The 230,133-nt window shown below is 57.6% G+C and carries 216 protein-coding genes and 4 pseudogenes (2 of these 220 running past the window's edge); 120 read left to right on the forward strand and 100 right to left on the reverse strand.

What is annotated here, in order from left to right:
• Positions 1-264, reverse strand: partial view of an NAD(P)H-dependent oxidoreductase gene (locus PMI27_RS18685; RefSeq protein WP_008155912.1) — the 5' portion only. It extends 387 nt beyond the left edge of the window; only the first 264 of its 651 coding nucleotides appear in the window; it begins with the start codon at positions 262-264; its stop codon lies beyond the left edge, outside the window.
• A gap of 86 nt (positions 265-350) precedes the next feature.
• Between PMI27_RS18685 and PMI27_RS18680 the strand changes: the two genes are divergently transcribed.
• Positions 351-1,031 (forward strand): TetR/AcrR family transcriptional regulator, encoded by a 681-nt coding sequence (locus PMI27_RS18680; protein WP_050595023.1) that lies wholly within the window; start codon positions 351-353, stop codon positions 1,029-1,031.
• Positions 1,032-1,372: 341 nt separating this feature from the next.
• Here PMI27_RS18680 and PMI27_RS18675 read toward each other — a convergent pair whose 3' ends face one another.
• Both PMI27_RS18675 and PMI27_RS18670 read right to left on the reverse strand, forming a co-directional pair.
• Positions 1,373-2,062: a GNAT family N-acetyltransferase gene (locus tag PMI27_RS18675; protein WP_008155908.1), complete on the reverse strand. Its 690-nt coding sequence runs from the start codon at positions 2,060-2,062 to the stop codon at positions 1,373-1,375.
• Positions 2,063-2,146: 84 nt separating this feature from the next.
• Complete coding sequence (locus PMI27_RS18670) at positions 2,147-2,716, reverse strand: YceI family protein (RefSeq protein ID WP_008155906.1); 570 nt, start codon at positions 2,714-2,716, stop codon at positions 2,147-2,149.
• A gap of 205 nt (positions 2,717-2,921) precedes the next feature.
• On the opposite strand from PMI27_RS18670, the gene PMI27_RS18665 reads away from it, so the two are divergent.
• Positions 2,922-3,677 (forward strand): SDR family oxidoreductase, encoded by a 756-nt coding sequence (locus tag PMI27_RS18665; protein WP_008155904.1) that lies wholly within the window; start codon positions 2,922-2,924, stop codon positions 3,675-3,677.
• A 63-nt stretch (positions 3,678-3,740) separates the two neighbouring features.
• On the opposite strand, the gene PMI27_RS18660 is transcribed toward PMI27_RS18665, so the two are convergent.
• The 4 genes from PMI27_RS18660 to PMI27_RS18645 all read right to left on the reverse strand — a co-directional run bounded on the left by PMI27_RS18660 (position 3,741) and on the right by PMI27_RS18645 (position 10,364).
• Positions 3,741-6,149 carry an efflux RND transporter permease subunit gene (locus PMI27_RS18660; RefSeq protein WP_008155902.1) on the reverse strand — a complete coding sequence of 803 codons (2,409 nt, stop codon included), beginning with the start codon at positions 6,147-6,149 and terminating at the stop codon, positions 3,741-3,743.
• The gene (locus PMI27_RS18655) at positions 6,146-7,246 is read right to left on the reverse strand and encodes a WD40/YVTN/BNR-like repeat-containing protein (protein WP_008155900.1); all 1,101 of its coding nucleotides are present in this window, start codon (positions 7,244-7,246) and stop codon (positions 6,146-6,148) included. Before PMI27_RS18655 ends, PMI27_RS18660 begins: the two co-directional genes overlap by 4 nt.
• An 88-nt stretch (positions 7,247-7,334) precedes the next feature.
• Positions 7,335-8,687, reverse strand: coding sequence for a DUF1329 domain-containing protein (locus tag PMI27_RS18650; protein ID WP_008155899.1), 1,353 nt, complete (start codon positions 8,685-8,687; stop codon positions 7,335-7,337).
• Positions 8,688-8,711: 24 nt separating this feature from the next.
• Positions 8,712-10,364, reverse strand: coding sequence for a DUF1302 domain-containing protein (locus PMI27_RS18645; protein ID WP_008155897.1), 1,653 nt, complete (start codon positions 10,362-10,364; stop codon positions 8,712-8,714).
• Between the two features lie 465 nt (positions 10,365-10,829).
• Here PMI27_RS18645 and PMI27_RS18640 point away from each other — a divergent pair, with 465 nt between their 5' ends.
• Positions 10,830-11,519: a GntR family transcriptional regulator gene (locus PMI27_RS18640; protein ID WP_008155894.1), complete on the forward strand. Its 690-nt coding sequence runs from the start codon at positions 10,830-10,832 to the stop codon at positions 11,517-11,519.
• 78 nt (positions 11,520-11,597) lie between these two features.
• Here the strand turns inward: PMI27_RS18640 and PMI27_RS18635 are convergent, their stop codons facing one another.
• The 3 genes from PMI27_RS18635 to PMI27_RS18625 all read right to left on the reverse strand — a co-directional run bounded on the left by PMI27_RS18635 (position 11,598) and on the right by PMI27_RS18625 (position 14,800).
• The gene (locus tag PMI27_RS18635) at positions 11,598-13,244 is read right to left on the reverse strand and encodes a bifunctional 3-(3-hydroxy-phenyl)propionate/3-hydroxycinnamic acid hydroxylase (RefSeq protein ID WP_008155892.1); all 1,647 of its coding nucleotides are present in this window, start codon (positions 13,242-13,244) and stop codon (positions 11,598-11,600) included.
• A 103-nt stretch (positions 13,245-13,347) separates the two neighbouring features.
• Positions 13,348-13,908 carry a VOC family protein gene (locus PMI27_RS18630; protein ID WP_008155890.1) on the reverse strand — a complete coding sequence of 187 codons (561 nt, stop codon included), beginning with the start codon at positions 13,906-13,908 and terminating at the stop codon, positions 13,348-13,350.
• Between the two features lie 40 nt (positions 13,909-13,948).
• Entirely contained in the window at positions 13,949-14,800 is an 852-nt protein-coding gene (locus PMI27_RS18625; RefSeq protein WP_008155889.1) for a fumarylacetoacetate hydrolase family protein, read from the reverse strand.
• 128 nt (positions 14,801-14,928) lie between these two features.
• Here PMI27_RS18625 and PMI27_RS18620 point away from each other — a divergent pair, with 128 nt between their 5' ends.
• From PMI27_RS18620 to PMI27_RS30365, 5 genes are all read left to right on the forward strand, one after another.
• Positions 14,929-15,510 carry an amino acid synthesis family protein gene (locus PMI27_RS18620; RefSeq protein WP_008155887.1) on the forward strand — a complete coding sequence of 194 codons (582 nt, stop codon included), beginning with the start codon at positions 14,929-14,931 and terminating at the stop codon, positions 15,508-15,510.
• 70 nt (positions 15,511-15,580) lie between these two features.
• Entirely contained in the window at positions 15,581-16,696 is a 1,116-nt protein-coding gene (locus PMI27_RS18615) for an alcohol dehydrogenase catalytic domain-containing protein (RefSeq protein WP_008155884.1), read from the forward strand.
• A 69-nt stretch (positions 16,697-16,765) separates the two neighbouring features.
• Entirely contained in the window at positions 16,766-17,317 is a 552-nt protein-coding gene (locus PMI27_RS18610) for a cupin domain-containing protein (RefSeq protein WP_008155882.1), read from the forward strand.
• A gap of 37 nt (positions 17,318-17,354) precedes the next feature.
• Positions 17,355-17,906 (forward strand): NADPH-dependent FMN reductase, encoded by a 552-nt coding sequence (locus PMI27_RS18605; protein ID WP_008155880.1) that lies wholly within the window; start codon positions 17,355-17,357, stop codon positions 17,904-17,906.
• Positions 17,907-17,968: 62 nt separating this feature from the next.
• On the forward strand, positions 17,969-18,376 hold the full coding sequence (locus PMI27_RS30365; protein WP_008155879.1) for a MerR family transcriptional regulator: 408 nt from the start codon (positions 17,969-17,971) through the stop codon (positions 18,374-18,376).
• On the opposite strand, the gene PMI27_RS18600 is transcribed toward PMI27_RS30365, so the two are convergent.
• Positions 18,303-19,334 (reverse strand): NAD-dependent epimerase/dehydratase family protein, encoded by a 1,032-nt coding sequence (locus PMI27_RS18600; RefSeq protein ID WP_008155876.1) that lies wholly within the window; start codon positions 19,332-19,334, stop codon positions 18,303-18,305. The genes PMI27_RS30365 and PMI27_RS18600 overlap by 74 nt on opposite strands.
• Positions 19,335-19,574: 240 nt before the next feature.
• Here PMI27_RS18600 and PMI27_RS18595 point away from each other — a divergent pair, with 240 nt between their 5' ends.
• Positions 19,575-20,942 carry an erythromycin esterase family protein gene (locus tag PMI27_RS18595; RefSeq protein WP_008155875.1) on the forward strand — a complete coding sequence of 456 codons (1,368 nt, stop codon included), beginning with the start codon at positions 19,575-19,577 and terminating at the stop codon, positions 20,940-20,942.
• Between the two features lie 293 nt (positions 20,943-21,235).
• Here PMI27_RS18595 and PMI27_RS18590 read toward each other — a convergent pair whose 3' ends face one another.
• Positions 21,236-21,922, reverse strand: coding sequence for a phosphoribosyltransferase (locus PMI27_RS18590; protein WP_008155873.1), 687 nt, complete (start codon positions 21,920-21,922; stop codon positions 21,236-21,238).
• A gap of 95 nt (positions 21,923-22,017) precedes the next feature.
• Complete coding sequence (locus PMI27_RS18585; protein ID WP_008155871.1) at positions 22,018-23,376, reverse strand: MATE family efflux transporter; 1,359 nt, start codon at positions 23,374-23,376, stop codon at positions 22,018-22,020.
• A gap of 194 nt (positions 23,377-23,570) precedes the next feature.
• Here PMI27_RS18585 and PMI27_RS18580 point away from each other — a divergent pair, with 194 nt between their 5' ends.
• The 3 genes from PMI27_RS18580 (at position 23,571) to PMI27_RS18570 (ending at position 28,356) form a co-directional block, all read left to right on the forward strand.
• Positions 23,571-24,821 carry an IS256 family transposase gene (locus tag PMI27_RS18580; RefSeq protein ID WP_008156893.1) on the forward strand — a complete coding sequence of 417 codons (1,251 nt, stop codon included), beginning with the start codon at positions 23,571-23,573 and terminating at the stop codon, positions 24,819-24,821.
• Positions 24,822-25,349: 528 nt separating this feature from the next.
• Complete coding sequence (locus PMI27_RS18575; protein WP_008154635.1) at positions 25,350-26,057, forward strand: hypothetical protein; 708 nt, start codon at positions 25,350-25,352, stop codon at positions 26,055-26,057.
• The gene (locus tag PMI27_RS18570; protein WP_008154636.1) at positions 26,047-28,356 is read left to right on the forward strand and encodes a DEAD/DEAH box helicase; all 2,310 of its coding nucleotides are present in this window, start codon (positions 26,047-26,049) and stop codon (positions 28,354-28,356) included. Before PMI27_RS18575 ends, PMI27_RS18570 begins: the two co-directional genes overlap by 11 nt.
• A gap of 752 nt (positions 28,357-29,108) precedes the next feature.
• Here the strand turns inward: PMI27_RS18570 and PMI27_RS0229325 are convergent.
• On the reverse strand, positions 29,109-30,176 hold the full coding sequence (locus PMI27_RS0229325; RefSeq protein WP_008154638.1) for a hypothetical protein: 1,068 nt from the start codon (positions 30,174-30,176) through the stop codon (positions 29,109-29,111).
• Positions 30,177-30,469: 293 nt separating this feature from the next.
• Positions 30,470-31,855 carry an ATP-binding protein gene (locus tag PMI27_RS18565; RefSeq protein WP_008154641.1) on the reverse strand — a complete coding sequence of 462 codons (1,386 nt, stop codon included), beginning with the start codon at positions 31,853-31,855 and terminating at the stop codon, positions 30,470-30,472.
• Positions 31,856-32,376: 521 nt separating this feature from the next.
• Here PMI27_RS18565 and PMI27_RS18560 point away from each other — a divergent pair.
• Positions 32,377-32,649, forward strand: coding sequence for a hypothetical protein (locus PMI27_RS18560; RefSeq protein WP_008154643.1), 273 nt, complete (start codon positions 32,377-32,379; stop codon positions 32,647-32,649).
• A gap of 623 nt (positions 32,650-33,272) precedes the next feature.
• Here the strand turns inward: PMI27_RS18560 and PMI27_RS32085 are convergent.
• A pseudogene (locus PMI27_RS32085) lies at positions 33,273-33,413 on the reverse strand (LysR family transcriptional regulator); the annotation flags it as partial.
• Between the two features lie 121 nt (positions 33,414-33,534).
• Between PMI27_RS32085 and PMI27_RS18555 the strand changes: the two are divergent.
• Positions 33,535-33,966 carry a hypothetical protein gene (locus PMI27_RS18555; protein ID WP_008154645.1) on the forward strand — a complete coding sequence of 144 codons (432 nt, stop codon included), beginning with the start codon at positions 33,535-33,537 and terminating at the stop codon, positions 33,964-33,966.
• Positions 33,967-34,011: 45 nt separating this feature from the next.
• Here PMI27_RS18555 and PMI27_RS18550 read toward each other — a convergent pair whose 3' ends face one another.
• Together PMI27_RS18550 and PMI27_RS18545 are read right to left on the reverse strand one after the other, a co-directional pair.
• Positions 34,012-34,710 carry an ion channel gene (locus tag PMI27_RS18550; RefSeq protein ID WP_008154647.1) on the reverse strand — a complete coding sequence of 233 codons (699 nt, stop codon included), beginning with the start codon at positions 34,708-34,710 and terminating at the stop codon, positions 34,012-34,014.
• Between the two features lie 144 nt (positions 34,711-34,854).
• Positions 34,855-35,709 carry a LysR substrate-binding domain-containing protein gene (locus tag PMI27_RS18545; RefSeq protein ID WP_008154648.1) on the reverse strand — a complete coding sequence of 285 codons (855 nt, stop codon included), beginning with the start codon at positions 35,707-35,709 and terminating at the stop codon, positions 34,855-34,857.
• 107 nt (positions 35,710-35,816) lie between these two features.
• Here PMI27_RS18545 and PMI27_RS18540 point away from each other — a divergent pair, with 107 nt between their 5' ends.
• Positions 35,817-36,497: an FMN-dependent NADH-azoreductase gene (locus tag PMI27_RS18540; RefSeq protein WP_008154649.1), complete on the forward strand. Its 681-nt coding sequence runs from the start codon at positions 35,817-35,819 to the stop codon at positions 36,495-36,497.
• Between the two features lie 266 nt (positions 36,498-36,763).
• Here PMI27_RS18540 and PMI27_RS18535 read toward each other — a convergent pair whose 3' ends face one another.
• From PMI27_RS18535 to PMI27_RS32435, 5 genes and pseudogenes are all read right to left on the reverse strand, one after another.
• Positions 36,764-37,108, reverse strand: coding sequence for a cupin domain-containing protein (locus tag PMI27_RS18535; RefSeq protein ID WP_008154651.1), 345 nt, complete (start codon positions 37,106-37,108; stop codon positions 36,764-36,766).
• Positions 37,109-37,242: 134 nt separating this feature from the next.
• On the reverse strand, positions 37,243-38,211 hold the full coding sequence (locus PMI27_RS18530) for a diguanylate cyclase (protein ID WP_008154653.1): 969 nt from the start codon (positions 38,209-38,211) through the stop codon (positions 37,243-37,245).
• Entirely contained in the window at positions 38,211-42,761 is a 4,551-nt protein-coding gene (locus tag PMI27_RS18525; RefSeq protein WP_008154655.1) for a PAS domain-containing hybrid sensor histidine kinase/response regulator, read from the reverse strand. The genes PMI27_RS18530 and PMI27_RS18525 overlap by 1 nt, the downstream gene beginning before the upstream one ends.
• A 69-nt stretch (positions 42,762-42,830) precedes the next feature.
• Complete coding sequence (locus PMI27_RS18520) at positions 42,831-44,540, reverse strand: two-component system response regulator (protein WP_008154657.1); 1,710 nt, start codon at positions 44,538-44,540, stop codon at positions 42,831-42,833.
• A gap of 707 nt (positions 44,541-45,247) precedes the next feature.
• A pseudogene (locus PMI27_RS32435) lies at positions 45,248-45,319 on the reverse strand (KUP/HAK/KT family potassium transporter); the annotation flags it as partial.
• Positions 45,320-45,607: 288 nt separating this feature from the next.
• Here PMI27_RS32435 and PMI27_RS18510 point away from each other — a divergent pair.
• Together PMI27_RS18510 and PMI27_RS32090 are read left to right on the forward strand one after the other, a co-directional pair.
• Positions 45,608-45,928, forward strand: a complete 321-nt coding sequence (locus PMI27_RS18510) for an isochorismate lyase (RefSeq protein WP_008154661.1) — start codon at positions 45,608-45,610, stop codon at positions 45,926-45,928.
• A 310-nt stretch (positions 45,929-46,238) separates the two neighbouring features.
• A complete protein-coding gene (locus PMI27_RS32090; protein ID WP_238545892.1) occupies positions 46,239-47,195 on the forward strand; it encodes a hypothetical protein in 957 nt (318 codons plus the stop codon).
• Between the two features lie 548 nt (positions 47,196-47,743).
• On the opposite strand, the gene PMI27_RS18500 is transcribed toward PMI27_RS32090, so the two are convergent.
• Positions 47,744-48,643, reverse strand: coding sequence for a LysR family transcriptional regulator (locus tag PMI27_RS18500; RefSeq protein WP_008154663.1), 900 nt, complete (start codon positions 48,641-48,643; stop codon positions 47,744-47,746).
• Between the two features lie 117 nt (positions 48,644-48,760).
• Here PMI27_RS18500 and PMI27_RS18495 point away from each other — a divergent pair, with 117 nt between their 5' ends.
• From PMI27_RS18495 to PMI27_RS18480, 4 genes are all read left to right on the forward strand, one after another.
• Positions 48,761-49,180, forward strand: a complete 420-nt coding sequence (locus PMI27_RS18495; RefSeq protein WP_008154664.1) for an ester cyclase — start codon at positions 48,761-48,763, stop codon at positions 49,178-49,180.
• A 3-nt stretch (positions 49,181-49,183) separates the two neighbouring features.
• Complete coding sequence (locus PMI27_RS18490; RefSeq protein ID WP_008154665.1) at positions 49,184-50,272, forward strand: SDR family oxidoreductase; 1,089 nt, start codon at positions 49,184-49,186, stop codon at positions 50,270-50,272.
• A gap of 17 nt (positions 50,273-50,289) precedes the next feature.
• On the forward strand, positions 50,290-50,832 hold the full coding sequence (locus PMI27_RS18485) for a hypothetical protein (RefSeq protein ID WP_008154666.1): 543 nt from the start codon (positions 50,290-50,292) through the stop codon (positions 50,830-50,832).
• Positions 50,833-51,131: 299 nt separating this feature from the next.
• Positions 51,132-51,872: an NAD-dependent epimerase/dehydratase family protein gene (locus PMI27_RS18480; protein ID WP_008154667.1), complete on the forward strand. Its 741-nt coding sequence runs from the start codon at positions 51,132-51,134 to the stop codon at positions 51,870-51,872.
• Positions 51,873-52,019: 147 nt separating this feature from the next.
• On the opposite strand, the pseudogene PMI27_RS18475 reads toward PMI27_RS18480, so the two are convergent.
• Positions 52,020-52,598, reverse strand: a pseudogene (locus PMI27_RS18475) (nuclease-related domain-containing protein); the annotation flags it as partial.
• Positions 52,599-53,115: 517 nt separating this feature from the next.
• Here PMI27_RS18475 and PMI27_RS18470 point away from each other — a divergent pair.
• The 5 genes from PMI27_RS18470 to PMI27_RS18450 all read left to right on the forward strand — a co-directional run bounded on the left by PMI27_RS18470 (position 53,116) and on the right by PMI27_RS18450 (position 60,325).
• The gene (locus PMI27_RS18470; RefSeq protein WP_008154669.1) at positions 53,116-54,594 is read left to right on the forward strand and encodes a DUF1254 domain-containing protein; all 1,479 of its coding nucleotides are present in this window, start codon (positions 53,116-53,118) and stop codon (positions 54,592-54,594) included.
• Between the two features lie 64 nt (positions 54,595-54,658).
• Positions 54,659-56,053 carry a DUF1254 domain-containing protein gene (locus tag PMI27_RS18465; RefSeq protein WP_008154670.1) on the forward strand — a complete coding sequence of 465 codons (1,395 nt, stop codon included), beginning with the start codon at positions 54,659-54,661 and terminating at the stop codon, positions 56,051-56,053.
• 284 nt (positions 56,054-56,337) lie between these two features.
• Positions 56,338-57,843: a MocR-like pyridoxine biosynthesis transcription factor PdxR gene (pdxR, locus tag PMI27_RS18460; RefSeq protein ID WP_008154671.1), complete on the forward strand. Its 1,506-nt coding sequence runs from the start codon at positions 56,338-56,340 to the stop codon at positions 57,841-57,843.
• Between the two features lie 112 nt (positions 57,844-57,955).
• Positions 57,956-59,026 (forward strand): sugar phosphate isomerase/epimerase family protein, encoded by a 1,071-nt coding sequence (locus tag PMI27_RS18455; protein ID WP_008154672.1) that lies wholly within the window; start codon positions 57,956-57,958, stop codon positions 59,024-59,026.
• 33 nt (positions 59,027-59,059) lie between these two features.
• The gene (locus tag PMI27_RS18450) at positions 59,060-60,325 is read left to right on the forward strand and encodes an MFS transporter (protein WP_008154673.1); all 1,266 of its coding nucleotides are present in this window, start codon (positions 59,060-59,062) and stop codon (positions 60,323-60,325) included.
• A gap of 431 nt (positions 60,326-60,756) precedes the next feature.
• Here the strand turns inward: PMI27_RS18450 and PMI27_RS18445 are convergent, their stop codons facing one another.
• The gene (locus PMI27_RS18445) at positions 60,757-61,848 is read right to left on the reverse strand and encodes a DUF3616 domain-containing protein (RefSeq protein ID WP_008154674.1); all 1,092 of its coding nucleotides are present in this window, start codon (positions 61,846-61,848) and stop codon (positions 60,757-60,759) included.
• Positions 61,849-62,199: 351 nt separating this feature from the next.
• Between PMI27_RS18445 and PMI27_RS18440 the strand changes: the two genes are divergently transcribed.
• The 6 genes from PMI27_RS18440 (at position 62,200) to PMI27_RS18420 (ending at position 67,612) form a co-directional block, all read left to right on the forward strand.
• Positions 62,200-62,880, forward strand: coding sequence for a polysaccharide lyase family 7 protein (locus tag PMI27_RS18440; RefSeq protein ID WP_008154675.1), 681 nt, complete (start codon positions 62,200-62,202; stop codon positions 62,878-62,880).
• Between the two features lie 550 nt (positions 62,881-63,430).
• The gene (locus PMI27_RS18435) at positions 63,431-63,976 is read left to right on the forward strand and encodes a DinB family protein (protein ID WP_008154676.1); all 546 of its coding nucleotides are present in this window, start codon (positions 63,431-63,433) and stop codon (positions 63,974-63,976) included.
• 187 nt (positions 63,977-64,163) lie between these two features.
• Positions 64,164-64,439 carry a metal/formaldehyde-sensitive transcriptional repressor gene (locus PMI27_RS18430; protein WP_008154677.1) on the forward strand — a complete coding sequence of 92 codons (276 nt, stop codon included), beginning with the start codon at positions 64,164-64,166 and terminating at the stop codon, positions 64,437-64,439.
• Positions 64,440-64,462: 23 nt separating this feature from the next.
• On the forward strand, positions 64,463-65,380 hold the full coding sequence (gene dmeF, locus PMI27_RS18425; RefSeq protein WP_008154678.1) for a CDF family Co(II)/Ni(II) efflux transporter DmeF: 918 nt from the start codon (positions 64,463-64,465) through the stop codon (positions 65,378-65,380).
• A gap of 52 nt (positions 65,381-65,432) precedes the next feature.
• Positions 65,433-65,615 carry a DUF1289 domain-containing protein gene (locus PMI27_RS30380; protein ID WP_081757405.1) on the forward strand — a complete coding sequence of 61 codons (183 nt, stop codon included), beginning with the start codon at positions 65,433-65,435 and terminating at the stop codon, positions 65,613-65,615.
• Between the two features lie 137 nt (positions 65,616-65,752).
• A complete protein-coding gene (locus tag PMI27_RS18420; RefSeq protein ID WP_008154679.1) occupies positions 65,753-67,612 on the forward strand; it encodes an ABC transporter ATP-binding protein in 1,860 nt (619 codons plus the stop codon).
• A 73-nt stretch (positions 67,613-67,685) separates the two neighbouring features.
• Here the strand turns inward: PMI27_RS18420 and PMI27_RS18415 are convergent, their stop codons facing one another.
• The 6 genes from PMI27_RS18415 to PMI27_RS18390 all read right to left on the reverse strand — a co-directional run bounded on the left by PMI27_RS18415 (position 67,686) and on the right by PMI27_RS18390 (position 73,620).
• Positions 67,686-69,017 (reverse strand): LLM class flavin-dependent oxidoreductase, encoded by a 1,332-nt coding sequence (locus PMI27_RS18415; RefSeq protein ID WP_008154680.1) that lies wholly within the window; start codon positions 69,015-69,017, stop codon positions 67,686-67,688.
• A 64-nt stretch (positions 69,018-69,081) separates the two neighbouring features.
• Complete coding sequence (locus PMI27_RS18410; protein WP_008154681.1) at positions 69,082-69,846, reverse strand: ABC transporter ATP-binding protein; 765 nt, start codon at positions 69,844-69,846, stop codon at positions 69,082-69,084.
• 25 nt (positions 69,847-69,871) lie between these two features.
• The gene (locus PMI27_RS18405) at positions 69,872-70,645 is read right to left on the reverse strand and encodes an ABC transporter permease (RefSeq protein ID WP_008154682.1); all 774 of its coding nucleotides are present in this window, start codon (positions 70,643-70,645) and stop codon (positions 69,872-69,874) included.
• Positions 70,646-70,653: 8 nt separating this feature from the next.
• Positions 70,654-71,559 (reverse strand): ABC transporter permease, encoded by a 906-nt coding sequence (locus PMI27_RS18400; protein ID WP_008154683.1) that lies wholly within the window; start codon positions 71,557-71,559, stop codon positions 70,654-70,656.
• A 4-nt stretch (positions 71,560-71,563) separates the two neighbouring features.
• Positions 71,564-72,673 (reverse strand): ABC transporter substrate-binding protein, encoded by a 1,110-nt coding sequence (locus tag PMI27_RS18395; RefSeq protein ID WP_008154684.1) that lies wholly within the window; start codon positions 72,671-72,673, stop codon positions 71,564-71,566.
• Positions 72,674-72,708: 35 nt separating this feature from the next.
• Entirely contained in the window at positions 72,709-73,620 is a 912-nt protein-coding gene (locus PMI27_RS18390) for a TauD/TfdA dioxygenase family protein (protein WP_008154685.1), read from the reverse strand.
• Positions 73,621-73,858: 238 nt separating this feature from the next.
• On the opposite strand from PMI27_RS18390, the gene PMI27_RS18385 reads away from it, so the two are divergent.
• Positions 73,859-74,752: a LysR family transcriptional regulator gene (locus PMI27_RS18385; RefSeq protein ID WP_008154686.1), complete on the forward strand. Its 894-nt coding sequence runs from the start codon at positions 73,859-73,861 to the stop codon at positions 74,750-74,752.
• Here PMI27_RS18385 and PMI27_RS18380 read toward each other — a convergent pair.
• From PMI27_RS18380 to PMI27_RS18370, 3 genes are all read right to left on the reverse strand, one after another.
• Positions 74,740-75,915, reverse strand: coding sequence for a (R)-mandelonitrile lyase (locus PMI27_RS18380; protein WP_008154687.1), 1,176 nt, complete (start codon positions 75,913-75,915; stop codon positions 74,740-74,742). The genes PMI27_RS18385 and PMI27_RS18380 overlap by 13 nt on opposite strands.
• Positions 75,916-75,934: 19 nt before the next feature.
• Positions 75,935-76,990 (reverse strand): alpha/beta hydrolase, encoded by a 1,056-nt coding sequence (locus PMI27_RS18375; RefSeq protein ID WP_008154688.1) that lies wholly within the window; start codon positions 76,988-76,990, stop codon positions 75,935-75,937.
• Positions 76,991-77,051: 61 nt separating this feature from the next.
• Positions 77,052-78,146, reverse strand: a complete 1,095-nt coding sequence (locus tag PMI27_RS18370) for an alpha/beta hydrolase (RefSeq protein ID WP_008154689.1) — start codon at positions 78,144-78,146, stop codon at positions 77,052-77,054.
• Between the two features lie 434 nt (positions 78,147-78,580).
• On the opposite strand from PMI27_RS18370, the gene PMI27_RS18365 reads away from it, so the two are divergent.
• Entirely contained in the window at positions 78,581-79,594 is a 1,014-nt protein-coding gene (locus tag PMI27_RS18365; RefSeq protein WP_033053164.1) for an acyltransferase family protein, read from the forward strand.
• 38 nt (positions 79,595-79,632) lie between these two features.
• Here the strand turns inward: PMI27_RS18365 and PMI27_RS18360 are convergent, their stop codons facing one another.
• The 4 genes from PMI27_RS18360 to PMI27_RS18345 all read right to left on the reverse strand — a co-directional run bounded on the left by PMI27_RS18360 (position 79,633) and on the right by PMI27_RS18345 (position 82,964).
• Complete coding sequence (locus PMI27_RS18360) at positions 79,633-80,922, reverse strand: NAD(P)/FAD-dependent oxidoreductase (RefSeq protein WP_008154691.1); 1,290 nt, start codon at positions 80,920-80,922, stop codon at positions 79,633-79,635.
• 322 nt (positions 80,923-81,244) lie between these two features.
• The gene (locus PMI27_RS18355; RefSeq protein WP_008154692.1) at positions 81,245-81,883 is read right to left on the reverse strand and encodes a LysE family translocator; all 639 of its coding nucleotides are present in this window, start codon (positions 81,881-81,883) and stop codon (positions 81,245-81,247) included.
• A gap of 74 nt (positions 81,884-81,957) precedes the next feature.
• The gene (locus tag PMI27_RS18350) at positions 81,958-82,254 is read right to left on the reverse strand and encodes an AzlD family protein (protein ID WP_008154693.1); all 297 of its coding nucleotides are present in this window, start codon (positions 82,252-82,254) and stop codon (positions 81,958-81,960) included.
• The gene (locus tag PMI27_RS18345; RefSeq protein ID WP_008154694.1) at positions 82,251-82,964 is read right to left on the reverse strand and encodes an AzlC family ABC transporter permease; all 714 of its coding nucleotides are present in this window, start codon (positions 82,962-82,964) and stop codon (positions 82,251-82,253) included. The genes PMI27_RS18350 and PMI27_RS18345 overlap by 4 nt, the downstream gene beginning before the upstream one ends.
• A 122-nt stretch (positions 82,965-83,086) precedes the next feature.
• Here PMI27_RS18345 and PMI27_RS18340 point away from each other — a divergent pair, with 122 nt between their 5' ends.
• The 4 genes from PMI27_RS18340 to chrA all read left to right on the forward strand — a co-directional run bounded on the left by PMI27_RS18340 (position 83,087) and on the right by chrA (position 87,103).
• Positions 83,087-83,998 carry a LysR family transcriptional regulator gene (locus PMI27_RS18340; RefSeq protein ID WP_008154695.1) on the forward strand — a complete coding sequence of 304 codons (912 nt, stop codon included), beginning with the start codon at positions 83,087-83,089 and terminating at the stop codon, positions 83,996-83,998.
• Positions 83,988-84,725 carry an alpha/beta fold hydrolase gene (locus PMI27_RS18335; protein WP_008154696.1) on the forward strand — a complete coding sequence of 246 codons (738 nt, stop codon included), beginning with the start codon at positions 83,988-83,990 and terminating at the stop codon, positions 84,723-84,725. Before PMI27_RS18340 ends, PMI27_RS18335 begins: the two co-directional genes overlap by 11 nt.
• 82 nt (positions 84,726-84,807) lie before the next feature.
• On the forward strand, positions 84,808-85,752 hold the full coding sequence (locus PMI27_RS18330) for a chromate resistance protein ChrB domain-containing protein (protein ID WP_008154697.1): 945 nt from the start codon (positions 84,808-84,810) through the stop codon (positions 85,750-85,752).
• Entirely contained in the window at positions 85,745-87,103 is a 1,359-nt protein-coding gene (gene chrA / locus PMI27_RS18325; protein WP_008154698.1) for a chromate efflux transporter, read from the forward strand. Before PMI27_RS18330 ends, chrA begins: the two co-directional genes overlap by 8 nt.
• 418 nt (positions 87,104-87,521) lie before the next feature.
• On the opposite strand, the gene PMI27_RS32095 is transcribed toward chrA, so the two are convergent.
• Both PMI27_RS32095 and PMI27_RS18315 read right to left on the reverse strand, forming a co-directional pair.
• Complete coding sequence (locus PMI27_RS32095; protein WP_008154699.1) at positions 87,522-88,040, reverse strand: hypothetical protein; 519 nt, start codon at positions 88,038-88,040, stop codon at positions 87,522-87,524.
• A 113-nt stretch (positions 88,041-88,153) separates the two neighbouring features.
• The gene (locus PMI27_RS18315; protein ID WP_008154700.1) at positions 88,154-88,837 is read right to left on the reverse strand and encodes a winged helix-turn-helix transcriptional regulator; all 684 of its coding nucleotides are present in this window, start codon (positions 88,835-88,837) and stop codon (positions 88,154-88,156) included.
• A gap of 103 nt (positions 88,838-88,940) precedes the next feature.
• Here PMI27_RS18315 and PMI27_RS18310 point away from each other — a divergent pair, with 103 nt between their 5' ends.
• Positions 88,941-89,882 carry a carbon-nitrogen hydrolase family protein gene (locus PMI27_RS18310; protein WP_008154701.1) on the forward strand — a complete coding sequence of 314 codons (942 nt, stop codon included), beginning with the start codon at positions 88,941-88,943 and terminating at the stop codon, positions 89,880-89,882.
• A gap of 42 nt (positions 89,883-89,924) precedes the next feature.
• A complete protein-coding gene (locus tag PMI27_RS18305) occupies positions 89,925-90,359 on the forward strand; it encodes a GFA family protein (protein ID WP_008154702.1) in 435 nt (144 codons plus the stop codon).
• Positions 90,360-90,405: 46 nt separating this feature from the next.
• Here the strand turns inward: PMI27_RS18305 and PMI27_RS18300 are convergent, their stop codons facing one another.
• A complete protein-coding gene (locus PMI27_RS18300; RefSeq protein WP_008154703.1) occupies positions 90,406-90,867 on the reverse strand; it encodes an anti-virulence regulator CigR family protein in 462 nt (153 codons plus the stop codon).
• Between the two features lie 266 nt (positions 90,868-91,133).
• On the opposite strand from PMI27_RS18300, the gene PMI27_RS18295 reads away from it, so the two are divergent.
• The 4 genes from PMI27_RS18295 (at position 91,134) to PMI27_RS18285 (ending at position 95,158) form a co-directional block, all read left to right on the forward strand.
• Positions 91,134-92,630 carry a methyl-accepting chemotaxis protein gene (locus PMI27_RS18295; protein WP_008154704.1) on the forward strand — a complete coding sequence of 499 codons (1,497 nt, stop codon included), beginning with the start codon at positions 91,134-91,136 and terminating at the stop codon, positions 92,628-92,630.
• A 304-nt stretch (positions 92,631-92,934) separates the two neighbouring features.
• On the forward strand, positions 92,935-93,744 hold the full coding sequence (locus PMI27_RS0229330) for a glycosyltransferase (RefSeq protein ID WP_008154705.1): 810 nt from the start codon (positions 92,935-92,937) through the stop codon (positions 93,742-93,744).
• An 83-nt stretch (positions 93,745-93,827) separates the two neighbouring features.
• A complete protein-coding gene (locus PMI27_RS18290; RefSeq protein ID WP_008154706.1) occupies positions 93,828-94,631 on the forward strand; it encodes a 2OG-Fe(II) oxygenase in 804 nt (267 codons plus the stop codon).
• A 41-nt stretch (positions 94,632-94,672) separates the two neighbouring features.
• Complete coding sequence (locus PMI27_RS18285) at positions 94,673-95,158, forward strand: GNAT family N-acetyltransferase (protein ID WP_008154707.1); 486 nt, start codon at positions 94,673-94,675, stop codon at positions 95,156-95,158.
• Positions 95,159-95,180: 22 nt separating this feature from the next.
• Here PMI27_RS18285 and PMI27_RS18280 read toward each other — a convergent pair whose 3' ends face one another.
• Entirely contained in the window at positions 95,181-95,489 is a 309-nt protein-coding gene (locus PMI27_RS18280; RefSeq protein ID WP_033053350.1) for a hypothetical protein, read from the reverse strand.
• Between the two features lie 292 nt (positions 95,490-95,781).
• On the opposite strand from PMI27_RS18280, the gene PMI27_RS18275 reads away from it, so the two are divergent.
• From PMI27_RS18275 to phnE, 4 genes are read left to right on the forward strand one after another with little or no spacing between them, the layout of a single operon-like run.
• Positions 95,782-96,633 carry a putative selenate ABC transporter substrate-binding protein gene (locus PMI27_RS18275; RefSeq protein ID WP_008154709.1) on the forward strand — a complete coding sequence of 284 codons (852 nt, stop codon included), beginning with the start codon at positions 95,782-95,784 and terminating at the stop codon, positions 96,631-96,633.
• Positions 96,630-97,427, forward strand: a complete 798-nt coding sequence (locus PMI27_RS18270; protein WP_008154710.1) for a phosphonate ABC transporter ATP-binding protein — start codon at positions 96,630-96,632, stop codon at positions 97,425-97,427. The genes PMI27_RS18275 and PMI27_RS18270 overlap by 4 nt, the downstream gene beginning before the upstream one ends.
• Positions 97,421-98,248, forward strand: coding sequence for a PhnE/PtxC family ABC transporter permease (locus PMI27_RS18265; protein ID WP_008154711.1), 828 nt, complete (start codon positions 97,421-97,423; stop codon positions 98,246-98,248). The genes PMI27_RS18270 and PMI27_RS18265 overlap by 7 nt, the downstream gene beginning before the upstream one ends.
• On the forward strand, positions 98,245-99,012 hold the full coding sequence (phnE, locus tag PMI27_RS18260; protein ID WP_008154712.1) for a phosphonate ABC transporter, permease protein PhnE: 768 nt from the start codon (positions 98,245-98,247) through the stop codon (positions 99,010-99,012). The genes PMI27_RS18265 and phnE overlap by 4 nt, the downstream gene beginning before the upstream one ends.
• A gap of 3 nt (positions 99,013-99,015) precedes the next feature.
• Here the strand turns inward: phnE and PMI27_RS18255 are convergent, their stop codons facing one another.
• The 4 genes from PMI27_RS18255 to PMI27_RS18240 are packed head-to-tail and all read right to left on the reverse strand — an operon-like array spanning position 99,016 to position 103,240.
• Positions 99,016-100,140 (reverse strand): agmatine deiminase family protein, encoded by a 1,125-nt coding sequence (locus PMI27_RS18255; protein ID WP_008154713.1) that lies wholly within the window; start codon positions 100,138-100,140, stop codon positions 99,016-99,018.
• A gap of 29 nt (positions 100,141-100,169) precedes the next feature.
• Positions 100,170-101,273, reverse strand: coding sequence for an extracellular solute-binding protein (locus PMI27_RS18250; RefSeq protein ID WP_008154714.1), 1,104 nt, complete (start codon positions 101,271-101,273; stop codon positions 100,170-100,172).
• Position 101,274: 1 nt separating this feature from the next.
• A complete protein-coding gene (gene aguB, locus PMI27_RS18245; protein ID WP_008154715.1) occupies positions 101,275-102,183 on the reverse strand; it encodes an N-carbamoylputrescine amidase in 909 nt (302 codons plus the stop codon).
• Between the two features lie 4 nt (positions 102,184-102,187).
• Positions 102,188-103,240, reverse strand: a complete 1,053-nt coding sequence (locus tag PMI27_RS18240; protein ID WP_033053351.1) for an agmatine deiminase family protein — start codon at positions 103,238-103,240, stop codon at positions 102,188-102,190.
• A 148-nt stretch (positions 103,241-103,388) separates the two neighbouring features.
• Here PMI27_RS18240 and PMI27_RS18235 point away from each other — a divergent pair, with 148 nt between their 5' ends.
• Positions 103,389-104,243: a LysR substrate-binding domain-containing protein gene (locus tag PMI27_RS18235; protein WP_008154717.1), complete on the forward strand. Its 855-nt coding sequence runs from the start codon at positions 103,389-103,391 to the stop codon at positions 104,241-104,243.
• A gap of 8 nt (positions 104,244-104,251) precedes the next feature.
• Here the strand turns inward: PMI27_RS18235 and PMI27_RS18230 are convergent, their stop codons facing one another.
• From PMI27_RS18230 to PMI27_RS18215, 4 genes are all read right to left on the reverse strand, one after another.
• A complete protein-coding gene (locus PMI27_RS18230; protein WP_008154718.1) occupies positions 104,252-105,847 on the reverse strand; it encodes an MFS transporter in 1,596 nt (531 codons plus the stop codon).
• Positions 105,844-106,941 carry an HlyD family secretion protein gene (locus tag PMI27_RS18225; protein ID WP_008154719.1) on the reverse strand — a complete coding sequence of 366 codons (1,098 nt, stop codon included), beginning with the start codon at positions 106,939-106,941 and terminating at the stop codon, positions 105,844-105,846. The genes PMI27_RS18230 and PMI27_RS18225 overlap by 4 nt, the downstream gene beginning before the upstream one ends.
• Positions 106,942-107,034: 93 nt before the next feature.
• Complete coding sequence (locus tag PMI27_RS18220; protein WP_008154720.1) at positions 107,035-107,448, reverse strand: cupin domain-containing protein; 414 nt, start codon at positions 107,446-107,448, stop codon at positions 107,035-107,037.
• A gap of 43 nt (positions 107,449-107,491) precedes the next feature.
• Positions 107,492-108,244 (reverse strand): SDR family oxidoreductase, encoded by a 753-nt coding sequence (locus tag PMI27_RS18215; RefSeq protein ID WP_008154721.1) that lies wholly within the window; start codon positions 108,242-108,244, stop codon positions 107,492-107,494.
• Positions 108,245-108,491: 247 nt separating this feature from the next.
• On the opposite strand from PMI27_RS18215, the gene PMI27_RS18210 reads away from it, so the two are divergent.
• Positions 108,492-110,090 carry a winged helix-turn-helix domain-containing protein gene (locus tag PMI27_RS18210; protein WP_033053168.1) on the forward strand — a complete coding sequence of 533 codons (1,599 nt, stop codon included), beginning with the start codon at positions 108,492-108,494 and terminating at the stop codon, positions 110,088-110,090.
• Positions 110,091-110,153: 63 nt separating this feature from the next.
• Positions 110,154-110,648 carry a PaaI family thioesterase gene (locus PMI27_RS18205; protein WP_008154723.1) on the forward strand — a complete coding sequence of 165 codons (495 nt, stop codon included), beginning with the start codon at positions 110,154-110,156 and terminating at the stop codon, positions 110,646-110,648.
• 133 nt (positions 110,649-110,781) lie between these two features.
• Here the strand turns inward: PMI27_RS18205 and PMI27_RS18200 are convergent, their stop codons facing one another.
• On the reverse strand, positions 110,782-111,669 hold the full coding sequence (locus PMI27_RS18200) for a LysR family transcriptional regulator (protein WP_008154724.1): 888 nt from the start codon (positions 111,667-111,669) through the stop codon (positions 110,782-110,784).
• 134 nt (positions 111,670-111,803) lie between these two features.
• Between PMI27_RS18200 and PMI27_RS18195 the strand changes: the two genes are divergently transcribed.
• The 3 genes from PMI27_RS18195 (at position 111,804) to PMI27_RS18185 (ending at position 114,103) form a co-directional block, all read left to right on the forward strand.
• Complete coding sequence (locus PMI27_RS18195) at positions 111,804-112,550, forward strand: SDR family oxidoreductase (RefSeq protein ID WP_007902304.1); 747 nt, start codon at positions 111,804-111,806, stop codon at positions 112,548-112,550.
• A gap of 81 nt (positions 112,551-112,631) precedes the next feature.
• On the forward strand, positions 112,632-113,306 hold the full coding sequence (locus tag PMI27_RS18190; RefSeq protein WP_008154725.1) for a glutathione S-transferase family protein: 675 nt from the start codon (positions 112,632-112,634) through the stop codon (positions 113,304-113,306).
• Between the two features lie 524 nt (positions 113,307-113,830).
• Positions 113,831-114,103: a hypothetical protein gene (locus PMI27_RS18185; protein ID WP_008154726.1), complete on the forward strand. Its 273-nt coding sequence runs from the start codon at positions 113,831-113,833 to the stop codon at positions 114,101-114,103.
• Between the two features lie 183 nt (positions 114,104-114,286).
• On the opposite strand, the gene PMI27_RS18180 is transcribed toward PMI27_RS18185, so the two are convergent.
• The gene (locus tag PMI27_RS18180; RefSeq protein ID WP_008154727.1) at positions 114,287-115,960 is read right to left on the reverse strand and encodes a tetratricopeptide repeat protein; all 1,674 of its coding nucleotides are present in this window, start codon (positions 115,958-115,960) and stop codon (positions 114,287-114,289) included.
• Positions 115,961-116,197: 237 nt separating this feature from the next.
• Between PMI27_RS18180 and PMI27_RS18175 the strand changes: the two genes are divergently transcribed.
• The 4 genes from PMI27_RS18175 to PMI27_RS18160 all read left to right on the forward strand — a co-directional run bounded on the left by PMI27_RS18175 (position 116,198) and on the right by PMI27_RS18160 (position 120,011).
• Entirely contained in the window at positions 116,198-116,599 is a 402-nt protein-coding gene (locus PMI27_RS18175) for a hypothetical protein (protein ID WP_008154728.1), read from the forward strand.
• Positions 116,600-116,752: 153 nt separating this feature from the next.
• The gene (locus PMI27_RS18170; protein ID WP_008154729.1) at positions 116,753-117,325 is read left to right on the forward strand and encodes a chorismate mutase; all 573 of its coding nucleotides are present in this window, start codon (positions 116,753-116,755) and stop codon (positions 117,323-117,325) included.
• Between the two features lie 360 nt (positions 117,326-117,685).
• The gene (locus PMI27_RS18165; RefSeq protein WP_008154730.1) at positions 117,686-118,114 is read left to right on the forward strand and encodes a nuclear transport factor 2 family protein; all 429 of its coding nucleotides are present in this window, start codon (positions 117,686-117,688) and stop codon (positions 118,112-118,114) included.
• A 181-nt stretch (positions 118,115-118,295) separates the two neighbouring features.
• Positions 118,296-120,011 carry an amidase gene (locus PMI27_RS18160; protein ID WP_008154731.1) on the forward strand — a complete coding sequence of 572 codons (1,716 nt, stop codon included), beginning with the start codon at positions 118,296-118,298 and terminating at the stop codon, positions 120,009-120,011.
• 19 nt (positions 120,012-120,030) lie between these two features.
• Here the strand turns inward: PMI27_RS18160 and PMI27_RS18155 are convergent, their stop codons facing one another.
• From PMI27_RS18155 to PMI27_RS18145, 3 genes are all read right to left on the reverse strand, one after another.
• A complete protein-coding gene (locus PMI27_RS18155; RefSeq protein WP_008154732.1) occupies positions 120,031-121,053 on the reverse strand; it encodes a sterol desaturase family protein in 1,023 nt (340 codons plus the stop codon).
• Between the two features lie 97 nt (positions 121,054-121,150).
• On the reverse strand, positions 121,151-121,540 hold the full coding sequence (locus PMI27_RS18150) for a c-type cytochrome (protein WP_008154733.1): 390 nt from the start codon (positions 121,538-121,540) through the stop codon (positions 121,151-121,153).
• Positions 121,541-121,578: 38 nt separating this feature from the next.
• Positions 121,579-122,544: a GlxA family transcriptional regulator gene (locus tag PMI27_RS18145; protein ID WP_008154734.1), complete on the reverse strand. Its 966-nt coding sequence runs from the start codon at positions 122,542-122,544 to the stop codon at positions 121,579-121,581.
• Between the two features lie 105 nt (positions 122,545-122,649).
• On the opposite strand from PMI27_RS18145, the gene PMI27_RS18140 reads away from it, so the two are divergent.
• Positions 122,650-123,219, forward strand: coding sequence for an acyl-CoA thioesterase (locus PMI27_RS18140; protein WP_008154735.1), 570 nt, complete (start codon positions 122,650-122,652; stop codon positions 123,217-123,219).
• A 232-nt stretch (positions 123,220-123,451) separates the two neighbouring features.
• Here the strand turns inward: PMI27_RS18140 and PMI27_RS18135 are convergent, their stop codons facing one another.
• Together PMI27_RS18135 and PMI27_RS18130 are read right to left on the reverse strand one after the other, a co-directional pair.
• Complete coding sequence (locus PMI27_RS18135) at positions 123,452-124,726, reverse strand: glucarate dehydratase family protein (RefSeq protein WP_008154736.1); 1,275 nt, start codon at positions 124,724-124,726, stop codon at positions 123,452-123,454.
• Entirely contained in the window at positions 124,723-126,087 is a 1,365-nt protein-coding gene (locus tag PMI27_RS18130; RefSeq protein WP_008154737.1) for an MFS transporter, read from the reverse strand. The genes PMI27_RS18135 and PMI27_RS18130 overlap by 4 nt, the downstream gene beginning before the upstream one ends.
• Before the next feature lie 106 nt (positions 126,088-126,193).
• Here PMI27_RS18130 and PMI27_RS18125 point away from each other — a divergent pair, with 106 nt between their 5' ends.
• Both PMI27_RS18125 and PMI27_RS18120 read left to right on the forward strand, forming a co-directional pair.
• Positions 126,194-127,096 (forward strand): LysR substrate-binding domain-containing protein, encoded by a 903-nt coding sequence (locus PMI27_RS18125; protein WP_008154738.1) that lies wholly within the window; start codon positions 126,194-126,196, stop codon positions 127,094-127,096.
• 256 nt (positions 127,097-127,352) lie between these two features.
• Positions 127,353-127,913 (forward strand): YSC84-related protein, encoded by a 561-nt coding sequence (locus tag PMI27_RS18120; protein WP_008154739.1) that lies wholly within the window; start codon positions 127,353-127,355, stop codon positions 127,911-127,913.
• A 307-nt stretch (positions 127,914-128,220) separates the two neighbouring features.
• Here the strand turns inward: PMI27_RS18120 and PMI27_RS18115 are convergent, their stop codons facing one another.
• From PMI27_RS18115 to PMI27_RS18075, 9 genes are all read right to left on the reverse strand, one after another.
• Positions 128,221-128,607, reverse strand: a complete 387-nt coding sequence (locus PMI27_RS18115) for a hypothetical protein (RefSeq protein WP_008154740.1) — start codon at positions 128,605-128,607, stop codon at positions 128,221-128,223.
• Positions 128,604-129,986: a hypothetical protein gene (locus PMI27_RS18110; protein WP_008154741.1), complete on the reverse strand. Its 1,383-nt coding sequence runs from the start codon at positions 129,984-129,986 to the stop codon at positions 128,604-128,606. Before PMI27_RS18110 ends, PMI27_RS18115 begins: the two co-directional genes overlap by 4 nt.
• 242 nt (positions 129,987-130,228) lie before the next feature.
• On the reverse strand, positions 130,229-130,588 hold the full coding sequence (locus tag PMI27_RS18105) for a DUF6124 family protein (RefSeq protein ID WP_008154742.1): 360 nt from the start codon (positions 130,586-130,588) through the stop codon (positions 130,229-130,231).
• 451 nt (positions 130,589-131,039) lie between these two features.
• The gene (locus PMI27_RS18100) at positions 131,040-131,498 is read right to left on the reverse strand and encodes a GNAT family N-acetyltransferase (protein WP_008154743.1); all 459 of its coding nucleotides are present in this window, start codon (positions 131,496-131,498) and stop codon (positions 131,040-131,042) included.
• 150 nt (positions 131,499-131,648) lie between these two features.
• Positions 131,649-133,052, reverse strand: coding sequence for a purine-cytosine permease family protein (locus PMI27_RS18095; RefSeq protein ID WP_008154744.1), 1,404 nt, complete (start codon positions 133,050-133,052; stop codon positions 131,649-131,651).
• A 50-nt stretch (positions 133,053-133,102) separates the two neighbouring features.
• Positions 133,103-133,843, reverse strand: a complete 741-nt coding sequence (locus PMI27_RS18090) for a TorF family putative porin (protein ID WP_008154745.1) — start codon at positions 133,841-133,843, stop codon at positions 133,103-133,105.
• Positions 133,844-133,953: 110 nt separating this feature from the next.
• Positions 133,954-135,696, reverse strand: a complete 1,743-nt coding sequence (locus PMI27_RS18085; RefSeq protein ID WP_008154746.1) for an amidohydrolase — start codon at positions 135,694-135,696, stop codon at positions 133,954-133,956.
• Between the two features lie 18 nt (positions 135,697-135,714).
• Positions 135,715-137,583, reverse strand: coding sequence for an amidohydrolase (locus PMI27_RS18080; protein WP_033053170.1), 1,869 nt, complete (start codon positions 137,581-137,583; stop codon positions 135,715-135,717).
• A gap of 149 nt (positions 137,584-137,732) precedes the next feature.
• Positions 137,733-138,752, reverse strand: a complete 1,020-nt coding sequence (locus PMI27_RS18075) for a helix-turn-helix transcriptional regulator (RefSeq protein ID WP_008154748.1) — start codon at positions 138,750-138,752, stop codon at positions 137,733-137,735.
• A gap of 251 nt (positions 138,753-139,003) precedes the next feature.
• On the opposite strand from PMI27_RS18075, the gene PMI27_RS18070 reads away from it, so the two are divergent.
• Positions 139,004-139,303, forward strand: a complete 300-nt coding sequence (locus PMI27_RS18070; protein ID WP_008154749.1) for a DUF4189 domain-containing protein — start codon at positions 139,004-139,006, stop codon at positions 139,301-139,303.
• Positions 139,304-139,376: 73 nt separating this feature from the next.
• Here PMI27_RS18070 and PMI27_RS18065 read toward each other — a convergent pair whose 3' ends face one another.
• Positions 139,377-139,949 (reverse strand): DUF2214 family protein, encoded by a 573-nt coding sequence (locus PMI27_RS18065; protein WP_008154750.1) that lies wholly within the window; start codon positions 139,947-139,949, stop codon positions 139,377-139,379.
• A 195-nt stretch (positions 139,950-140,144) separates the two neighbouring features.
• Between PMI27_RS18065 and PMI27_RS18060 the strand changes: the two genes are divergently transcribed.
• From PMI27_RS18060 to PMI27_RS18020, 9 genes are all read left to right on the forward strand, one after another.
• A complete protein-coding gene (locus PMI27_RS18060) occupies positions 140,145-140,492 on the forward strand; it encodes a metalloregulator ArsR/SmtB family transcription factor (RefSeq protein WP_008154751.1) in 348 nt (115 codons plus the stop codon).
• A gap of 56 nt (positions 140,493-140,548) precedes the next feature.
• The gene (locus tag PMI27_RS18055) at positions 140,549-141,019 is read left to right on the forward strand and encodes an arsenate reductase ArsC (RefSeq protein ID WP_008154752.1); all 471 of its coding nucleotides are present in this window, start codon (positions 140,549-140,551) and stop codon (positions 141,017-141,019) included.
• An 11-nt stretch (positions 141,020-141,030) separates the two neighbouring features.
• Positions 141,031-141,723 (forward strand): arsenical resistance protein ArsH, encoded by a 693-nt coding sequence (gene arsH / locus PMI27_RS18050; protein ID WP_008154753.1) that lies wholly within the window; start codon positions 141,031-141,033, stop codon positions 141,721-141,723.
• Between the two features lie 156 nt (positions 141,724-141,879).
• The gene (napE, locus tag PMI27_RS18045; protein WP_008154754.1) at positions 141,880-142,047 is read left to right on the forward strand and encodes a periplasmic nitrate reductase, NapE protein; all 168 of its coding nucleotides are present in this window, start codon (positions 141,880-141,882) and stop codon (positions 142,045-142,047) included.
• 37 nt (positions 142,048-142,084) lie between these two features.
• Positions 142,085-142,345, forward strand: a complete 261-nt coding sequence (locus PMI27_RS18040; protein WP_008154755.1) for a chaperone NapD — start codon at positions 142,085-142,087, stop codon at positions 142,343-142,345.
• On the forward strand, positions 142,342-144,846 hold the full coding sequence (napA, locus tag PMI27_RS18035; RefSeq protein ID WP_008154756.1) for a nitrate reductase catalytic subunit NapA: 2,505 nt from the start codon (positions 142,342-142,344) through the stop codon (positions 144,844-144,846). Before PMI27_RS18040 ends, napA begins: the two co-directional genes overlap by 4 nt.
• An 11-nt stretch (positions 144,847-144,857) precedes the next feature.
• Complete coding sequence (locus PMI27_RS18030; protein ID WP_008154757.1) at positions 144,858-145,343, forward strand: nitrate reductase cytochrome c-type subunit; 486 nt, start codon at positions 144,858-144,860, stop codon at positions 145,341-145,343.
• Positions 145,344-145,352: 9 nt separating this feature from the next.
• Complete coding sequence (locus PMI27_RS18025) at positions 145,353-145,949, forward strand: cytochrome c3 family protein (RefSeq protein WP_008154758.1); 597 nt, start codon at positions 145,353-145,355, stop codon at positions 145,947-145,949.
• Between the two features lie 64 nt (positions 145,950-146,013).
• Positions 146,014-146,685 (forward strand): class I SAM-dependent methyltransferase, encoded by a 672-nt coding sequence (locus PMI27_RS18020; RefSeq protein ID WP_008154759.1) that lies wholly within the window; start codon positions 146,014-146,016, stop codon positions 146,683-146,685.
• Positions 146,686-146,709: 24 nt separating this feature from the next.
• On the opposite strand, the gene PMI27_RS18015 is transcribed toward PMI27_RS18020, so the two are convergent.
• The 4 genes from PMI27_RS18015 to PMI27_RS18000 all read right to left on the reverse strand — a co-directional run bounded on the left by PMI27_RS18015 (position 146,710) and on the right by PMI27_RS18000 (position 149,931).
• Complete coding sequence (locus PMI27_RS18015; protein WP_008154760.1) at positions 146,710-147,306, reverse strand: eCIS core domain-containing protein; 597 nt, start codon at positions 147,304-147,306, stop codon at positions 146,710-146,712.
• A gap of 96 nt (positions 147,307-147,402) precedes the next feature.
• Positions 147,403-147,732 (reverse strand): DHCW motif cupin fold protein, encoded by a 330-nt coding sequence (locus PMI27_RS18010; RefSeq protein WP_008154761.1) that lies wholly within the window; start codon positions 147,730-147,732, stop codon positions 147,403-147,405.
• A gap of 179 nt (positions 147,733-147,911) precedes the next feature.
• Positions 147,912-149,060, reverse strand: a complete 1,149-nt coding sequence (yiaY, locus tag PMI27_RS18005; RefSeq protein WP_008154762.1) for an L-threonine dehydrogenase — start codon at positions 149,058-149,060, stop codon at positions 147,912-147,914.
• A 418-nt stretch (positions 149,061-149,478) separates the two neighbouring features.
• Positions 149,479-149,931 carry an Lrp/AsnC family transcriptional regulator gene (locus tag PMI27_RS18000; RefSeq protein ID WP_008154763.1) on the reverse strand — a complete coding sequence of 151 codons (453 nt, stop codon included), beginning with the start codon at positions 149,929-149,931 and terminating at the stop codon, positions 149,479-149,481.
• 149 nt (positions 149,932-150,080) lie between these two features.
• Between PMI27_RS18000 and PMI27_RS17995 the strand changes: the two genes are divergently transcribed.
• The 3 genes from PMI27_RS17995 to PMI27_RS17985 are packed head-to-tail and all read left to right on the forward strand — an operon-like array spanning position 150,081 to position 152,073.
• On the forward strand, positions 150,081-150,698 hold the full coding sequence (locus PMI27_RS17995; RefSeq protein ID WP_008154764.1) for a LysE family translocator: 618 nt from the start codon (positions 150,081-150,083) through the stop codon (positions 150,696-150,698).
• A gap of 24 nt (positions 150,699-150,722) precedes the next feature.
• Positions 150,723-151,556 (forward strand): 3-methyl-2-oxobutanoate hydroxymethyltransferase, encoded by an 834-nt coding sequence (gene panB / locus PMI27_RS17990; protein WP_008154765.1) that lies wholly within the window; start codon positions 150,723-150,725, stop codon positions 151,554-151,556.
• A 31-nt stretch (positions 151,557-151,587) separates the two neighbouring features.
• Positions 151,588-152,073 (forward strand): MaoC family dehydratase, encoded by a 486-nt coding sequence (locus PMI27_RS17985; RefSeq protein ID WP_008154766.1) that lies wholly within the window; start codon positions 151,588-151,590, stop codon positions 152,071-152,073.
• 185 nt (positions 152,074-152,258) lie between these two features.
• Here PMI27_RS17985 and PMI27_RS17980 read toward each other — a convergent pair whose 3' ends face one another.
• The 4 genes from PMI27_RS17980 to PMI27_RS17965 form a co-directional block, all read right to left on the reverse strand.
• Positions 152,259-152,462 (reverse strand): hypothetical protein, encoded by a 204-nt coding sequence (locus PMI27_RS17980; RefSeq protein ID WP_008154767.1) that lies wholly within the window; start codon positions 152,460-152,462, stop codon positions 152,259-152,261.
• A 41-nt stretch (positions 152,463-152,503) separates the two neighbouring features.
• A complete protein-coding gene (locus PMI27_RS17975; protein WP_008154768.1) occupies positions 152,504-152,902 on the reverse strand; it encodes a DUF6232 family protein in 399 nt (132 codons plus the stop codon).
• A 331-nt stretch (positions 152,903-153,233) separates the two neighbouring features.
• The gene (locus tag PMI27_RS17970) at positions 153,234-153,980 is read right to left on the reverse strand and encodes a tetratricopeptide repeat protein (RefSeq protein WP_008154769.1); all 747 of its coding nucleotides are present in this window, start codon (positions 153,978-153,980) and stop codon (positions 153,234-153,236) included.
• 145 nt (positions 153,981-154,125) lie between these two features.
• Positions 154,126-155,082: an AraC family transcriptional regulator gene (locus PMI27_RS17965; RefSeq protein WP_033053174.1), complete on the reverse strand. Its 957-nt coding sequence runs from the start codon at positions 155,080-155,082 to the stop codon at positions 154,126-154,128.
• A 197-nt stretch (positions 155,083-155,279) separates the two neighbouring features.
• Between PMI27_RS17965 and PMI27_RS17960 the strand changes: the two genes are divergently transcribed.
• From PMI27_RS17960 to PMI27_RS0229340, 5 genes and pseudogenes are all read left to right on the forward strand, one after another.
• Entirely contained in the window at positions 155,280-156,233 is a 954-nt protein-coding gene (locus PMI27_RS17960; RefSeq protein ID WP_008154771.1) for a diiron oxygenase, read from the forward strand.
• 81 nt (positions 156,234-156,314) lie between these two features.
• Positions 156,315-156,749 (forward strand): MAPEG family protein, encoded by a 435-nt coding sequence (locus tag PMI27_RS17955; protein ID WP_008154772.1) that lies wholly within the window; start codon positions 156,315-156,317, stop codon positions 156,747-156,749.
• Positions 156,750-156,935: 186 nt separating this feature from the next.
• Positions 156,936-157,754 (forward strand): hypothetical protein, encoded by an 819-nt coding sequence (locus tag PMI27_RS17950; RefSeq protein ID WP_008154773.1) that lies wholly within the window; start codon positions 156,936-156,938, stop codon positions 157,752-157,754.
• A gap of 312 nt (positions 157,755-158,066) precedes the next feature.
• Positions 158,067-159,722, forward strand: coding sequence for an arylsulfatase (locus PMI27_RS17945; protein WP_008154774.1), 1,656 nt, complete (start codon positions 158,067-158,069; stop codon positions 159,720-159,722).
• Positions 159,723-159,961: 239 nt separating this feature from the next.
• A pseudogene (locus tag PMI27_RS0229340) lies at positions 159,962-160,270 on the forward strand (GNAT family N-acetyltransferase); the annotation flags it as partial.
• A gap of 189 nt (positions 160,271-160,459) precedes the next feature.
• On the opposite strand, the gene PMI27_RS17940 reads toward PMI27_RS0229340, so the two are convergent.
• From PMI27_RS17940 to PMI27_RS17930, 4 genes are all read right to left on the reverse strand, one after another.
• Positions 160,460-161,110 (reverse strand): response regulator transcription factor, encoded by a 651-nt coding sequence (locus tag PMI27_RS17940; protein ID WP_008154777.1) that lies wholly within the window; start codon positions 161,108-161,110, stop codon positions 160,460-160,462.
• Between the two features lie 105 nt (positions 161,111-161,215).
• Positions 161,216-161,824 carry a lecithin retinol acyltransferase family protein gene (locus PMI27_RS30395; RefSeq protein WP_008154779.1) on the reverse strand — a complete coding sequence of 203 codons (609 nt, stop codon included), beginning with the start codon at positions 161,822-161,824 and terminating at the stop codon, positions 161,216-161,218.
• Positions 161,825-161,979: 155 nt separating this feature from the next.
• Complete coding sequence (locus PMI27_RS17935; RefSeq protein WP_008154781.1) at positions 161,980-167,451, reverse strand: trifunctional serine/threonine-protein kinase/ATP-binding protein/sensor histidine kinase; 5,472 nt, start codon at positions 167,449-167,451, stop codon at positions 161,980-161,982.
• Between the two features lie 226 nt (positions 167,452-167,677).
• Positions 167,678-168,613, reverse strand: a complete 936-nt coding sequence (locus tag PMI27_RS17930; RefSeq protein ID WP_008154783.1) for a LysR family transcriptional regulator — start codon at positions 168,611-168,613, stop codon at positions 167,678-167,680.
• Positions 168,614-168,961: 348 nt separating this feature from the next.
• On the opposite strand from PMI27_RS17930, the gene PMI27_RS17925 reads away from it, so the two are divergent.
• From PMI27_RS17925 to PMI27_RS17900, 7 genes are all read left to right on the forward strand, one after another.
• Positions 168,962-169,354 (forward strand): response regulator transcription factor, encoded by a 393-nt coding sequence (locus PMI27_RS17925; RefSeq protein WP_008154786.1) that lies wholly within the window; start codon positions 168,962-168,964, stop codon positions 169,352-169,354.
• Between the two features lie 243 nt (positions 169,355-169,597).
• The gene (locus PMI27_RS17920) at positions 169,598-170,800 is read left to right on the forward strand and encodes an NAD(P)/FAD-dependent oxidoreductase (RefSeq protein WP_008154788.1); all 1,203 of its coding nucleotides are present in this window, start codon (positions 169,598-169,600) and stop codon (positions 170,798-170,800) included.
• A 49-nt stretch (positions 170,801-170,849) separates the two neighbouring features.
• A complete protein-coding gene (locus PMI27_RS17915) occupies positions 170,850-171,818 on the forward strand; it encodes an MBL fold metallo-hydrolase (protein WP_008154790.1) in 969 nt (322 codons plus the stop codon).
• Between the two features lie 288 nt (positions 171,819-172,106).
• Positions 172,107-172,937: an alpha/beta fold hydrolase gene (locus PMI27_RS17910; protein ID WP_033053354.1), complete on the forward strand. Its 831-nt coding sequence runs from the start codon at positions 172,107-172,109 to the stop codon at positions 172,935-172,937.
• A gap of 276 nt (positions 172,938-173,213) precedes the next feature.
• Entirely contained in the window at positions 173,214-173,549 is a 336-nt protein-coding gene (locus PMI27_RS17905) for a hypothetical protein (protein WP_008154795.1), read from the forward strand.
• Between the two features lie 267 nt (positions 173,550-173,816).
• Positions 173,817-174,227, forward strand: coding sequence for a hypothetical protein (locus PMI27_RS31770; RefSeq protein WP_008154798.1), 411 nt, complete (start codon positions 173,817-173,819; stop codon positions 174,225-174,227).
• 63 nt (positions 174,228-174,290) lie between these two features.
• Positions 174,291-175,031 carry a Mut7-C RNAse domain-containing protein gene (locus PMI27_RS17900; protein WP_008154799.1) on the forward strand — a complete coding sequence of 247 codons (741 nt, stop codon included), beginning with the start codon at positions 174,291-174,293 and terminating at the stop codon, positions 175,029-175,031.
• Between the two features lie 54 nt (positions 175,032-175,085).
• Here PMI27_RS17900 and PMI27_RS17895 read toward each other — a convergent pair whose 3' ends face one another.
• Together PMI27_RS17895 and PMI27_RS17890 are read right to left on the reverse strand one after the other, a co-directional pair.
• Positions 175,086-175,781, reverse strand: a complete 696-nt coding sequence (locus tag PMI27_RS17895) for a tRNA (adenine(22)-N(1))-methyltransferase (RefSeq protein ID WP_338011341.1) — start codon at positions 175,779-175,781, stop codon at positions 175,086-175,088.
• Between the two features lie 216 nt (positions 175,782-175,997).
• Entirely contained in the window at positions 175,998-176,339 is a 342-nt protein-coding gene (locus tag PMI27_RS17890) for a hypothetical protein (RefSeq protein WP_008154803.1), read from the reverse strand.
• 167 nt (positions 176,340-176,506) lie between these two features.
• On the opposite strand from PMI27_RS17890, the gene PMI27_RS17885 reads away from it, so the two are divergent.
• On the forward strand, positions 176,507-176,743 hold the full coding sequence (locus tag PMI27_RS17885) for a hypothetical protein (RefSeq protein WP_008154805.1): 237 nt from the start codon (positions 176,507-176,509) through the stop codon (positions 176,741-176,743).
• Here PMI27_RS17885 and PMI27_RS17880 read toward each other — a convergent pair.
• From PMI27_RS17880 to ggt, 3 genes are all read right to left on the reverse strand, one after another.
• Positions 176,740-179,637, reverse strand: coding sequence for a sensor domain-containing phosphodiesterase (locus tag PMI27_RS17880; protein WP_008154807.1), 2,898 nt, complete (start codon positions 179,635-179,637; stop codon positions 176,740-176,742). The genes PMI27_RS17885 and PMI27_RS17880 overlap by 4 nt on opposite strands.
• A gap of 181 nt (positions 179,638-179,818) precedes the next feature.
• Complete coding sequence (locus PMI27_RS17875) at positions 179,819-180,352, reverse strand: cysteine hydrolase family protein (protein WP_008154809.1); 534 nt, start codon at positions 180,350-180,352, stop codon at positions 179,819-179,821.
• A 115-nt stretch (positions 180,353-180,467) separates the two neighbouring features.
• On the reverse strand, positions 180,468-182,195 hold the full coding sequence (ggt, locus tag PMI27_RS17870; protein WP_008154811.1) for a gamma-glutamyltransferase: 1,728 nt from the start codon (positions 182,193-182,195) through the stop codon (positions 180,468-180,470).
• Positions 182,196-182,345: 150 nt separating this feature from the next.
• Between ggt and PMI27_RS17865 the strand changes: the two genes are divergently transcribed.
• Complete coding sequence (locus PMI27_RS17865) at positions 182,346-182,858, forward strand: methylated-DNA--[protein]-cysteine S-methyltransferase (protein WP_033053177.1); 513 nt, start codon at positions 182,346-182,348, stop codon at positions 182,856-182,858.
• 145 nt (positions 182,859-183,003) lie between these two features.
• Here the strand turns inward: PMI27_RS17865 and PMI27_RS17860 are convergent, their stop codons facing one another.
• Positions 183,004-183,597, reverse strand: a complete 594-nt coding sequence (locus PMI27_RS17860) for an NUDIX domain-containing protein (RefSeq protein WP_008154815.1) — start codon at positions 183,595-183,597, stop codon at positions 183,004-183,006.
• A gap of 61 nt (positions 183,598-183,658) precedes the next feature.
• The gene (locus tag PMI27_RS17855) at positions 183,659-184,096 is read right to left on the reverse strand and encodes a hemerythrin domain-containing protein (RefSeq protein ID WP_008154817.1); all 438 of its coding nucleotides are present in this window, start codon (positions 184,094-184,096) and stop codon (positions 183,659-183,661) included.
• A 152-nt stretch (positions 184,097-184,248) separates the two neighbouring features.
• On the opposite strand from PMI27_RS17855, the gene PMI27_RS17850 reads away from it, so the two are divergent.
• Positions 184,249-184,677 carry a GNAT family N-acetyltransferase gene (locus PMI27_RS17850; protein WP_008154819.1) on the forward strand — a complete coding sequence of 143 codons (429 nt, stop codon included), beginning with the start codon at positions 184,249-184,251 and terminating at the stop codon, positions 184,675-184,677.
• Positions 184,678-184,777: 100 nt separating this feature from the next.
• Here the strand turns inward: PMI27_RS17850 and PMI27_RS17845 are convergent, their stop codons facing one another.
• Complete coding sequence (locus PMI27_RS17845) at positions 184,778-185,128, reverse strand: hypothetical protein (RefSeq protein ID WP_008154821.1); 351 nt, start codon at positions 185,126-185,128, stop codon at positions 184,778-184,780.
• A gap of 161 nt (positions 185,129-185,289) precedes the next feature.
• Here PMI27_RS17845 and PMI27_RS17840 point away from each other — a divergent pair, with 161 nt between their 5' ends.
• The 9 genes from PMI27_RS17840 to PMI27_RS17800 all read left to right on the forward strand — a co-directional run bounded on the left by PMI27_RS17840 (position 185,290) and on the right by PMI27_RS17800 (position 190,304).
• The gene (locus PMI27_RS17840; protein ID WP_008154823.1) at positions 185,290-185,538 is read left to right on the forward strand and encodes a hypothetical protein; all 249 of its coding nucleotides are present in this window, start codon (positions 185,290-185,292) and stop codon (positions 185,536-185,538) included.
• Between the two features lie 20 nt (positions 185,539-185,558).
• Positions 185,559-185,888, forward strand: coding sequence for a DUF6388 family protein (locus PMI27_RS17835; protein WP_008154825.1), 330 nt, complete (start codon positions 185,559-185,561; stop codon positions 185,886-185,888).
• Positions 185,889-185,923: 35 nt separating this feature from the next.
• Positions 185,924-186,628, forward strand: a complete 705-nt coding sequence (locus PMI27_RS17830) for a YoaK family protein (protein ID WP_008154827.1) — start codon at positions 185,924-185,926, stop codon at positions 186,626-186,628.
• Between the two features lie 198 nt (positions 186,629-186,826).
• Positions 186,827-187,219: a sulfurtransferase complex subunit TusD gene (tusD, locus tag PMI27_RS17825; protein ID WP_008154829.1), complete on the forward strand. Its 393-nt coding sequence runs from the start codon at positions 186,827-186,829 to the stop codon at positions 187,217-187,219.
• Between the two features lies 1 nt (position 187,220).
• A complete protein-coding gene (gene tusC, locus PMI27_RS17820; RefSeq protein ID WP_008154830.1) occupies positions 187,221-187,583 on the forward strand; it encodes a sulfurtransferase complex subunit TusC in 363 nt (120 codons plus the stop codon).
• Positions 187,583-187,876, forward strand: a complete 294-nt coding sequence (gene tusB / locus PMI27_RS17815) for a sulfurtransferase complex subunit TusB (protein WP_008154832.1) — start codon at positions 187,583-187,585, stop codon at positions 187,874-187,876. The genes tusC and tusB overlap by 1 nt, the downstream gene beginning before the upstream one ends.
• Positions 187,873-188,208, forward strand: a complete 336-nt coding sequence (locus PMI27_RS17810; RefSeq protein WP_008154834.1) for a TusE/DsrC/DsvC family sulfur relay protein — start codon at positions 187,873-187,875, stop codon at positions 188,206-188,208. Before tusB ends, PMI27_RS17810 begins: the two co-directional genes overlap by 4 nt.
• Positions 188,205-189,206 carry a glycosyl transferase family protein gene (locus PMI27_RS17805; RefSeq protein ID WP_008154836.1) on the forward strand — a complete coding sequence of 334 codons (1,002 nt, stop codon included), beginning with the start codon at positions 188,205-188,207 and terminating at the stop codon, positions 189,204-189,206. The genes PMI27_RS17810 and PMI27_RS17805 overlap by 4 nt, the downstream gene beginning before the upstream one ends.
• 90 nt (positions 189,207-189,296) lie before the next feature.
• Entirely contained in the window at positions 189,297-190,304 is a 1,008-nt protein-coding gene (locus PMI27_RS17800) for a glutathione S-transferase family protein (RefSeq protein WP_008154838.1), read from the forward strand.
• 134 nt (positions 190,305-190,438) lie between these two features.
• Here the strand turns inward: PMI27_RS17800 and cysG are convergent, their stop codons facing one another.
• From cysG to PMI27_RS31300, 7 genes are all read right to left on the reverse strand, one after another.
• Positions 190,439-191,833 (reverse strand): siroheme synthase CysG, encoded by a 1,395-nt coding sequence (gene cysG, locus PMI27_RS17795; RefSeq protein ID WP_008154841.1) that lies wholly within the window; start codon positions 191,831-191,833, stop codon positions 190,439-190,441.
• A complete protein-coding gene (serS, locus tag PMI27_RS17790; protein ID WP_008154844.1) occupies positions 191,834-193,114 on the reverse strand; it encodes a serine--tRNA ligase in 1,281 nt (426 codons plus the stop codon).
• A 15-nt stretch (positions 193,115-193,129) separates the two neighbouring features.
• Positions 193,130-193,504: a fluoride efflux transporter CrcB gene (gene crcB / locus PMI27_RS17785; protein ID WP_008154847.1), complete on the reverse strand. Its 375-nt coding sequence runs from the start codon at positions 193,502-193,504 to the stop codon at positions 193,130-193,132.
• Positions 193,504-194,826 (reverse strand): replication-associated recombination protein A, encoded by a 1,323-nt coding sequence (locus PMI27_RS17780; RefSeq protein WP_008154849.1) that lies wholly within the window; start codon positions 194,824-194,826, stop codon positions 193,504-193,506. Before PMI27_RS17780 ends, crcB begins: the two co-directional genes overlap by 1 nt.
• Positions 194,827-195,074: 248 nt before the next feature.
• On the reverse strand, positions 195,075-195,698 hold the full coding sequence (lolA, locus tag PMI27_RS17775; protein WP_008154853.1) for an outer membrane lipoprotein chaperone LolA: 624 nt from the start codon (positions 195,696-195,698) through the stop codon (positions 195,075-195,077).
• Between the two features lie 65 nt (positions 195,699-195,763).
• Positions 195,764-198,166 (reverse strand): DNA translocase FtsK, encoded by a 2,403-nt coding sequence (locus PMI27_RS17770; RefSeq protein ID WP_033053179.1) that lies wholly within the window; start codon positions 198,164-198,166, stop codon positions 195,764-195,766.
• Entirely contained in the window at positions 198,163-198,435 is a 273-nt protein-coding gene (locus tag PMI27_RS31300) for a hypothetical protein (protein ID WP_134099122.1), read from the reverse strand. Before PMI27_RS31300 ends, PMI27_RS17770 begins: the two co-directional genes overlap by 4 nt.
• Positions 198,436-198,473: 38 nt before the next feature.
• On the opposite strand from PMI27_RS31300, the gene trxB reads away from it, so the two are divergent.
• From trxB to infA, 4 genes are all read left to right on the forward strand, one after another.
• The gene (gene trxB / locus PMI27_RS17765) at positions 198,474-199,433 is read left to right on the forward strand and encodes a thioredoxin-disulfide reductase (protein WP_008154857.1); all 960 of its coding nucleotides are present in this window, start codon (positions 198,474-198,476) and stop codon (positions 199,431-199,433) included.
• A gap of 64 nt (positions 199,434-199,497) precedes the next feature.
• Positions 199,498-200,178: a leucyl/phenylalanyl-tRNA--protein transferase gene (gene aat, locus PMI27_RS17760; RefSeq protein ID WP_008154858.1), complete on the forward strand. Its 681-nt coding sequence runs from the start codon at positions 199,498-199,500 to the stop codon at positions 200,176-200,178.
• Positions 200,179-200,234: 56 nt separating this feature from the next.
• Entirely contained in the window at positions 200,235-200,942 is a 708-nt protein-coding gene (locus PMI27_RS17755; protein WP_008154860.1) for an arginyltransferase, read from the forward strand.
• Positions 200,943-201,053: 111 nt separating this feature from the next.
• Positions 201,054-201,272 (forward strand): translation initiation factor IF-1, encoded by a 219-nt coding sequence (gene infA / locus PMI27_RS17750; RefSeq protein ID WP_002553999.1) that lies wholly within the window; start codon positions 201,054-201,056, stop codon positions 201,270-201,272.
• Between the two features lie 425 nt (positions 201,273-201,697).
• Here the strand turns inward: infA and PMI27_RS17745 are convergent, their stop codons facing one another.
• The 4 genes from PMI27_RS17745 to clpS form a co-directional block, all read right to left on the reverse strand.
• The gene (locus PMI27_RS17745; protein ID WP_008157034.1) at positions 201,698-202,714 is read right to left on the reverse strand and encodes an IS110 family transposase; all 1,017 of its coding nucleotides are present in this window, start codon (positions 202,712-202,714) and stop codon (positions 201,698-201,700) included.
• Between the two features lie 666 nt (positions 202,715-203,380).
• Positions 203,381-204,559: an integrase core domain-containing protein gene (locus tag PMI27_RS17740; protein ID WP_008154498.1), complete on the reverse strand. Its 1,179-nt coding sequence runs from the start codon at positions 204,557-204,559 to the stop codon at positions 203,381-203,383.
• Positions 204,560-204,804: 245 nt separating this feature from the next.
• Positions 204,805-207,075 (reverse strand): ATP-dependent Clp protease ATP-binding subunit ClpA, encoded by a 2,271-nt coding sequence (clpA, locus tag PMI27_RS17735; RefSeq protein WP_008146900.1) that lies wholly within the window; start codon positions 207,073-207,075, stop codon positions 204,805-204,807.
• Positions 207,076-207,105: 30 nt separating this feature from the next.
• The gene (clpS, locus tag PMI27_RS0229350) at positions 207,106-207,468 is read right to left on the reverse strand and encodes an ATP-dependent Clp protease adapter ClpS (RefSeq protein ID WP_027925124.1); all 363 of its coding nucleotides are present in this window, start codon (positions 207,466-207,468) and stop codon (positions 207,106-207,108) included.
• A gap of 225 nt (positions 207,469-207,693) precedes the next feature.
• On the opposite strand from clpS, the gene cspD reads away from it, so the two are divergent.
• Complete coding sequence (gene cspD, locus PMI27_RS17730; protein ID WP_008146902.1) at positions 207,694-207,960, forward strand: cold shock domain-containing protein CspD; 267 nt, start codon at positions 207,694-207,696, stop codon at positions 207,958-207,960.
• Positions 207,961-208,042: 82 nt separating this feature from the next.
• Here the strand turns inward: cspD and icd are convergent, their stop codons facing one another.
• Positions 208,043-209,299, reverse strand: coding sequence for an NADP-dependent isocitrate dehydrogenase (gene icd / locus PMI27_RS17725; protein ID WP_008146904.1), 1,257 nt, complete (start codon positions 209,297-209,299; stop codon positions 208,043-208,045).
• A 497-nt stretch (positions 209,300-209,796) separates the two neighbouring features.
• On the opposite strand from icd, the gene PMI27_RS17720 reads away from it, so the two are divergent.
• The 17 genes from PMI27_RS17720 to nuoI form a co-directional block, all read left to right on the forward strand.
• Complete coding sequence (locus PMI27_RS17720; protein ID WP_033053180.1) at positions 209,797-212,022, forward strand: NADP-dependent isocitrate dehydrogenase; 2,226 nt, start codon at positions 209,797-209,799, stop codon at positions 212,020-212,022.
• A gap of 197 nt (positions 212,023-212,219) precedes the next feature.
• Positions 212,220-212,666, forward strand: coding sequence for an NUDIX hydrolase (locus PMI27_RS17715; protein WP_008146020.1), 447 nt, complete (start codon positions 212,220-212,222; stop codon positions 212,664-212,666).
• A gap of 59 nt (positions 212,667-212,725) precedes the next feature.
• Positions 212,726-213,871, forward strand: coding sequence for a tRNA 2-thiouridine(34) synthase MnmA (gene mnmA, locus PMI27_RS17710; protein ID WP_008146022.1), 1,146 nt, complete (start codon positions 212,726-212,728; stop codon positions 213,869-213,871).
• On the forward strand, positions 213,868-214,491 hold the full coding sequence (hflD, locus tag PMI27_RS17705; protein ID WP_008146025.1) for a high frequency lysogenization protein HflD: 624 nt from the start codon (positions 213,868-213,870) through the stop codon (positions 214,489-214,491). The genes mnmA and hflD overlap by 4 nt, the downstream gene beginning before the upstream one ends.
• A gap of 126 nt (positions 214,492-214,617) precedes the next feature.
• Positions 214,618-215,988 carry an adenylosuccinate lyase gene (gene purB / locus PMI27_RS17700; protein ID WP_008146027.1) on the forward strand — a complete coding sequence of 457 codons (1,371 nt, stop codon included), beginning with the start codon at positions 214,618-214,620 and terminating at the stop codon, positions 215,986-215,988.
• Between the two features lie 86 nt (positions 215,989-216,074).
• Positions 216,075-217,244 carry a ribosomal protein uL16 3-hydroxylase gene (locus PMI27_RS17695; protein ID WP_008146029.1) on the forward strand — a complete coding sequence of 390 codons (1,170 nt, stop codon included), beginning with the start codon at positions 216,075-216,077 and terminating at the stop codon, positions 217,242-217,244.
• Entirely contained in the window at positions 217,237-217,662 is a 426-nt protein-coding gene (locus tag PMI27_RS17690; RefSeq protein WP_008146031.1) for a GNAT family N-acetyltransferase, read from the forward strand. Before PMI27_RS17695 ends, PMI27_RS17690 begins: the two co-directional genes overlap by 8 nt.
• Positions 217,663-217,824: 162 nt before the next feature.
• On the forward strand, positions 217,825-218,586 hold the full coding sequence (locus PMI27_RS17685) for a secretin N-terminal domain-containing protein (protein WP_008146032.1): 762 nt from the start codon (positions 217,825-217,827) through the stop codon (positions 218,584-218,586).
• Between the two features lie 494 nt (positions 218,587-219,080).
• Entirely contained in the window at positions 219,081-220,406 is a 1,326-nt protein-coding gene (gene aceA, locus PMI27_RS17680) for an isocitrate lyase (protein ID WP_008032724.1), read from the forward strand.
• 627 nt (positions 220,407-221,033) lie between these two features.
• On the forward strand, positions 221,034-221,447 hold the full coding sequence (locus PMI27_RS17675; RefSeq protein ID WP_008146033.1) for an NADH-quinone oxidoreductase subunit A: 414 nt from the start codon (positions 221,034-221,036) through the stop codon (positions 221,445-221,447).
• Between the two features lie 10 nt (positions 221,448-221,457).
• The gene (locus PMI27_RS17670; RefSeq protein WP_008146035.1) at positions 221,458-222,132 is read left to right on the forward strand and encodes a NuoB/complex I 20 kDa subunit family protein; all 675 of its coding nucleotides are present in this window, start codon (positions 221,458-221,460) and stop codon (positions 222,130-222,132) included.
• Positions 222,133-222,204: 72 nt separating this feature from the next.
• Positions 222,205-223,989 (forward strand): NADH-quinone oxidoreductase subunit C/D, encoded by a 1,785-nt coding sequence (gene nuoC, locus PMI27_RS17665; protein ID WP_008146037.1) that lies wholly within the window; start codon positions 222,205-222,207, stop codon positions 223,987-223,989.
• Positions 223,990-223,991: 2 nt separating this feature from the next.
• Positions 223,992-224,489 carry an NADH-quinone oxidoreductase subunit NuoE gene (gene nuoE, locus PMI27_RS17660; RefSeq protein WP_008146039.1) on the forward strand — a complete coding sequence of 166 codons (498 nt, stop codon included), beginning with the start codon at positions 223,992-223,994 and terminating at the stop codon, positions 224,487-224,489.
• Positions 224,486-225,841 carry an NADH-quinone oxidoreductase subunit NuoF gene (gene nuoF, locus PMI27_RS17655; protein ID WP_008146041.1) on the forward strand — a complete coding sequence of 452 codons (1,356 nt, stop codon included), beginning with the start codon at positions 224,486-224,488 and terminating at the stop codon, positions 225,839-225,841. The genes nuoE and nuoF overlap by 4 nt, the downstream gene beginning before the upstream one ends.
• A gap of 137 nt (positions 225,842-225,978) precedes the next feature.
• On the forward strand, positions 225,979-228,693 hold the full coding sequence (nuoG, locus tag PMI27_RS17650) for an NADH-quinone oxidoreductase subunit NuoG (protein ID WP_008146043.1): 2,715 nt from the start codon (positions 225,979-225,981) through the stop codon (positions 228,691-228,693).
• Entirely contained in the window at positions 228,690-229,697 is a 1,008-nt protein-coding gene (gene nuoH, locus PMI27_RS17645; RefSeq protein WP_008146046.1) for an NADH-quinone oxidoreductase subunit NuoH, read from the forward strand. Before nuoG ends, nuoH begins: the two co-directional genes overlap by 4 nt.
• A 12-nt stretch (positions 229,698-229,709) precedes the next feature.
• A protein-coding gene (gene nuoI, locus PMI27_RS17640; protein ID WP_007905075.1) for an NADH-quinone oxidoreductase subunit NuoI crosses the window boundary here: on the forward strand, positions 229,710-230,133 show its 5' portion. 122 nt of this gene lie beyond the right edge of the window; only the first 424 of its 546 coding nucleotides appear in the window; the start codon lies at positions 229,710-229,712; its stop codon lies beyond the right edge, outside the window.

Raw genomic sequence — 230,133 nt, forward strand, 5'->3', positions numbered from 1 at the left:
GTAGACCGGATAAACCAGCACCACCGCATCGGCGCGGTCTATCCGCGCTTGCTCGGCAACCACATCAGCAGGAGGCGGCGCTTCCCGGTGATGCACCGCCAGATCAGCGACGCTGAACCTTGGATCGAACCCTTCGGCCGAGAGGTCGGCGATTTCAAAGGTATGACCGGGATCGTCCAGGGCAATGCCCTGAGCGACTTGCGCAACCAGGCTATGGGTAAGCGAACGAGGATCGTGATGAGCCACAACGATAAGCGCGTGCATGCTGGAAACTCCTGATTGAGAGCACAAGGCGGACCTTATATACTCTTGGTAAGTTACGATCAGTAAGTTACTTTTGGTACATAACCATGTCAACCACCGAAACAGACGCACAAGATTCCACGCCGCAGCCGCGACGACGAATGTCCCGGGAGGACCGCCAACGCCAGTTGCTGGACGTCGCCTGGCAACTCGTTCGGGAAGAAGGCACGGACGCGCTGACATTGGGGCGACTTGCCGAGCAAGCCGGGATCACCAAACCGGTGGTGTACGATCACTTCAGCACGCGATCCGGGCTGTTGGCGGCGCTTTATCAAGACTTCGATGCCCGACAGACAGCACTGATGGATGCTGCGCTTCAGGACAGCGAACCGACTTTACCCTGCACCGCCAGGGTAATCGCTTCGTCGTACGTCGACTGTGTGCTGCTTCAGGGCAACGAGATTCCCGGCGTCATCGCGGCACTGGCCAGCTCCCCGGAACTGGAGAAGATCAAGCGCGAGTACGAAGCGATTTTCCTGAACAAGTGCCGAACCGCCCTCGCCCCTTTCGCTGGCGCGGGTGAGATCAAGGCAGCGGGATTGCGGGCGATGCTCGGTGCGGCGGAAGCCTTGTCCCATGCCGCGGCAAATGGAGAGATCACTGCCGCGCAGGCACAGGACGAACTGTTCGAAACCATCATCGCCATGGTCGAAAGAAGTGCCCGTGGCGACGCTGGAAACATCGCGGAAACTGACGCCGAAAAGATGGATTCGACTAGCGGTACTTGAGCGCCAACCCCCAACTTTCTACGATAAATCTACGCAGCCGCTTGTTGACTCAAGCCGTTGCGTAAGTGGTGAGTGAAATGAACCCCTACCAAGCTCACCACTTGTTTCATGCGCATCTTGAGCCTCGAGGGCTCTACTTCCTCCCCATCAAAGAGCTTTGAGGCTCTTTTTTATCTGCACGATTTCCAGACACAAAAAAGCCCGGCATTTGGCCGGGCTTTGCGCTATCTAAAAGACAACAAAAATCCCCTGTGGGAGCGGGCTTGCTCGCGAAGGCGGCGGGCCAGTCGATATTGATTTTGAATGATAAACCGCCTTCGCGAGCAAGCCCGCTCCCACAATTAACCGAGTTCCCCCAGTCGCTCCCGAACAAACTCATTTGCCTTGCGCGTCATCTGGTCCAGATGCCGGTCACGCTGTTTCTCCGCATCGAGCATGGCCCGCTTGCCGTGTTTTTGCAGCAGGTACGTATGAATCTGTCGCACCTCGAGCGAGCTGTAGATCGGCGCCACGTCCAGCACGGCCATCAAGCCGCCGCTGCCGTGATCGCGGGTGTTCATCAGCACTTGTGTAGCGCGCACGCCCACCACCTGAAACCCCATTGCCTCAAAATACGGCACCTTGGCCACCGCGCACGTCAGCTCGGCATGCGGGTAGCGGCCGACCATTTCTTGCAGCATCCGCCGGGCAATACCTTGGCGTCGATGGCTGGCACTCACCGCCATATACGCGACACCGCATGCATCGGGATCGTCCTTGACCGGCAGGTACAGCAGGAAGCCGATGACCTTCTCGGGGTCGTCTTCGTCGGTCGCGACGAGCAACTCCACCGCAATCCCTTTCGCCCCGTTCAATGCTTCCAGATAGAGGTGAACCTCGTAGCCGATCGCGTACTGGTACACGTTGTACAACAGGTTGCTTGGCGCGATAGCGACCATGCTGATGTCGGTCAGGTAATCGACCACCATCTGCAGGATCTGGCTATTGATGTGCTCGGGGCACGGGGTTTTGAAATGGGTGATCTGGGGCATTCGTGGCTCTGACTCTGGGGCGGACGTGAAGAGTGTGTCCGCGGGCGTGCCTATCATAACCGACGCTACGCACGCTTGGCCGAGTTACCGCTGCGGCGCAACCATCCGAAACCGGATATTGATCTTGTCGGAGACAACACCGTTGGCCCATTCGCCCTCGCCGATTTTGAAGTCGCTACGCTTGAGCGTTAACTGGCCATCGAAAATCCCGATGGCTTTCTCGGCCTTCAAGAGCACCGGTACCTCCACTTCCCGCGTGATCCCCCTGAGCGTGAGTTTGCCGGTGATCGAGTAACGGTTGTCGCCCAGGACTTTCACACCGGTCGATTCAAACGTCGCCACTGGATACGTTGCCGTGTTGAACCAGGCTGGTTTTTGCAATTCGCTGTTGGCGTCGCTGCTTCCGGCGTCAATGCTGTCGAGCTGGATGGCGAGCGCGGCCCGGCCTGCCGACGGGTGCGCCGTGTCGAAATCAAGCGAGGCCTCGAACTTGCTGAACGTGCCGTATACCCGCGAGGAAAACTGTTTATACGTGAAGGAGATCGTGCTGGCGGTTTCGTTGACCTGCGTGTATTCGACCGCCTGGACACAAGGCAACGCGCCGAATGCAAGGGCAGCCACCAACACGGCGCAGGTCGGGAATCGGTGTTTCATGGGACTCTCCGGTTGGGCTCCCGTCATGAGCTGAGGTGCCGCACACGTGAGCCAGCGATAGGTGGACTAAAGCAAACAAACGCCGTTAATTCCACCTGCCGTTCAGACTTTTGACCACCTGTCGGGCAATGCCAATGGCAGTCCGATACGGCCGCTGCCAGGGTGTTTAATTATTGTCCCAACACACCGCAGCGGGAGACCGGCCATGAAATTCGTCATCATCGGAGGAAGCGGGCTGATCGGCAGCAAAGTCTGCAAGAACCTACAGGATCTGGGGCATGAAGTCATATCAGCGTCACCGAGTTCCGGCATTAACGTCATCTCCGGCGAGGGCCTGGCGGACGCGCTCAAGGGCGCCGACGTGGTGGTCGACGTGGCCAACTCCCCCTCATTCGAGGATCACGCGGCGCTGCATTTCTTTGAGACCGCCGGGCATAACCTGTTCGCTGCCGAGAAGGTTGCCGGCACCAAACACCATGTTGCCCTGTCCGTCGTGGGCACCGAACGGATGCTCGACAGTGGTTACTTCCGGGCCAAAATGGCCCAGGAAAAACTCATCAAGGCCTCGGGCGTTCCCTACACCATCCTGCGGGCCACGCAGTTCTTCGAATTCATTGGTGCCATTGCTTACTCGGGTCGCGAGGACGGCAACACCATCCATTTAACGTCCGCCGCGTTGCAACCGGTAGCCTCGGTCGATGTCGCGGCCGCGCTGACGGCTATCGCTCAACAAGCGCCGATCAATCAGACCGTGGAAGTGGCAGGTCCCGATCGCCGCCCCATTGTCGAGTTCGTGAGTGAGTACCTGAAACACACCAAGGACCCGCGCGAAGCCGTCCCGGATGACACGGTTCCGTACTTCGGTGCCCCGATCAATGACAAGTCCCTCACGCCCGGCGATAACCCCATTGTTGGAGCGACCCGGTTTGAAGACTGGCTAGAGATCGCGCATCCCTCTTGAATCGCCAGTAGCGATGACGACCAGCGGGTTCAGCAAAACTGAACCCGCTCTCGTCGTCAGGTATCACCCATTCACAGGCAACGGCTGGTTCTTGGGCTTGAGCAGAAAATGCGCCAGTGCCGGAACCAATACCAAAGCGCCCACCATGTTCCAGATGAACATGAACCCCAACAGAATGCCCATGTCGGCCTGAAACTTGATCGGCGACAGCACCCAGGTGAGCACGGCAACGCCCAATGTAATTCCGGTCATCACCACCACCTTGCCTGTGGAAAGCAGGGCCAGGTAGTACGCATCAGACAGGCTTGAGCCATTGCGCAGATTAGTGAGTGTCACGCTGAGGATATACAGCGCGTAATCCACACCGATCCCCACGCCCAATGCAATGACCGGGAGCGTCGCCACCTTGACGCCTATGTTCAAGCCCACCATCAAGGCCTCGCACAAAATAGACGTCAGCATCAGCGGCAACACCGTACACACCACCGCTCGCCAGGATCTGAAGGTGATAAAGCACAAGGCAATGACGGCCGCGTACACCATGAATAGCATCTGCACGTTCGAACGCTTCACCACGATATTGGTGGCCGCTTCGATCCCGGCATTGCCCGCCGCATTCAAGAACTGGATCTGATCGTTGTTATGGGTCGCCGCGAACTGTTCGACGGTCTGCACCACACTGGTGAGCGTGTCGGCCTTGTGGTCCTTGAGGTAGACATACACCGTCAGCAGATCGCAGTTCTGGTTGAATAGCTCGCGCGGCGCGCGGGTGATGATCGCGTTCAATAGCCCCTGATTACGGGGTATCTCGTACCAGGTCATGCTGCCTTCATTCATGCCCGCTGCGGCCTGCTTGCTCAGCGCCGCCAACGAAGTCGTCGACACCACGCCCGGCAGTTGTTGCAGCTGCGCTTCCAGCGCATCGACCGACACCAGCGTCTGATAGTTGGCGCAGAAGTATTGCGGTGTTTTCACCATCACCACGTACTTGTCACTGCTGGCGGAAAAGTTGCTGACCATGAAGCGGTTGTCGCTGTTGTAGCGCGACTCCGGACGCAGTTCCGGTGCCCCGGGATTCAGGTCACCGATCTTCACGTGCAGGCTGACGGCAAAACCGGCCACCCCCAGCATCACGGCGATGAGGATGGCCCCGCTCGCCCATTTGCGCTCGGTGAATCGATCCAGAAAAGCCCAGAACGGGTGCCGGGCGTGAAGCGCGTCCAGCTGCGAGAACTTGTCGTTAGCCGCTTCACGCTGGGCCGCCGCTTTGCTGACACCGGTGTACGACAACAGAATCGGCAACAGAATCAGGTTGGTGAAAATCAACGTCAGCACGCCGATCGTCGCAGCAACGGCGAGATCCTGAATCACCGGAATCTTGATGATCATCAACACGGCGAAACCGACGGCGTCGGCCACCAGTGCCATCAGCCCGGTCAAAAACAGCCGGCGAAAGGTGAAGCGTGCCGCCACCAGCTTGTCGGCTCCGCGCCCGATGTCCTGCATGATGCCGTTCATTTTCTGCGCGCCGTGACTCAACCCGATCGCAAACACCAGGAACGGGACGAGGATCGAATACGGATCAAGGTCAAAGCCCAGAGTAGGCAGCAACCCAAGCAACCAGACCACGGCGATGATCGAACACAGCAGCACCAACAGCGTGCTGCGAATGCAGCGGGTGTACCAGAACAACACGATGCCGCAAATCACCAGCGTCGCGGCGAAGAACAGCTGCATCTGCCGCATGCCGTCAATCAGATCGCCCACCACCTTGGCGAAACCGGTGATGTGGATTTTGATGTTGTCGGTTTCGTACTTGACCCGAATCTGTTCGAGCTGGCTTGAGAGCGCGTTGTAGTCCAGCGGTTTGCCGTCGTCCGAGGTGATGTCCTGAAGCGGCAAAAGCACGATGCTGGACTTGAAGTTAGAGGCCACGAGCCGGCCGACTTCACCCGATCGTTCAACGTTCTGTCGAACCTGCTCCAGGCTACCGGCAGAGCCATCGTAGTTGTCAGGGATCACCGGGCCGCCGTCGAAACCCTCTTCCGTTACGCCGATCCAACGGGTCGCCGGGGTCCACAGGGACTTCATGTACGATCGGTCGACGCCGGGGAGCAAAAACACCTCGTCGTTGATTTTCTTGACCGTCTCAAGGTACGCGGCATCAAAAATGCTGCCCTGTTTTGCCTCGATTGCAATCCGCAGGGTATTGCCGCCCTCCCCCAACTGGCCGCGATTCTTCAGGTAGTTCTGCACATAAGGGTGATCCGTCGGGATCATTTTTTCGAAGGCGGCATTGAGCTTCAAACTCAGCGCCTGGTAGCCGAACACCAGGCTGAGCACGACACAGATGCCCAAAATAATACGGCGGTGATTGAACAAAAGCCGTTCAACCAGGGTGCCGGAAGAAGGATCGAAGGTGTCCGCTTGAGGGGCGGTGTGAGGCTCGGCAGTACGCGTAAAGCTGTTCATTGATCGTGCTCCGACGATTCCACGGCAACCACGGACGACAGCATGCCGCGTGCACTGCTGATGATCAGGTCACCGTTCGCGGCTTGCGCCATGCCTGTGAAGTAACCGGGTTGAGTCACTTGAAGTAGAGAGGCTTTGGTATCGCCGTCCCCGAAACGCAGCACTCGGCCGGACTCATCGGTGAGCAGTACCGAGCCATCGTCAAGACGCAGGCCACTGGTCAAGGTGACGGGCTGCAAGGTGTCGAGACGCTGCCAGGTCTCGCCGCGATCTTTGGACTCGAAGGCTTTGCCACGCAGCCCGAACGCCAGAATCGAGCCGCTGCTGGTCGCCTGGAGCCCGAAAGTCGTGCCCTCGTAGGGAGACGCCAGCGACTCGAAGGTCTGGCCCTCGTCACCTGAGCGCAACAACGTACCCTGTTCGCCAGCGACGAAGAGGTCCGCGTCCACTCGCTCGATGCTGTAGAGGTGCAATCCGTTTGGGTTTTCGAGACGGGAACGGATCGATTGCCAGCTTAGCCCGCCGTCATGGGTGACAAACACCAGACCGTAAGCGCCCACCACCAGCCCGTTTTTGGCGTCCAGAAAGAGCAGATCGAGCAGGGGTTTGTCGGGGCCATCGTCTACCAGTTGCTGTGCTTGAGCGATTTTTTCCGCATCGTCGAAGCGTTTCGCTTCTTGCAATTCGATCTCGGCTGCCTGGACGCCATCAAGCTGCTTGTTCCAGCTCAACCCACCGTCCTGGCTGTGCAAGACAACCCCGGCATGGCCGACCGCCCAGCCTTCGCGGTCATCGATGAAGCGAACCTTGACCAGCGTCATGCTGACCGGGGAACTGACTTGCTTCCAGGTGCCGCCATTGTCATCAGAAACAATGATGAACCCTCGTTCGCCAACGGCCACCAGGCGGTGCCCTGCCCTCGCAACACTCAACATGACCGACTGTGCCGCCATGGCGCTGGTGATCGATGGCTGCACCGGCAGCCCATCGGGTTGTGCCGCCGCAACCGTGCCGGTGAGCGCCGTGATGATCGACACGCTCAGCATGAACGCCTTGAACGGATGCGGATGAAAAAACCTGGGAGTTTGAATACGCATTTTCGAGCCTCGATGATGCGGTTCAGTGGACGTCGCGTCAGTGGCGCGGCGTCCATGGAACACAAGTGTGAACACGCTGTTGCGAGGCTCAGCGCACCGACCCGGACGCTACCGAGTTCCCGGTAAAGAAGTTCTCGGGCTTGCGTGGGATGACGCTGTAGGTTTCGCCGTTCAGGCTTTGCACGACGCTGTACGTCTTGGCTTGCAGGTTGTAGATCACCACCGGTTTCACCACCACTGCCGGGATGGAAGGCACAACGAATGGAAGCACTTGAGACACACGCCACAGCTTGCCCTCAGCGTCATAGCCATCGACCAGCGAGACCGTCCAGCTGTCTTCATCGATGTAGAATTTGCGCTTGGGCACGGCGTGGCGTTTACCTGCAGCGACAGTCGCCTCCAGCTCCCAGACGCGATGCAGTTCCCAACGCACCTTGTCCGAGTTGAGGTGGTTAGCCGCAAAGGCATCGTCGCGTTTTTCGGCGTTGAACTTGTTGTCGTTGTACGGGATGTACAGCTCTTTTTTGCCGACCAGTTTCCAGTCATAACGATCCGGGTGGCCAATGAAGCCATGCACCTCGTCGAAGTAGTTTGCACCCGACGCCACGAAGTCTGGCGTGTCATAACCCACGGTAGGCGCGCGGCGTACGCGGCGTTGGCCAACCAGGTATTGCCAGGCTTCCCGCGGTTCCTGGGCGTTGATGCTGTCGTGGGTCACCAACGACTCGCCGGCCTTGAACGGGGGTTCGTTAGTCAAGAAACGCAGCAGCGCATACTGCCCCGACCACTTATCCACGCCGCCGTCTTTGAAGTAATACGGGTACTGCCAGTTCTCGACGCCACGGCTGGCGAGTGTTCGGGTGCCATCAGCATTACCGATGATGTTGGCATAGCCCATCTGAATGGATTCGGCCTCGACCCGCAGCAGGAAATTCCAGATCACCTCGTTGCCGGTTTTAGGGATCGGGAACGGAATGCCGCCGTAACAGCCCTCCACCGACAACCCATTGCTGGTGGTCTTGCACTGGGTCGCGTTGGTAAAGGTGTTTTGATAAACACTGTCGGGGGCCGCGGCGGTTCGATGAGTCGGGTACACATCGAGATGGAAGGTGTCGGGGTATTTGGCCAGCAAGGCTTTCGTCCCTTCGTTCAACTTGTCCGCGTACTGCGCAGCGTTCTTCGCGGTGATCTGCAACAGCGGCTTCTCACCGGGGAACAGATCGGCCGGCATGTCGCCGGATTTTGCCCCGGCCACTTCCTTGGTCAGCCCACCCGTCCAGGCCGGAATGGAGCCGTCGGCATTGCCGGCCTTTTCGGCACCCATGGGGGTCAAAGTGGTCTTGAGCTTCGCCGCCTCGTCAGGACTCACCGCCGCGAACGCGGTGCTGGTACAGATTGAGATCGACAGGGTGGAAAGCAACAGCAGTTTAATTTTTGTCATTATCAGGGCCCGCCTGTTCTTTGCTTAAAAGGTTCGCTGGATCGAGAACGCCACAAAATCCCGGTCTTTCATGTTTTGCTGGTAAGTGAACGAGTTGGAGGAGTTGATGACAGGTCCGGCCTCACCGAAAAAGTTGGTGTAGGACAGCGACGCGTACCACTGTTTCTTGTAATCGGCCTTGAGGCCCAACGTCAGATCCCCGCCATGTTCCGGGCCGAACGCCTGAGGCGTGACCGAGGAGCGCCCGGAAGGGTTGTAACCAATGGTGATCGGGGCTTGAACGTCGATGCCGGGGAAGACCTGGAAATACTGAGGTTCGAAGGTGAAGCGCAGCGCGAAGGCATCGCGAGTGGTGTTGGGGTCCAACTGATCGGCATTTTTGCTCACGCTCAGTCGACGGTTGAATGCCAGCTCACCGACGAACGAAGCACCGTCCCACAACGCGGATCCGCCGTAGACATTGACCATCGACACCTGGGCATGCCACGACTTGCCGATGGGGTACGCCGGGTTGGAATCATTGTCGGAATCCATACCGGTGATGATCGTTCCGCCGACGCCCGCCAATGGCGTATCGAGCCGTATCGACGTTTCACCGGCGATGTTGGCTTCGCCGACCAGGGTGCTGAAACTCGCGCCGAACACTTTGACGTCCTCGGGATAAACGTTGACGAACGTGTCATCAGCACCGGGGACCAGCGCGGCCGGACGGAAGTAAAACACCGGGGTCTTTTCGTGATATTTCGCGGCGTACAGACCGAACTCCCAGTCCTCGACAGCGAACTTCAGTTGCGCACCAAACTGCCCGGAATCCTTGGCATCGATGTCCTTGCCGTGGCGTAGCTCGCCAGTGGGAAAGAACACCCGCTCCCCGCCTTCACCGACAAAATCCGCGCCGCTGAAATAGCTGCCCGCTGCGGGCAGGCGCGTCTTGTTCCACTCGAATTGGTAGTAGGCGCCGACGCTGACCGTATCGTTCAGCTGCCAGTTGCCTGACACCTGCTTGGTCGGCATCAGGATTTCCTTGAACTGCGAGCTCGGCACGGATTGCAGCTTCACCAGGTCAACGGTGGACTGAGCATTGGCGATGCCGTTGGCCCCGAAGAACAGGCTTTCACCATAGATTTGCGTGAACTGGCCGAGTCGCCCGGACAGCGACGTAGTGCCGATTTCCTTCGAGCCATAGACAAACGCATCGAGAATTTCGGTGTGCTGTTCGTGGATGCGGCGGGTGTCGCTGGTGAACTCATCGTGCTCGACACTCAACGAGTTGGCGGTGCCGGGAGAGTCGTTATCGTTGTCGTGGGCGTAGACATTGTCGTACCACGAGGCCGCGCTGAGACGAGCACCGACGTCTTTGTACTTGATGTCGAATTCGGACAGGACATCCAGGCGATTGGAAATGAGCCCGCGATCAAAATTTCGGTCGCCGTCATCCAGGTTGGGATTGCTGTTGGACGTGCCTGGGCCGGCCGCGACCTTGTGATCGAGTTTGTTCACACGCCAGGCGTTGCTGTACTTGATCGTGTTGTCCCAGGTCGCCGAAAGATCGGGATTACCGGTGTCGATCTGGAAGGCATGCGAGGGCGTTGAGAGGCTCAACAGCACCGTTGCGCTGACCGCACAGGCGATGCTGGAAACCGGCAACGGGCAGAGCCGCTGGTTGGCTGTTTTCATGAAGATGTTCCTGTTTTTTTGTTTTTGTAAAAGGTCATCCACTCGCAGCATTGGCTGCGAATACCACGGGTGCTGCGGCGTTCCTTCCCTGTCCGATCTGGTCAGATTTACGAGCCCGACCACTTATGCGTAAAACGTGTTTTATTGCATTTCATATAGCTTTGTGCACAAAACGTAATCCTGCACAAATTCAAAGTCAAGAAGATTCGGGCGCTCATTCGGATAGCTGGGGCGGGGGGCTACGGCAGGCGGGAAGCTCATGAGGACAGCAGAGGCATGAGTGTTGAAATGGATGGCGGGAAGGTGGTTGGAGACAAAGGGCCGGTCTAGAGCGTCCGAAAGACTGCTCTTGAATTTTTTCCTTGCGACGCAGGAAAATTTATGCACAACGCGACATTCATCCTTTGCACCAAACAACTTTTTGCGCATAAAATCCGTTTAGTGCAAATTTCAGGATGACCCATCATGATCCCCTCCTCCCCCAACAGTCCGCTGATCGAAGTCGCATTGACCAAGATGAAAAAAGCGATTGTTTGTTGCGAGCTGGCCCCTGGCGAAAAACTCAAAGTCGCCGAACTGTCCAAAACCTACGGGCTCAGCAGTTCCCCTATTCGTGAGGCACTCAATCGCCTGACGCAGGACGGCGTCGTCGAAGCCAGCGATAACAAGGGGTTCAGGGTTGCCCCGATTTCCACCATGGATTTTCGCGACATCACGCGGATGCGCTGCTTGCTGGAATGCGAGGCGCTAGGCGATGCCATCAAGTTTGGCGATGACGCCTGGGAAGCCGATGTACTGGGCGCGTTTCACCGCTTGAATCTGGTTGAGAAAAAGCTCGGAACTGGCGTGCTGGTACTCGACGATGACTGGTCTACCCGGCATAAGGCGTTCCACTTCGCGCTGTTCGCGGCGTGCCCATCGCCGTTGATGCTCAAGATGATCGACTCCCTCTTTGACCGGGCCGAACGCTACCGACGCTTCTCTGCCAAGCAGCGAATCCGCCAACGCCACAAAGGCAATGAGCATCAGGATCTGATGGATGCGGCGCTGGCACGGGACTCCGACAAAGCGGTGACGCTGTTGCGCAATCACATTCAGGACACCCTGGACCGAACCATCGAAGCGATCGAACGGCAACAGGCCACGCTTCAATAGATCGAACGGGACTGCAGAAAAAAGCCCTTCGCCTTGCAACTGCTTTCGTGGACAGTGCAAAGCGAAGGGCTTTTTCTCTTACTGGCTTAGCCCTTGAGCAAACCTGATCATAGGGTCGCTGGCGCCGCCATCACTCTGCGCAGCCTGTTCAGGCGTCTTGCACCACAGCGCAAGCTCCATCCCCTCCAGCAACTCCATCGCCCAGGCAACCGTGACCGCCCCGCCGTACACGTAATGATCCGGCCGCACGATGACGACATTGCAGCCTCGACTTTCAAGCCACTGCGCCAGCACTCCATCGACTTCCTGATAATCATCCGCGGTGCGTGGACCTGACTGTTGAGGGTCGACCAATCGCACGACATGGATGGGCAGACCTTTGAGCGATTGACTGCTGCGCAGGCATCTCAACAAAGCGCTGGCGTCAAACCCGGGGGCAATGACCACTCGGAAGGACTGGCCGGTAAACTCATCCAGCAGCGCTGTCTTGCCGGCATGGTTGATGACCATCGGTTGCGGGAACAGCTCACCGGCAGGCGCGACCTGGGCGACAAACCCTTGGGACAACCCCGGAATCAGCGATTGCCTGATGGTCCCTGCCGGGTTCTCCGTCATCTGCTGGATCAACCGCGCATCGCGGATCGCGGCTTTCTCACTGTCGCGTTCGCAAATCACGCCACCGAACTCCTTGGCCGCCATCGTCGTTTGGCGCACATGAGGAACGCGTTCGGTCTGGTAGGTATTGAGGAAGGCCGGGGCTGCCAGCCCTCCTTTCACCAGCGCGAGCTTCCAGACCAGGTTCAATGCATCGCGAATGCCCTGGCACATGCCTTGCGCCAGGAAGGGCGGCGTCATGTGCGCTGCATCCCCGAGGAAGAACACCCGGTCGGACTGCCATTGCTCCAGGATCAGTGCGTGGAATCGATAAGCGGACGCCCGCCATAGCTGATAGTCGCCCTCTGGCAACCAGCGGGAAATCAGCTTCTTGATCGCTTCGGGTTGTGAGATTTCGGTCGGCTGTTCGTCAGGATTGATCATGAATTCCCAGCGCCGATGCTGACCCGGTCCGACGACAAAGGTGCAAGGCCTGGCCAGTTCGCAAAACTGCACGTTGGTCTTCGGCAGATGCTCGCCCGCCCCTTCATTGAGGATCACATCGACCACCAGCCACGGCTCATCGAAGGCCAGATCCTCCATCTTCAGGCCCAGTCGGGTGCGGATCGGGCTGGTGCCGCCATCACACGCCAGCACATAGTCGGCCGTGACCGTGCGCTCGGTTCCGTCTTTGGCCTGAATGCGCACTTGCGCTTGCGAGCCCGTGGAATCGACCGACAGAACCTCTGAACCGAGTTCCACGGTGACCGACTTCAAATCAGCAATTTTGCCCCGCAGCGCACGCTCGACGGGCGGCTGCGAGAACACATAGTTCGGTGCCCAACCCAGCGAAAAGGGAGGCTTGGCGGCATCAATGCGCTTGATCAGCGCAGAGCCGGTGGTTCGATACTCCGAGGGGCGATAAGGCATGACATGTTCGGCGATCTCATTGGCCAGGCCAATATTGCCAAAGACACGCATCACTTCGTGATCAAACCCCATGGCCCTGGGGTTGGTGTACACCGTCTCGGACTTGTCCACGACGAGAGCCTTCAGCCCCCACATGCCGGCCAGATTTGCGCACAGAGCACCCACCGGACCCATTCCAACAATGATGACATCGTAGTCCATCGTCTACTCCGCTTTTTGTTTTTATCCAGTGCGACGTCTGGTTGATGAACCGGCGTGTGCGCGCCCATCAACCAGGCTTCAACATCCACAGATCGGCGCGCTGTCAGCCGATTCGAACCCGCTGCTCTTCGATCTTCGCGCGGATGGAGTTCTTCCACTCTTCTCGCGTCTGGAAGCCAGGGCGGCGCTTACACATGGCTTCGGTCTGGGCCAGGATGACCTCGCTCGGCAGCTCAAGATCGAGAGGTTCCTTGCACGGTTGTGCGGTGTAGAACGGTGCATCGACATACATTTCGATGGGGTTGCCCTCAGGGTCTTTGAAGTACATCGACCAGGCGTTGCCGTGGTCCACCTGAGCGATCCCTTCAACACCGCTGCTCTTGGCGAATTGGTAGTAAGTCTTCAAGTCATCCAGCGAGTTCAGCAAGAACGACAACTGATTGATCGGGTTGAACGGCAGGTCGACGGGTTTGCCGTCGAAGAGCACGACCTGGTGATGCAACTCAGGGTTCTGGGTCATGAAAAACAGCCGATGCCCCGTTGAGGCGACACCTTTGTCACTGACGATGAAGCCTAGGGTACGGCAGTAGAAATCGACCATGCGATCGAGGTCTGCGCAAAACACGCCGGAGTGGGTGAAATTGATAGTCGGTAAGGCGGGCATTTGGAACCTCCAGTTTTTATGATTGTGTAGAGGACAACGCTTAGGCTTCGTCAATAACGCCGTTCGATAGCGTCCCGATCTCCGTGATCACTACTTCGAAAATATCACCGGGTTTAAGGAAAATCGGTGGGTTCCTCTTGAAGCCGATCCCGCTCGGCGTACCGGTGGCCAGAATGTCGCCCGGGTTCCACGCCAGTGCCTTCGACACGTACGAAATCAAATGCGGAATGTCGAAGGCCAACTCTGAAAGACTGCCTTCCTGCAACTGCTCACCATTGAGTACTCCTCGTACCACCAGCTTACGGTAATCGGAAATTTCCGAAGCTGGAATGAGCCATGGGCCCAGTGCACCGGTTTTTCTGAAGGTCTTGCCCATGCCGTACTGGTGCGTATGGAACTGCCAGTCGCGAACACTGGCGTCGTTGAAGCAGGTGTAACCCGCAACGTGGTCCATCGCATCGGCCGGATCGATATGCGCCCCACCTTTGCCGATCACCACGGCCAGCTCGGCTTCGAAATCAAATTGCTCGGATACCTGAGGCCTTACCAGCGGTTCTCCGTGGGGAAGCAAGGTTTCGGCAAAACGCTGAAAAATCACCGGGAATTCCCCGACCTTTCTGCCGGCTTCTTCAGCGTGAGCCACATAGTTAATGCCGACGCAAATCACCTTTCCGGGATTGGGTATGACGGCTTCCAGTTCAACGCTTGAGAACGGGTAGTCGGGTTGCGCGGCGTCTACGATCTGCCGAGCCTGCTGCATCAAGGCCGGGTCGGCCAGAAACGATGCAAGGTCCGCAACCTGCGTAAAACGCCGGGTCAGCTCGACCACCCCGTCACCGGACACGGCGCCGAAATGGGCCTTCCCCTCTTTGCGGTACGAAATCAGTTTCATGTTCTTCTCCTGTTTTTTATGCACAAAAACTAATTTCTTGCACCATACATCATAAAATGCATAATGCAAAAGGCCGGTTTTAAAAAAAATAACGAGCCGCTTGAGGCTCTCGGTTCTGGAGGTTAGGCATGTCGCTTGTGATGGTTCGTAAGGTAAAACTGGACATCGAAGAAGTGTTCCACGAAGGCGGGCCTCGCTCGTCGGCCCCGCTCAGGATTGCGGTCGCCACCGCTGTGGTCGCCAATCCCTACGCAGGTCAATATGTCGAGGACCTGCTGCCGTTCATGCAGGAATTGAGAGGATTAGGGGCGCAGCTGTCCGAGCAACTGATTCATGCACTGGGCGGCGCCAGGCATGTACAAGCCTATGGCAAGGGTGCAATCGTCGGCGAAGACGGCGAGTTGGAACACGGTGCGGTCTGGCACGAAGCCGGCGGCTGGGCCATGCGCGAGGCCCTCGGCAATCCGAAGGCGATCGTGCCGGCGGCGAAGACCATCGGCGGCCCGGGTTGCCGGGTGATGATCCCGCTCGGGCACATCCAGGCGGCCTATGTGCGCAGCCACTTCGGCGTGGCTGAAATGACCGTGTGGGACGGCCCTCGTCGCGGCGAAATCGCTTTTGGCCTGGCCATGGCCACGGGCGGCAGGATTCACGCGCGACTCGGCGGGCTGGCTGCCAGCGAGGTGAAGGGCGAAGACGGGCTGCGATAGTGCCGATGTTTTGAAGCGTGCTGCAGGGTTACATACCACTACAAAAACAATATGTGTGTTGGAGAACATCATGACTGCAAAAACTATGCGCGCCGCACGTCTGTATGAAGGCGGTAAACCCATGGTCATCGAGCAAGTGCCCGTCCCCGAGATTCGTCCGACCGAGGTGCTGGTCAAGATCAAGGCCTGCGGGATCGTCCCGAACCTGCACAACATCCTCACCAACTGGGTCAAATGGTTCCCGCAGAATCCCTTGCCGAAGCTCCCTGCCATTTTCGGATTGGACCCTTCAGGTGTTGTCGAAGCCGTCGGCGCCCAGGTCTATGATTTCAAGGTCGGCGACCGGGTTTACGTCAACCCGGGAAGGCACTGCGGTTCATGCCGGGCCTGCCGCACGGGCAACACCATTGCGTGCACTGCCTATACGTTCAACGGTTATTTCGGGTTCACACCGAAAAGCCCGCGCATGTTCGAAGACTACCCCTACGGTGGTCTTTGCGAGTACATCCCTGCCCCGCAATACAGCCTGGTCAAACTGCCGGACAACATCAGTTTCGAAACCGCCGCGCGCCTGGGTTATCTGGGCACCGCCTACAAAGCATTGCTCAAGGCGAACGCGGGTCCCGGCAGCACGGTGCTGATCAACGGGATCAGCGGGACGCTCGGCCTGGGCGCCGTCGCTTTGGCGCTGGCCATGGGTGTTCGTAAAATCCTCGGCACCGCCCGAAACCAGGATCTGTTCCAGAAGGTGAAAGACCTGGCCGCCCCAGGCCGGATTGAAATCCATACCCTGGGTACGATTCCTACCAACGAATGGGCCTATCAAGTCACCCATGGTGAAGGCGTCGATGTGGTCATTGATGCCCTGGGTCCGGGCGCACCCCACGAGAGCCTGACTCAGGCGCTTAAATCCCTCCACCGCGGTGGGCAACTGGTGAACGTCGGCGCCATCGCCGGCGAAGTGCCGATCGATCTGCACTGGATCATGGACAACGACATTCAGATCAGCGGATCTGCCTGGTTCACCACCGGACAAGGCCAGGCCATGGCGGACATGGTTGAATCCGGGGTGCTTGATCTCTCGTTCTTCGAAAACACAGCCTTCAGTCTGGAGGACGTCAACAGCGCGATTACCGGTATCGAAAACCGTCACGGCGGCTTCAGCAACTACGTCATCTGTCCTTGACTAAACTCAGCGAGCGGAGCGGTTCAACCGCCCCTCGCTGCTTCTTTGACTGCCCATTGAGTAATCCCTATGAAGATAAGAAGAATCGTCACCGGCCACGACGAACAGGGCAATTCCGTGTTCGTTTCAGATGACTATGCCCCAAGGGCCCAGTCCTTTGCCTCAATCCCGGGGCACGCGATGGCACAGTTGTGGACGACTCCCGCCCAGCCGACACTCCTCGAAAAAGAGCGCGACCCGACGCTCGATTACGCCTCGCTGATTCCTCCTCAGGGCGGCACCAGCATCGCCATGTTTGATTTCCCACCCGACACCGTCATGCAGAACCTTGTCGATGGCGTCCAGGCCTTTGGCGAGTTGAGCGCTGCACTGCCGGGCTTGATCGAAAGCTTCGAGCCGGACCATCCAGGCATGCACACCACCGCCACCATTGATTACGGAATCATTCTGGAAGGTGAAATGTGGCTGGAGCTGGATAACGGTCAGAGCCGTCTGGTAAAAGCCGGCGACATCGTTATTCAAAATGGCACGCGACACGCATGGCGCAACAAAAGTGAGCGGATTGCCCGGGCACTGTTTGTGATGATCGGGGTGTCACCCGCAGAGAAAAAGACTGTGTAGTTGTTTGATTATTCATCTCTCGGATTGAAGGATTTTTATGACCACCCCTCGTCTACTCGGCATTTCAGGCAGCCTGCGTTCACAGTCAACGAATACTGCGATTCTCAAGTCACTTTGCGCTCGATTGGGCGATCAGGCAGAAATGAGTCTCTTCGCGCTGAATGACATCCCCCTGTACAACGCAGATATCGAAACGCAAGCGCTACCAGCATCCGTGGCAGCGTTGAAAGAGGCCATCGCACAAGCCGATGGTTTGATCATCTGTTCGCCCGAATACAACTACGGCACCTCCGGCGTGCTGAAAAATGCGCTGGATTGGGCCTCCCGCCCGGGCTTCAATTCACCGCTGAAAAACAAACCCGTGCTGATCATGACCTCTTCACCCGGTGTGCTCGGCGGAGTGCGTGCCCAGTCTCAACTGCGGGAAACGCTGTCGGCCACGCTGTCCAGGGTCATTTGCGGCCCTCAGATCGTGATTCCCGGCGTAAATCAAAAGATCCAGAACGGCCACTTCGTCGACGAAACAACGATCGAGTTCATGCGGGCGGGTGTCGATCATTTGATCGCGGAAATCAAACTCTGGTCTTAGCGGGCTGCGATAGGATGGCTGCGGATTTTCGATAGCGACTCGCGTGGCGAGAAGGATTGCTGATGTTCATTGGAAGACTCGCCGGGCTCACCGGCTGCACCCCGAAAGCCATTCGACTTTACGAACAGATGGGGTTGATCCCGGAACCGGATCGTCAGGGTCGATATCGCGTCTACACCTCACATCACCTCACGCTCGTGCGCCTGATCCGCCGGGCGCAGGTCGCCGGTTTCAAGCTCGCCGAAATGGTGCCGCTCATCGCTGCCAAGAACACATTGCAAGCCTTTCCCGTGGAAATGGCCAACGAGGCGATCGACCTCAAGCGCCAGCAAACTTTCGAGAAAATAGCTGACTTGCTGGCCTTGGCTGATCACCTCGGCGAACTCAAAAGCGAGATCAATTCCCTTTTTGCACCGGGTGCAGTGATAACGCCTCATCGCGATGCGTCGAGCGCTGGCCTAGATAGATAAACGCCGATTGCAGGGCAACTTCCGGCGCTCGTGAGCGAAAGCCCAATTCGGTCCTGGCCTTGGTGATGGCGTATTCCTGCTTGACGCCGTGGAACATCCTCACCTGACTGAGCAACAGTTGCGCTGGCCGACCGGTCAACCCGGCCCAACGCTCCTGCATCCACGCCACCGCGACCAACAGCCATTTGGGCGCCGGCGGTGGTGGGCGATAGCCCGGGGAAACCACGTTCGCGGCATCAATGATCTGGGCCAGTGAAGAGGACCGCTCATTCGCCAGAATGTAGCGCTGCCCTGACCGGCCTTTTTCTGCCGCGAGGATCATCCCCAAGGCGACATCTCGCACGTCGACAAAATTGAAATGAAAGCCTGGGTCCAGAGGCATTTGCCGCCGCCTGACCGAATCGACAAACCTCATGGTGTCAGTCAGCCTGGCCGCGTTGGGGCCGATCATCGCCGAGGGCAACACCGAGACCATCCAAAGGTTAAGCGCCTGAGCCGTATGCCAGGCTATTTGCTCCGACAGAATCTTGGACGCGTAATAGGCATTCTCGTCCTCGTCATTCCAGTGCTCTTCATCGAGCTTCTGCCCGTTCTGACCGATGGCCGCAACGGAACTGACATACACCACGCGCTTGACCCCGGCCTTCGCCGCCGCCTGCAAAACGCGACGTGTTCCTTCCACATTCGGTTCGATAATCTCGGCGTGCGGATGCCTCGCCCAATGCTTGAACACCGCCGCGACCTGAAACAACAGATCGACCCCGTTTAACGCCTCAAGCATGGCCGCTTCGTCGAGCAGTTCGGCATACACCCTTTCGCAATCCAACCCCTCGAACGCTGCCGAATCGTTCACATCACGAACTCCGGCGCGGACTCGGTAACCCTGATCGAGCAAGGCTCTGACCAAGGTATTGCCCAAATGCCCATTGGCGCCCGTGACCAAACATAACTGACTCATACAACCGTCCCCCTCGCGTGAACAAACATCCGTTTTGGCGAGGACCACCTTAGGCTCTGTCCCGTGGGACAGAGTCAAGCAGTACACGGTAACTCGGCCATCGGATTGCCGAATCGACGGGTCACTGACGAAGAATTTTTCCCCTGTTTCTGACTCAAATAAAACACAGACAGCTCAGTCGTGCCGATCAAAGCCAACTGACTGCACGTTGGGCAATCCACCCTCATGGGGATGACGTCCATGAACAGCACTTCCCAAGACAGGCCAGACACACTTTATGGCTCACATAGCCACATTGACGAGGCCGCCATCACCCCTCTCCTGCGCCAATACGCCGAGCCCCTGCCGGAACCGGACGCCGAAGCCTTTGGTGAAATGTTCGACCGCTACGCTGATGCGCAGGTGGTGATGATCGGGGAAGCCAGCCATGGCACTCACGACTTTTATCGAGCCCGGGCTGCGATCACCCAAAGACTGATCAAGCAGCACGGCTTCAATATCGTGGCGGTTGAAGCTGACTGGCCAGACGCAGGTCATGTCGACCGTTATGTCCGGGGGCTGGTGCCCTCGGCCTGGAAACGCCATATCTTCAGCCGGTTTCCGACCTGGATGTGGCGCAACACCGATGTCAGAGCCTTCGCCCATTGGCTCCATCAGTACAACCACCAGCAAGCCCCTGAATCTCGCGTCGAGTTTCGCGGTCTGGACGTTTACAGTTTGCGTAACTCCATTCACGAGGTGCTGAGCTATCTGGAACGGGTCGACCCGCGCCTGGCACACGAAGCAAGGCGTCGTTATGGCTGTTTGACCCCCTGGCAGGATGATCCTGCGTCGTACGGTCATTTTGTCGAACGCAACGACCTGATGCCCTGCGAGCAGGCCGTGGTCGACCAGCTCAATGTCATGCTGGCCGAACAACTGGCCGGGCTTGTCCAATACGACGAGGCGTTCTTCAACGCTACGCAAAACGCCCGGGTCGTGCGGGCGGCGGAACAATACTATCGAGCGATTTATCGAGGTTCGACCGCCTCCTGGAACCTGCGTGACCGCCACATGTTCGACACATTACAGGCCCTGCTTGAGCATCGAGGCCCAAAAGCCAAAGCGGTGGTGTGGGCGCACAACTCCCATATCGGCAATGCGGCGGCCACGGAAATGGGCTGGAAAGGTCAGTTCAATATCGGTCAGCTGTGCCGCAACGCTTATGGCCGCAATGTCGTTCTGATCGGCATGAGCACCGACCGTGGCCAGGTAGCAGCGGCCGATGACTGGGATGGCGAGATGCTCATCAAGGACATCCGGCCCTCTCGTCCAGACAGTTGGGAGCATCAGTTCCTCAAGGCCGGAGTCCCGGCGTCATTGACCGATTGGCGAGATCCGCAGCGAAAAGACCTGCTTCGGGCCCTGTCCAAACCTTTGCTGGAACGGGCCATCGGGGTGATTTACCGACCCCACAGCGAGCGCCGCAGTCATTACTTCGAGGCGGTGCTGGCCGAACAATTTGATGCAATGGTCTGGATTGAACAGACCCGACCGGTGACGGCACTGGCGCTGCCGAAAAGCCAGGAACGGGAGCCGGAAGACGACACCTTCCCATTTGGTGTGTAAAACCGAGCGTATCACCTAATGCCGATCAGTTAAGGAACGACACAATCCGTAGCAGCTGGCGCAGCTGTGGCGAGGGGATTTATCCCCGTTGGGCTGCGAAGCGGCCCCTGTTTTTCCAGCCACACCGTGTCCAATGAATTACGACGGCTTCGCCGCCGAACGGGGATAAATCCCCTCGCCACAGCTGCGCCAGCTGCTACGGATCGCGTTTGGCTTAGCTGATCGGCATTAGGGAATATCGGCTGCGAGGCAGTGCGTTATCGCTTTCGAGACCACGCTCACGCATCGGAACGTCACTGAGCTGAGGCGCCGCTAGCAGCTTCTCGCTGCCACGCCCGCTGCAACAGCTTGATGACCTCGGCATCCGAGGTCTGGGTAAAGTCCATGTACCAACGGCTGATCGACATCATCCAGTCGGGAATGATCGGGCATATCAGCTCATCCACCTCACTGCGCAGCGCTTCCGCCGTCTCAATCGGCGCCACCGGCACAGCGACGACGATGCGTGACGGCGCTTGCGCACGCACCGCTTGGATCGCAGCCATCATCGAGGCGCCTGTCGCCAGGCCGTCGTCGATCAGGATCACCACCTGATCCTTGAGTTGCACAGGCGCACGCGTTCCCCGGTAAACCTTCTCACGACGCAACAGCTCCCGGGTTTCCCGTGCGACCACGTCATCGAACGCGGCCGGGTCAATCGGGTGAACCCGCAGTGCGTGTTCATTGAGGATTTGGATGCCACCGCTGGCGATGGCGCCCATGGCAAATTCTTGATGAGACGGAACACCCAGCTTGCGCACCAGCATCAGGTCCAGACGAACGTCCAGTGCGGCGGCCACTTCATAAGCGACCGGCACACCGCCACGGGGCAAGGCGAGGACGATGACATCGGGTCGATGAGCGTATTTGAGCAGCGGTTCCACCAGACGTCGCCCGGCAGCGGCTCGGTCCTGCAGGATGGTGGGTGATGAGGGATTCATTTGAAAACCTCCTCAGGCGATCACGCCTGTCGGTTCGCATCACATGGTCACCAGAGATTGTCAGTCTGAAAGTGGCCGACAGCAAGTCCGCCCGCCTACACCAACCGCTCGATCTTCTGATGCTGCCAGACCATTTTGTAATACGCCGTCTGCAACACCAGCATCCCCAGATACGCCACCGGAAACGCCATCCACACACCCTGCAACCCGAACTGCCCGTCCAGCACATACGCCACCGGCAACTGCACCCCGACCACACAAAAAATCGAAATCGCCATCGGTACCAGCACCGAGCCGCTGGCGCGCATGATACCGCCGACAATCGCCTGGAAGCCGAACACCAACAGACTCCACAGCATGATGTGCAACAGATGTTCCGCCTTCGCCCGGGTGGAATCATCCGTGAGGAACAACCCCAGCAACCAGTGCGACAACAGATAACCCAACACCACCAACCCACCGGTCAGGCACACATTGATCAACAGCCCCGTGCGCAGAATCGGCCCCATGCGCTCAAGCCGCCCTGCCCCAATCGCCTGAGCACCGAGGATCGACGCCGTGATCGCAATCGACAGCGCCGGGAACTGCACGTAATTGACGATCTGCGTCACCGCCCCATACGCCGCCGTCGCCTGCGAACCGTGCTGATTCACCAGCGCCAGAATCACCAACTCCGACACCGACAACACCACCATCTGCAACCCAGTCGGCAACCCGATGCGCAACACCTTGCCAAGAATCACCAGGTCCAGCCGCATCGCCGCAAACATCTCCCGATCCGGCGCCAACGGATGCCCCTTGCGAATCAACCGCCACGCCAGCCACCCCATCGCCGACAAATTACCCGCCAACCCCGCATACGCCGCACTCTGAATCCCCATCATCGGCAACCCGAACCAACCCCGAATCAACGCCGGCGTCAGCGCCAACCCGATACACGTCGACACCACCAACGCGATCAACGGCGACACCGTATCGCTCACCCCGCGCAGCAGTTGGGTGAAGAGCACATAGACCAGGAGCGACGGCATGATCCACATCATCACGTGGGCGTAGGACACGGCGTCGTCGATAACGTCGGCCGGAGTCCCCAAACCCTGCAACGCGGGCCTTGCGAATACGCTGCCGAGTACCGCCGCTGTCAGGCCGATCATTGCGCCTAACAGCAAGGTTGTGCCGGCGATGGTTTTCACCAGATGCGGTTCACGCGCGCCCCACGCTTGGCCGATGAGCACGCCCGCGCCCGCGCCGAGGCCGATGACCAGCGCGATGAAGAAGAAGACGATGGGGAACATGCCGGACACGGCAGCCAGGGCTTGGGTGCCGAGCATTTGGCCGATGTAGATGCTGTTGATGGTGCCCGACATGGATTGGAGGAAATTGGAGAGGACCATGGGGGCGAGGAAAAGGAGGTAGGTTTTCCAGAGGGGGTGTTGGGTGGCGGGGATTTGCATTGAGGGTCCGTCTCGGGGGTGGGCTCGTGTTTTGGAAATTCTACGCTAGGGGACTGGGTGCCACCCGATTCGATTTCGCAGATTTTGGGTAGCATTAGTAATGTCTGGTTTCGGTCAGAAGCAGTCAGTCAGATGTGTCTGGGGGGGTGTCAGAAATTTTGTGTTCGGGCATAACATGAGTAAGAGGTGCATGTATGCCAACCAAGAAGAAACCCGCGTTGCGAGAGCTACCGAAAATCCCGAAAGAGCTGCTCGAGCAATTCACTGATGGACCGATGACCGCTGAAGCCATTGAGGACGCCTCTGCGGCGTTCAAGAAGGCTTTGATCGAGAGAGCCCTGAATGCTGAACTCGGTCACCACTTGGGCTATCCGCCGGGCGCGCAGCGCCCAGAGGATGAAACCAACCAGCGCAATGGCAAAAGCGGCAAGACGGTTCTAACCGGCGATGGCCCGCTCCGACTGGATATTCCTCGCGACCGGGACGGCAGTTTTTCTCCCATCCTGATTCCCAAGCACGAGCGCCGTTACACCGGATTCGACGACAAGATCATCGCCATGTATGCCCGTGGAATGACTGTCAGAGAGATCCGTGCGTTTCTTTCCGAGCAGTACGGTACGGACGTTTCTCCCGACTTCATCAGCTCTGTAACCGATGAGGTCATGGCAGAGATCGGTGCATGGCAACAGCGGCCTTTGGAGCCGATGTATCCGGTTATTTTCTTCGATGCTCTGCGGGTCAAAATCCGCGAAGAGGGGCTGGTTCGCAATAAGGCGATCTACTTGGCCCTGGGTGTTTTGCCTGACGGAACACGCGATATTCTCGGCATTTGGATCGAAAATACCGAGGGTGCCAAATTCTGGATGAAGGTGTTCAACGACCTCAAGACACGTGGCGTCGAAGACGTGTTGATTGCTGTGACCGATGGCCTTAAAGGCATGCCAGAAGCTCTCAGCGCCGTTTTTCCAGAAACGACACTGCAAACATGCATTGTTCATCTGATCCGCAACAGTCTTGATTACGCGGCTTGGGATAAGCGTCGTGAACTGGCCAAGGCGCTCAAACCGATCTATCAGGCAGTCACCGCCGAAGCGGCCGAGCAGGCGCTGGATGCGTTTGAAAGCGGGCCATGGGGCAAGCAGTATCCGACGGTAGTGGCTGCTTGGCGCCGCGCTTGGGATCGTGTGATCCCATTTTTCGTTTTCCCGCCAGCGATCCGAAAAGTGATCTACACGACCAACGCCATTGAGAGCATCAACGCTCAACTGCGCAAGATCATCAAAACCCGAGGTCACTTCCCGACCGACGATGCGGCGACAAAACTGATCTGGCTTGGGCTGCGCAACATCACAGCAAACTGGGGCTCAGCGGCCCATGACTGGAAAAGTGCAATGAATCAATTCGCGATTCTGTACGGAGATCGATTTATCAGGCCGACCTGGTAAAAGCATGGCCTGCCTAACAGCAGGCCGTTACCGGCCCGCACACAAAAAATCTGACAGTTCCGTGTCTGGATAATCCGGGGTGATTCACTGTCATGAGACGACCTCACGCCTGGCGGAGATATTCATACTTCACGAGCTCACGAAAATCCCCAGCCACCAAGACACTCGCATGCTAATGCGTTACGACCACCCTAAAAAGGAAGAGCTAGCCAAGAAGCTAAAATAGCGCTTCGGCTCTACATCCTTTACGTTTACCCGCTAGCGAGATAATCTCCAAGGTGGCACCTTGCCACTGCAAAGCCTTATGTACAGGGAGTACACGCATGCTGTCATCGCTGAAAAATCGAAATGCGCGTGCTGCCGCTATTTCACACGGGCAGCTACAAAATCTGCTATTTGCACATATTTTTTGTTCTTCCGAAAATATAATTACGAAAATCGGAAAACTTTATCTGATGTGCTACGGCAAAAAAGCCACATCAAACATTAATATAACAATTTAATAGCCACTCATTGTGGGAGAGAAAAATGGAGGTTGTCTCATGTGGCCCTATTGATATAGTCGCATTAGGAAAAGCACATGGATGTCTTGTGGTAGGAATCCACATTAAAATAAAAGACCTGGATTCACGCGCCTCCGAAATGCTTGAAACCATATCAAATACAAGCTGGATCAATGAGTTCGGAGCAGTAAAGAAAATATCCTTTGAGGCGAGAGCCAAACGTACAATTCAAAAATTAGTTGACCTAATAGTCAATCGCTCAGAGACTGAGCTGACTACAGATTTCGGTGAGTATCTAGTATCTGATTCTGCGCAATGCGTTTTAAACCTCAACTGCAACCATCTAAAAGTCCCATTAGCAGAATTATTAAAAGAAAAGGTCTCTGGTAATCCTGGCTTTGACTTCCACACCGAGAGTTGCGAGAGCTTAATTGCTTTTGGAGAGGCCAAGTATAGTGGCTCAATTAATCCTTACACTAAAGCTCTTCAGCAGATCGTAGATTTTATTTCACTAGAAAAAGATTCCGCAGAACTGGACCTACTTGAAAATTTTGTATCAGCAGGTGCCATAACAAACTATCTAGCAGGACACAAAGCTTATGTGGCTGCCTTCTCCATAAACTCAGAAGAGCCAGAAAGGATTATATCAAAAGCTGTTAGCCATGCTTTGACGGATAAACTTTTGGCTTATAAAGAGCTTTACATAATCGGGGTGGAAATAGATGTTGGATGACTTAATAGATGGCATAAATATAGAGAGAACACTTAAAGAAGCTCTTTACGAAATACATCGTGACGGTCCATCTAACCCTCTAATTTTTGAGAAAATCTCATACATCAAAATTTTTCACCAAAATATATTTGAAGACTATGAAGGTCGTTTTTTATCAGCCATGGGACTTTTCTACAAAACGGAAGAGCCTCGAAGCATTTTCGAGGAAGTCTATGAGGTCTTTGCAGATGCTATAAGCGATAGCCTCGGCAAGAGATTCACCCCGATGCAAGCGAGTGCCTATAACGGAATAATGGACAATAGGTATTTTTCATTCTCTGCACCTACAAGTGCAGGAAAATCTTTTCTATTTCGCGAACTGATTGAAAAAACCAGCAACGACATCATAATAGTAGTCCCCTCTCGAGCATTAATAGCAGAATACTACGAAGAAGTGATGAATCTGGTTGACAAGGATGTGCTTGTCCTTCAATTCATAGAAGATGTAAATAAAGAAAGAACCAAACGCCGAGTATTCATTGTGACCCCTGAACGTGGGGCAGAACTATTTAAATATAAAAATTCTTTTAATATAGACTTATTCTTACTAGATGAAGCTCAGATTTCAGAAGAGCCCGTCCGCGGCATGAAGTTTGATTCATTTGTTAGGCGCGCGGATCGGTATTTCCCAGCGGCAAGAAAAGTTTTCGCACATCCTTTCATTGAAAACCCTGAAGCCCAACTTTCTAAACACGACTTCAGCGAAAACTCATCATCTAGAAACTACAATCTTTTTTCTGTCGGAAAAGTATTTGCTGTAGCTGAAGATGGTACATTTAGTTTTTTCTCCCCGAACACAAACTGTAAAAACGTAGAAATAGCCCAAGACCTACCAAGTACCGTACTAGAAAATGAAGGCACACTATTAATATACATATCGAAGGCAAAAATTTACAGCGGTGAGTACTTAAACGAATTCAATCACTATATAGAACTCTGTGCCGAACTAGAAACAGAGAAAGCAATCTCTATAGTCGAGGAACTTAGAGAGTTTATCGGCGCAAGCAGTGACAACTCGGAAAAGCATTCCACCCTGATTGACATGATGAAGAAAGGGATAGTCATTCATCATGGATCAATCCCACTAAGAGCTCGGCTGTTAATAGAGCGTTTCATCAAGCAGGGATTCGCTCGCATATGCTTCTCGACCTCAACTCTGAGCCAGGGGATTAATATGCCCTTTGACGTTGTCTGGATCGATAACTTCAAGGATATGAAACCGCTGGTGCTGAAAAATTTAATTGGCCGAGCTGGCCGCACAACAAATGAAAAAGGAAGCTTAGATTACGGCTATACCATCATCAACAAGCGAAATCTGAAGACATTCAAATCGCGATTCTCTGAGATTGTAACTATTGAGTCTGACTCATTATTGGATATGCCTATTGATGAGATTGATGAAGACTTAAAAGACATGGTCGAAGCAGTTAAAAATGAGAGCTACGACGACGAACTTCACTTAACAGACTCTCAAGTTGAGCGTTTAAAACAAGCCGATATTGACAACGACATTCAACTGATTCTAGATAACTTATACGTAGACGGAGTGCTAATTACCGCCGAAGAGTATTATGAGTTAGGTTCAAAAAGAGACGATGTAAAAAAGTCTTTGAGAAGCATCTACATTCAACACCTACGCAGAAAAGACTTAACAAGAGCAGAGGTTTCAATATTAAGCGCAGCAATCCCTATTCTCCTCTGGCACGTCCAAGGAAAATCCTTTAGCGAAATAGTATCACTGCGCTTTGCTTTTTTGAGCGACCTTAAAAACCGCAGAAAACTTACTAGGCAATTAAAGGCGAAAGATATAACCAATGAAGAGTACGAGTCAGAGTTAGAAAATCTTAAAATTCGATATTCACCTATTCCTTCTAGTTTGCCTGACAGATTTTTAAGAGCGGCAGGACTATTCCCTAAAAACACCCCCGTAAAATATACTGATTATGACCTAGTTGTATACGATACATACGACTACTTAGACAAGGTTGTGGGGCTCTCTCTCGTCGACCCGCTTTGTGCGGCGTTCACCTTATACCATTCAAGAACCCACGATGAACGCGCCGCCTCATTAAGCAACTATATTAAATTCGGAACCAATGATCAGATTGATATTTGGCTTTTGAAATATGGATTCAGCTTTGAGGATATAGAATGGCTTCGAGGTTATGTCCAGCATATCGATGAATATAAAATAATCTTTAACGACCAGATATCAAGCATAAGCCAAAAAAATTACTCTCTTGTTGAGCGATTTTTATAGTTTAAAAAACAAACCAAGCGTTTTCTTTGATAAAGGGGGCATCCATTAGCTGGTCTCAAGTCTAGGTTGAAGGCAACCTCGCCCTGCAGTTTTTAGCTGCGGGGTTTTCTTCTTTTCCAACCTGACAGGCCGACCCCGTCGTACCCATTTTCTCATCTATGATTACAACCGAGTCGTGCCTGGCACCCATTTAGATCAGGCGGTAGCGGTACAGCATGCGCCGCCCTGGAAGTGAACTGCCCCAAGGAAATGTTGGTGCCGCCAATGTGTCCAAAACGTGTCACAGAACTGTGGCTCGTGCGCAGCACGCACGTCTAGTCTCAACTGGCTCACTTGGAAGACGACCCGGGTACAACACACTCAGGCGGTGCTGGCCGGACGCCAAGCACATTTTTGGATCACGTCCAAAGACTGTCATTCAAAGGTCTGACCTAGAGACTCGCTACTATAGACACCGGTTATGCCGAGAGAATCGGACTGGTTACACATATCACCCTCCTCTGAGAAATGGCATGAATGCAGAGATGCGCCGGGCGCTGTTCGGCGATGCCGAGCCCCTTGCGCAGGATAGTGCGCCACTCTTGTGCAAGATACGGCGCCGTTGACCAAAGGCAGAAATCAATTAAAAGTGGCTGCTAGAGGTACGTCAAAAATAAACCTGTTCCGATTTTCGACGCTGAGCAGCCGAATAAGAGGTGTAAGGGGCGCGTTAGAGTAAGCGCCTCGTCCCTGTACGTTGTTTCAAATAGTTATTAATTTTTGAATGCCGCAAAGAATTCTTCAAACCCTGTTGTTGTAAGCGTTTTATGTATGCGAGGCATGCCGTCTTTACCCAGTGGTGCAACGCCTTTACCGTTTAACCGCCTCTTTTCTTGAAGATGCTCTTGTAGTCGGTCAACTGACATCCAATAATGGCATGTATCCTGATCTGGAGATCGAACGATACTAAAATATTTACCATCCCTCTCGCCGGCTACAGGATAATGGTGAACGGACTCACTCAGCCAGTATAACTTTGAGTCGAGTGTGGCTATCCATGTGTCTTGGGGCTTCCCATAAAAACACTCTTGAGAGAATTCTAGAGCGCCTCTTATATACTTTAGATCTTGTACTCCATTAAAAATATTTATGAAGCGCTGTTTTGGTTTTGAACTTCCACTCATAAAGTTTTCTTTAATATTCTCAATTTTGTCATTGAGAACTTTGGAATACGTGGTTTTTTTATCACAGAAACAATATTTAGCTATTTCGGCTTCCACGGCGCTAAGCATGTCTATATCGCCACATACACGAGCTAAGTAAAGTTCAAATTTTTCGACACCAGATAGATTGGGATGTTTGGCGTTTATAATGTGAATCTGCATGAGTGAGAAGAGTGAAACGCTATAAAGGTACTGTTCTTCTATGCTAAACTCCGAAAACTCATACGCCCGTGTTCGCTCTTCTTCGTTCAGTGTATTTCTCGTTGCGGTTGGATGATCGATCATTCCGGGACAGAAAACAGATAAAAAAACCTCATATATCTCAAAGCTAAGCTTCTTAAATTTCGGGTGAACTTCACTTAGTGCAAACCCCGGCGTCAGACACAAACTTTCAGGCGGACAAAGATTGATGAAGTTTATGAGCCTAGTCAAATCAAAATCATTAGGGCTATGTTTTCGCAGAATAACATCTTCCATTCTTATTAGGATGTTTAAATCAAGAAGCAATGTCGTTTCAACTCCCCTGCGCTTATTTTCCGCTACTATATTTGGAGTGAGTCTCGGAGAGCTATCTGTTTTTCTGCAAGGTTTTATAAAGTGTAAAGTATGCTTGCTCATTTGGTTATGGCCTTGGCGTTGCTTGGTCAATTAAGATAACTAACGTTTCTGTCGTAATATACGTATATTGCTTCAGCATCTGCATTGATCTCAGTTTGCTAATTCACGCCATCGACCGTCGGATGCAGCTGCTCACTAGCGGTAGTTTATAACCCCAAGCGCTAGCTCACCAATGCCACTTTAGACGTGAGGAGCAAAAGGGGCAGATCATTTTCGGTTACCAAGGCAGCTTTTGCCGCAAGCGGCCAGCCGCATGTTTTTACAAAAGTATGGGTGAGTCAAAGCATGGTGATCTATGCTTTAACCCACTTGACCTTGGCGCCAGTTGACTCATCTAACCTACGGATCAAGTTTCTATCTTTCATTCCACCAAAAATAGCAGTGGCCTGCTCTGGAGACAACACGCCGGCCAAGTCGCGAAGCTGTGCGTTGTTAATCGATCCGTGATTCTCAATAAATGTTAAGACTAAATTTTCAGCCGGCTTATTGGGCCTATGATACAGCGTTACAATTACGTAGTTGTCAACCTGCTGGACAACGGGCTCCACAAAGCCGAAGTCCCGCATCCGCTGAAATGCTGTATTCATACCTTCGCCAAGGTCTTTATTTGGCGTGGACCTGTATTTAGAAAGCAACCTGACTAACTTTGGATTTCTAGAGGCTCGATTATCTAAAATATTATTAACCGTCACCAGGCCTGGTAGCCGGCCAGGACTTTTTATTTCAACTCTATTGTTGAAAATACTGACTAACACGTTATCGGAAATAGAATAATCTCTGTGAATTACCGAGTTTACTAGAATTTCCCAAAGCGCCTCATCTGGAAAACTTATAGGTTGGTATCCATTTAATGACCATGCATTGCATTTATCTAGCATTTCCTTAATTTTCTTTAAGGCCTCGGAGACCTGAAGGTGCAAGGGGGCCTCAATACTAAAGATATCGGAGGTTAAAGCATCTCGGTCGATATCATCCTTTTGAGTGTCATACCTGACAATTCTAATCGCACACTGAGATCTCATCAGCGCTGAGGGATTCTCGGAGAAAAGCAGTACCGAGGAGGTTTTAGGGATCCATGTTTCTGGATTAAACAGGTTTTCCTGAAGCAAAAAACTCAGTGGGTCCTTATCGGTTATTGGTAGTTGCGCGATATAACTAGTTAGTGCAGGACTTTTTTCTATATCGTCAATCCTAGCATTTTCAACGTCGTTATCTTCTGCTGATATCTTGCCTTTGGCATAAGCTAGTTCCATCAGCTTTGCCGCCCCCCTTACAACCAATGATTGGGCACCTTTCCTTACATAGACGGACTTATCGGATGCCTCATGCACTTCCAATCCTTTACCTACAGAGATTTTAAGAACATAATTTCGACTCATTGACTTACGCTTCAAAAAAACGTGCTTAAAATCAACGGTTGGATTTAAGCGAATAAGTGCGTCCAAATGCTGATTGTAAGCTTCTCTTGAATCGGCCCCGACCCAACGCTTCAAAGGGTCCGGCTCATGTTTTTCGTCTTTTATTCCGACTAAAACCTCACCACCGTCCGAGTTTGCGAATGCGACCACAATTTTCTCAAGATTTGCTGGTCTGATTTCAAACGCCTTACGATCGAAAAAGTCACCCTCGTCTTCCGTGCAATAGAAGTTCGCTTCTTCGTCATCAATTTCACGCAACATCCTAGATTCCTTCTAGCTAAGGTTGACTTGATATGATGCCATATGGCCACTGCGAATGCTCCGTTCTTCTGGTATCTGGGCTGACAATGAACGGATTCAAAGGCAGGGCGTATACAGTCGAGATGAATTGGGAAAGATTTCGTAGACACTCTTGACTGCTTTTTGCCGATAGCAGTCGCTCATGGAAGGGGCGTAACGGTCCTAGGACCACTATAAAAGTTCCTACACAAACCTCGGAATCCCTAACCTTGCCCGCCGTTCCGATGAAGCTTATAGTCCGCCCCGTCGCCCAAAATGGTGATTCAGGTTTGGCGACCTGATCGATCGGATGCAAAAGTGCTGTGCTTTCCTGCAGTCGCTTTCGCATGCCCGCAAAGTTGTCTTTATGGCAGCTGTGCGCGGGAGACCTTCGGGTCTGCCGGTATTCCGATCCCGGTTCGCCAACCTGCGTACAGCTGTCACCCATTCGTTTGGCGACGATTGAGGGACAGTCAACCTTTGCCTTGATCGGAGTTTCACCTATGGAAAGATACATGCCCCTCACCGGAATCGACCTGATCCCGGCCTCCCTGCTCATCGACACCCAAGCCCCACTCGACGTTCTGCAAGCCATGGCCGACTACCGCATCCGCACGGTCACGCAGGTGCTGGAGAACATCGCCTACCGCGGCGAACTCGGTTGCGACACGGTGGTGCTGTCGGACTTCTCCAAACTGCTGGCCATTCCGTTACGTGACGGCTGCGACTTAATGGACGTGATCGGTCGACGCTTACGGGCGGAGGTGAAGGAGTAAGTAGAAACGGGCGCCTAGCCGCAATGCTATTTGTAGCAACTGGCGAAGCCTGCGTTCGGTTCGGGGCGCGTTCGGACGAAGCAGTCGTGAAATCAGACGATGCGGTGTTTCAGGAAGACCGCAAACTCAGGTTTCACGACTGCTCCGCAGCCGAACGCAGGCTTCGCCAGCTGCTACGGATTGTGTTGTTCCTTGACTGATCGGCATTAGCTTCAATGGGCGCCCGTTTTTTTTCGCAGTTGCGGTCTGTGCGTAAACGCGGCTGACGGATCCATTCGTGATCCCATTGACCAAAGCCACTTCACAAAAATATGTGAAAAAAAATGTGAAGATGATTTTGATTTAAGCGCCTACAAAACCTCTGGAGGCCAGTAAATTAGCGCCTCTTCATCAAGTCAGCATGTGAAATAAAATGTGAAGACTTTCATACGGTAAAAACCGCTATGTGCGGTGTCGGCCATGGTCAGGGCGATGGATTAAATGAGAACGGGCGCCATCAAGGCGCCCGTTTTTTTGTGTCCATGATCAAAGTGGTTCACCCGCATCCAACCGACGGCTGACCTTCCCTCAGGAAGACCAAGACCGCGAACCCAAGACGTTCAAGCAGGCCCTTGAAATGACAATCAGGCCCTCCGCTTCGAGCAATACTCCAAAATAAGCTGAGTAACCGCTGCCCCAATCACCTGATCCGCGTCAGGCGAGGTGAACAGCCGACATTGCGCATCCGGCAAATCCGGCAACCCTTGCTCTCCCCCAATAACCGCCGAGATAAAAGGTGACTAGGATAAAAGGTGACAGCTCTATTTAAAGCGTTTTTGGCGAATGGCGTGATGAAGCAAAGCAGTATGTCGCTCTGATGCATTCGCCCTTTTTCAGGAGGGAAAAATGATGCGAGGGATTATCGCAACGGGGGCGCTCTTGCTGGCCTTGTGCGGGTGCGCGACATCACCTATGCGGGTTTCTGAAGCGCGGCCAGTGCCGGCCAGTGAGATGTACGCGATCAAAAGCCAGGGTACGCAAGATGCGGGACGCCTGACCATTTTCCGTGATGACGGGTTTGACGGTGCGGGATGTGATGTCGTGTTCTACATTGATGGTCAGCGCGCAGCCAAGATAGGTCCCGGTCAAAAGGCATCTTTCGTTTTGCCTGCCGGGAAAGTGAATCTCGGTGCCGGGCTCGCCGAGTCTGGATTATGTGCGGGTGTCGCGATCAAAACTGTTGCGGCCAACATCAGGCCAAGGAAAGAAGTGATTTATCGAATCAACTGGGATACGCAGGGTTTCAATTTAGACCCCTACGTTGAGTATGGACGTTGAGCCCTGACAGACGAATGCCCGCAGATGGCTCAGGCAAATCAAGAGTCACTTGGTCTGATTCGATGGATAAAGACCGGCAAGCCGCGCGATCACAACACCCACGTAAAAGACGCCTGAAAATTCTTCGACCATCACAAGGGAGCGGGCGTGGTTGGTCAACGGGATAACATCACCGTAACCGGTGGTGGTGAGCGTCGTGAGGCTAAAATAGATCAGTTTGAAGAAAGTGCCGGGCTGTCCGAAGTCGAGGTGGTCAGGGCCGAATGAGCCAGCGCTGGATATCTCGAGCAAGGCAAAGACGAAGGACCAGACAAAGGCCAGCATGATGTAACCCGCAAGCGCGCCATGCAGCTTGTCGGCTGTAATTGGCCCGCGCATGAGAATATAGCGAAGCACTCCGCTAAACGAGACTGCAAGAGACGCCGCATAGGACATCCCGGCAAGTTCAAGAATCGCGATGCTCTCAGCCCACAATGCCGTCCATTGAAGGCCAACCCCAAGCAACGCCAGACCCAGTTTCAGGATGAACCCCCACCGAGTCTGCCTGGTGGCGAAAGCGCCCACGAGCAGCACGGCTGAAAACAGAATGCCGAGCAACGTACGAGAAAATAGACCTTCCTCAAGAAAGGGAAACAGGAGGATCAATCCGAGTAAGAGCAGCAATAGATAGGTGCAGGGCCCTCGCCCTATTACCATCTGAGCTAAATCCTCTTCAGATTCGGCTTTATCTTGCGGATTGGCCATACCGGTTTCCCAGAGATTGAAATAACGCTCGAGACCTAACGTTGCACGGTTGAAGTCTGACCTGGCGTTATAGGAGTCGGCAGTGAAATTCTAGTCGCGAATGCAGGTGAGAGGAGACGTTCAAGCAGGCCCTTGAAATGACAATCAAGCCCTCCGCTTAGAGCAGTACTCCACAATGAACTGAGTAACCGCCGCCACAATCGCCTGATCCGCTTCCGGCGAGGCGAACAGCCGACATTGCGCATCCGGCAAATCCGGCAACCCTTGTTCTACCCCAACAACCGCCAACCCTTGCCCCAACTGACTGAGTGGCATGGGCGCTACTGCGAAGCCTGCCAGGGCCGCCGCCCGCAACCCGGCAGTGCTGCTGCACAACATCGCCGTGCGTTGGGCGATTCCCGCCTGCGCCAGCCTTGTCAGCGCGGCCTCGCGATAAGGGCACGGCTCGGGGAACAGGGCCAGCGGCAACGGCGTGGGTAACCGGGCGACGGGTTGCGCCGACCAGGCCCACACCAGCGGTTCTTGCCATAACAACAGCCCCGCTTCGCTGGTTTCGCACAGCGAACCGATGACCACCTCCAGATGCCCTTGCTTCATCAGCGCCAGTAACGTAACCGGAATGTTCACCTGCACTTCGATCTTCATCCCGGGGTACTGCGCTGCGAAATCCTGAACAGTGCGCAGCAATCGAGACTCGACAAAATCTTCGGACACGCCGATCCGCAGCCGCCCGTGAAACGGCGTGCGTGTCAGGTCGGTCCAGGCATCACGGTTCAGCGCGAGGATCGTGCGCGCATAAGAGACCAGACGCTCCCCATCGGCCGTCAGTTGCTGGGAACGGGTGGTGCGCGTCAACAGGGGTTTACCAATCTGTTCTTCCAATCGCCGCACGTGGCCACTGACCGCCGACTGAGTCAGGTGCAGCTTTTCGGCGGCACGGCTGAAGCCGTCTTCATCGACGACAGTGACAAATGTCTTGAGCAGCAGAGCATCGAACATAGTTTTATACGTGATCAATCGAGTGTGAATTTACGATTTATATTTCAAATTCAACTATGTTGCAATGCTCACACCTGCCCTGCCCTCCCCATCATTCAAGGTGTGCCATGACGACTCTTCTGCATATTCAGTGTTCTCCACGCAAACAGCGTTCGGCTTCCCTTGAAGTCGCCCGCAGTTTCATTGCGCGTTATCAGGCGAACACTCCGGACACCGAAATCATCACCCTCGACCTCTGGAACATGGCGCTGCCGGAATTCGATGATCTGGCCATGGAGGCCAAATACGCCGGGCTCAGTGGCACGCCGTTGACCCCCGCACAACAAGACGCCTGGAACACGTTAAAGGAGTTGGCCAGTCACCTGCACCGCGCGGATGTGCTCGTGATGTCCGTACCGCTGTGGAATTTCAGCATCCCGTACAAACTCAAGCACTTCATCGACCTGGTATCGCAGAAAGACATCCTGTTCAGCGTTGATCCGGAACGCGGTCTGGAAGGCATGCTGCACAACAAACTCGCCGTGGTGATGTACGCCCGCGGCCTGGATTTTTCGGCGCAGTCGAGCACCCCGGCGGAGCGCTTCGACTTCCAGAAGCCCTACGTGGAAGCCTGGCTGAAATTTATCGGCGTCACGGATGTGCATTCGGTGATTGTGGAGAAAACCATCCTGGGGGAAGACGTTGATCGGCGCGCGCGTGAGGACGCGACTCAGCAGGCCAGGCGCCTGGCGGACAGTGTGTCGCTGACGCTTCAGGCCCCCCGGTTGCACATCGATTCCGCACGATAGGCTGCGGACCACGGACCAGGACACGACCACAAAACAATACGTCCCCTTTTGGTTAATGCCGATCAGTTAAGCCAAAACGCGATCCGTAGCAGCTGGCGAAGCCTGCGTTCGGCTGCGCAGCAGTCGTGAAACCTGAGTTTGCGGTCTTCCTGAAACACCGAATTGTCTGATTTCACGACTGCTGCGCAGCCGAACGCAGGCTTCGCCAGCTGCTACAAATAGCATTGCGCCTTAACTGACTGGCATTGCCCCTTTTGGTCCTGAGCTTACGCTTGCCGGACAATATCGACCGAGATCTCCACCGCCGCAATCGTGCCTCTGTTCTCAAGCCAGTGAGTGGTGTTCCTGTCCTCGGGCCAGCCCACTCCCGGCCCATAATCCGTGGCGACTCCATTTCGATGGTCGGTGATCGTTCCTTGCAGAATGTAGACGGTGCCGGGTCTGTCGATATGGTTGTGAATCGGCCCGAAGACGCCTCCGGGTTCGATGGTCACCCTGCGCATTCTGAGTTGGCGCCCTGCCATACCCTCGATCTCGGGACCCAGGTCAATCGTTGCAAGTAACGTCACCGTAACGCCCTTCGTCTCAGGTGCCGCCTGTTCGTTGCTCATCGCACGCTCCCCTCTGTATGTACAAGGCCTAACTAGAAGTAGAGACCTTAAAAGGTGTGATCAGGCGGGAGGCGACAAAGGGTCAAATCTGAGAGCAACTTCCACATTCGATTCCGAAATGGGTTTTCAAGGTGTCACAGCCGACCAGATTCGATCGGACATTCATCGATAAAGGATGAACATACCCTGGCTCTGCCAGTTTTCTTTGCCTCGTAAAGTTGCTTGTCCGCAGCCACTATCAACGCTTGGAATTCAAGGACAGCAGTGGGCACCAATGTTGCGACACCTAGAGAAATTGTCACCACACGATCTACATCAGAAGCAGAATGCTCGATACCCAGCGACCGGATATTGCGCTGCATTTTTTCCGCAAGTTCGACTGCTCCGCGAAGATCTGTATTGGGCAGAATGCAGGCAAACTCTTCGCCACCATACCGAGCGACCAGGTCATAAGGGCGTCTAACCGTTTCAGATAACGCCTGGGCAACGGATTTCAGACATCCATCGCCAGCCAGATGCCCATATCGGTCGTTGTAGCGTTTGAAATAGTCGACATCCACCAAAATGAGCGACAGCGGCTTTTGCTCTCGAAAGCACTGGCGCCAATCCGCCAATAGGTCCTCATCGAATTTGCGTCGATTGGCCACTCCAGTAAGGCCATCCATCAACGCCATGGAGCGCAGCAGATCGTTCTGTAGTTTCAGGGTCAGATGTGTTCGCACACGTGCTCTGACAATCGTGGGATTGATTGGTTTGCTGATGAAGTCCACCGCGCCTAGCTCCAGACCTCGCACCTCATCTGATTCCCGCTGCTGTGCGGTAATGAAGATGATAGGGATGCCTTGAGTCGCGGGATCAGCCTTGAGCCGACGGCATACTTCATGCCCGTCCATGCCCTCCATGACCACGTCCAGCAGAATCAGATCAGGTAGCAGGGTCCGACATAGGCTGATCGCCTGCTCACCGCGTGTGGCCATGAACACATCACAGTCCTCGCGGAACAGCTCATGGAGTACACGGATATTAGTCGGTTGGTCGTCGACGATGAGGAGTCTTGGACGGTTATGGAGATGTGGCAACCAGGTTTCCATCGATTGTTCCATCAGGCAGATCTCAAAAGGTCACGACCCATCGGCATCGCAGCGGAAAAGTCGAGCGACTGCACCAGGACAACCAGTTCGTCGAATTGTGGACGCAGGGATGGCGGCGTTTTTGATGCTAATGCGTCTGCCAGCTCTATGGCTTGAAGGTTGCCCGCCTCCAGCAACAGCAAAATCTCTTTAAGGGACTCTTTCCATTGCGTCGGCTCCATTGCTTCCTCGCCTGTACTGATCTTTGCTCGTGGGCTCTGACCAAAGTCGACATTCATCTGCTCAAGGCTTTGTTGCAGTAACCTGCTCAATTCGTCAAACCAAGTTGCGTCAGCAAAGATGCTCGCTACAGACTCTGCATCTGCGGATTTCAGCTTTTGCTCCAGGTCGCCGGCCAGCAGCGACATCGCCTTGGCACCCATGGTCCCGCTGCTGCCTTTAATTGTATGAAGCACGAAAGCTGCCCCCGATGCGTCTTGCCGCTGGATCTGATCGTGTAACCGGACAAGCTGTTTTTCTAGCTCGGGACCAAAGTTACGCAGCACGTTGCGGATCAAATCGAGGTCACCACCAAAGCGGCTGATGATCGATGCACGAGGCTCGATGACGCCTTCTTCTGTATTGGCTTGCCCCACAGTTAGAGATGCTTGGCTATCCTCGCGGCCCACTTGAAAGAGTAGCGTTACGACTAGTTGCTCCAGGTCTATGGGTTTGCCAACATGCTCATTCATCCCCGCAGCAAGACAGGCCTCACGGTCGGTATTGGAGGCATTTGCGGTCATCGCCACTATCGGCAGCGTTGCAAAACGTGGATTCGATCGAATGCGACGGGTCGCCTCCAAGCCATCAATATCCGGCATCTGGATATCCATCAACACGGCGTCGAAGGACACATTTTCGGTCATCACCCTGCTCACACCTTCCAGCCCACCTTCAGCCAGCGTCACCTGAGCACCTTCCCCTGTCAGTAACTCATCTGCGACCTGCCGATTAAGCATGTTGTCTTCCACAACCAATAGCCGCAGCCCGGCCAGGCGCTGCGGCCTGTCAACAGTTGACCTGGGCGGGAGTGACTGCGCAAGGTCTTTGCCGTTGAGTGCTCGCTGAACAGCGTCGGCTAACTGCTTGGGAGTGACAGGCTTGGTGAGAAACCCCACGAAGGGTGCGTCTCCCATCTCGTTTGCGTCGGCCAGCACTTCACGGCCGTAAGCGGTAATCATAATGACCATTGGAGGAGGTACGCCGTTGCCCTGCTGGCGGATCAATTGCGCAGCGCTCAGCCCATCCATATCGGACATCCGCCAGTCCATCAGTACCACGTCGTAGGCTTCGCCTCTCGCCTGCGCGTTCTTCACCCATTCCACTGCTTGCGTGCCGCCACTTACGTGGTCGGCCTTCCACCCCAATGCATGAACCGTTCGCAACAGCAATTCACCCGCCATGGCGTTGTCGTCGGCTACCAGTATCCGTATGGACACATCGACTCCAGGACTGTCAGGTCTCAGCCGCGCATTCGGCGCTACATCCAGGGTGATATCGAACCAGAAGCGACTTCCCACACCCTGCTGGCTCTCCACCTGAAGTTCACCGCCCATCAAGCTGACCAACCGCTTGCAGATCACCAAACCCAGACCGGTACCGCCAAAGCGGCGGGTGGTTGAAGCCTCGGCCTGAGTGAATCCTTCAAAAATGCATTGAAGTTGCTCCGGGCTGATACCGATACCAGTATCAGAAACGGCGATGCGCAAGCTCACAGAGTTTTCCGTGCGCATCAGTTGCTCGACGCTGACCACGATCTGGCCTTCCATGGTGAACTTGAGGGCATTACCCGCCAGGTTGATCAGCACCTGTTGCAGCCGCAGGCTATCGCCTATCAGGTCGTTGGGTAGATTGGCGTCCAGATCGAACATGACCTCGACCTCTTTCTGGCCCTGATTACCTGCCAGCACAACGGCGAGATCACGCATGAGTGGTTCGAGTTCGAACGGGTGCACATCCAGCTGTAGCTTGCCGGCCTCGATTTTGGAGTAATCAAGGATGTCATTCAGCAAACCCAGCAGTGATTTCGCAGCGGTCTGCGCTTTGGTCACATAGTCGAGTTGACGATCATTCAGATCGGTGTTCTGCACCAACTGCAACATGCCCAGCACAGCGTTCATCGGCGTGCGTATTTCGTGGCTCATGTTGGCCAGGAACGACGATTTGGCCGCGCTCGCAGTATCGGCCTGTTCCTTGGCGTACAGTAGATGTGATTCCAGCTCGCGCTGGGAGGTGATGTCCCGATTGATACCCGTCACGCGCAGGGGCGCACCGTTGGGACTGCGTTCGACCTGCGCACCTGCCTGTATGAAGCGGATTTGGCCGTCCGGGCGAACGACACGGAAAACTGTGTCGTACACACCATTCCCCTCGACGGCTGCATTCAGATTTGCAGCCGTAGCCACAGCATCCTCGGGGTGAACACGCGCGTACCAGTGTTGATAACTCAGACCAGTATTGCGCAACGTCAGTGGCTGACCGTAGATCTCGAACATGCGGTCATTCCACTGCAAGTTATTGTCCGCCAACGTCCAGGACCAAATGCCCAGTTCGGCGACCTCAGCAGCCATCACTAACTGGTCGTGCACCGCCATCAGTTCACTACGTTGTTTCTGCGTCGTCTCCAGGCTTGCAGCCAGCTCCTTTTCTGCCGCTTTCCGTTCGGTGATGTCTACCGCGATGCCCAGGTAACCGCTCAAATTCCCATCGTCATCGCGCATGGAGGTGACCACCAGCGTGACAGGAAACCGCGAGCCGTCCTTACGTATGTAAGTCCACTCACGTGTTTCTGCGCCTTCAAGCTCAGGTTTATGGGTAATCACGCGGAAACCATCGATTACCTGTGCGTACTCCTCACTCAGTTCAATGCCACGAGCAGCGACTTCCTCTGGTTCATGGATAAGCGCCGGGGTGTTTTTACCCAGTAACTCCTCGGCGTCATAACCCAACAAATGCTCCGCGCCTTTGTTGAACACACGAATAACGCCATCGAGATCCGTCGCAATGATCGAAACCTCAGTGGCCGAGCGCAGCACAGTGCCCAACAACAGATTGAGGTGTCGCAACTCGGAAGTTCGTTGCGCAACCTGCTCCTCCAGGCTGGAGTTGAGTTCGAGAATTCGGGCCTCTGCAGCTTTTTTCGCCGTGATATCCCTTAATGTCTTGGAAGCGCCAACGACGCGACCACCCTCGCCATAAATGGGTGAGATGTTGGCGGAGACATCGATCAGTCGCCCATCTTTGTGATGGCGTTGGGTATCAAAGCTGGCGATACGCTCACCCGCCCTGATGCGCGCAAGGATATGAGTTTCCTCAGCGACAAGCGCCTCAGGAACAACCAGGTGGGCCAATGTCTGGCCCACTGCCTCCTCGGCCGTATAGCCAAACAGTTGTTCGGCCCCCTTATTCCAGTTGGTAACTACGCCATTGAGCGTTTTTCCAATGATGCCATCGGCCGAGCTTTCTACGATGGCGGCAAGCCTCGCCTGCTCGGCGAATATCTGCCGTCGGCGTTGACGACTGACACTCACGACACCCGCCAGAGTCGCCAGAAGAAGAGTGAGCAGACCACCCATCAACAGGACGACCTTTGGTGAAACCTGATGCAGGCGCTGGATGAACAACGGATGCGCGCCGAGTTCGATTTGCCATCGCCTCCCGTATACCTCGCGCTCCGACTGGTGGGTCATCAGCGTTTCACCGCTGGCCGAGTTGTCGGTGCTTTCATAAAACAGGTTCTCTTGCCCTGGGACAGTGATATCCCTCAACCGCAGATGCACCGTCTCATTTTCTATGCGCAGGCCTCTGAGTACCTCCTCTGTCTGCAACACAATATAGGTCCAGCCAAAAGCTGCTGTTTCTCGATGAGCAGCGGTCGCCGGAGTCACACCGCCGCGAAAGATGGGCATCAAAATCAGGAAAGACTGCTGCGGTTTTGCCATGCCCTGTACCAGAGTGATGGGCGCTGTGATCCGTGCCACACCGTTGTGTATCGCGGATTGGGCAGCCTCTCGCCGCGATGTTTCCGAAGCTATGTCCAAGCCAATTGCAGGCTGGTTACCTTCAAGCGGTACAACATACTGGACAACGTAACGCTCGCCTGAATGCGGTGAGAATTGACGAATGGAGAAATCAGCTTTGCCGTCAGCCCGAGCGCGTTTGAGAAACTCGCTTTCATCCTGCTCCGGTACACGCCTGATAAAGCCCAAGGCACGTGCACCGGGGAACTCGGAAGCGAGATCGTTCGGATGGTGATATTGATAAAAAACTTCGCGGCTGATGCCATGCTCACCCGCTGTCAGTACGGCTCCCCGAACGCCTCGCAATCCGTATTGGTAAAGATTGAGGCGAGTTAAAACCAACTCTGCGGCTTCCTCGGTAGCCGCCGCGACCGCCTCTTGAGCCTGCTGTTCGTTGACGCGCTCAAGGATCCAGGCGCCCAGAATACTTGCCCCTAACCCTGCTGCCAGAGTGATGGCTACTCCCCAGCTCAATGCAAAAAACCTATGTTTTCTCACCCGCATTGTCCCATTACAGAAGGTCTTCAAGCCTTCAATATTAAAGTTCGAACCCCTGTTGGGGGCGTCTGCAACTTAGTTCGCATGCATCACATTAACCTTGAGCCCCAAGGATAAAAATGAGCAGATTTGAGCAAAAGGAACAGGACGGCAATAAAGATAACCTTGCATGATCTGGCAGCCTTGCCCCAGAAGCGCATCCGCCTGCTCCTGGGTTTCTACGCCTTCGGCCACCAACTCAAGGCCGAGCGCCTGACCTAACTTTATGATCGCCTCTATGATCGCCGAATCGCTTTTGTCGGTGAGCATATCTCGTACAAAGCTCTGATCTATTTTCAGAACATCAATTGGGAAACGTTTGAGATAAGCCAGGCTCGAATAACCTGTGCCGAAATCGTCGATCGAAATGCGGACCCCTAACGTTTTGAGATGAAAGAGGGTTTCTCGGGCGTTATCGATGTCTCTTGCCAGCACCCCTTCGGTAATCTCCAACTCCAGGAATTCTGCTTCTAGTCCAGATTCGACCAGGATGCCTTTCACCATGTCCAGGAAGGACTCCTCGCGAAATTGCACGACGGAGATATTAACGCTAATGGAAATGTCATGACCCAGTTCACGAAGCGCTCTCGCGTCCTGGCAGGCCTGGAGCAGAACGTACTTGCCAATGGGGATGATCAGCCCTGTTTCTTCTGCCAGAGGAATGAAATCGACAGGCGAGACCAAAACACCGTCATGATTGCGCCATCGGATCAGCGCCTCCATCCCAATGATCCGGTTATGTCGGGCATCGACCTTCGCCTGGTAAAAGACCTCAAAAACGCCATCTTCCAAAGCAGTGCGCATATGGCGCTCAAGCAAGTGCCTGGCACGCATGCTGCTCTCGATATGCGGAGAAAAAAAACAATAGCGATTGCGACCTGAAAGCTTCGCCTGGTACATAGCCGAGTCGGCATGCCGATAAAGTGATTCCAGATCATCGCTGTCCTCAGGGAACACGCTGATGCCGATGCTTGCGGAAAGGTCGTATCGGTTTGCCTGGATTGAAAAAGGACTGGCGATTGTTGCGAGCAACCTTTCAGCGAAGTCGCCCACGGCGTCGAAACCTATCACCTCTGGCAGAAGGAGGATGAACTCGTCTCCTCCTTGCCTGCTGAGGGTATCCACTGCGCGCAAGGATCGCGATAGTCGCGATGCAACCTCTTGCAACACCAAGTCGCCGACCGAGTGCCCCATCGAATCGTTGACCACTTTGAAGTTGTCCAGATCAAGTAACAGCATCGCCACACAACCATGGCTGCGACGGGCCTTTTGTAAAGCCTGCTCGGTACGATCCTGCAACAGTATTCGGTTGGGTAGTCCAGTCAATGCATCGTGATTGGCGAGCCTCTTGGCCTCAGTGCGCAAGGCGATATGAGCCTTGATATGGGCTCTGGCTACTGGAATATTCAGCGGCTTTTGAATGAAGTCCACTCCGCCGCACTCAAGAGCGCGAAGCTCATTGTCTGTATGCGTATGAGAGCTTACAAAAATGACCGCTGCATCCAAAAGCTCCGGATCGGATTTCAGCGCCCGGCAGACCTCGAAGCCGCTCATTCCTGGCATTTCTATGTCGAGCAAAACCACATCGGGCCTGCATTGACGCGCAATCTCTAGCGCCTCCTGACCACTTTTGGCGACATAGACTTCGGCTAAATCTCGCACCGCGGTGCTCAAAATTCTTAGGTCAGTGACTTGGTCGTCAACTATCAGCAGGACTGGTTTGAGGCTAAACGTCTTGTCGCTCATTCCATTGTTCCTCGCAAATCCCTTGCATTTAATAACAAGCAATCCTAGACCAGCTTTTCTGCGGTGGGGTGCCCAGTCTGCGTTCCCGAATGCACTCAGGCCAGGCCCGCCAATCGTTGAAGTCTTTCGAGGTCCGCTTGACCACTTGCTCGCCGCGTACCTGCATGGGAGGCAACGCATAGATCGCACCTATCAACTCACGCAGTGCCTGAGGGAGTCCCCAGGAGGCTTTCAACTTGATGGCAAAAGGGGCGGCGAAATCCCGCAGGGCAACGCAGCACTCTGTAGTGACGTCGAATCCAGCTTGCATCGTCGAGCCAGGAAAACAACCTGTTCAGCCAGGCCCTCGGCATCATCCAGATAAATGAGCGCACAGCGCCGGATCATGCTGCCAATCCCGGACCATTTCGCAAGGCTTTGCGGCCCGGGTTTGTTCGACGACGAATTAGAGGTCGCTGACGTCAGGAAATGTGGTTGTGAGCGAGCAATCGGGATTGAATCACGGCGATATCCATTTCAATTTGGGGGGTAAAAAGGTTCACAACCGAATCTATTCCTCACCGGTGAACTATACAAGCAAGCAAACAGCTCGCAGGTAAAAAGGCAGGTGGGGGTAATGCGTAAATGCTGCGATAGTGAAATTGCTCGGGCGGTTCCGACCTGCGCTCGCTGATCCCGCGCCCCAAATTTCGCTAGATTCAAAAGGTGATTCCGTCAAACGCTAGCTGAAGTCCCTCAACCGCAGAAAGCACCGAAATAGCCGGGGTAATCATGATGTCGGCGACGGACTATCTATATTGGGTCGACCGGTGAATCCACAGCCAATAGCTGCCATTCGTGACCCGCATCAATCGGCCAGGAGCAGTCACCCAACGAGCTGACACAGTTACCTACGATCTTATCGAGTAACGTGGCTTAATTAGTTCGCCGATCTGCCTTAGTCAAAAACTGCTCCTGATGCTGCGGACAACGGATGTTCTGGTATTCGGGCTGTATCACGCACGGAAGATGCCGCGGCGATACCTCTTCCGAAGGTTAACCATTTTTTTAACAACGGAGTCACCTACATGGAAGTCATCAATCAGTTGCAACCCGCAGAGTGTGCGGGCATGGAGGACATCCGACGCGAAATCGATGCCCTTGATCAGGTCGTTATCAAGCTGTTGGGCAAGCGTTTTCACTACGTGCTGGCTGCCTCGAAGTTCAAGACCTCGGCGACTTCGGTGCGTGCTCCGGAGCGTTTCAAGGCCATGCTGGCGACACGTCGCGAGTGGGCCGAGGTCGAGGGCCTGAGCCCGGATGCAATCGAGAAGATGTACAGCGACCTGGTAAACCACTTCATTGCTGAAGAGATGAAACACTGGGTGACTCATCAATCCGAAACCTGATTCTGGTGGCCGGACTTTCCGCTTTGGGTTGTGGGTTTCGGTCGGTCATGACAGGCAGAAAACGGCCAGGAGCGGACGATGGACACAGCGATGGCAAATTGATAGCGTCACGATGCTGCTTTCGAATCTAGAAGGCTGTAGGGCTTGCCGTCACCCTTGTCGTGTTTCTCTCTGGGCGATGTCGCGTTTGCCGCGACCACCTCTAAGCTAGATAAGGACTTACAAAACGACAAGGAACGTTATCCGACACGCCATCACGACAAGAAACGCGACATGGCATGTCGCCTAAAAGTAGGTGGGCCTAAAAAACGTGAATCGCTTTCTTCAAGCATTCCTTCTAGTTGGCGTGGGGATAGCGCTCGGCGCATGGCTATCTTCTTCACAAGGCAATGGAAAAAAAGGACACACACCCGAGTTGGAGCAGGCACGGCTATACAAGAGCATCCGGTCGTGTGCTGAGCCTACGTCAGAAGAGGGCAAGACGTTTTCGCTGGCTGCGGACGTTTTGGAACAAAATCTGCGTGCTGAGGGGCTCTGGCTAGACATTGGGGTTGAGAAGTTCCTTGCTCATGGCTTCTATCGGGCGACAGACAAGGGGCTGCCGATACCGGTATGCGCACCGCAGAGCATCTATTCCAGAGCAGGTAAAGTCATTACTCAACGTCGCGGGCTCAAAGGTCATATTGAACGATACCAACTCGAACTCGCTGCACGCATTCCAGACCCCTCGCCCTACATCGTAGATAGGGTCGGAGAAGTAGCGTTTTCGCAAGAGCCACATAGTGAAAGGGAGTGGCCCTACCGAGATATCCGACCGGTCGCAAGAAGCGTCCTCGCAAACTACGGTAAGCACGCCCTGAAGTACCTTGAGGTAGCACGAGCTCAAATGTCGGACGAAGACTCGCTTGGAACGAGCGCCTCACAGATTGTTGGCGCTGCGGGCGACGACTCCGACCTGAGAAGGGTTGAAATGCTGATGAGCCAAAGGCTAGCGTCCACACCGCAAGAGCGCACCCTTTCAATAGACGAGCGCAATCGCCTATACGAGCTGGCATACACGTTTACCTATGCCGGCACTCGCGCTATAGCTCATGTCGGCCCGGTCAAAACCCTCATGACCAGAAAGGTCAAAAGCAACGCGACGATATTTGGTTTAGTCGATCTGAACCCGAAACAAATGTGCCACGTGCTCGAGGCAGTTGGAGATTTCAAGGCGCTCGCTGATTACGACTACTGCCAAGATCCAAAGTATCCGTATCCGCAATGAATGTATGGCCCAACAACAGGTTCGAGCCGCCGTCACTGCTTTCTCATCGAACTGGAAAACACGGTTACAGCATAATGCGATGACCGCTAAGGGTCGTTTTCTGCCTGTCGCGAAGGGCTGAAAACGGCCAGAAGCGGTCAGCCGCTCCCCAACACTACATTCACCACGTTTAAATAAGTCCGACGTTAGGTCACTAACTTCCTATGTCCTCCAGCAGCCAGGAACCCAGCAGGTGAGTGAGGCGATCTGGCATGGCTGTCAGGGTAGTAGAGCTGTCGATCAAACTGGACAGCTGCCGCAACCGACGACGCACATACTCTCACTGGGGTAGCGCCACGCTCGCTCGAAACCAACGCTGCTGAATACGTAGCGTTGCTTAAGGCGTCATAACCCTGCATTGGCCAACGGCACGAACACTGTGGTGTCCGTGCCTGGTCACATCTCGCTACGACGTGGTTCGCGCTCATAAAAAACCAGGACGCATCGCTGAATTAACTCACACCCTCATCCCGATTTCTGTTTTTGTCTAGCGCCCCCATGCACCCATTTCAGGTCGCCCCCAGGAGGTAACCTTCCACATTTTCTATGGAAAGGGCTTCGAGCAGCACCTGCTCCAGGATGGCAAAAAAACATTTAATGTGAGCCTGTTTCAATGCCTGAGGCCGGGTCACCAGATAGACTTCCATATCTGGAAGTTGGAGATCCGGGAACAACTCGATCAGGTCCTTCGCCAGAATACGGGGCAGTACTGCCACACCCATTCCTCGCCTCACCGATTCGAGCTGAACCGCGAACGAGTTCACGCTGATCTGCGCGCGTTCCAGACCCGCGGCCTTTGCCGCACGCATTTGCGGCAACATGTCCAGCGGAGGAAGCAAGGCGATATTAACCGCGGTGGCCGGAGTCACCCCTGGATACCGCTTCAGATAACCTGCATCGGCGAAGACGCCGTAAGCGAGCCTGCCTATTGGTCGATAAATCAGCGACGGTTCGCCTAGATGAGCTGTGCGTACAGCAATGTCTGCCACGCCACGGACAATCTTGTGAAAGTCGGCTGTTGCCATCAACTCCACCGAGCAACGCGGGTGAAGAGCGGTGAAGCGACTCGCAGCCTCCAGCACGCAAGACGAAAATCCCTCTCCTGCACTGACCAGGACACTGCCAAATAGCTCTGTGTGTAGCCCGGACATGCCAGCAACGGTTTGACGCCTCAAGCCCGCCTCCGCCGCCAGGGCAACTTCCACGAGGGATTGGCCGCGCGAGGTCAACCAGCATCCTTCAACGCCCCGCTCGACGAGTAGCTCGCCCAGGGCGCTCTCAAGTTGGGTCAACCGGCGGGACACAGTAGACGCCGCAATACCCAGCATCTGGCCAGCTTGAAGAAAGCTGCCACGCCGCGAGACTGCCAACAACAGACGAAGATCGTCCCAATTTGCTTGCAACGCCATGCGTCATATCCTCCCTGGTCTGCATATGTGCAAAGCCATTATGCAGTAGTCGCTGTTTTTCGGGAGAGGCCTCAAAGGTATATCTACAAGCCCTCGAAGACGAATGGAATGGACTGTATGACTACTGGCCCCAACGACTATGCGGAACGCGCCGCCAGTGCCTTCAATCGCCGTGATGTGGAGGCGATGCTTGCGCTGGTTTGCGAAGACTTCATCTACCTCGATAGCATGGGGATACAAACCGGTCGCGAAGCCATGCGCAAACGAGAGATCGCATTGCTCGAAGCGCTCCCCGATGCCCAAGTGATTTTCAGCCCATTCGCCGTCGGTAACGATCGTTTGGCGCTGACTGCCTTCCTGACCGGCACATTCGCCGCACCCTTGGTGCTGCCAGGCCGGGTGATTCCACCTCATGGACGCCATATTACCGCGTACTACGCCGCACACTTCACCTTCAGAGACGGGCTGGCCATCCGTGAAGAGGCCTTCTTCGACAGTGCGGTGCTGATGCCGTTAGCCTATCCAGCTGAGGGTTGAGCCATGCACAGCGCATTCGTTACTGGCGCAACCGGCTTGTTGGGCAACAACCTAGTGCGTGAATTGGTCGCTCGTGGTTACGCGGTCAAAGCCCTGGTCCGTTCAAGAGCCAAAGGTGAACTGCAGTTCAACAATTTGCCGGGTGTGGAACTGGTCGTTGGGGACATGGCCGATGTCGACGCATTCGCAGCGTCGCTGCAAGGCTGCGATACGGTGTTTCACACCGCGGCGTTCTTTCGCGACAACTACAAGGGCGGCAGCCACTGGAAGGAACTCGAAAAGATTAATGTGTCTGGTACGCGGCGCCTGCTAAACCAGGCCTACCGCGCCGGTATACGACGGTTCATCCATACGTCTTCCATTGCCGTGCTCGACGGCGCACCTGGCACGTCCATCGATGAGACATGTCTGCGGGCCGACGCCGATGCGGATGACTACTACCGTAGCAAGATTCTCGCCGACCGTGTCGTCTTGTCGTTCCTGGAGGTCCATCCCGAGATGCATGCCTGCATGGTCCTGCCTGGCTGGATGTGGGGCCCAGCCGACATGGGCCCCACCTCCTCGGGACAGCTGGTTAACGATGTCGTGCTCGGCAAACTGCCCGGACTAATCCCCGGTAGTTTCTCCGTTGTCGATGCCCGCGATGTGGCATTGGCGCAGATTGCCGCAGCCAAACATGGGCGGCGAGGTGAGCGCTATCTCGCGGCGGGCCGGCATATGACAATGCGTGAGCTGGTGCCTATGCTTGGACGTATAGCGGGCGTCAAGACACCCGTTCGACAACTACCGCTCCCCTTTCTATACACGTTGGCGGCTGTGCAGGAGATGTATGCGCGTATTACCAGCAAGCCCATTCTGCTGAGCATGGCCACGTTGCGCCTGTTGGTACGAGAAAAGGACCGCACCTGTTTCAACCACAGCAAGAGTGAACAAGAGCTTGGCCTGAGTTTCCGGCCACTAGAGCTGACAATCACCGACACGGTGGCGTGGTACCGCGATCACGATTGGTTTGAGAGTCAAACCTTAAGTTCCCGGAACCGCACTCCTTCCACATTGACCGCACACCTGAACAAGGACGTAAACATACAGTGAGTAGGGAAATAATCCTGATGCGTCACGGCCAGCCAAAACTGGTCGCAACCTACAAAATGTCAGCGCTCGATATGAAAGACTGGATCGAGCAATACAACCGGTCCGAAATTACCAACCAACCCGTCCCGGATGCCAGCATGCAGCTCGCCGCAACCGCCAAGGTGATTGTCTCAAGCAGCGCGCCTCGTGCGCTGACCTCCGTCCAGGCTCTTGGCCTGAAGCCCGCCCTTGTCGACGCGCTTTTCTGTGAAGCGCAACTGCCTTATGGTCACTGGAAACTGCCACGGCTATCGTCGTTTACCTGGGCATTTATCCTTCGAGTCTTATGGTTGTGCGGTTACTCACGCAACGTCGAATCCGCCGGAACGGCGAGGATGCGCGCCAGCACGGCAGCTCGACGACTTCAGTCCCTTGCCAACGAAGGACCGGTTCTGCTGCTCGGTCATGGCTTTATGAATCGAATGATCGCCAAACAACTGGTGGCCGATGGATGGGTTCGCCAAAAACGTAACGGCAGCCAGTATTGGAGTGCGACGGTGTATCAATATAGCGGTGTTTAAAAGTGCCATCTGGCGCGGAGATTAAACGAAGGGAAAGTTCAGGTTGGTCGTTCATTTGTAGAGACCTCTTTGGGACGCGAAAACCACGTTTTTCTACTCGCTCGCCCCCGTACAAAGGCGGGGGCTTGGAGTGTAGGTTGGCGATTTGTCTCGCTGGACAGATACCTATTGCTGTTGGTGGCGACAGGCAGAAAACGGCCAGAAGCGGACGTGTTGACGCTTGTTACTCTCATTGGAGGTTGTCAACCGACCACGACGCTGGGAAGCTGCAGTGACGTTTACCATAAGGACATGCTGAAATGAACGCGCGAAAAATTTTAATCACAGGTGCTGCGGGCCGAATCGGCAGCGCTTTTTGGAAAGCGCATTACGATAAGTCAGATTTGCGTTTAGCCGACATAGATGTATCAACACTTCCGCAATCGGCACAACGTTTCGCTCTCGACATCAGCGTTCAAGCCAGTTGCCTTGAAGCTTGCGAAGGCATACATACAGTGATTCATCTAGCTGCTGACCCTCGCCCAGACGCCGATTTCATGACATCCCTGCTCCCTGTGAATATTGTGGGCACCTACAACATGCTATTCGCCGCAAAGGCTCAAGGCTGCAAGCGCTTTATATTTGCGAGCAGCGCTCAGGCTATCGAAGGTTATCCAGAGGATGTCCAGGTACATGAATGTATGGCACCTAAGCCAGGCAATCTATACGGGGTCAGCAAAGCGTTCGGGGAAGCGCTGGCTTCGATGTATGCAAACGATGGTCAAATGACAACAATCGCAGTCCGTATTGCAAACGTAGCTATATTTCACCAAGGGGAAAACCACAGTCACAGGGATGTAGCTGCTTTTATTAGTATCAGGGATGTTGTCGCACTACTTAGTAATTGCGTCGAGGCCGAGCTGAGCGGATTTCATGTTATCCACGGGGTCTCAGATAACAGATATAAGCGACTTTCTATCGAGAAGACCAGAAAAGTTGTGGGGTACGCTCCCGTTGATGATGGATTTGAGATTCTGGAAGGACACGCTCAACCTGACTGAACTACTTCATTAATTACTGCCCCTTCGACTGTCCGCTTCGGGTCGGTTTTCTGTCCTTCGCGACGGGCAGAAATCGGCCAACAGCGGAAGGCTCCCACACAGATCAGTAGGCGCCCGTAGTGGGTAGTGAGCGTACTGTCCCTCTTCCCTCTTCCCGCTCTCCAGCGCCTTCACCATTACACTCACCTGCGCTTCGTTAAACACAGGCTGCTGAAAGGACTAGATATAGCGGATGCAGCTGACGCCTTGGGTGACATTGTCCGGCATGACAGTCTTGAAACTGCTGCCGCCGACGAAGGCGATTACAGAATGGATGTGCTCGGGTGGAACGCTGAGCAGCGCTTCTAGCGCCTTCAAATGTTTGTAATTCTGCCGCAGCGGGTTCTGGAATCTGAAGCGATGCCGGAAAATCTGCTGTGTCCACTGGGCCTGGCGCTCACCTCCGAAGATCCAGCCACGCATGTTTTTGGTCTCCAGCACGAAAATGCCAAAAGGCGACAGGAACACATGATCGATCTGGGTAGCGCCATCGGGCGTATCCAGTGTGACGTTGTGCAACCGGCGGTAGACCTGGCCATCCAACCTATAGTGGGCGAATGTCCGCACCAGCAGCTCACCGAACCAGCCCTTGAACCAGGGCGTCTTGATGATGATGACTAGGACCAACAATGGCAGCAGCCACTTCAGCATGTCGAACAGCGGCTGGAGCATCACAAAAACATTCATCGCTTCCTTTGCGTGGCGAAGGTATGTCAGTACGCCGGATGAGGCTACACCTTCACCCTTTTATTCCTTTCTAGCTTAGGCGAGGTAACTGGCGTCTGCTTTCGGCTCTGGCTGTTTAAAACCGTTTTAGAGCAGGTTTGACAGTCAGAACTGGAACGAAAATCGCGCTCCTACGCAAATTTTTGCGTCTGCTGATTAACCAAGCGCTGGCAGATTTTACGTAGCGACGCAGACTTCAAAACGGTGCCTGCTTTTTTTAACAGCCTGGACCAAAAGCGGCCTGTCGTGACGGGCAGAAATCGGCCATAAACGGTCAGTCACCGCAACCTCCATTTCGCCTCTTAGCGGACGCTTGGCTTCATGCCTGCGGTGCCCGGTGGTGCAACGCACGGTCTCATGGACCAGTTCCCCTGCTTTTGCCACCACATGACCTATGCTCATGCATGGCAGTAAACCAGCCGGAGCCCTTGGTGAGTCCAATCGCTAATCAGGACATGGTGAAAGGAGCGGTGCAACGATGAAACCGGAATATTCAACCTGCATGAAATGGATCGCAGTCGCTGCCGCCTCGGTGGCTCTGATTGCAGGCTGTGCCAACCAGAACGATCCCGTGGCCAAGGCCGAGAAAGCCGACGCAGCCAGGGGCATTGCCGCACCCAGTCTCACCGAGACGAAGGCCATCGCCGAGGAAGCCTTCATCTACGGACTGCCAATCGTCATGAACTATGCGGTGATGTATGAATACGCCGTGGACAAGGGCGGCTCACAGTTCAAGGCACCCTTTAACCAGATCAGGAACGAGCCCCGCGTCTTCACCTACCAGGACACGGCCATCGTCACACCCAACAGCGACACTCCCTACTCCTTCCTCTGGTTGGACCTGCGTGCCGAGCCGATGGTGCTCACGGTACCGGCGGTCGAAAAGAGGCGCTACTACGCAGTGCAGCTGGTCGACGGTAATGCCTACAACTTCGGCTACATCGGCAGCCGCGCCACGGGGAACGAGCCGGGCAACTACCTGGTGGTCGGGCCTGACTGGAAGGGTTCCACGCCACCGGGCATCAACAAGGTCTTCCATTCGACAACGCCCTTCCCGATCGCTGGCTATCGAACCCAGCTCTACAATCCCAAGGACATGCCGAACGTGATGAAGGTGCAGTCGGGCTACAAAGTCCAGCCGCTGTCGGCGTTTCTGAAGCAACCGGCGCCGCCTGCATCGCCGGTAGTCAATTTCCTTCCGGCCACCACAGCGGGGATCAAGGAGAACTTCTTCGAGTACCTCGATGCCGCGCTCCAGTACGTGCCGCCAACGCCGGAAGACAGGGAGATTCGGGCCCGAATCGCGCGAATCGGCATCGGGCCGGGCAAGAGCTTCGAGTTCAAGGATCTCTCGTTCGAACACAAGGCTGCCGTCCTGCTCGGCATGAAGGAAGGCGACGAAAAGGTGGACAAGTGGTTGTCCAGCGGACTCAAGGACGTCAATGGCTGGAGCATCGGTTCGTTCTTTGGCGACCGCCATTTCTACAACGGTAACTGGCTGATGCGCGCGGGCGCGGCCAAAGGCGGCATCTACGGCAACGATGCAGTGGAAGCCACTTATCCCTTGACCCGCACGACGGCGACCGGCGAGCCACTGGACGGCAGCAAACACAACTACACGCTCACCTTCCCCGCCGGGCAACTGCCACCGGTGAACGCCTTCTGGTCGGTGACCATGTACGACGGCAAGACGCAGCTCCTGATCAAGAACCCGATCGACCGCTATCTGCTGAACTCGCCCATGCTGCCCGGCATGAAGAAGAGCAAGGACGGGGCGCTCACCCTCTACATTCAACGGGACTCGCCCGGCAAGGCGCTGGAAGGCAACTGGCTGCCTGCCCCCGACGGTCCGATCTACCTGGTGATGCGCCTTTATTGGCCCAAGGAGACACCGCCTTCGATCCTGCCGGCCGGCAAGGGAACGTGGAAGCCACCAGGCATCGTGGTGTTGAAATAGAGCCTGGCGCGTCAGATCGAGCATCTGTGGACGAGCAGGTAAAACACAGTGATCGGGGGTTTACATGACATTCACAACACTGAAACTCATCGTCTGTCTGATGGCACTGCCATTGGCCGTGGCGCGCGCCCAAACGAACGTAACTCCCACCGAGGCCCGCGCCATCGCCAAGGAGGCCTATGTCTACGGCTTCCCGGTGGTGGATAGCTATCGCATCCAATACAGCTACTTTGTGGATCGCCAGAATCCCGAGTTCAAGGCGCAGTGGAATCAGATCCGCAACATTCCTCGCGTTTACACGCCGGCGGATACGGCCATCCAGACGCCCAACTCAGACACGCCGTATTCGTGGTTGGGCATGGATCTGCGCGCCGAACCGATCGTACTTACCGTGCCGGCGATCGAAAAGGGACGCTACTTCACCATCCAGCTCATCGACGCCTACACCTTTAACTTTGCCTACATCGGCAGCCGCACCACCGGCAACAGTGGCGGCAGCTTCCTGATCGCGGGGCCGGCCTGGAAAGGGCAGACACCCAAGGGTGTGAAGGAAGTGATCCGTTCGGAGACAGAATTTGTCTTCGCTGCCTATCGCACACAGCTCTTCAACCCCGGCGACCTCGACAACGTGAAAAAAGTGCAGGCCGGCTACAAGGCACAGACGCTATCGGCATTCCTTGGCACCACCACACCCAAAGCGGCTCCGGCCATCGATTTCATCAAGCCGCTCACGCCCGCTCAAGAGAAGACCTCGCTGCAGTTCTTCAACGTGCTGAACTTCGTGCTTGGTTTCTGCCCGACAAATCCGTCCGAGACCGAACTCATGGCACGTTTCGCCAAAATCGGCGTCGGGCCAGGACAGATTTTCGATCCTGGCAAGCTCTCACCTGAACTGAAGGAAGCCATCGAGCAAGGTATGGCCGACGCTTGGGCTGACTTCGCTGGCCTGAAGAAAGAATTTGATGAGGGGAAGCTGACCTCCGGCGATGTCTTCGGCACGCGGGAATATCTGAAAAACAATTATTTGTTTCGCATGGGCGCCGCCGTGCTTGGCATCTATGGCAATTCAAAGTTGGAAGCGATGTATCCAACTTATTACGTGGATGAGGCGAAGCGGAAGCTGGATGGCGCAAATCGTTATACCTTGCGTTTTGCGCCCGGCCAGTTGCCACCCGTGAACGCATTCTGGTCGTTGACAATGTATGAAGAGCCGGCGAGCCTTCTCGTTGCCAACCCTATCAACCGGTATCTGGTCAACTCACCCATGCTGCCGCAGTTCAAGCGCGATGCCGATGATGGACTGACGCTGATCATCCAAAACGAATCGCCCGGCAAGGACAAGGAAGCCAACTGGCTGCCTGCACCGAAAGGGGCATTTTCCATGATCATGCGGCTCTACTGGCCGAAAGCCGAAGCGACGGAAGGCAAGTGGACTGCGCCCCCGCTGAAGCGAATGTAGAGAGCCAACAAAGCGCACTGAGCAGTCGGCAGCCTTCAACCCTGCCCCTTCAACGACGGCCTTACGCCCTCGAAACTTGACCATCGATTGTCGTCTGCGGGACCTTGGCATCGAGTAGTGCCGAATGACCGCTTTTAGCTGTGGATTCTGCCAATGCTCACCGTCAGTTTGGGTCGATAGCAGCCCGTCGTGGCGCCGGACATCAACGCAGACGGATGACTTATCGGCTATCGCTCGATACCCTGACCTCCCCGTCGCCTGACGGTTTGCAGGACGAGCATGTCATGAAATCCCCCGCAGGTTTGCTGCTGTCGGCCATCGAACTGGACCGTGCCAGTGCCATTCCCCTGTACCGCCAACTGTATCTGCAGATTCGCAAACAGATACTCAACGGCAGAATCCAGGGGGGTGTGCGCCTGCCGTCGACCCGGACGCTAAGCAACGAGTTGGGGTTGTCGCGGATCACTATTCTCAATGCGTTCGATCAGCTGATTGCCGAAGGTTTCCTGGCCTCGCGCACGGGTGCCGGGACGTATGTCGGCACTGAGTGGGAAAGCCGGGGTATCGAAGACGAGCAACCGCGCCAGCCACCGCGCCTGTCCGACCTGAGCCAGTCGATGCTGTCGCTGCGCAGCGATCATTTTCGCGGGGTGTCCTATGCCGACTGGGACCCCGCGACCCCGACTTCCTTTCTGCCCAGCCACAGCACTTATGAAGCCTTCCCGCAGGCGACCTGGCGGCGTCTGATGAACCGTCATCTGCTCAAGCCAACCAAGGCCATTCTGGGTTATGGCGAGTTGCAAGGCTTGCAGGCGTTCCGCGCAGCGATTGCCGAATATGTCTTCGATGCACGTGGCATCGACTGCGATGCCGGGCAAGTGGTGATCGTTTCCGGCGCGCAGCAAGCGTTCAACCTGCTGGGCATGCTGCTGCTCAACCCGCAGGACAGCATCTGGATGGAGGACCCGGGGCACATCGCCGCACGCATTGCGTTGCAGGCCCAGGGGGCTCAGGTGGTTGCGTTGCGTATCGATGAACAGGGGATCGATGTCCAGCAAGGCTTGACCGAGTGCCCTGATGCCCGCTTGGTGTTTTGTACGCCTTCGCGCCAGCATCCTTTGGGTGTCACCCTGAGTTATGCGCGGCGCCAGGCACTCATCGAATGGGCTGCGCAGCATCAGAGCTGGATCATCGAGGACGATTGCGACAGTGAGTTTCGCTACAGTGGTCGCCTCCTCCCGGCGCTGTATGCCATGGACCAGATGGCCCGGGTGATTTACGTCGGAACGTTCAGCAAAGTGCTCTTTCCGTCACTGAGACTGGGTTATGTGATTCTGCCGCAGGCCTTGGTCGAACCCTTTTGCACCCTGCGCGCGGTCATGGATCGCAGTCCGCCCACACTGCTACAGGCGACAACGGCGGACTTCATGAGCGAAGGCCACTTCCTGGGGCACATCCGCCGCATGCGTGCGCTGTACAAGGCGCGCCAGCAGGCATTGATCGAACAGCTTGAAAAGCAGATTGGCAGCTTCTTCAGGATCACTCCGACGGATGCTGGCATGCACCTGATCGCTTGGCTGCCCCCAGAACTCAGTGACGCTGACATCGCACAGCAACTGGCCCGGCACAACATCCACACTTACGCCTTGAGCGACTACCGCATCAAGCATGCCCTTGCGCCGGCCCTGTTGATCGGCTTTGCCGGCACGCCTGAAAACCAGGCCCGGGAGCGTGTCGAGGCGCTGGCCCGGGCCTTGCGCACCTTGGGTTATCTGCCGCCGACCGCTTGATGCGAGGCAAGTGGTCTTATCAAATAACTGATAGTGGATCTATCGAGAGTTCCTGACTGGCGCGATAAAGGCTGCGCCGGTAGACCCGGTGTCTGAACCAGGAACGACTCTAATGAACAATAAGATCCAGGAACGATTCAACGCCTTGCTGAGCCATAAGGTGGTCGAACACGGGGCTGTTCCCGTGCTGACGGACGCACTGGCCCGGCGGTTGCTTGAGCGTCTGGGGAAACTGCGTCTGTTTGCCCACGCCTACCCGCTACTGACCAACCTCACCCACGGTCGAGTCACCCCTGCCGACCTGCTGGACTTCGCCTATCGCCACGAGCTGCAAGGCCTGAGCCTGCACTTGCTCGACGGCGAGGAAAACAGCCTGAGCCAAATGTCATCCGCGCAGCTCCAGGGGTTTGCCGCCAAGGCCAAAGCGCTGGGGCTGGATGTGCACCTGGAAATCAGCAGCACGCTGAAAAAGGATGTTGACCAAGTGATTGCCATCGCCAGGGCTCTGGGGGTGCGCAACATTCGTGTTTACTCACGTTACGAGGGCACACTGTCGCGGGTCATGGACGTGATCGAGACCGATCTGCACTACCTCGCGCAACAGGCCGACGCACACGATCTGTACTTTGACTTCGAGCAGCATGAAGAACTCAAGAGCGGCGAAATCGCGCAACTGCTCAACCGCGTCAACCACCCTCGCCTGCATGCTCTGTTCGACTTCGGCAACATGATCAATGCCTGCGAACAACCCCTGCAGGCCCTGCGCAACCTGGCGCCGCACATCCGCCAGACTCACCTCAAGGGTGTGCGCATCGTCCCCGAACAAAACGGCTTCGGCCATTACGGCGTATTGCAGGGCAGCGACGAGGACGATCTGCCCAGCGCCCGCATGCTGTTCGAACTGTTGATGCTGGGCGAAGCAACCCCGCAGGTGATCGCATTTATTCTCGAGCAGGAAAACCACTACGTGGCCCCGGCCTTCCGCCAGAGCCTTGAAGCGGCCGATCCCTTCATTGCCTACCGGGAGATGAGCGAAACGCCACTTCCGAACGGCTACTCACTTGAGCGAATGCTGGCCGATGAACACCGCTGGGCGAACAACCAGGTCGCCTATGTCCGTAGCCTGCTGGCCGAATTGCGCACCTTGGCCGAACTGACCCTGGCCAGCCCTTCCAACGCCTGAACCTGACGACCCGATTACGCCCGGAGAACAATAATGACAATTCAAAACAAGGCCAAATGGCTCAGATTCCTGATCCTCATCCTCGGTGGCGGCACCATCTACAAGCTGGCGAACCTCAAGGACGCCTTCTATATACCCATGCAGGAATTCATGGGCTTGAGCCACACTGAAATCGGCATGCTGCTGAGTGCCAACGCGATCATCGCTACTGCACTGTTTGTGATTGGCGGCCTGCTCGCTGATCGCTACGACACGCGCAAACTGATTCCCCTCGGCCTGATCGGGACCGGTAGCCTGGGACTGTACCTGGCGACCTTTCCGCCCTTCACCAATTTGCTGATCGTGTTCAGTCTGTTGGCCGTCTGTGCCGACTGCCTGTTCTGGCCATCGCTGCTCAAAGCCATCCGCAACCTGGGTGACGATCAGGAGCAAGGCCGGTTGTTCGGCCTGCTCGAAGGCGGGCGTGGCGTGGTTGATACACTGGTGGCCTTTTCCGCTCTGGGCGTGTTCGTCGCCATGGGTTCGGGAGAAACCGGCCTGAAGTCGGCGATCCTGTTTTACTCGGTCATCGACATTCTGGCCGGCACCCTGACCTGGTTCCTGCTCAAGGGCGGCAACGCGCCGTCGGTGGCCAAGCCCAAGAATGGTATGGCGAACCTAATGGAAGCGATCAAGGTTCCGGGAATCTGGCTGGTCAGCCTCAACGTGTTCATGGTCTACATCGTCTACTGCGGCCTGACCTATTTCATTCCCTACCTCAAAGAAATGTACGGGTTGCCCGTGGCGTTGGTCGGCGCCTACGGCATCATCAACCAGTACTTTCTGAAGATCCTCGGCGGGCCTGCCGGCGGTTTCATTGCCGACAAGCAATTCAAGAGCACCAGCCGCTATCTGAAATGGGCATTCCTGGCACTGTTGCCGCTGATGGGCGTGATCATGCTGATTCCGAAAAGCCCGGGCTTCATCTATGCGGGCATGGCCGCCACCCTGTCCTTCGCCCTGATCGTATTCTCCATGCGCGGCGTGTTCTGGGCGCCCATGGGTGAAGTCGGCATTCCCCAACACATCACCGGCTCGGCCTTCGGCATCGGTTGCCTGATCGGCTATGCACCCGGCATGTTTGCCTACGTCATCTATGGCGCGATCCTCGACCACTTCCCCGGTCAACAGGGTTACAACTATGTCTTCACCTTGATGAGCATACTGGCCATTGCAGGCTTCATGGTGTCCAGCCTCCTCTATCAAGCGGTGCGCAAAAAATCCATGGCCACTGGCGGAATGAGCGCTGCGCAAGCCTGATCATCGCCATGGACTCCAGGAGGAGGAATCGTCTACCACGCCGATCCCTCCTCCTGACCCCAACGCCGGGATGAACCGAGGCTGCGCACAATCTGCAGAACGCGTTAGCGCAACGGAACGCTTTTTCAGCATGTGGCGGGGGCGACCGTTGGCACTCTTGATCGGTGGCGTTCGACGCGGACTATCTATATTGGGTCGCTTTCTGTCTCACGCGACTGGCAGAGAACGGCCCATAAGCGGTCATTGGTTGCGCCTCAAATCCCCCATCAGCAAACGTCCACCCAACCCGCACAACCCGTCATGACACCTGCTGACGTTCTACCGCGATAAAGACCGACTCGAACTGCAGGGCCAGTGCTGCAAGTCCGAGGGTGGTGACCAGCAGCCCAGGCAAACTGATCTACAGGTCGCGTTGACGTCGATGTGCGTGGCTAATCCAGGATGAACAGGTCCCCTTCCACATCCGTATCGCCGTGTTTACGACTCTGCGCCGCAGAGTCGTAGACGATCATCAGAACCTCCCCAGGCTGCTCGCCCGACTGGAACAGACACATGCCCTCAGCGTGATCGCTGCCTTGCCCGAAAGGCACCTCCAGCACCTTCTCCAATTGATCAGTGAAGACCACGCTTTCCTCGTCGGACGCGAAACCGCCGCGCCAGCGGAAGACCGTTACCGGACCGTCCTGCTCCATCGTGGGGCCCGCCAGGATCAGCAGATCGTCACCGCGGGTGCACAGGTCACGCAAGCCCAGGCCATTGAGCGCGAAGAAATGCTTGCGGTAGCGGCGCCCATCCGGACCGATCTTCTTCAGCACCAGCGTGTCAGACGAGGCGTCGTTCAGCTCGGGTTCGATCTCCAACAACACGGCCCAGCCGCGTAGCACCGGTCCACGCAGCCCCAGCAGAAGGCGCGAGCCGATCATCACCAACCCTTCGATATCGAGGCCGTTGTCCTTACCCGGGATACGCAGGAAGTCGCGTAGCTGAGGATCTTCAGCAATGGCCGCAGTCAGGTCGTTACCGACTTCGTTGCCCTGCAGCTGCGCCGCTGTACGTCCATCGGCATCCACTTTCCTGGCGAGTACATAGCTGTCGTTCTGCTGCAGCACAGGGATGCGGGCCAGCAGAAAACGATTGCCGTCCGCCTCTACCGTCGACAGGCGCTTGATATTTTTCTGTGCAGAAGTGCCGGCCTCGGACTTCTTGCGCTTCAGGCTATGGGAGCCCACCACCCAGAGGTAACCACTGTCAGGGACATAGGCCAAACCCTCGATATCAATCTCGGCGTCTTGTTTCGGTATGGGCAGATCCAGATATTCCAGGAGCGGAAACGATTGGTGCTCGTCGCACCTTACGACGCCGCCGGGCGCAGCATCCTGGATTTTCAGGCGTTCCAGGCTCGTGGTTTCGTCGTTCGCCACCCAGAGTGTGTCGTCAATCTGCTGAGCGACCGAAAGGCCATCGCGCAACGACGCAAACGCCGGATCAAAGCTCAACAGCGCAAAATTGCTTCGGTGGCTCATGAGCGGTCTCCTGCCTTTATGGCGCGGCGCGCCGGTTATTTAGAACCGGATTCTGCGCGTGCTCTTCGTCCAGAGAATGCACTCGTCCTAGCCGACCCGTCCACCGCTGATGGCTTAGGTCCCTTCGCTGTAGCAGCTAAGCAACCCGGATTAGTTCCATTAATTCCAAAAATAGCCGACGAACGGTGACACCCGCAGGCACAAAGCCTGCAATAAACACCTCAACGAACATTTGACGTCAATCTACCGCCATACGGATTTCCTAATCAGCAGACCCAATTGACACAGCTCAATAGCGTCGGTTCGAGCGCAACTGTGGCCGCAACATTCCCCGCATACAGGATTATTGACATGATCGACCTCGCCACCTGGAATTTGAGCATCCCTGAAGGCAGCCCACCGGCCACCATAGAAACGCCTCGATTGGCGCAAGGCTTCAAGGACCAGTATTTCAGTTCTGAAGCCGCTACCCTTTCCTTCTGGGCACCTGTGACCGGTTCCAGGACGGCCAACGCTATTTACCCGCGCAGCGAGTTGCGGGAAACCTATAGCGATGGAACGGTGCGCAACTGGCAGTATTCAGCGGCGGATAACATTTTGCGGGCGAGTCTGACCGTCAATCAGGTGCCCAGCACCGGCAAGATCGTGATTGGTCAGATTCACAACAAGGACAGCAACAACCCCATGGTGAAGCTGGAGTACCAATACAAAACGTCGGCTTCGACGGGAAACATTGTCGCCAAGGTGCGCATGCGCCCCGACGATGAAGAGGGCCAGGTCATTACCATTGCGACGGGTGTGCCGCTCGACTGCAACTTTTCCTACCAGATCCACCTCAGCCCGAAGGGCGCGCTGGGCATCAGCGCAGCAGGAAACAACTGGAGAACCACCATCGACCCGAGCTGGAAGACCAAACCACTGTATTTCAAAGCGGGTGCATATGTGCAGGACAACACCGGCTATCCCACCGAGGGCGGAAAAGTGACGTTCAGGATGCTGGAGATCCAACACAACATTAAGTCGAGTCTTTAGGTCACTACCGTTGGCACGCCGATCCGAAGGGTGAAGATTTTAGTGGATTTCCTCGTCGATCGGCTACCAAGTGGCTAGCTGTCAGTGAACTCAACCGCGCGGGCGGCAGATGCCCTCGAAGCCTTTCAAAACCATTGCGTGCGCATACAGGGGGATACTCTGTTATCGCAGGCGTGTGTCGAAGGTGGCGGCACGCATCCTTACATGGTGCGATCACGTTCACTATCGCTAAAGAAAGCGAGCGGGACGAGGAATGCATCAGATTGGTGGCGGAGGCTACCCAGAGAAGATTTATCCTGAATTATGAACGCGCTTTCCTGCGCCCGGTGCTGGATTGAGTTAACTAACCTTAAGGGCGTCGGTCGATTGCACCATTTCGCGATGGGCAGCAATCGGCCAAAATGAAGGCATTCGCCGAGCTACATGCAAGCACCCAGCAAGACCGGTCCCCTCTTCTTGTTGCCCGCCAAAACAACAAAGCCCAGCACCAGACCGGGTTTCAAGATGAGCGTGGATCGCTTATCAAGTATTCGTTGAAAGGATGAGCACGATGAGCCGCACCAGACATATCTGCCTGATGGCGACCTATAACGAGTGGATGAACGCAAAGATTTATGAGGCAGCCAGAAGCCTGCCAGATGAAGAGCTCTCAGTGGACAGGAAAGCATTTTTTGGTTCAATTCTCGGGACGTTGAACCACTTGGTGGCCGGTGACACTCTCTGGTTAAAGCGATTCGCCAAGCACCCAGCGAACCACTTGGCTCTGGGACCAATCATGCAGCTTCCTGCCCTCAAAAGCCTCGACCAGTTGCTGTTCTCAAATATCCGGGAACTTTCCGCACATCGAGCGTGGCTTGATCAGAAAATTGTCGAATGGTCTCGCTCCATTGCAGAGTCGGATCTAGATCACACCCTCAATTACACAAGCATGAAGGGAGTACGGGCTGACAGGAGCTTTTATGGTTTGGTCATGCATTTCTTCAATCATCAGACGCATCACCGCGGACAAGTTACTACCTTGCTTTCACAAGCGGGTGTCGACATAGGTGATACGGATCTGGTCGTCCTCATTCCATCCGAGCCTTGCACAAAGTAGAAAAGCCCCCTGAACGATTTAGCCAATCTGTTGCGTCGACCGGTTGAATTCACAGCCAGGAGCGGCCCTAAAAATTGAAGCCTCTCTTTCCTACCCGAGGTTGTAAATGAACTCTCCGCTTTCCGATCTTGCATAGGTATAGGGGGTATGCCTATCATGCGCAGCACATAGGTAGGGGGGGTATTCCATGGGTCATATCGCAGCAAATAAAGACGATCTTCTCAAACGCGTAAAACGTATCGCCGGACAAATCCAGGCCGTTGAACGGGCATTGGTATCGGATCTCGATTGCGCCAAAACACTGCACCTTGTTGCCGCCACTCGCGGGGCTATCAACGGCTTGATGGAGGAAATCATCGAGGAACATGCCCGGGAGCATGTTGCGAACCCTGCGCTTAGTGAAGAAGAGCGTAACAAGGGCGTCGAAGAGCTTCTTGAAGCCATTCGCCGTTACTCCAAGTGAGCGCGTCCAGGGACACACTCAGGATGAGCAGCACCAACATCAACCACACACATGACCATGTGTTCCTTGGCTCAGCGCACGACGAAAATGCCAAGCGTACGCTTTGGGTTGTGGCACTGACCGTTGTGATGATGATTGGCGAGATCACCGCCGGCTATATAACTGGCTCGATGGCATTACTGGCCGATGGCTTTCATATGGCGACCCATGCCGGCGCATTGGGCATCGCGGCGGCCGCGTACGGATACGCAAAACGTCACGCTTTCAGCCAGCGCTACAGTTTCGGTACCGGAAAGGTTGGAGACTTGGGCGGGTTCGCTTCGGCGCTGATTCTCGGCATGGTCTCGCTGGGAATTGGCGTTGAGTCTGTCATGCGCCTCTTGCAGCCGACGGAAGTTCAGTTCGGCACCGCTACGCTCATCGCGATTGCCGGTTTGATCGTCAACATTGTCAGTGCCCTTCTGCTGGGGCACGGGCACAGTCATGGGCACGATCATGATGATCATGGCCATGCCCATCACGGGAACGACAACAATCTGAAATCGGCCTACGTCCACGTCGTCGCGGACGCGCTGACTTCGGTTCTGGCCATTGCTGCGCTGCTCGCCGGCCGGTATCTCGGTTGGGTTTGGCTGGACCCGGTCATGGGCATCGTCGGCGCCATCGTTATCGCGCGTTGGGCATGGACCTTGATGGGGGTTACCGCAGGTGTACTGCTGGATCAGACCGATGCGCACGTTGCCGAGGAAATCCGCGAACTGGTGGAGAAACCGGGGGATGCCACCATCACGGACTTGCACGTCTGGCGTGTTGGACCGCAAGCGCATGCGGCCATCGTCAGTGTCCTTGGTGAGGCCACTGCGAACGTCGACAGCATTCGTGAACGTCTCAAGCCGGTTCACGAAGTCAGTCATCTGACGGTCGAGTTTCGACTGGCATGATTGCGCGCCTCAATCGCCTGACTCAATCACGTGTTGTCAAAGGTAACTGACAATGGCTAAAGAAATCGAAAATCCCTGCATCTCAGTTTGCCAGCTGAGTGGTGATCTGTGTGTGAGTTGCGGGCGAAGCAAGGAAGACATCAGAAAGTGGAAACGCATGAAGCGGCCTGAAAAAATGGCCGCGGTGCAAAGGGCGAATGTACGCTTGAAAGGACTGAAGAAAACACATGGATAGTCACTTGCCCTGGATGACCGCTTCGGGTCAAGAACGGCGCTCCGAGAGCGCCCATCTTGGCCCCGCCAACCCACATAACCCTCAAAGCAACCTTTAAATGGCAGACTCTCCTTCACTTGATCGTTTCGGAGACCACCATGCTTCGCGCATTTGAACAAAGGCTCGACCCCTTCCCGCCCGACGAGGTACCACCGCCACCCGAAGGCCTGGCTCGGTTCCTTTGGGCGTGCACACGGGGCGCCCGCGGTTATATTCTCGCGTTTGCGCTGCTCAGTGCCGGTGTGTCGATCTACGAAGCCTGGCTGTTTTCTTTCCTCGGTCAGGTCGTGGATCTGCTCTCGACCTGGCAAGCCGGTGGTGATGCGGCGGCGCAGGAAAGTCGCGTGTTGTGGGGCATGGGCATCGTCATGGTGGCGAGCATCGGGCTGGTGGCGTTACGTACCATGGTGCAGCACCAGATATTGGCGATCAATCTGCCGTTGCGGTTGCGTTGGGACTTCCACCGCCTGATGCTGCGGCAAAGCCTTTCGTTCTTTTCCGATGAGTTCTCCGGCCGGGTCACCACCAAGGTGATGCAGACTGCGCTGGCCGTGCGCGACGTGCTGTTCACCCTTATCGAGATCGCACCCGGAATCGGGGTGTATTTCATCGCGATCATCTTACTGGCCGGCGGCTTCGCACTGAAACTGATGCTGCCTTTCGTTGCCTGGATCGTGTTGTTCGGGCTGGCCATGCTGTACTTCGTGCCCCGCTTGGGGAAAGTCGGACAGGAACAGGCCCATGCGCGCTCCTCGATGACCGGACGTATCTCAGACGCCTACACCAACATCACGACAGTGAAACTGTTCTCCCATTCCAATCGTGAAGCGCACTTCGCGCGCGCGGCCATGGAGGATTTCAAGCAGACCGGTTTTCGCCAGATGCGCCTGGTCAGCCAATTCGAGATCGTTAACCAGGCGTTGGTGGTGGCGTTGATCATGGCAGCAGGCGGTTATGCACTTTGGCTGTGGCACCTTGGCGAAGTCGGCACCGGTGCCGTGGCGGCGATTACCGCCATGGCGTTGCGTATCAACGGCATGTCGCACTGGATCATGTGGCAAATGACTTCGCTGTTCGAGAGCATCGGCACCGTGCAGGATGGCATGACAACCCTGACCCGCGGCCCCAAGGTGCAGGATGCGCCAGACGCGGGCGTGCTGGTGACCTCCGGCGGGGCGGTAACCTTCGACAATGTGAGCTTCAACTACAATGGCGAGCGCCAAGTGCTCGATGGCTTGAGCCTGAACATTCGCCCGGGCGAAAAAATCGGCCTGGTCGGCCGCTCCGGCGCGGGCAAATCCACGCTCATCAATTTGCTGCTGCGTTTCTATGATGTCGACAGCGGGCAGATTCGCATTGACGGGCAAAACATTGCGCACGTGACACAAGACAGTCTGCGCAGCGCCATCGGCATGGTCACCCAGGATACTTCCCTGCTGCACCGTTCCATTCGCGACAACATCGCCTACGGCCGACCCGATGCAAGCGACGCACAAATCCGCAGTGCCGCGGCCAATGCCCAGGCCGATGAGTTCATCAGCCAACTGAGCGACCGGCAAGGTCACAGCGGCTACGACACCTTGGTGGGCGAGCGCGGCATCAAGCTGTCGGGCGGCCAGCGCCAGCGCGTCGCGATTGCCCGGGTGATGCTCAAGAACGCCCCGATCCTGCTACTTGACGAGGCGACCAGCGCGCTGGATTCGGAAGTCGAAGTGGCCATTCAGGAAAGCCTCGATGAAATGATGAAGGGCAAAACCGTCATCGCCATCGCCCATCGGCTGTCCACGATTGCGGCGATGGATCGACTGATTGTCATGGATGATGGACGCATCATCGAACAGGGCACCCATACCGAATTGCTCGCAAGGAACGGCCTCTATGCGCGGCTGTGGCACCATCAGAGTGGCGGGTTCCTGGGTGAGGACCTAGGGGTGACCGAGGTTATGGATCAGGAATGAGCGTGACCGGCCCAGGATGATCTGCAAGCGGCGGCTTTGAGTCCGGTTGCAGACAGGCCGATCTGCCCCTCGCTCAGGCGGACTTCAGGGAAAAACGCGAAGCCGGGCGATTCAAGCCGTAATGCTCACGCAGGGTACTGCCCGAATATTCACTGCGGAACAGCCCACGCTTGCGCAGTATCGGCAGCACTTCATCGAGGAACACTTCAAAGCCTTCGGGGAACGCTGGCGGCATCACGTTGAAACCATCGGCGGCACCACTGCGGAACCACTGCTCGATCAAGTCGGCAATCTGCACCGGCGTACCGACCGGCACCCAATGCCCACGAGCACCCGCCAGGCGATTGATCAGTTGGCGCAGCGTTGGTTTCTCGCGGTCGACAATGTCGATGATCAATTTGAAACGGCTTGACTGGCTTTCGCTGCTATCGAAGTTGATCAGGTGGCGCGGGAACGGTGCATCCAGATCGTGCCCGGTCAGGTCGACGCCCAACAGGCGGCGTAGCTGACCTAACGAGATGTGCGGCAGCACCAGTTCGTTGAGCTCGTCGAACTTGCGCTGGGCTTCGGCTTCGGTGCTACCGATGTAGGGGCTGATGCCCGGGAGAATTTTCAGCTGGCGAGGATCGCGCCCCGCCGCCTTCGCCCGAGCTCGGATATCGTTGGCGAATTCGGTCGCGCTTTGCAGGGTCTGGTGCGCGGTAAAAATCGCTTCGGCATGCCTGGACGCGAAATCACGGCCATCTTCAGAAGACCCAGCCTGCACCTGCACCGGCCGCCCCTGTGGCGAGCGCGGAGAGTTGAACGGGCCCTTTACTTTGTAGTGGGCACCCACGTGGTTTATCGCATGCACCTTGTCGCCATCGGCAAACACCCCGGCTGTCTTGTCCAGCACCAACGCATCGTCCTCCCAGCTGTCCCACAGGTCACCGACCACCTGCACGAATTCTTCGGCCTGAGCGTAGCGGTCAGAGGCCGAGGGATGTTTATCCAGACCAAAATTGGCGGCTGCAGCGGCCATGGAAGTGGTCACGATGTTCCAGCCGGCGCGGCCCTTGCTGAGGTGGTCCAGCGCACTGAATGAGCGGGCCAGATTGTAGGGTTCGCTGTAGGTCGTGCTGGCCGTGGCGATCAGGCCTATGCGTTGGGTCACCGCAGCAATCGCTGCCAGCCAGGTGATGGGTTCGAAACGAATGCGCAAACCCTCATGCCCGCTTTCAGCCAGTGACGGCGAATCGGCGAAGAAAATCGCATCGAGTTTCTCGCGTTCAGCGCGCAGCGCCAGTTGCTGGTAATAGCCGATGTCCATGGACAATTCCGGCACCGACTGCGGGTGACGCCAGGCCGCTTCGTGATGGCCGTTCGGATAGATGAATAGGTTGAGGCTGAGCTGGCGTTCGGACATTTCCCGTTCCCTGAAAAAGTTGAGTGTGAACAACAAGCCTGCGTACGGCGTCAGGCGCAGAGTCTCAGTGCAGCTCGGCAAAATCGCTCAGCACATCGTCGCGCAGGGCAATGAAGCGGCTGTCACTGCGGTTGCGTGAACGCGGCAGATCGATGTCGAGGATGCGCCGGATGCGGCCGGGGTTGGGCTGCATCACCACCACGCGATCACCCAGGAATACCGCCTCATCCACATCGTGCGTGACCAGGATCATGGTGATTTTTTCCTTGAGCCAGATGTTTTGCAGCTCGCCCTGCAGGCGCGCACGGGTCAAGGCATCGAGGGCACCCAGCGGTTCATCCAGTAGCAGCACGCTCGGGCGATTGACCAACCCGCGGGCGATGGCCACGCGTTGCGCCATGCCGCCGGAGATCTGATGAGGGTAGGCATCGATAAAGTCTTGCAGGCCGACCAGTTCAATGTGCTCGCGCACGGTGTCGCGTTTCTGCCCCGCGCTCAGGGGTGAATTCTTGAGGCCGACGGCGACGTTCTGCTCCACATTGAGCCAGGGGAACAAGCGGTGATCCTGAAATACGATGCCACGTTCCAGGCCAGTGCCTTCGATGGGTTTGCCATCCAGCAGAATGCGCCCGTCATATTCTTCGTCCAGTCCAAGAATCAGTCGCAGCAGCGTGGATTTGCCGCAGCCGCTGGCACCGACGATGCTGATGAACTCCCCTGGAGCGATGTCGAGATGAATGTTGTCGAGTACTTGCAATTGAGTCGAACTGCCCGGTCGGGAAGCGAAACGCTTGCTGATGTTTTCGAGGGTCAGGCTGTTGTTGAGCATGTTGCAGTCCTTTTGAAAGTGCCAATCAACGAGGAGCGATGCCGTACAGGCGCTGCATTCGCCGCTCAAGTGTCCGGGCCAATGCGTTGAGGCCCCAGCCCACCAGGCCGATAACCACCATTCCAAATAACACCAGGTCCATCATGAAATGTTCGCTGCCATCAATCAGCGTGTTGCCGATCCCCTCCCCCGATACCAGCAGGTATTCGGCACCGATGGTCGCCAGCCAGGAATAGACCAGCGCCAGGTAAATCCCGGTGAAAATCGACGGCAAGGCGGCGGGAAACATGACCCCGACGATGGTTTGCCAACGGGTGAAGCGGTACACCCGCGCCACTTCCAACAGGTTGGGTGGGACATTGCGTAAACCGTCGCAGGTATTCACCACCACCGGCACCAGCGCTGCCAGTGACAGGAACACCACCTTGGCCACATCGCCCAGGCCGAACCACACCGAGATCAACGGGATCCAGGCGAACAGAGAAATTTGTTTGAAGGTATTGAAACTCGGACCGACAAGACGTTGGAAATACCGCGACAGGCCCAGCAGGCAACCCAATACCAGGCCGAGCGTGGTACCGATAAAAAAGCCACTGAGGTTACGCGCCAGGCTGGCAGAAATGGCCCGCCAGAATTTGCCCGAGGCAATTTGATCCCAGGCCGTGGTGGCGACTTTTTCCGGCGAAACGAGCAAGCCCGATTGGCTCCAGCCCTGGCTCGAAGCCAGCCACCACACGGCAATGGCGGCAATGGGCAAGACCCATCCGCGATATCGGCGGTGACGGCTACCGACTGACATGATCGCACTCATGACAGTCGCCCCCCGGCCGTTGGCCGACCACGACTCAAGCGTTGTTCCAGGTAGTCGAAACCGCGGTCTATCAACAGACCGAGAGCACCGACCACCACAACGGCCGCCATCACCAGGTCCAGTTGAAACAGCTGGCGCCCATAGACAATCAGGTAACCCAGCCCCTCACTCGATGCCACCAACTCAACCACTACCAGCGATAACCAGGCTTTGGTAAAGCCCAGACGCAAACCGGTGAACAGCGTCGGGATGGCCGACGGCAAGACGATGGCGGTGACGCTTTGCCGACGACTGAAGCCGTAGGCCCGGCCGACTTCCAACAGCCCTTTGGGCGCCTGGTGGAAAGCCTGCAACGTACACAGCGTGATCGGCACCATGGCTGCCTTGGCAATCAGCACATACTTGAGCGTCTCGCCAATGCCGAACAGCAGCAAGGCAAACGGCAACCAGCCCAGTACCGGTATTTGCACCAGCGCGTTGAAGGTCGGTAAAAGATAATCCTCTATGGTTTTGGAAAGTCCCATGGCCAAGCCCAGGGCGATGCCGACGAATGCACCCAACGCAAAGCCGACGACCACCCGTTGCAAGCTGGCGGAGGCGTTCAGCCACAGGTCACCGGAGGTGACCAGGTCCGACAAGGTTTGATAAACGTAGGCCGGCGGTGGCAGCACCTGCTCTGAAAGCCAACCTCGCTCCACCCCCAGGTACCATAAGCCGAGCAACACCAGCGGCAACAGCCAGGGCAAGGCTTTGTCACCCAGATTGAAGGACCAGGCTGACGTGCGCTGCACCTCGACCTTGCGCACTGAACGGGCCGGCGGCGGTGGCAAGCGTTTGACGTTGTCACTCGGTAATGCCGGTGTCGCGTACGGCTCTAATCTGACGGTCTGTGCCCTGGCCATTTGCCTAGCTCCCTTGCTTGCTGGTCGCGGCCGCTACTGCATTGCCAGCCGGCTGTTTGCCATCCGGGCCATAGGGCGTCCAGTAGGTTTCAAGCCCCTTGGTTTTCAGGGATTTTTGCAAGTAGCTCGTCTCGAACCAGCCATCGATGCTGACGGGGCGACGGATGAGTTTTTCTTCCTTGGCCTGGTCCGCCACGGCCTGATAGCGGCCAAGCAGAAAGTTGTCGACCAGAGGCGAGGCTCTGTCCCTGAGGCTTACGCCGGTAAAGTCGGCGCGTAGTGATTCTGCGGGTTCGTTACTCTTGGCCCATTCAGTGAAGACAGCATCACGGTGGCTGTCATCCGATGTCCATTTCGCCGCGTCCACCAGCGTATCGACAACCTTCTGCACGTTGTCCGGATGTTCCTTCTCGTAGCCCCCCCGAACCACCAGCGCAGTCTGCCGGGTGTAGCGCACATCCTGAGTGGGGTTGTCATAAACGATGTCGATCAGGCCTTGATCGCGAAGCTTGAACAATTCGCGGCCGCCGAAGGCGGCATCGACTCCATTGGATACCAATGCTGCCTGAGTGCTTCCGGTATCGAGGTTGATGACCTTGATATCGCGCTCGGTCAGACCGTGCGCCGCCAAAAGATTGATCGTCACCAGATGGCCGTTGGTTCCACGAAAGACCGCCACCTTTTTGCCTTTCAGATCTTCGATGCTTTTGACCTCAGAGCCCTTGGGAACTGCCAGGTAAAGGTTGGCACGTACACCCAGTGCGGCCAGTAGTTTGGTGTCCAGCCCATTGGAACGCCCGACGACGGCGGGCAGATCACCCTGGTAGGCGAAATCAAGTTGCTGGTTCGATAAGGCTTCGTTTACCGCGGGGCCAGCCCCCTTGAAAAAGAACCATTGCACCTCGGTACCGCTTCCAGCGAAGGCTTTTTCCAGCAGTTGCTGATTGCGCACAATGCCCAAGGTCGAGCCACTGAACGTTACCGGGTCACCGCCGCCCGCCGTCGCGACACCAATGCGCAAGACATCGGCCTGCGCCAGGGGTATTGCAAGCAGCGCAGCCAGTACTGCAGCGATGCGGCCTTTGTGAAACAGGGGGATACCTTTGAGTTCCATATAGAAACCTTCCTTGTGTCGATAAGACTCGTTTGTTACGCGGCGAGGTGTTTTTTATCGGCTTCGGTTTTCGGCGAGCGGGTATCCGGGCTTGGCTTGAGCGCTTGGCTCAAGCGACCGTCAACGCCAACCGGCACATCACCGTCGATGGTGGTTCGGCGCACGATTCGTTGGGCATCGCCATAGTCGTTGATCGCGATGTGCTGCGTAGCGCGGTTGTCCCAGATCACCACGTCACCCTCCTGCCAGCGCCAGCGCACGGTGTTGTCGACATGGGTAATACGGTCGTGGAACAAGCGAATAAGTTGTTTCGAATCGCTATGGCTGACGCCCTGAATCTGTTTGACAAAGTGCCCCAACAACAAACTTCTTTCGCCGGACTCTGGATGCACTCGCACCAACGGGTGTTCGGTCTCATAGACTTCGGCGGTGAACTGTTCGCGATAACGCCTGATCCCCGACTCATCAGTATTACGTGGCGCCGCGTAGTCATATACGTTGGTGTGCAACGCACGCAAACTGTCTGCCAGTTGTTTTAATGGCTCGGGCAAGTCGCTGTAAGCCGCTGCGGTATTGGCCCACACCGTGTCGCCGCCATACGGTGGAATAACCACACCGCGCAAGATGGAAATCTTCGGATAATTAGCAACAAAGGTCACATCGGTGTGCCAGGAATTGGCTCGGGTTTCCTTGGCGTCCAGGTGCAGGATGGCGGCACTTTGCTCGGCGGAACGTACGGTCGGATGCGGTACCTGATCACCGAAACGCCGGGAAAAAGCTTCGTGCTCGGCGTCATCCAGATGCTGGTCGCGAAAGAACAGCACTTTATATTTCAGCAGCGCCTGGTTAATAAATTCGAATTGCTCGGCACTGATGTTTCCACCCAGCTTCACACCTTCCAGTTGCGCACCGATTCGACCAGCAACGGGTTTGATTTGAATTGTCATCGAGCCACTTCCTGTCTCACGAGTTGTTGTGGGACCAATCATAAAGACATAAAAGCAGCCGTGACTAATCACCATTTATTCTAAAGATAGAAGATCGAGCCTATAACTAAGCCATTATAAAAATGAGTTAACGGATATAAGCGACCGGTTATTAGCTCATAACTTTTTAGTTGTGTTGCATCGACCATCAATCGCGTAGATGGCATAATCGCAGCCTGTTTATAACAGGGGCGTATAAATGACCGTCGAAAGCTACGATCAACTCGCGATCTTCTCGGCCGTAGCCCAAGAGCGTAGTTTCACCCGCGCGGCGGCCAGGCTCGGCATGTCTCAACCGGCCTTGAGCCGGGCCATGCGCCAGCTGGAGGAGCGATTGGGGGTCAGGTTGCTGGCTCGCACCACTCGAAGTGTTTCCCCTACCGAAGCCGGCGAACATCTGCTGCGGGTGATCGCCCCCCGGTTTGAAGAAATCGACAGTGAACTGGCGTTGCTCAGCGAGTTCCGCGACAAACCGGCCGGCAAATTACGCATCACGGCAGGTGAGCACTCGGCGATCACGTTGTTGCATCCGGTGCTGGCGAAGCTGCTGCCCGACAATCCCGATCTGAATATCGAAATCATCGTCGACTATGGCCTTACCGACATCGTGGCGGAGGGTTTCGACGCTGGCGTACGGCTGGGTCAGCAAGTGGCCAAGGACATGATCGCCATGCGCATCGGCCCTGACATGCGCATGGCGGTGGTGGGCTCCCCGGCCTATTTCTCCCGATATCCCAAGCCGGTCATCCCAAGTGATCTCATGGTGCACAACTGCATCACCCTGCGTATGCCGACTTACGGCGGCCTGTTCCTCTGGGAGTTCGAAAAAGACGGGCAAGAACTGAAAGTGCGGGTCGAAGGCCAACTGGTATTCAACAACATCGCCATGCGCCTGGAGGCGGCCCTTCAGGGACTGGGACTGGCCTATATGCCGGAGGACCTGGTGCTGGAGCATGTAGCGCAAGGTCGGTTGGTTCACGTGCTCAAAGACTGGTGCGAACCCTTCTCTGGCTACCACCTCTATTATCCGAGCCGGCGCCAGAGTTCACCGGCCTTCACCTTGCTGCGCGAAGCCCTGCGCTATTTGGGTTGATTGGCCTGGACGCTATCCAGCGCTTCACTGGCACGCTTGGCCGCGGCGGCATCACCTTGGTCAGCCAGCAGCTGAACCAGCTGACGTAACTGCGCAGCGGTCAGGCCGACCCGCAGGCTGGCAGCCATGTGCGAGCGCAGTTGCGGCTCGACACCGGGAGTGACGGCTAAAGCAGCGACGGTGGCCAGCTCACGACTTTGCCAGTCCAGGTTATCGCGCTCGAAGATGTCGCCGAACAGATGCGCCTGCAAGTACTGGTTGATGACCGGAACGAAGTCGAACAACGGGCCCTGGACCGGCGCACCGGCGATTCGCGTCTGATTGGCTTTGCCCGCAGCCAGGAGTTCATCGCCGACGGGAATGACCCGACCGGGCTCACGCCCCGGATCGTCCTGAATGCCACGTTGCCTGCGTGCCTCGACCACCTTCATCAGTTCGCCAAGTGCATTGAGACTGCGTGGAAAACCGCTGTAAGCGTAGAGTTGCACCAGAATTTCCTTCGCCTCGCTGACCGTCAGGCCCGCATCCAGCCCATGATTCAACGCGGCATTGAGCCCGGACATGTTGCTCGTGGCCATGGCGGCGGCCATCAACGGGATGGCCTGTTGCTTGGCGGACAGCGTCTCGGACACCGGTTGGCTCGCAGGCGCGGCTTTCGGTGCCACCGAACCTTGGGCGTTGTATTGCTCGTCGGTCACTTTCTCCAGCCATTGCACACTCTTGCCATCCACCGAGCCCGTCACGGCGAGGTGCGTCATGGCGCTCGCCGGAGCGGCGCCATGCCAGTGTTTGACGCCCGGAGGGCAGACGATGACGTCGCCAGGGTGGATTTCCTGCATCGGCTTGCCCCATTCCTGGACCCGCCCCACGCCCGAAGTCACCACCAATCGCTGTCCTGCGGGGTGGGTATGCCAGGCCGAGCGAGCGCCCGGTTCGAAACTGACATAAGCGCTGGAAGCATTAATCTCGTCCGTGGCGGGAAACAAAGGATCGACGCGTACCCGCCCGGTGAAATAGTCCGCAGGTCCCGCAACCGCAGCCTGAGTGCCAGCCCGGCTGATCTGCTGCTCGGTCCGGCGAGACTCACTGGCATTGTCTGCACCGGCGGCGCCGGCGAAGGGCGCGGCGGCACACACCGCGATGCCTATTAAGGTGTTCTTCATGAGGACCTATCCCTTCAAGTCAGAGCGTTCTCGCGTAAAACGCGGTCAACTGGTCCATGGCGACGTCCACATACGCAGGCACCCAGTAGGTGTCGATGTGGGTCGCGCCATCGATGGTGAACAGTGTTTTGTCCTGGGTGCCGGTGGCTTTGGCATAGGCTTGTTGCGACATGTACAGGCTGTCGGCCTTGCTGCCCGCGATCATCAGCAACGGCTTGTCGATCAGCTCGATCTGATCCGTGGCATCGAAGCTCATCAGGTCCATCAGGCTGCTCTGGGTGTAACGGAAAGTCGAGTTAGGATGAGCGTGGGTCTTGCCGTAGTACTCGAAGCCCTGTCGATACAGATCAAACGGCAGCTTGGCGATCTGTTCATCAGTCAGCCTGGCATCACCGACGTAGAGGACTTCTCCCCCCGCCGCTTCCTGGACGCGGGCCGCCGACGCCTGCTGCAAGCGTTCCTGAATCGTCGACAGCTGCGAATCCTGGTAGCCATTACGGCGAACCAACCCAGAGTTGAACATGCTCAAGGTCGCAATCGACTGGAAGCGCTTGTCGGTTTGCGCCGCCGCCAATGAATAACCGCCACCGCCGCAAATACCGAGCAAGCCCAGACGCTTGCTGTCGACGCCGGGATAGCTGGCAATGAAGTCCGCCATGCCATGGATGTCTTCAATGCGATGCGTCGGTTTGTCCACATTGCGTGGCTCACCACCGCTGGCCCCTTGATACGCCGCATCCGCCGCGATCGTGATGTAGCCCTGATCCGCCAGACGCTGGGCATACAGTCCCGCGACCTGTTCCTTCACCCCACCATTGGGGTGCGCCACGACGACGACCGGGTATTTTTTCGCCGCATCATAGTTCGCTGGGGTGTAAACGTTGGCGGCAATGTCCAGACCATTGAGTTTGTAGGTGACCGGGTGGATGTTGACCTTACCCGGTTCGTTCTTGGTCAGCGCGCCACCGTAGGTCAACGTGAATGGGTTCTGCTTGTAGTTCGCCGCCTCGGCTTCGACGCCCGACATTCCGATCATGGCAGCCATCAACGTGGCCTTCAGCGTAGTTCGCATCATTAGCAATACTCCTGACATTTCAAGTGTGTGAGAGGGCTGGCCGATATCGCCGCGCTCTAGGTCAATCCAGATTTTTTTCAGCGAGAAACTGCGAAACCAGATCAGCGATCTCGACGTTGTTCATGTCAGAAAAAGGAAAGTGACTATTGCCCTTGATACCGATCTCCGGCAGGTGCACGAGCCTGACGTCACCGCCATGGCGATTCACCGTATCGCGCCACAGGCGCGCCATCTCGAGCCGCGCGCGCCAGCTGTCCTGGGCTGGTAACCGAACCGGTTGGCCGGGGATGTTGTCGCCGTAGAAAATAACGATGGGGATGTTGGTCAGTGCTTTGAACTGTTCCGCCGATACGGCCTGCCCCGTGAGCGTGTCAAACGCGCTGGCAATCGGTGCGGGCACCTCACCCTCTGGAAACACGAAGCTGCTGCCCGGTTCGAAGGCCACGATGGCTCGCACGTTGCGGCTCTTGATCGCCGTCAGCCAACCGGGGCCGCCGCCCTGAGAATGTGTGAACAAGATGGCCGGCCCGGTCTTTTCCAATAGCGCGGAAACGCCATTGGAGACGACCTCAATGTCGTAAGGCCCGGTGTTGGGCGTCATCGACCGAAAGAACTGCTCAAGTGCTGCCTGCCCACGAGGAAACTGGCTGTCCTTAAAACTTTCGGGCCACAGGCCGATGCGGAATTGGTTGAACCACAGCTGCTCGTCCGGCACCGGTTTGATCGTCGTTTCAACCAGGCTGCGTCCTGCATCGCCACGGCGCGGCTGGTCGATCAGGTACGTGGAGAATCCTCGCCGCAGGAAAATGTTCTGGAACCCTTCACGGCCATCGGCCGTTGTCTCCCAGGACTTCGCGGACTGCCCCGCGCCATGCAGCATGAGAATCGGCAGCGGACGAGCGTCGACGGGAACCTGATAGAACGCATACACATGGTCGCCGTGATAGGTCTGGCCATCAGGCATCAACGGTTTGTAGGGGTCGAAGGTTCCCGGTTGGGTGATCAATCCACCGCCGGCGATGAGGCTGCCCTGATCCTTGATGATCAGCGGGGCGTGATCGTCAGCGCTGACCAACGCACTGGCACCTAGTGCGAAACAAAGGCTGCCGGCCTTTGCAGCAGCGGGCATGTTTTGGCGGATGAATCTCTGAATCATGGCTTGCTCTCGATTTGATTTCGCCGAGAAGCAAATTACCGTTCAACGATTAATCGATAAACCGCGCTAATCACATAGCACTAATACCAAATTCACATAAGTACGATGCCTGTCCTTGGTAACAGGCAACAATCGGTCAAAAGCCGCCGGTCAGGGTATGTACCAAAAAGTCGGCGATTCACTTAGCGCTATCAAACAACGTCAAACAAGCAACGTCAAAAATCCAGTCAATTAGCGAACTCCTCACGCCTGGAATTTTTTCACGGCGCGAAGTGTAAAGTGCAAAAGGTGTCCTAGACTACAGGCTTAAATGGTCTGATTTCATGAATTCTTCACCACTGTAACTATTGGGTTTTTATATGAATTCAGACATTTCAGACGCAGCACTGCTTTTATAGAATGCCCCCCTATCGACCCAAGAGCGGGATGCCAATATGAATAGTAGTTCCGTAGCGGGCTCTCGATACAGCGTACTTGATGGATGGCGCGGCATAAGCATCTTGCTTGTCCTGGCGTGCCATCTGCTACCACTTAGCCCAAAGGCCTGGCAATTTAATGCCGCCGCAGGCGTAATGGGAATGGCTATATTTTTTACGCTATCGGGTTTCCTGATAACAAATTTTCTGCTCAACAACAGCAGCGTCGTTGATTTTTTAATCCGCAGAGTCTTTCGGATTGTGCCGCTCGCCTGGTTGTACATGCTCATTGCGTTACCGGTCATGAACAGCACTTCGGATGTCTACATCGCAAACTTTCTGTTCGTTGCCAACTGGCCGCCCATGTGGCTTGGCAGTGTAAACGGCCACCTATGGAGTTTGTGCATGGAGGTCCAGTTTTATTTCGCCATCGCTTTGCTGGTCGTTCTGATGAGAAACAAGTGGGTATTGCTGATTCCTGCTCTCTGTATCGCCGTCACGATGTACCGGGTCATGAATGATGTGCATGTCGCAATCAACACTTATTACCGCATTGATGAAATACTTTCCGGATGCATACTGGCACTCATATACAACAACAGGCTGGGCAACATCCTTGACAAACTTCCGACACAAACGTGGATCACGCAACTATTTTTAATACTCCTGTTTGTCTTGTCCTGTCATCCCGACGCGGGCTTCATGAACTATTTCCGCCCCTATCTTGCTGCAGCAATGGTGGGGAGCACGTTACTCAATAGCCAGACACGAGTTGCCCAGCTTTTGAATAATCGCGTTCTATTTTATATCGCCACCATCTCGTACGCTCTCTACGTTGTTCATCCGCTGCTAATAGATACTTGGCTGGGTAGCGGAGACACCGTTATAAAATATTTGAAGCGCCCTTTGTTGTTCGCCGCCATTTTTATCACCGCGCATATCTCGACCTTCTATTATGAAAAATGGTGGATTGCTTTTGGTAAGAAACTTTCCAAGAAAGTCGCTAGCCAACCTGTTACATCGGCCGGTTGAATCCACAATCGATTGCGGGCTTTCACGATAGGCTGCCGTTACTTGTTAAGGCGTAGAGCGTCGAAAGCATCTCGCGCCTGGCAGGCGGTATAGGTCATTTGCGCGGCGACCAGACCGGCCAGACCAAAAGTACGGGTCAGCCCGAACTTGCCGAAACCCTCGGGAATCGGAATGGACTTGGCGATAGCGTCAGCCAGAACTTCGCCCGCCACCGTCGTGGGCGCCATGCCATGACCACCAAAACCAACGGCGTGCCAGACGCCTGCTTCATCTTGGCCAATCTGGGCCATTTGATGCCGGCCATAACTCATCAAACCGCCCCAGGAATATTGGATTTGTACACCTTCCAACTGGGGATAGACGGTTAAAAGATCTGTTTTGAGCAGACTGGCGATCGCTTCCGGGCTCCGATTGAGCACCGAAATCCGCCCTCCCCACAGCATCCTGCTGTCGCGAAGCGGCCGGTAGTAATCGAAAGCGAACCGCGTGTCGTAGATGGCTGATTCACAGTCAATAGCGTCTTTCAAACGGGCCCCGAGAGGTTCGGTTGCAACGACATAGGTGGCAATGGGTAGCACAGCACGTTCAACCGGACGATAAACGCCGCGCGCGTATCCGCCACAGGAAAAGATGACATGCTCGGCATGCACTTCCCCGCCTTCGGTGTTCACAACATATTTCTTTCCACGCTTCTCGATGTTCAGGGCAGATGATTGCTCATGAATACGCACACCGAATTCAGCCACCGTGCGAGCAATGCCGTACACGTACTTGAGAGGGTGAAAGTGGAAAGCGTTGCGCTCCAGCAGGCCGCCGAAATAGCGCTCCGTCTTGAGTAGCTCTTTCAACTGGCCTGGCGGCATGTATTCCCAGTCAACCCCATAGACGTCGCTCATCAGTTTTCGCGGTGTTTCAAGTCTTGACGGGTCGTTGAACCAATTAGCCAGAATCACCCCCTGGTCAACCAGGTCACAATCGATACCGTATTGTTTGACACGATTACGGATCAACTCAACGGCATCAAGCGTCAGCCGGTAAAGGCGTTGCGCCTCTTCAACGCCAAGGGTGGCGAGAAGGTCAGCGTTTCCCAGGCTGTAGCCGCCGAAGACGAAGCCGCCATTACGCCCCGAGGCACCATGACCGAGGCGATGAGATTCCAGAACAACGACGTCATTGATACCACGCTCCGCCAACCCGAGTGCGGTCGACAGGCCTGCCAGGCCACCACCGAGGATGCACACTTTAGTATCGACACGACCCGATTGGGCGGGATAAGTGGTGATGTCGGCCGTGGTTTCATAATAGGTTTGCTGGTAATCAGTGCTCATAAATTCATGTGGCCTCGACGGCGTTTTTATTCAATCGCCTAGTTGCAAAAGAAAGTCCTGGACGTAGGGCACAACCGATATTCCGGCGTGGGCGGTGTTGGGAACAATGTCTTGTTGAACACGAATATCATAGGCCTCAAGGTTGCGTGCCAGCGTTGCATTGCGCTCCACCCTTGTGCGTCCGGCGTCGTTGATGCCGTCCCGAGAGGCGCCTGCTTTTGGCCAACTTCAATCGCTAACGTCTACCCGCCTGGGTCGCTGGAAGTATGTCGCGACCGGTTGAATCCACAGCCAGCAACGGTCATTCATCAGCACTCATGCCTTAGGCCGTCTGCCTACGTATAGCGAGAATGGCAGCACCAAATCCGATGAATGTCACCCCCACCACCCGGCTAACCCAGCGGGACAATTCGGGTCGTACCAGCACACCCTTGGCACGCGAGGCCAGCGCGGCATACAGGCTCAACGACGACACCGAGAGCGCCATGAAAATCGCGGTCAGGATCAGAAATTGCGGGAACAGGGCTGCTTCCTGATCGATGAACTGCGGGAACAACGCCGTAAAAAACAGAGTCGCCTTGGGGTTAGAGAGCGCGGTAAAAAACGCCGACCTGTACAGTTTTAGACGTGTGGGTCGCAGGCGCTGCCCCTCCTGAATGCCATCAGCCAGCAGCGGCGTCTTGTGGAGCAACTGCCTCACCCCCAGGTAGAACAGATACCCGGCGCCGACGATCTTTACCATGTTGAACAACCATTCGGAGCTGGCAAGCAGCGCCCCTAACCCCAGCATCGCTGCCGCCGACAGGCAGAACAGACCACTGGCATTGCCCAGCGAGGACCACATCGCGCTGCGTTGGCCATGGGCCAGGCTGTTATTGATCGCCATCAATGTCGCAGGCCCCGGGCTGGCGATGGCAATCGCGGCGACCAGGGTAAAAGCCAGCATAACGTTCGTGTCCATGGTTCCAGGCTCATAAAAAATTGAAGGTATGCTACTGAAGACTTTGTCGCCTGATGCTGCAATTTACTCATTACCTACATCAGCAACCGGAGCCCCGCCAGCGACGCCACCGCAATAGCGACGGTGAACAGCATCGGCAAGCGCCACGCGGCAACCAGCGTGATGCCCAACGCGATCAACTCTTCAGGATGAGGCGAGACGAAGTGTGGAGCGATCACCGAAATCAGCACGCAACCCGGTGCTGCCTCCATTACCGCGCGGGCACGCGGTCCGAGCTTGCGTTTGCGCAGCAACAGATAACCCGCCAGGCGCGTCGCATAGGTGGCTGACGCCATGCCCACAATCGTCAGCAAAGCCGCCATGCTGATCATGACTCTATCGCCCGAAGGTAAGTGAACAGCATCCCGGCAATGACGCCGGCGAACACGAACCAGGCGCCGGGCACCGTAAGGTAGACCGAGATCGCGACGAGAAGACTGATCAACCAGGAACAGGCCAAACGCGGGCCTCTCCACATGCCCCTCAGCAGCACGATGAAGACCGCCGGGAACGCCATGGAAAAGCCATAGGCTTCGATGTTGCCCAGCGCAGGTCCGATCGCTGCGCCGATCAAGGCAAAACCGACCCAGACCGGGTAGAAAGGCAAACAAGCGCCCCAGTAGTAGGGCCAGCTGAAGGCCGTTTGCTGCTGTGCCGAAGACCGCCGCAGGGTGTCGGCATAGCTAATCGCCCAGCCCTCGTCCGCCATGAAGAATAAGGCCGGAATCACTTTGCGTTTGGGCAAGTGCTGGAGATAGGGCGCCAGCGCTGCGCCCATGACGATATGGCGGCTGTTTATCAGCAGCGTGATGAGCACGATCGTCAGCATCGGTGGCACCGCAGCCCACAGTTTGATGGCGGCGAACTCCGAACCGCCGGCGAAGTTGAGGCCGGTCATGGCACCCACTTCAACCAGTGAAAGGCCGACCTGGGAGGCTTGCGCACCGAGGACCATGGCATAAGGGGCGACCGCGAACATGACCGGAAGAGCGTCCCTCGCCCCTCGCAGGATCTCGCATCTACTAGAGTGTGGGTGGGTCATTGGCGGCTACTCACTGCATCGCTATTGCTGTCGTTGTGGCGACAATTGTGAATGCCCATGGATAACCCAGAAAAGCGAATATCTGTTATACAAGGCATTCGATTATCGAATGTCTGGACACGATGATTCATTCCAAGGATTTGCAGATCGACTGGTTGCGCACGTTCCTGGCAGTCGTGGATACCGGTTCCATGACTGCGGCGGCGCGTCAGGTCGCCCGCTCTCAATCCGCGGTGAGCATGCAGTTGAAGAAGCTGGAGGACAGCCTCGGTCGGCCGCTGTTCAAGCGCGAGCCGAGGCAACTGGCGTTGACCCCTACCGGGTATGACCTGCTCGGCCACGCCCGCAAGCTGCTCGAAGCCCACTCGACGATGGTTGATGCGATGCACGGGGGCGCGGTCTCCGGGCGCGTTACCCTGGGAGTGCCTGATGACTATGCCCTGACTTACCTGATGCAGGCCCTTCGCAGCTTCATGACCCGCTTCGGCGAAGTCGAGGTCACATTGGTCTGCGAAGACTCCGCAAGCCTCTGGGCAAAGGTCGACCGCGGCCAGATCGACCTCGCTCTGGTCACCCGCGACGGGCCTTCACGGGGCGAACTGCTGTTCAGGGAAGCGTTGGTATGGGGCGGCGCCGAGCAACATGAAGCCTGGAAGCGCAGCCCGCTGCCGATCGCCGTGCACGGGCTCAGCGAACGTTTGCGCACGGCAATACTTGCCGCTATCTCTGAGTTGGGTCGTGAGTACCGAGTGGTCTACAACAGCCCCAATGTCAGCGGCCAATTGGCGGCGATGGAAAGTGGCCTGGCGGTGGCCGTGGTAACCCGCTGCAGCCTGCCGGTGCATCTCAAGGTGCTGGATATGCGGCACGGCCTGCCAGAACTACCGGTGGCGGAAGTCGTGTTGACCCGAAGCCGAGACTCGACAGGCTCACGCGCTGTAGATGCGCTGTACGCACATGTTGCAGAGGCGTTGCGCGACCCACTTTGCGATGGACCAACCCACGTCCCTGGGGGTGACAAACATGTCCTCTGAAGGTGCTCTGCCATTGGTACTGATTCCCGGCTTCATGCTCGACGAATCGCTTTGGGATGAAGTGATTGAACACATGCCATCCACTCAAGATATTCACCTGGCCAACCTGCTTGAGGGACAGACTATCCCGCAGATCGCCCAACACATTGCAGATTCTGCGCCGCCACGATTTGTCCTCGCAGGTTTTTCCCTCGGTGGCTATGTAGCAAGATCGCTCGTGCAGCAGTTCCCTGATCGCGTGGCTGCCTTGGTCCTGATCGCCTCCTCGTTACGTGCGGACTCGCCCGAGCAGCGGCGAATCAAGCAAGCCTCCATCGACGCCTCAGCACAAGGACAATTTCGTGGTTTGAGTTTCGCGACTATCGCGAAGTCGGTGCATCCGCAACGAGCTAATGACACGACCCTGATTGGAAGAATTCGAGAGATGGGCGCCCGCATGGGGCATGCGGCATTTACCGCTCAGTCCTTGCTGGATAGAGCGGATGTACCCTCGGGCCAGATCCAGTGCCCGACACTGATTATTGCAGCTGCACAGGACGGGCTGAGGCAGGCAGAAGAGGCACAGGAGTTGTGTGTGCAGATCCCAGGAGCACATCTGGAGGTTATTGAAGGGTCAGGGCATATGATCCCGCTGGAGCAGCCCGAAACGCTGGCACGGTTGATGTCGCAGTGGCTGGCTGCAACCCATCGGACTGCCGGCCCTCACCTCAAAATTAATCCTCATTAAATGCAGATTTTAAGGATGGCTTTCCAAACGCCAAATCCACAGTTAATGTAATAACAACTACAAAATAAATAGCACTCTCTACATGAAAAACTGGCTAACACTGATTCTCGCCTTACCCACCGCGAATGCCACCGAACGCATGCGAGCCTGGCGTGCTCTGAAAGCCTCAGGTGCGGCGGTTTTGCGCGATGGTGCCTATCTGTTGCCTGATACCGGTGTCTGTCGTGAAGCGCTGGCGTCTGTCGAGCGCGACATCCTTTCTATCAATGGCACTGTTTACATCCTGCCTGTGGTCGATCCGCAGGGTGAGCGCTTTGTCGAGTTGTTCGACCGTAGCGATGACTACAGCAAGCTACGCGCAGAGATTGAAGAGTGCCGTGGGCAGCTCAATCCTGAAAACACGTTGGCCACCACCAAACAAATTCGCAAGCTGCGCAAAAACTACGATCAACTCTCCAACATCGATTATTTCCCAGGCAAGCCCAAGGAACAGATTAATTCAGCCTTGCAGGAGCTTGAGACGGCTGCCAGCAGAGCGTTGTCTGCGGATGAACCCCATAGCCGCGACGAGCCGATAACGGCACTCAACCGTGGCGACTATCAAAGTCGTGTCTGGGCAACACGCAAACGTCCGTGGGTTGACCGCCTGGCTTGTGCCTGGTTGATTCGACGCTTCATTGATCCTCAAGCTCAGATCCTCTGGCTGAATACTCCACATGACTGTCCGGCAGACGCGCTGGGCTTTGACTTTGATAATGCGACCTTCAGTCATGTCGGCAATCGCGTGACCTTCGAAACCCTGCAAGCCAGTTTTGAGCTTCAAGAGCCCGGCCTGAACCGCATCGCGGCCTTGGTGCACTACCTCGATATCGGCGGCATTCAGCCTTTGGAGGCTGCCGGCATCGAGCGCGTGCTGGCAGGACTGCGCGAAACCATTACCCATGACGACCACTTGCTGGCTGCTGCGAGCGCCATCTTCGACGGTCTGCTCGCCGAGTTTGTGAAAGAGGAACAACCCAATGAGTAAGGTTTTGCCATCAACGGTTGAAGGGGGTCTATCGAAACCGGAGGCCATCAGCTTGCGTGAAGCATTCTGGTTCTGGTTGAAGCTCGGCTTCATCAGTTTCGGCGGGCCAGCAGGACAGATTTCGATCATGCACCAGGAACTGGTAGAACGTCGGCGCTGGATCTCCCAACGACGCTTTCTCCATGCGCTCAACTATTGCATGTTGCTGCCTGGGCCAGAGGCTCAGCAATTGGCGACCTACATCGGCTGGCTGATGCATCGGACCTGGGGCGGAGTGATCGCCGGCGTGCTGTTTGTGCTGCCCTCGCTGTTCATCCTGATCGCTTTATCGTGGATGTACATCGCGTTCGGCGAAGTGCCCGTGGTGGCTGGCCTCTTCTATGGGATCAAGCCCGCCGTGACGGCCATCGTGGTGCAGGCGGCACATAGAATCGGCTCTCGGGCACTGAAGAATAATTGGCTGTGGGCGATAGCAGCCGCTTCATTTGCCGCGATCTTCGCGTTCAATGTTCCTTTCCCGCTGATCGTATTGGGGGCAGCGTTAATCGGCTATGTCGGAGGGCGTCTGGCACCTGAGAAGTTCAGAACCGGGGGCCATGGCGCTGCCAAAAAGTCCTTCGGCCCAGCCTTGATCGATGACGACACTCCGTCCCCGGAACATGCCCGGTTCAGCGGGTTCAAGCTGGCATTGCTCGCCCTGACCGGCGCCGTGTTGTGGGCTTTGCCGATGGGTATTTTGATTGTCCTCTTTGGTTGGGAAGGCACCCTGACCCAGATGGGCTGGTTCTTTACCAAGGCCGCATTGCTGACTTTTGGCGGGGCCTATGCAGTCCTCCCGTATGTCTATCAAGGTGCGGTCGGTCACTATGGCTGGCTTACCCCGACCCAGATGATCGACGGTTTGGCACTGGGGGAAACCACACCAGGGCCGTTGATCATGGTGGTGGCCTTCGTCGGCTTTGTTGGAGCGTACGTCTCACAAGTGTTCGGTGCCGATCATGTATTTCTGGCCGGCGCTGTCGCAGCCACCCTGGTGACATGGTTCACCTTCCTGCCCTCGTTCCTGTTCATCCTTGCCGGTGGCCCACTGGTGGAATCGACTCACAACGAACTCAAATTCACTGCACCGCTTACCGCAATCACAGCGGCGGTGGTTGGAGTGATCCTCAATCTGGCATGTTTCTTCGGCTATCACGTGCTGTGGCCGCAAGGCTTCAGCGGCAACCTCGACTGGCCTTCTGCGCTGATCGCCATTTTGGCGGCAATTGCCTTGTTCCGCTTCAAACGGGGCGTCATACAGGTGCTGATGGCTTGCGCGCTTGTCGGCCTGGCGGTGCATCTGCTGCGCTAGAGAGGATGTGATCGGCCGACGCTTGCGGGCGCAGGCGGTGAAATAAACGAAAACGGGCGCCTTGTCGGGCGCCCGTTTTGTTTTGGATTTCGTGCTGCGCGGCTGGGTCGCTTGCAACCTGTTCATCCACTGCCGAACGATGCAGGCCATCGCAGCAAGCAGCTAAGCTTTATCAGGAAGCCTTCGCGAAACCCTGAGAAGTCAGGAGGCAAACAATGAGCAAACAACCTCAACCCCGGAGCCGCTCCAACCCCCAACCCAGATCTCGCCCGGTAGTGCCTGCCCTGCCCGGTAAAACAGGCACCCAGTCCGGGGGCTTGCGCGGTAGCTACCCACCGAAGAAGTCCAATTGAGCTCAAGCGTGCGGCTGGCTTTGCTGTTGAGTCTGCTGGACTTCCCTATCAGCCGTTATCGCTGATCAGTGCAACTTTTGCGATACCGATGTCCCGGCTTTGCTCAACCCTTTCGTGTTGTGATCGCCTGGCGTCGAGCTCGAGATTGCACGGGCTTTGGCCACGCCGCGAGTATCTTTGGAATGGGCGATGCCTGAAGTCGTTGGGCCATGACCGCGGTCACTATTGCGCTCACTGCCGTAGTGGTTTCCGCTTACACCATGGTCGCGAACAGCTTTGCCCGCGTGATCGCTGGCCAGTCCATTGCCGCGGCCGTTACTGTTAGCGCCGCCGGAGTGATCTGAACCGCTGTGACCACCGCCTATGCCGCCGCCATGGCCACCGCCATTACCACCGCCGTTGCCTCCCCCATTACCACCACCGTTACCGCCGCCACCACCACCACCACCACCACCACCACCACCACCACCGTCTTTCGCATAGGCGGAGTTCATGATGGACAGGTCAGCAGGGAGTAATGGGGCGGCTGCGAGCATCAGGGCGCAGGACATTACAGCAATGAGACTCTTATTCTTTAAAAGCATGATGGCTTCCATAGGGTTGATATCGCGAGTGTTGTGACGCTTTAAGCCCCAGACAGTTCAAGTCCTGCGACCGACGGATGTAATGCGCACTCTCCAATTGGCAGCTGCCAGCGCTAGCGTGCAGCGCTCCGGGTACCCGCGAACGCGCTCGTGCCAAGCCAGCGCCACAGGTTGTCCGCATCTTTCACCGCGCCATCTACACGCAGCTCTCGCGACTGAAGAACCTCCCGCGGTGTGCGGTCGCCCGTCCACACCTCGGTCAACGCACGCACGCTGGAGTCCACGACGAGCGTCAGTTCGCGTCCGGGATCGTCGCGGCACAGGTCTGCCACGCCCTGTTCAACCACGAGCCACCACGCTTGCTCGCCGGGTCGCGCGTCGCGGAACTTGAAGTGGATGACCACCGGCCGGGAGGGGAACGTCTCGATGCGCACGAACCGGCGCACGTCCCACATGAGCAGGCCCGCGTCGAGTTCGTCATCGCGAAGGCGACTGCCGATCCAGCGCGCACCCCAATGCCCCAGCGCCATGATGATGGGGCGCAATTCCTCGCCCGCCTCAGTCAAGCTGTACTCCCAGACTTTGCCGGTGGCCGTGCGGCGCACGACGCCGATTTCTTCCAAATGCCGCAGACGTTGTGCCAGCAGGTTGGTGGACATCCGTGGCACGCCGCGGTGCAGTTCATTGAAGCGCTTGCTGCCGCACAGCAACTCACGCACGACCAAGGGTGTCCAGCGCTCGCACAGGGCTTCAGCACCGCGCGCGACCGTGCAGAACTGACCGTAGCTTTCGTCCATTGCCTTGGCTCCGCAATTACAACGCTTCAGATTCTGAACTAGCCCCGCCACTTCGCCACGCGCACGCTGAAACCTCGAAAGCCAAATGCCAAAGGAGCACGCCATGACCAAGGTAGCCATCATTCAGCGCCCGCCCGTGCTGCTCGATCGCAGCGCGACAATCGCCCGGGCCGTGCAATCGGTCGCTGAGGCTGCGGCAGCGGGAGCCTCGCTGATCGTTTTGCCCGAATCGTACATTCCCGGTTACCCGTCCTGGATCTGGCGGCTGGCAGCGGGAAAGGACGGGGCTGTAATGGGCCAGTTGCACACGCGGCTGCTGGCCAACGCCGTCGATATCGCGAACGGTGACCTGAGCGAATTGTGCGAGGTCGCCAGAGTTCACGCCGTGACGATCGTGTGCGGCATCAATGAATGCGACCGGCAAAAGGGAGGCGGCACGCTCTACAACAGCGTAGTCGTTATCGGCACGAACGGCGAAGTGCTCAACCGTCACCGCAAGCTGATGCCAACCAATCCCGAGCGCATGGTGCATGGCTTCGGTGATGCCTCCGGTTTGCGTACGGTCGATACAGCGGTCGGTCGCGTGGGTGCGCTCATCTGCTGGGAAAACTACATGCCGCTGGCACGCTATTCACTGTATGCCCAAGGGGTGGAAATCTACGTCGCCCCCACGTACGACACGGGCGATGGCTGGATCAGCACGATGCGCCACATTGCTCTCGAAGGCCGCTGCTGGGTGCTCGGCAGCGGCACGGTGCTGCGCGGCAGTGACATCCCCGACGACTTCCCGGCGCGTACGCAACTGTTTCCTGATCGGGAGGAATGGATCAACGACGGCGACTCGGTGGTGGTCAGCCCTCAAGGCCGGATCGTGGCCGGTCCATTACACAAAGAGGCAGGCATTCTGTATGCGGACATCGACGTCGCACTCGTGGCGCCGGCGCGGCGGGCACTCGACGTCACCGGGCATTACGCGCGCCCTGACATTTTCGAACTGCAGGTGCGGCGCACGCCAGCGACAGCGGTGCGCTACATCGACGAGTGAAAGCAGGCGGTATCGCCTGACCATCGATCAAGGAGTCATGCCATGAGCATTGAACAGTCTTACAAGGGCAGTTGTTTTTGCGGCGCAGTCGAGTTCACCGTCAGTGGCGAGCCGGTCGGAATGGGTTATTGCCATTGCGAGTCGTGTCGGCATTGGTCAGCAGGGCCGGTCAATGCTTTCACGCTGTGGAAACCCGAGGCGGTGCAAGTGACTCGGGGTGCTGACAACATCGGTACCTACAACAAGACACCGCGCAGTTATCGCAAGTGGTGCAAGACGTGCGGCGGGCACCTCTTCACTGACCACCCGGGGATGGGGCTGATCGATGTGTATGCCGCGGTCATCCCGGATCTCGCGTATTCGCCAGGCGTTCACGTCCACTATCAGGAGACCGTGCTGCGCATCAAGGATGGAATACCCAAGTTGAAGGACGTCCCCAACGAATTAGGCGGATCGGGCATCAGCATGGACGAATAGCGCGGGTTACGCCGGTTGCCACCAGTTCGGCAGCAACTCGGCAACTTTAATCAAAAGCACCGTTGAGCACTTCATAGATGAGCCCGGTTGCCAGCGCGACCAGTATCAAGTCGGTGCCAACTTGCTGCCATTCATACCCATCATAGTGAGGCAGCCTGCCGATCAACCGGCCGTCCAGTTTTTTGGCAATCCCGGGCGGAAGCGGCTTGCCTCGCGCGAGGTTCTTTTGAATGCCGGGTGGCAATGCAGGGCCGGGGCTCCAGTAGTCCCGATACCCGCCAATAATCCCAAGAACGCTTGCGTGATTGATGCTTGGGCCATTATCCCAATCGCCGCCGCCGGAGTTTTTACCTTTGCCTCCCTGGTTGCCATGAACCTGGCTGTTTTGCGGATGCCCCTTGCCGTCGCCCTGGCCCTTTCCATTACCAGGATCGGCCAATGCAGTCACTGAACCGGAAACCAGCGCAAGGCATGTAATAGCTGCAATCAATGAGCGAGATCTGAGCATGAGTCGTTCCTTCAGTGGCGGGACATCTCTCTGCAATTTAGACGCTATCGGTGATGTGGGTTCCATTTCCTCACATCGACACCCAAGCCCCACTGCGCGTCACTTCAGCATTACTTGCCTCTATTTCTGACATTGTTTCCCGTGCTCACCGTCGAACACGGGAGGGATGATGGCAAACAGCTACTCTCTTCACGGTTTCTCATGTAGGCCCCGACATGCCGGAATGACCTGGCTTTTTCCGGCTCAATTACATGGAGTAAAAGTGAATGCCTTTGCCCCCTCGTTTTCTTGACCACTACCGCAAGGCCGACCGAATCATGCTGGGGCTGATCTGGCTGATGTTCCTCTTCGCGTTGGGTCTGGCTTTTTGGCACGACACCTTTATTCAGGCGTTTTTGGTGGGTGGCGGCACGAGCCTGCTGCTGACGGTGCTTTATCGCGCAATGGGCGGCACGCGGTTGATGCGGTGTTGCCTGGGCATTGGTTTGATGGTCATGGCCGCCTTGCATATCAATCAGGCCGAGGGCGTCATTGAATCGCACTTCGGCATTTTCGCGCTGCTGGCGGTGCTGACTTTTTATCGCGACTGGCTACCGATTCTGGTCGCCGCTGCCACGATCGCCGTGCATCACGTGGTTTTCCATGCGCTGCAACACCAAGGTTTTCCGGTCTACGTCATGGCGCATCACGGTGGGTGGACGATGGTGTTTGTCCACGCCTTCTATGTGGTCATGGAGACGGTCGCCCTGCTCTACCTGGCCGTGCACAGTCAGGCCGAAGCGGTGGAGAGCCAGGACATGCTGGACAAGATGCTCGCGGCCACGTCCCAGCTCGCCGTCAATGCTGGCAATGGAGACAAGGCCACGGAGCATGTATCGCTGGCGGATCGTTTCGATCAATTCCTGATGCAGATTACTGCTCTGGTTGACGGGGTTGTTCGCGACTCTCACGGCCTGGGTGAGCTGGGCCAGGAGCTTGCCAAGGCGAGCAATACACTGGAGAAAGGGGCCAAGCATCAGCTGACGGAAATTGCCCAGATGACGGGATCGATGCAACGCATGGGCGACGCGATGGGGCATATTGCCGTTCACGTCGAGCATGCGGTTGAACATGCCGGCCAGGCCAGCGTGCAAATCACCCGAGGCCAGGAAAGTGTGAACCGCGCGCAGCATGAAATCACGCAGTTGGCGTCGCGCCTGAAAGGCACCCACTCAACCGTGCAGGTGCTGGCGGGACAGGCGGAGCAAATTGGTACGGTCCTGGAGGTCATCAGCAGTATTGCTGACCAAACCAACCTGCTGGCCCTCAACGCCGCCATCGAAGCCGCTCGCGCTGGTGAGCAAGGCCGGGGCTTCGCCGTTGTGGCCGATGAAGTGCGCAGCCTGGCGCAGCGCACCGCCCTCTCCACGAAGGAAATCAGGACAATCATCGAGGCCTTGCAGCAAGGCAGCCGCAAAGCCGTCGAGGCCATGCATGACAGTCGTGAAGGCGTGGAGCGCTGTGTCGAAGACAGTCAGCTGGCGGCCGCGATGTTGCAGGCGGTGGGCAGCGACATCTCCCATATCGATGAACTCAATGGGCGCATTGTCACCACCACCCGAGAACAATCCACGGCTAGCCGCGAAGTGGTCGGGCGCTTGCAGTCTGTGCAGACCATCGCGCAAAACACGGCAGACGATGTCGAAACCCTTGCCCTGAGCAGCCAGCGCTTGCCCCCCATCGCCATTCGCCTGGATGCACTGGGCCGCACGTTTCATCAGTAAGGCTCACTGCGCAGTAGCCGTTAGTGCCACGGGAACTACAGCAATGGCTACGGGAAATAGCTAGCGGGGGAACGTGTAACAAATTAAGTCACGAACGTTTACCTACAGCGCAGATCCTTATACGATGAACTCCGCATATACTGCTTTCCATCAGGCAGAGTAAGCTATGGTTATATTTGACAAAGCAGGCTTAACAAATTGTGTTTTTATAGTCAAGCAAATCTTGTGCAAGCACATTAGCGAAATCTGTATATATGTTCAATTATTCCTACAATAAAATGCTATATCATTGGGCGTCTTAGCGATGAATAACACTAACTTTCTGGCTGATAATTCTAAAACTTTCAGCATAGTTCTAGTCAATTACAAAACACCAGAAATCACCAAGATATGCTTAGACCTATTGCACCAGCATGTGGCCAGCCACAACATCCCAGTATGGGTAGTTGACAACTATTCCGCCGATGAAAGCACTGAGTATTTACGTTCGCTTGACTGGATCAATTTAATCGAGCGTTCTGTTTCTGAACCAGAACCTGGGCATGTCGCGCATGGCAAAGCACTTGACCTGGTTTTGGAGCGAGTTGAAACTGATTATTTATTTCTAATGCACACCGATACATTTGTTTTCGATAAAAATGTTTTCCCGATGATGCTGAATAAATGCTTGAAAAACCAAAACGTCGTAGCCGTCGGTTGTGTTGAGCAATTAAACCGCGGCACCACGAGAACGCTTTGGCGCTTTAGTTCACGACTGTTCAAACACCATTTCAGGCACCTTAAAATCTCCATGGGGTTACGCTCCAGAGAACCAAAACCGTACAGAGAAGTCTACTTGAAGAGCTTCTGTACATTATGGAACTGCAAACTTATCAAACAGCACAACATGCATTTTTTGATGGATGAACGCGTGCCAGGTTACACCCTCCAGGACCGCATGACCGAACTTGGCTATGTCGTTGAAATGTTATCACCGCGTAAAATCTTCAGTTATCTGGATCACATGCAGTCTGGCACTGTCGCCGCGGCTGGCGGCTATGGAAAGACTCATAGACGAACCAAAATGTACAACGACATCCTTAAGCGCCTGAAAAAAGAAGACAGCAAAAGTTAAGCGACGAAGAGACACAACAATCAGCGCGCTGGACGCTGCTTGAAGTCACCCAAACGTCTTTATATCAAGTTATTGGAGCGGTAATGGCACCCATCACTCAAGCACTACCTATGACCCTCTCCCCGGAGCTTGATTTCGACCAGAACGCCGCCGGCGCCTTGGGTTCGTCATTGGCCAGTGGCTATGTTCAGGCTACGCCATTTCCGCACATCGTCATCGATAATTTCCTGGATGAAGCGCTGATTGCGAGTATCTGCTCGCACTTCCCAACCGAACCCACCAACAACGAAATGCTCTATGAGCGCGGCTATAAAGGCCAACTAAAACGTCAAATCAGTCCCAACGAATGCACCCCCTATTTGAAGACCATCTTCAATGCCTTCAACTCAGCCCCTATGTTGCAGTTTCTTGAGAAGCTCACAGGCATTGAAGGCTTGATACCCGACCCCTACTTTGCTGGTGGCGGCCTGCACGAAACAAAAAGTGGTGGTTTCCTGGGGGTACACTCGGACTTCAGACTCAACAAAAAGCTTAATGTTGAGCGCAGACTGAATATCATCATTTATCTAAATGAAGACTGGCGAGAGGAATACGGCGGCAACCTTGAGCTTTGGGATGTCGGGATGAAGACCTGCCTTAAAAAAGTCCTGCCCATTTACAATCGCTGTGTCATTTTCAATACAGACAAAGACAGCAATCATGGGCATCCTGAGCCTTTAACAACTCCAGAGCACATCACGCGCCGGTCTATAGCGCTTTATTACTACACCGCAGGAACCATGGTGATCGATCCTGCACAAAGAAATAAAACCCACTACAAGCCAAGGCCCAAAGATCGTTTAAGCCTAAAGTATTACCTGGCTAAACTGATCAAGAAAAAAAACTAGACTACGAAAGCTGCCATTGCGCGCCATCTTCAAGGAAGATCATGGACATTCGATTGACGGAAGCCAAAGACTGGATGTTTTTAAAGCAAGTCCGTCTCGCTGCGCTGCTGGACACGCCGACAGCGTTTGGTGTGAGTTACCAAGAGGCCGCTCAATACAGTGACGAGCAGTGGAAAAAACGCGCCTCGTCAGCGGCCGGACCGGAATTCTGGCTGGCCATCAAGGACGATAAACCGGTGGGGATGATCGGTGCCGGGGTCAATCAAGCAAATCGCTATAACCTGATCGGAATGTGGGTAGAACCCGCTGCACGGGGTTCTGGCGTGGCAGCTCAGCTTGTTGAGGCGGTGAAATCTCGCGCGATCGGCAAAGGGCATGATCGCGTTTTTCTGGACGTCTCCCCGGACAATGCAAGAGCCTCCAACTTCTATCTAAAGCAGGGTTTCTCTTTCATTGACGAATGGGAACCTTTGGTCAGTCATCCGCATATCAGGGTTCAGACCATGCTGTGGACTGTACGGAACTGACTAATCAGACGTGCCTGGCCTCTCAGCTCGCCCACGTTTGCCCGAGCGTCTCCAGACCGGACTTTTGCAGATCCTCTGGGCTCATCACAATACGGAACTTGCAGGTGGCGTTGAAGTTGAGAAAAAAGGGCTCCGCCAATGCGGGGATGCCTGAGGGGTCTTGTACGTCGACCACAAAAATCCCACCACGTTTGCCATCCTGCTCGGTAAAGTACGCCGCCTCCGGTTTGATGCTGGCCAGGATGCGTTCAACAACCTCGCCCACCTTCCCGGCTCTGACAAGGGTGTTGAAGGGCTCATTAGGGCACTCGACCACCAGTAACATCTTCATCATTCAATCCTCTGTTCAACGTGCAACGCGGCAGTGTCATAGAAGAATAGCCAAGCGTGAGCCAGCCCTCGTGCGGGGTTACGAGTGGTCATGCAACATACCGATTTCGGTCTGCTAAAAGCGCTAAACCACGTATCATCCTGGCCGGATCGACTTCAGGCTTGTCGCACTAACAAGTGGGCCAAAAGCGGTCAATTTCGCTCCATTTCGTCTACCCTCACAAAGCGCCATGCAGCAACCAGCTTGCGCTTGGCGTATCGACATTTTTGCCTTAATGCACCGGAGAATTTTCATGCTCAACCGTACCCTGGCATTGGCTGTCGGCGTGACACTGTCTTTTTGCACCCTGTTGGCGCAGGCCGCCGACACCCTGAAAGTCAGTGCGATTCCCGATGAAGCCCCGACCGAACTGCTGCGCAAGTTCAAGCCGCTGGGCACCTACCTGGAACAACAATTGGGCATGAAGGTCGAGTTCGTTCCCGTGAGCGACTATCCGGCCGTGGTCGAGGCGCTGGCCACCGACCGTATCGATATGGCCTGGCTGGGCGGCTTCACGTTCGTGCAGGCGCGCCTGAAAACCGGCAATGCCATTCCGCTGGTACAGCGCGAACAGGACGCCCAGTTCACCAGCAAATTCATCACCGCCGACCCGGCCGTCAAGTCCCTCGCCGATCTCAAGGGCAAGACCTTCGCCTTCGGTTCGGTGTCCTCCACGTCGGGCAGTCTCATGCCGCGCTATTTCATGCTGAAGGACGGCATCAAGCCGGAAACCTACTTCAGTCGCGTGGGCTATTCCGGCGCGCATGACGCCACTGTCGCCTGGGTCCAGGCCGGCAAGGTCGACGCCGGGGTACTGAACGCCAGCGTGTGGGAAAAACTGGTCGCCGCCGGCAAGGTCGACACTACCAAGGTCAAAGTGTTTGCGACCACCCCGGCCTACTTCGACTACAACTGGACCGTGCGCGGGACCCTCGACCCGGCACTGGCGGCCAAGATCAAGGCAGCCTTCCTGGCGCTCGATCCGGCGAATCCGAAGGACAAGGAGATTCTGGATCTGCAGGCTGCCAGCCGATTCATCGAAACCAAACCCGAGAACTACAAGGGCATCGAGGAAGCCGCACGCGCTGCCGACCTGCTCAAATGACGTTGCATCTGACCCAGGTCAACCTTACCCACGCCAACGGCGTCCAGGCGTTGCGTGGGGTGGACTTGCACATCGGTGCCAGCGAACAGGTCGCCATCATCGGTCCGTCCGGCGCGGGCAAGTCGAGCCTGCTCAACCTGCTGGCCACCGCCCTGCGACCGGACAACGGTGAGCTGCAGGTCCTCGGCGAGCGCGCCTGGCAGCTGTCTGCCCGTCAGCGTCAGCGTCTTCGCGCGCGCATCGGCCTGATCCATCAAGCGCCCCCACTGCCACCGCGCCAGCGCGTGGTCACGGCGGTACTGGCCGGAAAGCTGGGTCAGTGGGGCCTGGGCAAAAGCCTGCTGAACCTGTTGCGTCCGGTGGATATTCCGGGCGCACGTGCAGCGTTGGCCAGGCTGGACCTCAGCGACAAGTTGTTCGCCCATTGCCAGCAACTGTCCGGTGGACAGCTACAGCGCGTGGGCATTGCCCGCGTGTTGTATCAAGCGCCCGAGGTGTTGCTGGCCGATGAGCCGGTCTCGGCCATGGACCCGGTGTTGGCCGAGCACACGCTGTCGGTGCTCTGCCGCCATGCCCGGAAGCACAACGTCACCCTGGTCGCCAGCCTGCATGCGGTGGAGCTCGCCCTGGCGCACTTTTCGCGGATCATCGGCTTGCGTGATGGACAGATCCTGTTCGACCTTGCGGCCAGCGAAGTCGACCGCGAGTTGCTCGACAAGCTCTACGCCAACGAACAATTGCAATCGCCACCGATTACTCCGGCGCCCTTGAGTGTGCAGATTCCCCGATGCTGACCCGTGATACCCGAGATCCGGCCACCCGGCCCCGCCTGCTGCTCACCTTGCTGGCCCTTGCCTTGCTGTGGCCGGGCATCCACTTCAGCGAGCTGGACCTCAGTGTGCTGGTGGCGAGTGACAGTCAGAGCGAGATGGGCCGGTTTGTCTCAGCCTTCTGGCCACCGGCCCATGGCGAGGAATTCATTGAGCTGTTAGTGCAAGCCACCTTGCAGACCCTGGCCATCGCCACGGCCGGCATGGCCCTGACGTTGCTGTTGGCCGTCCCCGCCAGCCTGCTGGCCAGTCGGGCTCTGTCGCTGTCTGCTGCCTCCCGAGCCGGCCACCCGAGTTATTGGGGCCAACTGCTGCGTTGGCCGGTACGCGGTTTACTGATCTTCCTGCGCAGCGTGCCGGAAATCGTCTGGGCGCTTTTGTTCGTGCGCGCCGTCGGCCTCGGCCCGACGGCCGGGGTGCTGGCCATTGCCATTACCTACAGCGGCATGTTGGGCAAGGTCTACGCGGAAATTTTCGAGTCAGTCGACCAGCGCCCGGCCCACGCACTGCTGCAGGCTGGCAGCGGTCGGCTCGCCGCCTTTTTCTACGGGATCCTGCCCAATGTCGCTGCGGAACTGCTGTCGTACACGGTGTACCGCTGGGAATGCGCCATCCGCGCCTCGGTGGTGATGGGCTTCGTCGGTGCCGGCGGTCTGGGCCAGCAAATGGATTTGTCGTTGCGCATGTTCGCCGGCGGTGAAGTGGCCAGTTTGTTACTGACGTTCCTCGTACTGGTGCTGCTCGCCGATCAACTCAGTCGCCTGCTGCGCTGGAGGCTGGCATGAATCGCCTGATCAATCTGGTGCTGCTCCTGTGTATCGGCGCCGCGGTGGTCGCCTCGTTCATCTACTTGGGCATTGACCTCGGCGAGCTCGGTGGCAGCAGTAACCTGAAGCAGATGGGCGCTTATGCACAGCGTTTTCTCAGCCCGGACTTGAGCGCAGGCCATCTGCAAGCCATCGGCCACGGTGCCCTGGAAACCCTTGCCATGTCCGCCCTTGGCACCCTGCTCGCGGCGGTATTCGGCCTGCTGTTGGCATTGCCCGCGGCCGGACGTTTTGGCTGGCCTCTGCAAAGCGCATCGCGCCTGGTGCTCAACGCCTTGCGCGCGGTTCCAGAACTGGTGTGGGCCGCGCTGATGGTCCTGGCCGCCGGGCTCGGCCCCAATGCCGGCACCCTGGCCTTGGCCTTGCACACCACCGGCGTGCTCGGCCGGCTGTTCGCCGAAGCGCTGGAAAACACCCCACCCGAACCGGCCGAAGCCATCCGTCTGCAGGGCGGCAATGCCATATCGGCGTTCTGCTACGGATCACTGCCCAACCTGTTGCCTCAACTACTGGCCTACATCCTGTACCGCTGGGAAAACAATATCCGCATGGCCAGCGTGCTCGGCTTCGTCGGTGCCGGTGGTTTGGGGCAAATGCTCTATGTCAGCCTCAGCCTGTTCCAGGAAGCTCAAGCCAGCACGGTCATTCTGGCCATGCTGCTACTGGTATTGGCCGTCGACACATTGAGCAGCTGGAGCCGTCAACGCTGGGTCAAGGCCTGACGGCTAAGCCAACGGTTGGTGACTGGTCACACAGTGGATACCGCCGCCACCGGCAGAGATCGCGTCGATGTTGAGCTGTACCACTTCACGGTCCGGGTAGAGCTCTGACAGCAAATCAAAGGCTTTGGAGTCTGCCGCCCTGTCACCAAACTCGGGCGCAATGACCGCCCCGTTGATTACGAAATAGTTGATGTAGCCAGCGGCAAAGTCCGGGTTGTTGCGGCTGAACTTGCTCTTTCGTGGGTTGAGCGGTGGCGACACGGTATGCACCTGCAGCTTGCGGCCATCGGCATCCGTGGCATTTTTTAGAATGTCCAAATGGGCCCGCGTGACGCTGTAATCGTATGACTGAGGGTCGTTGTCGAGGTTGGCGATCACAACGCCTGGCTTGACGAAACGGGCGTAGAAATCGACGTGGGCATCTGTGATGTCTTTGCCTTTGATCCCCGGCAGCCAGATGATCTTGCGCAAGCCCAAGCGCGCTTTCAGCTCTTGCTCGATCTCGGCCTTGCTCCAATCGGGGTTGCGGTTGGCATTGATCCAGCTGCTCTCGGTCATGATCCCCGTGCCGTGACCATCCACTTCGATACCACCGCCCTCGCCCACCAACTCGCTGCGGATATGACGGGCTTCCACAGTGCTCGCAACCAGAGCGGCCAGTTGCGCATCCTCGCCGTGCTGCTGTTTGTTGCCCCAGCCGTTGAAGTTGAAATCCACGGCGCCGAGCCCGCCGTCCCCATCAATGACAAAGTTGGCGCCGGTATCGCGCATCCAGATGTCGTCGAGTTCGCTGGTGACGTAGGTGATATTAGCCGTGCCGCAGTGTTCTTCGGCCAGCTCCCGTTCACGCTCCCGACAGAACACGGTCACCGGTTCATATCGCGCGAGGGTGCGAGCGATCAGGCCAATGGCGGCTTGTACGTCGGGGGTGAAATCCTCCCAGATCGCTTCCTGTGCGCCAAAGGCGATGAAGGCCCGCTGATGCCTGTCGCCCTCATCCGGCATACGCCAACTGCCGGGCGTAGCCGCTTGCGCGCGCAGGGGTGTCAGGCCAAACCCGATAGACGCTGCCGCGCCCAAACCGGCGACGACCGATACCTGTTTGATGAACTCACGACGCGTCGACATCTGTTGATCCCTGGAATGTGTGTCTGAAGTCATTTCGCGGTGGCCGTCTTGAACTTGGTCCAGGTGCGCATGCGCGCCCGCATATCGGGCTGGGGGATGTCCTTGCCCGGAATCAACCGTGCGTAAGTGGCCTCATCGAGGTAAATATCCGGGTTGTTGCGCATGGTCTCATCGACGCTCGCACGTGCCTTGGCATTGGAGGTCGGATAGCCGGTGAAGTTACTGATGGCAGCCATGTTGTCCGGGCGCATGACGAAGTTGATGAACGCATAGGCGTATTCGGGATGTCTGGCGTCGACCGGAATCGCCATGGTGTCCATCCACACCGTGGTGCCTTCACGGGGGATGCGGTATTGGAACATGGCGTGCTTGCCGGCGGAATCCGCCGTCCGTTGCGCCTGTGTCATGTCGCCGCTGTAACCGAGCGACAGGCACAGGTTACCGTTCACCAGGTCGGTGACCGGCTGCGACTGGAACTTGCGGATGTACGGCCGAAGTTTCAGCAGCAGATCATTCGCTGCGGCCAGGTCTTCGGGCTTGGCGCTGCGCGGCTCACGGCCCAGGTAGTTGAGTACAACCGCCAGCACTTCGTCCGGCGAATCGATCATCGAAATGCCGCAGTCGGCAAATTTGCCAGCCAGTTCCGGTTTGAACAACATGTCGAGACTGTTGACTGGAGCATCCGGCACACGCTGTTTGACCTGCTCGGCATTGTAGGTCAGGCCGATGGTGCCCCAGGTGTAAGGGACAGTGGCCTGGCGCGAATACTCGTAGTGCGTTCGCAACTTCTGCAAGCCGGGTTCGATGTCATCCAGGGCCGTGAGTTTTGACCGGTCCAGCGGTTGCAGGCTGCCGGCGCGCATCAAGCGTTCGGCGACGGTGTCACCCGGGAAGATCAGGTCATAACCGCTGCCGCCGGCGAGCATTTTGGCTTCCAGCGTTTCACTGCCGTCCATGACGTCGTAGATCACTTTGATCCCGGTTTCGGCGGTGAATTTGGCCAGCGTGTCCTCGGCAAAATAGTCGGCCCAGTTGTACAGCCTGAGGGTTTTCTCTTCCGCGTGCAGCGCCGGCAAGGCACAGCCCAGCGCCAGGCCCAAGGCGCCGCTCAACAGTTTATTGATCGAGTGCATATCAAACCTCTTGAGTCTTCCAGCGTGCATGGGTGTGGCGACCGTCCTGAGTCAACAGTGCGCCGTACATGTCCGGACGACGATCGCGGTAAATGCCCCAGCTCAAGCGCTCTTCACGCATGGCGGCCAGGTCCAGGCTTTGCACCAGCACGCCGGTGCTGTCGCGGTCGGCCTCGGCGAGCAACTTGCCCTTGTGATTGCAGATAAACGACGAGCCGTAGAAGCTCATCTGCAAGGTCGGATCGGTGGTCGCCGCCTCTCGACCGACGCGGTTGGCGGCCACCACCGGCAGCAGGTTGGCGGCGGCGTGGCCGCGCATGGTCATCTGCCAGTGGTCACGGGAATCCAGCGTCGCGCAGCCAGGCTCAGAACCGATGGCGGTGGGAAACAGCAAGACTTCAGCGCCCATCAACGCCAGGCAGCGCGCAGTTTCGGGGAACCACTGATCCCAGCAGATCCCCACACCCAGGCGCCCGAACGCCGTGTCCCAGACACGAAAACCGGTATCGCCGGGGCTGAAGTATTCCTTCTCCTGATAGCCGATGGCGTTGGGAATGTGGGTCTTGCGATAAACGCCCAGCAAGCGCCCATCGGCATCGGCCACGCTCAAGGAATTGAAGTAGGCATTGCCGGCCTTCTCGAACCAGCTCAGCGGCAGCACCACACCCAACTCTTTGGCCAATGCGGCAAAGCGCTTGAGCACAGGGCTGTATCGATATTCTTCAGCCAGCTCCAGGTGCTTGTGGCTTTGCTCGATGCAGAAATACGGCGTGGCAAACAGCTCCTGCAACAGGATCACCTGGGCGCCTTTGGCCGCGGCTTCGCGCACAAGTTGCTCAGCCTGATCGAGGTTTTCTTTCAAGTCCCAGGTGCAAGGCATCTGGGTGGTGGCGATGGTCAGAAGCGTCATGGCATCAACCCTCCACCGGCCAGGCGGGCTGCTGCTGGGTGATGCAATGCACACCGCCACCACCGTGGGCCAGGTGATTGATCCGCACCGGCACCACTTCTCGCCCGGGGAACGCCTGAGCCAACACTTCGGCCGCGACGTTGTCGGCATCAATGCCGTAGGCCGGCATGATGATGGCGCCGTTGGCGATGTAGAAGTTGGTGTAGGAGGCGCAGAACACTTCCGCTTCGGTGTCCACGGCATCGCTGGCTTCATACAATTCGATCAGCTCGAACTTCCGACCCTGGGCATCGGTGGCCAGCTCCAGGGCACGACGGTTTTCCCGGGCCACTTCGGCATACACCGATTGCCGGTCGTGGGTGGCATCCACCAGCAACACGCCAGGGCGGGCGAACGCGCACACGCCATCGACGTGGCCGTCAGTCATGTCGCCGGTCACGTAATCCGGATCGCCGGGCAGCCAGATCGTCTTCTTCACGCCCAGCAGACGCGTGAAGATTTCCTCCATCTCCGCCTTGTTCATGCCCGGGTTGCGATTGGGGTTGAGCAGCACCGACTCGGTGGTGATCAACGTGCCCTCGCCGTCCACATGGATGGCCCCGCCTTCATTGCTCAGCGCGGTACCAAAGCACTCCAGGCCCAAATGATTGAGTGCGCGACGAGCCAGGCTTTCGTCCAGATCATGGGCCGACTTGCCGCCCCACGCGTTGAAGCGCCAGCTCACCCCGGCCAGGCCTTGTTGCGGATGGCAGACGAAGCTCGGACCGGAGTCCCGGCACCAGCTGTCGTTCACCGCCAGCTCAATCAATTCGATGTTCGGCCCGCATAACGCTTTGGCACTGGCGACAGCAGAAGGGTCGACGACCAGTTTCACCGGTTCGAAACGGGCGATGGCGTTGGCGACGCGAGCGAAGTCCTCTTGCACTTGCGGCAATGTCACGCCCCAACCGGACTCCCAGAGTGCCGTGTTGTGTGGCCAGACCATCCAGGTGGCGGCGTGCCTGACCCACTCGGCCGGCATCATCCAACCGCTGTTTCGAATTTCATTCTGCTGCATGACATGCTGCATGATAAAAAGCCCTTTTAGTTAAGCCATTGTGTTCAACAAAAACTGCTTGGGTGTTCCTGGCATGCATGCTACGGCCGTAAAATCAGGCAAACAAACGATGGATTTAGCGGACAAATGATTAGAGGAACTTATCAATATGCTCAAACACTGGCCGCCACTCAGCACCCTTCGCGGCTTTGAAGCCGCCGCCCGGCTGGGCAGTTTCCACAAGGCAGCGGCCGAGTTGCACCTCACCCAATCGGCGATCAGTCAGCAGATCCGCAGCCTTGAGGCGTACCTCGAACAACCGTTGTTCTTTCGCAATGGACGCAGCGTCAGCCTGACCGATGCCGGTCACGACCTGCTCAGCACCACCCAGGCGCTGCTGCAACAACTGGCCGTCGGCATTCGTCGTCTGGGGCAGTACCAGAAACCCAACCAACTGGTCCTCAACACCACCCCGGCGTTCGCCCGTCACTGGCTCCTGCCACGCTTGGGGGATTTTCGCCGCGAGCACCCGGACGTTGATCTGTGGATTTTCAGTACCGATGAAGTCCCGGACATGACCACCCAAACCATCGACCTCGCCGTGCGTGACGACATCAGTTCCCAGGCCGAGTGCAGCTTCAAGGTGCTGCACGCCGACCGCCTCTACCCGGCGTGTCACCCGAACCTGTTGGCACTGCCACGGGAACAGCGCACCACACTGCATGGCGAGCGGGAAATGGATTGGAGTCACTGGGCGGTGGAGGCTGGCATCGATGTCGGCCAGAAAGATCAGGGACTGAATTTCTCCGACCCCGGCCTGCTGCTGGACGCCGCGTGCGCGGGGCTCGGTATCGCCCTGGTCAGCCAGTTATTGAGTCGGCAGGCGCGTACCCAAGGATTGTTGCAACCCTTGGTGGAGCAAACCATTCGCGGCCCGAACTGGGCCATGCTGACCCATCGTGACAGTGAGAACAGTGCGATGGCTCGAAGCTTCAGCGAGTGGCTGCTGGGTAACCTGGACTGAGTGAAGCCTCACGCTATGGTTCGCGCTGCGCGTACTTTCGCGTATTTCGAGAGACCGATCTTGATGCCAACCAGCATGGGCGCGGCGACTACAAAAAGCAGGGCAACAGCAATGAATGCCGTGTCGAATGCAATCACAGCGGCCTGACCTGACACGACCCGGCCCAGGAGGCTCACCGCTGCCCGGCCGGCGGCCGCAGCATCCATCCCTTTCACCGTCAGCATGGCTGTCGTAGTCGTCAGCCGTTCGATGACCGCGGCCCCTCCTGGGGTGACATTGGCGCCGAGGACCACGGCATTGGCGAAGACGTTATGGTCGATCAATGTCTGGAGTCCTGCGACGCCCATCAGACCACCCAGCTGGCGCCCCGTATTGAACAGGCCAATACCGAAGGCGAGGTTTCTGCTGTTGAGGTCGCTGAAAGCGATCAGCGTGATCGAAAGAAAGAGGAAGCCAAGGCCCAGACCGCGCAACAGGATGGCTGCCATCATGTCGGCCGTGCCACTTTCGCTGGTCGAACCGGACAGCATCCACATTGCAACCATGATCATCAGGATTCCAAAGGGCACTGTGGCGACCGGCGGAACACGACGGACCTGCATGAGATAAGCCGATATGAGCAGTCCGCCGATAAACAACCCGCCACTGGGCAACAGCAGCAGGCCGGCATCGGTAGGCGTGAACGCGAGGACCGACAGGGCAAACGCCGGGATCAAAAATGCGCTGCCGAACAAGGCGGCACCGGCGACAAAACTGACGATAAAGGCGAAGCAAAAATCGCTCGATTTGAACAGGGTGAAGTCGAACAGACCTTGGCCCTTGGCCAACACTTGATGGCCGAGAAATCCCAGCAGCGCAGCTGTGCCGATCACGCTTAGCCAGAGGATACGTGGCTCTTCGAACCAGTCCCATCGGCTGCCCTGGCTGAGAACATAGGTGAAGCAGAACAGCGTGACAGCGATCAGCGCGAAGCCGACCCAGTCAAACGGACGGTGCCGGGCCTTGGCTGGCATCGGGCCGTCTGCGATCAGCAGAAGTCCGGTCGCCGCCAGGGCCACCGGAACAACGCCGAAGAAAATCCACGTCCAGGACTGGCTATCGATCAACCACCCTTGAAGGGCCGGGGCGAGTGTCGCGGACGCGACAACGGCGCCCATGGCAAACAGGGCTTGAAGGATGGGCTGACGGGATCGCGCAAAGGAGCGAAATATGACCGCCTGCCCCCCGACCAGCAGGGTGCCGCCAGCGAAGCCTTGAAAAACTCGAAGCGCGATCAGCAGGTCCAGCCGCGCCGTGATGGCGGCAATGCCGCATGCCATGCCCATGACCAGGGTTGAGCCGATGATCACATGACGTGGATTAAAACGCGTCAGCAGCCAAGGCGCGGTCATGAACCCGATCAGCTTGAGCGCGGTGTAGCCGATATCCAGCCAGGCGAACTCATCAGGCGTTGCATAGGTGTCGCCGATGATGTCGCTGCGTCCGAGCGACAGAACGGTGCTGGCGATCGCCTCCGTCAGCGTGGCAAGCACGATGCCCATCATGAGCAAGACACCGGTCGTAGCGCTGGTGTTGCTCCGCGCCGCGCTGGCATCCGCGTTCATGATCCCTCCCCGTGCGCAACCTCGACACGGGCAGACAGGCCCGGCACGATGCGGCCCGGCAATGGATTGTGGACAAGCCGGATCTTCACCGGAACCCGCTGCACGACACGCACAAAGTTGCCGGTTGCGTTGTCGGTAGGGAGCAGGCTGAACGCCGACCCGCTACCCGGTGCAAAGCTGTCGACCACGCCTTCCAGTGCCCCGCTGGGGTAGCCGTCGACCGTGATGCGCACGCGCTGACCGGGGCGGATTTGTTCGAGCTGGGTTTCCTTGAAATTCGCCACGACCCATACGTCGTTGACCGGCACGATATCGAGCAAGGCAACACCCGTTGTAACGAAGCGGCCGATGCGAACCTGACGGTTACCGACCACGCCATCAACCGGCGCGCGTACCACGGTGCTGTCGAGATCGATCTGGGCGAGATCGCGAGCGGCCTGCGTCTGCGTCACCGCAGCAACGGCAGCTTCGCGCTCTGCCACGAGGACGGCGATGCGTTGCTGTTGCGCCTCGACCGTTGCGGAAGCGCCGGATACCGTCGCCTCGGCTCTCAATCGGGCCGCATCGCTTTCATCGACGAGGGCTTGGCTGACCGCGTTGCTGAGAATCAGTTTGCGGCTGCGATCATTGGTTTTGTTCGCCAGATTCATCTCGGCCACGCCCGAGCGTTTCTGGGCTTCGGCCTGGCGAATCAGGGCACGCTGAAGCTGGGTTTCTGCATCGACATGGGTCAGGCGCGCCTGGGCAGCGCTGACGTTGGCCTCGGCTTGCGCCAGCCGTGCGCGATAGTCCCGGTCATCGATACGGAACAGGACGTCACCGGCCCGGACGGTTTGGTTGTCCTCGACCTCGACCGCAGTGACATAGCCGGCAACCTTTGCAGCGAGCGAGGTGACGTCGCCGCGCACATAAGCGTTATCGGTGGAGGTCGCACCGCTCGAAAGCGCCAAGGCCCATCCGCCAGCCAGGACCACCACAGCACCGATGCACAGGAGGATGCCGATCTTCTTTTTCTTGCCTTGCCGTGCCACCACGACAGGGGTCTCGGCGCTTGCGCCGGTGGCAATGGCGGCCTTGTCCTGAAGCGCGTTCATGTTGTCTTTTCCTGTTCAATGCCTGGGACTAAAGCAGCCACGGGCGGCAGTGGCCTGCCGCCCGGCTGTCGAGCATTCATGAGCGTGATCGGCTCACTTTTTGATCGGTGTAACGAGCGTCGTTTCATCAGAGTCGAGGACGAACACGGCCAACAGGCGTGCGGGTTGGGTGTCGCTGGCATTGGCGCTGACTTCGTGCACGGAGCCCGGCTCCTCTACGAAGTTTTCGCCGACCTTGTAGATCTTTTCCGGCTGGCCTTTGACTTTGATGCGAAACGAGCCCTCCAGGACCGTTGCATAGATGAAGGCCGTTTTCGGATGGGTGTGGGACGGCGACGCGGCGCCCGGCCCGTACTCGACGACTACGCCCTTCATGCTCTTGCCAGGGATGTTGGGAATGGGACGGTCAAACACGACCGTCACCTTGCCGGCGGGCGGTTCAGCGGCCGACACTGCGCTGATCGATAGCGCTGCGAAGGCAGCGGCCAAGAGGTATCGGGTAAACATGACAATTCTCCTTCGTGGGCGTGTGTTGTGACGACGAGCCCCGTTACCCGGCCGTCGACTGAGCAAGCCAGTCTTCGAAGCGGATCGCGCCCAGGCGCGCGTTCTTGCCGGCGGTCAGCGATTGATCGTCGAGCACAGCGCCGAAGTAGCGCGCGTTCACGTCCGGCACGACCTTACGGTTGTCCTGGTTTACCCGCAGAAAGCGCCTGGCCAGATCGTCGAGGGGCATGGCGTCAGGACCTGCGACTTCGACCGTGCCATTGACCGGCGCTGCCAGCGCGACATCGGTCAGCGCCGCCACCACGTCGACGGACGCTATCGGCTGGATCAGCGCTGGCGAAACGCGAATCTCCTCGCCAACGGCGAAGGACTGGACAATGCCGCCGACAAACTCGAAGAACTGCGTGGCACGCAACAGGGTGTAAGGAATACCGGACGCCTTGATGAGGTTTTCCTGCGCGACCTTGGCCCGGAAATAGCCATTCTCGGGAAGCCGTTCGCTACCGACGATCGACAGGGCAACGTGATGACGAACACCGGCGGCAGCTTCCGCAGCCAGCAGGTTACGGCTCGACGTTTCGAAGAAATCGAGGACGGCCTGGTCTTCCCACGACGGCGCGTTCGCCACGTCGACGACAACCTCAGCGCCATCCATTGCTTGGGCCAGTCCCTCGCGGGTGATGCTGTTCACGCCCGTACTGGGGGAGGCGGCGAGCACGTCATGGCCGCGCTCACGGAGGTTCTGCACAAGTTTCGATCCAATGAGGCCGGTGCCTCCGATGACGACGATCTTCATGGGTTCTCTCCCTACGCTTCTCGACAGCAACCATTGCTGTCGATGTAGAAAAAGAGTGCCTGCGCGTGCGAGGGAAGTCCTTGTGCCGGTCTTGAGTTTACCTTCGGGCAAGCTTGATTTTTCGTCCAATGGAAGGGCATCCCCTGCGGACGGTGCAGCGGATCAAACGCTGCCGTATTATCGACACCTCGTACTTATCGCCAGCTCGGACACGGAGTCGAGGGCGCTCGACCAGGGGATATCCACCTTGCCATTCGTGTTTGAAGACTACGTGCTCGATCAGGAGCGCCGGGAACTGACCTTGCGCGGGCAAGTCGTGGCCGTCGGGCCACAGGCCTTCGATCTCTTGCTGCAGCTCGTCAACAACCGCGATCGCGTTGTCAGCAAGGACGACCTGCTCAAGGCGGTATGGAACGGCCGGATCGTCTCGGAATCGACGATCACCAGCCACATCAATGCGGTGCGCAAGGCCATTGGCGATAGCGGCGAGGAACAGCGACTGGTGCGCACGGTCGCCCGCAAGGGCTACCGCTTTGTAGGCGAGATCAAGGTCGGCGAGATCGACGGAGCACGACAGCCTGACGGGCCTGGCACCGGCGAAATCGCGTCCGTGGACCCGACGCAAACACCGCCCTCCTCGCTCGTCCTCCCGGACAAGCCCTCCATTACCGTCCTGCCCTTCCACAACCTGAGCGGCGACCCGGAGCAGGAGTATTTCGCCGACGGCATGGTCGAGGACATCATCGCCGCCCTGTCGCGTATCCGCTGGCTGTTCGTCATCGCCCGCAATTCGAGCTTCACCTACAAGGGCCGTACGGTGGACGTCAAAGGCGTCGGCCAGGAGCTCGGCGTGCGCTACGTGCTGGAAGGCAGCGTGCGCAAGTCCGGAAACAAGGTACGCATCACCGGGCAGCTCATCGACGCAACAAACGGGACGCACATCTGGGCGGAGCGCTTTGAAGGCCAGCTCGACGACATCTTCGAGCTGCAGGATCAAATCGCCGAAAGCGTCGTCGGCGCCATCTCGCCGCAGCTGGAACGGGCGGAAATCGAGCGCGCCAAGCGCAAACCGACGGAAAGCCTGGACGCCTACGACTATTACCTGCGCGGCATGGCGAAACTGCACAGCGGCACTCGGGAAGCCATCGAGGTGGCGCTGCCGATGTTCTACAAGGCCATCGAGCTCGACCCGGAATTTGCATCGGCCTATGGCATGGCAGCCTGGTGTCACTTCTGGCGCAAGTTGAATGGCTGGATGAGTGATCGGACTCGAGAGATCGCCGAAGGCATACGGCTTGCGCGACTGGCGGTGGCACTCGGCCGGGATGATGCGGTGGCGCTGACGCGAGGCGGACATGCGCTGGCCCATCTCGCCGGCGATGTCGATGGCGGCATTGCCCTGCTCGACAGGGCGCGCCTGCTCAATCCCAACCTCGCCCCCGCCTGGTACCTGGGCGGTATCCTGCGCGCACTGCGCGGTGAAACAGACGAAGCGATTCAGAATTTGAGCCATGCCGTTCGCTTGAGTCCGCTGGACCCGGAAATGTTCCGGATGCAGGTTGGAATGGCGCTCGCGTATTTCTTCGCCGGGCGCTTCGACGCCGCTTCGGCCTGGGCGGAGAAAGCGCTGGGGAACCTGCCCACCCTCCTGCCCTCGGTTGCCCTGATGGCGGCCAGCCATGCGTTCACCGGGCAAAAGGACAAAGCGAAGCAGGCGATACAGCGCCTGCACGAGCTGGAACCCTCGTTGCACGTCTCCAACCTGAAGGACTGGTTGCCCATCCAACGGCCCGAGGATCTCGCGCGGCTCGCGGATGGACTGCGGCTGGCTGGCTTGCCCGAGTGACCGCGGCCGATTGCAGCGTTAAAATCCGACGGTTTGGTTCACACTTTTGAGGATGACCACGGTATGTCCAGGCTCGACACCTCCCTGCAAGACACCGCCGCACCTGAAGGCGTTTGTTACGGCTGCGGCAGCGGTAATCCGCACGGGCTTCATATCAAGAGCGTCTGGCATGAAGACGGCGTGCATGTCATGGCCGAACACATGCCCGATGCCAAGTATTGCGGCTGGCCGGATCTGGTTTACGGCGGGCTGATAGCGATGCTGGTTGACTGCCATTCAAACTGGACGGCGATGGCTTATCACTACCGCACGGAACACCGCGAAGTCGGGAGCCTCCCGCGCATCAATTGCGTCACTGGCAACCTTGGCATCAAGTTCATCAAACCGACACCGATGGGTGTCCCGCTGACTTTGCGTGCGAAAGTCGAGGGTGAGGTTGGACGCAAAACTCGTGTTATCTGTGAGGTTTATGCGGGGGATGTGCTTACGGCTATTGGAGACTCTGTTTTTGTTCGTGTGGATACTGAGCAACTGGCTGCGGTTGCTCATGGTCGGTAGGTTGCTTCCATCGCCTCACCGACCAAGCGTCCTTGTTTGGCCTCTATGAGGCTAACGGGGAGAAAGCCTTGGTCACGATTTCACGCCCCATGCTGATGGTTCTCCGTTCGCACCCTGGGCGTGGGCTAGGAGGCTATTTAGGGCGCTCATGGAATGCAGCAAAAACATCCGCCATAAAATCCATGAAAACGATGGCTCGCTGGGGCAGCAGCCGATTCGCTAAGTATACGACTTGGATCGGGACGGGTGGCGCCACGTATTCGTTAAGCAGCAATTGAAGATTGCCACTTCTCAGCCCTTCCTCATAAAGCCATTGAGGCCCCTGCGCGATTCCCAATCCTGCATTGACGTACTCACGTATCGCCTCAGGCGAGTTGACACGCAGTCGTCCGGAGATCGGGACATCAGTATCCTTAAACCGCCAGTTGGTTCCAGTGGATAGGAGGGTATAAATGAGGCAGTCGTGTTCCTTCAGGTCATCAGGCGAAGAGGGAGAGCCACGTTTCTCTAGGTACGCACGGCTGGCAACGCACACACGCTCGAACCTCGCTAGTGGCCGGGCTCGCATTGCACTGTCCTCCAGGTGCCCAATACGAATCGCGAGTTCTGCCCCCTCGTCGACTAAATTGACGTAGCGATCATTGATTTGAAGATCGAGCGACAGTTCGGGATAGCGCCCTAGAAAGCTCGCGACGTGCGGTACGATGAAGGTGTGAGCCAATGCGGTCGGGCAAGCGACGCGCAGTAACCCAGACGGCGCTACGTTCCCTCTCAGTGAGGACTCTGACTGTTCCACTGACTCCAGAATACGCCGCGCATCTGCGTAGTACCGTTCACCCTCGGGCGTGAGCATCAGCTTTCGTGTGGATCGGTGAAGCAGCCTGGTTTGCAAATGGTCTTCAAGAGCAGCGACGTAACGACTGACGTTCGGTTGCCCTAGTCCTAGATCACGTCCCGCAGCAGTAAAACTGCCGGTCTCGACAGCACGTACAAAACAGCTCATCAGTAACAACCGGTCCATCACGCCCCTTTTCATGCAGATTTTGCATGAGATCTATTCTATTTGCCCATCTTATCAGCGCGCTGGCATGAATACATAGTTGCTCTCAGAAGGTCAGTCGTCCGGCTGGCCGCCCCAAAAGAGAGGAAATTTACATGTCCCGTTTACAAGGCAAGCGTACCCTCATCACTGGCGGTACAAGCGGCATCGGTCTGGAGACCGCCAAGCAATTTCTCGCCGAAGGCGCACGCGTGATCGTCACAGGTGTTAATCCTGAGTCCATGGCAAATGCTCAAGCTATTTTAGGTAGCGAAGTCCTGGTGCTGCGAGCCGACTCCGCCAGTGTCACAGCCCAGAAGGAGCTGGCGCAGGCTGTTCAGTCTCATTACGGGCAGCTCGACGTTGCCTTCCTCAATGCTGGCGTTTCCGTCTGGATGCCAATCGAAGACTGGAACGAGGAGATGTTTGACCGCTCCTTCGACATCAATGTCAAAGGCCCTTACTTCCTCCTGCAAGCACTGCTGCCGGTCTTCTCCAACCCTGCATCGGTGGTTCTTAACACCTCGGTCAGTGCGCACCTGGGCGCCGCGCGTTCATCCATTTACGCCGCAACAAAGGCGGCGTTTCTGAACATGTCGAAAACGCTCTCTAGCGAGCTTCTACCGCGTGGTGTTCGAGTAAATGCGGTCAGCCCTGGTCCGATCGATACGCCGCTGTACGACAAGGCGGGTATCCCCGATGCCTACCGCGAGCAGGTCAACAAAGATATTGCTGCGACTATACCCTTTGGCCGTTTTGGCACGCCTGAAGAAGTAGCTAAGGCGGTGCTGTACCTCGCGTCGGACGAGTCTCGTTGGACGGTGGGAACGGAAATTATTGTTGATGGTGGTCGCTCGCTTTAATGGGCTAGTCACAACTTCACTTCTATACAGCCCGCTTCCCGCTCGGAAGCGGGTGTTGTCGAAATAACAGTGGGTATTCAAATGTCGCAATCACAGCTCACGCTCGTTAGCCACGAGCTTTGTCCGTTTGTTCAGCGAGTGGCAATTTTACTCCTCGAAAAGCAGGTTCCATTTCAGCGCATTGATGTGGATCTGAAGGTCAGGCCCGACTGGTTTCTGGGCATGTCTCCAACGGGCAAAGTCCCACTTCTAAAGGTGCAAAAAGGCGACGAGGGTGCGAACGTGCTCTTCGAGAGCGTGGCTATCTGTGAATACATCGAACAGGTGTATCCGGAGCCCGCTTTGCACCCGAAAGATGCAATTTCCCGTGCTCAACACCGTGCTTGGATCGAATTCGCCACTGGTATGCTTGCTGATGCATGGGGATATTTGAACGCAACGGATCAGCAGACAGCGCTTGGTAAGTCTTCAGCGCTGAGGGGAAAGCTGGAGAGACTTGGCGGTGAAAAGATGGAGGGGCCGTACTTCGCTGGCGAGACGTTCAGTATGGTGGATATTGCTGTAGCCCCAGTTTTTCGCTACTTCGACATACTGGGATTCGAACCAAGTCATTCATTGTTTGATGGACTTGGTCGCATTGCCGAGTGGCGTCATGCACTGGCCAATCGCGCTAGCGTTCAGGCTGCTGTCGCCGAGGATTATGCAGACCGGCTACGCAAACATCTGCTGGAGGTGAAGGCCATTTTAGTCAGATGAGTCATAAATACCAGTCCAGTGTCTCGTATGGCGGAACTTAGCCTGGTGCGACCGTGGAGCTGGGTCTCCTTTGCGAATTTGCAGGAGGCCCGCTTTCCTATTCTTCAGGAAAGTGCCTATACAACGGATAGCGATACTGAGCTTTCGTTGGCGCTCCATGTCCGCTTTTGGCCGATAGCAGTCTCCCGCGGAAGGGGTGTAACGGTCCTAGGAACCCCATAAAAATTCCTACACAAACCTCGGAATCCCTCACCTTTCCCGCCGTTCTGATGAGGCCTATAGTCCATCTCGTCGCCCAAAATGGCGATTCGGGTTTGGCGACCCGAGATATGAGTGCGAGGGCCGTCTGCTCATTTGCAGGCGTCGTCGCAGCCGCAAAACCGCTGTACTATGGCGGTTGTGCGCGGGAGACCTTCGGGTCTGCCGGTTACTCATTCCCGGTTCGCCAACCTGCGCGCAACTGCCTCCCTATCGTTTGGCGACGATCTGTTGGCGGTCTCAACAAACTGAATGAGATCTCCCCTATGGAAAGATACATGCCCCTCACCGGAATCGACCTGATCCCGGCCTCCCTGCTCATCGACACCCAAGCCCCACTCGACGTCCTGCAAGCCATGGCCGATTACCGCATTCGCACGGTCACGCAGGTGCTGGAAAACATCGCCTACCGCGGCGAACTCGGTTGCGACACGGTGGTGCTGTCGGACTTCTCCAAACTGCTGGCCATTCCGTTACGCGACGGCTGTGACTTGATGGACGTGATCGGCCGGCGCTTGCGGGCTCAAGTAGCGGAATAAACGAAAACGGGCGCCATGACGGCGCCCGTTTTTTTGTCCGCAAACAAAGAGGCGCGCCAACATCCATCGGACTTGCCCGCCACGCCGCAAAGCTTGCCGTTGTAAAACAGGTTTTCGCGCACGCCTCACTGCGACAACAACATAGACAAGCGATCCATAGGCAATCTCCGGCGCTTTCGAGCATCACTGACAACAACGCGCGCCCACCCGGCAAAAACACGATGCCGTAATCTCCACATCCGCCCGGGCCATGGCCAGATCAAGGCGCGTCTGGGCGGCAGCTGCTTCGGCGTCCCGGCCCAGTCGCCTCAGGCACTCCACATACCCGTGCAGGCTCCACACATTGTCCAGATGCCAGGACGCACGGCTGAGGGTGTTGTCCAGTCCCAGATCGGCTCGATAGGCCTGCAACGCTTCTTCTACCCTGCCCTGCTCCAACAGCAACGCGCCCAACGCATGTCTGACCGGTTGCATCCAGCCCCATGGCTCGTCGTAAGGCAGGTTGTCGTCCAGAGACAGTGCCTGGCGCAAGTGGGCGAAGGCGTCGTCGTAATTGCCTTTACGGTACTCGATTTCCCCGCGCAGCATGCCTGCGACAACCGCCAGAATGTCGGTGCATTTATTGTTGAAGAGGTAGCGTGTGTCCGGCACTCGGGTCCAGGCGTCGAGGAATAGGCGCTGTTCGGCTTCGGCGGCGGCGATGTACCCGGTGGCCGCGTGCGCCACGCCTCTGGCGTAATGCAGCATCGCCGTGGTCACGCAGTAAAGCGCCTGATCGTTCGGCAGCGGGGTGGCGAGGATGTCTTGCCATTTGCCGAAGCGAATCTGCACGTGGACCTTCATCGATACGAAGCCTTCCAGCCAGTCAGCCATGGGCGGTTGCTCCACGCGCAGCAGTTCTTCCCTGATGGTCGACATCAGTTGATCGGCGGCTTCCAGGGCCGGTTGGTATTGCCCGAGGAACATCGCCGAATAGAGTTTGAAGTGGTAGTTGTGGCATCGATACAAGGTGTAGAAGTTGAGCGACCCTTCCTGTTCGAGGTATTTGCTGTCGGCCAGGATTGCCCGGCTATTGGTGACCATGGCCCCACGGTAATCACCGCAGAGCACGTCGATGTGCGACGGCATATGGCGCAGATGTCCGGCGTCCGGCACCAGGTCACGCAGGACATCGCCGGCGCGCAATGCCCGTTCCGGGTAGGGCGACATTTCCAGGGTGTGGACGTACATGTGCAGCACGCCGGGGTGCGGCGCATCGCCGTGCTGCTCCATCCGCCGTAGCGCCCGTTCCAGCACGTCTACCGTTTCAAGCGTGTCGGCGCCCGGCGCCGGTTTACCGGTTTTCAGGTCCCACAATTGCCAGGGCGTGCGGTCGATCAACGCTTCGGCAAACAGCGCAACGACATCGGGATCTTCGGGAAAGGCTTTGTAGACATCGCGCATGGACACCGCATAGGCGTCGTTCCAGGCGAAAAGTTGGTCGAGGCTGGTGGCCTGATCGGCTTGGTAGCGTTGTTCCAGCGCCCGGATCAGCGCCTGTTCCACCGGGGTTGCGCCGTCGATATGCGCCAGCGCGGCTTGCGTCGCCCGTCGGGCCTGGGCCACGGCTTCTTTCAGCTCCTGTTCGATGAAGGCATCCCAACGCTTGTTGTAGTTGGGGCCTGAAGCGTAAGCGACGCCCCAGTAGGCCATCGCGCAATCACGGTCGTGCTCGATCGCCTTGTGGAAACAGCGTATGGATTCGTCGTGGTTGTAGCCGTAGCACCAAACCAAGCCACGATCGAACCAGCGCTGGGCCTGGGACGAGTGGGTCGTCACCGGGCGGCTGTAGGTGCCCAAATCGTAATAGTCGCGCATCGATTTATCCTCTCGACCAGAGCAGCGAACCTCGCAGGCAAACCTCGCGGACCTGGAGAGCCTCGACAGTTCAAGAGGTCCAGCATACCCCCGCGGTTCTGGCTGAGCGGTAGAGCCGACGACAGGAGAATCATTGCCGGCGTCGATAGTCACCATCACCTCAATGAAGTTCTCATAAAAAATCCGCGGCGTAACATCAGCCCCATACCAAACAACTACACCCCGGAGCACACCATCATGAAACGCCAAATCCTTCTCAGCATCGCTTTCTCGGTTTTTGCAGTTAACGCTTTCGCCGCTACCTCGGTTCACCCGGTTGTCGCTGAAGGCGGCTCGGATCGTCTGATTGAAAGTCGTGTAGCAGAGGGTGGTTCGGATCGTCTGATCGAAAATCGTGTGGCTGAAGGTGGTTCGGATCGTCTGATCGAAAACCGCGTCGCTGAAGGTGGTTCCGACCGTCTGATCGAGAACCGCGTTGCTGAAGGTGGTTCGGATCGTCTGATCGAGAATCGCGTCGCTGAAGGTGGTTCCGATCGACTGATCGAAAACCGCGTTGCCGAAGGTGGCTCCGATCGTCTGATCGAAAACCGCGTCGCTGAAGGTGGTTCTGACCGTCTGATCGAAAACCGCGCTGCATAAATGAATAGCTTGACCGAAGCACTCAACGAAAAGCCCGGCCTGACAAGCCGGGCTTTTTCGTGCACAAAATAAATCGATCCCTGCTTAATGCCTCCGCCGCACCTGTGATACATAACACCTGATTGTGAGTCCCGTTCCCAATGAGGTTTGCCGATGCCCCGTTCCCCACATGTACCGCAACTGCTGATCTGCGCCGTCCTCGGTTTACTCGCCAGCAGCGCACAAGCCAGTTCGCCCTCCCCGGCCCCCGATAGCTTGCAACCGCTGCTGGTGACGTTGAACGAGCGCCTGAGCATTGCTGATCTTGTGGCGCTGACCAAATGGGACAGTGGCAAACCGATCCAGGACAGTGCCCGGGAAGCACAGGTCATCGCCAACGCCAGGAAGCTGGCCGTCGAGCGCAAACTGGACCCGGACGAAGTAGCCGAATTGATCGCCGCACAGATTGAAGCCAACAAGCTGGTGCAGTACGGACTGGTGGCCCAATGGCGAGCGGCCGGCAAGGCGCCTGACACGCCACGACCAGACCTCGCCAATCAAATCCGGCCACAGCTCGATGAGCTGCAAAACCGCCTGTTGCAGCAATACGCCGCCTTCGCGCCCTATCGCAAAGACCCGCAGTGCGCGGACTGGCTAGCCAAAGAACGATCCAGCCTGATCAAGGACGGTCTGCATGGTCAGGCACTGATACGCGCCACCGGGGAGCTGTGTGTCGCGAATCAGTGACTGAGCAGCTTTAAAGCGGTCTCTAAAAAGAAGAAGCCCGGCCTGATCAGCCTAATGCTGTTCACTTAAGCGCGAGCCTCCACATTTGTGGCGAGGGGATTTATCCCCGTTCGGCTGCGAAGCAGTCGTAATCCAGACAACTTAGTTAGTCTGAAAAGACACTGGGGCCGCTTCGCAGCCCAACGGGGATAAATCCCCTCGCCACAGGTTCTTATTCGACTGAAGAATGTCTTAAGTGAACAGCATTTGGCCTGATCAGCCGGGCTTCTTTTTTGTGAGCTACTTTTAGTCCATCCGCAGGGTCGCAAGTCGATTTTGGCGGCACTATTGAATGTCTCACGGCCAACCATCGGAGTTGAAATGTCTGAACTGAAACTGCATCCCAAAGCCGCAGAATCCCTGAACCAGTGGCACGACATGATCAGCAAGGGTGATTTGAGCGCCTTGCCCGGTTTGCTGGACCCGCAGGCGATATTCCGCTCCCCGATGGCTCACACGCCTTACCCGGGTGCAGCCGTGGTGTCGATGATCCTCAACACGGTCATCGAGGTATTTGAGGATTTTGTCTACCACCGGAAACTGTCGACCGCAGACGGGTTGAGCGTCGTCCTGGAGTTCAGCGCCAACGTCAGCGGGAAAGCGTTAAAGGGCATCGACATGATCCGGTTCAACGAACAAGGAAAAATCGTTGAGTTTGAGGTGATGGTCCGTCCCTTGAGTGGCCTGCAAGCCTTGGGCGAGCAAATGGGGCAACGCCTTGGCGCTTACCTGGCGGCCAGCAAAGCCTGAAGACGTTGCATCGCCTTGGACGATGCCTCTGTTCCCCGCTTGGTGTTAAATAGAGCGCGAAAAGCAGCGCAACGAGAACACCGATGAATACCCATTTTGAGATTAGTGATGTCCCTGAGCCCAACATTCAGCGCGATGGAAACATTCATCGCGTCGCCCATCAGCAGACGGTGGTAACAGCATGATCGAGGTCACCGAAGTTTCCATTGCCGAACTGCGGGCTGCGCTCGAATCGGGCCGAACCACTGCGGTTGAGCTGGTCCAGGCCTATCTCGCCAGGATCGATGCCTACGACGGTCTCGACACACCCACCGCCCTCAACGCGGTAGTGGTTCGAAACCCCGAGGCACTGAACGAGGCGCAGGCGTCCGATGCTCGTCGGGCCAAGGGCGAGACGCTGGGTCCGCTCGATGGCATTCCCTATACGGCCAAGGACAGTTACCTGGTGAAGGGGCTCACCGCCGCCTCCGGCAGTCCCGCCTTCGCGAACCTGATTGCCTATCGCGATGCGTTCACGATCGAACGGCTTCGCGCTGCTGGCGCGATCTGCCTGGGCAAAACCAACATGCCGCCGATGGCAAACGGCGGCATGCAGCGCGGGGTCTACGGTCGTGCGGAAAGCCCGTACAACGCTGACTATCTCACCGCCCCTTTTGCCTCGGGCTCATCGAACGGCGCCGGTACGGCAACTGCCGCCAGCTTCGCGGCATTCGGTCTCGCGGAAGAAACCTGGTCGAGTGGACGCGGCCCTGCCTCAAACAATGGTCTGTGTGCCTATACGCCTTCGCGCGGGGTAATTTCGGTGCGCGGCAACTGGCCGTTGACGCCGACGATGGACGTTGTCGTGCCGTTTGCCAGAACCATGGCCGACCTGCTCGAAGTGCTCGACGTGGTGGTGGCGGATGATCCCGACACCCGTGGCGATCTGTGGCGGATGCAACCCTGGGTGCCGATTCCGAGTGTCGCCTCGGTGCGCCCCGCCTCCTATGCCGAGTTGGCGGTGAAGTCCGACGCACTGGCAGGAAAGCGCTTCGGCGTGCCGCGCATGTACATCAACGCGGATCCCGAAGCGGGTACGAGCGATGCGCCTGGCATTGGTGGTCCGACGGGGCAGCGAATCATCACCCGCCCTTCAGTGATCGGGCTCTGGGAAGAGGCTCGCAAAGCACTCGAGGCCGCTGGCGCCGAAGTCATCGAAGTCGATTTCCCGCTGGTCTCCAATTGCGAAGGTGATCGTCCGGGTGCGCCGACCGTATTTACGCGGGGCCTGGTGTCCAAAGAGTTCCTGCATCATGAATTGTGGGATCTATCAGCCTGGGCGTTCGATGATTTTCTGCGGGCCAATGGTGATCCCAAGTTGAACCGCCTGGCCGACGTCGACGGACCGCTGATTTTCCCCCACGACCCGGGCACGCTCCCCAACCGGGAGGACGAACTTGCCGCAGGCATGGACGAGTACGTGAAGATGGCTGAACGCGGCATTACCCCGTGGGACCAGATCACCACCCTGCCTGACGGACTGCGCGGACTTGAACAGACGCGTCGGATCGATCTTGAGGTCTGGATGGATCGGTTGAGGCTCGATGCGGTGCTGTTCCCGACGGTTGCCGACGTGGGGCCGGCGAATGCCGATGTCGATCCGAAGTCTGCGGATATCGCGTGGAGCAACGGCATCTGGGTCGCCAACGGCAACCTCGCCATCCGGCACCTGGGCGTTCCCACGGTCACTGTGCCGATGGGCGTCATGCCGGACATCGGCATGCCCGTCGGGCTGACATTTGCCGGCCGTGCCTATGACGATTCGACGCTGCTGCGCTTGGCTTCGGCGTTCGAGTCGATCGGGACGAAACGATTGATCCCGCCTCGCACCCCACCCTTGCCGGTTGGCCAACAATAGAAAGAGCGGGATTGGAGCTTTACACGCTCCAATCCCGTCCACGGGTTGAACGTCTGACGGGAATCTTGCGGGCGATGTCGACAAAGGGCGTGACGATCAGGCTATAGAGCGTCAGGTAACGGTCGTGGTCCTGTTTGCCGGTGCCGAACTGAATAGACTCGGGCGTCGAGTGTGTGACGTAGAGCGTACCGAACATCCAGTCCCAGAGTGACAGGTTGATCCCGAAATTCTTGTTGAAGTGTCGGGGCGCGTCACTGTGGTGAATCTGGTGCTGTGCCGGGCTGTTCAGGACATGCTCGACCACGGGCCCGAAAGACAGCCAGACATGGCTGTGACGCAAATTGGCCGCCAAGGCATTGAGGATCAGGACTATGTAGGTCACGCCGAACAAGGTGTACCGGCTGATCTCCCCGCCGCAGGCGTACCAGAAGACACCGGCAAAAGCGCCGAGGAAGACGGTGTCACTCAGTTTTTCGACCATTTTTTCCACAAAGTGAATCCGGCTTGCCGTCGCTGGCACCAGGACGGGCGCGGAGTGATGGACTTTGTGGAACGCCCACAGATAGCGGGAATGAAAGGCGCGATGGCCCCAGTAATGGATGAAGTCTTGCACCAGAAACACGCCGAGCCCGTAGAGCAAGGACAGTGAAAGGTTCTCCCCCACCTGCGCGCGCGCGCCCCAAAGATTGTTGAAAAACGAGATGTAGTCGCCGGAGCGCAAGACGTACGGATCGACCAGGCCAACAATGGGCAGCACCAGCGCGACCTTCAGGATGGCCCGCACGAAGTAGTACCGGTAATCCAGCAACGCCGAGGGATGAAAATGAACCCGGTGCCCGCCGATGAACTGCCAGAAAGAACGTGCGTCGGTCAGCCCGCGAAATTTTCTGAAGCGGTACAGGCCGTAGGCGATGCTGTAGGACACGCAGAGAAACACGACGCTGAAGCGGCCGTTCAGATCGAAAATGCCAAAAAACTGATCCGTGACGGGCTCGATCACCCACTTCATCAGGCCGTCATATAGAAGCGCGAGAACATCCATTAACGGCTCCCCTCCGTCAAAGGGAGAGGATTGTAATTCAGATCGTAACCACCGGGTGTTCCGATTCGAACGATTGCCTTTGGAACGTCACAAAGCCCTATTGCGGCTGAAACGTCTGAAGGTACGCCAACAGGTTTTCGATCTTTTCCGGGTCGCTGAGGCCCCAGAAAATCATGCGGGTGCCGGGCACCACTTTTTTTGGCGCTTCGAGGTACGCGATCAGTGTTTCGCGGGTCCAGACAATACCGGCTGATTTCATCGCATCAGAGTATTGGTAATCCGTGGTGCTGCCCGAAGGGCGTCCAAAAATGCCATTGAGTTGCGGCCCAAAAGAGCCGCGCGCCGACTCCCCGACCTGATGGCAGCCACCGCATATCCGTTTGAACAGTGTTGCACCCGCCTCAGCATCGCCGGCCGCGTGTGCGTGCGCGCTGAACACCCCTGCATTGAGCATCAGGGCGAAGGTGAGTACGGCGGTTTTCTGCATGTTCTGCTCCCAATCGTCTGTGGCTTGGCGCCAGTGAATCAACTCGCACCCGCTTGAAACTTCTTCCTGTAAGCCGCCGGCAGCAAACCCACTCGCTGGCGGAACAGTCTACGGAACGAGTTGCCGTCTTCGTAGCCCACGGCGTAAGTGATGCTGTCGAGTGTCATGCGGGTGGATTCAAGAAGCTGCTTGGCCTTCTCCAGACGCAGGGTTTGCAGGTAGGTAATGGGCGTGTAACCGGTGGCCTCCTTGAAACGCCTTTTGAAGTTCCTGACACCGAACCCGAATCGCTGGGCGACCTCATCAATCAGCAGCGGCTGTTCGAAGTGTTCCTCCAGCCAGTGTTGAACCCGCAGGATGTCGCCATCCCCATGGTTCTTCGGCAATGACCACATGACGTACACCGATTGCTCGCTGCGCACAGCGTCAACCAACAAGTATTTGCCGCACTTTTGCGCCAGTTCCAGTGAAGCGAACCGGCGCACAAGGTGCAGTAAAAGATCCATGGAGGCACTCGCGCCCCCGCAGGTGATCACGCGATTGTCCTCGCAGAGGATCTGCGTCTCCTCCAGACAGACCTCGGCATACCGACGACGAAACAGGTCGGCAAAGGCCCAGTGCGTGGTGGCACGAACGCCCTCCAGCAGGCCCGTTTCGGCCAGCATGAACGCCGCCGTACACATCGACGCCACCACGGCACCCTGCGCATGCTGTTGACGCAGCCATGGCCCATACGCTGAAAAGGCCGGCAAGGCGTCTTTCAGGGTGAAGAGGAATCCGGGGATCAGCACCAGATCGGTTCGCGGGATCTCGACGGTGGACAGGTCCACGCGCAGCGTCTGCCCTCCCCACGCAGCGACATCACCACCCTCGAGCGAGGCGATGACCACTTCGAAAGGCGCGCCGGCGGTGTCTGCAAACAGGTTGGCGGCGCTGAGCACTTCCAGGGCCATCGTGGCGCTGGCGGCGGAACATTGATCCGCCAGTAAAAGCGTGACGTGCATAAATGATCCTATTGCGCTTTTCGCATGAAAAAAGTCATTTGCGCACCTACCTTACCTGAACCTTCCTCCCTAAAGTGCACGAGTCATTCAATCATCGGCGTACTTATGAATCTCTGGTTCCGACTTTTCCTCATGCTGTTTCGTCGTCCGTGGCGCAAGCCCGTTGACGCCTTGGCCACCACCGTCGTCCACATGCGCGTCTGGCCGCTTGATCTCGACCTCAACCGGCACGTTACCAATGGCCGGTATTTCACCTTGGCTGATATTGGACGCATGGACTACGTATTGCGTAGCGGCGCATTCCGGGTGGCGCTGCGCAATAAGGCCGTGCCTATCGTCGGGGACACCTGGGGCAAGTTTCGTCGTGAGCTGAAGCTGTTCGAAGCGTTCGAGATTCACACCAGGATGCTGGGCTGGGACGACAAGTGGAGCTTTATGGAGCACCGCTTCGTGAGCAAGGGACGCGTGGTCGGTGTCGTGGTGATGCGGGGTCTGTTCCGCTCCGCCAAAGGCACGGTTGCACCTGGCGAGTACGCCCGGGAGCTGGGCTTGGCAGAACAATCGCCGCCGATGCCGACGTGGCTGACAGACTGGTCGCAAAGCTGCAACGACATGAGCCGTGAGCTTCGAGAGGAAGAAGGTCAGCCTGCCCGGCGCCCGCAGACCGTCGCGTAATGCTGTTCACTTAAGCGCGGCGTCCACATTTGTGGCGAGGGGATTTATCGGAATGCCGCACCACCCCGTTCGGCTGCGAAGCAGTCGTAATCCAGACAACTTAGTCTGTCTGAAAAGACGCTGGGGCCGCTTCGCAGCCCAACGGGGATAAATCCCCTCGCCACAGGTTCTGTCAGTTTGCTCAGCACCTGGGAGCTGGCGCAGATCGAGCGTCTGAGCACAGCTCACCTGATCAAAAACGCGGTTTGACCGCCTTCCACTCCCGCTTGTAACGCTGCATCTGTTTCACGTCATCGCGCTGACGAATGCCGCACGTCAGGTACTGGTCGTGCAGCTTGCCCAGTTGATCGTGATCCAGCTCCAGGCCCAACCCGGGCGCACGGGTGATCTTCACGCAGCCATCGACGATGGGGATTTTGCCGCCCTTGATCACTTCTTCATCCGGTTCCTGCCACGGGTAATGCGTGTCGCAGGCGTAATCCAGATTGGGCACCGCGGCGGCGACATGCGCCATCGCCATCAGGCTGATGCCCAAGTGCGAGTTGGAATGCATCGATACGCCCAAGCCAAAGGTGTCGCACATTTTCGCCAGCGCCTGGGTGTCGCGCAGACCGCCCCAGTAGTGGTGGTCGGCGAGAACGATCTGCACGCTGTTCAACGCGACACTGCGGCGGAACTCATCGAAGTCGGTGACCACCATGTTGGTCGCCAGCGGCAGGCCGGTGCGCTTGTGCAGTTTGGACATGCCATCGAGGCCCGGCGTCGGGTCTTCGTAATATTGCAGGTCATCGCCCAGCAGTTCGGCCATGCGAATCGAGGTTTCCAGCGACCAGTTGCCGTTCGGGTCGATGCGCAACGGGTAACCGGGGAAAGCCTTTTTTAGCGCCTTGATGCACGACACTTCGTGCTCCGGTGGCAGCGTGCCGGCCTTGAGCTTGATGCTCTTGAAACCGTTGGCCTCGATCATGCGCCGCGCCTGGGCGACGATCTGCTCTTCGTTCAGGGCTTCGCCCCAACTGTCGGGTTTGTAAGGTGAGTCGACGTGCTGGGCGTACTTGAAGAACAGGTAGGCGCTGAACGGAATCTCGTCGCGAATCGCCCCGCCCAGCAAGTCCACCAATGGCACGTTCAACGAGTGCGCCTGCAAATCCAGGAACGCCACTTCGAACGCCGAATACGCGTTGCTCACCGCTTTGCTGGCATGGGAGCCCGGCGCCAGTTCCGCACCGGCAATGCTCGCCGGTTTGTTCGCCGCCACCGTGGCCTGCACGATACGGCGCAGCTGATTGAGGTTGAACGGGTCGAGGCCGATCAACTGGTCTTGCAGTTGCTGCTGGATCAACAGCGCCGGGGCGTCGCCGTAGCTTTCACCGAGGCCAATGTAGCCGTTGTCGCTTTCAATCTCGATGATCGAGCGCAGCGCAAAAGGTTCGTGGATACCACTGGCATTCAGCAGAGGTGGATCACGGAAAGCGATGGGGGTGACGGTGACTCGTTTGATTTTCAAGAGGCTGCTCCCTTTGAACCTGAACTCAAGGCTTGATGACTGATGGATTTTTCAGGCGTTGCGATGTCGCCACGCGGTGCCGTGCGGGCGAAAAAGATCACCACGGCCGCGACCAGTGACGTGGCCGCCAAACCGTAGAGGCCGCCTTCGATGGAGCCGGTTTTTTGCTCCAGGAAACCGAACGCTGTCGGGGCGACGAAACCGCCGAGGTTGCCAATGGAATTGATCAAGGCGATCACGGCGGCGGCGATGCGAGCATCCAGATAGCCTTGCGGAATCGGCCAGAACAATGCCGAGGCGGCCTTGAAGCCAATGGCTGCAAAACAGATGGCGACGAAGGCGAAGATCGGCCCGCCGGTGGTGGACATGAACATGCCGAACGAGGCGATCACCAGGGTCAACGCCACCCAGGCTTGCTGGTGTTTCCATTTGCTGGCCATGGCGGCGAAGCCATACATCGCGATGATCGAAATGATCCACGGAATCGAATTGAACAGGCCCACCTGGAAGTCGCCGAGGTTGCCCATTTTCTTGATCATGCTCGGCAGCCAGAACGTGGCGCCGTAGATGGTCAGGGCGATGGAAAAGTAGATGAAGCAGAACAGCGCGATCTGCTTGTCGGCCAGCAGTTTGAACATCGACGGCTTGACGGTCTGTGTGACTTCACGGGCCTGTTGTTCCAGGGCGATGGCGTCAACCAGTGCGTCCTTTTCTTCGGCGCTCAGCCATTTCGCTTCGCGCGGATGGGATTGCAGCCAGAACCAGACAAATCCGCAAAGCACGATCGAGGCAAAGCCTTCAATCAGGAACATCCATTGCCAGCCATGCAGGCTGAAACCGCTGACGTTCAACAGCGCGCCGGAGACGGGGCCGGAGATCACCGAGGCAATGGCCGAACCGCTGAGGAAAATCGCCATGGCTTTGCCACGTTCGGTCGACGGCAGCCATTGGGTGAAGTAATAAATGATGCCGGGGAAGAAGCCTGCTTCGGCTGCACCGAGGACAAAACGCAGCACATAGAAGCTGGTTTCGCCGCGCACAAACGCCATCGCCATTGCTGCCGCGCCCCAGGTGAACATGATGCGCGTCAGCCAGGCGCGAGCACCGTAGCGTTGCAGCAGCAGGTTGGAGGGGACTTCGAAGATCGCGTAACCGATAAAGAACAACCCGGCGCCCAGGCCGTAGGCAGCCGCGCCAATACCGAGGTCGGTTTCCATGTGGCTGCGCACGAAGCCGATGTTGACCCGGTCGATGTAGTTGACGATGAACATCACCACGAACAGCGGCAGCACATGACGCTTGACCTTGGCCGCTGCGCGGGCGAGCACGTTCGGGTCCGGCGGACTCTGGAGGGTATTCAAGGGGCAACTCCCGTTCATTGTTTTTTTAGGGACGAGCCGATCATGGACGCGCACATTGATCCCGTCTAATCTAACTTGGCATTCGATTGATACCTGGATTAGATCAATGTTCGAACTGACTCAACTGCGCTGTTTCACCACGGTGGCGACCGAACTGAATTTCCGCCGTGCCGCCGAACGGTTGAACATGACTCAACCGCCCCTCAGTCGACAGATTCAACTGCTAGAACATCACCTGGGTGTCGAGCTGTTCACCCGCACCACCCGCAGCGTCGCCCTGACCGCCGCCGGCCGCGCCTTCTTCATCGAAGCGCAGAACCTGCTGGAGCGCGCCCAGCAAGCCGCCGTCACCGCCCGCCGTTTTGCCGAGGGCGACATCGGCTCGGTCAACATCAGCTTCGTCGGCAGCGCGGTGTATGAATTCCTGCCCAAGGTCATCGCCGAGGCGAGGCTCAAACAGCCGCATGTGAAAATCGACCTGATGGAGATGAACACCTACCAGCAGCATGAAGCCCTACGTGCGCGGCGTATCGACTTGGGCATCGTTCGAGCGCCGTTGCTGGAGCCGGGATACGCCACCGAATGCCTGGTGCGTGAACCGTTTGTGTTAGCGGTGCCGAGCAGTCATCGGCTGGCGCGTGCTGAAACCGTCTCGGTCAAAGACCTCGATGCACAACCGTTCCTGATGTACTCCCACGCCGCCTACCCGCCGTTCAACGAACTGCTGACCGGCATGCTCCGCTCTGCCCGCGTCGCCCCGGAATACGTGCAATGGCTCGGTTCATCGTTGACCATCCTGGCGTTGGTCAACGCCGGAATGGGCCTGGCCCTGGTGCCTCGCTGCGCCACCAGCGTGGTGTTCAAGAACGTGGTGTTTCGCGATATCGATTTGGGCGAAGGTGTGCAGAGCGAGCTGCATTTGATCTGGCGCGAGAACAATGACAACCCGGCATTTGCGATGTTGCTGGAGGGCATTCGAAGGGCTGTGCGAGAGGGATGGGGCGTTTGAGTTTGTCGTTGCCTGGCGTTTCTTTGGGGCCATCGACCACTTTGCCTCAGACAACGAACCCGGCCGTTGCACAGTGGTCAAACCAACTGAAGGCATCGCGACGGATGAAAGGCCTTGGGCCTGGTTCATTCAAAAGCGAAGCTTTGTCATTCACACACATCAGGGTGCGCCGGATAACGTTCAGTAGGTTCGGATCCTGTCTGATGCAGGCGCTGACTGCTGCTCCCATCCCCTGCTCCCTTACCGGAGTACGAAAATGACTCAGTCAATGCGCTTCTTCCTATCGATTTTCCTCGCGACAGCATCGTTGGCATCAGCGAGCCTCCTCAACTATGCAGGTGCGGCAACCGCCGAGGACCTGAATGCCGACTCCAAGCAAGCGTTGCAAACGCTTTACAAGGCCTCACCCGTTGCCAAATCCATTTCACAGAATGCCAAAGCGATTCTTGTCTTCCCGAAAATCATCAAGGCCGGCCTTGTGTTTGGTGGCAGCTATGGCGAAGGCGCGCTGATGAAAGGCTCGCAAGTAGAGAATTATTACAACTCCGTAACCGGGTCCTGGGGACTGCAAGCTGGCGCCCAGTCGTATGGCTATGCGGTGTTCCTGATGACCGACAAAGCCGTGGACTATCTACGTAAAACCAAGGGTTGGGAAGTCGGCGTGGGGCCAACCGTTGTTGTGGTTGACGAAGGGGTGGCGAAGAATCTGTCCAGCACGACAGTGAAGCACGATGCCTACGCGTTCATTTTCGACCAGCAGGGGTTAATGGCCGGGATCAGCATTGAAGGAACCAAGATTTCCCTGATCAAGCGCTGAAAGCCTGCCCTTCAAGGGGGGCCTGGTGAATCTTCTAACCAGATTAAAGGTGCAGTACCTTATGTTTGTAACGCCCACGTTTCGCAATCCATTCAGGTTGAGAGGTGGAACTCATGAACAACATCATCTACATCGTCGGGGCAGTTGTGATTGTCTTGGTGATCCTGTCGTTTCTCGGGCTTACATAGAATCGATGACCGTCTCGTATTGGCAAGGCTGTGCCCCGCATCGCGAGGCACAGCCTGCTCTCGCTTGACCTGTTATTGGTTTCCGGGCCATAAACCTTGTGCGGTGAAGCACGCATAATTTACGTATGCCAACCCACAATTTTGCCAACGATCCAGAGCGCCGATGCGAAACTCAAGATCCCTATGGCGCTCCACTGCATCCATGCAAATGTTCGCTTGAACGGCGCAGGTAAACGGTCCAAATCGTCAGCACTCAGTTCACCTCTCTTGAGGTAAAACCCGGGAAAGGTAACGATCCCGGAGATCCCCCCAATCAACAAGAGCTTCCCCCAGGGGCCACCGTTTCTTAACGGGGCACGAGCCATGACGGCGGAACAATTTTTCAGAAAGCCCAGAAGCTCATCCATCTTGGTATAGGCCATGTGCAGCGCAATACCGATCCAAACAAATGCGCCGAGAATCATCACACCACCTAGATACCCGAAAACCATACGAGCGGTACTCATTGAATCGCCTCATAAATCAAACCACCTAATTCTTCACCGGCAGCGCCTAAAACTGCGCCACCCGCTAACGAACCTGCACCTACGGCAATTACGCCGCAAGCCAAGGTAGCTAACCCACCCGTTGGCACACCCAGCGCAACACACAATGTTCCGACCGCCGGGCCTGTAAGTACCGCACCGGCCAGCGCGCCACCTGCGACTCCACCTGTAAAACTTCCAGTCTCAGTGTATTGGATTCGGACACAGGCCTCGGTATTGCCGGCCGCACACACTTCTTGAACCTTCAAATAAGAAGCACCACCACCCAGCGCCGTACCGATCCAGCCACCGTACTTAACGACTTTCGCCGCCTTGGCCACGCCCGCAATATGCGTGGCATAACCCGGAATCTGTTCGGCAGCACCGGCCTTGGTCCAGCGATGAACCAAACTGCGACTGGAAATCCCCAGCGCACTCTTCAAGTTCGGATGATCCGGCAAACCAATACTTTTTCGAGTCATGGTCGTCAGGCGAGTATTAAGCTGCGCAAGCAAGTGTTTACGCTCCGCAAAAAACTCCGGTGACCGCAAATGCCCGTCTTTTTGAAACGCGCGTTGGTGCAGCGCTTCGATGTCACGCAACGTGGTTTTCACATCCTCCAGGTTCTTGGCAAACATCGCCTCACCCATCCCGATAGCGGTCGAGCCTTGGGCCAGAAAGGTTTCGATTTCGTCCCGGTGTCGCACCATAAAGTCGGCTTCATCTGCACTTAGCGGTTGCAGTGCCTCATTCGTCTTCGCCGCAGCCTCCATCAACAACGCTTCTTCGCGTGTGCATTGCAGGTTGTTGGGGTCACTGAGCACAATCATCGAGCCGGCTTTAACATCGCTCAAGTGGGGGTTCAGTGACTCAAACTTACTGATCACCGCCGGGTTGCGGGCGCTAAAAAGCGCAGCCTCAAGCTGTTCACGGGTAGTGCTCTTGGGCACAACGTAGAAGCCAGGTTCTTGCGGTTGAGGTTTCACAATAGGTTCGGCATCAGGCAAGGCAAGCTTCGTTGTCTCTTGAGTACGAAGTCCTAAAGAGCCACCCGTCCATCCCTTTTCAGTGATGTGCGAATACGTGCCGAACATGTCTCCGCTCAAAGGATCAAAAGGGTCATCAGAGACCAGCAGCCATTCGCCATCTTCTACGGCGGCCAACAGTCGGCGCAGATCATCATTAGAAAGATGCCCCCGCGAATGACCGTGAGCCCGTAGCAAATCATCCACGCCCGTGAGGCTGCTGTACTGCGTAAGGGCATTTTGCACTTTGGACGAAGCAAAAAATGGCGATTCGATTTTGTTGAAACCAATGCCTAGACGCTTGCGATCTTCCCTGCGGATAAGGTGCAGTGACATAACCATCCTCCTTAATAAACGATGTGCTGAAACACACCATTGAACACATCAACTCCATGACGTAGCGCGCAGGATAACGGTCCTAACGATCAGCCCAAATACTGGCTATTCGCTACTTAAGACAATCAGGGAACAATAAGCCGCAAAGAAGCCCACGCAAGCGCTGGGCCGCGCAGCGGCCCCCAAAAGGGAACAATTGCCCAACCCACCGTCAGTTACCCACTCACCACAGCAGACCGCAGTTACGCAGGCGGTTCAATTTTATCCAGCAATCGGTTTGCCGTGATTTCAGCCACCATGACGCTGTTGGAAATGCCCAACAGGGAATAGCGCGAGCAACCCTCCAGGAGGTCCACCAACTCGTGGATCATCACATCAATCGAGGCCAGGGTTTCGACCAGAAAAACTGCCAGGGTTTCGGTCGTGGCCTCTGGATCCACGAAAAACAGGGTGCTGCATTTTCGCGGGGTGGCTTTGATATCGGCAATCGACGGGAAGTGGTAATCGAGAGCCCGCTCGGCGGCCTCGTTGAGCTTCTTTGAATCGGGTTCGTACGGGGAGACCGGATCGGTGTCCGGCGGATTGGGTGTGACCTTGAACATAGTGAAACTCCTAGAGAAATGGAGCTGCCACCATTCGCTGCGAAACGATAAAAGGTGGCAACTGTACGCGGGTTCGCAGACCAGGACTCTAGGAACCCGGCAGACCCTAAGGCCTCCCACGCACAGCCGCCATGACATGAATGACAGACCTAATGAAGCGTCTGCTCACGGACGGTAGACGTTGTGCGTCTAGAGTTTAGCCAGGCTGCGAAACCCGATCACTGATGGGCAGTGACACGAATCAAGTTACCGAGCGGCCCCAAGGCGCACAAGCCGGCGGATTCTGGCGCAGCCGTAGGCAACGGCGCAAGGTCTTGTGGCTTTCAGGAAGTAACCTTGATGGGTCTTAAACAAGCATCCTGTGGAGATGTTTAGAAATCTGACACACGCTTCTTACACGAGGTGAAACCTTGTTCCATTGCACGAGTTGATTTAACCGGCAGCGGTGGCCTCAGCCTTGTTTCAAATCGAGGCAGTAGGTGTAGTAACCCGTATCGCGCACATAACCCAGCGATTCATACAACCGTTGCGCGCCGACATTGTCCGTGGCTGTTTCCAGCAACAGGCCTTTGGCGCCGGTCAACAATGCGAAGGCTCGCGCAGTGTTCATCAGCAACGTGCCCACCCCCTGCCCTCGGGCGGCGGGTGTTGTGAAGAGGTCGCCAAGCAGCCAGGTGCGGTGTGCATCGATGGAGGAGAACGTCGGGAACAACTGGACGAAACCCAGCGCCTCGCCGCTGGGAGCCTGGGCGAAGAAGATCGCGGATTCATCCCGGGCAATGCGCTCGGCGATGAAGTCGCGAGACTGCGGCAGGTTCGACGGCTGGCCGTAGAAGCCTCGATAGGCGTCGAACAGGCTGGCGATTTTATCGAGGTGGGATGCGTCGGCGCGCAGGGCCTGGATGTCCATGTTGATCGTTTCCTTGCGGATTGATTTGATGTGCGGGAACAGGGAATGTAGATCAAAAGATCGCAGCCTGCGGCAGCTCCTACAAGGGACGGCGTACACCTGTAGGAGCTGCCGGCGATCTTTTGCGGTTCACCCAATCCTTAAGGCTTTTCAGTTCCGCGCTGGGGCCACCGCCGGCATTGATGTCCTGGCCAGCCCGTAATAAAGAATCCCCGGCACCACCAGACCAACGATCCAGGAAATATCGACACCGCCGAGCTGCGCGACCATCGGCCCGGAGTAGAAGTGCGTATCGACGAAGGGCAACTGGATCAATACACCCACGACATACACGCTGATCCCGCGCATGTTCCAGCGGCCATAACGGCCCGCCGGGTCGGACAGCGCCGGGATGTCATAGCGCTCTTTGTTGATGAAGTAGTAATCCACCAGATTGATCGCGCTCCACGGTGTGAAGAAGGTCAGCAAAAACAGGATGAAGTACTTGAAGGTGTTGAGAAACGAGTACTGCCCCAGCAGCGCGAGCGTGGTGGACGCCGCGACAATCACCAACACAAACACCATCCGCTGGCGGGCGGAAATCTCCAGACGACTGCGAAAACCACTGATGATGGTGGCCACGCACATGAAGCTGCCATAAGCGTTGAGCGTGGACACCGTGACCTTGCCGAACACCACGCTCAGATAAAGCAGGGACGCCATCACACCAGTGCTGCCCAACCCGACGATGGTCGCCACCTCGTGACCGCGGAAGTTCGCACCGGCCAACGCCGCCGCGAACACTCCCAGCACCATGGACGCCTGGGCGCCCAGCACCGTGCCAAGCCCGACGGCAGCGAACGTCTTCCACGACGAGGTTTTGCTCGGCAGGTAGCGTGAGTAGTCAGCCACATAAGGGCCAAAAGCGATCTGCCAGGACGCGGATAACGACACCGCCAGCAGGAAAGTACTCCAGCCGAAGTGACGGTTTTCCAGCAACAGGCCGATATCATTGAGGGTCATCAACCGGGTAAACAGATAGACGAAGGCGATGATGCCCAACACGCTGGCCACCCGGCCGACCAAGTGGATGACCCGGTAACCGAAGATCGTCAGAAACGCGATGCAGGAGGCGAAAATCAGGATGCCGGCGCTGTCGCTGACGTGAATCAACTGGGCAATCGCCTGCCCCGAGAGTACCGCGCCGGTGGCGCTGAAACCGAGGTACATCAGGCACACCAGCACAATCGGGATGGCCGCCCCATAGACCCCGAACTGCACTCGACTGGAGATCATCTGCGGCAATCCAAGCTTCGGCCCTTGCGCCGCGTGCAGGGCAACCACGGCACCGCCGAGCACCTGGCCGATCAGCAAGCCGATGAGCGACCAGAACACATCGCCGCCCAGCACCACGGCCAGGGCGCCGGTGACGATCGCCGTGATTTGCAGGTTGGCGCCGAGCCACAGGGTGAACTGGCTGTAGAGGCTGCCATGACGCTCGGCCTCGGGAATGTAATCGATCGAACGTGTCTCGATCAGGGGACTTCGCTGCTGACTATCGCTGACCTTGGTCATTACGCTGTTTTCCTTTGAGGCGCTTGTTTTTATGGTGAGGACTCGAACGCTTAGAACGCCTTGCTGGCGCTGGCAACCACAGTGGCGGAGCACAAATCACCATAGCCGTACCAGCTCGTGCATTCGCTTTTCGACAGGTTGGTATCAATGTAGCTAAGGCCCCAGGTCACACCCACGAAGTCACGGGTCAACTTGGCTTCCCACTCGGTGTAGGCATTACGGCTTTCGCCGCTGGCGGACCAGAAAGCCGGGTCTTTGACATCGTTGCGACCCACGCGCAGGTCCAGGCCGATGTCGGCCGGCAATGCGATTTTGTAGCTGAGGTAGGTGTAAAGGGTGTCCTGGTCCTCGCCAAAGAAGTTCGGCGTATCGTTTGAGTAGTAAGCGCCGAGCTTCACGCCATAAACGTCAAGGACGGCGTAGACCTCACTCAGGTTGAATTGGCTCTCTTTTGGATAGTCGTACTTGATGTACCCCAGGTCGAGGCTGATGGCCTCGGTCGCCTGCCAGTAGTAGCCCGCGTAATACTCGAGTTCCTGCCGTGTCTTGAACTCGCCACCGAAATCGACATTCGAGGTCCAGGCGCCCACGTACAGGCCGCTGCTGTGCATCAGCGTGGCGCCGGCCTGAGCGGCCGGATCACCCAGGGTTTGCGAAATGCCACGGGTGCGGTAGTCGCTGAAGACTCCCAGGGTCATGTCCAGATTGAAGTCATCGTTGAGTGTCAGTGCCTGCGTGGTCAGGGGTGCCAATACAAGCGTGGCAAGGGTCAAAACTGAGCGTGCGTTCATACAAGTCTCTTATTGTTATGGAGGTGCGGGTTATTTCAGGCATGGCGATGCCGAGCCCCTCGTCATACGAGGAGCCAGGCGTCTGTTGCGAGGTGCGGGTGAACGGAGGGTCAGGACGCGGGCGCGTACACCTCTTTGCCGGCGAAGAAGGTCTTCAGGACCTTGGTGTCGAACAGTTCGTCATCGCTGACCTTGAAGACATCACGGTCGAGGATGATCAGATCGGCCTGTTTGCCGGGGGTCAGCGAACCAATCTGCTGCTCCAGGCGCAGCGCCTTGGCGGCATTGAGCGTGTAGGCGTAGAACATGGTCTGGCGATCGATGCTTTCCTTGGCATTCAACACACCCAGCGGCCCTTTGCGCGTGCTGGCCTGAGCGATGGCGTTCCACGGATTGGGGCTGGACACCGGCCAGTCACTGCCACCGGCGATGACCGCACCGGCGTTATGCAGGGACTTGGCGGGATACTGATAACCGTAAGCAAACGCGCTGATATAGGGTTTGACGAGCTCGACGGTGTAACTCTCACCGGTGGCCCACAGCAATTGCATGGAAGCGATCACGCCAAGTTGCTTGAAGCGCGGAAACTCTTTCGGATTGACCAGTTGCAGGTGGCTGATGCTATGAGCCACCGGTGTCGGATTGAGTTTGCGCGCGTAGGCAAAACCATTGAGCGACTCACGCACCGCACGGTCGCCGACCGCATGCATGTGCACAATCCAGTCGCGCTTCTCCGCTGCCACCACCAACTCACCGAAGTGCGCAGGGTCGATCAGCAGTTGACCGTTTTTATGGCTGTTCTTGAAGGGAACGATGACCGCGGCGGTCTGCCCCGGAAACTCCAGAACGCCATCGGCGAATACCTTGATCCCAGGGAAACTCAGGTTGGGCACACCCTCGAATTTCTTCATCACCTTGGCCAGTACTTCCAGGTCGGCCGGTCGACTTTTCGGGTTGGCCAACAGCAGCGCGGCGACGTGGGCATTGAGCTCGCCCTTCTCTGCCAGTTCGCGGTAAAGCGGCAGCACGCCGTAACTCTGCTCGGTGGCCTTGAAATCGAACAACGAATCGCCGCTGCCGGCATTCGCCGCCGCGTCCATCCAGGCGGTGACGCCGTATTGATTGTTGACCTTCACCGCCTCGCGGGCGGCTTTCAACATGATCTCGTCGCTGGGCGCGGGGATCTGGCTGCGTACCAGGTCCCAGCGCGACTCGGCAAAATAGCCGTTGGGGGTGAAGTCCGCGTCGTGACCCACATAGCTGCGATCCTGTTCCGACAGACCTTTTACCAGCGCCGCGTCGATCTTCAGGCGCTTGAGCATGGCGTTGTTGGCCCAGCCGGTGTGCCCGTCGATCCCGCTGAGGACCATCGGTTGATCCGCCCAGCGTCCCTGATTGAAGCGCTGGCCCAGCTCCCGGCTCTTGTCCCAATACGCCGAACTGACCCCGGCGATGCTGATCACGTCACCGGCCCTCGCAATGCCCGCCTGATCCTGTTCGATAATCCACTGCTCAAGCTCCGCCAACGGTTTGACTTCATCCAGCAGGTTGGCCCCCATGCTGTCGAAGGCCGCAACCACCGGGTGGCTGTGGGTATCAATCATGCCCGGCATCAGCACCTTGCCCGCCAGATCAATCCGTTGCGTGCGGGTGTCGGCCAGGGCGTTGATCTCAGCATTGCTGCCCACTTTGAGAATCTTGCCGTCTTGCACGGCCACTGCCTGGACCAGTCCCTGACCGGGTTCGGCGGTGAAGACCTTGCCGTTGAACAACACAAGGTCAGCGGCGGCCATGGCCTGCACCGAAGAAAAAGCCAGGGCTGCGGCCAACAGGTTTGGAATAAATCGCTGCATCGGAACACTCTCTTGTTTTTATTGGGCTGGGCGGGAGGCTGATGCCTGGGACAACGCCTTCGGATCAAGACCAACGAACGGCGCCTTGGCCCACACGACCCGGCCGCCCACGACCGTCAGCAGCACGTTATTGCGGGCCAACTCCTCCTCGGGCACCTGCATGAAGTTCTTGTCCAGAACGATCAGATCCGCAAACTTGCCCACTTCGACCGAACCGACGACAGCGTCCAGTTTCAGTTGCTCGGCAGCGTTGATGGTGATGGTGCGCAGCACTTCAGTGCGCGACAGCGCCGGGTCGGCATTCAGCCTGCCCGCATACTTGGGTCCGTAGCTGTGCGGGTTCAGCGGATCACCTGAGCGGGTGACACCGATCTTCAGCGCCAGGAATTCGTCGAGCGGGTCGACCGGCCAGTCGCTGCCATACGCCACACGGCCGCCGGCACGGGCGATGCTGCCGGAGGGCTCCATGCGGGCAAATCGCGTAGCCCCCAAATGCTCGTTGGTGCCGTCAACCGTGGACGGTGCCTGCTGGGCCCACTGGAAGGACATGTTGGCGGTCACATCGAGCGCTTTGAAGCGCGCATAGTCGGCAGGGTCCACCGACTCGTTGTGAGTAATGGCTGGCCGGAAGCCATTGCCAGGCAGTTGCTGGCGCACGTATTCGATGCCGTTCAGTGAGTCACGCACTGCACGGTCTCCGGTGGCGTGAAGGTGCGGATCGAGGCCGGCCTGAACCGCCTTCAGCAGCAGCGGGTTGAGCACTTGCGGCGGGAAGTAAAGCTCACCGGTGTTCTTGCCGGGTGTCCACTTTGGCGCCGTATCGGTGCCGGCATTGCGCAGGTACGGCGTCAACATGGCCCCCGTGTCCGCCGGCGCGTTGATGATGCCGTCCATGAACAATTTGACGTGGCGCATGCTCACGCCCGGCGCCGGTTTCGCTTCGCCCTGGTCGTAGGTGGTGGCCAGTGCCTTGGCCTCGGCGATGGTTTTGTCCGGGTCGGCAGCGGCGGCGGCCGGGTCGAGTTTGATCGCCAACAACGCCCGGGCCGTCAGCTCACCCGACTGTTGCAGGGTGGTAAACGCTTTGCCGTTTTCCGGCCCCGACAAGGCGTCGAAGAAACTGGTGATGCCTTGCTGGCGCATGGCGTCGAGTGCCGCGCGGGTCTGATTGAGTTTCTCCGCATCGGTGGCGGGTGGCACCACGGCGGCCATGGCCTCGGCGGCTCCGTCTTCGCAGATGCCGTTCGGGTTGCCGGCGCTGTCGCGCATGTACTTGCCATCACCGGGATTGGCTGTGTGCTTGTTGATGCCGGCAACTTGCAGGCCTCGAGAGTTGGTCAGCACCGTATGGAAGTCGGTGGAACGGACTTGAATTGGGCGATTGGTCTTGAGCGCGTCCAGTGTTGACTTGTCGGCGTCACCGTCGAGTCCGGTCATGCCAATGCGGTCCCAGCTGCCCACTTCGAGCCAGACATCGGGGCCTTTGCCCTTGTCGGCATCCAGGCACGCCTGAATGGTTTCCTGGAAAACCTTGCGGGTCATCGTCTGGTATTTCAGGTCGCACAAAGTCATGGCGCGGCCGCCATCCCCCGGATGCATGTGCGCATCAACGAAGCCCGGCATCACCATGCGCCCCGCCAGATCGATCAGCTGTGTCTGCGTGCCGATGTAAGAGGCAACCCCGGCATCGCTGCCGACATAAACGATCTTCCCGCCCGTGACGGCGATCGCCTGCTGCACGGAATTCTTGCCATCGACGGTGTAGACATAGCCGTTGCGCATGACCATGTCGGCGCCTGTCGAAGCGTGTGTCTGACACCCCACCAGCGCCACACTGGAAAATGCCGTTGTCGCGGCAACGGCGATAAATAGCCTGGAAAATTTCAACTGCCTCACCTCTATTTTTATAGTTTTGGAAGTGGCCCGAACGGACGGTCGCAAGCCCCTGATATGCAGGGCATACCCTATAGAGCGCGGCGGTCGGATGGACCTCCACAAATGAGGAGGGGTAAGGCAATTAGTTGAAATACAGGGGGTTAATCGCGGTGCGTTGCCTGTGCAAGCGAGGTCGATGACCGCAGGACAGAACCCAGTTCCACTTTGCTCTTCACGCCGAGCTGCAAGTAGCAGTTGCGCAGATAGGTGCGCACTGTGGCCGGACTCAATGCAAGGATTTTGGCAATTTCCTTATAGGAATGGCCGGCGGCGAACAGCATCGCCGCCGTGCGCTCGCGTGGCGCCAGCACTGCCCCGCGCGACTGTGTTTCGAGTGACAGGATGACGTGCTCGGCGTTGGGGCTAAGTGTCATCGCAGTACGACCCAGGCGAATCACGCAGGGCGCCTTTTGCAGTTGTGCGATGACATCAACGGGAAGCATTGAACCGCTCCACCCAGGCAATTCGCGCTGAATCGCGGCGCACAGACTTGCGCCCACATACAGCAGACTGCCGTCCATCCGGGCGACCCCGAAGTCACTCGCCCCGTTGCCCGTGTCGCAGCGAATCATGTCCTGCACCTGAAAGCGCCACAACTGCAACAGATGGTCGCAGAACGCCGAAAACAATCCGTCCTCGCTGTCATTGAAAGCCTGTGCGTGAAGGCCACGGTAGAGACAGACGAAGAACACCAAGCCGCTTTCAGGGAGCTCGAACGTGATGCACATCAGGTGATAGAGATCGTGCCGCCGTGCGAAGTCGTTCACCTCCTCGCAGGGGTCGGTGAACCCACTGTCGCGCACCACTTCCCCGGGCTGACTTAAGGTCTCCTGGGAAAATCGGTCGCTGACCGCCACTTTGTGCCATTCGACGGCAAACGATTCAGGCAGATTGATCCGCCCGTGCATCCAGCTTTGAGGAGTACTGGCGTCTGACGTCGACATCTCGCCCCACCATGCCGAAGCGAAGGGCACCAGTTGGCGAAAGGCCTGCAAGCCGTCGGCGATGAATTGGGAGGCCCCGCGATCTCGAGCAAGCCGACCCAGGTGCAACACGCAATGATTGAACGCCTTTAGCGTTGCCATCGACGTGTTGGCGCCGACCTCATCACCCTCCTCCATTGTTTTTATCCTGTTTACTACATGGCGTATTTTTTCGACGATGCCATAGGCGCGGTTATGGCGTCCAGCGAGCGCTGTTGTTGCGGGAGAAGATCGCCCCTCGCTGTCGTACGGTTTGCTCCGGCTGTCAGCAAGATGACTCAAATACGCTAATTGCGCTAAACCGACCCAAGGGCCGGCACAACACCATCTAATCTGAATAGAGCACGAGCACAAACAAGCCTCTAGCCTCTTGATACAGGGGAAACGGGATGACCGGAAAAACAGCACGCCGATGCTCGTCATGGATCCTGCCCTCCCTGCTCGCCATCAATCTGGCACTGACAGCGGGATGTTCAGGCAAAGCTGCGACGGCTCGCTATTCGGTCGCAAGCCTGGGCGACAGCTGCTATGCAAAAGCCCTCCCCACTGTCGGCGAGGGCGGCCTGGCCTGGGGCTCCACCTTGAACATGGCCCGCAAAAAATCCCTGAATAATTGCATACGCTATGCCGGCCGATCCGGTGGAACGCCGGATACCTGCAAAGTGGTGTTGGCGGAATGCAAAAATTAATAGAGCGGCAGTGACGCGGGGCGTTCGGTTCGCGGTCAACCGCCTGACCGAACGCCAGTCGGTCATTTGATAGCTACCCCGGTACCGAGGATTTTGACGCACCGACATTGCCCGCCTTACCGGCGACTGCAAGTGCCACGCAACACGCCAGTAACGAGAATGCGGCGAATGCGCCCATCACATGTAGATAAGGCAACACGTGATTCCAGGCCCGAGCCACCCCCAGGAAAGCGGCGAATAGCCAACCGCTCATGGAAAGCGCACCCAACAAGGCGAGCCGCGTGCGGCCTGCACTGCGCAGTGCGACGAATGGAGCCTTTTGCAGCAACGGGAAGCCGATTCGATGCAGTAATGCACCGTTGAGGCTAAGCAGTGCGACGACAGTTACCTTGGCCCAGAGTTTCTGATTGAGCAGATACGCGTCGCCTTCATTGAGATAACCCTCAAGCACCAGCAACAGTCCGCTTGCCCAAAGGGCCAGCAGTGCGAGGCTGACGATCCTCTGAGTTTCATCAAGGTACTCAAGCCTGGCCTGGTCCAGTATTTCCTTGCGCCAACTCCAAAGCTTGTGATCCGCCTGCAACACCCTCCCCAGGGCAATACACGTAGCGAGCAGATGACCGTACACGAGAAGCATTTTGAGCATTGCCTTGACCTTATTATTGTTTTGGCGCGGCGTTCCCTGCTTCGCTGAATTGAAAACGAATGATACAAATTTGCAATTGCATTTTCAAGATAAGCATTCATTCACACGTTGGTACCGACCGCGATCTGTTTTGGTTTGCCCAATACATATGGATAACCGTATATTCGGATAACCAAATGTATTGAAGACGCCTCCATGCTGAACCCTGCCGCCGTATTCAAATGCCTATCCGACGAAACTCGCACGCGGGCCACCTTACTGATCACCGGTGAGGGAGAGTTATGCGTTTGCGAACTGGTCTGCGCCTTGAACGACAGTCAGCCGAAAATCTCCCGCCATCTTGCGCAGCTCCGGACATGTGGCCTGCTGCTGGACCGCCGTCAGGGTCAGTGGGTGTATTACCGGCTCAACCCCGAACTGCCCCAGTGGGTTCGCACCATTCTTGAGACAACCCTGGAAGCCAACGCCGACTGGCTTGAGGAAAACAGCACTCGACTCAAAGCGATGGGCGACCGCCCTCTCAACACTGCCGCCTGCTGCTGATCCACCACCTTATCTGCCCTGGCCTTGCGCCTGCCCGCCTGAAAAGAGGAGTCGCCATGCGCGTTCTGTTCATGTGTACCGCCAATAGCTGTCGCAGCATTCTGTCCGAAGCGATGTTCAATCATCTCGCACCGCAAGGCTTCCAGGCGATCAGCGCCGGCAGCTTCCCCAAAGGACAAGTTCTGCCGCGCAGCCTGACCACGTTGCAAGAGGCCGGGATTGCGATCGACGGGTTAAGCAGCAAAGGGAACGACGCCTTCGAGGCCAACCCGCCGGACATTGTCATCACCGTGTGCGACAAGGCCGCCGGTGAGGCCTGCCCGGTCTACTTCGGGCCGGCGTTGAAAGCCCATTGGGGATTGGAGGATCCATCCGAAGTGAAGGGAGATGAGACGGTCGTCGCCGCTGCATTCCACTCGACGCTTGCGCGCATCGAAACACGCTGCCGGGCGTTCCTCGCCCTGCCCTTCGCCCAACTTGATCGCGATGCACTGAAGCGCGAACTCGACCGCATCAGCACACTGTAACGGGAGCCCCCATGACCAACCCACTGCCTAATCTCGACGCCTCATTGATTCAGCCCATTGCCGGTGACGACGACCAACACAAACCACGAATCCTGTTGCTGTACGGGTCGACCCGCGCACGGTCATTCAGTCGGCTGCTGGTCGAAGAAGCAGCCCGTCTGCTCGAACACTTCGGTGCACAGACGCGGATCTTCAATCCATCGGGACTACCGCTACCGGATGACGCCCCCAGCGATCACCCGAAAGTTCAGGAATTGCTGGAGCTGATGCAATGGTCTGAAGGACAGGTCTGGTGCTCACCCGAGCGCCACGGCGCCATGTCTGCCGTATTCAAGGCCCAGATTGACTGGGTGCCGCTGGCCCTGGGCGCCGTTCGCCCGACCCAAGGGAAAACGCTCGCCGTCATGCAGGTCAGCGGCGGTTCCCAATCGTTTAACGTGGTGAATCAGCTTCGCGTGCTGGGACGCTGGATGCGGATGTTCACGATCCCTAATCAATCTTCCGTGCCGAAGGCTTTTCTAGAGTTTGACGAAGGCAACCGCATGAAACCGTCCTCGCTGTATGACCGGGTGGTAGACGTCATGGAAGAACTGGTGAAGTTCACGTTGCTGCTGCGCGAGCGCCCGGATCTGGTTGACCGCTACTCCGAACGCAAGGAGTCAGCGGAAGAACTGACTCAGCGTGTGAATCAACGCTCGATTTGAAAGTTTGGTAACTAAACGAAGTAATGATTGAAAACGTTATAACCCGTTGCGACACCGGAGCACGGGTTAACTACCGTCGGTCTGTAAAACTCCTGTCAGAAAACCTGCGAAAACTTCGTGATCTAGTCTGACTGCACGTTCGGCAGGAGATTACTCATGTCATTGGCTGAAGAACGAAAACCTCAGCGCCGCAAGGAAACCCGGCTGTTTCTCTTTCTTGTCATCTGCCTCTTCCCGCTGCTGTCGGTCGCTATCGTCGGCGGTTACGGTTTTATCGTCTGGTTTTTCCAGATGCTGTACGGCCCCCCAGGACCTCCCAACTAACTAATAGCCTTTTCTGAAAGCCTATTGGAGCCAGCGCATGGACGAAGCTTTGCATATTGCCAGTCTTGTAGTACTTGCCAGGCCTGAATTGTTCGATGCCGTCAAAGCCAACCTGCGCCTGTTGGACGGCCTGGAACTGCATCAGGAAAGTGCGGCGGGAAAACTGGTGGTGGTCCTTGAGGCCGTACACGAAAGCCAGATCCTTCAACGCATCGAACAGATCAACAATTTGCCGGGCGTACTCAACGCGGCGTTGATCTATCACGAAGTCCTCGAACCCGAAGGGGATATCGAATGAGCATGTCGCGCCGAGCATTCGTCAAGGCCCAGGCCGCCGCCATTGCAGCCGCCGCTGCTGGCCTGCCGATTATTACCGACGCCAGTAATCTGGTAACCGAAGCGGACATGGTCACCCTGGACTGGAACAAGGCACCCTGCCGTTTCTGCGGCACCGGGTGCAGCGTGATGGTTGCAACCAAGGACAACCGGGTGGTCGCCACCCACGGCGACGTCAAGGCAGAGGTCAACCGCGGACTGAACTGCGTGAAGGGCTATTTCCTTTCGAAGATCATGTACGGCGTTGATCGCCTGACCCAACCGCTTTTGCGCATGAAGAATGGCCAGTACGACAAGCAAGGCGAATTCCAGCCGATCAGCTGGGAGAAGGCCTTCGACATCATGGAACTGAAATTCAAGGAAGCCTTGAAGAGCAAAGGTCCCGGGTCGGTCGGCATGTTCGGCTCCGGGCAATGGACCGTGTGGGAAGGCTATGCCGCCAACAAGCTGATGAAAGCAGGCTTTCGCAGCAACAACATCGACCCCAACGCCCGCCATTGCATGGCCTCGGCGGTGATGGGTTTTATGCGCACCTTTGGCATGGACGAGCCGATGGGGTGCTACGACGACATCGAAGCCACCGATGCCTTCGTGCTCTGGGGCTCGAACATGGCCGAGATGCACCCGGTGCTCTGGAGCCGGGTCACCGACCGTCGCCTGAGCCAGCCTCACGTGAAAGTGGCCGTGCTGTCGACCTTCGAACATCGCAGTTTCGAGCTGGCCGATATCCCCATGGTGTTCAAGCCACAAACCGACCTGATGATCCTTAACTACATTGCCAACCACATCATTGAAAATGGCGCGGTGAACCAGGACTTCATTACTAAACACACCCGATTTGCCCAAGGTGCCGACGACATCGGGTACGGCCTGCGCCCTGACGATCCACGGGAAATGAAAGCGAAAAATGCCGCCAAGGCCAACACCTGGACGGACATTTCCTTCGAACAATACGCAGCGTTCGTCAAACCTTACACACTGGAGCGAACCGCCAAGGAGACAGGCGTTCCGGCTGAAAGGCTCAAGGCGCTGGCCGAGTTGTATGCCGACCCCAAGCGCAAGGTCGTGTCGTTCTGGACCATGGGTTTCAACCAGCACACTCGCGGCGTCTGGGCCAACAACCTGATCTACAACATCCATCTGCTCACCGGCAAAATCAGCGAGCCGGGCAACAGCCCCTTCTCGTTGACCGGCCAACCGTCGGCCTGTGGTACGGCGCGCGAAGTCGGGACCTTCTCCCACCGCTTGCCCGCCGATCTGGTGGTGACCACCCCCAAGCACCGCGCCATCGCCGAAAAAATCTGGAAGCTGCCCGCCGGCACCATTCAGGAGAAGCCAGGGTTTCACGCGGTGGAACAGAGCCGCATGCTCAAGGACGGCGTGCTCAACGTTTACTGGACCCAGGCCAGCAACAATATGCACGCCGGGCCGAACATCATGCAGGAAGTCCTGCCGGGCTGGCGCAACCCGGAAAATTTCGTGATTGTCTCGGATGTCTACCCCACCGTTTCCGCGCAAGCCGCCGACCTGATCCTGCCCAGCGCCATGTGGGTGGAAAAGGAAGGAGCCTTCGGCAACGCCGAGCGGCGTACGCAGTTCTGGCATCAATTGGTGACCGCTCCGGGGGACGCCAAGTCGGACCTGTGGCAGTTGCTGGAGTTTTCCAAGCGCTTCACCACCGATGAAACCTGGCCCGCCGAGTTACTGGCCAAGTCTCCTGAGCACAAGGGCAAAACCCTGTTTGAAGTGCTTTACAAGAATGGCCAGGTTGACCAGTTCCCGGTCGAGCAAATGGAAGCCGGATACAAAAATGATGAAGCCAAAGCGTTTGGCTTCTACCTGCAAAAAGGTTTGTTCGAGGAGTACGCCCAGTTCGGTCGCGGCCACGGGCATGACCTTGCCACGTTCGACCGCTACCACAGCGAACGAGGCCTGCGCTGGCCGGTGGTGGACGGCAAGGAAACCCGCTGGCGTTACCGCGAGGGGCTCGACCCCTACGTGGAGAAAGGCAGCGAGGTGCAGTTCTACGGTTACCCGGACAAGAAGGCGATCATCTTCGCCCTCCCCTACGAGCCGCCAGCCGAAGCCCCGGATGCCGATTTCCCCTTCTGGCTGAGCACCGGACGCGTCCTCGAACACTGGCACACCGGCACCATGACCCAGCGCGTCGAGGAACTGTACAAAGCGGTGCCGGACGCGTTGGTCTACATGCACCCCGAAGATGCCAAGGCCTTGAAGGCGCGGCGTGGCAGTGAAGTGAAGCTGATCAGCCGACGCGGTGAAATCCGTGCACGCATCGAAACCCGCGGGCGTAACAAGCCGCCTCAAGGACTGGTGTTCGTGCCGTTTTTCGATGCCAACAAGCTGATCAACAAAGTCACGCTCGATGCCACCGACCCGATCTCCAAGCAGACCGACTACAAAAAATGCGCGATACGAATCGAGTTGATCAGCGTGGCCTGAGGAGAACCGTCATGCCTTTGCGAATCCTGCCGTTGCTCCTGCTCGCTGCGATTGGCGTGGTGATGGCTGCCGAAGTCAATTACCCGCTCGATGCACCGGGGCCGGATGGGCGCCGGCCCGGTGGCACCTTGACCCAGAGCATGCCGGCCCCGCCCATTGCCAACGAAGAAAACAAAGACCTGAAGCGCGAACGCAATTACCCGGACCAGCCACCCACCATCCCCCATACCATCCTCGGTTATCAGATCGACAAGAACGGCAACAAGTGCCTGTCCTGTCACAGCCGTGCCAACAGCGCGCGGACCCAGGCGACGATGATCAGCATCACCCACTACATGGACCGCGACGGCCAGGCGCTGGCGGCGGTGTCACCGCGCCGGTACTTCTGTAACCAATGCCACGTGCCGCAAACAGAAGTGCTGCCCCTGGTGGGCAACAGTTTCGAAACGATCGACAAAATACTGCAAGACGAAGCCAACGCTACGCAGAAACCCTGAGGAGGCAACATGAAAGCATTGTTCGCCTTGCTTAAGGATTACTGGGGCATTCTGCGTCGTCCGAGCCTCTACTACAGCCTGGGTTTTCTGACGCTGGGGGGCTTTATCGCCGGGATCATTTTCTGGGGTGGCTTCAACACCGCGCTGGAGCTGAGCAATACCGAGAAATTCTGCATCTCCTGTCATGAGATGCGTGACAACGTTTTCGTCGAGCTCAAGGACACCATTCACTACACCAACCGCTCCGGCGTACGCGCCAGTTGCCCGGACTGCCACGTCCCCCACGAATGGACCCACAAGATCGCGCGCAAAATGCAGGCTTCAAAGGAGGTGTGGGGCAAGATTTTCGGGACCATCGATACGCGGGACAAATTCCTCACACTGCGTCGCGAACTGGCCGAACATGAATGGGCACGGCTCAAGGCCAACGACTCTCGCGAATGCCGTAATTGCCACAACTTCGAGTTCATGGATTTTACCCGTCAGAGCAAGCGCGCTTCTTCCATGCACTCAACTTCATTGGCCAACGGTGAGGCCACCTGTATCGACTGCCACAAGGGCATCGCTCACAAGCTGCCCGACATGAGCGGAGTGAAAGGCTGGTAAGGATTTTTCGATCCACCCGCACGTGTCCTATCCTTTTATCCAACCCATAACGCCGGTCACCGACATGCCCACCGCCGAATCCACCCTCCTCGATAGCTGGCACCACAACGCCCACTCCTGGATCGAAGCCATCCGCACTGGTGCCATTGAAAGCCGCCTCAAGGTCACCGACCAGGCCATCCTGCTGGCGGTGCTGGGCCGCCAGCCCGAGCACGTGCTCGACCTGGGCTGCGGCGAGGGCTGGCTGTTGCGCGCGCTGGCTGAACGGGGCATCAAAGCGGTCGGTGTGGATGGCGATGCGACGCTGATCGAGGCGGCGCGGACGGCGGGCTCTTCGCCGGTGCATGTGGCGAGCTATGAAGAGTTGGTGGAAGCGAAGGTGGACATCGGCCGCGACTACGACCTGATCTGCGCCAACTTCGCCCTGCTGCACCAGGACATCATCCCTCTGCTCACGGTCATGAACGTCCTGCTCGCCCCTGGCGGCGCGCTGGTGATCCAGACGCTGCATCCATGGACCGCAGCGGCGGGCGACTATCAGGATGGCTGGCGGGAAGAGACCTTTGCCGGGTTCAAGGGCCAGTGGCAACCCATGCCGTGGTACTTGCGCACCTTGTCCAGCTGGATCAACGCGCTGGACATGGCCGGTTTTCAGCTGGCCACCCTGCAGGAGCCGCAGCATCCGCAAAGTCCTGTGCCGCAGTCATTGCTGTTGGTGGCCGAACAGCGGGGATAAGTGCAATAGACCAATTCCGGCGCTTCAGTAATTCCCTTCCCGCCCCCACCGTCTGACCTCAGCCTGTATGGCATAGGCCGGCGCCTCCACAGCATTGAAATCCTGTGTATACCGCTGGGCAAATCCTTCTACCCCCCATTCCTGATACTGCTGCACATGCTTTAACTCGTGAGCCCAGAGCGCGATGTCCTGCTCGGCGGTTTGAGCGTCCCGGAAGAGGACGATGTCGATCAGCGTCACGGCACCGACATCGGGGTTCTGCAGCATGGCCGTAGCGGCGTTGAATTGGCCGTTGTCGCTCACTTTGTAGCGCGCAGTATCGAGGACGCTGGGGTCGTACCAGCGCAGCAGTTGCTCGCGGATGTGCGGTGGAATGGGTTGGATGCCGGTGCTGGCTGCGTCAGCGCGGGCTTGGGTCAGCCACATCGCCAGGGCAGGTGCCGCGATCTGGTGGATGTCATCAGACAGGGGACCGAGCAGCGGTCCCACGTCTGGCAGGCAGATGCAGCCGTCCAGGCACACTTGTGTCTCGCCGGCTGGGCAGGCGTCGGTCTGGGCTGGCACTTCAAGCGTCAGGCAAAGAACAAACAGCGCCACCAGGCGCGTGATGATGGACGGCATTGGGCGCTCCAGGGACGGACGCAGCGCGAACAGTGGGTCACAAGTGATCGACGATCCGCATGGCTTTAGCGTAGTCCTGAACCAAGCGCCCCAGAGTTAATCCACGACGAACAACTTGGCACCGATGGTGCTGAAAGATCGATGCCCCTCAGCGTTGCTGCCCACCTGATAGCTCATCCCGGCGGTGAGCGTGAACTGACGACCATCCTCCAGTTCCGTGTGCAACTCGCCTTCCAGGCACAACAGGATATGACCTCTCCAGCACCAGTGATCGGCCAGGTATCCGGGACTGTATTCAACCATCCGTACACGTGTTGAACCAAACTGGCAGGTTCGCCAATAGGCGGTACCCGTCTGTCCAGCATGCTGTACAGGTTCGACAGTCGACCAATCGGTCGTACCAAAGGGAACAGCCGTTAGATCCATCGTTGCCTCATCAATGAAAGAGTGTCTGTGGACCGTACCCATCCAGTACTGCTTTCGATAGACACAGATGCCCCGGTTTTATGAGATACAGGCTCGAACAACCCGTGAAAAACCCAAAAAAACCCCGCACTTCAACCGAAGGCGGGGCTTTTGATCTGGCTGGCGTCACTTCACATCGGTTACATCGCGGTATGGAAAATCTGCTCGATCTCGTCCTGATTGGCAGGACGCGGATTGGTAAAGCCGCAGGCATCCTTCATGGCATTGGTGGCCAGGATCGGGATGTCGTCGGCCTTGGCGCCCAGTTCGGCGAGGCCGCTCGGAATACCGACATCCGAAGACAGTTTACGGATCGCGGTGATGGCCGCGGCGGCGCCTTTTTCCGCATCCAGATGCTGGGTGTCGACACCCATTGCATTGGCGATGTCTTTAAACCGAGCCGGGCATACGCTGGCGTTGAAGCTGGCGACATGGGGCAGCAGGATCGCATTACAGACGCCGTGAGGCAGGTCGTAGAAACCACCCAGTTGGTGCGCCATGGCGTGGACATAGCCCAGCGAAGCATTGTTGAAGGCCATGCCGGCAAGAAATTGCGCGTAGGCCATGTTTTCCCGGGCGGTCATGTCGTCACCCTGGGCAACGGCAGTGCGCAGGTTGGCCGAGATCAATTCCACGGCCTTGAGTGCACAGGCATCGGTGATCGGCGTTGCCGCAGTCGACACGTAGGCTTCGATAGCGTGGGTCAGCGCGTCCATGCCGGTGGCGGCGGTCAAGCCTTTGGGCATGCCTGCCATCAGCGAAGGATCGTTGACCGACAACAGTGGGGTGACGTTACGGTCGACGATGGCCATTTTCACGTGCCGGACTTCGTCGGTAATGATGCAGAACCGGGTCATTTCACTTGCCGTGCCGGCGGTGGTATTGATCGCGATCAACGGCATCTGTGGCTTGGCGGATTGATCCACGCCTTCGTAATCACTGATGTGCCCGCCGTTGGTGGCGCACAGGGCAATGCCCTTGGCGCAGTCATGGGGTGAACCGCCGCCCAGGGAAATAATGAAATCACAGTCGCTGCGACCCAGCAGCTCAAGACCTTTCTCGACATTGCTGACCGTCGGATTCGGCTTGGCGCCATCAAACAGAGTGGAGTTGATGTCCTGCCGGGCCAGAAGGCTGGCAACCTTGGCGGCCACGCCGGCTTTGGCCAGGCCTGCATCAGTGACGATCAAGGCTTTACGGAAACCATATTTGCGGATGGCGAGCATCGCTTCGTCGAGACTGCCAATGCCCATCATGTTCACGGATGGAATGAAGAAGGTGCTGCTCATGATAATTCCTCTTTTATTCTGGAAACCCGGAAATCAGGTGAGGTCTTCTACTCATATCGCAGGCTGTGAGGCGGGGCTGATTGTCGTCATTGACGAAGTTCAGCGGGAGACGTGCTGCATCAAGTGTTCAGGCGAACAGTGTTTTAAGACGCAGAGGTGGATGGGCCATCGCAGCCGGTATCTTTTGATCGTGGGATTGAGCCTAAACCTGTGACGCCAGACTGGAATGGTCCTTTAGCTTTCATTGGCACCTCCTTTAGTACTGGGAGGTCATGCGACTCGCCAAGTCCGGCGCGAGACTTGTGGGACTTGGTCGGACGCATATGGATCAATCGACAGGCAGCTATCGCCATATACGGATCTTCGGCATAACAAGCCCGCAAACTCATAACCCAGACCTTTTCATCTGCATCTCACGCTATAGAGGCAGAGGCCTGTCCTGCACAACGCGTTTCATAACAAGCGTTGAGGTCAACCGTTGAACGTTGGGCAACGTCGAAAGGCTCTCATCGTAGAGCCGTTGAAACGCCGGTAAATCCTGGGTAATGACATGCAGCAGGTAGTCCGGCTCCCCGAATAACCTCTGGGCGTCGACCACTTGCGGGATATCGACGAGCGCCGTCTCGAAGGCCTCGACAGCGTGCCTGTCGCCCTCACGAAGCGTGGCAAACACCATGGCGGAAAAGTTAAGACCCAATGCACTTGGGTCCAGTTGTGCTCTATAGCCGAGCAACACACCCGACTCTTCTAGTGCCCGTACTCGTCGATGACAAGGAGACAGACTCAGTCCCACGCGTTCGGCAAGTTCGGTGACCGACAGGCGACCGTCCTTTTGAAGCTCAGAAAGAATCTTGCGATCAATTCTGTCCATTTAGAAGAATCTCCCATTCAGTGATGGCCGAATGACCATTTTTGAAAACAAATTCTAACAAGATTTACTTATTCTTCCTCACACACAAATTATTGTTGGAGCGGGACGATGCAAAGCGCGGTGTGTTATCTGCGGGAATGGGTAGCGCCATGACCTTGAATATTTTCGTGGCCTTCTGGGCGGTGTCGATTTTGTTCGTCATCACACCAGGTGCTGACTGGGCATACGCGATTTCGGCGGGGTTGAGGGGACGGGTAGTCATACCCGCCGTGGGCGGGCTGTTGTCCGGTCACTTGCTCGCAACGGTGATTGTTGCAGGTGGTGTCGGCACGCTGGTGGCGAACCACCCTGTTGCCTTGTCGGCACTGACCATTGCCGGATCGGGTTACATGCTGTGGCTGGGCATCAACATGCTTGCTCGCCCCGCTACACCGCACGCGGATGATATCCAAGCATCGGGCTCCTGGAAGCGCTGGGCTATCAAGGGGCTTTGCGTGAGTGGGCTGAATCCGAAGGTGTTTCTGCTGTTCCTGGCGCTATTGCCTCAATTCACCGACGCTGCCGCTGCCTGGCCAGTGCCGATGCAGATGATTGCCCTGGGGCTCATCCACACTGTCAGTTGCGGTGTGATCTATCTGCTCGTCGGATTTGGCTCGCAGGTCGTACTGCAAGCACGTCCCGCAGCGGCCCGATTCGTCAGCCGTTTCTCCGGAGCGGCCATGATCATCATCGCCGTCGTTTTGCTCAGCGAGCAGATGCTCGGTTAATTCATTTTTCAGCGAGACAACCTCATGAGCGATCAGCCTTCCCCGTATGACAACACCAAACCGACGACACGAGTCCGAATCCCGCATCTGAAGCAGATGAAAATTGAAGGCCAGAAATGGGCCATGCTTACCGCGTATGACATGTACAGCGCCGCAATTTTCGAAGAGGCCGGTATACCCGTCCTGCTGGTGGGCGACTCCGCGTCCAACAATGTCTACGGCAATGACTCCACGTTATCCGTCACCGTAGACGAACTGATTCCTCTGGTTCGTGCCGTCAGCCGTTCGACACGGCGGGCGCTGGTGATTGCCGACCTGCCTTTCGGCTCTTATCAAGCATCGGCGGAGCAATGCTTCCACACGGCCGTGCGATTCATGAAAGAGGCCGGTGCGCATGCGGTCAAGCTCGAAGGCGGCATCGAAATGCTGCCTCAGGTCGAGAAGCTTGTTAGCTCAGGCATACCTGTCATGGTGCACATTGGCTTCACACCTCAGATGGAACATCAACTGGGTGGCTACCGCGTCCAGGGCCGGGGCGAAGATGCACAGCGTCTGATAGACAGTGCCAAGGCATTTGAAACAGCAGGCGCATTCGCTATTTTGATTGAGATGGTGCCGGGGGATGTGGGACGAGCAATCACTGAAGCCGTTTCAATTCCTACCGTCGGGATTGGCGCGGGTAACCAATGCGATGCCCAAGTGCTGGTGTGGCAGGACATGGCAGGGCTGCGCACTGGTCGCCTACCGCGCTTCGTCAAACAGTACGCCGACCTTCGTTCGGTACTTCACACGGCAGCGAGCGACTTTGCACGCGAAGTCGGTGAAGGGACATTTCCAAGTCCTGAACATACGTTTTAACCGTCCACCCTCATCAATCCATGGAGCCTTTATGAAGAGTCCGAGACAACGTGCCGCCGAAGGCCTCCAGGTCGGTGACCGGTTCACGATAGCCCGCTGTTTCTCAGATGACGATATTCGACAATTCGCGCAGGTTTCCCGCGACTACAACCCGGTCCATTGCGACGCACGCTATGCACAGCTGCGTAAGTTCAAGGCACCCATTGCCCATGGACTTCTGACAGCCAGTTTAGTGACGGAGATTGGCGGGCAAATCGGTTGGCTGGCAACCGGAATGAATTTCGTGTTCAAGCGACCGGTTTACGCAGGAGAACAGATCACCTGCCACTGGCTCATCACTGACATCGACGAACGCGGCCACGCTAAAGCCGAAGTCAGGATAATGAATGCAGAAGGCATCACTGTGATGGAGGCAACAACTTCTGGTGTGCTACCTGGAACTGAAGAGCGTGAATGCCTCAAGCTGATGCTGTCTGAAGGGGCCCCCACCAACGGTGCTGCCAAATCCATGAATTGATGGCTTAGAAAATGGCTCGCTGAATTGAGGCGTCCTTGCCCCGTTGTCACGATTTTATGCAGCCTTTAGCGTTCTGAACCGAATATTCAATGCCTCCACCGGCAACGCAAAAATGGCGCAAAAATGGGACAGATTTATTTTTGTGCGTAATTGCACAAGAAAATAGATTCGCCCCTCCACGATTATTAAGGCTGAACACCCTTAATTTTCTCCAAGCGCAATGGATAACCATTTGCTGGTTGTACCACCGTCTCGCTTTCGACAGTCTGGATAACACGCCCCTCCGCATCCTTAGTTACCGCAACGGTCTTGCTATAGGTACTCTGGACAACGCAGCCATTCATGGTCAACATGAGGAAAATCATAGTTAGTACTTTATTATTTTTCATGTGGAAGCTCCTTTCCTGGTTATGTTTGATACTTATAAAACTCAGCCCCTGTATACAATGGCATCGTTCAGCGCCTTTTCTACGAGAATAATTTCTTGTTTTTCATTGCTTCTCAGCACTGCATTTTCGCCGGACGAGATTGTTAACACGACTCTATATTCAGAATTCTTTTTTATACGAGTTAACAAGTAAATACCTGCAACCATTAGAGCAATTGGTTGCAAATAATAAATTGGACGGCCTTTAAAGGCGATGAGAAAAAGCACCCAAACAATCCCTCCTATGGCAATAAGCGCCGGAGCAGTGTACGAGAAAGTTGTATCGACTTCGATTACTCTAACAGAGTTTACAGACGACAAAGCGTCGGTCTGATTATTGACGATAAATCTGACGCTGGTGACTTTTATATTGTCACTCTCATAGAAAGTCTTTTCGTCCATGAGTCACTCCCAGCCTTCTTATTGTTGTTAGGCGACATACATTGTCGCGCTTGCTAACGATACGATATCGCATACTACATGCCATAATTTCTCGATCAGCTCAGGCTGCAAACGAAGCATAGCTACTAATTTTCCATTGGGTTATCCACTGCCGAAATTGGCCGATTTCTGCCTTTCACGACGGGCATTGATCGGCCAAAAGCAGTCCTGCGAGTCGCTTGTTAACCAACGCCTGTAAATGACCTCGCTTGAATGTCAGCCTTGGCTCAGATAGCGACTTGGCCCAAGCTGCGAGCCTTTGACTTAACCGGCGAAAAGGACACGCAGAAACTCAACCGCGCACCAGGTAGGCTCCTGACGGAACCCGATCTCGCAGCTTCTTGCATTTGCCGGGTTTTGGCTGATGCCCGGGCGGGCGATCAGGAAACCAGATTCGGCATTTACCCGGAGGCGGCCAATGGCCGCGGGGAATCCCGACCTCATCGTACGTGGGCTCTGGCGCGACGGAAGCCACTGGCAATTCTCCTTCGGGCCCTGGCCCGCCAGCCGTCGGCGAATCCGATACCCTCTCTGCCTGTGCGCTAGCGAAGTTGCCAGCGTTGGCTTGTTCAGCAGCGGCCATTTCTGCTTCACGGCGCTTTTGAACCTCCTCTTTGAGCCCCTCCTGTACTGCGACCTGGTCCTCTTTGGCGTTGGGTGAGGTACTCGAAGCCTTGGCGTGCTGCGCCGCCTGGATCAATTGGAAGTTGCGGTTGCGTAACTCGACGTTGCGACCAACCCGCATGTTCGAGCGCGCCGCCAACGTTTCAGCCTGCTCGTACTGCCCCTGCTGAAGACGCAACACACCAAGGTAATGCAGCGTCGCGGGATTGTTCGGCTGGATATGCAGGGCACGCTCCAGCGTGGCAGCTGCTTGGTCCAACTGGCCATTTTCATACTGCCGCGAGGCGGTTTCGATTAGCGTGGTTGATGCGCTGTTACTTTGCGAGGGCGCCTTTCGCTCGGCTGCAACCGAGCAAAGCGACGCGACGGCGCAGAACGCCAGGATGAGACCCGGCAGAAAACTCTTGGTTGGCATCAGGGGGCGGACTCGGCGGATCTAGGACGGCACTGCCGTAAAGCAGGCCACCAGCGCTGCTCGGCGTCGCCGATACAGGGCCCCTGTTGACCTGGCCATTACCCCGAAGTTCCCGCTGCAACGGGCCCATCGGCACCGGATCTTCTCATGCGGATTGTCTTCGCCAAGTGCCGGGTGATGTGCCGAACTGGCGCTTGAATGCGCGACTGAACGCAGCTTCGGATTCATAGCCCACTGCAAAGCCGATTTGCGCCACATTCCCGCGACCTTCGCGCAAGTGTTGAGCCGCCACGTGCATACGCCAGAGCGTCAGGTATTGCATCGGTGGCTGTCCGACCAATGCCGTGAATCGCTCCGCGAATACCGAGCGCGACATGCCCACTTCAAGCGCCAGGGCTTCTGCCGTCCAGCCCTCGGTTGGGCGAGCATGGAGCAACGCCAGTGCGCGCCCGATATGCGGATCTCGCAAACCCGCCAGCCACCCGCGCCGTTCAGCGGGGAGGTTCGCGACATACTGGCTGACGGCTTCGACGAACAACAATTCGGATAGCTTGGCGATGACCGTTGTCGAGCCGACGCGCCCCGCCGCGATCTCACTGACAGCGAAACGGAATGAGCTTTCAATCCAGGCCCCCGAAGCCGTCGCGCGGACATCTAGTTTCAATAAGGATGGCAGCGACGAAAGCAACGGGCTGAACGGTGTTTCAGAGCCGAGGAATCCGCACAATAACTGTGTGGCCTCGCCGCCTCCGCCGTACTTGATACGTGAAATGCCGCCGACTTCCGGCGGCTGAATAACTTCGCGCGCCGACATGGGCGCAATGCTCAGATCACTGCCAAAAGTATGAACGTCATTGCGAGGCAACAGAATGAGTTCGCCTGCCCGCACATCGAGGGTGGCGCCGTCGTCGATTCGCAATTGCATGTGCCCCGCCGCGACAAAATGCGACGCAATGACATGTCGAGGTGCCGCCAGGAACGGTTTGCAATCGTCTGCAGAAATTCTTCCGCTGATGCACCAAGGCGCAGTGAGCTCCGCCTCGAGGAAAACCCCTCCAGACAGCCGAATCACACGCAAGACATCAGAAAGCGCATCCAACAACTGCCAGCCCTCCTTTCCGGAGTCCGGAGCATGTAATCAGGCGCACTGGTCATTCGCCGCCTGAACTGCGAGGCCTAGATTAGCACCAACGTGGACTCAGTGATCGAGACGCTCCCCAGACGCTTCACCAATGGTCATTGCCCCGCGTTAACCGTAATTGGCCCATTCCAACTCGACCACGGAAGCCGGAGATCAATATGAACACCGCAGCTACCCTACCCCGCCCGGATTCGGGCAACGCCGCCCGTTATGCTCAAATCGTCAGATCATCCAAGAAAGCGGAATGGCAGATCGATCGCGATTTGCTACAGGACCGTAGCTTCGACTTCTCGCGAAAATTCTTGCCCGACGGACTATCGCAGATCGACCGCCTGACCTTTCTCGCCGCGGACGAGGCGCGCCTGCTCAGCCAGATTCAGGGCCGAACCTATGCGTATATCTTTGGCCTGGTCGAGCGTTTTATCAGTGCCAAAATGCTCGATCAAGGCCGGGCCCATGTGTTTGACGATCAGCTCGCACTTGAAGCGCTGGTGCGCTTTTCCAACGACGAGATCAAGCATCAAGAGCTGTTCCGGCGCATTGAGACGATGATCAGTTCGCAATTACCGGCGGGATATCGTCAGGTTGCCGATCCAAACGATGTGGCGCACGCGGTACTGGCGGCCAGCACCTGGTCGGTGCTGGCGCTGACCTGTCATATCGAGCTGTTTGTTCAGACGCACTACGTGCAAAGCATCGCCCCGCGCGAGGAGTTGTGCCCACTCTTCAGGGATGTCTTCAAATTTCACTGGAAGGATGAAAGCCGGCACGTCGTACTCGATGAACTGGAGTGGGAGGCGGAGCACGCGAAACTCTCCCCGGCCGACCGCGACCAGGCAGTGAACGATCTGATTGCGCTGGTGGCCGCCGTCGACGCAATCCTGCAGGCACAATCGGCATCCGATGCCGACTACTTCATTCGAATTGCTTCGCGATCGTTCAGTGTCGATGAGACAGCGCAAATCAACGCCTCCGTGCTGAGCGCCTACCGCTGGCAATACATCATCTCGGGCGTGCAGCACCCACACTTTGGCCGGCTGCTTACGCGCATGACAACACCTGCACAGATGTCCAGGATTCAGACCGCACTGGCGCCCATCATGAGCAATTGATCGACAGGGGGCGACCGACCGCGCGTCGGTCGCACGACAGTGGGATGACGTACTGAAAATGATTGATTGAGGATGGCAGCCATGACGATTCCGATGTGGATGCTGCTTGGATTTGCGACCTGGACTTTACTGTTATTGATGGCAACCGTCGGGGTGTATCGCTGGGTCAGAATCCTGTTCTCGAATGTTCCGATTGCTTCTTTCCGAAGCGATCAGCTCGAAGGCGAGGATTGGTATCGGCGCGGGACACGAGCACACGCAAACTGTGTGGAAAATCTGCCTGTCTTTGGCGTCATCGTGTTGGTGATTTCAGCCCTTGGTGTCGACGGCCTTGCAGTGAGCTACTTGTCCATAATCGTCCTGATCGCTCGCGTGTGCCAGTCGCTGGTTCACGTATCCCATGTGCAAACCGATACGTTCGTGGCAGTTCGATTTGCCTTCTTTTGCGTGCAGTTGGTCTGTTTTCTCGCACTCATTGTGATAGCCGCTTGTTACGGCGCATGGATACTCAAATAGAGGGACGAATACAGGCCTGGTACTGCCAATCAACATTTCGCCAGAAGCAGACATTCAACGCTTAATTGTGAACCTCGCCTACACCTTTCATCCGATCATTACTGTTTCTCAATAGCCTCCAACTACGCTCCTCAAGTGGTACGAGGTCGCCTACGAACTCCGGCGGCCTGCACAACAGGAGAAAAGATGTTGCAAATCCATCTGCGACTAACGTTGTTTTCCGCCATTTTGTGCACTGCAAATAGCAGCCTGGTCATTGCCGACGACTCCGCGGAACTGGCTAAAAAAGCTTTGAATCCCGTCGCCGCGATGTACAGCCTTCCGGTGCAATACAACTGGGATCAAAAAATGGGGCCGGCCGGTGACGGCATGCACAGCGTCACAAACATTCAGCCCGTACTACCCTTTCGGTTGAACGACGATTGGAACCTGATCTCGCGCACGATCCTTCCGGTGATCGACCAGCACGGCCTGGCGCCGAATGGCGCGGCCGATAAATCCGGAATAGGCGATATCACCCAGAGCTTTTTCTTTTCGCCGACCAAACCTACTGAAAGTGGCTGGATACTTGGCGTTGGCCCGGCGCTGCTAATTCCTACCGGCAGCAATAAATTACTCAGCAGCAAACAGTGGGGTCTCGGGCCGACGGCGGTCGCGCTGAAACAATCCAACGGCTGGACCCGTGGCATTCTGGCTAACCATATATGGGGGCTAGACGGCAGTCCGCCGGACGACAAAGAGAAGGTCAATCAAACCTTCCTGCAACCGTTTTTCTCGTACACCACCAAGACTTACACCACGTTCGGGATCAACACCGAATCGACCTATGACTGGCAAACCCGCGAATGGGCAGTGCCGGTCAATCTGACAGTCACCCAGCTTCTGAAAATCGGTGGCCAACCGTTGACGATCCAGGCCGGCCCACGCTACTGGGTCGATAGCCCGGACGATGGCGCAGAAGGCTGGGGTTTTCGTGTGGCGGTGACGTTGTTGTTTCCCAAGTAAAAACCCGGTTCAAGGCTATAACCATCTGAACATGTAGCGTGCGTGTTACAGCTCCATGCCAAGCCGAACGTGTGGCCCGACATAAACGACGAATGACACTCAAATAAACCGCCTGCCTCAAGCGCAACGAAAACACCGTACTAGGCTTTCACGGGTACCTGGAACGGTAAGTGAGGTTCAATCCTGTCGTTAAAAGGTTTCCTCGAACCGTCCAGGCTAAAAGTTGGGGGGTTACTCACGAAGGTCATTGTTGTTTTGCCCACTTTGTTTGTGTGGCCCCAACAAGGATCAGAACTTGAGAAGGAAACCCGCATGAACAGGTTCTCGCACCGCTCCAGGTTTTACCTGGCATGTTCACTACTTGTGGCAATCAATATTGCCCACGCCGCACAGACTGAAAAAACCAACATCTTGTTTATCGTGTCCGATGATACCGGCTACGGTGACCTGGGTCCCTATGGTGGTGGCGTTGGCCGAGGCATGCCGACGCCCAGCATCGATGAACTCGCCGCAGAAGGCACAACCTTCTACTCGTTCTACGCCCAGCCCAGCTGCACCCCCGGCCGGGCGGCCATGCAGACCGGGCGCATCCCCAACCGCAGCGGCATGACCACCGTGGCCTTCCAGGGCCAGGGCGGTGGCCTGCCCGCAGCCGAATGGACCCTGGCGTCCGTGCTGAAAACCGGTGGCTACGAGACTTACTTCACCGGCAAGTGGCACTTGGGTGAAGCCGATTACGCCCTGCCCAATGCCCAGGGCTACGACGTGATGAAGTACGTCGGCCTGTATCACCTCAACGCCTACACCTATGCCGACCCGCAGTGGTTCCCGGACATGGATCCGGAAACCCGGGCAATGTTCCAGAAAGTTACCAGAGGGGCGTTGTCGGGCAAAGCGGGCGAAACGCCGGTCGAAGAGTTCAAGGTCAATGGCCAGTACGTCGACACCCCGGTCGTGGATGGCAAACCCGGTGTGGTCGGTATTCCGTTCTTTGACAGCTATGTCGAAAAAGCCGCGCTGGAGTTTCTCGATACCGCCTCAAAATCCAGCAAGCCGTTCTTTATCAACATCAACTTCATGAAGGTACACCAGCCCAACATGCCGGCACCGGAGTTCGTGCACAAGTCGATATCCAAGTCCAAGTACGCCGACTCGGTGGTGGAACTCGACACCCGTATTGGTCACATCATGGACAAGTTGAAAGCGCTGGGTATGGATAAAAATACCCTGGTGGTTTACACCACCGACAACGGTGCCTGGCAGGACGTTTATCCAGACGCCGGCTACACGCCGTTCCGCGGCACCAAAGGCACGGTGCGTGAAGGGGGCAACCGGGTGCCGGCGATCATGGTCTGGCCGGGTAAAATCAAGGCTGACGCGAAAAATCACGACATTCTCGGTGGACTCGACCTGATGGCGACATTCGCCTCTGTGGCCGGGGTCAAGCTGCCGGAGAAAGATCGCGACGGTCAGCCGATCATCTTCGACAGCTACGACATGACCCCGGTGTTGCTCGGAACCGGCCCTGACCCACGCAAGGAGTGGTTCTACTTCACCGAGAACGAGTTATCGCCGGGGGCCACCCGTGTCGGCCACTTCAAGGCGGTGTTCAACCTACGGGGGGATGATGGCGCCCAAACCGGTGGCCTCGCCGTCGACTCCAACCTTGGCTGGAAAGGAGCATCCAAGTACGTGGCGATCGTGCCGCAGGTCTTCGACTTGCTACAAGATCCTCAAGAGCGCTATGACATTTTCATGAATAACTACACCGAGCACACCTGGACCCTGGTGTCTATCAGCCAGGCAATCACCAAGCTGATGAAAACCTACGTCCAGTACCCACCCCGCAAACTGCAAAGCATGGGTTATGACGGGCCGATTGAATTGTCCAACTACCAGAAATTCCAGTCGGTCCGCGAAGACCTGGAGAAGGAGGGCATCCACCTGCCTATGCCCGCCGGTAATTAGTTGCGTGGCGGCAGCCTCGATAGAGGTTGCCGCTTCTACTTTCCCTTGGAAGACAAAACTCCGTCCGACGATTACTGGCCTGCTTGCGACCGACCGCTTTGGGTCGACAACAGCCCTTCGCGACGGGACGTTATCGGGCCGATTTCGGTCGGTCGTGACAGGCAGAAACCGGCCAAGAGCGGACAGTTGTTCTACTGCACAATTATCCAGGCAGTTCTACCCGCAAGGAGAGCGATCTTATGAAGCCCGTCAGAACTCGTCCCCTACAAAGTGCTGATGCTGAGGCGTTGCTGACATTCGAACTGGACAATCGGGAATGGTTCGAGAGCCACATTGACGCGCGCGGTTCTGCTTTTTACTCGGTGCAGGGCGTCACCGACCACATTGCCGCTTATTTAGCTGATTTTACCGCCGGAACCTCGCACCCATTCGTCATCGAAGATGACGGCGGAAACATCGTGGGTCGGTAGAACCTCAAAGGCATCGACATGACCGAGCGGTCGGCAGAAGTCGGCTACCGGATTGCCCAAAACGCTTGCGGACAGGGAAGGGGCAGAGCACGACTATCGGTTTGGTCTTTCGATTTAGATGGGTGAAGTTCCAGTAATTACCTTTCGCACGGGGGCATGATGCCCTCATTGCCGCCCTACCTGAGCCGCGAATACAGGCTGACAGCCAAAAAGCGATTAATCGGGTGCGTCCAAAAAAACAGGGACCATTCAAACCTGTTGTTCTGATCAACGATCAAGGCGCTCCCCTAATGACTCTGCCATCCGAACCAAATCAGCAAACGACTTTGCGTGCATTTTTTTCATTGCATGCCCGCGGTGAATTTTCACAGTGATCTCGCTCAGATTCATCTGCCCTGCAATCTGTTTGTTCATCAAACCTTTGACTGCAAGGGCCATTACCTCTTTCTCACGAACTGTCAGCGTCTGATAGTGGGCATGCAGATCTGAAAACTGCTGCTCCATTTGCCGGCGTCTGACATCTGCCTGCAGTGCGGCAGACACTGCATCCAAAAGGTCCTGTTCACGGAACGGTTTTGCCAAAAAATCCACCGCGCCGGCTTTCATCGCCTTGACAGACATTTCTATGTCCCCATGCCCAGTGATGAAAATAATCGGGATATTGGCATTGGATTTAGCTAACTGGCTTTGGAATTCAAGACCACTGTTACCTTGAAGTCGTACATCAAGGATTAAACAGCTGGCACACTCTGTCTTTGGCTGTTGAAGAAATTCCGCAGTGGATGCGAACGTCTCGACGTGTATGCCGGTGGAGCGTAAAAGATTGCTTAATGCGTTGCGCATGGAAGCGTCGTCGTCCACCACGAACACCATAGAACCATTACTGACTTGCTCACTGGATGGTGGATTTCCGTTCATGCACAGCCCTCTTTGATTGATTGAAGGAAAAAGTGTAGCACAACACTTTATACTGCGTAAGCGCACACAAGCATGGTTATAACCACCCGAAAACACTAGAGAAAATCATGCCATAAAATACAGTTCCAACGCTAAAACAAAAGAAAGCAGATAACGTGGGCAATGAAGAAACGCCCTGACTTGAGCACTACAACTTTCTCCACCAATACACCAACTGCAAAAATGCTCGCAGTTATTGGAAAAAATCCTGTATTGATTTTCACCCATTCTTGAACGCGCACGACTGACGATTTCATCGCTTGAATATTCACACGACTCCTGTATTAGCCAGACTGGCTTGCCGTTTGCGAAGCTTTCAAGATCGGCCACTTCGATGGGCCCCGGTTTGAGTGAACCGCTAAATCCTGAGTAATGCGCTACGTCTCCACACCCAAGATATATTCCATGATGTAAATAAAATTTGCGCGGGCTAATCAAGTGCGAGCCTATTGGCAAATCACCTGCATCCTTTTCTACATGCACTAACCTTAATGGAAGCATGAAAGAGCTTTGGGGAAACTCACCGCTATCGTGGCGTTCGTCGAACATGAAACTTTCGAGTATCAGCGCCTTCAAATAGCCGACGAACTCCATTGCCATTAGTGTCAGACAAAAAACGATTTCTGATCGAAGCGATGAAAACCCACTTTTCAGCTTAATAGCTAGAGTATTCACGACTGATTCTCCGCAGACCTTGATATGCAATATATCGCCAGGCCTGCGAAGCTTCATTTGTACCCATGATTAATTTAAGCAACCATTAATATACTCCCCCTAAACCTAAGTATTAAACCGAGCGCCTGATTGCAGGCACCCAGAGTGCAATAAACTCAATCATGCTCTACAGGAAGTGTGAATTGAACGGTAGCACCGCGGGGCCGGTTGACCGTTGCCCACAAGCGGCCGCCATGTGCCTCGATGATCGAGCGACAGATTGATAACCCCATTCCCAATCCGGTGGGCTTGGTGGTGTAGAAAGAAGCGAAAATCTGCTCGGTGTTTTCCGAGGCAAACCCTGGCCCCGAATCGCTCACACTGACGAGCACACAACCGGCGTCATTTAACAGAGCGCTGATGTGCAATTGGCGTTCACCCTCGCTCACACCATTCATGGCCTCGAGCGCATTCATGATCAAGTTGAGCAGCACCTGTTGCAGTTCAACGCGATCGCCTTCGATAAAGGGCAAACCGTCTTTGAGTTGAGTCAGAATCAAGGCCCCACTCTTCACGATCTGGCCACGGGTGAACTCGATCATCTCGCGAATCGCAGCGTTGATGTCCACTGCCCCCTTTTGCGGGGGGGCCTTGCGAATATGCCGACGAATTCCACCCAATACATCGGCTGCTCGAGTGGCATCCATGATGAGACTGCCAAGTACTTTGCGGACCTCTTCGATCTCCGGTGGCTGGGTGTTCAGCCAGCGCAGCGCGGCGTTGGCATTGAGGATGGCCGCAGCAATCGGTTGATTGACTTCATGAGCAATCGAGGCCACAAGTTGTCCCATGGTCGCGACGCGGTTCGCGTGGGCCAACTCCGTTTGCACCTCGCGATAGCGCCGTTCGCTTTCACGGATTTTTTCTTCCGCCTGCTTGCGTTCGGTCAGATCCAGCACGAAAGCGACCCCCTCCTTGCTGCTGGCTTCAAACATAGCCAAACCGACAATCACCGGCAGGCGGCGACCATCCTTTGTGAAATACTCCTTTTCGTAGGGTTGGGCATAACCGGTACGCACCGCCTGCGCCAAAAAGTGCTCGCTGAGCTCACGAAATTCCGGTGTGGTCAGATCTCTCCAGCGCAGGCAGCCCGAGACAAGATCCTCTCGCTCGTAGCCCACCATGCGAAGAAAGGCGTCATTGGCCTCGATGATGTCACCGTCGGCGTTCCAGACGAGGATCCCTATGATGTTGGCGTCCACGAGACGCCGAATCTTCCCTTCGCGCTCCGCGACCTCGCGGTACAAACGGGCATTTTCCAGCGAAATGGCAGCCTGTGAAGCCACCAGTTTCAACACGGCAATCCGGGTTGGGCTGAACACACGGGCGGTCAGATTGTTTTCGAGGTAGAGCGCACCGGTCAGTTTGGCCTGGTTCATCAATGGCAGGCAGAGAACCGATCGGACGTGGTGCCGACGTATATAGGGGTCTTCGGCAAACGGGGCCTCGGTCAGGGCATCATCAAGAAAAACACTCTCACCCGTGCGCAGGACATGGTAGAGCAGTGACTCCGGCAGCAACGCCGAAGTCATCGGCTCATCGCGCAACTGCATCGAATGGCTGCCAGTGATAACTTGCGCGGCTATACGATGCTCACCCGTATCCGACAGAATCAACACGCCTCGTTCGGCGCCGGCCTGTTCGATGGCCGTGCGCATGATCATGTCGATGAGCTTTTCCAGGACGATTTCGCCCGACACGGCCTGCGAGACCTTTATCACGGTGGCCAGATCGAGGTGTTCGACCGGTGCGGCCATCGTAGTTGTCGGGCCGAGCGTTTGTTCTTCAGACCTCAGCAACGGATACCGCGCCTCAAGCTGCCGCACCTTGCCATCAGCGCCCCAACGCAGGTAGCCGTAGCGAGCGTCTTGCAAGTAAACGCGGGCTACTTTCCCAAGACCGCGGGCCGTGTAGAAGCGAGACGCCAGTTCGTTGGCAAGGGCTTCGATATGGACAAAGCCGCTCTTCTGCGCCGAGTGGATGGCTTGTTCGTAAAGCAACTCAGCCTCGATCATGCGCCCTTCGACGCGGGCGATCTCGGCGTCGACCAGCGCGGTCCGGCTCGCGAAATTCTCTGGGCACTGTTCAGCCCAGATCCGGAGTTGCCGGTGATCCGTCGCCATTGCGATCAAGTGCTGCGCACGTTCGTCCACCGGGACACTGTCGCACCATCGGGCACGAGCCAGCGCGTCATAGAAATAAAATTCAGCCTCCTCGAAGAACAAATAGGACGTCCATAGCAACTGCTGTGCCTTTGCAGCGGCTTGCATGGCCGCCTTGGGGTCGTCGGCCATGTAGCATGCCTGTAATTTGCGGACCCAGTACCAGCACTCCGCCAATGCCAGGTCCGGATTGCTGGACAGGTGAGCTTCGGTGCCTGGCTCGTCAAACTGTCCATCATCAAAACAACCGAATATTGGCGTCGAACCCCGGAGCATCCGGATCAGCGCCAGTTGTGTGCCAATGAAATCGGTGACCAGCCCGAAACGCACCTTCCTGGCGTAATCCAGGCCACGTTCGGCTTCGTCTTGTACCTCGGACAATGGCTCGCCGGCGAAGAGAGAGTCGGAGGTGAGGCTGTTGCCCGCATAAGCACCATACGGCAGGTCACCGATCCGGTTCGCCGCAACAAATGAGCGGTGCAGCAGGTCGCGGCATTGCCCTACGGGCTTCATCCAGCGCACCGCAAAATTCGAGAAGCAAAGATAGGTACTGGCTTCGAATCGCTTCAGGCCTCGTTGTTCAACGAGTTCGCAGCCGAGTTGGCCGAATCGAAATCCTGCCTGGTAGTCGCCGAAACGCCGTCCGGCCACTCTGAATGCATTGGCGTAATGCACACATGAGGCATCGCAGTTGCCCCCTTCGAGGCTCAGGCTGATCGCCTTGCAGATCAACAGGTCCGTCAGGTTCGCATCCGTCTGCAAGGCAGGTGGAAAGAGCTTGCTCAGCGCGCTGACGGTCATGAGGGAGCCCGCATCCTCCATCAGCGGCAAATCGATGAGTTCCTCGATTTCCCGATCGCCCAGTAACGACCAGATATGGTCGTACTCCTGGCGCACTTCATCGTCGCTCGGATGGGCCGACCACTCGATGCCCACATGCCGCAGATAGGCGAGACAGACAGCGACCGCACCATCGCTGCGATCCAGTAGCAGGTAGACATCCATTTGCAGACACACGACGTTGGCTCGTTCGATCGTAGTCGTGGCGCGATCCGACAGCGCCGCCAGGCGCTTGTCCGCGACCGATAACTGTCCCGTCAGCAGCTCGCATTCGGCCCGGTTCAACTCCAGCGCGAACATCAACCCATGTAGACGCGTCCAACAGCTGTCGTCCAACAGCTGCGCACCCGTGGTGAGATAGTTGAGTGCCGAAGCATAGGCCGTTGACGCCTTGGCGCGCTGGCCGGCCATCAGGTTGAGCTCTGCCAATTGCTCCCGCTCGGCCTGATCGGTGAGCAGCACTGCGCCGCTGTTGAGCTGGCCGACGATGTCAAAGATCGCCTCCTCCCGCCCTTGCAGGGGCGTCTGCGCTGCGAGTAGCCGGCCGATTCGCAGGTGAGCCTCGGCGCGAGCTCCCTTGGGGATCAGTGAATAGGCCGCTTCATGAATACGGTCATGAACAAAACCATAAGCGTCTTCCAGTCGCTGAACCAACTCTTGGCGTACGGCGTCCCACAATACTGTGCGGATCTGTGCCTGGGGGATGCCCAGAACGGTCGAAAGTGTCGTGGACCCGGCAACGTTCCCCAGACAGGCAAGCTGCTGTAATGCCAGTTGCGTTTCAGTCGGCAAGCGGGTCAGCTTGCCGACCATCAGGTCCACGATGTTGTCGGTGTAACCCTTGGCATGGATGCGCTCCGGGCTCCAGCACCACTGCCTTGCTTGATGATCGAAGGTCAGCAGCTGTTCGTCAGCGAGCGTTTGCAGAAACTGGATCACGAAAAACGGGTTGCCGGCGGTTTTGTCCAGCACCAACTGCGCCAGGGGCTCAATCTGCGCCAGCTCGTCATGAAGCGCATCCGCAATCAACTGCTCAATGTGTTCCTTCGCGAGCGGCGCCAGAGTGATTTCATCAATCCTGCCCCCCGCGCTCCGTATGGCCTGAAGTTTGCCCATTAGTGGGTGTGTGACACTGACCTCATTGCTGCGGTAGGCACCCACCAGCATCAGATGCCGCACATCCGAGCTGGTCAACAGATCCTCCAGCAGATCGAGCGTTGCCGCGTCGATCCACTGCAGATCGTCCAGGAACAGGGCAAGCGGATGCTCCGCCCGGGCAAATACACCGATAAAGCGCCGGAACACCAGGAGGAAACGGCGTTGCGCCTGTTGAGGCTCAAGTGTCTGCAGCGGTGGCGGCTCACCAATGATGAGCTTCAGTTCGGGAATGAGGTCGGTCATGAGCCCCGCGTTGGCATCCAGCGCGTTCTGTAATGCGTCACGCCATTGCGCCAGTTCTGTGTCGTGCTTGCCAAGCAGCGTGCGCACCAGGCTTTGAAATGCCTGCACCAACGTCGAATAGGGAATATCGCGCCGGTATTGATCGAACTTGCCGGCAGCGAAGAGTCCTCGCGGCGGGACCAGCGCTTTGTGCAGCTCATTGACCACAGAGGATTTGCCAATACCGGAATAGCCGGTGACTAACATGAGTTCCGGCGCGCTACTTGCGATGATCCGATCGAACGCAGCGATCAAGGTACTGACCTCCTGTTCGCGCCCGTAGAGTTTCTCGGGAATCATCAGCCGGTCGGATGTCCCTTGCTCGCCCAACGCAAAGTCATTGATGTGGCGCAAGGACTCCCAGTCTGCCAGGCATTGCCGCAGATCGTGTTCAACACTCGCAGCCGTCTGGTAGCGCTCCTCAGCGGTCTTGGCGAGCAGCTTCATGACAATCCGGGAAAGCACGTCGGGAACGGTTTCGACCCGCACGCTCGGTGGCTGCGGTTTTTTGGCGATATGGCAATGCACCCATTCTATCGGGTCAGAGGCCGTAAACGGCAGCGAGCCCGTCAGCATCTGGTAAAGCGTGACGCCGAAAGAATAGAGGTCGCTGCGCAAATCGATCGAGCGATTCATCCTGCCGGTCTGCTCCGGTGCCATGTAGGCGAGCGTGCCGGCGATGGTCTCAGGCGCCTGTCGCTCACGCGGTAGCCACGAGGCGAGGCCGAACCCTGTAAGCCGGGCCTGACCGTCGGAGCAGTTGACCAAAATATGAGAGGGCTTGATGTCCTTATGAACGAGTCCGCGCTGGTGCAACTTCCCCAATGCCTGCGCGATGCTAATAGCAAGACGCAGAAAAGTGGGTGTTTCCATGGGGGCAACCAACAGCTGCACAAGCGGCGTACCACCCGTATCTTCGAGCAGCAGATACATCTGCCCACTTTCTCGCACCATCTCAAGCGGACGCACCGCCCAAGAACCATCCAGTTGGTCCTTCAAACCAAACTCGTGGGCGAAGCGGCCAAGACAAGCAGGAAGCGGTTGTTCAGCAGCGGGTCGTGCAACGAGAACACTGCGGTCGCCTTCAACACCCGAGCGTAACTCTCGACAGAGGGTACGCTCGCCATCGTTCCATAGTATCTGCATGTTGTTTTCCGTCGGAGCGGGAACAATAAGTAGGTTCTTGACTACCGCACATTGCCGTCACGCTGTATCCAGTGTCGCGCCGCACATGCCGATGCCGCCGCAATAGCCTACAACAGCTTCCAGTACCATTAGAACTTAGATCTGATCCAGTCCACCGTCGGCACAAAGGTCAATGCCAGTGATAAAGCTACCGGGGGGACGCTTCACGGAACAACGTAGCCTCAATTCATGCTACGGCCAGAGGCACGGGCTGCTCTTGATGTTGACCGAGATATCGACAGAAGCACGAACGCAACCAGCGCTCCCGAGGGTCGTTGTGGGCCGCGCCGCGCCAAGCCATGGATAAGTCCGGCGCCGGTAGCGCCAATGGCGCAAAGTCGGCACGCATCCCTTCCATTCGCGCCATGGCCCGGGCGACGTAGTCCGGGACGATCGCAATCATGTCGCTGCCAGCGAGCAAAGCGGGCAAGGCACTGAACTGCGGAACAGCCAGTACTACCCTGCGCTGCCGACCGACCAGACTCAGGGCATGGTCGGCATCGTCGATGACATTCCCCATCGAAGAGACAACCACATGAGGCCGTCTGCAAAAGTCATCCAGCGCCAGGGAGCCGGGGTCCGAATCGGCGCGCAATAGCATGGGTTGCATCGGCCGCAGGCTTTTGCAATGGGCACTGGCCGGCAGTTCTTGCGCAAAGCTGATACCCACGGAAATCTCTCCCGAGGTCAGCAATTGGGGTAATTGCCGATGGTCCACTCTGCGCACCACCAGCGTGATGTTTGGCGCCTCATCCCGCAGGTGCTTGATCAAACGTGGAAGCAGCGCGTACTCGACATCGTCAGAGAGTCCGATATGAAAGGTCTCGTCACTGGTCAGTGGGTCGAACGTCTGGGCACAACTCAAGGCGACAGCGATGCCATCCAGCGCTGGCGTCAGCCGCGCATGAATTTCTTCTGCGCGCGCAGTCGGCTCCATCACCCTGCCAGTGCGGATGAACAGCGGATCATTGAACATCGAACGCAGTCGGCCGAGGGCGCTGCTGATAGTGGCCTGACACAGAAAAAGTCTCTCTGCGGCCCGGGTAACGTTGCGTTCGCACATCACTGTTTCGAAGACAATCAACAGATTGATGTCGGCACGCCGCAGATCATTTCTGTTCATCACGTTCACCGCCTAGGCACAAGGCCGCATGGGTAAGGGGATATCCAACAACCGTTCGCTGCACAACCTGTTTTGCCGGAGGCCAACGAGGTGGTTCAAGCTTATGCAAGCCAACGGCAAGACGTCACTTGTACCTAGGTTCAGCCGATGTATCCCTTGGTTGGGCGGCTGTGAACGTGGGTATGCGCGCAATCGCGACCCTGTAGCGCAAGACTAACCTGGGCGTCATCAAACTTCTAAGTAGACTGTCTACACTTTGGTCTTAGCCAACTATACATTGGTATACTTTTACACCTTATAAGTTGGCGTATGTTGTAGTAACGGCCAAAGCTGTCACGAGCACCCCACATGAAGCAAGATACGCAAATACGCAATTCAAAGATTATCGCCATCGTCGATGATGATGACTCGGTTCGGACAGCGCTTAAAAGCTTGCTGCGGTCCTGCGGTTACAAAGTTAAAACTTATTGCAGCGCTCTGGAGTTTCTCAACGCAAATGCCCCCGCTCAAACACATTGCCTTGTTTCCGATATCCAGATGCCGGGAATGAGCGGCTTGGAGCTTCATAAGCAGCTCGTCGCAATGGGCTTTCACATTCCCACCATATTCATCACTGCTTATCCTGAAGCCCTCCCTCCCCTTAGCACCGATACGCCTGCGCTGATTGCCTATCTGCCTAAACCTTGTGATACCAACACGCTTCTGAACTACATCGAAACAGCCCTCCTCCAGCAGAACTGAGCGCGCTCTGAAAGTTCTCTTTTGCATCCAATACAAACCTTCGTATATCCCCATACCACTGACGTATAGCTTTTTTGAACCGACGTAGAAGTGCACCTGAAAGAATCCAGCAATAACCTAAATCCACAGCGGGCGACCTGCTGCTTTCAACATAGACGCCTCGACTTTCGGCGCCTGTGTATCGCTCCACCAAACTTGAAGAATAACTTCAAGAACATTGAAAACCTTTTTGAGGAACAACTGATGAAACAGCATATTCTGGTTATTGGTGCGGGGTTCGGTGGTGTGTGGAGTGCATTGAGCGCCGCCCGCCTACTGGATAAACACAGTCGTAGCGACGTCGAAATCACCCTGCTGGCGCCCCAGGCGCAATTGCGCATTCGTCCCCGTTTCTACGAAAGCGACGTACACAAAATGTTCGCTCCCTTGGACGGGTTGTTCGACTCGGTTGGTGTGCGTTTCATCAAAGGCACCGCCGAGCATATTGATGAACTTGCAAGGACCGTTGGCTACCGTGATGAGGCTGGCCGCTGGGGCACGTTGGGCTACGACCGCCTGGTACTTGCGGCTGGCAGCCAGTTAGCCCGTCCGCCGGTACCAGGCCTTGACGCCCACGCCTTCGACGTTGATCAGATCGAAGCCGCGGCGCGCCTGGAGAACCACCTGAAATCCCTCAAGAACCGCCCCTCCAGCGTTGCCCGCAACACGGTGGTTATCGCGGGCGGCGGTTTCACCGGTATCGAGACCGGCACCGAAATGCCTGCACGCCTGAAGTCTTTGCTCGGCAATGATCAGGACATCCGCGTGATCATCATCGACCGTGCGCCTCAGATCGGCGCGACCATGGGTGATGGGATTCGTCCATCGATCATTGAGGCGTCCGACTACCTGGGCATTGAATGGGTGGTCAACGCGAGTGTGGCGGCGGTGGACGGCAACGGCGTAACTCTCGCCGATGGTCGCCGCATCGAGAGCCAAACAGTGATCTGGACCGTAGGTTTCCGTGCCAGTCCGCTGACCCAACAGATAGCCAGCGCCCGCGATGCCCAGGGACGCTTGCATGTCGATGAGAATCTGAAAGTGTCTGGCCAGGAGCATGTGTATGCCGCTGGCGATGTCGCCTATGCCGCCACCGACGACCTCGGCAACTTCGCAGCGATGTCCTGCCAGCATGCGATCTCTCTGGGTCGTCACGCCGGGAACAACGTCGCTGCGGACCTGCTCGGTGTCGCACCCACTCCCTACCGTCAGCCCAAATACGTGACCTGCCTCGATCTGGGCGCCTGGGGCGCTGTGTTTACTGAAGGCTGGGATCGCCAGCTCAAGCTCGTCAAGGAACCGGCCAAGGAGCTCAAGACGCAGATCAACACCCAGTGGATCTACCCGCCGGCAGCTGATCGGGCCACCGCCCTGGCAGCAGCCGACCCGATGATTCCGGTGGCTTGAAGCCCCCTCCACCTGAACCCGACGTGACCCAAGCAATAGGAGAAGGACCATGACAATGCAGTTGAACCACCCGACCCAAAAGGATGGGGCACAGAAAAGGAACGCTCAGCAGGAGTCAAACATGAGCTTGCACAACACGGGGTCCGAGGAGCTGGTTCCTTCGCGCTATGCGCTGCGGATCGGCGATATTGACGTGCTGGTGGTCAGTGATGGGGTGCTGCCGCTGCCGACCGAGACGATGTCCACCAATGCCGACCCAGCCGCCCGCGCGGCCTGGTTCAAGGACATGTTCCTGGGGCCGGATGCGTTCGATTGGGCGCTGAACGTACTGGTGGTGCGTAGTGGCGACAAGCTCATCCTCGTCGACGCTGGACTGGGAGGGCAGTTCCCCGGCTTTCCGCGGGCCGGGCAGTTTCCCAAACGACTGAAGGCCGCCGGTATCGAACTTGCGTCCGTGACCGACGTGGTGATCACCCACATGCACATGGACCATATTGGCGGGCTGCTTGTCGATGAGGTGAAGAGCCAACTGCGTCCAGATCTGCGTATCCACGTTTCGGCCACCGAGGTCGCGTTCTGGGAGTCGCCCGATTTCTCCCTCACCGCCATGCCGTCGCCGGTGCCGGACGTCCTGCGGGCAACAGCCAATCAGTTCATTAACGAATACCGCAGCAAGGTGCGCACGTTCGAGGATGAGTATGAGGTGGCGCCAGGAGTGGTCGTCAAGCTCACCGGCGGCCACACCCCAGGGCACAGCGTGGTCTACGTGACATCCGGTGGTGAGCGATTGACCTTCGCAGGCGACGCCCTGTTCCCGGTCGCCTTCGAACACCCCGACTGGCATAACGGCTTTGAACATGACCCAGAGGAATCGATTCGCGTCCGTGTCCGCCTTATGCAAGAGGCGGCGGCGAGCGGTGAGCTGTTCGTGGCGACTCACCTGCCCTTCCCCTCCGTTGGCCGGGTGGCGGTGGACGGTGACGCCTTTCGCTGGGTAGCGGGTTTCTGGGACTACTGATCGCTTGTCGGGTTTTCGCCTCCGTCCAAAGCCAAGGCAGCCTGCTCGCACGGGATGTAGAGGACGGGCGGAGGCACGAATCTCCCTGAGCAACAACACTTGATCGAGAGACCGCCAATGAAAGACTCCAATCAGGAGATAGATCTCCAGCGTCGGGCCATATTGACAAGTTCAGTAGTAGTGGCCGCCAGTTTGTTGGTACCGCTTTCCAGTTTTTCCGAGTTGACGCAGGCCGCTGATAAGCACTCTGCAACCCAACACAAACCAGATCACGAGGGGATGCACGCCATGAATTTCATTACGACCAAAGACGGCACCGAGATTTTCTACAAGGATTGGGGTCCGAAAGACGTGACGCCCATCGTATTTCACCACGGCTGGCCACTGAGCGCGGACGACTGGGACAACCAGATGATGTTTTTCTTGCTCAAAGGCTATCGGGTGATCGCTCACGACCGCCGCGGTCACGGGCGCTCGACCCAAACTTGGGTGGGCAACGAAATGGACACCTATACCGCCGATGTCATCGAGCTGACCGATGCGCTCGACCTTAAAGGTGCGATCCATGTCGGCCATTCGACCGGTGGTGGTGAAGTAGCGCGCTACGCCGCTCGAGCCAAACCGGGACGCGTTGCCAAGGCCGTACTGATCAGCGCGGTTCCCCCCATCATGGTTAAGTCAGAGAAGAACCCCGGCGGTTTACCTCTGGAAGTGTTCGACGGGTTCCGTTCGGCACTGGCCGCCAGCCGCGCACAGTTTTACGTGGACGTGCCGTCGGGGCCGTTCTACGGTTTCAATCGACCCGGGGCCAAGGTTTCACAAGGCGTGATCGACAACTGGTGGCGTCAAGGCATGATGGGCGGTGCAAAAGCTCATTACGACTGCATCAAAGCGTTTTCCGAGACCGACTTCACCGAAGACCTGAAGGCGATTCAGGTGCCCACACTGGTCATGCATGGAGAGGATGATCAGATTGTGCCGTTTGCCGACTCTGCGCCGCTTTCGGCCAAACTATTGAAGCATTCCACTCTCAAGACGTACCCGGGCTTTCCTCACGGTATGCCGACGACCAACGCAGATCAGATCAACGCCGATTTGCTGGCGTTCATTCGCGGTTGAGCACTCACGTCGTGACGGCGGTCTCATCGCCGTCGCGGTGTTTGATCCTGGATCAACGATCATTTCAATCTTGCTGACAGGCAGAAATCGGCCAACAGTGGACATTCAGAATCGGATTTTTTTCCATGCCTACTGGGAGCGATTGAGGCGGGTGTGACAGTACGACCCCGCCCCTCTACGCCCCCTCAGGCCCAATGATAGAATTTCTGTTTTGAAAAAGGAGTTTCATCTGTGGAGGCTGGAAAAAAGAGTTGCCCATACTGCGCGGAAGTCATCATGGCTGAAGCCATTTTATGCAAACACTGCCAATCCGACCTCAGGCAGAAAATACAAATCCCGCCCAGAGGGCCACTACCATCAGAAAAGAGAATGGGCCCCGTCAGCAAGGTCCTCGTCGGAACCATTATCGCCATCACCTTGTACTTGGCTTTCGGTTTTTTTGTCAGTAACAGGTTGGAAGACAAGGAAATAATACAGGCCCGAGAGGCCACCGAACTATGCCGCCAGGAAGTAAACAGCTACTCCGGCCCAGAAATCGGGAAAAGCGTAATTGAAGAAACTTGTCAAAAGCTTGAAGACGAATTCCGCAAGAGTTTTGACCACGAGCCATAGGAAAAGCCGATTACGAAGCCCGCCACTGAGCGGGCTTTCTTGCCTTTGGCTTCAGGCTACGATCGGCCAGAAGGGACATCGAGATAGCAAACCTCAAAGGGGGCCGAACACTGAGGCCATTGGTTATTTAAGCAGCGGCTCCCTAGAACTTTTCCCTATTAATCTGTCTATCTGGATAGGCACATTCGTTCGGTAAGCGCGAACCCGCAAGCTTCCCGCAGCCAGATGCCCACACGTCCAATTGTCAATCAGAGGTTGCCTTCTCTCATGAAATTCCATGACCCACGGATGGTGCTCTTCGCCCTGTTCGCGTTCGCGGCAGTGGGCTCGGCATCAGCAACACAGATGAAGACCTCAACCCCTGTTTTCGCAACTGAAGTCACAGCCGTTCAGGCTCCTGTCCAGGCCGCCGGCAACCCTTGGCCGACCTTGGCCAGCATGGCCGGCAAGCAGCCAGGGCCGTTGCTTGCCCATGACGACCGCTACTGGCATGACGGCCGCTGGCACGATCGCAGAGACAATTGGCGCCGAGACGATTGGCGCCGGGACGACTGGCGCAGAGATAATTGGCGTAGAGAGCAAGCCCGCCGAGAAGCTGAACGTCGTGATTGGGAGCGCCACCAGGATCGGGCCATGCGGTACCGCTACGAGGACGATCACCGCTACTATCGTCGCTAGGCCTGTCGAAGAAGATGTCCGGACTGAACTCGCTCATCCCGCAGCCCTGCCATACTGTTCAACATGACTCGTGCAACCTTCCGCTTCTACGAGGAGCTCAACGATTTCCTGCCGGCCGAACGGCGGCGGCAGTCCTTCACCTGCGAGTGCGCGCGAGGGGCGACGGTCAAGCATATGATCGAGGCGCTCGGGATCCCGCACACGGAGGTCGAGCTGGTGCTGCTCAACGGCGAGTCGGTGGGCCTGGAGCGGATGATCTTCGACGGTGACCGACTGGCGGTGTATCCCAAGTTCGAAGCGCTGGACATCAGCCCGCTGCTCAAGGTTCGTGCGCAACCTTTACGGGTGCTGCGCTTCGTCGCTGATGCACACCTGGGCGGGCTGGCCAGCCTGCTGCGCATGAGCGGCTTTGACACCCTCTACGACAATGGCTTCGAGGATGGCGAGATCGCCGAGATCGCTGCGCAGCAAGGACGCATCGTGCTAACCCGCGACCGCGAACTGCTCAAGCGACGGATCATCAGCCACGGCTGTTACCTGCATGCCCTGAAACCGTCGCTGCAGCTGCGCGAATTGTACGAGCGCCTCGACCTGGCGCGTAGCGCGCGGCCATTCAGCCTGTGCCTTCATTGCAACCTGCCGCTGCACGAGATCAGCACGGAACTGGCCCGGGCGCAGGTGCCGCCACGCGTTGGCGCGCTCTATTCGCACTTCTTGCGCTGCGACGCCTGTCAACGGATTTACTGGGAGGGTTCTCACTGGCGTGGCATGTGTGCACTGCTGGCACCTCTGCTGAACCGATAACCGAACGCGTCGGGCCGGCTGCGGGAAAAGTGCCTCACAAACCCTGGACCGGCCTCAAGCCAGCAGCTCGGTGATCCACCGGGCCTGCCGGGCGATGTCTTGCACTTTCTCCTCGGGCACGGCCTGCCGCGCACGGGCGAATTGGGTCAGGGTCTTCTGCTTCTCGCGCAGGATGCGCTGCCACTTGATCAGGAACGCCGGGCTGCGTGCCTGCATCTGCAGCGGGCCGAAGTAAAGCTCCTCGGCGGTGTACATCACCGGCCCGGCGCGCTCGGCGACGATGATTTCGTAGTCGAAGCGATTTTCCCGCAGCAGTTCCTCGCAGAGGATGCGGTAGCCATTTTCCATTAGCCATTGGCGCAATGGCTGCTCGCCGCCGTTGGGCTGCAGAATCAGGCGTTCCTGGCCGCTCAGGTGCGCCTTGCCGTTGTCGAGGATGTCGCGGATCGTCTCGCCGCCCATGCCGCAGATGCTGATCGCCGTGATTCCGTCACCCGGCTCGATCGCCGCCAGACCATTGGCCAGGCGCACGATGATCCGCTGGTCCAGGCCGTTCTCGCGCACGGTGCGTTCGGCCGAGCGGAACGGCGTCAAGGCCACTTCGCCGGCCACCGCCGCCGCAATGGCGCCCCGGCGCATCAACGCCACCGGCAGGTAGCCGTGATCAGAGCCGATATCGGCCAGGCGCGCATCTGCGGGCACATGCGCCGCCACACGCTCCAGGCGCTGGGACAATGTCTGTTCGTTCAACTGCAGTTCCTTTTCACCACGAACGTCCGGCACCGTTGGCCAGATCGGGACGCGATTCTGTCGGGCAACGCCGTGCATTTCAAATTTATATGACCCGGGCCATGACTCGCATCAGCAAGCACAAAAAAAGCCCCGCCACCGAAAGCGGTGCGGGGCAAAAAATTGGTTGGTTGCGGCCAACCAAAGGAGCTCGATAAAAAGCGTCTACGGGCAGAGTCAGATGCAATCCTGTGCGGCGCGCTCAAAACTCGAAGGCAGGAAGTTCGAGGCCAGCAAATGCCGCTCGTAGACGAACACCTTGCCGCCGCTCCCGGCCTTGTAGGCTTCCAGCACGTTGTCCGCTGAGACTTTGCTCGGCACCACGATCCGGTAGCTACGCTGGGTCTGCGAGACAGTCGGGTTCAACGCGTTGCCCTGCAATTTCGGTATGACGCAGTCGGCGAATTGCGCAGGGGTCTTGTTGGTCTGCAAGATCAGGGTCGGATCGTTCGGCGCGGAGGCACAACCGGCGAACAACAAAGAGGCAAACGCCATGGCGGGTGCGAATAAAGGACGCATCGGTTTCATCCTGAAAATAAAGTTCGATGGCGGCGATTTTCCGCCGATTACCGACAAAGAAGAACTTGCGTTTCGTAATGGTCACTATTACTTCTAGCGATAGTTGCGCGCCGTGTAGACGGATTCACACTCAATCACGACTGGAAATAATTAATGAGGATCTCTCCTTGAGAACTTTTGACCTGATCCGCGACGCCGTTTTGCCCGACTTCCGTGAGCGGGTGGCCGAGTACCTGATCCAGTACGAAACCGTACTGTTGTGCGAAAACGCACCCGACCCGGAGCTTGCGCGGGCCACTGCCAATCAGTTGCGGGGGTATTTGCGGGGGTTGAACACCACACGGGTGTTGGGCATGGCGGATTGGGAAGAGCTGGATCGGCGAGTGGTGAACACGTGGCTTTAGCGCCCGATCAGCGAAGTCTCCAACAACGCCTCCAAACCCATCGGCTTGGCAAAATAATAACCCTGGGCCTGCCCTGCACCCATCTCGCGCAGCAAGACCAGCGTCGCTTCATCCTCGACCCCTTCGGCCACCACGCTGAGGTCCAGCGATTCGGCCATCCGCACAATCGCCCGGACGATCGCGCGACTGCGTGGACTGGTGGTCAGTTCGAGGATGAACGACTTGTCGATCTTCAAGCCGCTGAAGCGGTATTGATGCACATAGCTCAGGGATGAAAATCCTGCACCGAAGTCATCGAGCACCACCGACATGCCGTTGTCGGCCAATTGCTGCATGGTCAGTCGGGCAATGGCTGGCTCAGCCACCAGCGCACCTTCGGTCAACTCCAGGCAGATCCGTGATGGCGCGACCCGGTGCCGGGCCAACAGCGCAAGCACATCGCTGGCGAAGTCCGGACGCGCCATGCTGTAACTGGAGCAATTGACGTGCACCGCAGGCCAATTGGCGTGCTGGGGCTGTGCGAGGATCACTGCAATGCTGTTGAGCATGTACAGGTCCAGTCGACCGATCAGACGCAAACCTTCGACATCCGGCAAAAACTCGCCCGGCGCGATCACCCGGCCTCCCGGTTGATGCCAGCGGATCAGCGCTTCAAGGGCCAACAGTTCGCCGCTTTCGACGCTCACAATCGGCTGGAAATACGGCAGCAGTTCGTCGGTACGTTTGAGCGCGTTGCGCAAGGCCCCTTCCCGCTCAACCTGGTCCGAGACCTCACGGCGCACTTCCTGATTGAACACCGCGTAGCTGTCACGCCCGGCACTCTTGACCCGGTACATCGCCGCATCGGCGTCGCGCAGCAAGTCGGCTGGTTCGTGATGGAACTGACTGTCTGCGCTGACAATACCGATACTGCAGGACGAAAACACTTCATGGCCATTGATGAAAAACGGCAGGTCGAAGGCCACCAGAATCCGTTCGGCGATTTCGATCACCACGTCCAGCGGCGCCTCGGGGACGAGCACTGAAAACTCATCGCCACCCAGGCGCGCCAGCATGTCGGTGTCGCGCAGACACCCGCGTAAACGGTGGGCGGCCTGCATCAGCAACAGGTCGCCAAAATGATGGCCGAGGCTGTCGTTCACCATCTTGAAACGGTCGAGGTCGATGAACATCACCGCCAGGTGCCCGCCTTCGCTGCCGAACCGCGACCACGCCAGATTGAGGCGCTGTTGCAGGTAGGTACGATTGGGTAGCCCGGTCAGCGCATCGTGGGAGTTTTCGTGTTGCAACTTGGCATTGGCGTGATCGAGCTCGCGAGTGCGGTTCTGCACCCGGGCTTCCAGCATGAGATTGGCAGCATGGATCGCTTCGGCGGCGGTGCGTCGCGACAACGCGGTGTCGATGTGCCGCGACACGAACGTCAGCAATTCCTGGTCACGCGGGGTATAGCGCACCTGCGAGGTATAACTTTGCACCGCCAGCACGCCACGCACCACATCGCCATCGAACAATGGAATGCCCAGCCAGGAATAGGCTTTGACAGACTCATGGGCCATTGCGATTTCACCGTGCGCAGCCAATCGGTCAGCTTCGCCTGCATCAATCAGGCAAGGTCGGCGCTGACGGATAACGTACTCCGTCAAGCCCCGGCGCCCACGCCGCGCCTGCGGGCAGGTTGTCTGCCGCTCATCGACGTAATACGGAAAGGTCACTTCAGTGGTCGCGTCGTCGAACAGTGCAATGTAGAAGTTCCGCGCGAACAGCAGATCACCGACGATGCCATGCAACGTTTGAAACAACTCAGCCATGTCGCCAGGCTGGCTCGACAGTTCAGCGATCTGGAACAGCGCGCTCTGCAGATGTTCGGCGCGCTGTCGTTCTGCCACTTCCTGCCTCAATGCATCGTTGACTGCCGAAAGCTCCAGGGTGCGACGCATCACCGTCTCTTCCAGGTCCTCGCGGTGCAGAATCCGGTCCAGCGCCATGGCCACGTGACGGGCCACCACCAGAAACAACGCGCGGTCTTCAGCGCTGTAGGTACGAGAAACGTCGTAGACCTGCATCGCAAGCATGCCAAACACCTCATCCGAGGCATTTTTCAACGGTGCGCCCATCCAGAACTCGGGACGATCACCCACGCAGTAGAAACGATTCTCGGCCTGAGCCGCGAGAATGCCGGCGGCGTCGATCAGCAACGGCTGGCCACTGGTCAATACCTGGCCGGTCAACGACAAGTGCGAAGGGTCAAGGTATTCGTAATGCTGGGACTCCAGGGCATCAACGTCGATGATGTCGACGTAATACGGGTAGTCAATCTTGCCACTGTGCGGGTCATACAGCGCGAGATAGAAGTTCTCGGCGTCGATCAGGCTAGCCAGCAGCTGGTGAACCCCCACCAGAAACACTGACCGGTCGCGGGTCGAACTGGCCAGGTAGGTAATTTCATACAGCACACGCTGAGTAATCTGCGCACGGGCCAGGGTATTGGTCTGTACCTCGATGCCCAGGCGCTGGGCAAACTCGGCGAGCGCCGGCTCCGCGGCATCGTTGGCTGGCGCGAGTAGCCAACCCAGCACCGTTTCGCCTCTACCGGTCGGCCAGCGGTGCAAGTGCCGGGTCAGGCAAAAGGCTTCAAATTCTTCATTCGCAACGATTGACGGCCACTGCACCCTCGGGTCGCCCTGCCCGACCAAATGCATTTGTTCGCCGGCGCGGTAAACCACCCACGCGGTGGTATGGGCCCAATTACGCGCTGAATCCAGCAATTGTTCGATCGTGTTCTCGTTACCAGCGCAGGCCATTGCGACCGTATCCCACTTCCCTTCTGGTTGAGGTGCGACAACGTCGCAATCGTTCGATTGCCGCGGGGAGTGTGTCAATGGACGAAAACTCATCAGCGCTCCCAGAGCCAGAACTGGCGATACTCACTTACTGAACGCAAACAATGTGCCAGTGATCCTCCCGTTTAAAGCGTATAGAGGTTTTTTTCAATAGTTTTATTCGCTAAGTGCCAACAAGGGACGGACAACGAGTGACTCGCTACTTGCTGTCCAGGTCGTTGATCGCCGTGCAGTTTCAGATGCGGATTTCGCTGGTCGGCATCACGTCGATCCGCGCCACGGGCCCCGTCAAGTGCGCCAGGTCTGCGTTGTGCTCGGTGATGATGTCTTCGGCGGCGAGGTTGCCGTTGTCGACGGTGGAATGCGCATCGGCGGCGAGCACTACGTCATAGCCCAGCTTCAGGGCCTGGCGGACAGTGGCGTTGACGCAATAGTCGGTTTGCAGCCCGCAGATGATCAGGCGGTCGCTGCCCAAATCCTGCAATTGGGCTTGCAAGTGGGTCCGGTAGAACGAGTCTCGATTGGTTTTTCGCACGCGAAGGTCTTGCGGCGACGTCTTCAGGCTTTCGGCCAATTGCCAGCCTTCGGAACCGTGTTGCAGCTGGTCGCCCTGTTCTTCGTGCTGGATGAGGATGACCGGGATGCCTGCTTCGCGAGCCTTGGCACTGAGGTCGTTGATGTTCTCGATAACGCGCTTGATCTCAAAACATTCGTATTCGCCAGTGCACAAGGCACGCTGGACATCGATGATCAGCAGTGCGGTAGCCATGAGCTTCCTTCCTTGACAGGTCGGTGAATCGGCAACGGATTTAGAATCCGTTCCCCTTTTAACTTGCTACGGGATCGGGGGCCACCCTCAAGAATTGGGGTGGCCCGGATCTGCCTCAATAACCGAGCGACAACCCGGTGTTACGACGTGGATCGTTCGCCCCATAGAAGCGGTTTTTGCCCACCGGTTTGCCTTCCAGCGAAGGCGCGCCGACCAGAATCGCCGCCACATGGTTGGCATCCTGTGGCCCGGCAAACTTGTGCCCCCAACTTTCGAGCATCTTCACCGTATCAGGGCTGGTAGTGAAGGTCTCCAGGTTGGTCTCTTCCGGCAACCACTGCTGGTGGAAACGCGGTGCATCGACCGCTTCCTGGATGTTCATCCCGTAGTCGATCACGTTGAGCATAGTCAGTAAGGTCGCGGTGATGATGCGACTGCCGCCGGGGGTGCCGACGACCATCACCACTTTGCCGTCCTTGGTGACGATGGTCGGGCTCATGGACGACAGCGGTGCCTTGCCGGGTGCGATGGCGTTAGCCTCCCCTTGCACCAGACCGTACATGTTCGGCACGCCGATTTTAGAGGTGAAATCGTCCATTTCGTCGTTGAGGATGACCCCGGTTTTGCTGGCCATGACGCCGGCGCCGAACCAGTCGTTCAAGGTGTAGGTCACCGAGACCGCGTTGCCCCATTTATCGACGATGGAGTAATGGGTGGTGTTGCTGCCTTCATGGGGCGCTACGCCGGGTTTGAGCTCGCGGGACACACCGGCCTTTTGCGGGTTGATGGCGGTGCGGATTTTGGTGGCGTAGTTTTTATCCAGCAGATGGGCGATCGGGTTCTTCACGAAATCCGGGTCGCCCAGGTAGCTGTTGCGGTCCACATAGGCGTGACGCATCGCTTCGATCTGGTAGTGCATGCTCTGGGCCGAGTGATAGCCCAGGTCTTTCATCGGATAGCCTTCGAGAATGTTCATGATCTCGCAAATCACCACGCCGCCAGAGCTTGGCGGCGGTGCCGAGACCACATGGTAGCCGCGGTAATCGCATTCGATCGGGGCCAGTTCGCGGGTCTTGTATTTGTCGAGGTCGGCCTGAGTGATGATGCCTTTGTTGGCCTGACTGGAGGTGACGATGGCATCGGCCACCCAGCCTTTATAGAAGCCGTCGGCGCCGTTCTCGGAGATTTCCCGCAGGGTTTTGCCGAGGTCTTTTTGCACCAGTTTCTGACCGACTTGCATCGGCTCACCGTTGCTCAGGAAGATCGCACCGGAATCCTTGATGTCCTTCTTGAACATGTCAGTGGCGTATTCCAGCAATTCGACATCGCCCTGCTCCAGCACAAAACCGTCTTCGGCGAGCTTGATGGCCGGGGCGATCACTTCCTTGCGCGGTTTGGTGCCGTATTTCTTCAGTGCCAGTTCCATGCCCGATACGGTGCCCGGCACGCCAACGGCCAGATGGCCACGGGTGCTCAGGTCAGGGACGACGTTGCCCTCCTTGTCGAGGTACATGTTTGCAGTAGCGGCCAGCGGGGCTTTTTCGCGGAAGTCGAGGAAGGTCTTGCGTCCGTCCGCCAACTGAATGGTCATGAAACCGCCGCCACCCAGGTTGCCCGCCGCGGGATAAACCACCGCCAGCGCATAACCGACCGCTACTGCGGCATCGACGGCGTTGCCGCCGTTCTTGAGCACATCGACGCCCACGTGACTGGCCAGATGCTGGGCGGTGACGACCATGCCGTTTTCGGCCGCAACCGGCGCCACGGAGGCCGCGTAAGCACTGAGGCAGCTGAGCGCCAACGAGGTCGCAATCAGCGTTTTGGCAAAAGGTTCGAACTTCATGAGTCAGTCTCTTTTTGTTTTTAGGCTCTGTAAAAAAACAGAGGGAAGGCTTCAAGAGCAGAGGCAAGTATGGCTGGGATTGCGTATTGCGCCTCCCCGTCGAGGCAGTATGCTTGGCCTCTGCTCAGCACCTTTATGGAGTCCACCGGCATGAGTTACACCTTCGTCACCCTCGCCACGCCGGTGGGCGAGTTGAAGCTGGTCGCGAACGACTCACGACTGGCAGCCATCCTCTGGGAAAACGACAAGCCCGGTCGGGTGCGGCTTGGGCCGATGCGCGAGGCGCCAGATAATCCGATCCTGATGCGCACCGCTCAACAGTTGCAGGAATACTTTGCGGGCACGCGCAATCGTTTCGACCTGGATCTGGATTTTGCCGGGACGGAATTTCAGAAGAAGGTCTGGGCAGCGCTGCTGACCATTCCATTTGGTGAAACACGCAGCTATAGCGAGATAGCCCGGCAGATCGGCAATCCCAGCGCGGTTCGAGCAGTGGGTGCGGCGAATGGCAAGAACCCGATTTCGATTGTTGCGCCGTGTCATCGGGTGATTGGCGCTTCGGGGAAGCTCACCGGGTTTGCCGGCGGACTTGAGGCGAAGGAGCAGCTGCTGACGCTGGAAGGCGGGCAATGGGGTGGGACTGGACGACTGGAAGGCTTTTGACCTTGTAGGAGCTGCCGCAGGTTCGGGCCGCGTTCGGACGATCTTTTGATCTTCAGCGTTTCCAAGGGCACCGAAGATCAAGATCAAAAGATCGTCCGAACGCGGCCCGAACCTGCGGCAGCTCCTACAGGGGGGTGTGCGCTTCTTAGGCTGCGGTGAAGATGTTTTTCATCGCCGCATACTGCAGCAACATGATGGTCTTCGCATCGCAGATTTCCCCGCGATAAAACGCCTCAAGTGCGTCGTCGAACTTCCACTCCAGCACTTCCAGCTCCTCCGTCTCCTCCTCCAGCCCGCCGCCCTCGCTGACCTTGGAAGCGGCGTCGTACTCAGCGATGAAGAAGTGCAGCTTTTCAGTCACCGAGCCGGGGCTCATGTAGGCCTCGAACACCTTGTGCACATGGTGCACGCGATAACCGGTTTCTTCCTCGGCTTCTCCGCGGATGCGCTCTTCAGGCGCCGCGCCTTCGAGCAGCCCTGCCGCCACTTCGATCAGCAACCCATCGTGGCCATTGACGAACACCGGCAATCGGAATTGCCGGGTCAGCACCACGGTTTTCTTTTCACGGTTGAACAGCAGGATCGCCGCGCCATTGCCACGGTCATAGACCTCGCGGGTCTGGCGTTGCCATTCGCCGTTGTTGCGCAGGTAATCGAAGGTGATTTTCTTGAGCAGGTACCAGTCGTGGGACAACACCTGAGACTCGATGAGGTTGACCCGCTCGGCTGTGTTCGACATGACAATGCATCCCTTTTTACGTCAGAAGGCGCACATCTTAGGCGAAAACGAAAGCCTGGCGCTAAGACAGCTGAGCCTTGTATTCCTTCTCATACTGACCCGCCAGCGTCTCTTTCTGTTTGTCGTCGAGTAGCTTGCCGGCCATCTGGAAGAACTTCTGCTCTTCCTCTTCCAGGTGGTGATTGACCTTCTCGGCGAGCTTCTTCGCGGCGACCAGCCAGGCCGGGCTGGACATCTCGGTCTCGTCCAGTTCCTCCATCATTTCGTCCATCTCGTGATGTTCCGAAATGGCATGACGGCTGAGGTCGACGCCGTTATCGAACTCCATCAGCGGGATGTAGAAATGCCGCTCTTCAGCGGTTTCGTGGGCCTGAAGTTCGGACTTGAGCTGCTTGTAAGCCTCGACCCGCTCGGGAGTGTCGCCGCTGGTCTGGATTAGCGCATCGGCGTAGGTACGTTGGCGGTCATGGCTTTCGCGCAAGGCTTCGAAAATATTCACGGATTGTCCTCATAGGCCGCGTTCAGGAATGACGCTGTTTAGGCTAGACATCCGGGCGCGAGCAAGGGTTCCACTCAAGAGTCTGGAACAACCGCCAGCGCACACGTTAGGCTTAGGGGGGTTGTCCCCTCATAGCCATAAGGATTTAGCTGATGGAACTGCGAATCGAACAGTCACAAAACCCCACCGAAGACGAGGAGCAGGCGATCGTCCTGCCGTTGCGTGCCTATAACGCCTCAAAGGCCGGTGTCTCGACGCAGGAGCCCATTGCCTTGCTGATCCGCGACGAACAGGACGAGATTCTCGGCGGCCTGTATGGTCGGTTTTTTTATCAATGGTTGTACATCGAGTTGCTGTCGGTGCCAGAACAGGCCCGGGGACAGGGCATGGGCACGAAGCTGATGCAGATGGCCGAAGACCTGGCACGGGAAAAGGAATGCGTGGGAATCTGGCTCGACACCTTCGACTTCCAGGCGCCGGAGTTCTACAGGAAGCTCGGCTATAGCGAGCTAGGCCAGATCGCCGACTACCCACCGGGCCACAAGCGCTTCTTTTTCCAGAAGCGCCTGACAAACGTTTGATCGCTGGCACCGCCAAAAGATCGCAGCCTGCGGCAGCTCCTACAGGGTGTTCGCCTGCCCATTGTAGGAGCTGCCGCAGGCTGCGATCTTTTGATCTTGCTTACAAACAGGTCGCCAACGCCGCCAGTCGGCGCTTGGCCACAAAGTCGTCATGCTGCGCGTAATAATTCAGCACGGTAGCGGAAGCGTCAGTCTTCACGTCCACAAAGGACTCCGCCGAGCGCGTGTAAACGGTGGTGCCGCCCTTCTCGCCAGGTTGCAAGTACGCGCCAGCATCGACACCAAACACCGCCTCATCCTGCCAGGAAAACTGCACACACTGGGCGACGACTTTTTCCGGTTTGTCCGACGTCAGGGTTTTGTACGGGGTTCCAGTGCGGGCGTCGTTCATCGCCGAGCCCGCGCATCCCGCCAGCAACGTTACGGCCAGCGCCACCATCAGAATTCGCATTGCGTTCGCTCATCAAGAAAAAGCGGACTGTATCACCGCGGCACGGCGTATCGTTCTGCTTTACTTCATTTATACCGCGACACCGAGTGACGATTCGCGCACCCTGTCGCGCCATTAACACCGCATCGCCCGTTTTTCCGGGCTTATTTTCTGGAAAGGTCATGACACCCAACGCCGAATACTACAAACCGACCGCTGAATATGCCGACAAACTGATCAGCCAGATCGGTCAGACGCCGTCCTGGATTGCCAAGCGAATTGGCGTCACCGACAAGCGGATTCGTTACATCCTCGACGGCGAAAGAACCGTCAAAGGTGAAACCACGCCGATTCAAATGACCTACCCCGAGCAGTTTGCCCTCGAGTGCCTGGCAGCAGCGGCCAAGGCCAGCAAGAAGCAGTCTTCGTAATCCAGCCTCAAGGAGCGACCATGGCGGCAACCGAACAGCAACACGAGCAAGCGCTGAAGAAGTTTCTCGATGAGCGCCCTGAACTGCGCCTCGAACTCGACAACCTCAACCCGCTGTTGGCTCAGGCCAAGGGCGAGACCGCGGCGCAGTACCGCGACGAACGCTTGCATGAAGCCTTCGAAGCCGAGGCCGAGCGCCTGGGATTGTTTGCCTGGGAGCTGACGCTGCAACTGACCGCCGCGACGCCAGAGGACTATCAGGCACAGCGCCTGGAAGTGCACAAGGAAGTGGCCGAGATGGCCGGCATGGACTGGCTGGAGTATTGCGAGTTATATGGATTGAGTAAGTGACCCTTTCGGTCGCTGCCTGAGGACGACCTTCGCTGATGTTGCCATCCCTCTCAACTGACCGCGCCAGCCCAGGCCATCTGCATACCCGCAAATGGCGCGGACGCATCGGCATGTCGCTGGTGGCCAGCCTCTCGGTGCTCGCCGGCATGACCGACGCCATCGGCTTCATGGCCAGCGGTGATTTCGTCTCGTTCATGAGCGGCAACACCACCCGCCTCGCCGTCGCTATCAGCGACGGCGACCTGGGCCTGACCTTGCGCCTGGTGATCCTCGTCGGCACCTTCATCGTCGGCAACGCCTTGGGGATTGTCGTCAGCCGCCTCGGCGGCCGTCGGGCGCTGCCCTTGCTGCTGTGCATCGCCACGCTGCTCTGCGGCGCCGCTGCCTGGCCCTACGACGAACAATTGCCAGCGCTACTGGCGGCGATCATCGCCATGGGCATGCTCAATGCCGCCGTGGAAGAAGTGAACGGTCTGCCGGTCGGCCTGACCTACGTCACCGGCGCCCTGTCGCGCTTCGGCCGTGGGCTGGGACGCTGGATGCTCGGCGAACGGCGCAACGGCTGGCGCGTGCAACTGATCCCCTGGACTGGAATGTTTGCCGGCGCGGTACTCGGCGCCGTGCTGGAACATCACCTGGGGCTCAAAGCGTTGTTTGTCAGCGGTCTGCTGGCCGGCGCGGTGGGGCTGCTGTCGCTGAAAATCCCACGGCGCTGGCAGTTGGGTTACATGCCGCGCTGAATTTTGTGTGGCCTGTGCGGGCCCCATCGCGAGCAGGCTCGCTCCCACAGGTTTTGCGGTGAAGCTACAATCTTCGGCATCACCCAAACCCCTGTGGGAGCGAGCCTGCTCGCGATGGGGCCCGCACAGACAACATCGATTTAGCCCCTCTGGCGATAAAGCTTTATCATGGCCGCAGTTTTACTGATCGAGTCCGTCATGAAGTTCGCCATCGCGCTGTTTTCCGCCGCCCATGCGCCCTCCTCGCGCCGCGCCCTGCTGTTTGCTCAGGCTGCGCTGGCCGGTGGGCATGAGATTGTCCGGCTGTTTTTCTATCAGGACGGCGTCTACAACGCCTCCGGCAGCGTGGTCACGCCGCAGGATGAACAGGATTTGCCCAAGCAATGGCGCAACTTCGTCACCGAGCATCAACTGGACGGTGTCGTGTGTATCGCAGCGGCCCTGCGTCGTGGCGTGTTGAACGAAGAAGAAGCCGGGCGCTATCAGCGTGAAGCCGTTGCCGTGGGCGCTCCGTGGGAATTGTCTGGCCTGGGCCAGTTGCATGACGCGGTGCAGGACGCTGACCGCCTGATCTGTTTCGGAGGCGCGTGAGATGGCTAAATCCTTGCTGATTATCAGCCGTCAGGCGCCCTGGTCCGGGCCGAGTGCGCGGGAAGCGCTGGACATCGTGCTGGCCGGCGGCGCCTTTGATCTGCCGATCGGCCTGCTGTTTCTCGATGACGGGGTGTTCCAGCTCGCCGCGAAACAGGACGCCAAGGCTCTCCAGCAGAAAGACCTGAGCGCCAACCTGCAAGCCTTGCCGATGTTCGGTGTCGACGAGCTGTTTATCTGTGCCAACAGCGTTGCGGAACGGGGTCTGAACCCGGCCGGCTTGTCGCTGGAAGAAGCGCAGGTGCTGGCCGCTCACGAAATCACCGCACTTATTGACCGTTACGACCAGGTGATCACCCTCTGATGTCGACTTTGCATGTGTTGTCCCATTCCCCGTTCGGCGACGATCGCCTGACCAGTTGCCTGCGCTTGATGGGCGCTGACGATGCGCTGCTGCTGACTGGCGACGCGGTTTATGCGCTGCAGCCAGGCACCGCGCCATTCAATGCGCTGAACGCCCGCCATCTGAAACTGTTCGTACTGTCCGAAGACGCCCAGGCTCGCGCACTGGAGATTCCTGACACGGCCAAGGCCATCGATTACCCGGCCTTCGTCGAGCTGTCGATTCACTACGACAAGGTCAACAGTTGGCTATGAAATCCCTGACGGTCGGCGCACGAGCCATCGAGTTGGACAAGGACGGTTTCCTGGTCGAACTGAGCGACTGGTCCTCCGACGTGGCCAGCGCCCTGGCAGCCGCCGAAGACATCGAGTTGAGCCCCGAACACTGGGAAATCCTCGAACTGCTGCGCAGCTTCTACGCCGAATTCCAGTTGTCGCCGGCCACTCGTCCGCTGATCAAGTACACAGCAATGAAGCTGGGCCCGGACAAGGGCAACAGCCTGCACCTCAACCGACTGTTCAAAGGCACCCCTGCCAAACTCGCCGCGAAACTGGCGGGCCTGCCCAAACCGACGAATTGCTTATGACCGACTCCCCTGCGCTGACCCTCGAAACACCCGCCGAACACCCGTTCGCCCAGTTCGTGCGCATCCTCGGCAAAGGCAAGCGCGGCGCCCGCGACTTGACCCGCGAGGAAGCCCGCGAAGCCATGGGCATGGTGCTCGACCATAAGGTCGAGGACACCCAGCTCGGCGCGTTCCTGATGCTGTTGCGGCACAAGGAAGAAAGCGCTGAGGAGATGGCGGGGTTTACCGAAGCCTTGCGTGAACGGTTGAATCCGCCGGCACTGGCCGTCGATCTGGACTGGCCGACGTATGCCGGCAAGAAACGCCATCTGCCTTGGTACCTGTTGGCCGCCAAGTGTCTGGCGCAGAACGGCGTGCGCATTTTCATGCATGGCGGCGGCGCGCACACGGCGGGTCGGCTCTACAGCGAGCAACTGTTGGATGAGTTGAAGATCCCGTTGTGCCGCGACTGGCAGCAGGTCGGCGACGCACTCGATAACGGCGGTCTGGCCTTCATGCCGCTGGTGGATTGGGCACCGCAACTGCAACGAATGATCGACCTGCGCAACACCTTGGGCCTGCGCTCGCCGATCCATTCCTTGACGCGGATTCTCAACCCCTTGAGTGCCCGTTGTGGCCTGCAAAGCATTTTCCACCCCGGTTACCAGGCGGTGCATCGCGATGCCAGCGGTTTGCTCGGCGATACCGCGATCGTGGTGAAAGGCGATGGCGGCGAAATCGAGATCAACCCGGACGCCGACAGTCACTTGTATGGCACCACTGGCGGCGAAAGCTGGGACGAGGAATGGCCGCAGTTGTCGGCACAACGCCACGTCAAACCGGCCACCCTCGATCCCGAGCATTTGAAAGCCGTGTGGCGTGGCGACGTGGTCGACAGCTACCCGCAAATGGCGCTTATCTCGACCATCGCCCTGGCCTTGCGCGGCCTGGGTCAAACCCGCGAACACGCCTTCGAAACCGCCCAGCAGTATTGGGATGCGCGGGACAAATCGATTTAACCGATCATAAGCGCCCAACCTTTGCGCTTTTTAATCGAACCGATGCGAATAGACTCCTCTCCAACGCTTATTGGTTGAGGAGTCTTGAACATGGGTTTGTTAGTTGAAGGTCGCTGGCATGACCAGTGGTACGAAAGCGGCAAGGACGGTACGTTCCAGCGTGAACAAGCGCAGCGTCGTAACTGGCTGACCGCCGACGGCAAGCCTGGCCCGACCGGTGTCGGTGGCTTTGCGGCCGAGGCCGGTCGTTATCACCTCTACGTGTCCCTCGCCTGTCCATGGGCTCACCGCACGCTGATCCTGCGCAAACTCAAAGGCCTCGAAAGCCTCATCGACGTCTCGGTGGTCAGTTGGTTGATGCTGGAAAACGGCTGGACCTTCGACCAGAACCTCGGATCGACCGGGGACAAGCTCGATCATTTCAACTTCATGCACCAACGCTATACCGCCGATACCGCCGACTACACCGGCCGCGTCACCGTGCCGGTACTCTGGGACAAACAACAGAATCGCATCGTCAACAATGAATCGGCGGAGATCATCCGCATGTTCAATGGCGCCTTCGATGATTTGACGGGTAATGACCTGGATTTCTACCCGGCGCCGCTGCGGGGCGAGATCGACGCGCTGAACGAACGGATTTATCCGGCGGTGAACAATGGCGTGTATCGCGCAGGGTTTGCTACGGCGCAGAAGGCTTATGAAGAGGCGTTCGATGATGTGTTTAACGAACTGGATCGCCTGGAACAGCTGTTGGGCGCCAATCGTTACCTGACCGGCGAATACCTGACTGAAGCGGATATTCGGCTGTTCACCACGTTGATTCGCTTTGACGCGGTGTATCACGGGCACTTCAAGTGCAACCTGCGGCGGATCGCCGATTATCCGAACCTGTCGAACTGGCTGCGGGAGATTTATCAGTGGCCGGGGATTGCCGAGACGGTGGATTTCGAGCACATCAAAAATCACTACTACGGCAGCCACAAGACCATCAATCCGACGGGGATCGTGCCGAAAGGACCGGCGCAGGCATTCACAGCGCCGCATGATCGCGAGCGGTTGAGCGGGAAAGGGGTTTGGCGCAGAGCTGAAGTCTGATCCGAAAAGCGTGTTGATTCTGATGACGCCATCGCGGGCAAGCCTTGCTCCTACGGATGTGCGTCGTTCGCAAAATTGCAAACGACGCCAACCTGTAGGAGCAAGGCTTGCCCGCGATGGGGGCGACGCGGTCTCTAGACTTGCGCCTGAGCGCCCTCGAACCACGCCAGTTTCTCGCGCAATTGCACCACTTCCCCAACGATCACCAGCGTCGGCGCATGCACTTCATGCTCCGCCACCAGACTTGGCAAATCGGCCAAGGTGCCGGTAAACACCCGCTGATTGACCGTGGTGCCCTGCTGGATCAATGCCGCTGGCGTATCCGCTGCGCGACCATGCTTGATCAACTGCTCGCAGATGATCGGCAAACCCACCAACCCCATGTAAAACACCAGGGTTTGCGCCGGCGCGACCAGGTCGGCCCACGGCAAATCGGTGGAACCGTCCTTCAGGTGCCCGGTGACAAAACGCACAGACTGCGCGTAATCACGGTGCGTCAGCGGAATCCCGGCATACGCCGCGCAACCGCTGGCCGCGGTGATACCCGGCACCACCTGGAACGGGATGCCATGGGCCGCCAGTTCTTCGATCTCTTCACCGCCGCGACCGAAGATGAACGGATCACCGCCCTTCAACCGCACGACCCGCTTGCCTTGCTTGGCCAAATCCACCAATTGCTGGTTGATCTGATCTTGTGGCACAGCGTGATCGGCGCGACGCTTGCCGACGTAAACCCGCTCGGCATCGCGACGGCACAAATCCAGAATCGCCGGCGCCACCAAGCGGTCATACAGCACCACATCGGCTTGCTGCATCAGGCGCAAGGCACGGAAGGTCAGCAGGTCGGGATCACCCGGGCCGGCGCCCACCAAATAGACTTCGCCCGTCGCATTCGGTGCTTCACCGGCAATTTTCGCCAGCATCAAGCGCTCGGCTTCGGCACCCTGCCCGGCCAGTTGTCGGTCGGCAATCGGGCCCTGGAACACATCTTCCCAGAACGCCCGACGCTGCTGCACATCCGGGAACAGGTGTTTGACCTGGGTGCGAAAACGCGCGGCCAGGCCAGCCAGTTGACCGTAGGTGGAAGGAATCCAGGTTTCCAGTTTGGCGCGGATCAACCGCGCCAGCACCGGCGCATCGCCGCCGCTGGAGACCGCTACGATCAACGGAGAACGGTCGACAATCGCCGGGAAGATCACGCTGCACAAGGCTGGCGCGTCCACCACGTTGACCGGCACACAACGTCGATGGGCATCGGCGGAGACTTGCGCGTTCAGTGGTTCGTCGTCAGTGGCGGCGATGATCAGCCCGCAACCGTCCAGGTCCGACTCAACGTAGCCTCGCACCAGACATTCGCCACCGCTGCCGGCAACCAATTCGCGCAGTTGCGGTTCGATTTCAGGTGCGACCACCCGCAGCAGCGCACCGGCTTCGGCCAGCAGGCGGGATTTGCGCAAGGCAATCTCTCCGCCGCCGACGACCAAGACACGACTGCCGCGAAGGTTATGGAACAGCGGCAGATAGTCCATTTAGCCGATGACCTCAAGACCACCCATGTACGGTTTCAGCACGTCCGGCACACGGATCGAACCGTCGGCTTGCTGGTAGTTTTCCAGCACCGCCACCAGGGTACGACCGACCGCCAGGCCGGAACCGTTCAGGGTGTGAACCAGTTCAGGCTTGCCGGTTTCCGGGTTGCGGAAACGCGCTTGCATACGACGGGCCTGGAAATCACCGCAGTTGGAGCACGACGAAATCTCGCGGTATTTGTCCTGGCTCGGGATCCACACTTCCAGGTCGTAAGTCTTGACCGCGCTGAAGCCCATGTCGCCGGTGCACAGCGCAATCGTGCGATAAGGCAGTTCGAGCAATTGCAGGACTTTTTCGGCGTTGGCGGTCAGGCCTTCCAGCGCTTCCATCGAGGTCGACGGCTCAACGATCTGGACCATTTCAACCTTGTCGAACTGGTGCTGACGGATCATGCCGCGTGTATCGCGACCCGACGCACCGGCTTCACTGCGAAAGCATGGCGTGTGGGCGACGAACTTGATCGGCAGCAGTTTCGAATCGACGATTTCGCCAGCGACGATGTTGGTCAGCGACACTTCGGCGGTCGGGATCAGGTACAGATCGGCTTCGCCTTCGCGAGCAATCTTGAACAGGTCTTCTTCGAACTTCGGCAGCTGACCCGTGCCTTGCAGCGCCGGCGCTTGAACCAGATAAGGCGTGTAGGCCTCTTCGTAACCGTGTTCGCTGGTGTGCAGGTTGATCATGAACTGAGCCAGGGCGCGGTGCATACGAGCAATCGGGCCGCGCAACAGGGCGAAACGGGCGCCGGACAGCTTGGCGGCGGTTTCGAAGTCCAGCCAGCCGAATTTCTCGCCCAGGGCGACGTGGTCCTGAACCGGGAAATCGAACGCGGTCGGAGTGCCCCAGCGGCGCACTTCGACGTTGCCGTCTTCGTCATCACCGATCGGCACGGATTCGTGCGGCAGGTTCGGGATGCCGAGCAGGATCGAATCCAGATCGGTCTGGATCGCGTCCAGCTCGACTTTACCGGCGCTCAATTCGTTCGCCATGCGCTCGACGTCGGCCATCAGCGGCGCGATGTCTTCGCCGCGCTGCTTGGCCTGGCCGATGGATTTGGAGCGCGCATTACGGTCAGCCTGCAGTGCTTCGGTGCGGGTCTGGACGGTCTTGCGCTGTTCTTCCAGCGCTTCGATGCGCGCAACATCCAGCGTGTAGCCACGGGATGCCAGGCGGTCCGCTACGTCCTGAAGGTTGCTACGTAACAGTTTGGAATCGAGCATGTCGGTCTCTCGTTATCAAAGTTTGGTCAAGGACAGGCCAGCCCAGGTAGCGAGCAGCCCGCCGAATACGCTGATGGCAGCATAGACAAAAGCCAGCGGTATTTGCCCGGTTTCCAGCAGACGCACCGTATCCAGTGAAAAAGATGAAAAAGTCGTCAGCCCCCCGAGGAAGCCGACCATCAACCCGGCGCGCACCTCAATCGGCACCTCCGGGCGTACTAAAAACAGACCGTATAGAACGCCGATCAGCAAACAGCCGACGATATTAACGGCCAGCGTCGCGGTATAGAAGTGCCGCGGCCAATTAGCGTTGATCCAGTTACCCGTGGCAAAGCGCAAAAGCGTTCCGGCGATACCGCCCACAGAAACGGCAACGATCAATGGGATCACTATTTTCTCCGCTGCCGGGGGCTGAGACGGTCAAGTTGCGCGAGGTGATTGAGCTTCTCGCCGATCTTCAGCTCCAGGCCACGCGGCACCGGCTGATAGAACGGTTGTGGCTCGAGTTCTTCCGGGAAATAGTCTTCGCCAGCAGCGTAAGCGTCCGGCTCATCGTGGGCGTAACGGTATTCGTCGCCATAACCCAGTTGCTTCATCAGCTTGGTCGGCGCGTTGCGCAGGTGCAGCGGCACTTCCAGCGAACCGTGTTCGGTGGCGCTGCGCAGGGCGGCTTTGAAACCCATGTACACCGCGTTGCTTTTCGGCGCGCAGGCCAGATAAGTAATGGCCTGGGCCACTGCCAACTCGCCTTCGGGGCTGCCGAGGCGTTCCTGCACTTCCCACGCCGCCAGGCACAGGCTCAGGGCACGGGGGTCGGCGTTGCCGATGTCTTCGCTGGCCATGCGCACCACGCGCCGGGCCAGGTACAGCGGATCGCAACCGCCGTCGATCATTCGGGCGAACCAGTACAGTGCACCGTCGGGATTGGAGCCGCGCACGGATTTATGCAGCGCCGAAATCTGGTCGTAAAACGCTTCGCCGCCCTTGTCGAAACGCCGACGGGTATCACCGAGCAGGCTTTGCAGCAGGTCGACGCCGATCTCGCTGTTGTCTTCAGCCAGGTCCGAGGCGTTTTCCAGCAGGTTGAGCAGACGCCGGCCATCGCCATCGGCGGCCGACAGCAGCATCTGGAAACCTTCATCGCTGAGGGTCAGTTGCCGCTTGCCCAGGCCACGCTCTTCAGTCAGCGCGCGATGCACCAGCTTGCGCAGGGCCGCTTCATCGAGGCTTTTGAGAACGTAGACGCGGGCTCGGGAGAGCAACGCGTTGTTGAGTTCGAAGGAGGGATTTTCAGTGGTTGCGCCGATGAAAATCAGCGTGCCGTCTTCAACGTACGGCAGGAACGCGTCCTGCTGAGACTTGTTGAAGCGGTGCACTTCATCGACGAACAGGATTGTCCGCCGGCCGTACTGCCCGGCCTGCTGCTTGGCGATTTCCACCGCCTGACGGATTTCCTTCACGCCGGCCAGTACCGCCGAAACCGTTTCGAAGTGCGCATCCGAGACTTCCGCCAGCAGCCGCGCCAGCGTGGTCTTGCCCACACCCGGCGGGCCCCAGAAAATCATCGAGTGCAAGGCACCCTGCTCCAGCGCTTCGCGCAAAGGCTTGCCGCGAGCGAGCAGGTGTTCCTGACCGACGTACTCGTCCAGATTGGCGGCACGCAGGCGTGCTGCCAAAGGTTGAGCTATCGGGGCACTGCGAAACAGGTCCATCACGTGCGTTTGAAACCTCGCTTTATTACATAGCTCTCGAGTCTGGCGAAAACCTGTGGCAATAGCGGTTACCTGTGGCGAGGGGGTTTACCCCCGTTCGGCTGCGCAGCAGTCGCGAAACCATTGCATGCGGTATTCCTGATACACCGCACTAGCAGGTTTTGGGGCCGCTTCGCGACCCAACGGGGCGGTGCGGCGTTCCGACAAGCCCCCTCGCCACATAAGCCCGCTCCCACAGGTAGGGCGGTTTATTCCTGGATCACATCGGCACCCTTGGGGATGTCGAACTTGAACTTGGACGCCGGAATCGGCTCGTTGGCTTTCACACCGGTGAACAGGATGTTGGTGCGCTGACCGACGCTGTCGATCATCTGCATGTCATTGACCAGGCCATTGCGGAACGACAGGCGCAGGCTGTCGAACAGGGTGTCTTTGGTTTTCGGCTTCAAGGTGAAGTCGATCACGCCACCGGCTTCCTTGGCGCTGATGTCGAAGCTCTGGCTGATCTTGGACACGTCACCGGACAGCAGCAACGCCGGGGTCTGGGTCAGGCGCTGATCGAGGTTCTTGATGGTGGCCTGCTCAAGGTCCGGATCCCACAACGTCACCTTCTTGCCGTCGGAGACCATCGTTTGTTCGGCCGGCGCATTGGTGTGCCAGTAAAACAAGCCAGGACGCTGCAAGGACATTTCACCCGCGGTTTCCTGCAATTGGGTACCGCTGCCGTCGAGGGTCAGCTGGGAGAAACGCGCGGTCAGGGTCTGGGATTTTTCCAGCAATTGGGTCAGGCGCGCCACGTCCTTGTCATCGGCGTGGGCCGAGAGCGTGGTCAAAGCCAAAACCGGCAGCAACAGCATGCGGATAAGACGCATGGGAGTCCTCATAACATTCGTGGGGGTGCGATGGCGCGTCATTACGCCACCGCGTTTCAATCAATTCAGTCGCGTACCGGGCCCGGAGCCAGGACTTCACGCGAACCGTTGGTGTTCATGGACGTCACGACCCCGGCCATCTCCATGGCTTCGATCATGCGCGCGGCGCGGTTGTAGCCGATTTTCAGCTTGCGCTGAACCGCAGAGATGGACGCTCGACGGCTTTCCAGTACGAACTGAACCGCTTCGTCGTAGAGCGCGTCGGATTCACTGTCGTCGTCGCCACTGCTGCCGCCTTCAAAGCCACTACCCGGCTCTTCGACACCGGCGAGAATCTCGTCGTTGTATTCCGGCGCGCCGCGCAGTTTCCAGGCTTCGACCACCCGGTGAACCTCGTCATCGGAGACGAAAGCACCGTGAACACGGATCGGCAGGCTGGTACCGGGCGGCATGTAGAGCATGTCACCGTGGCCCAACAGTTGTTCGGCGCCACCCTGGTCGATGATGGTGCGCGAGTCGATCTTGCTCGACACCTGGAACGCCATACGCGTCGGAATGTTGGCCTTGATCAGACCGGTGATCACGTCAACCGACGGACGCTGGGTCGCGAGGATCAAGTGGATACCGGCGGCACGGGCCTTCTGGGCGATACGGGCGATCAGTTCTTCAACCTTCTTGCCGACGATCATCATCATGTCGGCGAATTCGTCCACCACCACAACGATGGTCGGCAGCTTGGTCAACAGCGGCGCTTCGTCGTGAATGCTTTCGCGCTTGTACAACGGATCGGTCAATGGCGTGCCGGCGTCCTGGGCTTCCTTGACCTTGGCGTTGAAGCCCGACAGGTTACGCACGCCCATTTTCGCCATCAGCTTGTAGCGACGCTCCATCTCCGCCACGCTCCAGCGCAGGGCGTTGGCGGCGTCCTTCATGTCGGTCACGACCGGGCACAACAGGTGCGGAATGCCTTCGTAGATCGACAGCTCAAGCATTTTCGGGTCGATCATGATCAGCTTGGCGTCTTCCGGGCCGGACTTGAACAGGATCGACAGGATCATCGCGTTCACGCCCACCGATTTACCGGAACCGGTCGTACCGGCTACCAGCAAGTGAGGCATTTTCGCCAGGTCGGTGATGACCGGCTTGCCGCCGATGTCATGCCCCAGGGCCAAAGTAACCGGCGACTTGAAGTTGTCGTACTCGGGGGTCGACAGCACTTCGGAGAAGCGCACGATCTGGCGGTCTTCGTTAGGAATCTCGATACCGACGGTGGTCTTGCCCGGAATCACTTCCACCACGCGCACGCTGGTCACGGCCAGGGAACGTGCCAGGTCTTTCGCCAGGTTGGAGATGCGGCTGACCTTGACGCCCGCCGCTGGCTGGATTTCGTAACGGGTAATCACCGGGCCCGGGTGAATCGAATCCACCGACACTTCGACGCCGAATTCCTTGAGCTTGATTTCCAGCAAATGGCCGACCGCAGCCAGGGATTCAGGCGAGTAATTGAGTTGTTTCTTTTCTGCCGGGTCGAGAATCGAGATCGGCGGCAAGGTGCCTTCGACGGCGCTGTCGACGAACAACGGCGCCTGTTTCTCTTTTTCCACGCGTTTGCTGGGCGCCGCTGGCTTGGGCGGCGCAGGGGCAATCACCGGCGGCACCTGCTTCTCGCGGTCCGACATGTGTTTGCTCAGGGCCTGCTCACGTTCGATCAGGCGTTCCTTGACCTTGGCTTGCTCGCGTTTGTCGGTGACGGTCGGCGCGACCACGTCATGCACGCGATCATCGACTTCACGCAACTGCGCAACCAATTGTTTGCGCTCGACACGGGCGGCCCACCAGCGATTGGCCGCGCCCTGGAACAATTCGAACAGGTCGAGGGTGATCTTGCCGGTGAGGTCCATCACTTTGAACCACGACAGGTCGGTGAACACCGTCAGGCCAAACAGGAACAACGCGATGAACACCAGCGTACTGCCCTGGATGTTCAGGGCGTTCCTGGCCAGATCACCGAGGCTTTCGCCCAAAGCGCCGCCAGCGCCGGCCGGCAGACCGGTCGCGGCGTGAAAATGAATATGGGCCAGGGCCGCGCCCGACAGCACCAGAAACACCAGGCCGATCAGGCGCCAGGAGAACAGCCAGCCACTCCACTCCCACTGCTCGTGGCGTTGACGGAAGATTTGATAGGCCTTGATCGCCAGCAACAACGGGAAGATATAGGCGAAGTAACCCAACACCATGAACAGGATATCGGCGCTGTAGGAGCCGACCGGCCCGCCGAAGTTCTGCACATCGTCGATCTTGCTGTTATGGCTCCAGCCCGGATCGTCCTTGCCGTAGGTCAACAAGGCCATCATCAGGAACAGGCACAAGCCGCCGATGGCGATCAATGCACCTTCCTTGAGCCGGTAGTGCAATTGCTGGCGCCAGAGCGGAACGACTGTTTTTGGTGCTGCGGTGGATTTCTTCAAAACGCTTCTTTTCCTGCGCCTATGGCGCGTCCATCTGTTGAATGACTATAAAAAACTGCCCAATCCAGGCAGGTAAAAAAGTTAACAGGTGTAACTGGGACTACTTTTAACACTACGCTCCGGTTTTTATAAACACGGCGCGCGGCGCTTATTTTATTACAAACACTGTAACAGGCAGGCATTGTACGGGTTTGTTCGTCCGATGCCATGCTTGAAACCCAAGGTGTAGCATAGCCAACAGCACATAACGCGCGATTCAATTTGAGCATGCATTCTCTTTTGTGACAAAGGCTTATGAGGTGTTTTTATGAGCGAAGCGAAGCATTCCCGCCTGATCATTCTGGGTTCCGGCCCCGCCGGTTACAGCGCTGCCGTTTATGCCGCCCGCGCCAACCTCAATCCCGTTGTGATTACCGGCATACAGGCAGGTGGCCAGCTCACCACCACCGTCGAAGTCGACAACTGGCCCGGTGATGTCGAAGGCCTCACCGGCCCGGTGCTGATGGAACGCATGCAAAAACACGCCGAGCGTTTTCACACAGAGATCGTCTACGACCACGTCCACACTGCCAAGTTGCAACAGCGCCCGTTCGAACTCATCGGCGACAGCGGCACTTACACCTGCGATGCGCTGATCATCGCCACCGGCGCCTCGGCGCAATACCTGGGGCTGCCATCGGAAGAGACTTTTGCCGGCAAAGGGGTATCGGCCTGCGCGACGTGCGACGGTTTCTTCTACCGCAATCAGGTGGTCGCAGTCGTTGGCGGCGGCAATACGGCGGTTGAAGAAGCGCTGTACCTGTCAAACATCGCCAAGGAAGTTCACCTGATTCACCGCCGCGACAAGTTGCGCTCGGAGAAAATTCTTCAGGACAAGCTCTTCGAAAAAGCCGCCAAAGGTAATATCCGCCTGCACTGGAACCAGAATCTGGATGAAGTGCTGGGTGATGCCAGCGGTGTGACCGGCGCCCGCCTGCGGGACAGCCACACTGACGAAACCAGTGAATTGCCGCTGACCGGCGTGTTCATCGCTATTGGCCACAAACCCAACACCGACCTGTTCGAAGGCCAGCTGAAAATGCGTAACGGCTACCTGCTGGTCAAGGGCGGCAGTGAAGGCGATGCTACCAGCACCGAAATCCCGGGCGTATTTGCCGCCGGCGACGTGGCCGATCACGTTTACCGCCAGGCCGTCACATCTGCCGGGGCCGGTTGCATGGCCGCGCTAGACGCCGAGAAGTATCTCGACGACATTCCAGTCATTTGACGGCACACTTCACGGTGGGCCCACCCGCCCACCACTGCCCTCCCCTTCTGCAAGCCCGGATGCCATGCTGACTTGGTTACAACGCAACACCCTGACCTTCCCGCCCCTGGAAAAAGCCATGCGCGATCCCAACGGGCTGTTGGCCGCGGGCGGGGATCTGTCCGCCGATCGTCTGATTCAGGCCTATCGCCACGGCTGTTTTCCGTGGTTCTCGGAAGGCCAGCCGATTCTCTGGTGGTCGCCGGATCCACGCACCGTACTGTTTCCCGACGAACTGCATGTCTCGCGCAGCCTGAACAAATTGCTGCGCCAGCAACGCTATCAAGTGACCTTTGATCAGGATTTTGCCGCGGTCATCCGCGCTTGCGCCGCGCCTCGGGATTACGCCGACGGCACCTGGATCACAGAAGCCATGCAGAACGCCTACCTCGAGCTGCACAGGCGTGGCTACGCCCATTCGGTGGAAGTCTGGGACCAGGGTGAACTGGTCGGCGGGCTCTACGGCCTGGCGATGGGTCAGCTGTTTTTCGGCGAGTCCATGTTCAGCCGCGCCGACAACGCCTCGAAATATGGCTTTGCCACGCTGGTCCGACATCTGAAAGACTCAGGCTTTGTGCTGATCGACTGCCAGATGCCGACCGATCATCTGCACAGCCTCGGCGCCCGAGCGATTCCCCGCCGCGAGTTTGCCGACTTCCTTGCGCAGCATCTGGACCAACCCAGCCGCGCAACCTGGGTTTGCTGAGCGACTTTTGCGCGCGTGGCTTACACTTAATTCAAAGCTTATCCCGAGGGTTGATCATGACCGAGTTGGCGCGTTTGAAGTTCTATGCCACTCAGCCCCACTCTTGCAGTTATCTGCCCGAGGAGCAGGCCACGACCTTGTTCCTCGACCCTAGTCAGCCCATGGATGTGCATGTCTATGCAGACCTGTCTGAAATGGGTTTCCGTCGTAGCGGCGATCATCTTTACCGGCCTCATTGCCAGAATTGCAATGCGTGCGTACCGGCGCGCATCCCTGTGGCGCAATTTTCGCCCAACCGCCAGCAGAAACGCATCTTCAAACGCAACGTCGATCTGCAGGTGCGCCCTGCCAGGCCGCAATTCAGCGAAGAGTATTTCGACCTTTATCAGCGGTATATCGAACAGCGTCACGCCGATGGCGATATGTACCCGCCGAGTCGCGATCAGTTTGCGACGTTCCTGGTACGTGACCTGCCGTTTTCCCGATTCTACGAATTCCGCCTCGAAGGACGACTGGTGGCGGTGGCCGTCACCGACTTGCTGCCGAACGGTCTGTCGGCGGTCTACACCTTCTACGAGCCCACTGAAGAACGCCGCAGCCTGGGGCGTTATGCGATCCTCTGGCAAATCGCCGAGGCTCAACGCCTGGGGCTGGAGGCCGTCTATCTGGGCTATTGGATCAAAAACTGCAAAAAGATGAGTTACAAGACTCAATATCGCCCTATCGAGCTGCTGATTAATCAGCGCTGGGTCATCCTGAACTAGAGCAAGCCGTAAACCCCTTGGCTTAAACCCCATTTTTCGGGCACAATGCACGCCGCTTTTGCCTGGCGCAGTTGCACCGGGCCATTCATTGGACACCGAGGGCTTTACTGCATGTCGAAAGAAGACAGCTTCGAAATGGAAGGCACTGTCGTCGACACCCTGCCCAACACCATGTTTCGTGTGGAGTTGGAAAATGGGCACGTCGTAACCGCGCATATCTCCGGCAAGATGCGCAAGAATTACATTCGTATTCTTACCGGCGACAAAGTGCGCGTCGAGCTGACGCCCTATGACTTGAGCAAAGGGCGCATCACTTACCGCGCTCGCTAATCAAGTCAATACAAAACGCCCGGTTTATGCCGGGCGTTTTTGTTTGTCTGCGATTTGGTGGGTTCTTGGGTTCTTGGGTTCTTGGGTTTTGGGTGTACATATCCGTTGCTGCGGTAACGGCTGATTATGGTTTCGCTTTTACAGCGACTCACTTTTCCAAACGCCGAAAAGTAAGCAAATGTATGGTCAGCCCACCTTCTGCCGCCCAGCACGGATGAACGGTAAATCGAGCTTGCGCTAATGTATTCGGGCTCAGTGTGAGCACGGATAGCGCTCGGCCCTTGATGAGTAGTCGCTCCTGCCTGTCCTTGAAAAAGGCTTCAGCCTTCCAAAGCTCTTTTGCTTATCAGGTTTTCAGCCAGGATGTCTGCCGTTTATCGTCATCAGCAACTGACGTCGCAAAAGCCGGTGGTGAAGCGTACGGATCAAGCCAAAAGCTGTGAGTTGTAGGTGCCGCCCTTGGTTAATAACACCCAGATGATTCTGGCCATTTTGTTCGCCAGGGCACAGGCCACTTTGTTCAGAGGCTTGCGGACGAGCAGGTTTTTGGCCCACCTGCCGAGGGCGTCGGTTCGGTGATCGACTCGGTACAAAACGGTGTGGGCGCCCTGTACCAGCAGGCTTCTTAGGTATTTATCGCCCCGTTTACTGATGCCGAGGAGGACCGTTTCGCCACCTGTTGAATACTGTCGCGGCACCAACCCCAACGAGGCGGCGAAGTCGCGGGACGATTTGAAAACCGAAGCGTCGCCGACATCGGCCACCAGAGCGCTAGCGATGAGGGGGCCGATGCCGGGGATGCTTTGCAGGCGTTGGCCGGCGTCGCTTTGGACGAGGCTTTGCTTGATCTCGACATCCAGTCTTTTGATCTCGCCAGTCAGCTGCCGAATATCTTCGAGCATGCGTTCAATGGCGTTTATCAAGCGGATGGGCAGTTCACGGCTTTGCATCAGGCCCGAGACCCGATCAAGGGCGGCGTATCCGGCGGGAAAGATGACGCCGAACTCCAGGAGAAATCCATGCACCTGATTGATGACGGCGGTGCGTCGACTGACCAAGGACTTGCGCAGTCGGTGCTCAGTGCACAGCACCTGCTGTTCTACGGTTTTGACTTGGACCGAACGGGTTCTAGGGCGCGAGGCCGCTTCACAAATGGCCTCGGCATCAATGAAGTCGTTTTTGTTGCCGGTAACATAGGCCTTCACATGTTGCGGTGCGATCAACTGCACGTGATGGCCTTGCTCCTTGATTTTCCGGGCAAGCCACTGAGAACCGCCGCAGGACTCCATGGCAATTTTGCAGGTCGAAATCTGCGCCAGATAAGGGAGCAATTGGCTGCGGTTGAGCTTTTTACGCAGCACCTGATGGCCCCTGGCGTCCTGTCCATGCAGGTGGAAAGTGTTCTTGCCGATGTCGATACCCAGAAGCGTCACGGTAGCCATGAGAGATCCTCCTTCGGTAAAGAGAGTGCCTCGGCAAGTTTAGACTCGCCGAGGTTCTCGCCGGGCTGACCATCTCATTAAGGCTTCGCCCCGGCGTACGGCACTTCGCTAAAGCTCAGTGTTCCCTCGCTCCGGTGTCCATCAGGGGGCATCGCCTACGGTCTGCTTCGCGACGACCTCCTCTCGATGTGTTCGGCTTCGCCGAACGGCGCTACGCGCCTAACCCCCTGATGAACACCTCCGCTCGGCCTGCCGAAGGGGCGAAAGATCAAGATCAACGTCAAAAGCCAACAGCCACAGCCACAGCCAGATCAAAAGATCGCAGCCTCGTTTCACTCGACAGCTCCTACAGAGGATGGGTGTACACCCGCCCCTCACCACTCAACAGGCCGAGCGTTAGCTCGCCTGCCGCACTTGATCTTGATTCACCCGCCCCTTCGGCAGGCTGAGTGGAGGGGTTCATCTGGGGGTTAGGCGCGTAGCGCCGTTCGACGAAGTCGAACACATCGAGAGGAGGTTGAAGCGAAGCCAACCGGAGGCGATGCCCCCAGATGAATACCGGAACGAAGGAACGCCGAGCCTAAGCGAGGGGCCGGACGCTCGGGGCGAGTGAAGGGATCAACCACATAGGTAACAAAACAGTTCAGTCACATAGGTAACACCTGATCACTTATTTCTGATTACTTTGAGCGTCAGATAAGCATCTTTGGCGTCCCTTTCATCAACGCGGCCTAGTACTACCGGCCCAAAAATGATGTCCCAAACACCCTCGCTGACGCTCTCCAATCCGACTATTTCATGTTTAAGCACATAGCCAACATAGATTCTAAGCCTTCCTTTGTTCACCACCCCGTTTGAGTCCGTCCGGTAAACCTCAACATGGCTTGGGTATCTCATCTCCGGCAGCTTTTCCGGATAAGCTCGTAAAGAGCTTGTGTAGCACGAGCCCGGTGTTTTCTGCCCCAGAGCCTCATGAAGACGTTCATGATTGTAGTGCTGCATGAACAGGTCAAAATGCTTCTGCTGGGCTCCCCACTCAATTTCCGGCGGTCTTGGCAGTGTACTTTTCAGCGTGCGGTGCATGCGTTCATGCCGCCCGTTCTGCTCTGGTCGACCAGGTTGAATCCTTTCATGGATGATGCCCAGATGGGCCCACCAGATGGATAGCTGTGATAAACCAGCACGTCCTCCGCTGGCAAAAGGAACGCCATTGTCCGTGCGAATACGTTCAGGCATCCCGTAAGTCCTGAACAGCCTTTCAAAGGTCGCCTTAGCGGCCTTGAAGGTCGTGCTGGGCATGCTTTCGCAGGCCAACAAGAATCGGCTGGAGTGATCCATTACCGTCAACGGGTAACACCAGACACCGTCTCCCGTCAGGTATTGACCTTTGTAATCAGCGCTCCAGAGCTGGTTTGGGCGATCGGCCTTCTGAAGCGGTTTGGGATAGACAGCGACACGCTGACGTAAACGCCGCGGCGTCACCAGCCCCGCCTTTTTTAGCACGTTGTAGATCGTGGTTTTCGAGGGCGGGGGCTGATCCGGAAAACGCTCACTTAAGGCCGTCTGAATTTTCTTCGGGCCCGGAGTGGTTTGTCCTTGGGCGCGTAGCTCAAGAATGGCCTCCTTGACCGCAAACGGCACCGCCTGAGCTTGGGAATGCCGCTTGCGACTGCATTCCGCCAAGCCATTAACGCTGTCCGCGTTGTAGCGCGCCACCCACTTGTAACCGGTTTTGCGACTGATGCTGTGAGCCGCACAGAGTTGGCTGAAGTTGAGTCGCCCGGACAAATAGTCGGCGATGAACATCACTTTCAGGTCCATAGGTTTCAGCTCTCGCCACGGCATGGTCAGATCCTCGGAATCGACCAGTACCAGTTAAAAACTGTTACCTATGTGCTTGAACTGTTTTGTTACCTATGTGGGTGAGTCATACCCGAGCCTTTTTTTGCTTACTTTTTTTTGGCGTTTGAAAAAAAAGTGAGTCGCCGTAAGGGCGAAACCCTAAGCAGCCGTTACCGCAGCAACGGATATACACCAAATCCAATAGACAACAAAAAGGCGCCCGCAGGCGCCTTTTCGCTATACAGCCGTCAGGCCATTTCAGCCGTGGTCTCGAAGTCGAAGGTCAGCTCGCCGTCCTTGAGATCGATGTGAACCACACCACCATGGTCGGCCAGTTCGCCAAAGAGAATCTCTTCCGCCAGCGGACGCTTGATCTTGTCCTGAATCAAACGCGCCATTGGTCGAGCACCCATCGCCGAGTCGTAGCCACCCGCTGCCAGCCAGCTGCGCGCCGCGTCCGTCACTTCCAGCTGCACGCGCTTGTCTTCCAGCTGCGCCTGAAGCTCGGTAAGGAACTTGTCCACCACGCTTTTGATGACCTCATGGCTGAGGCGACCAAACTGGATAATGGTGTCCAGACGGTTGCGGAACTCTGGCGTGAAGCTCTTCTTGATCACTTCCATCGCATCGGACGAGTGGTCCTGATGGGTGAAACCGATCGAAGCGCGAGCTGCCGTTTCGGCACCGGCGTTGGTCGTCATGATGACGATCACGTTACGGAAGTCCGCCTTGCGCCCGTTGTTATCGGTCAGCGTACCGTGGTCCATGACCTGCAGCAGCAGGTTGAAGACTTCCGGATGCGCCTTCTCGATCTCATCGAGCAACAGCACGCAGTGAGGCTGCTTGGTGATGGCTTCGGTCAGCAGACCGCCCTGGTCGAACCCGACATAGCCTGGAGGCGCACCGATCAGACGCGATACGGTGTGGCGCTCCATGTACTCGGACATGTCGAAACGAACCAGTTCGATGCCCAACGCCTTGGCCAACTGACGCGCCGCTTCGGTTTTACCGACACCGGTTGGCCCTGCGAACAGGAACGAACCGACTGGCTTGTCAGGCGACTTGAGGCCGGCACGGGACAGTTTGATCGCGGTCGACAGTGAGTCGATTGCGGCATCCTGGCCAAATACTGTCAGCTTCAGGTCACGCTCAAGGTTACGCAGCAGCTCTTTGTCGGAGCTGGTGACGTGCTTAGGCGGAATCCGCGCGATTTTCGCGACGATGTCCTCGACTTGAGGCACTTCGATGCGTTTCACGCGTTTCTCGATTGGCTGCAGACGCTGGTAGGCGCCCGCCTCGTCGATGACGTCAATGGCCTTGTCCGGCATATGCCGGTCATTGATATAGCGCGAGGCCAGTTCGGCCGCCGCACGCAACGCTTCATCGCTGTATTCGATGTTGTGGTGCGCTTCAAAACGACCTTTCAGGCCGCGCAGGATGCCGATGGTATCTTCCACCGAAGGTTCCGACACATCGACCTTCTGGAAGCGCCGGGCCAAAGCACGGTCCTTCTCAAAGATCCCGCGGAATTCCTGGAACGTGGTCGAGCCGATGCAACGGATATCACCCGACGACAGCAGCGGCTTGAGCAGGTTCGAAGCATCCATGACCCCACCGGACGCGGCACCCGCACCAATGATGGTGTGGATTTCGTCGATGAACAGGATCGCCTGCGGACGTTTTTTCAGCTCATTGAGCAACGCCTTGAAGCGTTTCTCGAAATCGCCGCGGTATTTGGTCCCGGCCAGCAAGGCCCCCAGATCGAGGGAATACACCACGCTGTTGGCCAGCAGGTCTGGCACCTGGTTGTCGACAATGCGTTTGGCCAGGCCTTCGGCAATCGCGGTTTTACCCACGCCCGCCTCGCCCACCAGCAGCGGATTGTTTTTGCGACGACGCGCCAGGATCTGCGCGACACGCTCAACCTCCAGCTCACGGCCTACCAATGGATCGATTCGACCCTGGCGCGCGAGTTCGTTGAGGTTGCTGGCATAAGCATCCAGAGGATTGCCTGAAGAAGAAGACTCACCGCCCTCGTCGTCCTGCATATCTTGCTCACCTTCAGAGTGATCGCCATGCCCCGGCACTTTGGAAATGCCGTGTGCGATGTAGTTGACGACATCGATGCGCGCAACGCTCTGCTGTTTCAGCAGGAACACTGCCTGACTCTCTTGCTCACTGAAGATCGCGACCAGTACGTTGGCGCCAGTCACTTCGCGTTTGCCCGAGCTCTGTACGTGAAAGACAGCACGTTGCAGTACACGCTGGAAGCCCAGGGTTGGCTGGGTCTCACGATCCTCGTCATGGACGGGGATCAATGGCGTGGTGGAGTCGATGAACTCCTGCAGATCGTGCTTGAGTTTGTCGAGGTTTGCGCCGCAGGCACGCAAAACGGTGGCGGCAGCCTCATTATCCAATAGGGCCAGCAGGAGGTGTTCGACGGTCATGAATTCATGACGCTTCGAACGTGCCTCCTTGAAGGCAAGATTGAGGGTGACTTCGAGCTCGCGGTTTAACATAGCTTCACCTCATACCCAAGTGGTCGGCGATTAACCGTCCTTCTCGATTTCACAGAGTAGCGGATGCTGGCTTTCCCTGGCGTACTGGTTGACCTGCATGGCCTTAGTCTCGGCGATGTCGCGGGTAAACACTCCACATACTGCCCGTCCTTCTGTGTGGACGGCCAGCATGACCTTGGTCGCCAGCTCGCGATTCAGGTTAAAAAACACCTCGAGCACTTCGACGACGAAATCCATCGGTGTGTAGTCATCATTAAACAAAACCACCTTGTACATCGGCGGCGCCTGTAAAGCAGGCTTTGCCTCCTGAACAGCAATGCCTGCGGAATCGTCGTCGTGTGAATCAGGGTGATCCTGATTGAATGTTAGTCGAATCTGGCTGATTGCATGCATGGAAAGAAAGGTTCGTCAGTTGTGCAAATACAGTGGTGGGGGCGGCTATGGACGATTTCAACTCCGACTGCCCGGTCACCTTGACTATCGGGAAAACGGTGTTACAACCAATAGAGCCCACAGTGGGTAAAAAAGGTCCGCGGAGTCAATCTTATTTCCAGGAAATGACTGCGGATGAACTGGATGATACTCCAGTGATGGAGTCTGTTGCAGAGGGATATGGGTATGTCAGGTGTCAAGGTCAGCGGCAAGGTCAAATGGTTCAACAATGCCAAGGGTTACGGCTTCATCAACGAGGAAGGCAAGAGCGAAGATCTGTTCGCCCACTACTCGGCCATCAAGATGGACGGTTATAAAACCCTGAAAGCCGGGCAAGCCGTCGTCTTTGAGATCATTCAGGGCCCAAAAGGCCTGCATGCCGTAAACATCGGCACGCCTGTCGATGCTCAGGCAGTCACCGCTCCCGCTGGTGAAAAGACCGTTACGGCCTGAGATCGCTCTTACCATCCAGTCATAAAAAAACCGCCCGACTCAATTACTTGAGTCGGGCGGCTTTTTCAGGCTTGGATTTCGCTTACATGTGCGAAATCAGCGCATCACCAAACGCGGACGAAGACAGCAGTTTCGCGCCTTCCATCAGACGTTCGAAGTCATAGGTCACAGTCTTGGCGGAAATCGCGCCGTTGGTGCCCTTGATGATCAGATCAGCTGCTTCGGTCCAGCCCATGTGACGCAGCATCATCTCTGCGGACAGGATCAGCGAACCCGGGTTGACCTGGTCCTTGCCAGCGTACTTCGGTGCAGTACCGTGGGTCGCTTCGAACATCGCAATGGTGTCAGACAGGTTGGCACCCGGTGCGATACCGATACCGCCCACTTCCGCCGCCAAAGCGTCGGAGAGGTAGTCGCCGTTCAGGTTCAGGGTCGCGATCACATCGTATTCGGCCGGGCGCAGCAGGATCTGCTGGAGCATGGCGTCAGCGATTGCATCTTTGACGATAACGTTCTTGCCGGTTTTCGGGTTTTTGAACTGCATCCACGGACCGCCATCGAGCAGGGTCGCGCCGAACTCTTCAGCCGCCACTTCGTAGGCCCATTCCTTGAAGGCACCTTCGGTGAACTTCATGATGTTGCCTTTGTGCACGATGGTCAGCGAGTCGCGGTCATTGTCGACCACATACTGCAGCGCTTTTCGTGCCAGACGCTTGGTGCCTTGCAGCGAAACCGGCTTGATGCCGATACCGCAGTTTTCGTCGAAACGGATCTTGGTGACGCCCATTTCATCTTTAAGGAACTTGATGACCTTGGTCGCTTCCGGCGAACCGGCTTTCCACTCGATACCGGCGTAGATGTCTTCGGAGTTCTCACGGAAGATCGTCATGTCGACGTCGCCTGGCTTCTTGACCGGGCTAGGCACGCCTTCGAACCAGCGCACAGGGCGCAGGCAGACATAAAGGTCGAGTTGCTGACGCAGGGCCACGTTCAGGGAACGGATGCCGCCACCGACCGGGGTGGTCAGAGGGCCCTTGATGGAAACCACGTAATCTTTAACTGCGTCCAGGGTTTCCTGGGGTAGCCAGGTGTCCTGATCGTAAACCTGAGTCGCTTTCTCCCCGGCGTAGACTTCCATCCAGGAAATTTTGCGCTCGCCGCCGTAAGCCTTCTTAACAGCAGCATCGACAACCTTGATCATGACCGGGCTGATATCAACGCCAATACCATCACCTTCGATGAAGGGGATGATCGGGTTGTTAGGAACATTGAGAGAATGGTCCGCGTTGACGGTGATTTTGTCGCCGACTGCTGGAACCTGAATCTTCTTGTATCCCATGCTGAACTCCATTGTTTGGATTGAACATCTGGCTTCGTTCGAGCGTACCCCAGTTAAATCGGCACGCAAACCCTATGTTCCAACCATCTGCCGCAAAGCTGCACAGTTCGCGACGTACAAGCCTGAAAGCAAAGGGAAAAGCGCCAAACTCAAGCACGGTGCAAGACTCTACGCCCCACTCGCCCCTGCGACCTTTAGACCAATGGACGACAATCGTTGCATATGAACCATCGGCAGATTGCCAGCTACCTATGTATAATGCCGCCCGCTGACCACAGAGTCACGACGGCCGACCGCTCTATGACGAGACCCTCGGCCCGAAAAAAGCCGGACTGTTACCGCAGTCCACCCGCTTGACGCTCGACTGATGCACCCAACATCACCGCGAAGAAATCTCGACATTCGGCTCATGGATGACTTTGAACGAACGCGCTTACCCGGCGCCCCTCGAGTTTTTCTGCGCACGCTTTAGCAAAGAAGAGAGAGTTAATCCGAATATGCCCACCCGCTCGAAGATCATCTATACCTTCACCGACGAAGCTCCCGCCCTCGCCACCTATTCACTGTTGCCTATCGTAGAGGCCTTCACCGCCTCCGCTGATATCGCCGTGGAAACCCGCGATATCTCTCTTGCAGGGCGCATCCTGGCCAGCTTCCCCGAGCAACTGGGTGACAAAGCCGTAGCCGACCACCTCGCCGAACTGGGCGACCTGGCCGTTACGCCTGAAGCCAACATCATCAAGCTGCCGAACATCAGCGCCTCGGTTCCGCAACTGCAAGCCGCGATCAAGGAACTGCAAGCCCAGGGCTTCGCACTGCCTGACTACCCGGAAACCGTGACCAGCGACGCCGACAAGCTCGCCAAGTCGCGTTACGACAAGATCAAGGGCAGCGCCGTAAACCCGGTTCTGCGCGAAGGCAACTCCGATCGTCGTGCACCGCTGTCGGTCAAGAACTACGCACGCAAGCACCCGCACAAAATGGGCGCCTGGGCTGCGGACTCCAAGTCCCACGTCGCGCACATGAGCACCGGCGATTTCTACGGCAGCGAGAAAGCTGCCCTGATCGACGCCGCTGACGCCGTCAAAATCGAACTGATCGCTCAAGACGGCACCACCACCGTCCTGAAAGAAAAAACCACCGTGCAAGCCGGTGAGATCCTCGATTGCGCGGTCATGAGCAAAAACGCTCTGCGCAGCTTCATTGCTGCCGAGATCGAAGACGCTAAAGCCAAAGGCGTGCTGCTGTCGGTTCACCTGAAAGCCACCATGATGAAGGTCTCCGACCCGATCATGTTTGGCCAGATCGTTGCCGAGTTCTATAAAGACGCACTGACCAAGCACGCTGACGTGCTGGCGCAGATCGGCTTCAACCTGAACAACGGCATCGGCGATCTGTACGCTCGCATCAAAGCCCTGCCGGCTGAGCAGCAAGCGCAGATCGAAGCGGACATCCAGACGGTTTACGCCGCTCGTCCGTCGTTGGCCATGGTCAACTCCGACAAAGGCATCACCAACCTGCACGTGCCGAGCGACGTGATCGTCGACGCCTCGATGCCGGCGATGATCCGTGACTCCGGCAAGATGTGGGGCACTGACGGTCAACTGCACGACACCAAGGCTGTGATCCCGGATCGCTGCTACGCCACCATCTACCAGGCGGTAATCGAAGACTGCAAGCTGCACGGCGCTTTCGATCCGACCACCATGGGCAGCGTTCCAAACGTTGGCCTGATGGCGAAAAAAGCTGAAGAGTACGGCTCGCACGACAAGACTTTCCAGATCAAGGCCAACGGCGTGGTTCGGGTTTCCGACGGCGCTGGCCGCACCCTGCTGGAGCAGTCGGTTGAAGCCGGCGACATCTTCCGCATGTGCCAGACCAAAGACGCGCCGATCCAGGACTGGGTCAAACTGGCCGTCAACCGTGCTCGCGCAAGCGCCACTCCAGCGATCTTCTGGCTGGACCCGATGCGCGCCCACGACGGCGTAGTGATCGAGAAAGTTCAGGCTTACCTGAAGGATCACGACACCTCCGGCCTGGACATCCGCATCATGTCGCCAGTCGACGCGATGGCGTTCACCCTGGGTCGCACTCGCGAAGGCAAGGACACCATCTCGGTGACCGGCAACGTACTGCGCGACTACCTGACCGACCTGTTCCCGATCATGGAGCTGGGCACCAGCGCCAAGATGCTGTCGATCGTTCCGCTGATGAACGGCGGCGGCCTGTTCGAAACCGGCGCCGGCGGTTCGGCACCGAAGCACGTTCAGCAGCTGCTGGAAGAGAACTTCCTGCGCTGGGATTCCCTGGGCGAGTTCCTGGCCCTGGCCGCTTCCCTTGAGCACTTGGGTGTCACCTACAACAACCCTAAAGCGCTGGTGTTGGCCAAGACCCTGGATCAGGCCACCGGCCAGTTCCTGGACAACAACAAGTCGCCATCGCGCAAAGTCGGCAACATCGACAACCGCGGCAGCCACTTCTACCTGGCGCTGTACTGGGCTCAAGCCCTGGCTGCCCAGACCGAAGACACTGCACTGCAAGCGCAGTTCGGCGAACTGGCCAAAACCCTGAGCGAGAACGAAGCAACGATCGTTGCCGAGCTCAACGCCGTTCAGGGCAAGCCAGTGGACATCGGCGGTTACTACCACGCCAATGCCGAGTTGATCAGCAAGGCCATGCGCCCGAGCAACACCTTCAACGCCGCGATCGCTGCGCTGGTTTAAGGTTGTAAGGGAACACCACAAACCCCGGCCTCGTGCCGGGGTTTGTGTTTTTGAAGACAACGCAAACCCTGTGGGAGCTGGCCTGCCAGCGATAGCGATTTATCATCCAACATTGATGGTTACTGACTCACCGCAATCGCTGGCAGGCCAGCTCCCACAGTAATAGTGTTGCAACTATTGAAATTCGAGGAATCCCCATGGAGTGGAAACCCCACATCACCGTCGCGACCATCGTCGAAGACAACGGCCGTTTCCTGATGGTCGAAGAATCCAAGGGCGGACGAACGGTGCTCAATCAGCCCGCCGGCCATCTGGACCCGGACGAAACCCTGATCGAAGCCGCCGTGCGTGAAACCCTCGAAGAAACCGGCTGGGACGTCGAGCCGACTGGCGTGGTGGGCATTTACCTCTACACCGCTCCGAGCAACGGCGTGACCTATCAGCGGGTCTGCTTCACCGCAAAACCGCTCAAACATCACCCCGACTATCAGCTGGATGACGGCATCGTCGGCGCAAAATGGCTGACGCGTGACGAACTCATGGCACAGCGCGCAAACTGGCGCAGTGAGCTGATCATCCGCTGTATTGATGATTATCTGGACGGCAAACTCTTCGGCCTCGAACTGATCCGCCCTTCTCTTTAGCCTTGCGGGCTTCGGCCTGTTAGAATCGCGTCCTTTTTAAAGACACTCATTGAATCCCTATGCGTGATCCAGCCCCTTCTGACACACAAAAGAAGCGCGTCATTGTCGGCATGTCCGGCGGCGTGGACTCTTCCGTTTCCGCTCTCCTGCTGATCGAGCAGGGTTATGAGGTGGAAGGCCTGTTCATGAAGAACTGGGAAGAAGACGATGGAACGGAATACTGCACCGCCATGGATGACCTGGCGGACGCTCAGGCCGTGTGCGACAAGATTGGCATCAAGCTGCACACCGCCAACTTCGCCGCCGAGTACTGGGACAACGTGTTCGAGCACTTCCTGGCCGAATACAAGGCCGGTCGCACGCCGAACCCGGACATCCTGTGCAACCGCGAGATCAAGTTCAAGGCGTTCCTCGACTACGCCATGATGCTCGGCGCCGACCTGATCGCCACCGGTCACTACGTGCGTCGCCGCGACATCGATGGTCGCACCGAGCTGCTCAAGGGCCTGGACCCGAACAAGGACCAGAGCTACTTCCTGCACGCCGTCGGCGGTGAACAGATCGCCAAGACCCTGTTCCCGGTCGGCGAGCTGGAAAAACCCGAAGTGCGCGCGATTGCCGAGAAACACGAACTCGCCACCGCGAAGAAAAAGGATTCCACCGGAATCTGCTTTATCGGCGAACGCCGCTTCAGCGACTTCCTCAAACAATACCTGCCGGCCCAGCCAGGCGAGATCAAGACCACCGAAGGTGAAGTTATCGGCCGTCATCACGGCTTGATGTATCACACCATCGGCCAGCGTCAGGGCCTGGGCATTGGCGGCTTGAAAGACGCCAGTGACGAGCCGTGGTACGTGCTGATCAAGGACCTGGAGCACAACGAGCTGATCGTTGGCCAAGGCAATGACCATCCGTATCTGTTCTCCCGCGCCCTGCTCGCTTCAGACATCTATTGGGTCAACCCGATCGACTTGAGCGAACCGCGCCGGCTGACCGCCAAAGTCCGCTATCGCCAAAGCGACCAGCCCTGCACGCTGGAAAAAACCGCCACCGGCTACCGCGCGACCTTCGATGACCCGCAACGCGCGGTCACCCCAGGCCAGTCCGTGGTGTTCTACGACGGTGAAATCTGCCTCGGCGGCGGCGTGATCGAAGTCGCGGAGCCGTGGACCAGCAAAGGCACTCCTCAAGGCGAGCAGCAATGAGCCCGACTCAGGAGCAACTGACGGCACTGGGCGGCGTGTTCCTCGCCGCCGTGCTGGTCGACAAGATCGCCAAGACCGGTCAGACCGCCGAAGCCGGCCTGACGTGCATGCTCGGTAGTCTGCTGATTCGCGACCCCAAGGACACTCTGGAAGTGTACGGCGGCGACGATATCAATCTGCGTGAAGGTTACCGCGCATTGATCGGCGCCCTGGAACGAGACCCAAGCACCCTTCAGCGAGAGCCGCTGCGCTATGCGCTGGCGATGCTCGGCCTGGAGCGTCAGTTGGCCAAGCGCAACGACATGCTGGACGAGATCGGCAAGCGTTTGCCGCAGATTCAATCCCAGGTCGAGCACTTCGGCCCGGCTCACGAAAACGTCATAGCAGCGTGCGGCGCCCTGTATCAGGACACCCTGAGCACCTTGCGCCAACGGATTCAGGTCCACGGCGACATGCGCAATCTGCAGCAACCGAGCAACGCTTCGAAAATCCGCGCCCTGTTGCTGGCCGGGATTCGATCGGCGCGCCTGTGGCGGCAGTTGGGCGGTCATCGCTGGCAGCTGGTGATCAGCCGTCGCAAGTTGCTGAAAGAGCTTTACCCGCTGATGCGCAGCAGCTGAACCGCGCCCGCAAGACCCTTTGTAATTTGTAACGCGTAAGACGCTGGTCAGTTGGCAACGGACCGGCGGATTTTTTCATGTATGATACGCGCCCCATTTCGTTGCCCGACTGTCCGAGAACACCCCATGCAGCTTTCTTCGCTCACTGCGGTTTCCCCTGTTGACGGCCGCTACGCCGGCAAAACCCAGGCCCTGCGCCCAATTTTCAGCGAATACGGCCTGATCCGTGCTCGCGTTCTGGTTGAAGTGCGCTGGCTCCAGCGCCTGGCCGCTCACCCTGGCATCAGCGAAGTGCCGGCGTTCTCCGCCGAAGCCAACGCTGTGCTGAACACCCTGGCGGAAAACTTCGCTCTGGAGCACGCCGAGCGTGTCAAAGAGATCGAGCGCACCACCAACCACGACGTCAAAGCCATTGAGTACCTGCTCAAAGAGCAAGCGGCCAAGCTGCCTGAACTGGCTGCTGTCAGCGAATTCATCCACTTTGCCTGCACCAGCGAGGACATCAACAACCTGTCCCACGCCCTGATGCTGCGCGAAGGCCGTGATGACGTGATGCTGCCACTGATGCGCCAGACCTGCGACGCCATCCGCGAACTGGCGATCCGTTTCGCTGATGTGCCAATGCTGTCGCGCACCCACGGTCAACCGGCTTCGCCGACCACCCTGGGCAAAGAGCTGGCGAACGTGGTTTACCGTCTGGAGCGTCAAATCGCTCAAGTCGCGGCCGTTCCGCTGCTGGGCAAGATCAACGGCGCTGTCGGCAACTACAACGCCCACCTGTCGGCCTACCCTGAAATCGATTGGGAAGAGAACGCCCGCGCCTTCATCGAAGACGAGCTGGGCCTGGGTTTCAACCCGTACACCACGCAGATCGAGCCGCACGACTACATTGCCGAGCTGTTCGACGCGATCGCGCGCTTCAACACCATCCTGATCGACTTCGACCGTGACATCTGGGGCTACATCTCCCTGGGCTATTTCAAACAGCGCACCATCGCTGGCGAAATCGGTTCGTCGACCATGCCGCACAAGGTCAACCCGATCGACTTCGAAAACTCCGAAGGCAACCTGGGTATCGCCAACGCACTGTTCCAGCATCTGGCGAGCAAGCTGCCGATCTCCCGCTGGCAGCGCGACCTGACCGACTCCACCGTATTGCGCAACCTCGGTGTCGGCTTCGCCCACAGCGTGATCGCGTACGAAGCCAGCCTCAAGGGCATCAGCAAACTCGAGCTCAACGCTCAGAAAATCGCTGCTGACCTGGACGCGTGCTGGGAAGTATTGGCCGAGCCAATCCAGACCGTGATGCGTCGCTACAACATCGAAAACCCGTACGAAAAACTGAAAGAGTTGACCCGTGGCAAGGGCATCAGCCCTGAAGCACTGCAAACTTTCATCGACGGCCTGGACATGCCAGCCGCCGCCAAGGCCGAGCTGAAACTGCTCACCCCGGCGAACTACATCGGTAACGCTGTAGAGCAAGCCAAACGCATCTGATCGACCGCTTTACCCTTTTGAGACGCCCGGCAGCGCCGGGCGTTTTTATTCCCGTCTGAAAAGTGCATTTTTTCAATAGGTTACACATGAATCCTGATATTCCTCTTCAACTTCTGGGCGGCATCACGGCGCGCGAATTCCTGCGTGACTACTGGCAGAAAAAACCGCTGCTGATCCGCCAGGCGATCCCTGATTTCGAAAGCCCGATCGACCCAGACGAACTGGCCGGCCTGGCGCTGGAAGAAGAAGTTGAATCGCGCCTGGTGATCGAACACGGCGAGCGTCCTTGGGAAATGCGTCGCGGCCCGTTTGCCGAAGACGAATTCAGCAAGTTGCCGGAAACCGAGTGGACCCTGCTGGTGCAAGCGGTCGACCAATTCGTGCCAGAAGTCAGCGAGTTGCTGGAAAACTTCCGCTTCCTGCCGAGCTGGCGCGTCGACGACGTGATGATCAGCTTCGCCGCCCCGGGTGGCAGTGTCGGTCCGCACTTCGATAACTACGATGTGTTCCTGCTGCAAGGTCACGGCAAGCGCAACTGGAAGATTGGCCAGATGTGCGACTCCGAGAGCAAGCTGCTGCCACACGCCGACCTGCGCATCCTCGCCGACTTCGAAGCCACCGATGAGTGGGTTCTGGAACCGGGCGACATGCTCTACCTGCCGCCGCGCCTGGCCCATTGCGGCGTTGCGGTGGATGACTGCATGACCTACTCGGTCGGCTTCCGCGCCCCGAGCGCCTCTGAAGTGCTGACTCACTTCACCGACTTCCTCAGCCAGTTCCTGACCGATGAAGAACGCTACACCGATGCCGACGCCCTGCCGGCGGTCGATCCACACCAGATTCAGCACGACGCCCTTGATCGCCTGAAAGCTTTGCTGGCCGAGCACATGAGCGACGAGCGCCTGCTGCTGACCTGGTTCGGCCAGTACATGACCGAGCCGCGCTACCCGGAACTGGTCGTCGGCCCGGAAGAAGTCGAAGAAGAAGACTTCCTCGCGAGCCTGGAACAAGGCGCTGTGCTGATCCGCAACCCAAGCGCACGCATGGCCTGGTCCGAAGTCGATGACGACCTGCTGCTGTTCGCCAGCGGCCAGAGCCGTTACCTGCCGGGCAAACTGCGCGAGCTGCTGAAATTGATCTGCGCTGCCGACGCCCTGCACACCGATAACCTCGGTGACTGGCTGAGCGACGAAGACGGCCGCGGCCTGCTGTGCGAGCTGGTCAAGCAAGGCAGCCTGGGGTTTGCTGATGAATAAAATTCACGTACGTGTCGCAGACTGGCAAAAGGACAACGCCGAGATCCGGCGCATTCGTGAGACGGTGTTCATCGCCGAGCAATCCGTTCCGCCTGAGCTGGAATGGGATGCTGATGACGCAACGGCGGTGCATTTCCTGGCCTTCGAAGGCGACTTTCCGATTGGCACCGCCCGCCTGCTACCCGACGGCCACGTCGGCCGGGTGTCGGTGCTGAAAGACTGGCGCGGCTTGAAAGTCGGCGATGCGCTGATGCAAGCGGTAATCGGTGAAGCCGAGAATCGCGGGCTGAAGCAGCAGATGCTGAGCGCGCAGGTACAAGCCACGGCGTTCTATGAGCGCCTGGGCTTCAGCCTGGTCAGTGAGGAATTCCTGGAAGCAGGCATTCCACACGTAGACATGGTGCGGCACTCGACCTGACACCCTGTGGTGAGGGGGCTTGCCCCCTCACCACAGAGAACACCACAAAACGCCCCGCCATCTTCGGATGCCGGGGCGTTTTGCTGTCTACGATTCAACTTGCCCCACGCCGGGCCGACAAACTGGCAATATCAACACTTCAAGATGTCGGAGATAACGGATATGTCCCTACGCACCCTGCTCACCACGCTGCTGCTGACCTGCAGTTTTTCGGTCATGGCCGCCACCGAGATCGTGCCCCTGAACTACCACACCAGCGCCGACATGCTGCCGATGGCCCAGGATTTCATCGGCAAGGAAGGCCAGGTCAGCGCCTATGGCAACCAACTGATCGTCAATGCCGATCAGCGCAAGATCGACGAACTTAAAGCCCTGATTGCGCAACTCGACACCCAACCCAAGCGCCTGTTGATCACCGTCGACACCAACGAAAACAACTTCCAGGGCGATCAGGGTTACTCGGTAAATGGCGCCAAACCGAGCCAGACTCGCATCATCAATCGCAGTACCGACAGCCGTGACGGCGGGATTCAGCAGATCCAGGCCAGCGAAGGGACGCCGGCACTGATCCAGGTCGGCCAGAGCGTTCCGCTCACCAGCACACAGACCGATTCCTACGGCGATCTGCGAAGCCAGACCGAATACCGCAACGTCACCCAGGGTTTCTACGTCACCGCCAGCGTCACCGGCGATATCGTTCACCTCGCGATCAGTACCAATCGTGACCGCATGAGCCAGGAACGTCCCGATGTAGTGAATGTGCAAAGTACCGACACAACTGTCACGGGACGACTGGGTGAATGGATCACCCTGGCCGGCGTGAACCGCCAGACTCAGGCCGACAAACAGGGCCAGACCCGCAGCTACTCGACTCAGGGCCGGGATGACATGACCCTGCGGGTGAAAGTCGATACTTTGGACTAAACCACCGAAAACTGACTGATTAGTCGTATTAGACCAAAGATGTAGTGCCATAAAAAAAGCACTACAAAACGTTTGACGATACAAAAAAGCAAAGGCATGATGGCCTCGCTCCCGCTAATCAGGGGCCCTGGCAAGGGCCTTCGAGGCGCCGTTCGCACCTACCCCGCGAGCCGCTTCGTGTCTGTACCGCCCACAAGGTGTGTTTGACGAGGTTGCCGACTGGAACGAAGTTGTCCCGAGGGACGGAAGCGTAATTAGGTAACCCGGCTCCACACTGAAGTTCGTACCAAGGCCCACGACGCCCGAATGCGCTCGACAGTTCGCCCTTACCTGCTCACTTCCCCTCGAGCCCATCGTTCATCCCGTCGCCACCCCCGCCGAATCCGACTTGACCACCTAAGCTTCTGGTCAGCGAGCAGCCTTTTACGCTTCTAATGCGTATTTGGCAGGAGCAGGAATTTTCCACCCAGACCTATGCGACGAGGTTTATCTCCATGGCACTGACACGCGAACAGCAAATTGCAGCCCTCGAAAAAGATTGGGCTGAAAACCCACGCTGGAAAGGCGTGACACGCGCTTACTCCGCTGCTGACGTCGTCCGCCTGCGTGGCTCGGTTCAACCTGAGCACACCTTTGCAAAATTGGGCGCCGAGAAGCTTTGGAACCTGGTAACCCAGGGCGCCAAGCCGTCCTTCCGTCCTGAGAAAGATTTCGTCAACTGCATGGGCGCCCTGACCGGCGGCCAGGCTGTACAACAAGTTAAAGCCGGTATCCAGGCGATCTACCTGTCGGGCTGGCAAGTCGCTGCGGACAACAACTCCGCCGAATCGATGTACCCGGACCAGTCGCTGTACCCGGTGGATTCGGTTCCAACCGTGGTCAAGCGCATCAACAACTCGTTCCGTCGTGCTGACCAGATCCAATGGAAAGCCGGTAAAGGCCCGGGCGACGAAGGCTACATCGACTACTTCGCTCCAATCGTGGCTGACGCTGAAGCCGGTTTCGGCGGCGTACTGAACGCTTACGAGCTGATGAAAAGCATGATCGAAGCAGGCGCCGCTGGCGTTCACTTCGAAGACCAACTGGCTTCCGTGAAAAAATGCGGCCACATGGGTGGCAAGGTGCTGGTTCCTACCCAGGAAGCTGTACAGAAGCTGACCGCTGCCCGTCTGGCGGCTGACGTTGCCGGTACTCCGACTATCATCCTGGCTCGTACCGACGCTAACGCGGCTGACCTGCTGACTTCGGACTGCGACCCGTACGACCAGCCATTCGTGACTGGCGAACGTACTCAGGAAGGCTTCTACAAAGTGCGCGCCGGTCTCGACCAGGCCATCGCTCGCGGCCTGGCTTACGCTCCGTACGCCGACCTGATCTGGTGCGAAACCGCCAAGCCGGATCTGGACGAGGCTCGTCGCTTCGCTGAAGCGATCAAAAAGGAATACCCGGACCAACTGCTGTCGTACAACTGCTCGCCTTCCTTCAACTGGAAGAAAAACCTGGACGACGCGACCATCGCCAAGTTCCAGCGCGAATTGTCTGCCATGGGTTACAAGCACCAGTTCATCACCCTGGCCGGCATTCACAACATGTGGCACAGCATGTTCAACCTGGCGCACGACTACGCCCGTAACGACATGACTGCCTACGTGAAGCTGCAAGAGCAAGAGTTCGCTGACGCTGCCAAGGGTTACACCTTCGTGGCTCACCAGCAGGAAGTGGGCACCGGCTACTTCGACGACATGACCACCGTGATTCAAGGTGGCTCGTCTTCGGTGACCGCGCTGACCGGTTCGACTGAAGAAGAACAGTTCCACTGATCTGCTTCACCTGAGCAAACGGCCGTTGCGGACCGAATAGAAAGCTAACCGCATCGCCGCACATCTGACGCCCCGACTGGTTCGGGGCGTTTTTTTGCCTGTATTTTCAACACCACGCAAATTTGTAGGAGCAAGGCTTGCCCGCGATGAACGCGCCGCGGTGAGCCAGACGCACCGCATCATCGCTCATCGCGGGCAAGCCTTGCTCCTACAAAAACACGGAAAAATCATTGATCCAGAGCAGTTTTCCAATCAGGAAAAAAGGGTAAAACGACCCCGCTCGCTACTTGCAGTAACGCGCATATAAGACAACTTTCCAGCCACTCACCCGCTAAACAGTTTAAAAACCGATCCAAACAATATTGATTATCATTTAGACGCAACTATGTTCGTTACATTCCCTACAAAACATAATTGATGAAATGCCGGCTAATGCCCGAACGGCATGGGCTACAGGGTTTTGGAGGTGCGCTATGTCCTTATTCCTGTAAATAATTTCGCTATAGGAATTTTACTTGCACGGTGTTGTGCCATAAAATCAGCGGGATTGATTGCTGCGACATATCGTCACTGCTTTGTTTCTTTTTCAAGCTCAGAGACCTTTGCTCTCTGTTAAGGATTACCAGCATGCCCGAAGCGACAGGACTCATGGCCCACAACTGGGGCTTTGCCATTTTCCTTCTGGGCGTCGTCGGCCTTTGCGCCTTCATGCTCGGCGTCTCCAGCCTCCTCGGGTCAAAAGCCTGGGGCCGCAGCAAAAACGAACCGTTCGAATCCGGCATGCTGCCTACAGGTGGCGCCCGTTTGCGGCTCTCTGCAAAATTCTATCTGGTTGCGATGCTCTTCGTGATCTTCGATATCGAAGCCCTTTTTCTCTTTGCCTGGTCTGTGTCCGTCCGCGAAAGCGGCTGGACCGGATTTGTCGAAGCTCTCGTTTTCATAGCAATTCTGTTGGCAGGTCTTGTCTACCTATTTCGAGTGGGCGCCCTTGACTGGGCTCCGGCAGCTCGTCTTAAGCGGCAAGCGAAGCTGAAACAATGAGGCTTTGGCAATGCAATACAATCTCACCAGGATCGACCCCGATGCTCCTAACGAGCAGTATCCGATTGGCGAACGGGAAACCGTTTCCGATCCGTTAGAAGATCAAGTCCACAAAAACATTTTCATGGGCAAGCTCGAAGACGTGCTTAACGGCACGATCAACTGGGGGCGCAAGAACTCCCTGTGGCCGTACAACTTCGGTCTTTCGTGCTGCTACGTGGAAATGACCACCGCCTTCACGGCGCCCCACGACATCGCGCGCTTTGGCGCCGAGGTTATCCGGGCATCGCCGCGTCAGGCGGATTTCATGGTTATCGCCGGTACCTGCTTCATCAAGATGGCGCCGATCATTCAGCGTCTCTACGAGCAAATGCTCGAACCTAAATGGGTTATCTCCATGGGTTCGTGCGCCAACTCCGGTGGCATGTACGACATCTACTCCGTCGTTCAAGGGGTGGACAAGTTCCTGCCCGTGGACGTCTACGTGCCTGGCTGCCCGCCCCGCCCTGAAGCTTTTCTGCAAGGCTTGATGCTGTTGCAGGAGTCGATTGGACAGGAGCGTCGTCCGCTTTCCTGGGTCGTCGGCGATCAAGGCGTGTACCGCGCCGAGATGCCTTCGCAAAAGGAACAGCGCCGCGAACAGCGAATCGCAGTCACCAACCTGCGCAGCCCCGACGAAGTCTGATCCAGACCTGCTTCTTTTATAGAACGAGAACCTGGCTTCATTCTTTACGTTGACCGAAAGCGATAAATAACCATGACTACAGGCAGTGCTCTGTACATCCCGCCTTATAAGGCAGACGACCAGGATGTGGTCGTTGAACTGAACAACCGTTTTGGCCCTGAGGCGTTCACCGCCCAGCCTACCCGCACCGGCATGCCGGTGCTTTGGGTTGCCCGTGCCAAACTCGTCGAAGTCCTGACCTTCCTGCGCAACCTGCCCAAGCCGTACGTCATGCTCTATGACCTGCACGGCGTGGACGAGCGTCTGCGCACCAAGCGTCAAGGGCTGCCAAGCGGCGCCGACTTCACAGTGTTCTATCACTTGATGTCGATCGAACGTAATAGTGACGTAATGATCAAGGTCGCCTTGTCCGAGAGCGACCTCAGCGTGCCGACCGTGACCGGCATCTGGCCAAACGCCAACTGGTACGAGCGTGAAGTGTGGGACATGTACGGCATCAACTTTGCCGGTCACCCGCACCTGACCCGCATCATGATGCCGCCGACCTGGGAAGGTCACCCGCTGCGCAAGGACTTCCCGGCCCGTGCCACCGAGTTCGACCCGTTCAGCCTGACCCTGGCCAAGCAACAGCTTGAGGAAGAAGCCGCGCGCTTCAAGCCTGAAGACTGGGGCATGAAGCGTTCCGGTGCGAACGAGGACTACATGTTCCTCAACCTCGGTCCTAACCACCCTTCCGCGCACGGTGCGTTCCGCATCATTCTGCAGCTGGACGGTGAAGAAATCGTCGACTGCGTTCCGGACGTCGGTTACCACCACCGTGGTGCCGAGAAGATGGCCGAGCGTCAGTCCTGGCACAGTTTCATTCCGTACACCGACCGTATCGACTACCTCGGCGGCGTGATGAACAACCTGCCGTACGTGCTCTCGGTCGAGAAGCTGGCCGGCATCAAGGTGCCTGAGAAGGTCGACGTCATCCGCATCATGATGGCCGAGTTCTTCCGGATCACCAGCCACCTGCTGTTCCTGGGGACTTACATCCAGGACGTCGGCGCCATGACCCCGGTGTTCTTCACGTTCACCGACCGTCAGAAGGCGTACACGGTGATCGAAGCCATTACCGGCTTCCGTCTGCACCCGGCCTGGTACCGCATCGGTGGCGTCGCTCACGACCTGCCGCGCGGCTGGGAAAAACTGGTGAAAGACTTCATCGAGTGGATGCCAAAGCGTCTGGACGAATACCAGAAAGCCGCACTGGACAACAGCATCCTGCGTGGCCGGACCATCGGCGTCGCCGCCTACAACACCAAAGAAGCCCTGGAATGGGGCGTCACCGGTTCCGGCCTGCGTTCGACCGGTTGCGATTTCGACCTGCGTAAAGCTCGCCCGTACTCCGGTTACGAGAACTTCGAATTCGAAGTGCCGCTGGCGGCCAATGGCGATGCCTACGACCGTTGCATCGTGCGTGTCGAAGAAATGCGCCAGAGCCTGAAGATCATCGAGCAGTGCATGCGCAACATGCCGGAAGGCCCGTACAAGGCGGATCACCCGCTGACCACGCCGCCACCGAAAGAGCGCACCCTGCAGCACATCGAGACCCTGATCACGCACTTCCTGCAAGTTTCGTGGGGCCCGGTCATGCCGGCCAACGAATCCTTCCAGATGATTGAAGCGACCAAGGGCATCAACAGTTATTACCTGACGAGCGATGGCGGCACCATGAGCTACCGCACCCGGATTCGCACCCCAAGCTTCCCGCACCTGCAGCAGATCCCTTCGGTGATCAAAGGCAGCATGGTCGCGGACTTGATCGCGTACCTGGGTAGTATCGATTTCGTTATGGCCGACGTGGACCGCTAAGCATGAACAGCACGCTTATCCAGACAGACCGTTTCGCCCTGAGCGAAACCGAGCGCTCGGCCATCGAGCACGAGCTGCATCACTACGAAGACCCGCGCGCGGCGTCGATCGAAGCCCTGAAGATCGTCCAGAAGGAACGTGGCTGGGTGCCTGATGGCGCGCTCTACGCCATCGGCGAAATCCTCGGCATCCCGGCCAGCGACGTTGAAGGGGTGGCGACGTTCTATAGCCAGATCTTCCGTCAGCCGGTCGGCCGTCACATCATTCGCGTCTGCGACAGCATGGTCTGCTACATCGGTGGCCATGAATCGGTAGTCAGCGAAATCCAGAGCAATCTGGGCATCGGCCTGGGTCAGACCACCGCCGACGGTCGTTTCACCCTGCTGCCGGTCTGCTGCCTCGGCAACTGCGACAAGGCGCCGGCGTTGATGATCGACGACGACACTTTCGGTGATGTGCAGCCTGCCGGCGTTGCCAAATTGCTCGAGGGCTACGTATGACCCTGACTTCCTTCGGTCCAGCCAACCGCATCAAGCGGTCGGCCGAGACTCACCCGCTCACCTGGCGTCTGCGTGACGACGGCGAAGCTGTCTGGCTCGACGAGTACCAGGCCAAGAACGGTTACGCGGCTGCGCGCAAAGCCTTCGCCGACATGGCTCAGGACGACATCGTCCAGACCGTGAAGGACTCCGGTCTTAAAGGTCGCGGCGGTGCAGGCTTCCCCACTGGCGTTAAGTGGGGCCTGATGCCCAAAGACGAATCCATCAACATCCGCTACCTGCTGTGCAACGCGGACGAGATGGAACCGAACACCTGGAAAGACCGCATGTTGATGGAGCAACTGCCCCATCTGCTGATCGAAGGCATGCTGATCAGTGCTCGCGCGCTGAAAACCTACCGTGGCTACATCTTCCTGCGTGGCGAATACACCACCGCCGCCAAGCACCTGAACCGTGCCGTGGAAGAAGCCAAGGCAGCGGGCCTGCTGGGTAAAAACATTCTGGGCAGCGGCTTCGATTTCGAGCTGTTCGTCCACACCGGCGCCGGGCGTTACATCTGCGGTGAAGAAACCGCACTGATCAACTCCCTCGAAGGCCGCCGCGCCAACCCGCGCTCCAAGCCGCCCTTCCCTGCCGCCGTTGGTGTGTGGGGCAAGCCGACTTGCGTGAACAACGTTGAAACCCTGTGCAACGTGCCGGCGATCATTGCCGACGGCGTGGACTGGTACAAATCGTTGGCGCGCGAAGGCAGTGAAGACATGGGCACCAAGCTCATGGGCTTCTCCGGCAAGGTCAAGAACCCGGGCCTGTGGGAATTGCCGTTCGGCGTCACCGGTCGCGAGTTGTTCGAAGACTACGCCGGCGGCATGCGCGACGGTTACAAACTCAAGTGCTGGCAGCCTGGCGGCGCCGGTACCGGTTTCCTGTTGCCGGAACACCTCGACGCACAAATGTACGCCGGCGGCATCGCCAAAGTGGGCACCCGTATGGGTACCGGCCTGGCCATGGCGGTGGACGACAGCGTCAACATGGTTTCCCTGCTGCGCAACATGGAAGAGTTCTTCTCCCGCGAATCCTGCGGCTTCTGCACCCCGTGCCGTGACGGTTTGCCGTGGAGCGTCAAGCTTCTGCGCGCCATCGAGAACGGTGAAGGGCAAGCCGGCGATATCGAGACCCTGCTGGGTCTGGTCGGTTTCCTCGGCCCAGGCAAGACCTTCTGTGCTCACGCACCGGGCGCCGTGGAGCCGTTGGGCAGCGCAATCAAATACTTCCGCCATGAGTTCGAAGCCGGCATCGCGCCTACCAGCGCCGTCGTCCCGCCTCTGGCAAGGCCGATCGTAGTCGGCGCGTAAACGCTTAAAAAAGCGAAGGGTCCGTGCCCTTCGCTTTGTCGTGTGATGACGCCTTTAACGGCTGTGTTGATTCACGCGAATAACAAGATTCCATTAGCCACGCCCGCTGACACCGGGCCAACGAAGAACTTTGAACCATGGCCACTATCCACGTAGACGGCAAAGAGCTCGAAGTCGATGGGGCAGACAACCTGTTACAGGCATGTCTGTCGCTAGGCCTCGATATCCCTTATTTCTGCTGGCACCCCGCCCTTGGCAGCGTTGGCGCTTGCCGCCAGTGCGCGGTCAAGCAGTACACCGACGAGAACGACAAGCGTGGTCGGATCGTCATGTCGTGCATGACCCCCGCCACCGACGGCAGCTGGATCTCCATCGACGACGAAGAAGCGAAAGTGTTTCGCGCCAGCGTCGTTGAATGGCTGATGACCAACCACCCTCACGACTGCCCGGTCTGTGAAGAAGGCGGTCACTGCCACCTGCAAGACATGACGGTGATGACCGGCCACAACGAGCGCCGTTACCGCTTCACCAAGCGTACTCACCAGAACCAGCAACTGGGCCCGTTCATTTCCCACGAAATGAACCGCTGCATCGCTTGCTACCGCTGCGTGCGCTTCTATAAGGACTACGCCGGCGGCACCGACCTCGGTGTGTTCGGCGCCCACGACAACGTGTACTTCGGTCGCGTTGAAGACGGCACCCTGGAAAGCGAGTTCTCCGGCAACCTCACCGAGGTCTGCCCGACCGGTGTGTTCACCGACAAGACTCACTCCGAGCGCTACAACCGCAAGTGGGACATGCAGTTCTCGCCGAGCATCTGCCATGGCTGCTCCAGCGGTTGCAACATCTCCCCAGGCGAGCGTTACGGTGAACTGCGTCGTATCGAAAACCGTTTCAACGGTTCGGTAAACCAGTACTTCCTGTGCGACCGTGGCCGCTTCGGCTATGGCTACGTCAACCGCAAGGATCGCCCGCGTCAGGCATTGCTGGCCAACGGCGCCAAGCTGACCCTCGACGAAGCGCTGGATAAAGCCGCCGATCTGCTACGCGGTCGCAACATCGTAGGTATCGGTTCGCCGCGTGCCAGCCTCGAAAGCAACTACGCGTTGCGCGAACTGGTCGGTGCCGAGCACTTCTACTCCGGTATCGAAGCCGCTGAGCTGGAACGCATTCGTCTGGTCATGCAGGTGCTGAAAGACAGCCCGCTGCCGATCCCGAACATGCGCGACATCGAAGACCACGACGCGATCTTCGTCCTCGGTGAAGACCTGACCCAGACTGCTGCGCGCATGGCCCTGTCCCTGCGTCAATCGGTCAAAGGCAAAGCCGAAGACATGGCCGACGCCATGCGCGTTCAGCCTTGGCTCGACGCCGCCGTGAAGAACATCGGTCAGAACGCGCTGAACCCGCTGTTCATCGCCAGCCTGGCTGAAACCAAGCTCGACGACATCGCTGAAGAATGCGTACACGCTGCGCCAGACGACCTGGCCCGCATCGGTTTCGCCGTGGCTCACGCCCTCGACGCCAGCGCGCCTGCCGTTGAAGGCCTGGACGCTGAAGCTCTTGAGCTGGCCAAGCGCATTGCCGACGCCCTGCTCGCCGCCAAGCGTCCGCTGATCATTGCCGGCACCTCGCTGGGTTCCAAGGCGCTGATCGAAGCCGCGGCCAACATCGCCAAAGCCCTGAAGCTGCGCGAGAAGAACGGTTCCATCAGCCTGATCGTGCCAGAGGCCAACAGCCTCGGCCTGGCCATGCTCGGTGGCGACTCGGTCGATGCCGCGCTGCAAGCCGTGATCGACGGTAAAGCTGACGCCATCGTCGTGCTGGAAAACGATCTGTACACCCGTACCGACAAAACCAAGGTCGATGCTGCCCTGAACGCCGCGAAAGTGCTGATCGTGGCGGACCATCAGAAGACCGCCACCAGCGATCGCGCGCACCTGGTTCTGCCAGCCGCCAGCTTCGCTGAAGGCGACGGTACGCTGGTCAGCCAGGAAGGCCGCGCCCAGCGCTTCTTCCAGGTCTTCGACCCGACTTACCTCGACGCAAGCATCATGGTTCACGAAGGCTGGCGCTGGCTGCATGCCCTGCGCGCGACCCTGTTGAACCAGCCGATCGACTGGACCCAACTGGACCACGTCACCGCTGCCTGTGCCGCAAGCACTCCGCAACTGGCCGGCATCGTCAGCGCTGCACCGTCCGCCGCGTTCCGCATCAAAGGCCTGAAACTGGCTCGCGAACCGCTGCGTTACTCCGGTCGTACCGCCATGCGCGCCGACATCAGCGTGCACGAGCCGCGTACTTCCCAGGATAACGACACCGCGTTCTCGTTCTCCATGGAAGGTTACTCGGGCTCGGTCGAACCGCGTCAGCAAGTGCCATTCGCCTGGTCTCCGGGCTGGAACTCGCCGCAAGCCTGGAACAAGTTCCAGGACGAAGTCGGTGGTCACATCCGCGCTGGCGACCCGGGCACCCGCCTGATCGAAAGCACCGGTGACTCGCTGAACTGGTTCGCCAGTGTTCCGCGCGCGTTCAACCCGGCTCCAGGCACCTGGCAGGTTGTGCCGTTCTTCCACCTGTTCGGCAGCGAAGAGAACTCTTCCAAAGCCGCACCGGTTCAGGAACGCATCCCGGCCGCTTACGTGTCGCTGGCCAAATCCGAAGCCGACCGTCTGGGCGTCAATGAGGGCGCCCTGCTGAGCTTGAGCGTGGCTGGCCAGACCCTGCGTCTGCCGCTGCGCATCAACGAAGAGCTGGGTGCCGGTCTGGTCGCATTGCCGGCCGGTATCTCCGGCATTCCGCCAGCGATCTTTGGCAAATCCGTTGACGGTCTGCAGGAGGCAGCTCAATGACCTGGTTCACGCCTGAAGTGATTGACGTGATCATCGCGGTCCTCAAGGCCATCGTGATTCTGCTCGCCGTCGTGGTGTGCGGCGCGCTGCTGAGCTGGGTCGAGCGTCGTTTGCTCGCCCTCTGGCAGGACCGTTACGGTCCGAACCGCGTCGGCCCGTTCGGCGCGTTCCAGATCGCGGCCGACATGATCAAGATGTTCTTCAAGGAAGACTGGACCCCGCCGTTCGCCGACAAAGTGATCTTCACGTTGGCGCCGGTCGTGGCCATGAGCGCCTTGCTGATTGCCTTCGCGATCATCCCGATCACCCCGACCTGGGGTGTGGCGGACATCAACATCGGCATTCTGTTCTTCTTCGCCATGGCCGGTCTGTCGGTCTACGCGGTGCTGTTCGCCGGCTGGTCGAGTAACAACAAGTTCGCCCTGCTGGGCAGCTTGCGGGCCTCGGCACAAACCGTGTCGTACGAAGTGTTCATGGGCCTGTCGCTGATGGGCATCGTGATCCAGGTCGGCTCGTTCAACATGCGCGACATCGTTGAATACCAGGCGCAGAACCTGTGGTTCGTCATTCCGCAGATCTTCGGTTTCCTGACCTTCTTCATTGCTGGCGTCGCCGTGACTCACCGTCACCCGTTCGACCAGCCGGAAGCGGAGCAGGAACTGGCCGACGGTTACCACATTGAATACGCCGGCATGAAATGGGGCATGTTCTTCGTCGGTGAGTACATCGGCATCGTGTTGATTTCGGCGCTGCTGGTGACGTTGTTCTTCGGTGGCTGGCACGGTCCGTTCGGCATTCTGCCGCAGATCCCGTTCATCTGGTTCGCACTGAAAACCGCGTTCTTCATCATGTTCTTCATCCTGCTGCGCGCCTCGATTCCGCGCCCACGGTATGACCAAGTGATGGATTTCAGCTGGAAGTTCTGCCTGCCGCTGACCCTCGTCAACATGCTGGTGACCGCTGCGATCGTGTTGCTCAACACGCCCGCCGTCGCGGCTCAGTGAGGATAGAGAATCATGAAGTACATATTTGACATCGTGCATGGCTTCTTCACCCAGCTTCGCAGCCTGGTGATGATCTTCGGCCACGCCTTCCGCAAGCGCGACACGCTGCAATACCCGGAAGAGGCGGTGTACCTGCCGCCGCGCTTCCGTGGCCGTATCGTGCTGACCCGCGACCCCGACGGCGAAGAGCGCTGTGTAGCCTGCAACCTGTGCGCCGTGGCCTGCCCGGTCGGTTGCATCTCGCTGCAGAAAGCTGAAACCGAAGACGGTCGCTGGTACCCGGACTTCTTCCGCATCAACTTCTCGCGCTGCATTTTCTGCGGCCTCTGCGAGGAAGCCTGCCCGACCACCGCGATCCAGCTGACACCGGATTTCGAGATGGCCGAGTTCAAACGTCAGGACCTGGTGTACGAGAAAGAAGATCTTTTGATCTCCG

Origin of the sequence: Pseudomonas sp. GM41(2012), assembly GCF_000282315.2 — a bacterium.
Classification (GTDB): Bacteria; Pseudomonadota; Gammaproteobacteria; order Pseudomonadales; family Pseudomonadaceae; genus Aquipseudomonas.

Coding starts and splice junctions, on each gene's coding strand:
- PMI27_RS18680 (WP_050595023.1), top strand. CDS start 351: ATGTCAACCACCGAAACAGACGCACAAGATTCCACGCCGCAGCCGCGA.
- PMI27_RS18675 (WP_008155908.1), bottom strand. CDS start 2,062: ATGCCCCAGATCACCCATTTCAAAACCCCGTGCCCCGAGCACATCAAT.
- PMI27_RS18670 (WP_008155906.1), bottom strand. CDS start 2,716: ATGAAACACCGATTCCCGACCTGCGCCGTGTTGGTGGCTGCCCTTGCA.
- PMI27_RS18665 (WP_008155904.1), top strand. CDS start 2,922: ATGAAATTCGTCATCATCGGAGGAAGCGGGCTGATCGGCAGCAAAGTC.
- PMI27_RS18660 (WP_008155902.1), bottom strand. CDS start 6,149: ATGAACAGCTTTACGCGTACTGCCGAGCCTCACACCGCCCCTCAAGCG.
- PMI27_RS18655 (WP_008155900.1), bottom strand. CDS start 7,246: ATGCGTATTCAAACTCCCAGGTTTTTTCATCCGCATCCGTTCAAGGCG.
- PMI27_RS18650 (WP_008155899.1), bottom strand. CDS start 8,687: ATGACAAAAATTAAACTGCTGTTGCTTTCCACCCTGTCGATCTCAATC.
- PMI27_RS18645 (WP_008155897.1), bottom strand. CDS start 10,364: ATGAAAACAGCCAACCAGCGGCTCTGCCCGTTGCCGGTTTCCAGCATC.
- PMI27_RS18640 (WP_008155894.1), top strand. CDS start 10,830: ATGATCCCCTCCTCCCCCAACAGTCCGCTGATCGAAGTCGCATTGACC.
- PMI27_RS18635 (WP_008155892.1), bottom strand. CDS start 13,244: ATGGACTACGATGTCATCATTGTTGGAATGGGTCCGGTGGGTGCTCTG.
- PMI27_RS18630 (WP_008155890.1), bottom strand. CDS start 13,908: ATGCCCGCCTTACCGACTATCAATTTCACCCACTCCGGCGTGTTTTGC.
- PMI27_RS18625 (WP_008155889.1), bottom strand. CDS start 14,800: ATGAAACTGATTTCGTACCGCAAAGAGGGGAAGGCCCATTTCGGCGCC.
- PMI27_RS18620 (WP_008155887.1), top strand. CDS start 14,929: ATGTCGCTTGTGATGGTTCGTAAGGTAAAACTGGACATCGAAGAAGTG.
- PMI27_RS18615 (WP_008155884.1), top strand. CDS start 15,581: ATGACTGCAAAAACTATGCGCGCCGCACGTCTGTATGAAGGCGGTAAA.
- PMI27_RS18610 (WP_008155882.1), top strand. CDS start 16,766: ATGAAGATAAGAAGAATCGTCACCGGCCACGACGAACAGGGCAATTCC.
- PMI27_RS18605 (WP_008155880.1), top strand. CDS start 17,355: ATGACCACCCCTCGTCTACTCGGCATTTCAGGCAGCCTGCGTTCACAG.
- PMI27_RS30365 (WP_008155879.1), top strand. CDS start 17,969: ATGTTCATTGGAAGACTCGCCGGGCTCACCGGCTGCACCCCGAAAGCC.
- PMI27_RS18600 (WP_008155876.1), bottom strand. CDS start 19,334: ATGAGTCAGTTATGTTTGGTCACGGGCGCCAATGGGCATTTGGGCAAT.
- PMI27_RS18595 (WP_008155875.1), top strand. CDS start 19,575: ATGAACAGCACTTCCCAAGACAGGCCAGACACACTTTATGGCTCACAT.
- PMI27_RS18590 (WP_008155873.1), bottom strand. CDS start 21,922: ATGAATCCCTCATCACCCACCATCCTGCAGGACCGAGCCGCTGCCGGG.
- PMI27_RS18585 (WP_008155871.1), bottom strand. CDS start 23,376: ATGCAAATCCCCGCCACCCAACACCCCCTCTGGAAAACCTACCTCCTT.
- PMI27_RS18580 (WP_008156893.1), top strand. CDS start 23,571: ATGCCAACCAAGAAGAAACCCGCGTTGCGAGAGCTACCGAAAATCCCG.
- PMI27_RS18575 (WP_008154635.1), top strand. CDS start 25,350: ATGGAGGTTGTCTCATGTGGCCCTATTGATATAGTCGCATTAGGAAAA.
- PMI27_RS18570 (WP_008154636.1), top strand. CDS start 26,047: ATGTTGGATGACTTAATAGATGGCATAAATATAGAGAGAACACTTAAA.
- PMI27_RS0229325 (WP_008154638.1), bottom strand. CDS start 30,176: ATGAGCAAGCATACTTTACACTTTATAAAACCTTGCAGAAAAACAGAT.
- PMI27_RS18565 (WP_008154641.1), bottom strand. CDS start 31,855: ATGTTGCGTGAAATTGATGACGAAGAAGCGAACTTCTATTGCACGGAA.
- PMI27_RS18560 (WP_008154643.1), top strand. CDS start 32,377: ATGGAAAGATACATGCCCCTCACCGGAATCGACCTGATCCCGGCCTCC.
- PMI27_RS18555 (WP_008154645.1), top strand. CDS start 33,535: ATGATGCGAGGGATTATCGCAACGGGGGCGCTCTTGCTGGCCTTGTGC.
- PMI27_RS18550 (WP_008154647.1), bottom strand. CDS start 34,710: ATGGCCAATCCGCAAGATAAAGCCGAATCTGAAGAGGATTTAGCTCAG.
- PMI27_RS18545 (WP_008154648.1), bottom strand. CDS start 35,709: ATGTTCGATGCTCTGCTGCTCAAGACATTTGTCACTGTCGTCGATGAA.
- PMI27_RS18540 (WP_008154649.1), top strand. CDS start 35,817: ATGACGACTCTTCTGCATATTCAGTGTTCTCCACGCAAACAGCGTTCG.
- PMI27_RS18535 (WP_008154651.1), bottom strand. CDS start 37,108: ATGAGCAACGAACAGGCGGCACCTGAGACGAAGGGCGTTACGGTGACG.
- PMI27_RS18530 (WP_008154653.1), bottom strand. CDS start 38,211: ATGGAACAATCGATGGAAACCTGGTTGCCACATCTCCATAACCGTCCA.
- PMI27_RS18525 (WP_008154655.1), bottom strand. CDS start 42,761: ATGCGGGTGAGAAAACATAGGTTTTTTGCATTGAGCTGGGGAGTAGCC.
- PMI27_RS18520 (WP_008154657.1), bottom strand. CDS start 44,540: ATGAGCGACAAGACGTTTAGCCTCAAACCAGTCCTGCTGATAGTTGAC.
- PMI27_RS18510 (WP_008154661.1), top strand. CDS start 45,608: ATGGAAGTCATCAATCAGTTGCAACCCGCAGAGTGTGCGGGCATGGAG.
- PMI27_RS18500 (WP_008154663.1), bottom strand. CDS start 48,643: ATGGCGTTGCAAGCAAATTGGGACGATCTTCGTCTGTTGTTGGCAGTC.
- PMI27_RS18495 (WP_008154664.1), top strand. CDS start 48,761: ATGACTACTGGCCCCAACGACTATGCGGAACGCGCCGCCAGTGCCTTC.
- PMI27_RS18490 (WP_008154665.1), top strand. CDS start 49,184: ATGCACAGCGCATTCGTTACTGGCGCAACCGGCTTGTTGGGCAACAAC.
- PMI27_RS18485 (WP_008154666.1), top strand. CDS start 50,290: ATGCGTCACGGCCAGCCAAAACTGGTCGCAACCTACAAAATGTCAGCG.
- PMI27_RS18480 (WP_008154667.1), top strand. CDS start 51,132: ATGAACGCGCGAAAAATTTTAATCACAGGTGCTGCGGGCCGAATCGGC.
- PMI27_RS18470 (WP_008154669.1), top strand. CDS start 53,116: ATGAAACCGGAATATTCAACCTGCATGAAATGGATCGCAGTCGCTGCC.
- PMI27_RS18465 (WP_008154670.1), top strand. CDS start 54,659: ATGACATTCACAACACTGAAACTCATCGTCTGTCTGATGGCACTGCCA.
- pdxR (WP_008154671.1), top strand. CDS start 56,338: ATGAAATCCCCCGCAGGTTTGCTGCTGTCGGCCATCGAACTGGACCGT.
- PMI27_RS18455 (WP_008154672.1), top strand. CDS start 57,956: ATGAACAATAAGATCCAGGAACGATTCAACGCCTTGCTGAGCCATAAG.
- PMI27_RS18450 (WP_008154673.1), top strand. CDS start 59,060: ATGACAATTCAAAACAAGGCCAAATGGCTCAGATTCCTGATCCTCATC.
- PMI27_RS18445 (WP_008154674.1), bottom strand. CDS start 61,848: ATGAGCCACCGAAGCAATTTTGCGCTGTTGAGCTTTGATCCGGCGTTT.
- PMI27_RS18440 (WP_008154675.1), top strand. CDS start 62,200: ATGATCGACCTCGCCACCTGGAATTTGAGCATCCCTGAAGGCAGCCCA.
- PMI27_RS18435 (WP_008154676.1), top strand. CDS start 63,431: ATGAGCCGCACCAGACATATCTGCCTGATGGCGACCTATAACGAGTGG.
- PMI27_RS18430 (WP_008154677.1), top strand. CDS start 64,164: ATGGGTCATATCGCAGCAAATAAAGACGATCTTCTCAAACGCGTAAAA.
- dmeF (WP_008154678.1), top strand. CDS start 64,463: ATGAGCAGCACCAACATCAACCACACACATGACCATGTGTTCCTTGGC.
- PMI27_RS30380 (WP_081757405.1), top strand. CDS start 65,433: ATGGCTAAAGAAATCGAAAATCCCTGCATCTCAGTTTGCCAGCTGAGT.
- PMI27_RS18420 (WP_008154679.1), top strand. CDS start 65,753: ATGCTTCGCGCATTTGAACAAAGGCTCGACCCCTTCCCGCCCGACGAG.
- PMI27_RS18415 (WP_008154680.1), bottom strand. CDS start 69,017: ATGTCCGAACGCCAGCTCAGCCTCAACCTATTCATCTATCCGAACGGC.
- PMI27_RS18410 (WP_008154681.1), bottom strand. CDS start 69,846: ATGCTCAACAACAGCCTGACCCTCGAAAACATCAGCAAGCGTTTCGCT.
- PMI27_RS18405 (WP_008154682.1), bottom strand. CDS start 70,645: ATGTCAGTCGGTAGCCGTCACCGCCGATATCGCGGATGGGTCTTGCCC.
- PMI27_RS18400 (WP_008154683.1), bottom strand. CDS start 71,559: ATGGCCAGGGCACAGACCGTCAGATTAGAGCCGTACGCGACACCGGCA.
- PMI27_RS18395 (WP_008154684.1), bottom strand. CDS start 72,673: ATGGAACTCAAAGGTATCCCCCTGTTTCACAAAGGCCGCATCGCTGCA.
- PMI27_RS18390 (WP_008154685.1), bottom strand. CDS start 73,620: ATGACAATTCAAATCAAACCCGTTGCTGGTCGAATCGGTGCGCAACTG.
- PMI27_RS18385 (WP_008154686.1), top strand. CDS start 73,859: ATGACCGTCGAAAGCTACGATCAACTCGCGATCTTCTCGGCCGTAGCC.
- PMI27_RS18380 (WP_008154687.1), bottom strand. CDS start 75,915: ATGAAGAACACCTTAATAGGCATCGCGGTGTGTGCCGCCGCGCCCTTC.
- PMI27_RS18375 (WP_008154688.1), bottom strand. CDS start 76,990: ATGATGCGAACTACGCTGAAGGCCACGTTGATGGCTGCCATGATCGGA.
- PMI27_RS18370 (WP_008154689.1), bottom strand. CDS start 78,146: ATGATTCAGAGATTCATCCGCCAAAACATGCCCGCTGCTGCAAAGGCC.
- PMI27_RS18365 (WP_033053164.1), top strand. CDS start 78,581: ATGAATAGTAGTTCCGTAGCGGGCTCTCGATACAGCGTACTTGATGGA.
- PMI27_RS18360 (WP_008154691.1), bottom strand. CDS start 80,922: ATGAGCACTGATTACCAGCAAACCTATTATGAAACCACGGCCGACATC.
- PMI27_RS18355 (WP_008154692.1), bottom strand. CDS start 81,883: ATGGACACGAACGTTATGCTGGCTTTTACCCTGGTCGCCGCGATTGCC.
- PMI27_RS18350 (WP_008154693.1), bottom strand. CDS start 82,254: ATGATCAGCATGGCGGCTTTGCTGACGATTGTGGGCATGGCGTCAGCC.
- PMI27_RS18345 (WP_008154694.1), bottom strand. CDS start 82,964: ATGACCCACCCACACTCTAGTAGATGCGAGATCCTGCGAGGGGCGAGG.
- PMI27_RS18340 (WP_008154695.1), top strand. CDS start 83,087: ATGATTCATTCCAAGGATTTGCAGATCGACTGGTTGCGCACGTTCCTG.
- PMI27_RS18335 (WP_008154696.1), top strand. CDS start 83,988: ATGTCCTCTGAAGGTGCTCTGCCATTGGTACTGATTCCCGGCTTCATG.
- PMI27_RS18330 (WP_008154697.1), top strand. CDS start 84,808: ATGAAAAACTGGCTAACACTGATTCTCGCCTTACCCACCGCGAATGCC.
- chrA (WP_008154698.1), top strand. CDS start 85,745: ATGAGTAAGGTTTTGCCATCAACGGTTGAAGGGGGTCTATCGAAACCG.
- PMI27_RS32095 (WP_008154699.1), bottom strand. CDS start 88,040: ATGCTTTTAAAGAATAAGAGTCTCATTGCTGTAATGTCCTGCGCCCTG.
- PMI27_RS18315 (WP_008154700.1), bottom strand. CDS start 88,837: ATGGACGAAAGCTACGGTCAGTTCTGCACGGTCGCGCGCGGTGCTGAA.
- PMI27_RS18310 (WP_008154701.1), top strand. CDS start 88,941: ATGACCAAGGTAGCCATCATTCAGCGCCCGCCCGTGCTGCTCGATCGC.
- PMI27_RS18305 (WP_008154702.1), top strand. CDS start 89,925: ATGAGCATTGAACAGTCTTACAAGGGCAGTTGTTTTTGCGGCGCAGTC.
- PMI27_RS18300 (WP_008154703.1), bottom strand. CDS start 90,867: ATGCTCAGATCTCGCTCATTGATTGCAGCTATTACATGCCTTGCGCTG.
- PMI27_RS18295 (WP_008154704.1), top strand. CDS start 91,134: ATGCCTTTGCCCCCTCGTTTTCTTGACCACTACCGCAAGGCCGACCGA.
- PMI27_RS0229330 (WP_008154705.1), top strand. CDS start 92,935: ATGAATAACACTAACTTTCTGGCTGATAATTCTAAAACTTTCAGCATA.
- PMI27_RS18290 (WP_008154706.1), top strand. CDS start 93,828: ATGGCACCCATCACTCAAGCACTACCTATGACCCTCTCCCCGGAGCTT.
- PMI27_RS18285 (WP_008154707.1), top strand. CDS start 94,673: ATGGACATTCGATTGACGGAAGCCAAAGACTGGATGTTTTTAAAGCAA.
- PMI27_RS18280 (WP_033053350.1), bottom strand. CDS start 95,489: ATGAAGATGTTACTGGTGGTCGAGTGCCCTAATGAGCCCTTCAACACC.
- PMI27_RS18275 (WP_008154709.1), top strand. CDS start 95,782: ATGCTCAACCGTACCCTGGCATTGGCTGTCGGCGTGACACTGTCTTTT.
- PMI27_RS18270 (WP_008154710.1), top strand. CDS start 96,630: ATGACGTTGCATCTGACCCAGGTCAACCTTACCCACGCCAACGGCGTC.
- PMI27_RS18265 (WP_008154711.1), top strand. CDS start 97,421: ATGCTGACCCGTGATACCCGAGATCCGGCCACCCGGCCCCGCCTGCTG.
- phnE (WP_008154712.1), top strand. CDS start 98,245: ATGAATCGCCTGATCAATCTGGTGCTGCTCCTGTGTATCGGCGCCGCG.
- PMI27_RS18255 (WP_008154713.1), bottom strand. CDS start 100,140: ATGTCGACGCGTCGTGAGTTCATCAAACAGGTATCGGTCGTCGCCGGT.
- PMI27_RS18250 (WP_008154714.1), bottom strand. CDS start 101,273: ATGCACTCGATCAATAAACTGTTGAGCGGCGCCTTGGGCCTGGCGCTG.
- aguB (WP_008154715.1), bottom strand. CDS start 102,183: ATGACGCTTCTGACCATCGCCACCACCCAGATGCCTTGCACCTGGGAC.
- PMI27_RS18240 (WP_033053351.1), bottom strand. CDS start 103,240: ATGCAGCAGAATGAAATTCGAAACAGCGGTTGGATGATGCCGGCCGAG.
- PMI27_RS18235 (WP_008154717.1), top strand. CDS start 103,389: ATGCTCAAACACTGGCCGCCACTCAGCACCCTTCGCGGCTTTGAAGCC.
- PMI27_RS18230 (WP_008154718.1), bottom strand. CDS start 105,847: ATGAACGCGGATGCCAGCGCGGCGCGGAGCAACACCAGCGCTACGACC.
- PMI27_RS18225 (WP_008154719.1), bottom strand. CDS start 106,941: ATGAACGCGCTTCAGGACAAGGCCGCCATTGCCACCGGCGCAAGCGCC.
- PMI27_RS18220 (WP_008154720.1), bottom strand. CDS start 107,448: ATGTTTACCCGATACCTCTTGGCCGCTGCCTTCGCAGCGCTATCGATC.
- PMI27_RS18215 (WP_008154721.1), bottom strand. CDS start 108,244: ATGAAGATCGTCGTCATCGGAGGCACCGGCCTCATTGGATCGAAACTT.
- PMI27_RS18205 (WP_008154723.1), top strand. CDS start 110,154: ATGTCCAGGCTCGACACCTCCCTGCAAGACACCGCCGCACCTGAAGGC.
- PMI27_RS18200 (WP_008154724.1), bottom strand. CDS start 111,669: ATGGACCGGTTGTTACTGATGAGCTGTTTTGTACGTGCTGTCGAGACC.
- PMI27_RS18195 (WP_007902304.1), top strand. CDS start 111,804: ATGTCCCGTTTACAAGGCAAGCGTACCCTCATCACTGGCGGTACAAGC.
- PMI27_RS18190 (WP_008154725.1), top strand. CDS start 112,632: ATGTCGCAATCACAGCTCACGCTCGTTAGCCACGAGCTTTGTCCGTTT.
- PMI27_RS18185 (WP_008154726.1), top strand. CDS start 113,831: ATGGAAAGATACATGCCCCTCACCGGAATCGACCTGATCCCGGCCTCC.
- PMI27_RS18180 (WP_008154727.1), bottom strand. CDS start 115,960: ATGCGCGACTATTACGATTTGGGCACCTACAGCCGCCCGGTGACGACC.
- PMI27_RS18175 (WP_008154728.1), top strand. CDS start 116,198: ATGAAACGCCAAATCCTTCTCAGCATCGCTTTCTCGGTTTTTGCAGTT.
- PMI27_RS18170 (WP_008154729.1), top strand. CDS start 116,753: ATGCCCCGTTCCCCACATGTACCGCAACTGCTGATCTGCGCCGTCCTC.
- PMI27_RS18165 (WP_008154730.1), top strand. CDS start 117,686: ATGTCTGAACTGAAACTGCATCCCAAAGCCGCAGAATCCCTGAACCAG.
- PMI27_RS18160 (WP_008154731.1), top strand. CDS start 118,296: ATGATCGAGGTCACCGAAGTTTCCATTGCCGAACTGCGGGCTGCGCTC.
- PMI27_RS18155 (WP_008154732.1), bottom strand. CDS start 121,053: ATGGATGTTCTCGCGCTTCTATATGACGGCCTGATGAAGTGGGTGATC.
- PMI27_RS18150 (WP_008154733.1), bottom strand. CDS start 121,540: ATGCAGAAAACCGCCGTACTCACCTTCGCCCTGATGCTCAATGCAGGG.
- PMI27_RS18145 (WP_008154734.1), bottom strand. CDS start 122,544: ATGCACGTCACGCTTTTACTGGCGGATCAATGTTCCGCCGCCAGCGCC.
- PMI27_RS18140 (WP_008154735.1), top strand. CDS start 122,650: ATGAATCTCTGGTTCCGACTTTTCCTCATGCTGTTTCGTCGTCCGTGG.
- PMI27_RS18125 (WP_008154738.1), top strand. CDS start 126,194: ATGTTCGAACTGACTCAACTGCGCTGTTTCACCACGGTGGCGACCGAA.
- PMI27_RS18120 (WP_008154739.1), top strand. CDS start 127,353: ATGACTCAGTCAATGCGCTTCTTCCTATCGATTTTCCTCGCGACAGCA.
- PMI27_RS18115 (WP_008154740.1), bottom strand. CDS start 128,607: ATGAGTACCGCTCGTATGGTTTTCGGGTATCTAGGTGGTGTGATGATT.
- PMI27_RS18110 (WP_008154741.1), bottom strand. CDS start 129,986: ATGTCACTGCACCTTATCCGCAGGGAAGATCGCAAGCGTCTAGGCATT.
- PMI27_RS18105 (WP_008154742.1), bottom strand. CDS start 130,588: ATGTTCAAGGTCACACCCAATCCGCCGGACACCGATCCGGTCTCCCCG.
- PMI27_RS18100 (WP_008154743.1), bottom strand. CDS start 131,498: ATGGACATCCAGGCCCTGCGCGCCGACGCATCCCACCTCGATAAAATC.
- PMI27_RS18095 (WP_008154744.1), bottom strand. CDS start 133,052: ATGACCAAGGTCAGCGATAGTCAGCAGCGAAGTCCCCTGATCGAGACA.
- PMI27_RS18090 (WP_008154745.1), bottom strand. CDS start 133,843: ATGAACGCACGCTCAGTTTTGACCCTTGCCACGCTTGTATTGGCACCC.
- PMI27_RS18085 (WP_008154746.1), bottom strand. CDS start 135,696: ATGCAGCGATTTATTCCAAACCTGTTGGCCGCAGCCCTGGCTTTTTCT.
- PMI27_RS18075 (WP_008154748.1), bottom strand. CDS start 138,752: ATGGAGGAGGGTGATGAGGTCGGCGCCAACACGTCGATGGCAACGCTA.
- PMI27_RS18070 (WP_008154749.1), top strand. CDS start 139,004: ATGACCGGAAAAACAGCACGCCGATGCTCGTCATGGATCCTGCCCTCC.
- PMI27_RS18065 (WP_008154750.1), bottom strand. CDS start 139,949: ATGCTCAAAATGCTTCTCGTGTACGGTCATCTGCTCGCTACGTGTATT.
- PMI27_RS18060 (WP_008154751.1), top strand. CDS start 140,145: ATGCTGAACCCTGCCGCCGTATTCAAATGCCTATCCGACGAAACTCGC.
- PMI27_RS18055 (WP_008154752.1), top strand. CDS start 140,549: ATGCGCGTTCTGTTCATGTGTACCGCCAATAGCTGTCGCAGCATTCTG.
- arsH (WP_008154753.1), top strand. CDS start 141,031: ATGACCAACCCACTGCCTAATCTCGACGCCTCATTGATTCAGCCCATT.
- napE (WP_008154754.1), top strand. CDS start 141,880: ATGTCATTGGCTGAAGAACGAAAACCTCAGCGCCGCAAGGAAACCCGG.
- PMI27_RS18040 (WP_008154755.1), top strand. CDS start 142,085: ATGGACGAAGCTTTGCATATTGCCAGTCTTGTAGTACTTGCCAGGCCT.
- napA (WP_008154756.1), top strand. CDS start 142,342: ATGAGCATGTCGCGCCGAGCATTCGTCAAGGCCCAGGCCGCCGCCATT.
- PMI27_RS18030 (WP_008154757.1), top strand. CDS start 144,858: ATGCCTTTGCGAATCCTGCCGTTGCTCCTGCTCGCTGCGATTGGCGTG.
- PMI27_RS18025 (WP_008154758.1), top strand. CDS start 145,353: ATGAAAGCATTGTTCGCCTTGCTTAAGGATTACTGGGGCATTCTGCGT.
- PMI27_RS18020 (WP_008154759.1), top strand. CDS start 146,014: ATGCCCACCGCCGAATCCACCCTCCTCGATAGCTGGCACCACAACGCC.
- PMI27_RS18015 (WP_008154760.1), bottom strand. CDS start 147,306: ATGCCGTCCATCATCACGCGCCTGGTGGCGCTGTTTGTTCTTTGCCTG.
- PMI27_RS18010 (WP_008154761.1), bottom strand. CDS start 147,732: ATGGATCTAACGGCTGTTCCCTTTGGTACGACCGATTGGTCGACTGTC.
- yiaY (WP_008154762.1), bottom strand. CDS start 149,060: ATGAGCAGCACCTTCTTCATTCCATCCGTGAACATGATGGGCATTGGC.
- PMI27_RS18000 (WP_008154763.1), bottom strand. CDS start 149,931: ATGGACAGAATTGATCGCAAGATTCTTTCTGAGCTTCAAAAGGACGGT.
- PMI27_RS17995 (WP_008154764.1), top strand. CDS start 150,081: ATGACCTTGAATATTTTCGTGGCCTTCTGGGCGGTGTCGATTTTGTTC.
- panB (WP_008154765.1), top strand. CDS start 150,723: ATGAGCGATCAGCCTTCCCCGTATGACAACACCAAACCGACGACACGA.
- PMI27_RS17985 (WP_008154766.1), top strand. CDS start 151,588: ATGAAGAGTCCGAGACAACGTGCCGCCGAAGGCCTCCAGGTCGGTGAC.
- PMI27_RS17980 (WP_008154767.1), bottom strand. CDS start 152,462: ATGAAAAATAATAAAGTACTAACTATGATTTTCCTCATGTTGACCATG.
- PMI27_RS17975 (WP_008154768.1), bottom strand. CDS start 152,902: ATGGACGAAAAGACTTTCTATGAGAGTGACAATATAAAAGTCACCAGC.
- PMI27_RS17970 (WP_008154769.1), bottom strand. CDS start 153,980: ATGCCAACCAAGAGTTTTCTGCCGGGTCTCATCCTGGCGTTCTGCGCC.
- PMI27_RS17960 (WP_008154771.1), top strand. CDS start 155,280: ATGAACACCGCAGCTACCCTACCCCGCCCGGATTCGGGCAACGCCGCC.
- PMI27_RS17955 (WP_008154772.1), top strand. CDS start 156,315: ATGACGATTCCGATGTGGATGCTGCTTGGATTTGCGACCTGGACTTTA.
- PMI27_RS17950 (WP_008154773.1), top strand. CDS start 156,936: ATGTTGCAAATCCATCTGCGACTAACGTTGTTTTCCGCCATTTTGTGC.
- PMI27_RS17945 (WP_008154774.1), top strand. CDS start 158,067: ATGAACAGGTTCTCGCACCGCTCCAGGTTTTACCTGGCATGTTCACTA.
- PMI27_RS17940 (WP_008154777.1), bottom strand. CDS start 161,110: ATGAACGGAAATCCACCATCCAGTGAGCAAGTCAGTAATGGTTCTATG.
- PMI27_RS17935 (WP_008154781.1), bottom strand. CDS start 167,451: ATGCAGATACTATGGAACGATGGCGAGCGTACCCTCTGTCGAGAGTTA.
- PMI27_RS17930 (WP_008154783.1), bottom strand. CDS start 168,613: ATGAACAGAAATGATCTGCGGCGTGCCGACATCAATCTGTTGATTGTC.
- PMI27_RS17925 (WP_008154786.1), top strand. CDS start 168,962: ATGAAGCAAGATACGCAAATACGCAATTCAAAGATTATCGCCATCGTC.
- PMI27_RS17920 (WP_008154788.1), top strand. CDS start 169,598: ATGAAACAGCATATTCTGGTTATTGGTGCGGGGTTCGGTGGTGTGTGG.
- PMI27_RS17915 (WP_008154790.1), top strand. CDS start 170,850: ATGACAATGCAGTTGAACCACCCGACCCAAAAGGATGGGGCACAGAAA.
- PMI27_RS17910 (WP_033053354.1), top strand. CDS start 172,107: ATGAATTTCATTACGACCAAAGACGGCACCGAGATTTTCTACAAGGAT.
- PMI27_RS17905 (WP_008154795.1), top strand. CDS start 173,214: ATGGCTGAAGCCATTTTATGCAAACACTGCCAATCCGACCTCAGGCAG.
- PMI27_RS31770 (WP_008154798.1), top strand. CDS start 173,817: ATGAAATTCCATGACCCACGGATGGTGCTCTTCGCCCTGTTCGCGTTC.
- PMI27_RS17900 (WP_008154799.1), top strand. CDS start 174,291: ATGACTCGTGCAACCTTCCGCTTCTACGAGGAGCTCAACGATTTCCTG.
- PMI27_RS17890 (WP_008154803.1), bottom strand. CDS start 176,339: ATGCGTCCTTTATTCGCACCCGCCATGGCGTTTGCCTCTTTGTTGTTC.
- PMI27_RS17880 (WP_008154807.1), bottom strand. CDS start 179,637: ATGAGTTTTCGTCCATTGACACACTCCCCGCGGCAATCGAACGATTGC.
- PMI27_RS17875 (WP_008154809.1), bottom strand. CDS start 180,352: ATGGCTACCGCACTGCTGATCATCGATGTCCAGCGTGCCTTGTGCACT.
- ggt (WP_008154811.1), bottom strand. CDS start 182,195: ATGAAGTTCGAACCTTTTGCCAAAACGCTGATTGCGACCTCGTTGGCG.
- PMI27_RS17865 (WP_033053177.1), top strand. CDS start 182,346: ATGAGTTACACCTTCGTCACCCTCGCCACGCCGGTGGGCGAGTTGAAG.
- PMI27_RS17860 (WP_008154815.1), bottom strand. CDS start 183,597: ATGTCGAACACAGCCGAGCGGGTCAACCTCATCGAGTCTCAGGTGTTG.
- PMI27_RS17850 (WP_008154819.1), top strand. CDS start 184,249: ATGGAACTGCGAATCGAACAGTCACAAAACCCCACCGAAGACGAGGAG.
- PMI27_RS17845 (WP_008154821.1), bottom strand. CDS start 185,128: ATGCGAATTCTGATGGTGGCGCTGGCCGTAACGTTGCTGGCGGGATGC.
- PMI27_RS17840 (WP_008154823.1), top strand. CDS start 185,290: ATGACACCCAACGCCGAATACTACAAACCGACCGCTGAATATGCCGAC.
- PMI27_RS17835 (WP_008154825.1), top strand. CDS start 185,559: ATGGCGGCAACCGAACAGCAACACGAGCAAGCGCTGAAGAAGTTTCTC.
- PMI27_RS17830 (WP_008154827.1), top strand. CDS start 185,924: ATGTTGCCATCCCTCTCAACTGACCGCGCCAGCCCAGGCCATCTGCAT.
- tusD (WP_008154829.1), top strand. CDS start 186,827: ATGAAGTTCGCCATCGCGCTGTTTTCCGCCGCCCATGCGCCCTCCTCG.
- tusC (WP_008154830.1), top strand. CDS start 187,221: ATGGCTAAATCCTTGCTGATTATCAGCCGTCAGGCGCCCTGGTCCGGG.
- tusB (WP_008154832.1), top strand. CDS start 187,583: ATGTCGACTTTGCATGTGTTGTCCCATTCCCCGTTCGGCGACGATCGC.
- PMI27_RS17810 (WP_008154834.1), top strand. CDS start 187,873: ATGAAATCCCTGACGGTCGGCGCACGAGCCATCGAGTTGGACAAGGAC.
- PMI27_RS17805 (WP_008154836.1), top strand. CDS start 188,205: ATGACCGACTCCCCTGCGCTGACCCTCGAAACACCCGCCGAACACCCG.
- PMI27_RS17800 (WP_008154838.1), top strand. CDS start 189,297: ATGGGTTTGTTAGTTGAAGGTCGCTGGCATGACCAGTGGTACGAAAGC.
- cysG (WP_008154841.1), bottom strand. CDS start 191,833: ATGGACTATCTGCCGCTGTTCCATAACCTTCGCGGCAGTCGTGTCTTG.
- serS (WP_008154844.1), bottom strand. CDS start 193,114: ATGCTCGATTCCAAACTGTTACGTAGCAACCTTCAGGACGTAGCGGAC.
- PMI27_RS17780 (WP_008154849.1), bottom strand. CDS start 194,826: ATGGACCTGTTTCGCAGTGCCCCGATAGCTCAACCTTTGGCAGCACGC.
- lolA (WP_008154853.1), bottom strand. CDS start 195,698: ATGCGTCTTATCCGCATGCTGTTGCTGCCGGTTTTGGCTTTGACCACG.
- PMI27_RS31300 (WP_134099122.1), bottom strand. CDS start 198,435: ATGCTCAAATTGAATCGCGCGTTATGTGCTGTTGGCTATGCTACACCT.
- trxB (WP_008154857.1), top strand. CDS start 198,474: ATGAGCGAAGCGAAGCATTCCCGCCTGATCATTCTGGGTTCCGGCCCC.
- aat (WP_008154858.1), top strand. CDS start 199,498: ATGCTGACTTGGTTACAACGCAACACCCTGACCTTCCCGCCCCTGGAA.
- PMI27_RS17755 (WP_008154860.1), top strand. CDS start 200,235: ATGACCGAGTTGGCGCGTTTGAAGTTCTATGCCACTCAGCCCCACTCT.
- infA (WP_002553999.1), top strand. CDS start 201,054: ATGTCGAAAGAAGACAGCTTCGAAATGGAAGGCACTGTCGTCGACACC.
- PMI27_RS17745 (WP_008157034.1), bottom strand. CDS start 202,714: ATGGCTACCGTGACGCTTCTGGGTATCGACATCGGCAAGAACACTTTC.
- PMI27_RS17740 (WP_008154498.1), bottom strand. CDS start 204,559: ATGCCGTGGCGAGAGCTGAAACCTATGGACCTGAAAGTGATGTTCATC.
- clpA (WP_008146900.1), bottom strand. CDS start 207,075: ATGTTAAACCGCGAGCTCGAAGTCACCCTCAATCTTGCCTTCAAGGAG.
- clpS (WP_027925124.1), bottom strand. CDS start 207,468: ATGCATGCAATCAGCCAGATTCGACTAACATTCAATCAGGATCACCCT.
- cspD (WP_008146902.1), top strand. CDS start 207,694: ATGTCAGGTGTCAAGGTCAGCGGCAAGGTCAAATGGTTCAACAATGCC.
- icd (WP_008146904.1), bottom strand. CDS start 209,299: ATGGGATACAAGAAGATTCAGGTTCCAGCAGTCGGCGACAAAATCACC.
- PMI27_RS17720 (WP_033053180.1), top strand. CDS start 209,797: ATGCCCACCCGCTCGAAGATCATCTATACCTTCACCGACGAAGCTCCC.
- PMI27_RS17715 (WP_008146020.1), top strand. CDS start 212,220: ATGGAGTGGAAACCCCACATCACCGTCGCGACCATCGTCGAAGACAAC.
- mnmA (WP_008146022.1), top strand. CDS start 212,726: ATGCGTGATCCAGCCCCTTCTGACACACAAAAGAAGCGCGTCATTGTC.
- hflD (WP_008146025.1), top strand. CDS start 213,868: ATGAGCCCGACTCAGGAGCAACTGACGGCACTGGGCGGCGTGTTCCTC.
- purB (WP_008146027.1), top strand. CDS start 214,618: ATGCAGCTTTCTTCGCTCACTGCGGTTTCCCCTGTTGACGGCCGCTAC.
- PMI27_RS17695 (WP_008146029.1), top strand. CDS start 216,075: ATGAATCCTGATATTCCTCTTCAACTTCTGGGCGGCATCACGGCGCGC.
- PMI27_RS17690 (WP_008146031.1), top strand. CDS start 217,237: ATGAATAAAATTCACGTACGTGTCGCAGACTGGCAAAAGGACAACGCC.
- PMI27_RS17685 (WP_008146032.1), top strand. CDS start 217,825: ATGTCCCTACGCACCCTGCTCACCACGCTGCTGCTGACCTGCAGTTTT.
- aceA (WP_008032724.1), top strand. CDS start 219,081: ATGGCACTGACACGCGAACAGCAAATTGCAGCCCTCGAAAAAGATTGG.
- PMI27_RS17675 (WP_008146033.1), top strand. CDS start 221,034: ATGCCCGAAGCGACAGGACTCATGGCCCACAACTGGGGCTTTGCCATT.
- PMI27_RS17670 (WP_008146035.1), top strand. CDS start 221,458: ATGCAATACAATCTCACCAGGATCGACCCCGATGCTCCTAACGAGCAG.
- nuoC (WP_008146037.1), top strand. CDS start 222,205: ATGACTACAGGCAGTGCTCTGTACATCCCGCCTTATAAGGCAGACGAC.
- nuoE (WP_008146039.1), top strand. CDS start 223,992: ATGAACAGCACGCTTATCCAGACAGACCGTTTCGCCCTGAGCGAAACC.
- nuoF (WP_008146041.1), top strand. CDS start 224,486: ATGACCCTGACTTCCTTCGGTCCAGCCAACCGCATCAAGCGGTCGGCC.
- nuoG (WP_008146043.1), top strand. CDS start 225,979: ATGGCCACTATCCACGTAGACGGCAAAGAGCTCGAAGTCGATGGGGCA.
- nuoH (WP_008146046.1), top strand. CDS start 228,690: ATGACCTGGTTCACGCCTGAAGTGATTGACGTGATCATCGCGGTCCTC.